Raw genomic sequence first — 230,686 nt, 5'->3', positions numbered from 1 at the left:
TTTCATCAAACTCACCTGAATTATATTTGTCACTAGATTTCATAATTTCTACCTTATCTTCTAGTCCAAAAGTTTTTAAAAGCTTAATCAGCTCATTCGTATTATGATCAGCGTAGCTTTCACAGCAGCCAAATGGATCTGGAACCTTACAAAGAGGAAGGTGCAAATAGTTCGCTAACATATCTTGATTCGGAAGATTTGTAGGTACTTTTCTGAATCCATCCATATCATCTACAAAAACTATTATTTTAGATTCTTTTCCTAGAATATCTAAACAGTTTTGTATCATTCTTGTTCTTATAACTTCAGCTACTGTGCCTAAATGAGGCAACCCAGAAGGCCCATATCCAGTTTCCAGAATAATAAAATCCCTTTTTAATAATTTTTGAGCACATTTCATAGCCCAAGTTCTTGGTAAATTCTTATTCATGGATAAATTAGATATATTCATGCGCGGATTATAACACTAAATTCACCTTCAACATATAAAATTTACTCTCATTTATAATCAATATACTGTAATTTTTATTTCCATATACTTTTCAATTTAGGTTACATCTCAGTAATCTAATTTGGTCATAAATCATATAATACGTAAAAATAGTTTTGCAGTATTTATTTTCTTATCAATATATATACTTACGCATCAACATATCACTTTTTTTCATTCCTAATATTCCCTTGCTTTCACAAAGAGCTTTATATGGTGAGCTTGTTTTTGCTAAAATATGATCATATATATATTTCCTTACAAGCAAATCTCTAACTCTTATTTTATGCATATATTTATTTACATTGCTAAATTGTAAATGTGCTTTAAAATCACAAAACTTGCAAACATACTGAATAATATCTTCAGGTATATCAGAAAATGAACTTTCATTTTTCTTAAAACAACAAACATTTCCTACAATATATTTTGGGAAATTATTAATTCTTGAACACAAGTTTCCACTGTCAATATGTTTGCTGTACAAAACAGTCAAACAAAAACACTTATTAATAAAAAATTTATTCATGCTAGAACTTATAACAAATTTGATGAGATTCAGCAATTCGAAAAAAATAATTCTTAGAGAATTGAAATAATTTTATATCATAATAAAATACCTACTATTAGAAAGACACTCTTCCATTCAACAGAAAGCACTTTTTTATGTTATTAAAAAGATTTTGAGAAATTTGCCGGGTATTGGATTCGAACCAACGACCTACTGATTACAAATCAGCCGCTCTACCAACTGAGCTAACCCGGCTATGACTTTAATTATTACATTCTATTTGTTTTTTGTAAATAATTTACATTCTTAATCAATCTTTCTTAGAAGATAAATAAAAGCTAAATTATAATTTATTTTTTATGCTTTTCAATTTTATGCATAATACCAGATTAGTTTCTACACAACATATATATCTAATCTTTTACATAATATTATTTGTGCAAAATAAAATAAAATATTTTTCTTACTTTGCTATGGACAATAAAAAACATTTTCATACAATGAATTATGAATGTTTTATTTAATGCTTTCTTACTACTAACTTTTTTTATAAAAAACATATCTTGTTTTTATTTAGATATCGAAAAAAAATACGAACCAGAACATACATTAGAATCTAGAAACACATTAGAATCTTTAAGAGAAAAAATGCCAGACAAAAATGTTATAGGATTCTTAAGGTGCACAAAACCCTTAGAATACGAGATTACATTTGAAGTCAAATTTAATGAAAAAGATGTATATTTAGTAAAAGCAAATACATTTATTTCTTCAGAAAGATCATTTTTATCAGATAAGATAAGTATGAAATTAGAAAATGGCTTATTAAAGCTAATTATAGATCAATCACATTACCAACTATATTCAGGACAAAATGAAGATGAAACTTTTAATGAAACCTCTGACGAAATGAAATATCTAAAAAGAACTTTTGATTTCATTTCAGATAAACAAGTAAAAAGAGAATACAAAAGGCAAGAAAAGACTAGAGATGAAAAATATCTTAAAGACAAACAAGAAAGATCTTTAGATGCTTTGTGTCAAGATAGTGCGAGAGAGATGAAAAGTATAATAAATGAAGAAAATCTCGAATTAAACAGAATGTATATTATATTTAAAAACCCACTCTTAGATATAGCAGAGTCATCAGAAAGAAAAGCTAGAGAGCGCATAGAACAGGAATTTATGGAAGAACACGTAGAACTATTAAGAAGCAGTAAATATAAGGAAATTCAAACCTTAAAACAATTCGAACGTTTAACTTCTATGGAATCACAAATCAGAACAGAAATAATAAACAAATGGGTAAGTGATTTTACTAAAATAGATTCTAGAAAAAACTCAAACTTAATTATTACAAAGCAGGAAGAAAAGAAATCATTTTTAAAGAAACTAAAAAAACTTCTAAAAAATATGTCTACAAAGAGCAGAATTATATACAATGAAATTATATATTCAAAAATAAGCAAAGAAATAAAATCAAAAGCATATGAAGAGCTTGAAAAGAGCAAAGAAAAAGAGGTGAATAAAGCTTATAAAATTATAGATCTAGAGGTTTCAAAGAAACAAAAAACAGAAGGTTTTCCAGAAATTTTACCTAAAAGCATTACAAAAGCAATAAACAACTTTAAAGAATTGACTATAGCAGAAATTGAATATGATTACGAACAAAAAAAGATTGAAACTGAGAATACAAATCCAGCACACATGCAAGAAATAGATAGTGGAGATTTATTAATAATCCCTTCAGATTGTTTAATGCTTATATCAACTTATTGTGACCCAGGATCTTATGCTGCTCTATCACAAGTTAGTAAAGTTATGTTTATTAGAATATATCCTTTAGCACCAGAACAGTATAGAAGAAACATGCTTATGCATTCTCTAGTAAGCCACATAAATCAATTCCTAAGTGAATTTAAAATTAATTCAAAACATAGCACCATTTTTAGCAGAAGTATAGGGCAAACTATATACAAATCAACACAAAATCTCAGTGGAAATTATCTAAAGATTTATGAATGTAAAGATATTTTAGGGCAAACTATTAATTTCTATATAAAAACATTAGATAAAGACAACACAACTATATTAGAAAAATATTCGATAGGAAAAACGATAACTAATAATGAGGGGTTGGTTTTTCTCTTGAAACCGTTTTATAAATATTTTAATGACATGCTTAGAGCAGCTGGGCTTATTGGCCTGTTAAGCAGTGAAGAAATGGATATAGTAGACTTTGATCTAAAATATTCAGAATATGAATTAGAAAGATATTCAGAGCATATTCTATAACACAAATCTTTTTACAGGATTATGTTTTCACATTTACTTAAATTATTAACACTAATCAAAAAAGAATAGATTTTTTAAATCTATATCTTCTGAATCTAAATTAATTAAATATTGTATTGTAATTTAATCTTCTTTTATGGATTGTAAGCCAAGGTCTTTTAATTGACTTTCCTCTATTTCTGAAGGAGCATTCATCATTAGATCTTGACCACTTTGATTTAAAGGAAAAGGTATTACTTCTCTGATATTCTGCATATCAGACAAAAGCATAACTATTCTATCTATTCCTGGAGCAGATCCACCATGAGGTGGAGCACCGTATTTGAAAGCCTCTGTTATTGCAGAGAATTTTTCATCTACTTCTGATTTTGTATATCCAGCTACATCAAAAGCTTTATACATTATATCTAAATCATGATTTCTAATAGCTCCACTAGAAAGCTCTATACCATTACAAACTATGTCATACTGATAAGCTTTAATCTCACTTGGGTCTAAGTCAAAAGCACTCATTCCACCTTGAGGCATCGAAAAAGGGTTGTGAGAAAAATCCCATTTACCATTATCATCCATCTCATACATTGGATAATCTATAATCCAACAAAACTCATATCTATCTTTTTTAATTAAATCCATTTCTTTAGAAATTTTCTTAATTATTGGATCCATGCATTTCACTATTTCAGAAAATTTTCCAGCCAAAAAGAAAGCGCCATCAGCCTTTTCTTTAATTTTATTGCATACTTCATCACTCAAAAATTTAGACATGCTTCCTTTTTTCTCAGGAGACAAGCATATGTAGCCAAGCCCTTTTGCACCAAGCTCACGAGCAAAGTCATTCATTCCGTCAAAAAACTTCCTACTCTTAGAGCTTAAGTTATTTACAGGAAGGCACAAAATTTTTCCTCCATCTTGTAAAACTTGCTCAAAGATTTTCGGAGTGTTTTCTACAAAAAATTCTGTAAAATCTAAATACTGTAGATCAATCCTCAAATCTGGCTTATCAGTTCCATATAACATTAAAGAGTCTTGATATTTTATTCTCTTAAATGGAGGTTTTGAAGAAAAAACATCTGATCTGAATTTTGAGAAAATTCTGTACAAAAGGCCTTCCATGATCTCAAAAATATCTTCTTGAGAAACAAAAGACATTTCCAAATCTAATTGATAGAAAGCACCTGGAGTCCTATCAGCTCTGGAATCCTCATCTCTGAAACATGGAGCAACTTGGTAATATTTATTAAAACCTCCAACCATAAGAAGCTGCTTAAATTGTTGCGGAGCTTGTGGAAGTGCATAAAACTTACCTTTATTTGCTCTGCTAGGAACTAAATAATCTCTAGCACCTTCTGGAGAGCTTGATGTCAAAATTGGAGTATGAATTTCTATGAAACCCTTTTCTTCTAATGCACTCCTCATTTCTGAAATTACATTAGATCTAAGAATTATTCTATTTTTTAAATCTTCTCTTCTTAAGTCTATATACCTATGCTTTAACCGTATTTCTTCACCTATATCTTCTTGATGCAAAGCAAAAGGCAATGTTTCAGATTTAGACAAAATAACAAAACTATCTACCTTTATTTCTATATAACCAGAATCTATTTTTTCATTAATAGATTCTTTAGGTCTAGCAGTAGCAAGTCCATTTATCCAAATAACACTCTCTACATTTAATTTTTCAATTTCCTCAAATTTCTCATGATTTTTATCTATGATGCATTGAATTATTCCTTTATGATCACGAACATCAATAAAGATCATATTCCCATGATCTCTTTTTTTTGCTAACCAACCAGAGATAGAGATATTTTTATTAATTTTATCTTTTGTCATAGAGCTAGAAAGAACTCGCTTGTTGTAATCTAAATTAAACTCACTAATATATTCATCAATTTGACTTTTGTTGCTTTTTACCATAATGCAAGATAATGTTGTTTTGTGGAAATTTCAACAATAGTATTCTCTGGAGGCGGAACAGCTGGTCATGTTTTTACTGCAAATGGTACTGCATTTTTTGCAAAAGCAAGAAATATAAAAAGAATTATGATCACCGATCAAAGAGGCTACAAATACGTTGATAAAACTTTATTTGATGAAATATATGTAATTCCAATTCTACCGAATATATTGTTACATCCAATAAAGTTCTTTAAAAGTATATTCAAATCCATGAAAATAATAAAAAACAATCCTAATTCTTGTGTGATTGGATTTGGAGCTTACATATCCCTACCAGCTTGTATAGCAGCTAAACTAAAAAGAAAAAAAATGTATATATATCAAGGTGATCAGATAATGGGTAAAGCAAACAGAGCCCTAGGGTATTTTTGTAATAAAATCTTTTTATCATCTTTTAACATTAAAGCTAATAAGCAAAAATCTTCTATTGTAGGGTTAATACCAAGGCATTCTATAAAATCCTACCCTATAAAAATTAATTCAGGAATAAAATTACTAGTAATTGGAAGTAGTATAAACACACCATTCTGGAAATTCATACTTCCAAGTGCTTTTAGTAAATTACCTAAAGAAGTTTTAAGTCAAATCTCTATAAGACAACAAGTCGGCAAGGATTATGAATATTTTGACAAAATTTACAAAAACATCGGATTTAAAGAGGTATCTCTAGAAAAATTCATTGATACAAATACATCTTTACCTTGGAGCAACTTAGTATTTGCTAGAGCAGGCTTTTCTACAATATGTGATTTAACAGCATCAATGAGACCAGCAATGCTAGTTCCTTGGTCTAAATCAAAAGATAATCATCAATTAAGGAATGCATTATGGTTCGAAAGCAGCACTGGAGGTTGGTGTGTTAAGGAAGAAATGTGTACCCCGGATTATGTTTCAAATCTAATCATGAAAGTATATAAATATATCAATAACTCAGAAGGTTTAAACAATGAAATAAATACCTCAGAAGATAATACAACAAATATAAAAAAGGATACATTAACGAAATCAAATCAAACAAATGAAGTTAAAATAGCTGAAGAGAAAAAAGAAAAAATGAAAAATGAAGAGTTTAATTTGGAAAGCAAATCTATGAACTTATCTAAGTGGATGCCCGTACATGGAGGATTAATCATAGTGAACGAAATAGTAGAAGATCATAAAAAAACTAATCAAGTTTAAATTAAAGATGAAAATAAGTATTATTCTATTTAACTAAATATTAAACCTGATATAAAAATAAAACCTTTATTTTCTTATTTAAACATGTAACAGGATAGGAGAAGTAAAATTAACAAAAATACAAATACAAAAATAGATAATCTAGAAGACCTTAGAAATCTGTGGAAAAAACCTGAAACAATCTCTACAAATATAAAAAAAATTCATTTTTTGGGAGCTGGAGGAAAAGGAATATCAGCTATAAAAGAATGGGCTACTAAGATTGGATATGAATTTACAGGCAGCGATGATAGTAGCAGTGGATTACATCAGAATAACGAATTAAGTACAAATCAACTAAATGAAAGTAAAAGTTACAATAAACACTTTAATAATAAAAAGTTCGAATCAATGAAAGAAGAAAAAAACAAATCTAACTGGATAAACATACCAGAAAATTCTACAGATTTCGAAGCAGATTGTATTGTAACTACTGGAGTAATAAAAAAAACTCACCCTCAATATATTCATGCAATTTCAAAAAAAATACCTATATTTCACAGAGCAGATTTTCTAAAACAAATAATTCCTGAAAATGCTATTTCTATATGTGTTTCTGGATCCCATGGAAAAACCACTACATCTGGTATGATAACTTGGTTACTAAAAACTGCTAAAGAAAATCCATCTTACGCACTAGGAGATAAAATACTAGAAGTAGGAAAACTATCTGAATTAAATAAAAGTAAATTTGCAGTTATTGAATCAGATGAATCAGATGGATCTATGCAAAAACTCTCTGGTAACTGGAATATATTAACAAATATAGATGGAGAGCATATGGATTACTATGAAACACAGGAAAACCTCAACAAAGCTTTTAATAAATTTGCTGTAAATAATGTTATATCTCATATTTCATGTTTTGATAAAATTTTTTCAGAAGAGAAAGAGGCTGATAAATTTAGTCATAAAGAAAAATCAAATGCTCAGTTAAATAATCAGTTAAACAATATGCATAAAATAAACAGAACACTTCATTCATATGGAATTGATTCAAAAGAACCTATTTTAAAAAGTATAAAATCAAATATATATGCAGAAAACATAAGTATAAATAAAGATTCTATGATTTTCGATGTTAAAGGTTTTTTTACAGAAAAATCTAGCGGAGATAGGGTTTATTTTAATATAGAAAATATAATGATGAATAATATAGGAAAACATAATATAGAAAATGCACTTTCTGTTATATTATTAGCAAAAAATCTAATAAATGAAGGTACTTACATAAATGATTCTACAATCTTAAAGTCCATGAAAACATTTCCTGGCATGTCAAACAGAATGGAAGGTTATTCAGATTCTAAAAACACTTATATTATGGATTATGCTCATCATCCAGTTGAAATAAAAGCATTACTAAATTGCATAAAAAACAGAGAATATAAAAATGTAAAAATAATACTGGAAATACATAAATATAGCAGACTTTTCAACAACTTAGATTCATTTGTAAAATGCTTAGAAGGATTTGAAAATATAATAGTAGCGCCTATACATTCTGCAGGGGAAATAAAAGATAAACAGTTAGATATTAAGTTTTTTAATATGCTAAATAATTTTATGAAAGAGCAGTTTGATGGTTCATATAATTTAACTAAGGTTGATAAGTATAATGAATTAGAAATTTATCTAGATCAAACTTTAAAAGCAGAAAAAGATAATAAGAAGGAAAACATCAGAAATTTACACAAGTCAGGATCTAAGACAGAACCTAATACATTCATTTTTATAGGAGCTGGGGAAATTTGTAAATTCTATAGAAAGATAGTTGATCAGTTAAAATCTAGCTCTGTTATTTCATAATTGTTCTTTAATTAGTCAAATTATGTTACGATTCCAGTGTGAAAAGCATTTTAATAGATGCATCTGATGAAAAAAATTTACAAGTAGCTATAAAAGAAGAGGAAAGATTAGTTCACTTCTTTTATGAATCAAATGATAAAAAATCTATAATAGGAAATATATATTTAGGACAAGTTGATCACGTCGAGCACTCTTTACAAGCATATTTTATAAACTATGGAAATGAAAAAAATGGATTTCTACCATTTTCTCATGCTTTTAAAGTCCTTAGAAAAGGAGAGTTCATAGCGGTACAAGTCACTAAAGATGAGAAGGATAATAAAGGAGTTACATTAACTTCATTCGTAGAAATAAAAACCCTTTTAATGATATTTGTTGCTAATAAAGTAAAAAACATGGGAATATCAAAAAAAATAACTTCTTTAGAAAAAAGAGAAATTCTACAAAATTGGTTCAATGAAAAAGGATTCAAAGAAAGTCTAAATGTAATTTTCAGAAAAGAATCTGAAGATGAAAACCTAGAAGCGTTGGATCAAGACTGCGTAAATGTTCAAAAAATACTAAATACAATAGAAGAAAGTTATTCTAAAAAAGAAATACATTTAATAAGAGAAGAATTTAACTTAGCAGAGAAAATTATAAGAGATTATTATAAGAAAAATACAGAAATACATATTGAAGGTCATTTAAAAATAAAAGATATTATAAAAAACAGGATAAAAATAAAACCACATAAAGATAAACAACCTATTTTTGAAAAACATGAGATTATGGATCAAATAGAAGCGCTGTATAGTGATAGAATAAACCTTCCTTGTGGTGGATATATAAAAATATCTTATACCGAAGCTCTTACAGCAATAGATATAAACTCCGGTTCATGCAAAAAAGTAAAAAATATAGATGAGAATTCATTATTAGTAAATCTAGAAGCAGCAGAAGAAATAGCTCACCAAATACAACTTAGAGATATAGGTGGATTGATAGTAATTGATTTTATAGATATGAACAGCTCAAGCAATGAACAAATGTTAGAAGAAACTATAAAGCTTAGATTAGAAAATGATAAAGCAAAATTTAATGTTGGTAATATAGATAAATTTGGATTACTTAGCATGTCGAGACAACAAATCAGGACAAATATATTAAGATCTACACACTCTAAGTGCAGCTCGTGCAAAGGAATCGGCTTCCTTAAATTACCAAGCATAATTGTTTCTTCTATTATAAAAAACATCAGAATAGTAGCTGTAAAAGATGGAATAACAAAAATAATAGTAGGCACTAGACAAGAAATTCTGACTCATATTTTGAACAGTTATAAAGAGCAAATATTTGATATAGAAAGATCATTTAATATAAATATAGAGTTCGTACAGTCTAACCATAACTTCCAAATTAATTATTTACAAAATGGAAAGTTAATAGAGCATGATCATGAAGTTATAAGAAAAATAAATGAAGGAAAGTTTGCGCTAAAACCTATTACATATAAAAAACATGCTACAGAAAATCTCATAAAAACAAATGAATTCAATAGGGATAATAACATATTAAAAGAAGATTTAGGTTTAGGATTAGAAGGCATTGATCTAGAAAACTTGGATCATGCAAACAATCCCAATAAAATAGAGAAAATATCAGATATTTTTGATATAGCAAGTTTATCCCCTATGCAAGATTTATATTTTGAAAAAAATTCAAACACAATCAAAAAATCTTCCAGAGAAAAATCTCAACATATAAATCAATCAATCAAGATTACACAAATAAAGAGATTAAATAAAAACCCAAACGAGGCTAATGTTTATGATGGCTCTTATTACAAAGATACTAATGCATTAATAGAATCTTTAGATTCAGCAAGCAACTTACAATTAAAAAGACATCAATAAAAATAAAAACATTATTAATTAAGCATAATTGAATAAACCTAATCTAATATGCCTCTAAAAATTAAGAAATTAAAATTTAGTTTTAGAAAAAAATAAAAAATCTAGATTGATAAAAAATATAAAACAGTACAAAATTCATCAATGAATTCTAGCAAAGGTTTAATAGACAACCAAAATTCACATTCCAAGTTAAATTCTTTAAATAGTACAAAAAATTCTTTAAGTGATGCAGCAGGAAGTAAGTATGGTACAGTCTCTTCTTCGTCAGAAAACTTAAGCCAGATTAAATATGATAAACAATCAACATTAAGCACTAAAAATACAATAAGCTCTGATATAGAAACAAGTGATGGAGTTATTGGAGTAAAAACTTTAGCGTTATCCATAAAAAAATTACTTGAATCTTCTTATTCTAAAATATCTATAAAAGGGCAAGTTTCTCAACCTAAAAGATCTACTCATTTATATTTCTCATTAAAAGAAGAGGATGCTGTTATAGATTGTGTATGTTGGGCAAATATAAAATTAAAGTTCGAACCTCAGCATGATATGGAAATAATTTGCACTGGAAGAGTTTCATCATATCCTGGAAGATCTAAGTATCAAATAGTAGTATTATCTGTAGAGCATTTAGGTTCTTCAAAAATACTAGAAGAAAGAAAAGAAAAACTTAGAAAAGAAGGTTTGTTTGATCCATTACGAAAACCTAAATTACCAAAATTCCCCAGAAAAATAGGAATAATAACATCCCCTACAGGTGCAGTTTTACATGATATGCTTCATAGATTAAAAGATAGATATCCTTGTGATGTTCTGCTTTGGCCTACAGCTGTACAAGGAAGTGAAACGGTAGAAAATGTAGTTTCTGCAATCAAAGGATTTAATGATAAATACTTCAATGAAGTAGATGTAATAATTATTGCCAGAGGAGGAGGTAGTTTTGAAGACTTATGGAGCTTCCAAGATGAACATATTGTTAGAGAGATATCAAAAAGTAAAATACCTATAGTAACTGCAATTGGACATGAAACTGATACAACTTTATCAGACTATGCTAGCTCTTTGAGAGCACCTACACCAACTGCTTCTATTGAGTTAATTTTTCCAGACAGAAAAAATATTATAAGAGAAATTTGTGATTTATGTGCAAATAAAAAAATGATTTTGAAAAACACTATTAAAAGAAAATTGTCAGAAATGATGTGGGTAAGAACAAAAAGATTTGAGTCTGTTTTAGAGCCTTTTAATACAAAACTACAAAACAAAACTAGTTTATTAGAATTTTCTTTCTCTCACTATATTTCTAAAAAAAGAAACCTTTCTAAGTTATCTGTTTCAAAGCCTAATTTCAGCTGTGAGCTTTCCAAAATACAACACATTCATTCTAATTTAAATTTAATTATTAATCATATGTTTTCAAAGAATAAATCTAAACTTGATTTCATGCTCAAAAATTTAGAAAATGCATCTTACCATGAAATACTTAAAAGAGGTTTTTGTAGAGCTTTTTCTGATGAAAAATTAATAAAAAGCAAAAAAGATGCACCTGAAAGTTTTTCAATAGAATTCTACGATGGAAAGCTGAGCGTACAGAAAATTCATAGCAAGAAGAAAGATTAAAACTAAAAGATAATCTTATGATAATCCTATACATATAAATTACAGAATATAAAATATAATTCTCTAATGAGATTTTTATTTTCGTGTTTTTGTATTAAAATCTATCCGTATGTTTGATATAAATGCACTGATACATAATTATGGATATTGGATAGTCTTTTTAGGCTCAATGATAGAAGGTGAATCTGTGCTTTTAACAGCATCTGCTTTAGCTTATACAGGGGTATTATCTATATACAAAGTGTTTGCTTTGTCTTTTGTTGGCACATGTATTGCAGATCAGTTGTTATATAATCTTGGATATTATATAGGCCCTGGATTCCTAGAGAAGTGGAAAACAAGTAGAAAATTATTCAATAGATTAAAACATATAGCTATAAAATATCAAAATATTTATATTCTTAGTTTTAGATTTATATATGGAATAAGAATAATAAGTCCTATAATCATAGGGGTTGTGAAGGTGGATCAAAAAAAATACGCAATATTAAACATAGTTGCATCTTTTATATGGGCTTTTATAAGCTGCTTGATAGGTTATTTTTTAGGTTCTGCAGTCTCTAAGATGGGAATATTTAATTTAAAGAAACCTTATATATATTTGATAATACTTGGTTTGGTTGGGATAGTAATTTTAGCTTCCAAGCTTATATCATCTTATCTAAGGAAAAAATATATTAGACAAGGAGAAATAGAAAAATGATTTCAGGAAAAAAGACTCTCTTAAAAAAAATATCAAACAAAGTAACATCATTAATTCTTTACACGCATGCATGTTTATTTTTTAATAATAAATTACGCGCAGCAAATAATGAAATAAATTTAAGAATTAACCAAAGTTCTAATATTAATAAATCTTCATCAGTGATGGAAAAAAGCAAAAAAAAACACCAAGAGCTTTGTAAGCAAATTTTCCAAGAAAGTCATAAGAAGTATAAAATAGAATCAGAGAATGATAAATCTAAAGAATGCATACGAGTTTTCTCAAAACAGAAAAAGTGTATAAAAACCTACAATGGCTTGGAAGACAGTTTGGAAAATGAAACAAATGAAAACACAACAAGCTCAGCAGAGCATAAAAAAAGCGAAGCACCAAAAGAATTGCCTTACAAATTTATAATTATAAAAGGCGACAACATAAACATGCCTACTTCATTCAAAAAACTTACAAAAGAAAATGTAAAACAAATAATCTCTTCATATTTCATTCCAAATCTAAAAATAAATTATAATGAATCTGTTTTTAATGAAGAAATAAAAAAAGATTTGATGTGCATATTAACAGGTAAAAATGAAAAATCTAAAGCAAGCTGTAAAAACAATTCTTTATATATACACATACAAGATGTTTCAGTAATTCTATTTGATAAAAAAGCTTATTTTAATGTATTTTTAAAATTCTATTCTGGAAAAAATTTCATATATGAAATAAAAATAACAAAAAATATAGATAAAATAACTGAAAACAGCGTAGAAAAAGAATTACATGAAATTTCAAAGCACATAAGTAAAAAACTTCTAGAATTCATAAAGTAAATCGATATAAAATAAGTTAGCAAAAATCAGAAATGGTTGTTAAATTTATAATAGTAAAATTCTTTTAAGTTAAAAGTTAGATTAAAATAAATAATGGTTATAGCATAATCATAGAAATAATTTAATTCAGCTGATCAAGTTCACCTAATCAGGAAAAATTTCTATTATAACTTTCGAAATGAATATTTTCTGTTCATTTATGAATTCATCACTTGTAGAGCAATGTATACTAAATCTCTTGAATGTACTTAAAGATTCTAAAGGCTTGCCTTGTATTTCTATAATTGGCTTACCAAGGTCATTTTTTAATATAGATATATCTTTCCAACCACAATGTTCTCCAATTCCAGTCCCTAGCGCCTTACTAAAAGATTCTTTAATAGAAAATATCTTTCCTACTTTTTCATTTCTCATTTCTGTATTGACAAATTTCATGTCTTTTTCTGATTGAGATAATATTCTATTTGCAAAATTTGGGGTTCTTTTGAAAACTGTTTCCATTCTGCTCAAATTAAAAATATCTACACCTATACCGAATATCACAAAACAATTACATCATAATTATACAAAAATTAACAATCATATTGAGAAATAAATCAAATCAAAATAAATATAATTAGGGTTCTTAAATAATTAATAAGAAATATAATGTTGATCAGGTTTTTTGTGAAATAGTTTATGTATTAAGAGACGCTTACTAGATATTTTAGGATTTATTAAAAATAAAACACATAAGCTATATTAATATATTAATCTGCAGATTTTTTAGATAATTCAGACAAATCTTCTTTTTCTACTATATAACCACCGCCAAACAAAATATCATCATAATAAAATCCACATACCTGTCCTGGAGAAATACCATATTCTGCATTTTCCAGAATCACTCTTCCTTCTTTACCATTTATTTCCAACTTAGCAGGAACTGGGGTTTGTGATCCTCTTATCTTTACCCTAACATTTTCTTTCTTTGTAAAATCTCTAAGCAAGTTTATTTCATTAATCCAAATTTCATGACATTGTACATCTTTTAATCTACCTACAAAAACTTGATTAGTTTTGTTATCTATTTTATTAACAAACCACGGACCGTAAGGTAAATTAAGTCCTTTTCTTTGTCCTATTGTAAATCTAGATATTCCATCATGTTCACCTAAAACTTTCCCAGTTTTACAGTTTACAATCTCTCCGCTTCTATCTTTAGATCCCATGATTCTTAAAACATCGTGATATCTATTGCTAACTGCAAAACATAAATCTTGACTTTCAGCTTTCTTAGCAACAAAAAGATCAAATATCCTTGCTATTCTTCTAACTGTAGATTTATTCATTATTCCAAGAGGAAATCCTACAAAAGGAACATAGTTAGCATCTATTAAAGAAAGAAAATAACTTTGATCTTTGCTAGAATCTGCCCCTCTAACTATAGACTCTTCTCCATATCTCATTTCTCTTTTTATATAATGACCTGTAACTAATCCACCAGCACCTATGCTTTTAGAATACTCAACCATTCCTTCGAATTTAATGTTCTTATTACATTTTATACATGGATTAGGTGTTTTTCCTTCTTCATATTCTTCGTAAAATTTAGACAAAACATGCTCGTCGAATTCTTTTCTTAAATCTAAAACTCTATGTTCTATTCCAAGAAACTCAGAGATTTTTTTTGCATCAGTAATCGCTTGTTCTACTGAAGGATTATCATGAAGTTTTAAAGTAAGCCCTATAACTTTATATCCAGCTTTACACATTAAAGCAGCTGTCACAGAACTGTCCACTCCACCAGACATGGCTGCTACTACTACTTTGTCTTTATCGAACATAGAATTTATATATTTTGACAAATCAAGTCTTTGTTTTCTGTACCAAACAGGAAACTCTAATCCTGCTACTTCTGGTTGTACAGATTTGTTTTTAGAGTTTAAGTTCATTAGAAAATCTCCTTAAATTTTTTGAAAGATAAAAACATTATAAAGCATAAAGCAGATGTTAGCATCATATAAGCGTAAGACCCTATTGGATAAGAAAAATAAAACACCAAAAAATAAGCTATAGCTTCATATATACTATTGAATGAACCAACTACAGATTGTATGCCTCCTGCATTTTCTTTGGCTATATTTAGCAATGAAGTTTTTGTAGCTGGTTGAGCAATACCTGATCCCATACAAAACAGAATCAACCCAAAAACACCATATATACCTAACTTATCTACATATAACCCATGAAATATCAGAATAGATCCGACAAACATCAGGAAAATTCCATATGTCAGAAAGTTTTTTACATTTTTATTGTTAAGTCTAACAGAAGAATATGTAGATGCTATGAACGTACAAACCCTTCCTATCAGTTGAATATAAGCCAATGAAATAAAAAATCTTACAAAAAAAGAGAAATTTCTAATTACATATAGAAAATCACCTTTCCTAACCATGTAAGATCCAAAAACACTTACTAACCCATAAAAACCACCTATGCAAATCATGGATACTGAAGAAAGAGCTAGAAATACAGGATTTTTCAAAGCATTTTTCCATTTCTTAATCAAATCTCTATTAAGTTTTACAGGTTTTTTGTGTGGAGTTATAAAATAAATCCCTATAGCAAACAAAACCATTATAAAAGATAAAACTATAAATATACTTTTTACAGGAAAATAAGAAAGTAAACTTTTATATAGAATAGGAATTATTGCACTACCACCAAATAGCATCATATAAAGCATTGATGTCATTTTTGGCAACCTATCTCCAAAATATATTAAAGATATAGCTACATATATATTATTTATGCATCCAGCTATACATAAACTTCTCAAGAAGTATATTAGATTAAGAAGCAAGAAATTCATTTTATAAATAACTAATATAGCATTTAAAATAGATATTAGAATCAAATAAATTGGAAAAGTCCTCTTAGGACCGAACCTATCATTTATAGGGCCACTAAATAAGGCTCCTATAGTCAATCCCAGTGAAGAAAAAAGACTTGCTTTACCTAAATAAGATGCATTTATATTAATTACTTCAGAAAGTGGATTAATAGAAATAACCATAGTTTCTTGCCAGAATTTTGACAGTAAGAGCCCTAATGATAATATTAAAAAAGTCACAGCAAATTCTAAAACATAAAAGCGAAAAAAAACAGTAAAAAATTGAAAAACTATTAAACAAGTAGTTACATGTACAAATTTATAATTTAAATTACAATGATCATGCTTCCTAACTTATGAATTATGTTCGTGTTACCAGTTAATATAATGCAAATTATTTATAGGTTAAGTTGCCAAAAAGGTGACTTAAGACTGTAGGGATTAAGTTGCCAAAAAGGTGACTTAAGACTGTAGGGATTAAGTTGCCAAAAAGGTGATTTAAGTCCGAAGGAGTTAAGTTGCCAAAAAGGTGACTTAAGACTGTAGGGATTAAGTTGCCAAAAAGGTGACTTAAGACTGTAGGGATTAAGTTGCCAAAAAGGTGATTTAAGTCCGAAGGAGTTAAGTTGCCAAAAAGGTGACTTAAGACTGTAGGGATTAAGTTGCCAAAAAGGTGATTTAAGTCCGAAGGAGTTAAGTTGCCAAAAAGGTGACTTAAGACTGTAGGGATTAAGTTGCCAAAAAGGTGATTCGAACACCTGGCCTACTGATTACGAATCAGTTGCTCTACCAACTGAGCTATTTTGGCTTTACAAACAGTAGGTTAATATTTTTTAAAACAAATAGTAATAAGGTACAATAATTAATCAAAAAACTAGAATTGTGTATATTATCAATATAATTGAACTATGATAGAATAACCCTTATGACTAAGATGATGTTCTTTTTGAATTGGCTAAAAAATCCAATAAAAACCGGGACCTTTAGAGAGATCCCAAAAAAAGCAGGTAAACATATCTTACATTTTTCACAAAACCTATCTCAAAATGACATAATTCTTGAAATAGGCGGAGGATCTGGGTCATTGACAAAATATATAAACAATAAAGCATATAGCTCTGCACAATCAATATGTATAGAAATTAATGATAGTTTTTGCAAAGTTCTGCGAAAAAAATTCGAGAATGTAAAAATAATACAAGGAAATGCTGCAGATCTTTCTGAAATAATATCTCCAGAGGAAATGAGTAGAGTTAGATTAATAATATCCTCTATCCCATTTTTATTAATAAATAAAGCAGAAAGAAATAAAATACTTAACCAATGTTCTGATATAATGGAATCTAATTTATGCCCTATGTTGCATTTCTCCTATACATCTTTTTATTCTAATGTGTTTAAGAACAGAGGTGTTGTTGATTTTCTAAGCAAAAAAATAAAATCTTTTCCTACTGTACATGTAAATCATTATTCTTATAAAAATTGCTCTGAAGCCTTTTCATCTATAGTAAAAGGAATGGATTTTTCTGAAGAAAATAGTCAAAAGAAAGAGATTAAAGAAGGAAAAACAAAATGAAAAAAGTATTTTTTAAACAATATATAAAAAACCCCAAACTTACAGGATCAGTTATTCCAAGCTCTAGCCATTTATCAAAAGCTTTTATAAAAAATATGGATTTGAACTCTGGAACAATATTAGAAGTTGGAGCTGGGACCGGAACAATAACAGAACACGTCTACAACAAGATGGAGAACAAATCTAAATTAATATCTTTCGAAATCCAAGAAGAGTTCTGTAATGATTTGAGAAAAAGATTCCCTGAGTCAACTTTCATAAACAAAGATATTTGCGATATATACGATATATTAGATTTAAAAACCATAAAAGATATTAAATACATATTATCTACTGTGCCTTTACTGTCTTTGGGAAAGAAAAAATCATTAGAAATTATTGAAACCTATAAAAAAATCATGTTACAAACAGGAGCAACATATCTACAGCTTACTTACACTCCATTTTCACCATTTAAGTATAAAAACTTCGACATGACATGCAAGAGAATTGAAACTGTATGGAGAAACTTCCCTCCTGGAAATATACTTAAATATAAAATTATAAAATAAAACCTTTATTAAATAAGCATACCCATGTGTTCTATTTGTTATGAAAGATCTTAATTGTTATTTCTTTAATCAATCAATTTCATTGTTATTATTCAGTTATTTGTTTAATAATAATTCATATTTAAATTCATAATTAAAGTTATTAGAAAACACATAATTAGGTTAACGTAAAATCAAAACTTACACATTAAATCTTCTACCTCAAATGTGTATTTAATATAGTCATAGCCCCTTATGGAAAAATGTCCATTTTCGTTAAATTTATCAAAAATAAACAATCCTTTTTCTACCAAACTCCCACCCTCAGAATTCGAATTTACTAGGTTAATTTCACTAGAATCAAAGTGTATATCACCTGAATTGTCGTAATTTTTTTGTTGCAAGAAAATTTCTTGTTTTTTATCATCACTACATGATTCTGTTTCTATTTTATTTGCAGAAGAAACCAGATAATCAAATCCACACATTTTAGACAAATTAATCCATTTTTCTAAGAATTGACATAAATTGTTGATGAATCCATAGCAGAAATAATTTTTCTGTACGAAAATCCTGATAAATTTCTTATCACCTATTTCATGAAAGTGTAAATAACAAACCTTTTTTCCATTTAGCATTAATATGTTAGGACATTTAAATTGAATGCTACCTATTTTTGAAAAATATTCTCTAAGAGCAAGTATAGTGATTAAAAAAGATTCTACGTAAGATTTAGAATTATAAAAAAATGCAATTGAAAAAAAGTTATCACTATCCTCAACAATCATTATTTTATCTTTTTCTATATTGGCATGATCCGTCTTTATGTAATCCATCATCCCTGTTTCTAGAAATTTTATTTTAAATCCAAATACTAAGTTTATATAAGTCATCTAGAATAGTGTTTTACACCATTTGTATTAATATTTTATAAATACTCATATTAAAACTTAACTTAGCAAAACTTAACTTTATAGTAATATTATTAAACCAAAATAAGTTAGAGAGAAAAATGAAAATATTTGAGATTATAGAAAATATAATTAAATTAAAAAAATCAACTTTTAATATGATGAAAAATAATAATAAAATAATAAACTGTAATGAATTGTCTGGTATGCAATCCATAATTCTGCTTTTCATTCACAGAAACAATATATCTTTGTTAGAACTTGTTAATGACTGCATGCTGACAAATGTTCCATATAATATAAAACAAATGAAAAATAGCGGATATATAACACAAAAGAAAACAGAACATGATAAAAGATCTTACGAAATCAAACTTTCTAAAAAAGGCTTAGAAATAGTAAAAAAATTAGAAGAAAGATTAAAATTGTACGATGAAGCATATCCTAATTTCGTTAATATGCCACAAAGTGCGATTGTGAATAGTATGAAACAAATAGAAGATCTATTTAAGTTTATGAAAAAATAATATTTATGAAAAAATTATTTTATAACAACCATTTCAAAATCAAATAAAATTTAATTAACAATACTTAATTAAAAATGCTCATTTAATACTTTCTGAATTACACAACGCTTAAATTCAGCTTAAGAATTACCAACAATATTGGAAATTTTCATAATTGCATTAATGTATACAGGAGCATTTTTTTCATAATCTAATGTACCTATATGCCCTGTAATTCCCCTATCTCCAGCAACTTCTACATTCCCATCTAAAGTAGCATAACTTTTAACTAGCAAAGAATAAAAAGGTATATAAGGATTAACCTCTATGAAAAGCAACTTCCTGCCTGAATTACTCCAAATGTAATCTTTAATAAACCTATTTTTATCATTACTAAACTCTAAATATTCTATAGATAAGTTCTGATTACTACCCAGTGTCTTTTCGATTATTATCTGTGCAGCCTCTTTATCAGTTTTTGGAATAGAATTTAATTTTTCAATCTTTTCCACTTTCTTATGATATGAAAAATCTAAAATATCTTTAGACCCTTTAATAAGCAGAGTTTGCTCGTAACTATAATTTTTTCCAGAATCATCTACAATAACGTGCAATTTTTTATTTCTAATATTTAATTTGTTAATAAAATCAATTTTAAGCCTAAAAGTCTCTATGCTATCAAAAATAACTACAATACCATCATAACTCGTGTAAGAGCTATCTTTAGGATTTACATCACCTTTCATTCCTATTTCTTCTAAATATTTTTCTATTCTAGAATGGTTTCTAGAAAAGTTACCATTTAACTCTTTAAGATCTACTTCTTTAATCTTAGAATTATTTATTTTTAGTTTTCTAGATTCATATGGTTTGTAAGAATATTCTTTACCTTTTGATATTTTTAATGATAAATTTTTCAAATCAGATTCATTTTCATAGTACTTTTCAGGAACTGTTTTGGAAAATATTTTGTACAAATTCTGCTTAAAATTATATCCAACTAAAACAGAACTTAAAAACTTATGTAATATCTTTGTCTTCTGCAACATTAATAAATGTTTGCATGAAATATTTAATATATTGTTTATTTACAAATATTGTAGGCCCAGTACAAAACCTAAAACACGGCTCAGACATAGAATGACCTACAATTCCTAAAACATCATATCCCTCTAATTTTTCTGCAACTAAATTTATGAAATTCCATTTTTCATTTTTACTTAAATAGTTCCATTTCTTGTAAGATGGTTTTAAGCACAAAACATAATTAGATTGTTGAATTGATCTTAACGTATCTAATTCATTTCCTGACTTTGCAATAAATTCAGATTTAAGGTTTTTTACATCATTATCATTATTTTCAATAGTTTCATTACAGGTATGAATATTATTCATAGCATATCCACCATCACTAGACTCATTATCGAACAAACAAGCTTTATTCACATTTTCTAAATAGCAGATGTTTTTCAATAAACACTCTCTATTATTTGTGCACTCTTTTATTGAGTTTTTAATCCCACCTAGCTTCATAAATGAATTTATGCTCTGTATTATATCTTCTACAACAATAAAGGATGGGGTATTAGGCATTATATTTTTGAAAAGATTTTCAGTTATTTTCATAAATCTAGGAATAGGAAATTTCGCACATACAGATTTATTAGATATTTTTTCTCTTTCTAAAACTCTTCTAAATCCTTTAGGGTTCATTACTATACAACCCAAACCTGCTTCTGCACCCAAAGCTTTCTGGAATGAAAATGCTGCACAATCTAGAAAATCCCATTCTATTTCTTCACAAAAGACAGCTGATGTAAGATCAGCAATCCTTAGCCCTTTAACTTTTCTCAGAAACTCTTTGTCAAACCACTTTTCCCCAGTTGCAGTTTCTGTCATAGTAAAAACAAAATCATTATCATAAATTATTGGAGTTTCATATTCTATTTCTTTTTCAGATACCCTTAATTCAGAACCTTTACTTGTGTCATAAGAGCTATTATAGGAACCATTATTTGATGCTGCTTTTTTAATTAATTCAATTTGAGATAAATCAAGCCTTTTTCCTGGCATTTTAATGTTTAACAATATATCATCAGCCCATCTTTTCCCAAACAGCCCATAATCCAACACAAATACACTTCTATCACCCAAAGCATTCCAAAATACTGCTTCTAAAGCTCCTGTGCAAGATCCATTTACAAACCCTATTTTGTAATCATGTGGGATTTTTAATGACTCTCTTACTTTATCCGAAAGTTCTTTTATTTTTTCTATACCTTGATCAGAAACATGATTTCTTTGCTTAAGAAAATTTCCTAATGACTTTATATCAAAATCACAGTGCTTTTTAGTGGGACCAGAAGAAAACATAATTTTAATATACCAAAAAGTCAGTGCTCAAGGAATATTATGAGATAATACTGTAAAAAGTATATATTGAATGTGAATAATCCTAATCAGGAGATAAAAGTAATTATTAAATAAACTATTATTATATTTAAATAATTTCAAATATAAGGTTTTTTATTTTATGTAAACTATTATAAAAATAGTAGAAGAATTTAAACTAAGTAAATAAATTTAAATTTTAAGATTATTTTGAATATATTTTTTGGACATTTTGCTTGAAGATACTAAGCTCTGCTTTCCAAACCCAAGAATATTATTGCATGTAACTCCTGATTTACTAACAAAACCTTTTGCTTCTGTTACCATCAAAGCACCTGCAGCAACATCAACTAGCTCTTTTCCTAAATCAACTGAAAAATCAAACCTTCCACTAGCAACATAACACATAGATAATGTTGAACACCCTAAAGATCTGGTATTTGCTGTATCTATACAAACTTCTTCATTAGTACAGCTTCCAAACAATTTATTTTCTTTTACTTCTTTAGAAACTGAAATTTTAGCATCATTTAAATACGCTCCACTTTCTACTTCAGCTTGATAAATTTCTCCTAAAAGTGGATTAATAACAACACAAGATTTAACTATATTTCCTGTCATAAACGCAACACTAATACAAAATATCGGAATGTTTCTTAAAAAGTTAGCTCTGCCATCTAGTGGATTAATTACCCAGTTGTTTTCATTTGTAGAATCTATATTATAATGCTTTCCTATTATTCCATCACCTTTTACCTTGTTAAGGAAAAATTCTGCTATTTTCTTTTCAACTCTTTTTTCAAACCTATCCACAAAATCCAATTTGTTTTTATCCAAAATCATAGAGTTTTGCTTAAAATCTCTACAAGCCATTCCTTCGATTTTCTGCAAAACACCTAACATTAAGTTTATTTTCCCAGATTTTATCGGGCTACTTATTTCTTCTATATTTAAATCTAACATTTGATTAATTTCCTTTGTATTTTTCTTTAAAGTCACCAGAATATGGGTCTATTATTATTTTATCTCCGGAATTTATATATGTAGGAACCGAAACCTTAACATCATTAGACAAAACAGCATTTTTATAAGATGCTGCTGCAGTTTGTCCCTTAGTATAAGATGCCGCTTCTTTTACTTCAAAAACAACATCATCTCTAAACTTGAAATTTATAAAATTATCATCGTAAAAAAATGCAGAAATATTTACATCATCTTGCAAAAAATCGAATAAATTATGCTTCTTTTTGTTTTTATCATTTTGTTCATTATTTCTTATTTCGTAAACTTCATTTGTTGTATCACAAAAGAAATTATATACACCATTCATGTAATAATCGAATCTTAAGATTTTCTCTTCTATTATTGCTTTGTTAAAAACATCATCTGTTCCAAATCTTCTATCAAGCTTTCTATGTCCAGTAAAAGATTTCATTTCTACCTGAAAATAAGCCCTTCCTTTTCCTGGCTTTACATGAGAAATATCTCTTATTTCAAATAACTCATTGTCAAAATCTATTATATGACCTTTTTTTAAATTAGATGCTTTTATCTTTTCAATCACTTGAAGATTTTACATCTTTTAGAAGCAAAAGTATACAAAAAATAAATTTGCTCAATCTTTCTTTTTAAAGAATTCAGGAATATCTTCAGATTTTTCCTCTTCTATTTTTATATCTTCTTCCACAGACCAAAATCCTGATAACCTAGACCATATTCCTTTTTTATTTTTCTTATTCTGACTTGTTTTTAAGCTAGGTTCATATGAATTTTCTGATTCTGAATCGTTCAAATCATGATGACTTCCAATAAAAGATTCATCTTCAGTCATATAAGAAATATCCTCACCTACACCTTTAAACTCATTATTATCTTTTTTTGATGATTCAGATCTTAAATCTTCTTCCAAGTTTTTTGATTCTGTTGTGGTTCCAAACATAAACACACGCATAGAATCTCCCATACTTTTATCAAAAGCAGCTCCGAAAATAACCTTTGCATTTGGAGAAATAGATTCATGTATCTTTCCTACAGCTTGGAAAACATCTTCAGAGCTCAACTCTTCTCCTCCATTTATACAAACCAAAATATGGTCTACATTTTTCCAAGACATATCTGAGCAATCAAGCAAAACATTGTCGAACATAGCTTCAGAAGATGCGCTAGAACCTTTGTTCTCACCTACAGAATTACCTATACCCATCATTGCTTTGCTTTTTCTGTCTCTAACAACAGTACATAAATCAGCAAAATCTACATTTATTAAACCATTACTTTTTATGATGCTAACTATTCCAGAAACACATTCAGATAAGAATTTATCTGGCATAGAAAAAGCTTGAAGAAATGGTGTATTTCCACTTTCTGCTCTTTGTAAGTTTTGATTATCAAAAACTAAAAATGTATCTACTTGGTCCTTTAGTTTCTCAATACCTTCTTTAGCAGCCATTATCCTTGGAGATCCTTCAAACAAAAAAGGCTTTATAACAACACCTAATGTTAATATACCCTCTTTTTTACAAGCTTCAGCTATAACTGGAGCAGCTCCTGTTCCGGTACCACCTCCCATCCCAGCAACAATTATTACCATATTAGAATCTTTTAAATATTCCATAACATCATCAATGCTCTCTTCAGCTGCTTTCCTGCCTATTTCAGGAATTGCACCAGCACCAAGACCTTTTGTTATTTTTGGACCTAATTTTATCTTTTTTTCACAAGGGGAGCTTTCCAATGCTTGAGCGTCAGTATTTGAAATTGCAAATTCTACTTGATCATGACCTCTTCTTTTCATATCTTCCATCATGTTCTTTACTGCATTAGAACCGGCTCCACCAACTCCGAAAATAACTATTCTGGGACTTAGATCTCTTTTCACAAAACTCCTTCTTAAATAACAATCAATTTATTTATCTTATTTTAATAATATCATAAATCTTTTTTAATCTAAAATTAACCCAGTTTCTTAATTTATGCATTATTCTGGTTTTCTTGTATTCTTCATGCATTTTGTTAATTAAAAAGTAAATATGATGAAGCTTTATTTTATTACTACTTAAATTACAAAAAAAAGATCTCTCCTTTAAAAAACTATCAATTCCTTTTATTTCATTAGAAAATTCATCTTTCACAAAAATAGTTCCATTATATTTAAGATCTAAAATAAATCTTTCAATAAAATCATATATATGCCCTATTGATTTAATTGTTTTGTTTCTTAAATCTTCTTTTGATACTGATATATCCATATAGTCTTGAGTTTTGATTTTTATATATTTCTCTAAGTTTGTTTTGCTAAACTTAATTGATTTGTTTTTCTTTCTGATATTTATAGCTGAATCAATAGAAATAGATAACTCTTTCGAAATATTTTTATCTAGTAACTCATACCCAATATCTAAAACTTTTATAGAAACTATTTCTTTATTTTCTACAAAATATAAAAAAGTTTTTTCATAGTATATATTTACAAAACAAAATTCATTAAAAATTGTATCTTTTGTAGAATCTTTAAATTTAAGAAAAGAAACTGGAATAATTGATAAATTATCAAAACCTTCCATATTAAGAATTTTCTCAAGATATTTTTTATATTCATTTGAAAAACAAAAGCATTTGAATTTTCTGATTTTTTGAGTAGATTCTTTTTGTTTTATACTTTTTATCAAAAATATGAAGCTATTTTTACTAAGCATTTTATTTTTCATGCTTCTCTTTATGTAATCATTCTTATGCTTATGTTCTTCTTTTCCATTTTGTTTTATTAAAAAGTCGTGAGAATATATATATCCATTCATTAAAATGACTGAGCTTTCAGGCAAAGATTCCACTCTGTCTGACAAATTTTTCAATAAGTATCTTATGCAACTTTCCAGAACAGTAATTTCTTTGAGAAATTTAATGTAATTGTTTCTCTCTAAATTACTAACAAATTCAAGATCTTTCATGATATGAGGTATGTTTATAGAAGATTTATTTTGGATTTTTTTATTCCTAAAGTCTGATTTATCTGTTTTTTCCTCTAACAATATGGATTTATTTTGCAAATCTAATAAAAATCCTTTTACAGTAAGTTCTTCTATTTCTATTAACAAGATTCGCTTCACTGATTTAAAATAACATGTTTAGGGTTCAAAAATAACAAGTAATAAGAAATATAAATGTTATTTAAGCTTTTTATAGCTAAAATTATCATTTTGTATTAAGTGTTTATTTTATGGAAATTAGAAACAATAGAATCAAAAACTCTCTCTAAATTCATGATATTCTCTAGTGTTGTATGTTCATTTGTTTTATGGGCTTGAGACTCTTCTAACCCTATTTCTATAACAGGGGCTAATTCTATCAAAAACCTACCATCGCTTGTAGCACCATCAGCGTTAAATCTAGGAGAAATACCAAGCTCATTAATTACGCTTTCTCTTATAAAATCTTTTATATTTTTATCTCTTACAAAGAATGGATTACCATGTTTTGTCCATTGAGATATAATTTCTAATTTATATTTATTAGAAATTTCTAAAAATTTATTTTCAAACATCTCTATTATACTGTTTGGAGTTAAACTAGGGTTAAACCTAATACCAAAATCTATGAAACATTCACCAGGCAAGAGATTTTCTACTCTTTCTGGAGTCCTAAAATGAGTCACTTGAACCACTGATTTAGGGAAATCTTCATACTCATATCCTATTGATTTATTATTAGAAAATTCCATAATTTCCAATGCAGCAGAAGTAATACTACAAGCATGTTCTGGATAAGCTATATGTCCTTTATTACCTAAAACTCTTACTTGAGAAGTTAAACTCCCCCTTCTTCCGGATTTTATTGAATCTCCTGTATTTTCTATACAAGATGGCTCTCCTAATAAAAATAGATCAAATACTTGATTACGCTCTTTTAACCAGCTTACACATTTTGCAAGACCATCTACCGCCAAACCTTCTTCATCTGTGGTGAGCAGAACACTTACAGATGAATTTATATCTTTTATTCTATTTTTCAACACATTCAAAAAACAGGCTATTGAACCTTTCATATCTACAACACCCAAACCATAAATTTTTCCATCATGTATATTTAGCTTGAATGGATCACTGTCCCACTTATCACCAGGAGGAACAACATCTACATGACCTGCAAAACAAATATGAGGGCCTTCAGAATCCTTTTTTGAATATAAATTATATACATTCCCAAACTTTATAATCTCGCTTTCAAACCCAAGCTTATCCAAAAAGTTTTTTATATATTCCAAACAATCTATACCTATTGGAGTAACAGATTTAAATGAAACTAAATCGGACAATATTTTTAGTGTTGAGTTCATAAAAGCATTTTCAGTAAAATTTATCAAAAAAGCAATCTAGCTTTTTATAGAAAAACTTATATAAATTATTACTTTTCTCTGATAAACAATTTCTATTTATAGCCTCATTTAACATACTTTTGCATTTAACATCACGTAAATTACCTACTACACAACTTTCCATACCACATGGAATAAACATATTAAAAGCATCCAAATTGGCATTTAAGTTTATAGAAAACCCATGAGATGTTATTTTCCTAGAAATTTTAACACCAATAAAACCTACTTTTTTCCATATACAGTCTTTAACCCAAACACCTATTGCATGCTTTTTAGACTCAACCCCTAAACTTCCTATAGATCCATTCATCCATTCTTGCAATCTTACAACATAATTTGCTGGACTTACTCCCAAATAATCCAAATTAATTATTGGGTAGCATGTAAATTGACCCTTATCATGATATGTTATTTTACCACCTCTGCTAGACTTATAGTAAGAAATATTCTTTTCAGAAATAGTTTTTATAAAACTTTCACTTAATTCTTTTTCATTAACTCCAAGAGTTATTACAGGAAGATAATTAAAGATAAGAAAGAAAACCATACTTCCATCTTTATGCACAATATCCATGTGCTTATTCATAATAAGCATTGATTCTTCATAGGTAACACTAAAAATCTTTTTATATATAGTAATGTTTTTTCTGTGCTTCATTTCATTCATTATAGAAAGTACAGTCTATATTATGAAAACACTTCTTGCAAAGCACATTTAATTAAAAATAAAATTAATTAAAGTATAAATTAAACAGCAAAGCATTCATAAAGCTCTCTTGTTAGTTCTTTTCTTTTATCTTTAGAAACACAGATCCAAGAGTAAGTATCCATATTCCCATACATTTCAGAGTATTTTTTAGCTATTCTTATAAAGATGCCTATATTAATAGGTTTTTCATGCATCAAGTTAACTTTATACATTTTCTCAATCATAAAATTATTTTTATTTTTCAAATAATCACTCTCAGATAAGAATATACACCACTTCTTATTAAAAGATATTATAGAATTTTCTATTTCTGGAATATCAAGGCCAGTCAATTTTATACAAAAAGCTTTTTGTAAAGCAATTAAATTTTTTGAATCTCCTTCTTTTTTCGAAATAACAGTACATTCACTTTCGTCAAAAATAGATTTCACAATCACTTTTATGTTTTTTTCAGATGCATATTTTACTGCCTTATGTGAAACTACATTAGAGCCTCTAAGAGATGCATTATGCATGCTTTCATAGCTTATAAAATCTAGTTTTTTAGACTTTATTATAGATGGATCTACCTCGAAAATCCCAGATACATCTTTATATAAACAACATTCAAAACCAAACTCGACAGCCAAAGAAACTGCACTAAGATCTGTTCCTCCTCTACCTAAAGTGGTTATTCTTCCATCACATATACCCTGAAAACCTGCAACAACAGGAATGATATCTCTTTCTAGTAGAGAGCTGATTCTTTCTTTATGAACAGCTTTTATATCTGCATTTCCATGTGAAGAGTTTGTTTCTATAGGGACTTGCCAACCACATAATGGCTCCGATTTTCTGCCAAACTTTTCTAGAAACATAGAAAAGATTCCAGCACTAAACATTTCTCCAGTTGAAAAGACAAAATCCTTTTGCAGATCTCTAGAATTATAAACAGAATCAATAACGGATTCTATTTTATTAGTAACACCACTCATAGCAGATACTACTATAATAGGAGGTTTTTTAAATTCAGTAGCGATTTTTTTTGCCACTATACCAATATTATCTAAATTTGAAAGAACACTTCCCCCAAATTTTATTACAACATTGCTCATTGGATTAATGATATTACACATATATTTTTTATACAAATGTTTTATCAAAGCGTAGAAAACAAAAAGTATAAGATTTTTAAAACATAATCACATGTAAATATCTGATTTGGATGTTAGCATATAGTTTAAAAATATATCTTATGATTAATTATTAATTGTTTAGCACTTAAGAATAGTTACTTATAAGAAATTTCATCAAGAATATATAAAATAATATTTTAAGCACTTAATTTAATATACAAAACCTAGAATTTATCTAGACTCTTTCTATCCTCTCTTGATCCAAATTCAAATACATAGGCATCTTTCAAGCATGATCCAAATATACCTGCTGAAGCAGAAATAATACATATAACTTCTGATGTTATATTAGGCATTAATCCAAGCAATAAAAGACAAGAAAACAGTCCAAAAAAGGCTAATAAAAACATAGCATTCGCTCTTTTGTTTGGCTTGTCCTTATATATAGAACAATCTCTTAACCTAGAGTCTTTTCTGTCTTTTCTATGAACTTCATCTTTAAAGTTTCTTGATAGCATTTTTTTTACTAAAAAGTCTATTTTATGTTCTGATTCTAATGTGTTTATAAGATCATAACCTTTATTACTTTTAAAGTTAGAAAAAATATTAATAAGCTTATTAAATAGGATTTTAAAGCTGTATCTTTTTCTAACAAAATTAAATATGTAAAATAATGAACCCTTACAGATTTTAAAAAGAACAACAAGAATTTTTATGATAACCTCCCTATATTTTCTTGAATAAAGCTTATAAAAACTTCTTTTTGCTTATGGTTAGCTATACTAGCCAACTCAAAACTTTCATTATAAATTAAATCTAAAAAAACATGCATTTTTATTTTCTCCTTACTTCATAATTCAAGCACAAGTCAGGTAATTTTTTTTGCACTGAATTAATTTTTATTCCCAGAAACTTTTCTTCATCTTCTATAAAATCTATAACCATATTTAAATTCTTCAAAAGATCAGAATGAGACTTTATACTTGATTTATCAAAAATTCTTTTAAAATAAAGGTCTTTCAATCTTTTATGCTCATATTCAAAGCAATAGGATTTACAGTACTCATCTCTAAAATAATAAATAATATCTGAATCAAAGCTTTTTACTTTTGTTAAACTTTTTATCTTTAAAAACAAAATAGACTCTTTATCAGAAATTGTCTTTTCATACTCAAAAACCACACCTGTATATATTTTTCCATCTTCCACAGATTTAAATCTCACTTTATCCATAAGCTGTACAAAGCATAAATCCAAAGAATTTGTTAAGTTTATTTTCACTTCCAATATATAATCATATTGATACGCTCTAGTGTAAGCAAAAAGCATATTTTTGATTTGATATAAAAGCAATTTTCCAGCTTCTGAATCAAATATATTATCTTTATTCTTTTGTAAAATTTCTGGTTTTTTATCTGATTCTATCCAATATTCCAAATCAAAAACTAATCCTGAAAAATGATCTACAGCACAAATAAAAATTGACTTTTCATAAGAAACAGAGTCATTTTTCTTATAAAACTGCTTCTCTTTCCATTCATCACAACCAGAAAAAACCTTGTTAAGATCAATATTCAAGTTTAAGTCTTTGGATACATTTGCTCCAAATATATTAAAGCACCATTTTTCTCTTCTCTTTATTAATTCCATCCAATCCAAAACCAAAGCACCATAAACATTTCCATATTCTTTTTTTATAAAAGAGTTTGAAATTGTATACTGACCATGTTTAGAAAATTTTTGAGGCCATTTAGACAGCTCATTCTCTTTAAAATTCTTATACACTTCTTCGAAAACATCACTCTGCCTGAAAATGTGATCATCCCAAGAAAAACAAAAAGTAACAGAGAAACTTTCTTCAGATTCTACTGAATTATATTCTTTCTTTAAAAAATCATTTCTACTAAGAATGGACATACTGTCTATTGAATAAGAATCTTCCTTGTCATCGAATATGCTTTCACATCCCATCAACGAATCTGAATATACTAGACTATTTACTACATTTCCTTTAGGATCCAAAGCATTACTTAATCCATTATTTAAAAACTCTTTATCCAAACATTTTTGTTTCTTTTCACTAGAAGCTTTTGATTTGAATGATATTTTATAAGAATTATTTTGTTTATTTATATATTCATAGCTTCCAAAAAACATTACACCATGATCATTCGTTATAATTAAAAATGGATATTTATTTAAATCCGATATAAATGAAGAAACATATATTTCTGCTTCTACATAATCAAACTTGGATTGAACAATTTTGACCTTAGTAGTATCATCGATTTTCCTCACATCACTGGAATTAAACTTACTTAAGTCACTATTAGATGTCAGATAAACACAAAAACAATTCATTTCTCATCCAAAACAACTGCCCATCTTGTTTCTAAATTTTTAAAGTCACAAGATATGCTTTTAACAAAAACATTAAATAGTGGCTTGTAATTTACCTTACCATCGCACCCAGGACGATAGTCCTCTTCTACAAGAACATTTGTTTTTGTAATTTGATCTCTCTTTGAAAACAGTATAGATCCTTCAGCAGGTTTTCTATTAAACATTATTTTTTCTTCTTTATTTACGAATTGAAAAAATCTTATAGGAGATTTTATTAGAAGCTCACCATTTAGGAAAATCTCTGGAAGATCTGATTCACCACTTATTTTAATCTGGTACTTGTTTGAGCATGAATTTGAATCATGCATTAAAGCTCCTTCTAAATTACGAATATTATTAGAGTTCAATAATAATGAGCAATCTCCGCTTATAATTTCACTACGATCTTTTAACAGATCCTTTATTTCGATCAAACACTACTCTCTTTCTTTTTTGATAAATTAACAAATATTACTTTAAATTAAATATTATTTGCTGTAATTTATTTTAGTTTTTAATTATTTGATTTATTGAGTTTTTTGAAACTAGCTTTGTTTAATTTCTTTAATAATAAATATATCCACTTTAGACTTTTCTAAATCTATTTTAGTTTTTAAATCTTTTATCAAAATATTATTTTTTAGGTTGTGTATATTACTTTCCAAGTTAATCATCTGTTCATAATATTCACTGTCTTTTTTCTTAAAATTAAAGCAGCATGATATTTTCACATTTATATAATCTAAATTTTTCACAAAACTTTTTATTGAGACAGAGCAACTCTTATCAAACTCGCAAACCTTATCACCTAAATAAACATTACCAATCTCTTTTCTAATTTCTTTCCAAACGTCTTCTAGTAATTCATACATTTTTTCACCCACTTTGATTTTTTATATTATTGTTTATGAACTTTTTGTTTTTCAGAGTTCAGAGCATAAGAATCAAGGAAAAGAAAAGTACTGTTCATTAAAGCTAACCTGCTCTAAACCATTTTCAGTTATATCTTTTACGTACACATATCCAACATTTTGATTAATCGGTTGAATCCTAGAATACCTTTGAAAGTACCTATTTTTCCAATTAAAACCACTGCTTATCAAACATTTTTCTGAAATATTAGATATTATTACAAAGAAGTTATCAAAAACATTATTTTTCTTTTTCACTATTGATGAAGAGTGTATATATCCCCAAAACTTTTCTCCAGTCATACAAAATTCATTAGACAGAAGCTTATTTTCAGTAGAAGTTTTAATAGACATTACAGAAATTCTATGATGCATTGATGGAACAGATCCATTCAGTATATTCTTCATAGGTATATTATTCCTAAATATCATTGCTATATTCTTATTTCGTTCATTGTATATGACTTACTAACTTTATATTCTTCAGCTTTACTTTCCATATTCCCATTGTATAAATCTCCGAACATTCTCAAAATATAACTTTCTAAATCTCCAGGCAGCTCATTTACCCTGTACCCAGCAGAATAATTAACTTTAATTATTTTATCCATATACTTTTCACTTAAGATTATAATTCTATTTCCTAAATTAATTTTCTGATAATAATCTTCAACTGGTATTGTTTTGTATGTTCCATTTCTAGTCTTTACAGATATACTAGAAACATTTCTCACTGGACCTTTAAACAACTTGATCTCAACCCTTTTTGCTGTCAAAACCCAATCTTTTTCAATAACTGAAGATCCAGTTATAGATTCTAGTTTTTCACAAGCTATTTTCAATAACTTTTCAATATAAGAATCTTCCAAGTCTTCATGCACGTTAAAGCATTTTCTTACAAACTGTATGTTTATAGGAATCGAATCATACTTTTTCTCACAATGTAAATCTAAAAGCATTATGCAGATTCCTTAAAACCTACAAAAGCTTTTTCATCAATTACTTTTGAACACATATATTTTCTCATGTAATGAAGTACCATAGGTTTCTCACTAAATGGATCCTCTTGATAGAAAATATTTTTATTTTCGCAGATCAGATAACCAGATTCTAAGTCAGCAAGAATGATATCACATCCTGAACCTCTTAACTCCTCTACAAAAACAACTTCTTTTCCGAATATTGAATTACAGTCAGAGCTTATTTGATCCATATTCAATATAGGACGCTTATTTGCATCAGAAAGGCCTAGAACTTTTTCATAATATGTTTCTGGTGTCATAAACCAAACTGCATTCTTATGATATTTCAGCTCCAGCTTTGTAAGCATTTTTCTAAGAGAAATATAGTTATCATCTAGCTTACCTGTCATAGTTTGAGATTCTGAAGGTATAATGCTATCTATTTTTCCATCAACTCCAGATATAAATAAGTTTCTTTCTCTTTCAGAAAGTTCAGTGCACATTTTTCTATTAACTGCTTCTTCGAAATCCACAATCGAATGAATTTCATCTGAATTTTGAGAAACAGGTATACAAATTTGCAACGCATGCATACTGAGAGTTTCTTTTGATAGCTCTAGCTTTTTAGTTCCAATTTGGTAAGGCGTGCTAGGATCAGTTTCTGTAACTTCAGGTGAGTTAAATTTGTTAACAGTACATGTAGTTCTATCTGAAAATATAGTTCTAGCTCTAGATCTTATTGGAGAGAAGTAATAATCATTCTCTAGAAGAATTTCCCCTGACTCATCAGGCACATAATGTCCATTTCTATTTGTACTTATACTATTAAAAAATGAATTAGACATTGATTTAGTTTCTATATCAGAAAAATTACCTGCAATATACTTTGCTATACTTGATACTGACTCAGTTTCAGAGGATCCCCAAGTTTGAGGAGCTCCATAAGATTTTTTCTCTATATTAGAAGGAATTTCTTCAGATTTAGGTTGCTTCTCAGAATCTAATTGTTTTTCCAAATTAGAACCTTCAAACCTTCCACCATCAAAACTCATACCACCAAAGGTATTTACATTCTTTTTTAGACTGTTTTTGTTGTTTAATATATTCATTTTTCCCTTTCAAGAAAGAACAATTAACATAATTTATTTAGATTAACTCAGATTATTTTTGCTTTTTCATTAGCAGGATTTGTAACTACTGATATTTCATAAAGCTTTAACTTAGATATTATTCTACAATTTTTAAATGTTTGAAATGAAGTTGGTATATATCCTATTGACAAACCTTTTACAAAAGAGTGTTTTATAAAATTACAAATTTGCTCTCCAAAAGATAGATTTCTAAACACTTTACCTTTTACGAACAACCCACACTCATCTTCAAACATTTCGTACCAATACCCTATTGGCTTCATAATATCATGTTTCCAAAGCATTTTTATTTTTGGAATATCTATTTTCTTACTATCAAAAGCACCTGGTTTTATTATATCACTCTGACCATCTTTGAAATTAAATGTACTTGCATACCCTTGCACAATAAATTCATTTTCATTAAGACCACTACTCAAAGCTCTCATAACTCAATTCTTTTTCTTCTTTATAATAGAAATATGCTTTTCCATCAAATATATACACACAGGCACTTTCTTCTTTATTTTCTACGCCTCCAGATTCTAGAGATCTTCTCAAAGACTCTAATTCTGACTCACTTACCAATTTTTTTATTTCTATTTTATCCCTGTGCCCCGTGAAAGATTTAGGCTTGTTTTCATCAAACTTCATATTAAAAGCTTCACCATAAAGCCTATCTAAATTTATTGAGCACTTTGAATTCTCTGACTTTGAATAAATTACAATTTCATCACTTTGCTTTTCAATATAGTAATCATCCTCTTCTTCAAAATCTTTTTTCATGCCTTGTGATAATGATGACTCTCTTACAATTAGATTTACACCTGTATCTCTTTCATTTCCTGAATCTACATTTTCATTTGTCTTATCCATTTTCTGATCTACGACAGAACCAATTTTTGCAAATAACCCAGACAATTTCTTCTCCATGTCATTAAAATTTTTCTTCTGATATAAAACAAAGTCCCATATTTTTGAGAATTCTTCGGATATGTTGTCAAAATTGGAATCCATTTCTTCTATTTCTAAGGCTCCACCTTTTTTAGAATAAGTTAATAATTTAATTATAAAACCTCCTATTTTTTGTTCGTTTAATTGTTTTAAATAATATTCATAATATTAATTGGATATGTGATACATTAAGCATATTTTATGCATTTTCGCTTTTTGCAGACAAAGCTGGCACAGAAGAGAAGTCAGGTTTTATAGAAAACTTCTCTAAACTAGAATCTTTTTCAGATAAGTTTACCCAAACCAGATCATTTATCTTTTGTAATATTTTATTTGCCATAGGAAGCAAAGTATCTTCCCAGAAATGCAACCTAGCTTCTTTGTAGTTAGAAAAGGATGCATCTTGCAAACCTAACATTACCGGAGGAACTCCGAAAGCCTGACAAATTTCTCTAGCAGCAATATTTTTTCCTACATTAAAATCCATATCTTTAGAAGATATACTTAAATCTTTCCAATCCACATCAGACTGCAGTAAAATTATTGAGCCTGCGTTTCCTTTTCCTTTGTGTGACAAAGCTATGCTATTTTTTAGCTTTTCAAACTCATAGTCATCCACTTTATTTTTCAATATAAAAGCTCCAGAAGGTCTTCCACCATTATCTAAAATTGATTGATTATGTTTTGTAACACTATCATAAAACCTTACAGATTCTTTTATGCACCCCATTGGGCTCAAGCCAACCCAAGGACAATAAGGATTATTGAACTTTATATGCATTATTTCAGATGAATTATAAACGTTATATTTATTTTTTTCTTCCTTGATTTTATAAGATTCAGCATGACCATATTTATTTTTCAGTATCTCTACATTTTCTGGATTCAAGTTATACATTTCATATCCATGTTCACCTGACTCCAAATAAGTATAAGCATTTCCATGCAAACAAAGATTTGTTACCAAATTTTCTACAAACTCGAACCAAGTTTCGTACCCATTTGGCTTTATAAGCAAATTGGATACATAATTGTTGCTAACTTTATTATTTTCCGAATCATACAAGAAGCATTTAATATTAGCTATGTTTCTTGATATAAGAGAAATACATCTATAAACGATTATATTTTTAAAATCTTGTTTACACATAGAACCACCAGAAAATGAATTAACATTCATTAGGTTTGGTATAAAATCACATTTAGTGTTTTTATCTTTTCTCTGTAGATACGGAAAAACTCTATGAATTAAGTTCATAAGTAATTCCCATTTTTATCCTTTTGTGAAGTTTTTTTATAGGAGTGCAAACTTGCACCCTACATTTACTAGTATTACAAAAACACACCATAAGATTTCAAGTTTTTTCACAATTTTTACAAAATTTAATTAAATTTTAGATAATTTTATGCTTTGTTTAGTAAAAAATTACATTAAAACTCAATAAAACTTATAAATCACTAACCTTAACCTTGCAAAGAATATTGGATATTTTATATAAATAAATTCTTTTAGTAGTAAGTATCTATAAACTCTATACATATATAAAATAATTTGGGAATTGGACTGAACTTCAAACAAAGAATCCATCTAATTTCTAAAAAACCTACTTCTCAAGGTTTAATTAATCAAAAACCGACTACGCTAAAGAAACAGAATTTACTATAGCTTTATCTGAAACACTTTTTATCTCATCTAAATGATCATGCTTTATTTTTTTAAGAAGTGATTTTGCTTTTACAAATTCATTCTTTTTATAATAGATTTTCATCATGCTCATCAATGCTCTGTATATCTTTGATTTGTTTTTCAAATAAAATTCAGATTTATTATTTTGATCCATAATTTTACAAAAAATACCAAAATTCATAATTGCATCATCTAAATTATTTTGATTAAAATTAATAAAACCAATCCAATAGTAGCATATAGCTAAGTCATATGTTTGGTTAACTCTTAGATAGTCAAACTTACGCTTAGCTGACTCAAAGTCTCTTTTGCTCATAGCCTTTATAGCTTCTTTTAAATACATTTTGTATTCATATTCTTCCATATTATGAGATGCACTTGGCGTTGGTAAAAATCCTGTAATTGTTTCTATAAATGAATCGTACTTTAAAGTTTTAACCTTACTATTTATCATTAAGAAATTCACTTTTCTTTTTACATTCAACATACTATTTCTAAGACTTATAAACTCTTCTTTAGAAATAATTTTGTTATCTGATAAAGTTTGTAACTCAGATAGAATGTTATCTAGATTGTCTTGTATTGATGTTTTATATTCACAAAAAACCAAATTAGAAACAAAGAAAAATATAAAAGCCATAAAAGTCATAGAAAAATATTACATTTATATGATTAAAAAATCACCCTTTATTTATTTTTTACTGAGTATATTAAGTTAAAATTTACAAATTTAAGCTTAAGTATGTATGTAAAAAGCTCAATATAAAATATATTCATATCAATATCTTGAATATAGAACTTACATGAAGTAACTTTCTTAGTATATGGACAAAAAATTCAATCTAAAATCATTGCCTAGATTTGTAACTTTTATGATGGTTGCTTATCTATCCTATTTTACAACAGACATCTTGGTTTCTAAAGTTTTTAAAAATAAATCAGAAAACAAAGTAATTAATCAAAAAAAACCAGTAACCAAAATAGATGAACCTTATGCTTCTGGAGATTACAAACCTATAGAAAACAATAAAATATCTGGAAAGGTTTTTAAAAAAGGAGCAATTATATCTGAAGTTTCTTTAAAAGATTATAAAAAAACTATTGATTCAGAAAGTTTAATACAAACAATACCTAAATCTTCTTTTTTTAGAGCTTATTGGGATTTAGAAGGAAACACACAAGCCCCTAATAAAAACACTGAATGGAGCATGGAAAATAGCCTGTCCAGCAAACAACCCTCAGTTATGACATGGAAAAATAAAACTGGAGATATTTTTGTACAAAATTCACAAATAATAGATGACTATCTTATTAAATTTGAATACTCTATGTTTAACTCTAAAAAAGAAGAAAATATTGAAGGTAATCTGAAAGTAGAGCTTAAATCAAAAGATTTTTCTTATGTTTCAGGAATTGATCAGAAAATAAGAAGATCTAATAGATCTAGAACAGACAATGGATATGGTTGGGCTGGTTTAGAGAAAGATTATTGGTGTTCTATAATACACTCCTCTCAACCTGTTTCAGTAGATTACAATAAAGATAAATCTAACCTAACTCTTACTTTCCCTAACATTAAATTATCTCCAAACACATCTCAAACAGCTAGTTTCTACTTGTTTACAGGTCCTAAGAAACTAGAAATGTTAGAACAGTACAAGAAACAATATAATATCGGAAAAATGGATGATGTAATACATTTTGGAGTAATGAAGTCTCTTAAAAAATTAATCATGAAATCATTACTATTTATTAGTAAAAAACTAAATAACAGCATGGTTTTTGCTTCTTTTGTTTTGAGCACTTTATTTGTACTTGTATTTTCTCCACTTTCTTATAAGTCATACATGTCAATAAAAAAGATAAAGAAATTAAAACCTAAATTAGACAGATTAAGTGAAATATATGGAGAGGACAAAGTTTCTATACAAAAAGAAACTTTATCTTTATATAGAAAAGAAAATATCAATCCTTTTGGTAACATTCTGCCAATGATAATACAAATTCTTGTTCTTTTTTCATTCTCTACAGTATGGTCTATAATCATAGAACCTAGACACCAAGCTTTCTTGTGGATAAAAGATTTAACATCTAGCGATCCAACTTCAATTACTAACTTATTTGGGCTTCTTCCTTTTGATTTAGCTAATGGAATACAATATTTGTTCGATAAAGTTTGGATTCCCTTTTCATATATTTTAGGGAATGTAAGTATAGACATTACAAAATTTTTCAAAATAGGAATTTTACCTATAATTTCCAGCTCTTTGATTTTACTTCAAACTCCTGGAGAAGATTCCTCTGAATCAGCAAATAATAGAAAAGTAATGATATTTATTTTAAGTTTATTCTTTTTATCTAATGTTTCTGCAATGTTAATGATACATACAATTTGGTATTTCTTTTTAACATTCATACAAAACAAAATTTTCAAACATATTTCTTAACTGAAATAGATATTAAATATGTTAAATTAATGTTCAATTATTTTATTTAAAACAACAAAAAGCATGCTAGAATATTTTGAAGTTTATGTATGAGTTTAATTTTCTAGAATCTACTATATTTATTGTTACAGCGATATACATATCAATATACGATGTAATTTACAAAAAAATCCCACTGGAAGGCATAATATTGTTATTATTTTTTTCAAAAAAGAATGGATATATTTATGAATCATGCCTTGAATCTGCTGCATTTTTATTTTTAACATTCTTAGCGCAAAAAATCACAAAATCTTATATGGGATTAGGAGATTATTTTTTATTTTTCACTTACTCTTTAATAGTTCCATATGAAAGCATAACAACTTTCTACACTTTTTCTGGTTTATTTCAAATTGTGTTCTCATTGATATTGTTAGGTATTAAGTTTACTAAAAACAAACCTAAAAATATCAGAAATTTTATTTTATTCACTAATTACAAAAACTATATATACGAACATAGAAAGCTGCGCTTTTCAATGGCCCCTGCTATATCATTAAGTGCATTAATAGTACGTTTACTTTAATAAAAACCTTCTTAATAGTTTTATAATGTATATGTTTATTTAGTTTAACAATTTCATATTAGGGTTATTGAAAATAGTAATTAATATTTATAATGTACAATTTATTTGGTACAGTACCCCTGTGAATTGTTCTTATATAACTAAAAATGGAGATAAAGGGAAAACATCAACATCAAGTGGTATAGTTCCTAAAAACTCTAATTTAATATCTTTCATTGGGAATTTGGATGAATCTAACTCTTACATAGGATTGTGCTTAAATTACTGTAAAGATAAAGATTTACTAGAGATATTATTAAAGGTACAAAATCAAATATTCAATATAGGAGCAAAAATAAATGGGGCAAATTTAGAAATCACAGAAGAATACCATATTTGGATAGAGAATAAGGCAAATTTTTTCTTTAAAAAACTTAAACCAATTCATAATTTTGTTTTACCTGGTGGATCTTTATTTTCCAGCCACTTACATATATGTAGGACAATATTAAGAAGGACAGAATTAGCTTTCTGGGCGTGTGAAGAAGAACATAGAGATGTAAATATCGGAAAGTATTTAAACAGGATTTCTGACTTCTTTTTTATCATAGCAAGAGTATATAATAACGAAGAAATACAGTGGGAAGTAGGTAAAATAGATTGAATTTGAATAAAAAAGAACTTAGCTTTGAGGACAAAATAAAAGAACTAGAGAATATAAAGAATAAACTAGAGTCTGGGGACTTACCTTTAAACAAAGCGGTATCAACTTATGAAAAAGGAATATATCTTGCAAAAGAAGCTGAAAATGAATTAAGAAATGCTGAAATAAAAGTTGATTCAATAAAGGAAGAGGAATCTGAGTTTTCTGAAATAAAAAAACAAATATCAAGTGAATTCAAAAAAGCACAATCAAAAATATTTGAATCATTAGATTCTAGCTTAACAGATCTAAATCTAAGTGAAGAAAATGATACTAAAAACAAAATTAACGAAATTTTAGATAAAACATTAGATAAAATTAAAAAAATTTCATTAGAATTTTTTAACGTAAAGGAAGAAAAATAGTGTTGAGATTAAAACTAAGTAAACAAGGTTTTAAAGCCATAAAAGTATGCTTTATTTTCCTATTCACAGTATTCGTTCTTGGGTATTTCACTCCTATACTCTGCACAGCACTTATCTTGCTACTATTCAGAGATGAAAAGAGAGTAATTACAGATCCAGATTCTTGCTTACCACCTTGCGATGGAATAGTAGAATCCATAAAAAAAGATATAGCCCTAGATTCAGTAACAGAAAATGAATATAAAGATAAAAAATGGAACAAAATAGAAATAAAAAATGGAATAACAGATATTCATGTATGCAGGAGCCCTATAGAAGGAACTGTAAAGCACATTTATTACAATCCAGGCTTAAGCGGAGAGCAAAACATTTTCTATAAAAAGAGAGAAAGCTTGATAATTGTCATTTCTGGAAAGACAGAGATTATAATAGAGCATGTTTCACAAAACTCTTTGCAATCTGTGAGCTGTTATGTAAAAACTGGAGATTTATTAAAAATCGGACAAAAATATGCAAATCAAAACTTAGGTGGGTATGTAAATATGTATTTACCTGTTGAACATGAACTAGATGTCTTGGAATCACAAAAACTAATTTCTGCAGAAACTGTTGTTTCAAAGTTAGAAAAATTGCATAATGACTTCTTGAAGGAAATTCAATGATAAATAAATACTTACTAAATAAAATAAGATCAGAAGGATATCCAATCATAATTGTTTCGTTTTTTCTATCAATTGGGTTGTTTTATTTCCATTACATAGCTGGATTCATAGCTTTATCTTTTAATATATTTTCTATATGGTTTTTCAGGGACCCTAATAGAGTTGTGCCATCACTAGATGGAATAGTGGTAAGCCCTGCTGATGGAATAGTGGTGGCAATAGATAATCATCCATGCCCTGATTTTGATCTAGAAGAAGACAAGTTCACAAGAATAGGTATTTTTTTAAGAGTTACAGATGTTCATGTGAACAGAGCACCAATTTCTGGGAATATAGAAAAAATAGTTTATAAAGAAGGTAGTTTCGATTTCGCTTGGAAAAAAGAAGTATTTATGACTAATGAAAGATTATCTATGAAGATAAATGGCTTTATAGATTGCGTAGTATCTCAAATAGCTGGTTTTGTAGCTAGAAGAATCATATGTGATGTAAATGAGAAGGAAAACTTAAAAATAGGACAAACCTATGGAATGATAAAATTCGGCAGCAGAACTGAAGTATACATACCAAAGAGCATGAAAGTTTGTATAAAAAAAGGACAAACTTTAGTAGCCGGAGAAACTATAATAGCAAAACAGTAAGAATATAAAAGTATCAATAATAAAACATGCTGATCTTAATATGGAAAATCTTAAAGCTATTCAACTGAACATCAAAATAATATATGTAAATTAACCTCACAAATCTGTAAAAAACTATAACAATGAAAATTTATGAGAGAAATCCTAGATAAAAATCTAAAAAAATATTAAATATATATATATTGTGTAGTGTTTTTTTGATTTCTAGATACTATTTAGCTTAAATTAGATATTTCTAGAGCAATTTAATCAGAAAAAAATTACAATCAGAAAGAAAAAATGAACCAAAGAATCAAAAAATACAGAAAAAAATTATTTATTAACAAAGGGATTAATTATATAGCTAATATAGTAACCTCTCTTTCAATTTGTTTAAGCTTAAAAGCAATAAAACTTTCTTATAATGGAAAAGTAAACGAAGCTGTAATATTAATCATAATATGCGCTTTTATTGATGGGATTGATGGAAAGATAGCAAGATATTTGAAATCCGATTCAGAGTTTGGTAAGACTTTGGATTCTTTAGCAGATTTCCTAAGCTTTGGAATAGCTCCGATATTAATAATATTCTTTTATAAAACACATAACTGGCTAAATCTAGGCTGGTCTATTGGTGTGTTTTTCTCACTATGTATGGCTTTCAGATTGGCAAGATTTTCTGATAAATCATTTTCAAACTGTGAACCATATGACACAAACACATCAAAAGAAAAACATTCTGAAACCTTTGAAGGAATACCTGCTCCTGCTGGGGGATTACTTCTTTTTATGCCAATTGTAGTAGAGAATGTACTACAAATAAAATTAAACCATTGGGTGTTTTGCATAAACACACTTTTAATTTCTATGGGATTAATAAGTAAAATCAGAACAATTGCCATAAACAAAATTAAATTAAATAAATCTCAGTATCATATATTCTTTGGAATACTATCTTTATTAAGCACTCTTGTGTTCGCGTATATATGGATAGCATCTCTTATTATAGGATCTGCATATATACTTTATGTGATTACATTACTTATAAAAGATAACAGTAAGAATAAAAAATTACCTAACTGATTTGCAAATAGTATTATTATACATGTATTTTAAAGCCATAAACATCAAGCATTTAACTAACCTATTCTGCTAAAACTGTCTAACAATCATCATTTGACAAAACACACATAATTTATATAGTTTTTTAATTACAAAGTTACTTACTTGGATAGCTTGCTTATTTCATCTATATGTTTTTGTTTTATGGAACTCATACCATCTTTTAGGTTTTGTTCTAACTCTTCTGGTGACTTGCTTAACATATTCAAAGAGCTATTTTGCCCTTTTAGGTAATCATTCCCTTTTTCTTTTCCTATAAGAGATTCCATTTTGCTGAAAATTTCATGCATTTCTTCTTCAAAAGAATCTGTAGAATTTTTTGCTTGCAAATAAGATACACTCTGCTCAACAAGAAACTTGTCTATATTTAAATCTTTTTTTCCTTCTTTAGAGTAAATATTAAAACCTAAATTATCTGCAGAGAATCCAAAAGAACTACTACTATTCGCAAATTTGCCATACGCAGACTTGTTTTCTATGGATTTTAGATCACTGTCATTTAATCTATGAGAAATATCAACAGAGTTTACTGCTGCACTTAAATTTTCAATTGATTTAACTATATTTTCATTTTCCATAACAAGGTATTTCTGTATATTGCTTAATGCTTCAGTAATTTTCTCTTTCCTTGCTTCTTTTTTATTTTTTTCTATTGCACTGTTTATTTTTCCTAAAAGAGATTTATATTGATTTACTGAATACTCGAAAATATTTTTAGAAATAGAATTGCTTATTAATTTAGTATTTAGATAAATTTTAAATCTTTCAAAAATTTGCTCTTTAGTTTCTTTTAGAACCTCATTCATTGATAGATCTTTTTTAGCGTATTTCTCAGCCAATGTAGCATTTTCTACTTGAGAATGTTTTACTAGCAAATCATAAGCAGAATCAATAGAAAGTGATGAAGTGTTTTCTAATATTTTTGTTAAACTTTGTACATTAGTTAAATTCCAAAATGTATTCATATAAGAGTTATCTTCTAAATCTGAACTTTTTCTGATTTTCTCTAAAGTTTCTGAATTTTTAATTCCTCTCAATTTTTCAAAATCCTTTTTAATATCATGAATCTTAATTAGTTTTTGTATAAAAATATTTAATAAAGATTTTATATTCTGAGCGTACTTACTAATTACAAACTTCTCAAAATCTGCACTTGCAACTGATTTCAAAAAACTTAAATCCAAATCTGAATCAGGAAATCTACTTTCAATAATTTCATTAAAATCAGATATTTCTTTTTTGTAATCATTAACTTTACCTTCGTATAGTCCTGTGGCATGTTTTTTAATTTTTTCCAAATTTTCAGAAACTTCATAACCTTGTCTAGCTTTTTCGTATTCTACTTTAAGTTCATTTAACAAAACTCTATCCTGATCACTAAAAGAATCTACACCTTCCAATTTAGATTTAAGTTTAACAGCTAAGTCATATTCTTCTTGTAGTTTTTTTGCATCCAGATCAACTTCAGTGCGATATGATGCGAATTTATCTTTGTCTTCTACAGATAACTCTGCAGAATGTTTCTCTAAACCTTTCAATATACCAGATTTAAAATAATCAGAGCTAATTAATTTCATTTTATCAAGCATAGCTATGGAAGCATCTTTTTCTGACTTTCCTACAAGTTTCTGAGAAACAGCATATCCTATTTCAGAATCAATCACAAATTCTAGATCTGCTTCTTTTGAAACTATGCTCCTCCAAATTGGAGAAAGCTCTAAATGCTTACCACCAAAAGGATTGTTTTTAAACAACTTTGCAAAGCTTTTATTTTTGGAAGATACTGATTCACCAGTTTCTAAACACAACACATACTCTGAATCTATTTTTTCACAATAACCAATTGCTCCATCATATTTTTCACCTTTGCTGAGAAAATCTACAGCTGCTTTTTCCAAAGCTAAACTTCTACAAGATAAATCACAACAAATAATAGAACTTAAAATTAACAAACTTGACTTCAACTTCATTCATCCTCCATTTTCATTAAAATTAATCAATATTAGTAAATAAAAAGAAAATAAATAACGTAATAATCATCTATCATTCAAGCATACTTATAAAGCATGATTCATATTTCGCAATAAATTGGCATAAATTCTACAAAACAGTATATTAAAATCAAAATAATATTATTTATTTAAAAATATGAAAATTTAAGTAGAAAAATCAAATAAGAACAAAATAGAAATCAATAAAACAAGAAATAACATAATCTACAATCAATAAGTAAAAACTACAAATCAACATTTATATTATAAACATAAATCACAAGAGTATTGCCCATAGAATACAAAAATTTGTTTGTAAATTCGAACTCAACTTTACTTAGGCTTTTTTAATACATTAAACCTAAAATTACATACATCTCCATCAGAAACAACATAATCCTTACCTTCTTTTCTGATTTTCCCTTTTTCTTTGGCAGGTACGTATCCTTCACAGCTAATAAACTCTTCATAAGAAATAACTTCAGCACATATAAAACCATCACGGAAATCTGTATGAATAACTCCAGCTGCTTCTGGAGCTTTGTATCCTTTTTTAATAGTCCATCCTCTGGCCTCTTTCGGCCCTACTGTAAAAAAACTTTCCAATCCTAAAAATTTATACGCAGTAGAAAGAACAAAATCCAAACCTATTTTCTTTACACCAAATTCTCTTAACATTTCTCTGTAATCATCATCTGGCATAGACATTAATTCTTCTTCTAATTTCGCAGCAATAGGGATAACAACTTCATTTGGGTAAGCAGCTTTTAGTTCCTCAAAATACTTATTTCCATTCTTGATTTCATCTTCAGACATATTAGCTACATAAAATCTTGGTAACACGCTCAAAATACCAATGCTTTTTAACCAAGACATTATTTCTTCTGTATTTTTATCCTTATTATCTTCTTTAAACTGATCTAAAGATTTATTTTCATTTATGTGCTTTAAATAAGATTTAGCCCAATCTATTTCTTTTGTCTTCAATGCTTTATTTTTCTTAATCCATTTTTCTAGCACTTCTATATCTGCGAAAACTAACTCTGTATTAATCAAATCAACATCGAAAACTGGATCTACCTTTCCATGAACATGGATAATTTCCTCAGAATCAAAGCACCTTACTACATGAACTATCAGATCTATTTGCCTAATATGGCTTAGAAATTTATTTCCAAGTCCATCTCCTTTGCTAGCCCCTTTAACAAGCCCAGCAATATCTACGCATTCTAGGGTAGGAAAAATTACTTTTGCAGAATTTTCTATTTTAGATAAATTATTTAATCTATCATCTTTTATTGGGACGCTTCCTTTATTAGGTTCAATTGTACAAAAAGGATAATTTGAAGACTCAGCAACAACTTTTTTCATTATTACATTAAAAATTGTAGATTTACCTACGTTCGGAAGACCTACAAAACCACAAGAAAGACTCATAGACAGACTTTAACCCAACTAACTAAGATTTAATAGTCAGAATTACATTCAATTCCTTTATATCTGTATTCTTGTTTTGCTTTTATATTATATTAAGAGTGTTTTTCAACAAATTCTCTAAACATTTCTTCAGACATAGATCCTTTGTGCTGATCAACCACTTTTCCATTTTTTAATACCATAATTGTAGGGATGCTCATAATTCTATTTTTTTGAGCAAACTCTCTAGCTTCATCTATGTTCACTTTATAAAATGAAACTCCAGGAAATTCTTCTGCTACTTTTTCAAAAATTGGCATAAAATTAAGACAAGGACCACACCAATCAGCCCAAAAATCCAAAATAGAAACTGAGTTAGATTCCATTTCTTTTTCAGTACTACTATCAAAATTCTTGATCATAAAAACCTCTTTTCACGAAGCTTTATTCTAGGTTATTAGTTTTTTTTTATCAATCTTTACTTTTTATTACAAATCATAAATTCATAAGTATAGAGTTTTGTAAATTATGAGAAAATAAAACTCTTAACTTTCTTAAATTCTATATAAATTAACTAAAAATCTTTTAAAAACAAGCATTTAATTATTGAAAAAAGCTAATCTAAATGTTAAGATTTCTTCAAAAGAGGTTCAAATGAAGCTTAAAACTAAAAAGTCTGCTTGGAAAAGATTACGTACCAATGCAAATGGTAAAATTCTCAGAGGAAATGCCTGCAAAAGACACGGATTGAGAAAAAGAAGAAATGAAATGAAGAAACAAACAAGAGGTTTGACTGAAGTTCATTCATCCCATGCAAAGCTAATAAAGAAAATAATGCCTAACGGCTTGCCAACCTAAAACAAGTTTTGTAAAAATTTATAATATAAACAGGAATTATGTTCTATTTTCTTATTCTTAAGCTTTTGTATATTTGTATAAAGTTACAAAAATTTGAATTAGAATTTTATTTTTCTAATACTTAACTTTAGTGATTATTGATTTAATTTCTGTTAAGCATTATGTTTTAATTATATAATTTTTTAAATTAACAATTTGTTCTAGGAAATAGACGTAAAATTAAGGAGTTTTTTAAATGACAAGAATAAAAAGAGGTGTCACAAAGCATGCTAGACACAAAAAAATACTTGACCAAACCAAAGGTTATGTAGGAAGATCAAAAAATTGCTACAGAATAGCTAGAAACAGACTAGAAAAAGGTCTTCAGCATGCTTACATAGACAGAAGAAAAAAGAAAAGAAACTTTAGAAGTCTTTGGATACAAAGAATCAATGCTGCAGTAAGATCCCTAGGATTCAATTTCAGTACATTTAAGCACAGCTTAAAACAAAACAATTTTGACATAAATCTAAAAGCTTTGTCAGAATTTGCAATCAAAAGCCCAGAAACCTTTGACTCTTTTGTAATGCAAGTCATGAAATCTTAAAAAACAACTCAAAACCAAATCCTAAAAGCATGTTACTTAATTTACGTGCTTATATTCTTATTTTAATTTAAACATTTACTTTGACATTGATATAAATTTAAAAATAAACAACACTAAATGGGAATGATAATGGACATACAAAAAATAAAAAAATTCATAGATTCTCTATTTGATCCTGAATACTTAAAAGAAGTAAACACATTAGAAAAGTTAGAAAAAATTAAAATAGATTTTTTAGGAAAAAAAGGAATTTTTACCTCTGAAATATCTAAATTAAAAAATCTTTCTAAAGAAGAAAAAATAACTAATGCAAAAGAATTAAATGCATTAAAAAATAAATTCTTAGAATTTTATGAGAAATACAAAGATGAGCTAGACTCTAACAAAAAACCTACTCCAACAAAATCAGACATAACTTTGCCAGTTTATGATGAAGTGGGTAAAATACACCCTTTAAGATCCTGCAGATCTAGAGCAATAAAAATAATGAAAGATTTAGGGTTTGAATTTGAAGATGGTCCATCAGTAGAAAACTGCTACTACAATTTTGATGCTCTAAACATACCTAAAGACCACCCTTCTAGAAATGAAAGAGATACTTTTTATATAAAAGAATCAGCAGACTCTAAAGAAAAAAGAAATATATTAAGAACACATACAACAGCAGTACAAATAAGGGCTTTAGAGTCTGGAAAATATTCAGATAATTTCAAAGTATTTTCAATCGGGGATGTATACAGAAGAGACGATGATACGACACATCTACCTATGTTTCATCAAATTGAAGGGTTTGTAGTATCTGAAGAAGCTTCTTTAGCAACTCTAAAACATTTCTTGCTTTCATTTTTAAAAATGTTTTTTGAAAAAGAAGATTTAGAAATAAGATTCAGACCAGGATTTTTCCCATTTACTGAACCTTCTGTAGAAGTTGATATAAAATTCAAATCTGGAAACTGGCTTGAACTTTTAGGTGCTGGAATGATTAGAAAAAATATAATGGAAAAATATAATATGAAAAAAGGTTTTGCATTTGGAATAGGATTAGAAAGAATAACCATGATAAAATTAGGATTAAATAATATGAATGATTTTGTGAAAAATGATTTGTATTGGCTGAAAACGTATGGATATTCTAGCTTTGAACATATATGCTATAGTTAATGAAATTTACCTTAGAATGGGCTTTAAGTTACTTTAATTTAACTAAGAATGATAATAATTCTGAAAACTCATACAAAAACGAAAAAAACTTGGATTCAATTTCTTTATATTTTTCCAAACTAAAAGATTTCGCAAAATTTGAGGGTAAAAATTACTTCTCTAAGGATTCAAATGGAATTTCTGAATTACAAGATTTATTGGTAGAGCGTGGATTTGAAATAGAATCTTGTACAGAAATCCATAAATTAAACAATTTAGAAATTGTAGAAATAATTAAAATAGAAAAACATCCAAATGCTGACAAGCTTAACTTATGTACAGTAAGGATTATTGATAAAGATATTTATAAACCTAAGGAAAAAATCCAATCAGATAAAGCATTAGATTCTCACAACACATTAAATGAAGAAACTTTCACAATAGTTTGTGGAGCCAACAATGTTTATGTAGGAATGAAAACTGTTTTAGCCAAATTAGGAGCAATAATTCCATCAAACAATATGGAAATCAAGAAAGCCAAAATAAGAGGCATAGAAAGCTCAGGAATGCTTTGTTCTTCTTATGAGTTAGGTCTTTCTGACTCAGATATAGATGGAATTTTAGATTTAAACATAGAAACAATAAAAGACTTAAATTCTATAATAGAAAAAGAACAAAACAAAGCAAATGATTATATTTTCGATATAGAAGTAACTCCAAACAGAAAAGATGTAACTAATGTTTTTGGAATAGCAAGAGAAATCACTGCAGGATTAGGTATAGGTTATGCAGTAAAATCTAAAGATTTAGAAGAATTGGATACTTTTTTCAGTTCAAATAATTCATTAAATATAAAAACAAATGATAAAATGCAGGAAATAAATAAACTTCATAAGAATAGTACAAATGAGTTTAGTGAACCAATAGAAATGCAAACTTATACACTTCCTAAAGAACATGAATCAGAGATAAGCAGGGTGTATAAATCAGTTTTCAAGATCAGTATTAGAACTAAAGCTACACAGCATATAAATCCAAATGATGCAAATAATGATGCAAATTCTGGCAATATGAACTCTAGTTATGTAGATTTTAAACCGATAAGTTTTACCCCTTTCTGGATGCAACAAAGGTTAAGGAATGTAGGGATTAAAATAACAAACAATCCGCTAGAAAATTTGTCTAACTATGTTCTTCATTCTTATGGTTATGAATTATTTTTCACAGAAAATCATGAAGACTGGAATATGATTCTTATATCTGGTCAAAACAATTCATATGATAAAAAATCAAGTGATAATGGTTCTGATATCAAAAAACAGAAACATTTTATAAATAAAGATAATTTTGGAAAATTAGGAATAAATGCATTTTTATGCATAGCAAAATATAACCACACAGATAGCAAAACATTTAATGATGAATCTCATGCACAGAATGCAATAAATTTCGTAACAGATTTCTTTATGACATACAGCAATGAATCTTTTGTAGAAAAATTCGACTTGTATCACAATTCTTCTACTCACATAGATGTTTCAAAGTACAAAGAAAACAGGACAGAACCAAAGTCTAGTCAAATAGTATTTCTTAACTCTACAGAAGTGGAAGATGTGACAGGATTTAAACTTAATGCAAGTTACATAGAAAAAGCCCTAAGAAGCTTTGGGTTTAACATTATAAAACAAAGCACTTCAGAACAAAACAACACTTTATTTGAAGTAGAAATCCCATCTTGGAGATCTGAAGACATAAAAGATGATGCATGCTTAATAGAAGAAATAATGAGATATAAGGGCGTAGATTCTATTGAACCAAAGCCAATGAATTACATACCTAGCAAATATAATCAATATGAAGATTTAATATCAAATTTTTGGACAACAAAAGGGTTTTTCGAAGTTTTTAACAATAATTTTATGGAAAGCAGGGATTCATCTCTTACATCAGAGGATCATTTAGTAGAAATAGATAACCCAATGACATCTAAACAAACTTATTTGAGAGATTCTTTATATTATGATGTTTTGAAAATTGCTAAATCATATGAAAATAATAATATGAAATGTAAGGGTATATTTGAAATTGGAAAAACATTTACTCTTAAAGAAACCAAAGAGAATGAAAAGAGAAATAACAATGAGCATCCTGCAAATGATACTTTAAGTTACATAAATACTAAAAATAAGCTTTGTATTGCATGGTTAGATACAGAAATAAATTGGGCCAATAAAAAAACTACATTCCATGAATGTAATCAAAATATTGAAAATTTCTTTAACTTTCTTGGAGTGAATCATAAAAAGACATTTTCAGAAGATAGAAAGGTACTTTGGAATGCTGATCATGACTCTTACGATCAAACTACTAACAAAGCTACTGAAAAAAATAATCAGAGAAATAATCTAGAAAACAATGGGAACAATATAGATAATTACGGTATACAAACTTTGGGATGTTTGCAAGAAATAACTACAAAACATAAAAAGCATTTCAAAATAAAATCTGATGTATTTTTTGCAGAAATTTGCTTAGATTCTATTGGGCTACTTCTAAACAAGAATAAAAGACAAAATAAAGTAACTTATAATACAAATATATATAAAGATTTTTCTTTCAAACTAAACTCTGATACACCTGTAAAAATGCTACTTGACACTGCAACAGAATTAGTTGGGAGAAACATAAAACTCACTGTTTTTGACATACATCCAACCATAAATCTCAACTCTGAGAAAAAAGTAGGTATAAGGTTAAATTGGATAAATGATTTTGTAGATAATGACGATCACACAAATTTAAATGAACTAGGTAATTCATCAGAAAAACTAATCAACAAGAAAACTAGTTTTAGAAAAAATATTAGCTCTGAAGAACAAAAAGTCTTTTCAGATAACTTCATAAAATCAATGAAAGAAAAGGGGTTTATAAGTGAGTAATAAAGATAATAAAAGCAATATGGATAAAAAGATTAATAACAAAGAAAAAACAATTAATAACAAAGAAGTAGTTTTTCAAAATAAATATATAAGAAATTTTGCCATAATAGCTCATATAGATCATGGTAAATCTACACTTTCTGATAGGATAATTGAAAAATGTGGTGGTCTATCTGAGAGAGAAATGAAAAGTCAGGTTTTAGATTCACTTGATGTAGAAAAGGAAAGAGGAATCACAGTAAAGGCTCAATGTGTTTCATTGAAATACACATTAGACAATCAGGAATATATAATAAACCTAATCGACACACCTGGTCACGTAGATTTTAGCTATGAGGTAAAGAGGTCTCTTGCTGCATGTGAAGGTGCGGTTGTACTTGTAGACGCATCTCAAGGCGTACAAGCACAAACAATGGCTAATGTTTACAATGCTATAGATGAAGATTTATTTATGATGCCTGTTTTAAACAAAGTGGATCTTCCATCAGCAGATGCAGAGGCTTGTACTGATCAAATAAGAAATTTACTTGGAATAGAAATGGAACCATTACAAGTTTCTGCAAAAACAGGTAAAGGTGTTGAAAAGGTAATAGAATCTATAATTGAAAACATACCTAGCCCTATAGGTGATATAAATAAAGAAACTAGAGCTGTTCTTGTAGATGGGTGGTATGACAAATATGCAGGAGTTGTTCTTCTTGTAAAAATAATAGATGGATCACTAAGACCGAAACAAGGAATAAAAATGATCAATACAGGCTCTAATTACACAATAGAAAATGTAGGAATTTTTACTCCCAAAAGAGTTGAATTGAAAGAACTTACTTCTGGAATGGTAGGTTTTATGATTGCTAATATTAGAGATTTATCTGATTGCAAATTAGGAGACACAATTGTGCTCAAAGATAGCACAATCACAGAATCCCTTCCTGGGTTTAAAGAAATGCGCCCTGTTGTCTTTTGTGGAATTTACCCTGCAGATAGCTCTGATTATGAAACATTAAAAGCTTCTTTAGAAAAACTAAAACTAAATGATGGTAGTTTGCTAATAGAAAAAATTAACATGCCTAGTCTGGGGTCTGGATTTCGATGTGGATTTCTAGGGCTTTTACACCTAGAAGTTACACAACAAAGATTAGATCAAGAGTTTGATATAAACGTAATCATGACATCTCCTAGCGTAGAATACAAAATAATCAAAAAAGATGGAGAAGTACTGTTCTTAAACCACCCATCTGAAATGCCTGAGGTTAATAAAATAGATTTTATAGAAGAACCTTGGATAAAAGCTAGCGTTATTGTTGATGAAGAATTTCTTGGTAACACAATAGTACTTTGTGAAGAAAAAAGAGGAAGACAAGAATCAATGGAGTATATGAGTGGAATAAATGAAGCTTCTAAACGTATTATTTTAAAATATAGATTTCCACTTTCTGATATAATTTTCGATTTCAATGACAAATTAAAATCAGCTACTAAAGGATATGGAAGCTTCGAATATGAAGATGATGGCTATGAAGTTTCCAATATAGTTGCTGTAAGCATATTAGTTGATGGAATTAAAGTAGATGCATTGTCCACTTTAATATATAGAGACCATGCAGAGTCTTATGGACGAAATGCATGTGAAATCTTAAGAGATAATATAAAAAGACATTTGTTTCCTATTGCTGTACAAGCTGCTATAGGTGGTAAAATCATAGCTAGAGAAACTGTAAAACCTTTAAGAAAAGATGTTACAGCAAAGTGTTATGGTGGTGATGCAACTAGAAAAAGAAAATTACTTGAAAAACAGAAAAAAGGTAAAAAGAAGATGAAAGAATTAATGGCAGGAAAAGTTTCTATACCACAAAAAGCAATTACTAATGTTCTTAAAAGAAAGAATTAATTTGTAGTTTTTTTAATATAGCCCCTCTTAATTCTCGATATATAATTTCATGATGTACTATATATATTAAATCTGGAATAAGTTTTGAGATTTACAAATTAACTAGTAAGCCTATAAAACTAATGGTATTTAATAAAAAATACCTTATAAATCTATAAAAACATCGAGATTTACAAATAAAGTATATTAATTTAAGCTCATTTAATACAATATATTAATGAAAAGTGGTTTTTTAATAATTAAGTACATATGTCTTTAGAGTGTACTAATTCTAGAATTTCAATAGATAAACGTATAAAAAATATGTACAAAGTTTACATTAAAATCAGCTATTATTAAACAAAAAACTGCACACTTGTATCTGAATGTATGACCAAGTTGTCTGGAAAGGTATTCATGAAAAAACTGTTGAACTTTATGCTAACTTCTATTATTACTTTTTGTGTAATATTCTTTTATATAAATTTGACTTTACCTCAAATAAATGACTTGTCTATATTAAAAATAGATCCATTTGTAGTTATAGAAGATGAAAATAAGAATCTAGTTTCAACTTACGGAAGCTTAAAATACCAACACTTAAGCATCAATGAAATACCAAAACATATTCCTCATGCACTAATATCTTTAGAAGATAGAAAATTTTACTCACACATAGGCATAGATTTTGCTTCTATAGCTAGGGCTTTGTCTAAGAATCTTCAATCAAGCAGAATAGTTGAAGGAGGAAGCACAATAACACAGCAATTGGCTAAAAATATACTCCAAGAAAATTTAGGAGGGAAAATACCTCCTAAGTCGTATTTTAGAAAAATAAGAGAAGCATTTTTATCTCTAAAGCTAGAGCATAAATACTCCAAAGATCAGATTTTGGAATATTATTTGAATAGAGTTTATTTTGGAAGTGGAACTTATGGAATAGAAGCTGCATCATGGAAATACTTTGGAAAGACATGTAAAGAATTGTCTGTTTCTGAATCTGCTATATTAATCAGCATGCTAAAATCTCCTTCCACTTATGCATCTAAACCAGAAAAATTAGCAGAAAGAAAGGAGCATGTTTTAAATTCTATGCTTAAGATGGGTTTCATTAATCAGGAAAAAATGGAACTAGCTTTAGCTACGCCACATAAGCTCAAACATACTCAAAGCAATAGCTCTATTTATTTTTATTCTGATTGGATTCTTACACAAATCCCAACATGGATAAAAGAAATGAAAAGGAATTTAAAAATAATTTGCACCATAGATTTAGATTTACAAAATAAAGCTGATCAAGCTTCTAAAGAAATAATAGAAAAATATAAAAATAAATGGGACTTCGAAAACCTAGCTCTTTTAGCAATGAGCACAAAAGGACATGTAAAAGCAATTATAGGTGGATCTAATTATTCAAGCGGAGCATTCAACAGAGCCACTCAATCACTTAGACAAAGTGGGTCTATATTTAAGTTTTTTGTATATTCTACAGCTCTAGAGAACAACATGGGTATAAATACATTAATAGAAGATTCTCCTCCTCAAATCATGGGGTGGTCTCCTAGTAACTATTATCACCAAGAAAAAGGATATGTTACTCTAGCTGAAGGATTCTTTAAGTCTATAAATAGTGTCACTGTAAGAATTGCGCAAAAAATAGGAATAAAAAAAATACTATTAAAAGCTAGAGATTTAGGATTAAATATAGATGGAGCAAAAAATAATCTATCAATTTCTTTAGGTAGCTTAGAATCCACACTTCTAGAGCTAGTGCAATGCTTTGGATCAGTAGCAAACTTAGGACACAAAGTTGAATATAAAGGAATAGTAAAAATAATAGATAATGATACTAATGAAGTTATATGGGATCCAGAAGAAGCATATGATATGTCATTTAATGACAACGAAATATATGAAACAGAAGAATATATAAACGAATCAGATAAATGCAAAAATGAATTAACAGAACAGGTTTTTGAAGAAAAAACTAATAAAAAAATATTCAAACTACTATACTCTGTTACACAGAAAGGAACTGCAAGAAGCATAGGGGCTTTGAACTTCCCAGTAGCAGGTAAAACTGGATCTTCTCAAAAATATAGAGATTTTTGGTTTGTAGGATTTTCTCCAAAAATAGTGCTGGGAACCTGGTGTGGAAATGACAACTATTCTAAACCAATGAGAAAAAACCTTGGGCCAAATCCAGCTGTAATGCTTTGTAAAACTTTCTTACAAAAAATCAAACATGATAAAACTGAGAATGAAAAATGGTTAAAGTTATTTGAGTTAAATGATAAAAACAAAAATGAATCAGAAGAAGAAATATTAGTTGATTAATTAATTTGAATATCATACACTGCGGAAATTATATTTATACTAATTAAATACGTATAATTCAGCTTCTTAGTATGATCAAGACCTTAAAACACATACTAAAATATTGTACAAACCTATAAAAAACTTAACTAAAATATAATTGTATATAAAGATTGTTTTACAAAATTATGTAGTCAGGTTTGTTTTATAACATGATATTATGGACTTAACGAATTGATATCTTTCAAGATTAATACAAATCAAAGTTAAAATTAAACTACGATTTTGAATATCTATATATATTGTCAAAATAGTAATTAATATTATCCAGAAAAAAATTTTAATTGTATTTAAAAAGTCAAAATATTTTTAAATTTTATTTTTTTTAATAACTTCATTTTTAATATTCATCATGATTGATACTACTAAAAACATAAAACCTAAAACCAAGTACCAGCTCATTCTTTCTTTGAAAAATACAGCACTTAACAGAGCAGAAATAGGCAAAGATATAAATCTAATAGGCTGCAAAGAACTTACATCAGTTTTTTTATAAGCCTTCAATATAAAGAATAAAATAAGGTTACTAGAAACACCTTGGATCATACAAAGTACAATAGACTGATAAGAAACAGAAACCCATGTACATACAGCAAATGGTAAACTAAACAAAGAAGTTCCTAACGCAGAATAAAACAAGAAAGCATACAAAGGATCATTATCTTTATTCAAAAGTTTTTTGTTAATTATATCTAAAGAGGAAAAGCACAAAACAGCTACTGCAAATGCTAATACTACATATACACTTACACCAAATTCCAGCTGCTTAAACATTACAAAGCATACAGAAGCAATTCCAAGGATAGTGCTTAAAATTCTTCCTTTCAAATCTTCTCCAAGGAAAATTTTCGCCATTACTAGCAAAACAACAGGTATAGATAATTCCATAAATGTAGCAATTATTAATCCTCCGTTAGAAACTCCATAATTCCACAATACTATAGGAACAAAAAATAAAAATGACCTTATCAAATGAACAGTATAATTATCTGTGGAGTATTTGTTTTTTATCATAAAAGGAAGCATGGATAATGCACTAAACAAAAACCTCAAAAACATTATTTGAGCCAATCCCATCTCTCCAAAAGACATATACCTAACTATAAAATCATTCAATAATCCACATAAAATGGACATTGAAAAATAAAACGCTCCAATGATGTAGTTATTTTTTTTATTTTCAAAAAACTTTAAAAACATATTTTTTTATTCCCCTTTTTCCTTATTATTTTGTAAGTGCTTTTCTAATCCACATACTCCAGAAACACACACTCAGCAAAAGTTATTATTTGCAAAACATATTACTTATTTAAACAAATACTTATTTACCAAACCTTACAAGATAATTGCTATAATCAGCATACATACTCTCATCAGAAGACACATGTATTGCTACAAGACACCTTAAACAACAAGTTTTAGTCTTTGCTTCTTGCTCATCAAATTGCTTACTAGTAATAAGGTTCTTCTTCTTTAAATCACTAAAAATCATAGACATAGCAAATTCTTTGTAAGCTTCATTGCATTGACTTCTTATAAAATCATTCATTATCACATTATAAGGCCACTCATGATTTTTGAATGAATATAATAATTGAGAAATCTGCTTATCAATTGAATTTTTGGTCAATGCAAACAAAAGCGACAGTACAAACATTAGAAGCATCATAACAAAACCAATCAATAAAGTACATAAATATCAAATAACTTTAGTAAATTATATATAACCTTAGCTTAATATATAAGGTAAAAAACCACTTCTCAAGATTTATTATTCTGAGAAATTAACTTTTCATATTTTTCAGAAAGCCTGTTAATAACTAGAAACCAAACAACCATAAAGATAACAACAACATATAGAAGCTTGTTTGCTATTGTTATTTGAGTACTATCTGGAAATATCATCAAAAACAAAGCCTGAATAAATGCACTAAAAGCTTTTGAAAGTCTACTTACAAAAACATCAATAAATGGCTTTCCTTTATCTTTCAATTCTGAAGAAAGTGGGATGTAAGCAAGCTCTTTTGTAGGATCGAACAATGAGTATTTCATTATTTTACCTAATATATAGTTCATAGATCCACAAATTATAACAATAAGAAGTCCATAATTTCTGACAAAGTATAGAGAATCATTATACAAAACCAAGAAAAACAAACCAGAAAAAACGCTTATAACCATTGGAGTAAGCCTTGCACAAAATCTCCAGCTAAACTTTTTTACAAGATATTTAGGTATTTCACATAGAATTATAGAAACAATACCTACAGTAAAATGCATATTACCCATATAAGAAGCAAATTTTGAGTCATTTCCTGATAAAAGCTTCAAACACGCCTTCCAAGTCACTTCTATTAGATTTGCACTAACATGGTAGCAAAAAACAAGCATCATCATCAAAATAAGATACTTAGAGGAAAATACAACTCTTATTGAAGAATAAAAACTAAGTTTCTTTTTCTTACTTGTATTTGAAACATTTAAATTTTCCACTATTTTCGGATCCAAAATCTTGCTATATAAAATGTAATATAAAAATATTATTGCAATCACTACAGAAGTTACTAAAACATTAAGGAAGCAGAATATGTTTCCAAAAGAAAAGTATACACTTCTAAACAAAAATGAAGTCGCAGCTCCACCAAGTGCTAACCCTATATTCCCCCAAACACTTAAATAAACATAAGAATAAGTACCTTGCTTTAATGTCATTGTATGGTTAGTTAATTGCCAAAATATCAAATTCAAACATATTGCTGACCAAAGCTCTGCAAACAAGTAGAAGAACATAAAAGTCCAAGATCCATATGCCACAAAGATCCATTTAAAATAAGGATAACTTTCTTTAAGGGCCCTAATGCTTGATACAGATGGATGCATATAAGTCCTAAGAGGATATATCAAGGTTCCATATAAAAAGAAAAATAACCCAAATAGACCAAAAATAATGTAAGTAACTTTTTGTCTAGAATAAATAGAGTTCAACTTTTCATATAAAAAGATAAACAAAAAAGAAAAAGGCATCACCATAAAAAGCTTTACATAATGCACTACCTCTATTCCTGATTCTTGAGAAGAAATCACAGAATCCTTCAATGTTTTTAAAACTGATGAATTAAAAAGTGTCAAAACTATTATAGATAGAAAAGTAAAAAATCTTTTTCTTTCTTTAGCTTTTATATCAGAAAAGAACAATTCTGTTACCTACCCTAAAATACATAAAAACTCCGATGATAAAACATACATATTACACATGGATATGACATTTACGAGTACCAGTCAAGTAAGAACTTCATCGGCTTCGTTTTAAACTTTTTTAAAATAGATGTGGAATCTATCAAAAAATCATTAAATACAAGCATATTCTTATTTAATATAGGCAAAGTATCTTTAAAAATCATAGAAATATTTTTTTCATTTGTTTTCGTAATTTTGTTAAATCTACTACTTATCTGAGAAACTTCTAAAGCAGTTTTTTCTAGATTTTGTATCACATAATCCAACTTCAATATAAAATCATCTATTTTTTTTACATTTACTTTCGAAATCTTTCTAAAAAACCCTGTTGTATGATTTGTAACTTCATCTGCACTTTCAAACATTTTAGAAAGCGAAGACATTTTTGAAGGTATTCTTGTATAGCCTAATACTTTTGTCTCTTCATATGGTTCTGGAGAATTAATCATAACTATATTTTTATGACCTGTTATACCTTTAGATTCTATTTGAGCTACTTTATTTTTTATCTCAAAATCCTTATTTATTTTCACAAAAACCAGTACATCTTCTCCTTTTATAGATTTCTTAGTAACATGCCCTACATTTATGCCTTTAAAAAGCACATTAGAGCCATTCTCGAGACCTAAAACACTTTCTTCGAAAAATACTACATACTTCTTGTTGTTGAATCCATAACTACAAAAATAAAACAGTAATCCAAAAACAATAGGAATCATCGGTGCGAAAAAAATACCAACTGTTTTTCTATTAAAATAATTATAATTTTTCATTTAATGAAATTCTCCTTTAAATCATTCTCTTCTAAAAGTCTTATTTTTTTATTTTCCAAGACGGCATATTCATGAGATTTTATATAATCATGAGTAACACACATTATAGTAAATTCTGGAACTAAATCCCATATAAGTGACTGAAATTTTTTAGCACTTTCAAAATCCAAACCAGACAGAGGTTCATCTAATATAACAAGATCTGGATCCAAAGCAATGGCTCTTGCAAGAGCTGCTCTTTTTGTCATTCCACCTGAAAGCATGTGTGGATATTTAAAAAAATCACACTCATCCAATCCAACCATTTTTATTTTCATTGCAGCTAGCTCATAGCAAATATCCCACTCAAGATCAGCATTTATCCTAATTGGTAAAGCTACATTTTCTATAACATTGTAGTCTCTTATTAAGTTACCACTCTGAGGCTGAAATCCTATCATTTTTCTTATTTTCTCTGGATCACTTTTCTCTCCAAACCAAAAAACCTCACCTAGCTGAATTTTTTTTATTCCTAAAATCAAATTCAATAAAGTGCTTTTTCCACTTCCAGAAGATCCCATAAGAGAAAATATTTGACCTTTTCTTATTCCAAAAGATAAATTGTCATGTACACATTTATCTCCGAACCTAGTTGTTAAATCTTTTATACTCAGTACTTGCATATATTTATAGAAAAGATAATATCACACAGAAAACGGTTATTACAATAACAATCTAAATAAAATAAATATATCACTTAACTTCCAGATGATTATTAATCAATTATCACGTAATTATAAAAACAACTCTTGAACAATTCACATTTATCTAGTAAAAAAAATCTAACACTAAATAAAATAGGAACAAAGTAACTCTAAATCTTCATTACATTACAAACAAACATTACAAATATATCCAATAAGAGTATTCCTGAAACACTATAAACCACAGCTTTTGTAACAGACTTACCTACATTTTCAGTTCCGTAATTATAAAACATCCCTGCTGCACAGACACACAAACCTGTCCAATAACCAAAAAGCAATGATTTTGCTTCTGAAATCAAAAAATTACTCAAACTTATATATTCTACAGTTCTTACCACTGCCAGAATTATAGTTGTCTTCAAAAGAATTTTGTAAGCAAGCATTCCTAAAATTAAACAGAAAAATATAGAAAGTATGTTCATAAGAGGAAACAGCACTAAGAAAACAATGAAGTAAGGTTTTAATATATTCATCTTTCCTATTCTCATGATTTTCATCATAGTAAACTCTCCACTTATATTCATAGAAGCGAAAACTGAAGCGATAGAGCTTCCTGATTTACTTGCCATAAGCATACTAATTATCACAGGTATCATTTCTCTAATAGCAAATTTTACAAAAAATTGCATAGTAAGCATTTCTACTCCTATATACTTTAATTGAGAATATCCCTCCAAAACCATAGCTATACCAAGTATGGAAGATATCAAAAACATTAAAGGTAAAGTTTCATTTCCTATTTTCATAAAAGCTTTATAGAAATAAAATCTAAATATTTCTTTCCTTGGTTCTGAAAATTTATTTATTCGTAAAATTTTTGTATTCATTTTAAAAATAGAAACCAAAAAAGATCTTTCTTTTTCTATAAGACTCCCAGAACGATTATCTATACTTTGTAACTTTATTCTTTCAGAGATAGAATTCTGAGATTCTAAAAAAATTACTTCTTTTGTATATTTCTTCAAAATATACGCAATATTAGGATTTACTTTTGTTTCTAAAACCACTTTATCCACAGGAAGCAATTCAAGCAAAAAAGAAAGGTTGTCATTTGACCAAACACCGCTCAAGGTTAATATTTTACCAACCTTGCTTTCAGGCTTATCATATGAGTATCTGTAAATAGGACTTGATTTTGTCACAACACCAAAGGACATAGGACTTATTCATAACATAAAACTAACATTCAGAAAACTTTTCAAAACAAAAACATTCAAATAATATAAAAAAATTACTTAAAGCAGGTTTTGGAAATATTTAGAAAAAACAAATACACATAAATAAGCCATTAAACAAACCACATATCTAAGCAAAGAAAACAAACAATATTAGAGATAAATGCACCATGAAAGAAATGAAAGAAATTAATATTTTTTGAGAATTGTTTTGATCATTATTTCCAGTGCTTGAATTTTGTATATTTCTGCAGTTTTGTATATTTTTATCAAAACACTTATCTGATTCTAAAGAACCTTCTGTTTCACTTACATTATTAAAATTATCGGAACCATTAAAAGTAGATATTTTTATAAACATATACTTTTCCATGGAAATATAAGTCAGCAGATTGGTTATTGCAAACCCTAAAACAAAAAAGATATTCCCGTACAAACAAACTAAAATCATTCCTAGGGATTTTGCCAAAAACCCAAAAGTAAATGGAGCGCCCATCAATGAAAAAATAGAGAATTTAGATATAAAGTCTGCAACAAACTCATTTGTAGAAAGTTTATTTACAGAGTATTTGTGTGAAATTAAATCTTTTTGTACAGTTGAATTTTTATTAAACAAACTTTCTTCAGAAAACAAAAATAAGGTAGATTTTGTCCAAATGTGATGCATTGTGTAGATTAGAGAGAAAAAATTATTTCTCAAAGCAAGCATAAAACTTTCCTTAGGAATGAATTTAAATAATATCGAATCAAAGAAAGATAAGCTACTTTCACATATACTAATTTTATGATCAAAAAACGAACTATAAGAATTAACAAATGAAACATTGGGAGAAACTATATTTTTGTCTAGAAAGTATGAGTCAATTTCACAACAATCTTTACAAATCAAACCATTAAACAAATAAGATTCTAAGCAAATCAAAAGAGCAATAACGCTAACCTGACTTGTAATGTGAAAGCTTAGTATTTTCTTTGTTTTGTGAGAATTATAAGCCAGAAAAGCACCATAAATCATACTAAAAACAAATAAATACGGAACTATGAAATTAGGAGAAAAGCAGCTTGGATTAAAACTGAAAAACACTGACATAGAGTATAAAGGAACTTTAGTAATTATAGCTGACATAAAGAACATAAGACTAGAAGGTATTTTTGAATAAAATCTAACCCAAGATCCAGTAGGCAAGATTGCTGACTTAAAAAACAAACCTAACATGAAAACAGAGCAATCTACATTTCTACTTAAAGCATCTTTTATATTCATAGTTCCAGACTGCCCATAAATATACCCAACTCCAAGCAGAATGAATAGAGAAGCTATTAAGTGGTATTTCATATAAGAAACTAAATGCTTGTACTGTATTTTTGCTAAGCATAAACAAATACCTGCAAAAATAATTTCATATCCTACATATGTATTTAAAATATCATTTGTGGAAAGTATTTTCATTATACCAAACATAGAGCACAAAATACCTGAAGAAATATCTACAATATCACTTTCTTCTCTACCTACATCAGAATTTTTACCCATATAATGTATATCATGAATGGGATTCTTTCCTATCTTTACATCAAGCAACAGCGATAAAGATGTAATTATAGAAGAAGACCAGAAAATAACTCGAGCATAATTAGTTTTTAAAGAATATTCAATGTAAGAAAATGACTCAGAATAATTCCTTGCCAAATACCCTAAATTAGATTTAGTATCATAACTAAAACCCAATCCAGTATAGTGAAAATTCTTTAGCCCACAAATAATTACACAAATAATTACAATAAAAATCGGAGATCTGTATTTCAAAACCGAGAAGAATATCATTAACCAAATTAGAATCAAACTCAGCTCATTTTCAAACAAAACTACAAAAACCATCCCTAAAAACAGACATAATTTTCTAAACTTTATGTTTTTCAAAAAAGATTCCAAGGTATACATAAAAAACATTGTGAAATTAAGGATTTCTTTTGTAGCAAGAAAGATATGAACAACTTTATTAAAAAGCAAAGCAATGTTTTTAAGCACACGAAAACTAATAGATTTTATTTTCTGCATTAAATTTTCTAAAATATTTTTTCTAAACATAAAAACCCAATCCTTTTACAAAACAGCACAAACAAGCTAATAATAAAATCAATATAACCTAATCACTTCTCAAAAGAACTGCCATAAATCCAAGAGATATAACTATAGAAGTTAAAACAATTGATTGTACCAAAACATTCCCAGGCTTGTTTACAGAAATAATAAGTAAATTAACACCCTGACCTATCAGCCCAACACCTATTACAGATCTTATTTTCCCCATAAAGAGCATAAATATTCCAGTAAGCACTATCAAAAAAGCTGACAAAATAATCATAAAACTAGATAATCACAAAAAGCATACAATATAAATAGATTGATTAAGAATCATAGTCATTTAATAAATAAATTACTTAATAAGTATTATTTAATAAATGATTTTGAAAACTATGACAAACCAAAGTGAAAGTTAAATTATTTTCATTAAGAATCAGAAGATCAAATTTTTTATCATATGCAAAACTGAATATACAGTTAGGAAAAACACACTTAGATCATTCAACCAAACTGAATTTATAAATTTAAGTTCTTTGAATGTATAAAACACGTACTTCCCGAAAAGCATAGGAAAGATATTCACAAAAATGAAAATGAAAATTCCTAAGTAAATCAAAATTTCCTTATATTTAAATTCTTTCAAACCAAGAGCAAACAAAACACCAGCTGGAAAACCACCCTCTGATTCAAATTTTCTAGAAATAAAAATTCCCAAACTGACAACGAGACTTTTCAGAAAAACATTACTAATCAAAAAATTCCTTACAAATCGAACTATAAATATTTGAACCACAAATATGTTTAATTTTTGATATTCATATCCATTAACTAAACCTTTATCCAAATATTTTTTATAAGAATTCTTTTGACTCTCAGACTCATTATAATCTTCTTTAAAGTCTTCTTTAGGACTTTCTTCCAGATCACTTTTATTAAAATAAGTAATTTTTTTGGGAAACGAATCTACATCAGATGAACCTACCTCTATATTATTGAAATAACAGTTCAAAGAATAAATATCTATAATTTTTTTTAATGAAAAATCACAGAACTTCATGTAATCAAAACAGAATAATAAAAAACTACAAATGGTTATAATAAATATAAAATTCAGAAAATATACTTTTTCAGTTCCAAACAGATATTTTATAGAAATTCCTATCATTAATAATCTAAGAAACAAGAAATCACTCCAAGTACTCTTAGGCTTCTGAGATATAAATGTATGTTCATCAGTAGATTCATTTGAATATTTGAACTTATTCATAGATTTAACACCCATTGCATTTTCCAGTATATTTTCCAACATAATCAGATTTACCAAAACTACTAGCAAAATTATAACTATGTTTAAAGTTCTTAAAATTATTCCTCAAACCATTCAAAAAAATAGATTCATTACAATTCATGGTAGAAAAATTTTAAATCCCTTTGGTATGTAACCAAGCATCCACATAGAAACTTCTTCTAGCAAATCTATATCTATTTTCTTATCTAAGTACTTAACACCATAATCGTAAATTCTTATTTTCTCATGCAATTTGTTCTTACTTACATTTGCAAACTCTATATCTTTATTAATTTCTTTTATGGCAAAACTAATCTTCGTTATAGAAAAAAGACAAAAAAACAAAATTGATAAATAAAGCAATCTAGATAAAATTTTATATAATACTTTAAACATTAATCCCCATTACTAAACACTCCAAACAGCTCCAAACCATTTCTATCTTTATATATTTATATAATTCCATATTTCTTGTGTATATTTTTGAATTTTTCAGCTCTAGAAGCCTTTACAAAGCTAGAAGGTTTACCAGAAAGTAAATCAAGTTCTTCTTCTATGCAATTAGCTACTCTATCACACATTTTGTCCTTATTTCTGTGAGCTCCACCCAAAGGTTCATCTATTATCTTATCTATCAAACCAAATGATAGTAAATCTTGAGCTGTAAGTTTTTGCATTTCTGCAGCTTTTTTCTTAGAATCTTTATTCTTCCAAAGAATCGCAGAGCAACCTTCAGGAGAAATAGTTGAGTATATAGAATGTTCGTTCATTATTATAGAATTAGCACAAGCTAAAGCCACAGCACCACCTGATCCTCCCTCTCCGATTATTACACTAACATTAGGTACTTCAAGTTCAAAAGAAGCAGAAATTGCACTAGCTATGGCATGTCCTTGCCCACCTTCTTCGGCCTCTATTCCTGGAGAAGCGCCAGCAGTATCTACCAATGAAACAAAAGGAAGATTTAATTCATTAGCAAGTTTCATAACTCTAACTAATTTTCTATAACCTTCTGGTAATGGCATTCCAAAATTATGTTCTGTCATAGTTTTAGAATCATGCCCTTTTTCTTGAGCAGCGATCATAATTTTCCTGCCTCTAAATTTTGCTATACCAGCAACTATAGCCCTATCATTTCCTTTACACCTATCTCCAGACAATTCGAAAAAATCTTCAGTAATTGCATTTATATAGTAAAAACCTTTTGGTCTGTCTGGGTGTCTAGCAATTTGTACTTTCTGCCAAGGAGTAAGGTTAGCATATATTTTTTCTAGCTTTTTATCTCTTTTTTCTTCTAAAACAGAAATTTCATTTAAAACCTTAGATTTACCACAATTAGTAGACTCTTTCAGCTCAACAATTTTCTGTTCTATTTCCCTTATATCACTTTCGAAATCTAACTGATAAAATATGCTCATATAGAGAATCTTAGCAAAAAAACAGAAATAAACAACAAATTAATCAAAAAATGCTAGAATACATAATGCTTAAAATTTCAATGTTAACAATAATGTATATAGTTTTAGCTATAAAACCAAACGCGAAAAATTTATCAAAAGAATTTATGCACAATGAAGCAAAAAACTATGAATCAATCCTTCAAAAACAAGATAACCCAACAAAAGAAATACTTGATCTTCCAAACATTATAAGAAAAACATTTGATAAACCTGAAGCTTTTGATAGGATTGGAGAAATTATTTCTCCTTCAATATTCATAAAAATAACAAAAATTGTAACAAATAAATCAAATCCATATTTACTATCAGATGTTTACACATTATCTCCAGATATTGGACCATTCAATGTAGAATCAAAAATCATTCTAAAACAAAATTACAAAATTAATTACCAAGACATAAAACATAACAGGTCAGAAAATATTTTTTACATTAAATCCTCAGATCTAAATATTCAAGATGCATTTAATCCCGAGAGTAATGAAATTTTTCACAAAGAATATGTAGCATATTCACCTATATTTAACTATGATAGAAATTTTTATTTCTTTTCAAACCTTGACAACAGTTCAGATACAAAAAGCCCAATTTCATTTTCGATTTACTGTATGGACCCAGAAAACCCAGAAGAAGAAGAAAAATCATCAGTCACCTTCAAAGAAATACATGAATTTACAGCAATAGGAAATTTATTTGCAGTAATAGAATTAAGTAAAATGAGTTTAGAAGGTATATTAGATCCGGTAACTATGAATAAGTTTGTTCCAAAAGAGCTTTCTGCAGAACAAAGTAAAGAAGAACAAAATAAACACATTAACCAACATTATTTGGATTTGTATATTGGTCATTCTTACACAAGTGCTGAATCATTCTTACTTTTAAAAGATAACATAAAACTAGAAAGTGATAATCAAAGTCAGAATCAACATGATTATAAAAATGATGAATTCTGGAATATATATGGAATACTCTATAAGCATTTTTCTTTAACAGTAAATCTTAATTACCTAAAGGAATCTAAAATAGATCAAGATTTAATAACACTAATTCTAAAAACGTTGGAAGATGAAATAGAAGAGTATAAGTTACAAGAATTAGTTGGAGAAGAATACAAAGCACCTGATCCATATCCTTTGATTAATCCCATCTAATTCATGATTAATATATCAGCATATACATTTGCTGTATTAAAATACATAAACAATAAAACAGTCTGTATATAATAATTATTCAATAAATCAAATAGAATCTTCATCTTCATCCATGATTTTCATAAATGACTCTTCTAAATTCTTATCCTGTATTTCTACATATTGACTAGTTGTTTGTAAGTTTTTATGTCCTAAAACATTTTGTAAATCTTTCAGACTACATCTATTATTCAGAACATGAGAAGCAAAGCTATGTCTCAGTGAATGAGGCGTAAGATTATCTGAAATTCCATTTGAAATTCTAAATCTCCTAATTGTATGAGCAGCAGTTTGTGGGTTTAATCTTTTCCCAGACTTACCAAAAAACAAAGGCGAATCTTGAGTTTTCCTATAAGGGTGTAGATTTAAATATTCATCAATAAAATCTTTCGTAAATTGCAGAATAGGAACATCTCTTTCTACATTCCCTTTACCAACAATTCTCATAGAGTCTTTGCATTCTGTCCAATGCTTTATATCAAGTGCAATTACCTCGCTTATCCTCATTCCAGAGCAGTACATCAAAGACCACAATGCCCTATTCCTAAAAGAGACCCAATCACCCTCTTTTACTTCGAATAATTTTTCTATATTCCTTAACTCAACTGGTTTTGGGTACGTTTTGTCCGTTTTTATTTTTAGTCCGTAAAGAATATTTTTCAACCCCAAGAAATCAAAAAATGATTTCCATGCAGATATCAACCTTCTTTGAGAAACAGATTTTATATTAGTTTTATTTTTTCTATAAAGGTAAAATGACCTAAAATCCCATGAAGTAAGTTTTTCCACATCTGACAAACAAAATTCATAACTTGATTCACATGTACTATCTGCACTATCAATTTCCTTACTCAAACATTTCTCAATCTGAAAAGATTTACCACTTTTATTATTAGTATTATCTTTATTATTCAAAGTAATTTTTTGTGAAATAAAATAATCCAACGAAAGCTTTATATCAAAGAAATAAGACTCTACCGTATTGTACGTTTTACATTCTTTATAAAATAATGAAAACAGAAAATCCTTAAACTTATTTTTTAGTAATTCAGAGTATTGTTGTTTTTCCAGTATATTATAAATTACATCCAGATTACTTCTTTTCATAATACGAATTGTCCCACATTTATTAACTGTTTCATATTTAATATGTATTTAATTTAATAATTAAATAGATTTAATAGCTTTGTCAGTAAGGTTGTGATTAAACAGTTCTCTGATTATTTTTCCAGGTGTAGTAACTATATCTGCACCTGATTTAAAAGATTCCCTTACATGTCTAGAGCTTCTTATAGATGCAGCTATTATTTCAGTGTTCTTATGTTCTAGTGCTATGCTTTTATCCAAGCTACATTCTTGTTCTTTATTCTCACTAATATAAGAATTCATATATCCATATTCTTCAAGCTGCTGACTTTCTATTAAGCACTTAACTGTTTCGATTATTTCGAAAGGATTTTCATTCTGATCTTCAAGTCTTCCAACAAAGATAGATATATACTGCACACCTAATTGCATTCCTAAAATTGCTTGATTGACAGAAAAGCACAATGTCAAATTAACATCTATAAAACCTAAATTTTTTCTTATATATCTTACAGCTTCAAAAGATTCAAAGGTTGGTGGAACTTTTAGTATAAGATTGTTCCTGTTTTTGAATACTAGCTTTCCAAAACCTACAATAGATTCATAATCATAAGAACTAGGCTGTACACTAACCTTAGTCCCAGTAATTTTGCTAATCTCAATTGCATGATTGATTTCTTCCGAGTAACGCTCTTCCACAGAAGATTTAGCATCCTTTGAAGTGCCTGAAATGTCATAATTGCTTTGATTTGTGGTTTGTTTCCCAATCTTACCAAATGAATCTGACATTAGTTTTGGGTTTGTAGTAACACCTTTTATAACCCCAAACTTACTAAACAACTTTGCTTCTTCTATCTCTGCAGAATCCAAAAATAATTTCATATATACACTTTACATCATTACTAAGCATTAATCATTAAACAATTTTGATTATTGATTTTTTTTGCAATAATGAGTTTATAATATGAGTGAAAACAAGTCTGTTAAAATGAATCAACCTATTTACATCTTGCTAGGGTGTGATCATAGGGGGTTTGAACTAAAAGAAAAAATAAAACAATATCTAATCGAAATACAAAACGCAGATCAACATAAATATCAGGAATCTGCACGCCAGCAAGCCCAAAACGAGAAATCTGAAAGCAATAAAATTAATGTCATATATAAAATTGTAGATTTAGGATGCAATGGAGAAAAGTGCGATTTTACAGATATAGTAGAAAAAATGATTCTAAAGTGGAAAAATCTTTCATTAGAAATTCCACAAAAAGAAATATACATCAATGAAGTAAACGATGAATTAATTAATGAAAATAACCTACATTACAAACACCACAAAGCTAATTATTCTGTAAGAGGAATATTAATATGCGGAAGTGGAATAGGAATGAGTATAGCTGCAAATAGACATAAAATGATTAGAGCTGGACTATGCAAAAACATACAAGATGTTTCTTCTGCTAGAGAGCATAATGACATAAATGTGCTAGTAATTGGAGCAGAAAACAAAAATGATTCAGAAAAAGAAATGGTAAGAAAGTTTCTAAATCATGAATTTTCTAATAAATTAAAGTATATAAACAGGATAAACAAAATGAGCTAAAAAAAAGGAAATATATGCATAAGAAAAATATATAACATGAAAATATGCATTGCAAAGTTTATTTACAAGAAAAATGAATATAAAGCCAATAAAATAAAGCACTGAAAAAGCTCGACATTAAACTTTAAATCAAGTTAGGATTCAAGGTTTAGAATGAAATTATATAAACAGAGAAAGTGGGATTCGAACCCACGATATGCATAAACATATAACGATTTTCGAGACCGTCCCATTCAACCGCTCTGGCATTTCTCCTACAATTCAATTATATAAACATTGAATTAAAATATAAGCTTTAAATTGTAGATTTGCTCAATAACTTAGTAAATAAAAAAGCAAGTAAAATAAGTAAGTAGTCTCAGCATTTAGTTAATCATAAAATTAAGATGTAAATAAAAGTCTTCATTATAATGCCTTTTTGAAAGAATGTGATATTATTTAGAATAATGGTGAGTGAATGATCAGAAAAATACTAGCTACGATTTCTATACTTGCAGTAGATCAAATAAGCAAAAGAATAGCTATTCAATATGGGTCGAGAATTATATATGAGAATTTCCTAAACATACATGTGATGTGGAACAAAGGAATTAGCTTCGGAATGGGTAAAAGTTTCCACTCTACATTTTTAAAATTCACTGTATTTCTATCTTGCTTGGCAGTTGTTATAAGCTGGTACAAAACAAAGAACAAATTCGACTCTAAAGCATATAGCTTTATATTAGGTGGTGGAATAAGTAACTTTATAGATAGACTAACAAGTGATTCTGGAGCAGTGTTGGATTTTATATCAATAAAATTATTTGGAATTAATATGCCTGTTTTTAATATTGCTGACATTTCAATATCTATAGGATTCTTAATGTTATTCTGGAAAATAATACTAAATAAAAAATAAAAATGAAGTAAATATATGCTTTATTTTATATATGTTTTATATTTGAACATAAAGGCCATAAATGAATATTAAACTACTTTCTGATACCATTGTCAGACAAATTGCAGCTGGAGAAGTCGTAATAAGACCAATCTCAATAGTTAAAGAATTAGTAGAAAATTCTATAGATTCTGGAGCTTCACAAATCTCTATTTTTATAGAAGATGGAGGAAAAAGCAGCATAACAGTCGAAGATAATGGATCAGGAATCTCTAAAGAAGATTTGTTACTATGCATTCAGAACCATGCATCTTCTAAAACAGAGTCATTAAGCCAAATTAAAACTTTAGGATTTAGAGGAGAAGCATTATATTCAATTTCTTCAGTAACAAATTTTACAATTCATAGTTCTAAAAACAGTGAAAGTCATGGATTAGAAGTTTTCAACACAGTTCCTACTGATCCATTTCCTATAAAAGATAGAGTCGGCACTAAAGTGACTGTAAAGGATATTTTTTTCAATTTCCCAGCTAGGTTGAAATTTTTAAGATCTGAATCTAGAGAATGGTCTATTATATTAGAATATTTGCAGAAAATGTGTATAGCATATCCAGATATAGATTGGATTTGGAGCAATGGAAAATCTTCTAAAAAAAATTACAAAAATGTAGAATATTCCGAGAGATTGACTGATGTTTTTGGTAGTAATTTTACTAACTCTGCTGATCTGGATTACGAACAAAGCAATTACAAAATCAGCGGAAAAATATTTTTTAATAAAATCCAGAACTCTACAAATAATTTAATGATTTTTGTAAATGGAAGAGGAATAAGAGATCGAGGTCTTATAACTTGTATAAGAAATTCATTTGAAAATCAGTTTGAATGCAAAGGATACCCAAGTGGATTTATAAGAATAGCTTTACCTTTTAACGAAGTAGATGTGAATATTCATCCTTCTAAAGAAGAAGTCAGATTTCTAAGATGGAATTTTTTAAGAAATGCTATAGAGTCTACGTTTTACAAATCCAAATATGGGTTCAAATCTAATAATGAACAAAATAACCAAGATCAATATTCATATAAAGATACTAGTCTAGATTACAAAGACGAATCAAATAACCACAATCAATTTGCAAAAAACAAACTAAGTTATGAAGAAAATAGCAGAGAGTCAGAAAGTAAAAGCTATACAGATATCAGAAAAAACCTAAATCTAGGCTCAAACAAAAATCAATCTAAAGAACCGTTGTTGGACAAAGAATACAATAGCGCGTTAAATTTAAATGAACCTGAAAGTAATACAAGTTTAAATGAACCTACACATTCTATGTATAATAAAAGACACTCTGAGCATGGATTAAATTTCTCAAATAAACATAAAGATACCAATAATGAAAACTTAAGTAGAATACATAATCAGAAACCAACAACATTAGAATATAAACCGCAACAAACCGAAGAAAAGAAAAGAAATAATATATCTATAGTGGCTAGGTTACAAAGCATAGATTGCACAATAGTATGCAAAAACGCCTCAAATGAAGAAAACTCAACATCTCTATTCCAGAAAAATGAACAAAAAGGGAAGTTTTTCATTATAAATCACAAATTCTATTTTGGTAGATTTATTTATAGAAAACTGAACCATATATTAACTCTAGATAAAAACAGTGACATAAATAAAAAAAATACAGAAATTTCTAAAAATTTACTAATTCCATTTAGAACAGATATTTCAGATAAATCTATTAGTAATTTAAATAAATTAAAAGAAACACTTGAAAATATTGGCTTACAATTCGAAAATAACATATTAATTTCAGTCCCTATATTCCTACCAATAGACTATGAAAAGCAAATATTCATAGAATTTGCTGATTCTTTAGAAAATTTTAATATAGAATCTAAAAACAAAGAATATTGGTCAAATATACTTGCTGATATAGCATCACAGAAATTATTAAAAAACCTGGAAATCAGTGAAATAGAAAATATATTATCTGAAAGTGATTTATTAACCTCAAAAGAATACTGTAAGGAACTAAGCAAAGAATCTGTGCGAATTTTCTTTTCTAGATAAAATTATAAATAAAGTTTTATATTCATATAAATTGGCAAATCTAATCTGTTTATATTACGTATGAATGAAATGCTATTTAAAATTTAAATACATATATAAAAAATACTTGAGATGGAAAAACCACAAGTTTAAGTCCATAGAACAATCATATTTACAACCTGAAATAAATCTTAATTCCGATGTAAATATTTTGAAGTAAAATTAGATAATTTTTTGTTTATATTAGAATTGTTTGATTGTTGAAAGTATACAAAATTTCACTTCGCAATTCTTAGTTATGAAATTAATAAAGAGTTAACCTTCCTAAGCGCTAAAAAACATTAAGTATATTTAAAATTACTTTTTGTTTTTTATTATAAACTTCCTTGAAGAAAATTTAATTATAAGTATTTATAGATTATGTTGTACTAAAATTAGTATATAAATTAGTACATTCCATCCATAGAAGGCATTGAGTTAGATTCTCTATCTTCAGGAAGTGTTACTATACTTCCACCTGAAGTAAGAAACATTATACCTATTGAACATGCATATTTTATAGCAGATTCTGTACTCTTCTTAGGATCTAGAATTCCAAGATCAATCATGCTTCCATATCCCTTACTGATCACATTGTAACCATGGTTTTTATCAGAAGAAGATTGAACTTCATTCAAGAAAACCAGCCCTTTTTCGCTTCCTGAGTTTTCTATGTTTTGCAACATAGGGGCACAAATAGCTTTCTGAAATGCCTTTACAGCTTCTTTTTCAACTGTACTTAAAGAGCTATCTTCTATTAACTTTTCTAAATCTCTACTTGCGTGAGCTAAAGCAGAACCACCTCCAGGTAGAATTCCACTTTCTAAAGCAGATTTTACTGCTAAAACAGCATCCTCTACTCTATCTTTTCTTTCTTTTTGCTCTACTTCAGTAGCTCCACCTACATTTATAACAGCCATTCCGTTTGTAAGCTTTGAAACTCTTTCTTGTAGTTTTTCTTTGTCATAATCAGATGTACTATTTTCTCTTTCACTTTTTATTAAAGAGACTCTTTCTTGTTTTTCATCTTCATTTCCATGACCTTCAATAATTGTTGTTTTATCTTTAGAAATAATAATTTTTTTAGCTTGACCAAGTTTTTCTAATTGTACATTTTCTAGCTTATCTCCAGCTTCTTCAGAAATAACAATACCACCAGTCATAACAGCTATATCTTTAGAAACTTCTTTTCTGTTATCACCGAAACCAGGTAACTTAATAGCTGCAACTTTCATAGTTCTTCTTACAAAGTTCAATACTATTGCAGCTAAAGCTGTACCTTCTAGATCTTCAGACATTATAAGCATTGATCTATTTGCAGCAACTACCTTTTCCAAAACTGGAATTAAAGCATTAACATTACTTATCTTACTGTCAAAAATAAGTACATATGGATTTTCTAACTCACAAGTTTGCTTAGATTGGTTATTTACAAAACTAGAAGAGATATAACCTCTTTCTAATTCCATTCCTTCTACAACATTTAAATAAGTATCAACAGATTTAGAATCATCTACAGCAATAACTCCGTCTGTTCCTATTTTCGCTATAGCTTTAGAAATTAATTCACCAATTTCCTCTTCTCCATTAGCAGAAATTGTAGCGACTTGCTTGATTTTTTTATCATCACCTTTAATTTCAGATGTTATAGTTCCTAAGAATTTTTCAGTATGAGATAAAGCAGCTCTAATTCCACTTTGTACTTCTACAGAGCTAAGTCCAGCTTCTATAAGCTCCATTCCATTGTTAACTAACGATTGGAAAACAACGACGGATGTAGTTGTTCCATCACCTGCTGTATCTACTGTCTTTGAAGCAACCTTTTGAACTAACTTCACTCCAATGCTTTCAGATTTATCAGACAAATCTATCGCCTTTGCAACACTAACTCCATCTTTTGTAAATCTAATAGACATTCCTTCATCCACTAAAGCAAGTCTACCTGAAGGACCTAATGTTTTCTTTATTATATTTGAAGCATCATTAATACCTTTCAAAATACTAGAACGAGATTCTGATCCAATTAAAATTCTATTTGACAATTGATTTTTCCTTTCTAAAACATAAAATTACGTAAAATATTTAACTATTTAATTTCCACTCAGTCAATTCTGCATAAAAACAAAAAATATTTTAAACAACAAATTGTTCAATACCCAACTATTCAATATATTAATAAGCTTGATATCAATTTTAAAATTAAATTAACGAACAAAAACTAAATAAAACAACCTAAATAAAACAATCTAAATAAAAAATAATTTTATTCGTATGTTCCGTAAACATCTTCTTCTTTTATTAATAGATATTTACTGGATTCATCTTGAGCAATAAGTGTTCCGGCATATTCTCCAAAAACGACAACCTGCCCTTGCTTCAAATCTATTTCCTTTAATTGTCCGCTCTCGCTTTTCTTTCCAGGACCAACAGATATTATCTCGCCTTTTTGTGGAGATTCTTTTGAATTAGGAAGAAGAATACCTCTACTTGTAGTCTTTGTTTCTTCTAACACCTTAACCACGATATAGCTAGCGATTGGCTTAATTCTATGTATATTATTTACTTCTATAGACACTTAACCTCCATAAGTCTGGATATATTAACACAAAAAGATAAAAAGATACACTATTGAAAGCACTAATAAGCTCACTCACTTCAATTAGAGCTATGCTTACGGTTAATTAAATTTCAACTTAAATTTTAATTTTTTACCAATTTCCAAAATACTATCTTGCTCAGGATTAATTTCATATTTGTAGTCCATTTCCACTTTTCCATTAATTTTCACAGACTTGTCTGAAATTTTCCTTTTTGCATCAGATAAAGATTTAGCCAGACCTTTTTTAAAAAGCAAGTTGTAAAGAAGTAACTCTCCATTTTCACTAACATTATTACCATCAAAATCACATACCAAATCCAAATAAGCATCTTCACTTCCTTGTTCGAAAATTTTCTCTGCTTTATTACGCACTTCTTCAGAAATTTCTTTTCCATGAACCCAACAAGTAACACAATCAGCAAGGTGTTTTTTAGCTTCATTAATATTATTTCTTATTTTCTCTAATATTTGATCTTTTTTGAGATCAGTGAATTTTAACATGTAAGATTCTACATCTGAATCTGGGATACTTCTCCAAAATTGCCAAAAATCAAAACAAGAAGTAAGGTTTTTGTCCAACCAAATTGGGTTTGAAGTGGTTTTGCCCATTTTTTTTCCACCTCTAAGAAGAAGTGGGGTTGTAATCCCATAAGCACTTTTTGCACCTGATTTTTTAAGTAAATTTACTCCATTTATAATATTACCCCATTGATCAGAACCACCAATTTGCAGTTCACAGTCATATTTTTTATATAATTCAAGAAAATCAAAAGACTGTAATAAAGGATACGAAAATTCCAGAAAACTAAGTGGTAAGTTGTTATTCAACCTATTCTTAAAAGTTTCCAAATTCACCATTTGATTAACTGAAAACTTGCTAGCTACATCTCTAAGAAAATCTATAAAATTAGTTTTTGAAATCCAATCCAAATTATTTACATAAATAGCATTAGGGGATATCTTTTTTATTTGATTCTTAATAAACTCCATATTTCTCTTTATGGAAGATTTTTCTAACATAGGCCTTTCATTATTACGCATAGAAGGATCCCCTATCATAGTTGTTCCTTCTCCAAGAAGTATAATTGGCTTATTTCCATGTTTAGAAAGTATGTCTACTATTTTTAAAGGAACTAAATGACCTATGTGTAAACTTTCAGCTGTAAGATCCACTCCCATATAAAAAGTAATTTCAGACTTCCTTACATCATCAGTTTGTTGATAAACCAAACCTCTTTCTTTTATCTCTTCTATACCTTTATTTAACTTCTCTTCTGTTATATTCATTTATTTACTGCCTATTTCTATGTTTAATTTTCTTAATAGATTAACTTAATCATTCTGAATCTAATATTTTTATTTAGTTTTTACTTAAATATAAATTTCATTATAATTTCAAAACACTATAAGTATAAATATTACTAAATTTAATTTCAGATCTTACACTTCATTTAGTAAATATATTATTTAAATTCTACTTACTGCTCAGATTCTAGTTTTAAATCGTCCATTTCATAAAGTATTTTCGCAGCACCCTTAACAACACACATCAACGCATCATCAGCTGGGAAAAACTTAAGACCAAGCCTTGAATTAAAAAACACATCTATGTTTTTTATCAAAGCTCCACCACCACTTAAGCATATTCCAGATTCTGCTATATCAGATGCTAATTCTGGAGGGGCTTGATCTAGTACAGCTTTTATCCTAGAACAAATTTCTATCAAAGGAGTTTCAATACTCTTTACTACGTCAGAAGATTTTATTTCTATTCTCTTAGGAGCTCCTGAAACTCTATCAAAACCATTGATTATAAATGATTTATCTTCTGCTCCAGGAGGCAATGTAGCAGCACCTATTCTTGTTTTAATAAGCTCTGCTGTAGATTCACCTATGCTGATCTGAAATTCGTTTTTGACGTACTCAGCAATTGCAGAGTCCATTCTATCTCCACCAACTCTACAGGATTCAGCAATAACTATTCCTCCCAAAGAAAGTATAGCTATTTCAGTTGTTCCACCACCTATATCTACAACCATTGAACCCATAGGATCTGAAACCGGCAAACCAGCCCCTATTGCAGCTGCCATAGGCTCTTTTACAAGTTGCACATACCTAGCTCCTGCACTTTTAGCAGCGTCTTGTATAGCTCTTCTCTCTACAATAGTTGCTCCTGCAGGAACACCTATAATAACCTTAGGATTAATAAGTCCTTTATCTGAGTTAGCTAATCTCATGAAATGTTTGATCATTTCTTCAGCTATGATGAAATCGCTAATAACTCCATCTCTCATTGGTCTAATTGCATATGTGTTTTCCGGAGTTCTTCCAAGCATTTTCTTTGCTTCAGAACCTACACACAGAACCTTCTTGCTTCCATTATTTTCCTGTATTGCAACAACAGATGGTTCATTAATCAATTTTCCATCATGTGTAAGAATAAGTGTATTTGCTGTACCAAGATCTATAGCTAGACTTTTAGACATTTTATTTATAAATTTGCTAAAAAATTTACGTATCATAAGCAATGTTACTTAGAATTATATATAAAAGTCAAACCAAATAAGAAAAGTAAAAAATTTAATCCACCTGCCTTGTGTAATAACTTCAACATTAGTTTTAGAATTATATTAATAATCATAAAGTCTTTTTAATACCAGTAAATATTTTATAACAATCTTTTCAATAACAATTCTTTTGCTTTTTATTTAATTTTCTTAGAACCTAATATGCTTTTCCATTTTGTATTTACGAATTAAATCTAACAATAAATCTTTATCATAATTTGTTTTAAGATCATGTATTTCTGGCAAATCTAAATCCAATTTCAATGTAGCAAGAGTCTTAGATAAATGGGCTTGCTCTATATTCCCTGATAAGCTGCCTCTTCTACTTAAAGGTTTTAAATGACCTAAATTATCTATCACACCTTCCAAAGTTTTAAATTCGTTTAACCAAGAGCTAGCTGTTTTAGCCCCTACATTAGGAACACCTGGGATGCAATCGCTTGCATCTCCTGTCAAACCAAATAAATCAGGGATTTGATTTGGACTTACACCCATTTTTTCCACAACATCTTCTTCATACATTTTTTGAAATTTAAATGGATTGACGAAAAATACATTATTTTCTACAAGTTGCATCAAATCCTTATCACAAGAACAAACCACTACATTTGAACAGTTACTCTGATATTTCTTAGAAATAGAACCTATCCAATCATCAGCTTCACACTCACCGCCTTTAAATATATTTAAATTAAGCGTTTCACACATTTCATGTATTATAGGGAATTGTGGAATTAAATCTTCTGGAGTTTTTTTCCTGTTTGATTTGTAATCTGAATATAAATTATGCCTCCAGGTTTTCTCTCCGCTATCTAGGGCAATACATATATAATCTGGCCTGTATTTTTTCATAACTTTAAAAATAGTATTTAAAAAACCCACTGCTCCACCAATAGGCAATCCCTCAGAGTTATACAAAGAACTCATTCCAAAGAAATTCCTAAACAAAATACTAAATCCGTCCAATATTACTAAATCCACACAAAAAACCTTCAGAAGAATACTACCTCTTATATCTTACTTTTCACAGTCTTTAACAAAAAAACTATTTTTTCTTAAGTATTTATTTAGTAATTTATATATGTAGAAGTTAATAATTAATTGTTATTGAAATTATTTTATCTGAAATTAATTTTATTTTAATAAATTTAGATTGATCTGTAGATTGTAAATTAACTTATCGGGAGGTTTGATGTATTTTTTTGCATTGGTATTACTATTTTTTAAGAATATATTATTCTTCATTACTAATTTCCTATATGATGGAAATTTAATAAACATTAAAGAAATCGAATGTCAAATAGAACAGTATAAAACCCAATATAGAAATCTTTTAGAGAAAAATGCGACCATGAAGAAAATACTTCAAATTTCTACTTCTGAAAATGCAAATGACGATTTTTTTGTAGCTGAATTAAAAACACCATTAACAATGAATGGAAATGTAGTAATACAACTTAAATCCAATAGATTATCTTCAGAAAAAGATCTGGAAAATGCTTTGTTAATCCATAACGGTAGGTTAGTGGGGTTTTATAACAAAGGATTATGCATTCCAATTACTAAGAAAAATGTATCCATTCCTGCTGTTGATGAATACGGAAATAAATTTATTCTACAAGGAAATATAACAAATCTTAAAATCATAAAATCTGAAAAAGAACATAAACTGAAAGAGAACTCAAATATTTATTTAGCACATAATGATTACAAAAATATTTTAATTGGTAATTATAATTCAAAGAACATAGTTAATGTAAATCGAGATTGGCATAAAATTCAATTTGTCTGGGTTGGAAAGCAAAATCAAGCAAATATAGAAAAACATGATAATCAAGCAAATAAGGTAAACAACAAATAAGCATTTTAAAAAAGGAAATTTAATTTCTGGTTTATGGTTTAATTTATTTTTTGGTTTATAATACTCTTCATGTCTATCAATCATAAAGATGTTAATTCTAAGGCAAATACTAACTCTGAATATTCTATAAATTCAGATATTTTAAAAAGCAAAGAAGTATCTGATGTTGCTATTATAGGTTCTGGACCAGCTGGTTTGTCAGCTGCTATATATGCGGTTAGAGCTGGTTTAAGTGTCACAGTTTTCATGGGAGATGATCCAAAGGGGCAGCTTATGACAACAACAGATATTGAGAATTACCCTGGATTCATAGGATCAGCTCCTGATTTAATGCATGCAATGGAAAAGCAGGCAGTATCTTTGGGATGTGTAATGGAAAACAAAACAGTCTCTAATGTTTTTTTCGATAAAAAAACAAATCAAAAGAAGATCATTTCAGGAAAGCACGAATATAATTTCAAATCCTGTATATTAGCAACAGGAGCAAAAGCAAAATATTTAGGACTACAAAGTGAGTATGAATATCTAGGATATGGAGTTTCTACCTGCGCTACATGTGATGGATTCTTTTTCAAAGATCTAGAAATTGCAGTAGTTGGTGGAGGAAATACAGCTATAGAAGAAGCTATATATTTATCCAAAATAGCAAAAAAAGTACATTTGATTCATAGAAGGCAAGAATTCAGAGCTGAAAAGATAATGCAAGAAAGAATGTTATCAATGAAAAATATATATTTACATTTAGATTGTATTTTAGAAGAGGTTTTAGGGAACTCTGAAGAAATAAAATCTAGTGGCAGTGGAATAAAAGCAGTTTCAGGCGCAAGAATAAAAAATGTAAAAACAGGATCTACAGAAGATTTAAATTTACAAGGAGTATTTATAGCAATAGGACATTCACCCCAAAGCTCAATAGTGTCTGATTTACTAGATCTAGACACAGAAGGTTATGTAATTACTGATGGAGTAAAAACAAAAATTCCCGGATTCTTTGTTGCAGGAGATGTAATGGATAAAGTATATAGACAAGCTGTAACTGCTAGCGGACAGGGTTGTATGGCTGCTATGGAAACTATAAAATATTTCCAAGAACATGTTCCTTGATATAATTTACTATTGAATGCTTGCTAAAACTTAATTTATTAATATTCGTTTATTTTTGTATATTATTTCTGTATAGTTTTATGTTGAACAGCATTTCAAAAAAAATAAGAAAACAAGTTGTTTATAATTTTCATCTTCTAACATTAAAGTAAAAGATATATTCAACTTACTTGTTCTAAAATAAATAAAATAGAGGTAGAGTAAAAAGATGTATAATAAGCCTTTTTTAAAAATAAATTTAAGTAATTTAGTTAAAAACTACTTAAATTTATCTAAAGATATAAAATGCGCTGCTGTTATTAAGTGTAATGCATATGGATTAGGTGCAAAAGAAATATATGAGCATCTAAGGAAAAATACGAATTGTAAAGATTTTTTTGTAAATTCTGTTGAAGAAGCAGATGAAATACTTTCAACAGCGCTTTCAGGACATAATAATATATATATTCTTAGTGGATATACAAAATATCAGTTAGATCATGTTTTCGATAAAGGCTTCATACCAGTATGTTTTAGTGTTGAGCAAATAAGAGATTGGAACGATCATTGCGAAAAAGTTAAAAAAAATAAACCTATTGTTGTTCAGCTAGAAACAGGAATGAATAGACTTGGAATTTCCTTGCAAGAACTTGAAAATGTGACAGATATCACTAGGGTAAAATTTTTCATGCAACACTTATCTCATGGCTATGATTTAGAATCTGACCAAAATCAATCTCAAATAGAAAAAACAAATCATTTTAAAGAATTAATAAATGAAAAATTTAATCAACTTGCAAATGAAACAAAATTTTCTACAAATACATTATTCAGCCTTTCTTCTTCTTGTGGACTTTTGCTTGGAAGAGAATTCCATGGAAACATGATAAGACTAGGAAGATTCTTATATGGATTCAATGAAGATTGTGCAGATCTAAAATTGGAAAATGTAGCAGAATTATTTGCAAAAGTTATAAAAATAAATCATGTAAAAAAAGACTGCGGAGTAGGTTATGATCATAAACACATCACAGAAAAAGATTCAAAGGTAGGTATATTAAATATTGGATATGGGGATGGATATATAGTAGGAAATTCATATGGATTTTTAAATGGAAAATATTGTAAAATACTTTCAGTTTCTATGGATTACACTATGATAGATTTAACAGATTTAGATTTGAAAGATAAAGACTTACTTTTCGCAAACATAGAGCTTTTAGGGAAAAACATCACAGCGGAAAAACTTAAACATTGGAATAATAAGAAAGCGCAAGGAACTGAAATACTAACAACAATAGGCAGAAGAGTGGATAGGATTTATTTAAAATAAAAACATAGTAGAATCACTGCTAAAAACATTAAAACCAACTCAATATAAGAATAAATTAAAGATTGTAAAAATCCCTTAATGAAAAACAGCAATATTCACAAAATCTTAAATGTTTCATGATCAAATAAAACAAAGGGAAATTAAAAGTGAACAAAAAATTAAAAAAAATACTATCTAAAACTTTACTATGTTTTTCAATGATTGGAATTACATCTATATCTGGTGCAAGTAATGACAACCCAATTCCTGCAAAAGTAATCTCTCAAACTGGGTTTGACTTTGATCCAAGTCAAGCCATGCGAAACAAGCAAGAATTAGAAGAATATTTCTCTAACATACCTGAACAAGACAAAAGTAAGTATAATAGCCTTGAAGAGCATAACACACTGCACGATCTTATTTTATCTGCACATGCAACAAAGGCACAATGCACAACATCAACATACTGTAAAGTAGATGGAGAAAACCTATCTGTTTATCAAAAATTATTTAGTGTAAGTGAAACAAGCAGCTCAGGAAATCAATTTGAAAGAAATTTTGCTAAATTCTCTGTACCACTATCTGAAATATCGAAATGGCTTGTTTATATAAATGATACCAAATCTTACGGAATCAGCTATAAATATTTCTTACAAAAGGATTTTAATCTCACTGAAGAAACAAAACCCTTCATTGATCAACTTCATATAGGAAAGTTAATTTATATACAAGAAAGCTCTAAAAGAGGAGCTTTTAATGCACTTTCAGAAGATGGAGAAAACTCACTTCTTAGTGCAGCAATACAAATAAATCCTATAAACAAAGATGTAGTAAATCTTGCAATAAGTACATTAAGCAACTTCTCTTACACAGATCTTCTGTTCTTTGATCCATTTATAGACTTCGCCAGCAATTTTGAAGGCAGTATAAGTGATGATGAAGAGTTCCAAGAACACTTAAAAATTTTACATAAATCACATTCAGGAATAGATAACTTAAGGGGATTTTATAATGGATTGCTTGCAAAAGTAGAACAATCAGAATTAAATACCTAATCTGGCTAGAACGATCTGATAAAACTATAAAACCTTGCCAGAATCCTATCTCATTAATACTCAGATCATATAAATTTAGTAAATCTAAGAAAGATTAACAAAGGTATTTTATAAATAGGAATCTAAGCATAATACAAATCTATAAGAAAGAAGGATAAAATGAATTTTTTTATATCACTAATATTATTTCTAATGTCATTTACATTTGCTGAGGTTCTGCAAGTAGATTATGCACCTAAAGCAGAAGATCTTCAAGAAATGAGAGATAAAGTTGAAACAGATTTTAAAGATAGAGATGGAAAATCTGTTGAATATCAAAATCTTTATAAAGCATCAAAAACAGATCACTTGAGCTTAATAGACACAATAGAACAATCTCACAAAACCAAATTACAATGTTCAACAAAAGCTTATTGCAGGGTATTGGACAAAAACCACATTAAATTATTCATAGATTATGGGAGAGGGTTCAACTTCCTTAATGTAGAAATAGATAAAATCAAAGATTATTTGCTTGTAGTTAATGGCATAACTTGCTTAAGCGTTAGTTATTTTAATAAACCTCAAAACATTATAGAAGAGATTAATGACGTATATCCATTAACACAGGTGTCAATGATTGCATTAAGTTCTATTGATATAGCACCTAGACTTGGTAAAACTTTAGTAAGTGATGGTTCTAAATTTTTTGTTGAATCTGATGAAAATTTTCAAAACAATTTAATAAAAGATGAACAAACTTATACTTACGTAGATGCAGTTTATTTTTCATCTCTTAACTACATTGCAAAATCTTATGGAGATTTACTCCATAATTTTGATATGGAAGAACTTAAAGAATATAAACATACTTATGAGTTTTCAAAAAACAATGAGATAAAATCCATAAATGACCTTAAAAAATATGCAAAATACATAAAAGAACAAGAATCTATAAAATAAATATATAGATTGAGCATTTATATTAATTAGGAATAATTATTACAGCTTTATTTCTTGTAAGATTTCCTAGGTTTCTTAGGTTTTTCTTTAGATTTCTGATCTATTTTCTTTTTTGATTCTGGGCTTTCTAATATTTCTAAGCAATCATCCCATGTAACTTCGAAAGGATTTCTCTTTTTAATGGAAATATAAACATTATTATATAACAAATGCGGACCAAACCTACCTATATCTACATGCACATCGTGATCGTTGTATTCTCCCATTTTCAATGGAAGGGATCTGATTTTTATAGCTTCTTCGAAAGTAATATTTTCTGGATTTCTGAATATTTTTGGCACAGGAATACGCTTAAATCCTTCATCTGATTTTTCTCCTATTTGTATATAATATCCATATGGCCCATGTTTCAAATTTATTTTCAAACCAGTTTCAGGGTCATCTCCTAAAACAGAATCAGAGTTTACAATTTTCAAAGCATTTTCCAAATTCATGTTTCCTGGATCTTTCATATTTTTAGGAAGTGCTATTCTTTTGAAATCTGTGTCAGATTTTTGCCCAATTTGTAAATAATACCCATAAGGTCCATATTTCAAAGCTATTGGCAAACCAGTTTTAGGATCGTCTCCCAAAATCATATCTGAATCAATTTTACTAGATGCAGATTTAGACCAATTACAATCAGGATAATTAGAGCAAGACAAAAATGCAGACCCCTTACCTACTTTCAACTCTTGCTTACCATCACTACACTTTGGACAATTTGGAATTTCATCTTGATCAAAGAAAAATTTTGTATAAGTAGAAGAAATATCAAGCATAACTGATTTAGGATCTAAATCGTCTGTTTTTTCTATATATTTCTCAAAATCCTTCCAAAATGTTTCTAATAATTCATGCAAATCTTGCTTACCATTAGCTATAGAGTCAAGCTTTTCTTCCATATCAGATGTAAAATCATTTTCTATGAATTTTTCAAAATTATTTTTCAAAAATCCAGTAACTAACCAACCTATCTCAGAAGGAATCAGAGTTTTCCTGTTTTTCGTTACATATCCTCTGTACTCTAAGGTGCTCAATATATTTGCATAAGTGCTTGGTCTACCAATACCATGCTCTTCTAGGTATTTTATAATCCCTGTTTCTGTAAATCTGTTAGGTGGTTTCGTTTCATGTTGGTTTATATTAACTTCATCACAACTTACAGAACCTTCCTTGCAATTCCATATAACCTGCTCTTCAGATTCTTCTTTGCCATAAACTTTTTGATATCCATCAAACTTAAGCTTTGAACCAGTAGATTTCCAAGCAGAACTTTTACTTTCTATATTTATGGTCATTTTATCATAAAGTGCGTGACTCATCTGAGATGCTACAGATCTATTCCATATCAATCTATATAATTTCAATGATTTTTCATCTAAATAATCCTGTACTTTTTCAGGAGTAAAATCAAATTTAGTTGGCCTAATAGCTTCATGAGCTTCTTGAGCATTTTTCGCCCTAGATTTATATTGATTCACAGACTTAGATACATAATTATTTCCAAAACTATCAGATATAAAATCTCTACACTCTTTTATTCCTTGATCAGATATCTTTACAGAATCAGTACGCATATAAGTAATCAAACCGATCACAGCAGAACCAACTTTAACACCCTCATAAAGTTTCTGAGCAACTCTCATAGTTTCATAAGGCTTCCAATCCAGTCTAGAAGCTGCTTCTTGTTGCATTGTAGATGTAATAAAAGGAGCTAATGGATTCCTTTTCTGTTCAGTTTTATCTATTTTAGAAACAGAGTATTCTTCTTTCTCTAAAACTTCCTTTGCCGCTTTTACAGAATCCTCTGTCCAAGAAAATTTCTCTATTTTTTCATTATTATAGTAATCTAAATCTGCTTCGAATGAATTTGTTTCTTGCACGAAATCTCCACTTATTGTCCAATAAGGTTTTGATTCAAAGTTTACTATTTCATTTTCTCTTTCAACAATTATTCTTAAAGCTGCAGATTGAACTCTACCAGCAGATTGAACCTTTTGGTTTGATCTACATGGCAATTTTTTCCATAGAACAGGAGATAAATTAAATCCAACCAAATAATCCAAAGCTTTCCTAGCCTTATATGCACTTACTAACTCATCATTTATAGATCTTAAGTTCTTTAAAGCATTTTTTACTTCATTTGGAGTAATAGAGTTAAATACCATTCTACTGAATTTAACATCTACTTTATTTTCTCTTAGAATTTGCACTATATGCCAAGAAATCGCCTCACCCTCTCGATCAGGGTCAGTAGCTAAAATAACTTCTTTACTCTTTTTCGCTTCATCTACAATTTTTTTAATAACTTCAGAAGCTGTACTAACATCTTCCCATTTCATTTTAAAATCTTTTTCTACATCTATAGATCCAGATTTTTTAGCAAGGGCTCTTACATGACCATAGCTCGCTATTACTTTATAAGGTCCGTTTTCAAATCCCTTAAGATATCCAGATATTGCAACAGCTTTCGTTGGTGACTCTACTATTATAAGTCTCATAAGAAGAATTAATGCACATATACAACATATAATCAATATGCTCTGTATAATCTAATGAAATTTGTTAGGTTTTTAATAATAATATGATATATTAAGATTATGTATATAAAAATTAGAAACAAGATAAAGAAATTTTTCCAAATTTTGACAATTTTTCTATCCTTTACAAACAGAGCTATAGCTGCAGTGCAAGAAAAAGAATTATTAACTGAAATTGAACATTCAAACATGCTTGAAGAGAAAGAATTAGAGTTTTCTTTTTTTGGAGATTTTGATCCTAATCAAGCTCCTTTACATGAAAAACAACTTCAAAGCACTGTTCTTCAAGTAAAAGATTACACTTCCATAAGTAAGTATTTCGCAGATCCAATTAGTAAGCCAGATCTGGAAGAAATAGAATACCAACTGATGCATACTGCAAAAATCCAAACAGGACATGAACAGATTGCAAAAGATTTCACAGAAACTGTTCTAGAATCACTCAAAAGCCCATTTCAATCTTCAACCAGTTTTTTTGCTAGAAAACAAGGTGATAAAGTAATTTTATTCTATACAGATGCCTCTGTTACATACGCTTCTATAGATTTGAAAAACGCAATTAAATTTATAAAAAGCATAGATGGAACTTATGTAATTAGCGAAGAAGCATTTTTTAAAAATTCTGCAGATCTCTATTTACAAGAACAGCAAGATAGGCCTGCATTAATGAACTACAACATTCCTGCACTCTATTTAAAAGGGGAAAATAAAACCTTAACTAAAGAAGTTGATGCGTTAAATACTAATACAGAAGCTGAAGAAAAAATGAGCCTTTATGTTTTGCTAAATTTCTCAACTTTATATAATTCAAGCGCCTTGTCTATTGAACAAATATTGGAAGAATTTGAAATGGAAATTACTGACCAAAGCAAGAAGTTTTTTAAAGAATCATTTGAAAAACTCAAACCCTATTCTACAAAAGATGTATTCAATCCAGAGAAATTAAAAAAGATTAAAGCAATGGCAAAACCCAAGTAAAAAATTTTAATTTAGATAAACCTGGAAATTAAAAAATTCTGGAAATTTTGTCTCCTACTAAATGCATTATTTTATCTTCCAGTTCTAATTCCACAAGAATGGATCTAATTTCGGAAGGAGGTAATTCCATTTTTTCTACAATACTTTCTATAGAAATAGCGCTAGATCCAATTAGGGATAATATATAATTCTTCAGATCTATCTTACTGCAAGATAAGATTTCACAACCTTTCTTATTAAAAGATAGAGCATCTTCATTAACATCTTCTGTGCTGAAAGGTAATGTGATATTTTTAAATATATGATTCTGCATATTTCCCTTGTTAACTTTACTATCTTTAGACTCTTCTTCAGAAATATTATGTTTTACATCTATTCCACAACGAGATTCATTAGAATCGGATTTGTTTTCTAAATCAGGAACATCCAAGCCATCTGAGTTAGGTATATTTTCTAAATTCTTTTTATTTAAATTATTAATTAGTAGCTCTGAATCAATATTTTCTGAATCACAACCCTTCGGCTCATTAATATTATCTTTTTTTTCAAACGAATTATTTTCACTAAATATATTCTTCACACTTTTTACACTACTACCTTTTACACTGTTAATTTCATGATTTGATTTATTTGTTAAGTCAGTTTCCAAGATTTTTCTTTCATTTTTTTCAGAATCCAAAAAAACATTCTTATTCTCAACATCATCTTCTGTAGGAATATTATCAACTATGTCGTATATATTTTCTACCAACACAGCACCTTCCTTCAACATCTTATTTGTGCCTCTTGATCTTGGATCTAAAGGACAGCCAGGAACAGCAAAAACCTCTCTACCATTTTCTAAAGCAAAGTCTACAGTAATTAGTGATCCAGATTTTAATCCAGCTTCTACCACCAAAACACCCAAACTTATCCCTGCTATTATTCTGTTTCTAGCAGGAAACAGATGTTGAGAAGGTGTAGTGCCAAACTTAACTTCAGAAACAAGTAAACCTTTTTTTGAAATCATATCAGACAAATGCATATTTTCACTTGGATAAACCTGATCTATTCCATTTGCAATAACTGCAATTGTGCCACTTCTTATAGATGCTTTGTGAGCAGCTGTATCTACTCCTCTAGCCAAGCCAGACACAGTAATATAACCTTTTTCACCTAAGCCTTTTGACAATCTTTCTGTTATTGCTTGGGTTTGTATTGAAGGATTCCTAGAACCAACTACAGCAAAAAACTTATCATTTTTCTCAAGCAAAGATAAATCTCCTTTTACTGAAAGAACTGGAGGGGCATCACGTAAATTTCTTAACAACGCAGGATATTTAGGGTCATTGAAGGTTATAATGTTTCCTCCAATTTTTTCTACATTCTCTAATTCTGCTCTGGCTTCAGATTCTAAAATCAGCTCTTTCTTATCGGATAACAAGCTTTTAGCTACATCATTTATACTTTTGTATCTTCTAAACAAATAATTACATGTTACAGGGCCTATATTTCTAGACCTTATAACTTGAATCCATTTAACCTTCTCTTCAATTGATATTTCTATATCAAAACTTTTATTCATAAATCCTTTCAGAAACAAGAATTAACAAGATATAATCCCATTTAATAAACTAGCACACATTTTTAATCAAGAATGTAAGAATTCGTACAACATAAGATTCTTAACTGTAAAAAAAATAAAACCAAAATATCTTTATAAATCAATAAGTACAATAAAACTTGTCACAAACCTTCTACACCACAATCAATAATAAATATACTTCATAACTTAAAACCTATTTAAAATAAGCAATCTAAACATGTGCATCCATTTGATTTTATTGCACATTTAAATTTACCGTACAACTTGAATTGTATCTATTTGATTTTTTTAATTATTCTATCTATAAATATTAACTCTAGTAATAGTTACTACAGTTCTTTATCCTTATTGTAAAAATTCTTATTCCAAAGCAAATGTCTCATTAAAATAATTAGTGAAATAATCAATAAAAAGCTAATACATTTTCCTACACATAAAACAAAATACAAATTCACTAACAAAAGACTGATATATGAAGAATGTGCTGGTCTAAAACCAATCCAAACACAAAATGCCCAAGTGAAAATGAAAATGAAAGCAATCTTACCAAAAAAAGCTAAACATATTCCAAAAAATACTGCCATTCCTTTTCCACCAGACCAAGGTGCAAACATATTACCTAGAACAACAAACATTCCGTAATAAAATATAGATCCAGAAAAAATAACAGAAAGTCCTTTTAATACATCAAAAATCCCTGTCAAAGAACCGACCATTTTTCCATTAACTCTCCAAGCATTACTAGTTCCTATATTTCCAGAACCAGCAAACCTCAAATCCTCTTTTCTAAACAAAAAAGAAATCAATCTTCCTGAAGGAATGGATCCTATCATAAAAAAAATAAACTCAAAAATCATCTTTCCCCTTTTATACTCTATTAAATATGCATCAATTATGTGGATTGTACAATAAAACAAATGCAAAAATTAAATAAATATACAAACAATTCGAAGTAATAGAAGATATTTAATTTAAAAATAAAAATTTCAACTTAAATTAAACTTCGAATAAAAATTTATTTTTAATTATTCTTATTGCTTAATTTATATTTAATATTTATTTAGTCTTTAAATAGAAGAATAGAGATAATATAGTAAAAGTATGAGACTATATGCTTCTGTAATTACAGTTCTTCTAGGAATGTTTTGTAAGAATTCTTTTTGCATGCCACAAGAAAATAAAACAAACATACAAATTGAATCTAATTCAATAAATACACATAGAAAAACAAAAGAAAACGCACTAAACATACCAAAATATGAAGATTACTTAATACTACTTTCGTACCAACCACAAACTAGATCTTACTGTCCTACAAAAGACAGCTCTACTACAAAAAGAAGATTTAAAAGATGGAATTTTAATTTTTTCAAGAGAAAAACAAGCTGCTCTAAAAAATCATATAAAACCCAAAATAATACTAACAATTCAAATCCGAGATTTAATCCGATCTCAGAATATAAATCAGATTTCGAGAGTATAAATCAGCTTAAAGAACATAACATCTCACTTCATAGCTTGAAAAATTCATTTCCATTTTATAGCTTAATATTTCCAAGAAAAGACAAAGGATTCCTAGCATACATATACTCTGTATCCTATTTCGTTAAAAGCAGAATAAAAGACTTCTCTTGCTATTGGAAATCGGAATACAAACAAGCAATGAATGTACGTTCTTTAATATCTACAGATATATATGGATTAATAAAAGCAGTGCATTTTACAAAAGCAATGTTAAAGCAACACAAGTCATTTCCAGACATAGAAGCTGTAAAAGATAATCAAGACTTAAAAATAAATCAAAACCCTGAAGAATATAGTGAAGAGTTCAAGCAAAACAAATCAGACATTAAAAATGGAATCGTGCATAAAACAGCAAGTTTTGAAAAAGAAGAATACGAAAATGAACATTTTAGTAGTTGCTATAGAAGAAGCAAAGCCGAAAAATGGTTAAAAGATGCAGAAATGTGGATCAAAGCTTATACAGAAGTAAGAAACGCAGAAAATCATGTTAGAAGCAAAATAAACGAAAATAGAATTAATAATGATAAAACTGATAACGATAACAAAACCTATAATGATTTAATAAATAAAAATAAGATTAACAGTAGAATGAATTATAGGGTCAGTAAAAATAATCATGAAATCAAAAATCAATCAGAATATACAAAAAATGACAACAATAAACAGTTAAAAATAGAAAGCAGAGATAAATAATGTTTTTTAAGATAATTTACAAACTTTTCAAACCATTACTGGTTTTAACATTCTTCGGATATATATTTTATCCGCTAAAGAATTTAGACATACAGTTCTTATCAGAAGAAAACATAGCGCTTACTGTGTGGGATGTATTTATGTATATAGTTTTGTTCTCAATGCTTTCTATTTATCTTACAAAGATGATGTTTTTTATTAAGAATTTCTTCAAATCCATAGGCAAATCTAGAGAAAAAAAATACCAAATAAAGGAGCATAATAAGTTAGCAAATCATGTAGTACTAAAAATTCTGGGAAACAAACCAGCTCCTCTGCTACAAATGAAAGATCCAGATCAAGCATATTTAATCTCAAGATTCTTGTTAAGTGACTGTAAAGATCTAGACATTGCATCAAAGATAGATAAAACACTAAAAACAAAGGCTTTACGTACATTTGTAAAAGCAAATGAAACATATGAAGACAAAAATTATGAAGAATCATTGAAGCATTTTGAATATTTAGTAATGAACTTTAAAGTAGGAAAATATATTTATGATTATTTCATAAACTGCTTAATTATAAATAAGAACTTCGACAAGGCAATTGAAATACTAAAAGAAATGCTAAGAGACAACTTAATAGTCAAAAATGCATATTTACAAAAAAAATCATTAGTTCTTTTAGAACACTATAAAACAACGAAAGATGTACAGAAAATAGAGCATGCATTTGAAATAAACCCAAACAATGAGGATATTGTTAATGAACTAATCTTAACAAAAAGAAATAAGAATCAGAAATTAGAAATAATAGAAGCATTTTGGAGAAAAAACCACTCTATTAAGCTAGGAATTTACTATTTAAAGCTGATTGACAAAATAGATTCAAAGCAATTCAGTATGGTAGAGAATTTAGTATCTAAGTTTGAAAATGAATTAAGTTCACTTGTTATTTTAACTAAAGCTTCTATAGATTTTGGGATATTTAATTCTGCAAAGAATTACGCATCAGAAATTTTCAAAAAAGATCCAATACTAGGTCATATTTTCGAAATGTTAATTTGTATTAAAAAAGAAAAAAACATAGATATAACACTTTTAGAATCTTTGGAAAGAGAGATTTTACATAAATTAGAAAATATAAAACATATTAAACAAAATTAAAACTTTCATTAACAAGTTTAATTAACAACTGACATAGATAAGAGCTGTAAAAAGGATATTCTAGCAAGAATTAAAGTGATTTTTATACTTTGATTACAATTTGATTACAAATCCTAAATAAGATTTTGAACTCAGAGCTGTTTTTTATTAATCCATGAAGTAAAATAAACAAATGAACAAACTATCTTTCAATCAAATAATAGAAAAATTATCTGATTTCTGGTGCAAACAAGGATGTACGTTAATACAGCCATGGGATACAGAAATAGGAGCTGGTACTTTCCACCCTGCTTTTATACTTTCTAAAAAAACTAACATAGCATTTGTACAACCTTCAAGACGACCTCAAGATAGTAGAAAAAACAGTCCACACAGACTTTTCAAACACCATCAATTTCAAGTTCTTATAGAGCCAATTCCAGAAAACATGCAAGATTTATTAATGCAAAGTTTTGACATTTTAGGTCTTTCTTCAAGCAATTATGAACTAAAGTTTATAGGAGATGAATGGAAAAGCCCTAGCCTAGGATCATTCGGAAAAGGAACTGAAATATGGGCAAATGATACAGAAATATGTCAATTCTCTTATTTCCAACAAATAGCAGATAAAGAGCTTGAGAAACCTATAGTAGAAATAACTTATGGTTTGGAAAGAACAGCTATGATAATACAAGATTTAAATAATTGGAGAGAAATAGAAGTAAATAATGGACAAAAATACAGTGAAGTATTTTTTGGAGATGATGAGTTTAGTGAAGTTTCTAGTAATATATATGATACAGAAAGTCTAAGAAATCTATTTGAAATTTATAAAAAGAATTGTGAACTATTTTTAATCAAGAAATTTGCTTATCCAGCTTATGAAGCGTTTTTGAAAATGAGTAATGTTTTTAATATACTTGAAGCCCGAGGTGGTTTTAGTAAAACTCAAAGAGTAGAGAGAATAGCTATGATTAGAAATTATTGTATACAGTGCGTTGAGTGTTACAATAGCTATAAAAACTAACATTTTTTACGATTTTACGACAAAATATAAAAATTAATACAGGGAACAAAATATGAATAATCACAATAAAACATCAGAACATAATCTTATAAACAAAGATTCAAATTCTTTATCAAAAGATTCAAAAGGTCACGTCCTAAATACTATAGAAAACATAGATAAAATCCTAAACACAGAAAATGAAAATTCAAATGAATGGATTGTAGAGTTTTCACAAGAATCCATACCAAATAGCTCCCAGACCTTTTTATCAAAATGGAATGAATGTATATCAAAAGCCCTTGTTTCTCAACATATAAAAGGATTCAATACAACCTCATATATCACTAAAAACAAACTTGTTTCTCATGTTACGAACTTACCATTTGCAGTACAAAAAGATTCAGAAGAAATAAAAGGACCAAAAAAAGAAATTGATAAAAATATAGTAGAAAAATTCCTAAATAAATATGATAAGAAAAAAACAGATTTATATGAAAAAAATGGATTTTTGTATATAAAAAAAACCTATGAGAGCAATCCAATAAATGAAATTTTGTATGAAGTGACAAAAGAATCAATAAAAACAATGAAATGGAACGAATTCATGCGTTGGACAGAAAAACAACCATGGATAAGGCCTGTAAGAAGAATAGTGTCTCTATTAAATGGAATGCCACTCCTTTGGTACTTTAACGAATTTGAAATAACTACATCACAAAGTTTTTTGTACAATCTGAAAGAAAAGACAGAATTTCATGCAAATTCTTTCAAGGATTACTTGCAAAAACTAGCTAAGAAAAATATATTCTTAACTTTGTCTGAAAAAGTTGAAAAAGTCGAATCTGAAATTTCTAAAATTGCCAATGCCAGCTCTGCAAGCTGTAATCACAATGCTTCTAATGAATCTAATTTATGTAACTCGGATTCAAAGGATTCAAATAAACCTAATGAAGAATTTTGCATACAAGATTACAAAACCAAATATTATTCTAAAGAAGATTTAGAATACATTTCTGAAGAAGCTGAATCTATTTTCGTTCATAAAGCACAATCACCTAAAACCAATCTACCTGATCAAATTATATATGAGGTTATAAAAGGAAATATGCATATACCTTTGTTTGAGAAAAGCAAAGTAAGTGAAATGAATATTAATGTAGATCAAAATTCAGATCAAAAAAATCTTTGTAAAGAGAATAATGATACACAAATTAATGATAACAATCTAAATTTGCAAAATAATATAAAGAAGGTTCACTCAGCAGAATTAAAGAAAGGTTATAAGCTACACAGTGAATTTATAGTAGTCTCAGAAAAAGAATGCAATAAATTTATAATATCTCAAAAAACAAAATCTCTAGCAGCTAGATTAAATGATATGGAATTTTTCTGGGAAAAAGATTGCTCTACTTCAGTAGAATCATATTTAAAAAAACTTGCACAAACTACATTTTTTGATTCATTAGGTTCGTTAGGACAGAAACAAGAAAGAGTTTCTAATTCTATAGCATATGTAATGAAGATTCTTGAAAAGCAGATAGAAAAAATAAATTCCAACACAAAATTAAACTTAAGCACAATATTACTAGGAGATTCAGAATATAAAACATTACTTAAAGCTTCTGAACTTTACCAAGTTGAATTATGTATGGGCTGTTTAGATGAAATAAATGGATTAAGAGGCCATTTATCAGAAATTTTCTTTTCACAACATGAAAAAATTAACTGCAATAATAATGAAAATATAACAAATCAGAAAAATGATAATGAGCCTCTTGAAATAAAAAATAGTAACCATGACATAAACATAGAAACTGTAGGAAAAATCATCAAAAACTCAATCTTGACTAAATCAGAACAAAATCTTGAAAGTGCGATTTTAGGGTTCATTGATAGATTGGATACTATAATAGGGTTTATAGGAAAAGGATTCACACCAACAGGATCATCAGACCCTTTAGGAATTAGACGTAAAGCGCTTGAGTTAGTTGATTTAGGTTTTTATTTAAATCAAGAATTAATCTGTAAAATTAGCAATGAAAAATCTGAACTAGTAAACAAATTCCCTGATTTACATGCTTTAATTGATTTTCTAAGTAATGAATATGAGAATCAAGGAATCACACTGCACAAAACAAAAGATGTAATTCCATTTATAGAAAAAAGAATTGAATATTTAAATACAAAAGAATTTAACAAGTTGAATAATGTAAGCAAATTGATACACAAATCAGATTATTTCTGGAATTCTAAAAATAAATTAAATGAAATAGATCTATTTAACAAAAATGGGAAATTAAGTGAAGTAGTATCAATCTATAAAAGATTAAACAATATAAATTTAACGAAATCAGAAAAACCAAATAAGTTCGAAAATTACAAAACAGTAAATATAGAAATTCCAGAAAATCTTGCAGATTTCTCTAGCTATCCTTCTCTGTTACATTTACTTAAATCTGAATTGAATTTAGAGAATCTGTACCATATATCAAAAGAAGTAGAAGAAATATTTGAAAATGTTTTTATATCTGAGGATAAAAATGTACAAAAAATCCTAGGGTTATGTATAGATAAATTAGAAGCGTACTGTAATTTCGGAAAATTATAAAATATTATAAATTTCTAATTCTATATAAGCAATATTTAGTTTACAATTAGGTATATAAATAAGAATGGAGAATTATTTTGTTAAATAAATCAATATGCAAAGAAACAAGGAATATATTGTCAATTTTTTTATGTTTTACATTAAATATCAAATCTGAAATCACTTTTGATGAAGAATTTGGTTCTAGTGTTTCTAGTTTTGTACAAGATCTGCAACAAAAAACTGATAAAAAAGATGTTAACGACCCTAAAAAGAAATCTTACGAAGATTTTATAGACACTGTAGAAAAAACTATTGGATCAAAATCTGATGAATTATCAAAAAAGTTACACTGTACTGGAAATGCATTTTGTAGGGTAAATTCTGGAAACAAAGTAACTTTGTATGTAAATTTTATGAATCACAACGAAAATTCTGATATACCAAGCTCAAATGATGGGTATAAGCCTAATTTCAAATATATATCATTAGACATGGAAGCTATAAAACCTTACTTAAAGGTAATAGAAGGTAAAACATGCATCATGTTAGATGCTTTTATAAATAATCTTGAAAAGTTATTTGAATGCACTGAAGAAATAATTCTTCAGGATAAATACAATTACATATTTATAGATCAAGGAACTAAAATTTTCCTTTATGCGAATGAATACGCAATAGATGATATGGCAAATAAGCTCGGAGATGATTATTACTTATTTATAGATCCTTTATATAACTTAGCTGAATATAGTGAAAGCATAAATAAACTAAAAGAATTCTCAAGAACAAAACTTTATGAACAGAAAAATATAAAAGATAATATAGATTTGAGGTCTGAAGAAACGGAAGAGATGCAAGAAGAGGAATCAGCATAAAAATCAGAAGAAATTAAAAGAGCAGTTATTAATCACTCTTTGAAATGCCTATTATCTAAATACTATAAATGAATTAACCAGCTAAAATTTCTATAAACCTTGTCCTTCATTTTTTTTGATGTATCATTTCTTTGATGTCTTATCCGGTACTATTGCCAAAAACTAAATTTTCTCTGATTCCTAGAGATTATAATTTATCCATAGATTTTTGGAATAAAATTGATTTATACAAAATATTAAATGAAGTAAATGAAGAACCATTTATTCTGCATGATGGACCTCCTTTCGCAAATGGAAACCCTCATATGGGGCATGCTGTAAATAAAATCATGAAAGATATTTTCAACAAAATGATGATCATGAATGGAAAGAAACTAGTTTTTGTACCAGGATGGGATTGCCATGGATTACCAATAGAATCTGCTGTAGAATCTGATTTAAAAAAACAAGGAAAACGCAGGTCTGATATATCTATAAAAAAGTTTAGAGAACTGTGTAAAGATTTCGCCAATAAATGGATAGATGTACAAATGGATGGGTTTAAGAAAATGGGAGTCACAGCTGATTTTGAAAACCCTTATAAAACAATGGATAAATCTAGCCAAATGTCTATCTTAGATGAATTCCATAAATTTGTAGAGCAAGATTATGTATACAGAGAAAACAAACCAGTTATGTGGTCCTGCGATGAGGGAACAACCTTAGCTGAAGCTGAAATAGAATATATGAACAAGAAAAGCAACGCAATTTATGTTGCATTTAAAGTTCTAGAAACTTCTGTAAAAGAATTAAAAGATTCAGAAATTATAATCTGGACTACAACACCTTGGACATTGCCAGCAAACCGAGCAATATCATATGGAGATTTTGATTATTCTATTCTAGAAATAAATTTATCAAATAAAAAAAGAAAAGTAGTGGTAGCTGAATCCATTTGCGATGATTTTTTGAAAAAAACAAATATAACAGAATATTCTAAAATCACAACAATAAAGTCCTCTGATTTAAAAAATTGTATCTGTGCACATCCTATGAATGATATAGGGTTCGATTATAATATTCCATTAATCTTTGGAGAGCATGTAACATTAGATCAAGGTACAGGTTTGGTACATACTGCTCCAAGTCATGGTGAAGAAGACTTTCATGCAGGTAAAAAATACAATCTACTCATAGAAAATTTAATAGATGAAAAAGGATTTTTTACTAAAACACATTTTAAGGGTAAAAATATAAAAGAAGTAGAAAAACTATCTATAGAACATTTACAAAATAATGGACAGTTAATTTTTCATGAAAATATCGTACACTCTTACCCTCACTCTTGGAGATCAAGAACACCTTTGATTTACAGATTAGCTCCTCAGTGGTTTTTGAAAATAAAAGATTTAAGAGAAAGAGCCCTTGATTCTATAGATTCTGCAAGATGGATACCAGAGTCTGGGAAGCAGAGATTCGTTTCCATGCTTAAAAACAGGCCAGACTGGTGCATATCTAGGCAAAGAGTTTGGGGAATACCAATTTGCATAATGTACAATCCAGATACAGGAGAAATTCTAAAAAACAAAAAAGTTTTAGAAAAAATAAGATCATATGTAAGCGAAAATGGGCTTGATTCATGGTGGACAAATGCAGAAGAAATTTCAAAAGAATACCCTGGATATATCCCAGCTTATGATATTTTGGATGTATGGTTTGAATCCGGAGCAAGTCAGGCATATGTACTAAAGAAAAACATAGGATTCCCAGCAGATATGTATTTTGAAGGGTCTGATCAACATAGAGGATGGTTCCAGTCTAGTACATTACAATCATGCAGGGATGAAGCTGTGCTTCCGTTTAAGAATCTTGTAACACATGGATTTGTAACAGATAAACAGGGCAGAAAAATGTCTAAATCTCTTGGAAATGGTGTAGACCCAATGGATATTATAGAAAAATATGGACCTGATGCTTTAAGGTTATGGGTAGCAGACCACGATTATACAGAAGATCTTAAATGGAATAACTCACATCTAAACAGAGTAAAAGATATAGAAAAAAGACTTAGAAACTCAATAAAATTTTTAATTGGAAACATAATATATGTTGATAAAATCGCAGATTATAGTGAAATGGCATTTTTGGAAAAATGGATTTTAAGTAAAGTTTACGAAATAGATCAGTCATTTGATAAATCATGTAAAAATTTCTCAATACATAAATTTTTGAAAGAAGTGTATTTATTCTGCACAGTAGATTTATCAGCTTTTTATTTCGACATAAGAAAAGATACATTATATTGCGATGATCCAACAGAAACACTTCCCAACTCTGTCAGAAATGTTTTAAGTATAATCTTACAATTCATATTAAAGTGGCTTTCTCCATTCATACCATTTGCTACTGAGGAAGCTTGGGCAGAATTAGGATATGATAGTAGTTTTTTTGAATCTAAAAAAATAAAAGCTGAAACACGATGGCTAAATAAAGATTTACTATCACAAATGAAAAGAATTAGAGATATAAGAAGCGTTGTAACAGGTGCAATTGAAATTCTAAGAGAAAAGAAGGAAATAAACTCTAGCTTAGAGTCAGATGTAACTGTTTATTTCAGGGATTCTGATATGAGGTTCATAGATCACATTACAGAAATATGTATAATTTCCAAAATGCAATGCTCTAGAATAAATGATGATGTAGATGAAAGTCTATTTTCATTAGAAGGAATTGATGATGTGAAAGTTTCTGTAAAGAGAGCTGAAGGAAGTAAATGTGGGAGATGCAAGAAAATTCTTAAAGAAGTGGATGAAATTTGCTTAAGGTGTAAGAAAGTCCTAGAAAAACAAGAGTGTTAGTTTTATAAGAAATGAATTCTAATATTAAATTCTAATATATGATAATAGGTATGAATTAAATGCCTATTAAAAATATAAAATGTAATATTATTCAGTAAAACATTGAAGGATTTTACAAAAAATAACATCTATAAATCAACATAAAAAGCCACCAAATTTTTACAATAAATCTCTTATACTCTTTTAAAAAAAGAAACTATAATGTATGATTCTTATACAAACGGGGGTGTAGCTCAGTTGGTTAGAGCGTCGGCTTGTCACGCCGAAGGTCGCGGGTTCGAGTCCCGTCACTCTCGTTTTGTTTACAAATTCTTAAAAATTCCTATATTAAAATATTTACAAAAATCATTCACATCAATTTATAGTATCTTTTTAAAAAGAAAGTTTTAATTATAATCCAAAACTAGCAAGGTAAAAATAAAAAACACGATAATTAGAAATCATACTGTAATTGGGATTTATACTAAAAACAATTTCATTTATGTAATTTTTTTATGTAGGAAAATTAATATAGAGTAATTTTATACTCAAATTTCACAAAATAGATTCTATGTACTTTGATAATCTTATAGCTATGCTTTTAGCTAAATTATCATGCTCAGTAACTACAGTTATACAATATCTAGGATTATCTGATGGCAAATATCCACAAAACAAACTGTGCTCTCTACGTTCCCATTTCTTCTTATGTATGCTTAATCCATATTCTTCTTTCGAAAGCCTGCAAACCTGAGCAGTACCAGTTTTCCCACCCATATCTGGCTTCTTATTTATGATCCAAGCATAGTGTGCCGTTCCCTTGCTCTTTTGAAGAACATTTTTCATGGCAAGTCCCAACATTTCTATATTCTTAACAGAAAAAAGCGGTTTTTCATTTTCATCATTATTTTCAAATTTCATTTCAGAATTTTCATTCTTTAAAATCTTAAGATCTAGATTTGAGTTACTAAGAAATCTATTCATCATTAAGGTAAGCTCTAGCGGAGTGCATTGAAAAAAACCTTGCCCGATTAAAGTTAATAGCTTTTCATATAAGTAATATCTTTTCTTTTCTATGAAAAAACCTTTTTTCTCATTATGCATAACATCTATTTTTGATTGGAATCCCAATTTTCTGAGAAAATTCAAATAATCTATTAAATCTACCTTCTTAGACATAGTATAAAAGTATATGTCACATGATTCAGATATAGCTTTTTGTAAATTTATATTCTGCCCATGAGATTTCCAACACTTAAATGTATGGTTTCCTAATGTAAATTCTCCATCACAATTTACAGTAGTATTTTCATCAACTATATTATTTTCTAGCAAATAAAGTGTCGCAAAGATTTTCATTATTGATCCTATTGGGTATAATCCTGAAGAAACTCTATTTAACAAAGGATTGTCTCTGTTTTTTATATGATCGTTCCAATCTTGATTGAAATTATTCGTATCCACAGAAGGATGAGAAGCAGAAACAAGGATTTCTCCAGTTTTCAAATCTGTCACCAAAACACATCCTATTCTAGTTTCAGAAATCAATTCATAAGCTTTATTTTGCATGCTCATACATATAGAAAGCTGTACAGGAGGATTCTGTTCTGGATTCAAAGTTGCTTTTCTAGATAAAATCTCACCAAATGCATTTACTTTCATTTGTTCAATTCCTTCTTTTCCTTTTATTTTATTTAATAGAAATGACTCTAATCCAGAGCTTAATTTTCTATTTTCTGTAACCAAATTCCCTATCAAATTTGCAACAGATTTAAATATATATACCCTTTTATAGTCTTGTTTTGTGTATACCTCTGGTATATCTAACCTCTCTATTAAACAAAGCTCTTCCCAGTTTATATTTCTCTTTAGAATGTGCGAGAAATTATACTTATTAATTTTTATATCAGGAATAAATTCCTTTATTTTATTTGTTATTTCTAAATATCTTTTTCTTTTATTAGTAGAAATTATCAAATCAAATTTATGTATATTATCAGCGATTATAGTGTTATTCCTATCACAAAAAATAGCTCTAGGGGGTTCTATTTTCCTTTCTACAGTAAAATTCTTCATAGACATGTCGAAGTACTTCTTACCTTTAGACACTTGTACATAAAAAAACCTAATAAAAAGACAAAATATAAGCAAAGAATGAAAAATGAAAAACACTTTTAATTTGTAGTTCTTTTCCATATAAGTTATTTATAAGCCTTTATTTTTAAACGGATATTCAAAAAACAGGTATAAAAAACCATAGTTATTAAATAAGTACATAAATAGTTTTGCAACAGAATACCAGCAGAAATCCCTAAATATCCTGATATCAAAAAATATATACTCCTCATTGTCAAAAAGTGGAAAAATTTCATTCCATATGCTTGTACAATATATGCAGAAATAAAATCAAATAAAATATCGAAAATGAATAAATTATTTGTAATAAAATAATTAAGTAAAATATAAACAGTGTATATTGAATATAGCTTTATATTTTTAGCTCTATTCCTATTTAATAATACAAACATAAGCATTGATTTCAAATCTATGGATACACCTTGAAAGCAAACAAAAACGTAGTTCACCAGATCACAAAAATAATTTAAGTAATTATACATTGCAAACATTATACATAATATCTGCAGATTAAGTTATTCCTGCAAACAAATAAAACCAAAATGCTAGATAAAAGAAGTATTTTAAATGTGCAAAAACTTAAATGGGAAAATTGAATTAAAATTAAATTTCTGCTTAAATAAAAAATTTAATCTATATTTCAAGTCTGTACCAATACTAGAATCCATCTATATTAGTTAATTTTATTTTTGCGTTATTATAATCAAAGTAATCTCCATCTTTTTCTATTGTTTGTCTGATAATATCAGACCTAAATAAATTTTCTGTTACAAAATCCTTAGCACTATAATCTGCAACAAAAATAAATGGATCAATTTCAATTTCTTGATCTTTAAAGCTTTCTAAGCTATCTAATAAACCATTCTTTATAGTGAAATATTTATAATCTCCAGAACTAGAATCATCTTTTTCTAGAATAATAATTGGAGTATTAAAATTATTTCCTGTATAAGAAACTGTACTTTTTTTAATCTTATCCATATTGTCAAGAAAAGCATGGACAGTTATAAAAACCTGCCCATCATAAGATCCTAAATACCCTTTAGATCTGGCATCACTAATTGGAAGTAATATGGATCTAAATGTCATGCCTGAGCCCTCTTCTTCAGGAATTTCATCGTTTGCATTTTCTTTTATGAATCTATGCGTATTTAAATATAAAACAAGATCATTTCCTTTTACTCTGCAAAATGCTCTTGCCGTACATTGCAATTGAACAATCTTTTCATTATCATCGCTTATTATTAAAGATTTTCTTAGTGTTTCAATAAATTCGTCATATCTTTCTTTTGATTCTGGGTTTTGCTTAGTATAAGAATCAGCTTGGGCGTTCATAGATTCTAAAAACCCATTACTTAACCCTTCATACTCTCTATTAAAAATAACTTCTTTAGAGTATATTTTAAAACAGAATAAAAAAATAATTTGTGTTTGAAAAATAAATTTTGAAATTCTTATTATATTTTTTAAAATAAACATGAATCCCTCCTTTTTGAAACTTTTCATATTTTAAGCATATAAATGCCATTGGTAGAAAATATGAGCGTAAGATTTATAATACTTAAATAAGAATTACATCACTGAGAGATAATTAACTTAAATATAAGCATGTTTGATTAATAACTTAATCAATAAGTTTAAAATTAAAATTAAATAATGTAATTAAATTCATGTAATTTTTTTATGATTTTTCTTATTATCCGCCAAATTAACAATCTTTACCTTAATTTTTATTATTAGTTAATTAAAATCTGAGAATAACTACTAAATTCTTATTTCTAGAAATATTTTTACTCTATTTTCTACTCTGTATAATCAAAAGTTTCATCACAAGATTCAAGGTCATTATCATCATTTTCTGATTGATCTACATTTTCTTTCTTATCTTCACTTAACTCTTTTAATTCTTGTTCTTCATTTTTCTTGTACTCTATATTTAGATCACAAACATAATCTAACAAATCATTTAAGCTATTCTTTTCGAATGAAGATATACAAAATATCTTTTCATGCTTGGAGCTTACTTTCTTTAATAAATCTTCTAAATAATCTTTTTCGACTAAATCACATTTAGAAAGGCAAATACATTTAGTTTTCTCAAGCAGCTTAGGGTTGTACTGTTCAAGTTCAGATACTATGCTATCTATATTTTTTTCCACATCAGCATCTGAGCAATCTACCAAATGCAAAAGTATTTTACATCTTTCTATGTGACGTAAAAATTCATGCCCCAATCCTTTTCCTTTGTGAGCATCTTTTATTAGCCCAGGTATATCTATAAATAGAATGCTTTGATCTTTATGTTTTACTGCCCCTAATTTAGGAACAATTGTACTAAAAGGATAATCTCCAATAATCACATTTGCTCCAGAAATGATATGCAAAAGTGTAGATTTTCCAGCATTAGGTAAACCTATTATTCCAACATCAGCAATCTGTTTCAGAACTAACTCTAATTCAAATTTTACACCTTTTGCTCCATCAGTACATATTCTTGGTGCTTGTAAATCTGGCTTAGCAAATCTTGTATTTCCTAATCCTCTTTTACCACCTTTAGCAACTAAAACCTCTTTAGGGTTCATTATTTCATATTTCAAAATTCCATCTTCATAAATTTGAGTACCAAAAGGAACAGCTATTTTTAAATCTTTACCAGATTTTCCAGTACAATTACAAGAAGATCCATTTTTACCATTTTCAGATTTCCAATGTTTTTTATACCTAAAATCAATTAAGTTATTTAAATTATGGTCTCCATAGAAATATAAATCTCCACCTCTTCCACCATCTCCGCCATCTGGTCCTCCATTTGGCTCTTTACTTTCTCTCCTAAAACTTACACAGCCATTTCCACCATTGCCTGATTCAACAACTATATTAACTTTATCTACAAAAACTGTCATCGAGTACATTATATTACAAAATAATCAAAAATGCTGATTAATACTTATGAATAGTAATGTTGGTGGATATTTTTAATATGAAGACAAACTCACTTACATATTGACTCACATTTTAACCACTTGAAATGCTATATAATAAGCAATTTATTTTTATAATTAACTTTTAACAAAACAATATTTTATAAATATCAGATCAACAGAACTAGATAAGAACTATCTCAAGAACATCCACTTGTTGATCCACATTTGTCACATTGTAAACATGTACCTACTCTACGCATAGAAAATTCTTTGCAATGAGCACACATATCCCCTGTGTAACCAAGCTTTGTTTGTTCTGCTTTATTTACAGTCTGTTTAGCATCAAACCCACTACCTTTTTCATCTCCACTTAAATCATTTTTATTTTTAATATCTGATTGATTTAGATTATTACTCTTTTGAGGTTTGGATTGGCTATTATTCACATTTATACTACCATTTCCTTTAAATGCACTTGCATCATTAGATTTTAAACTAACATTATGCTGAAAATCTTTTGATACATTGTTTTTTCCATATCTACTTTCTAAATCTCTAAATATGTAATCTATCAAAGAGTCTGCAAAGTTAATCTCATCGTGACCATTAATAATTCCAGAAGGCTCGAATTTAGTAAATTTAAATGCACTTACAAATTCTTTCAAAGGTACACCATATTGCAATCCTATAGAAATAGCTTTTGAAAAACAGCTCATCAAACTTCTGAAAGAAGCTCCTTCAGTTCCCATTCCACTAGTAAAGATCTCTCTAAGCTCACCTTTTTCATTTTCACCAGTTGTATGATAGAAAGAATATCCTCCAGATATATTGATTTTTTGTGTATATCCATTTCTCTTGTATGGAATTTTTTCTTTGTAACCTCTCTCTAGTTTTGTGTCTTTTTCTTCATTAGTTACACTTTTCAAAGTATCTTCTTCATTGCTTAATTCTTCATCATCCAAATAAGTTGAAGATGATCCTGTTAAGTTCAATGCCTGACTTAATTTAGATCCATCTCTATAAAGAGCTATTGCCTTCACACCAATTTTCCAAGCTAAGCTATATGCTTCTGCACAGTCGGATATATTCGCATTATTAGGCATGTTTATAGTCTTAGAAACTGCTCCAGACAAGAAAGGTTGTACAGATGCAATCATTTTTACATGACCTTCCCAAGATACAAACCTCTCTCCATGTGTAGCACAATCAAATACTGCCAAATCACTTTCTTTCATGTAAGGACACCCTACTATAGAAGAAGTACCACAAGCATATTCACTACAAGCACCCATTTCTTCATCAGAAAAGCCTAATTCAGCCAATATGTTATTACCTTCTATTCCTAATCTTTTACAAAAATCATCTCCCATAGTCCACTTTGAACATGCCTGAGAAATACTAAAAGAATTAGCCAAAGCTTTTTCCAACTTACCAATATCAGATTTGTCAAATCCTTTTTCTGTTAATGTTTTATGGTTTATATAAGGTGAATCTTCTAAACTAGAACATCCAATTATGTAATTCATAATTTTATTAATATCAGAATCAGAATAATCCAAAGATTTCAAAGCTGGTTTTATAGAATTGTTAATAATCTTGAAATAACCACCTCCAGATAATTTTTTATGCTTAACCAAAGCAAAATCAGGCTCAATTCCTAAAGTATCACAATCCATCAAAAGACCGATTGTACCTGTTGGAGCTAGAAGAGTAACCTGAGAGTTTCTAAATCCATATTTATTTCCCAAATCAATAACTTCATCCCATAGATCTAATACTTTTTTCTTTTCTTTTATAGGACATTTATCCCAGTCTAGTGAAATTGGATTTATTTCTATATCTTCATATCCATGTCCATAAAGTGCAGCTCTATGATTTTTAATAACACGCATCATAGAATCTTTGTTTTTATCATATTTAGCAAATGCACCAAGTTCTTTAGCAATTTCTGCTGAAGTTTTATAAGATTCACCATGCATAATTGCAGTAACATATGCTGCTAAAGCTCTTCCTTCTTCACTATCGTAAGGAATACCACTTTGCATCATTAATGCTCCTAAGTTTGCATAACCAAGACCTAAGGTTCTAAAATCAAAAGATTTCTCAGCTATGATTTTGGAAGGGTATTGCGCCATAGTAATAGAAATTTCCAAAACCAATGTCCAGATTCTTACAGCATAAGAAAATTCATCAGATTCAAAACTCCATTTTCCTTCATTATGCTTATAAAATTTTAGTAAGTTTATAGAAGCCAAGTTACAAGCTGTATCATCTAAAAACATGTACTCTGAACAAGGGTTTGAAGCATTAATTCTTCCACTCTGAGGACATGTATGCCATTCGTTGATTGTTGTATCATACTGCAAACCTGGATCAGCACATAACCATGCAGATTTAGAAATTTCAGACCAAATAGATCTTGCTTTACATGTTTTAGCTATCCCTCTACTTGTTCTGTAAACTAGATCGAAATCTTCATCATTTTCTACTTTTCTCATAAAGTCATTTGTAACTCTTACGGAGTTGTTAGAATTCTGTCCAGAAACAGAAGCGTATGCTTCAGATTCGAATTCAGTTGTTAGAATTTTTGCAGATACATTTTCCACGCCCTGCTCTAGCAATTTCAAGATTCTATCCAAATATCCGAATGGAACCCCTGTCTTTTCAGCCTTACGCAAAGCTTTTCCAAGTCTTTTATTAACCTTAGGATTGAATTTTAATTTTCTTATATTGTTTTCTTGGTTAGATTTTTCATCATCTGATTCTATATTTTCATCTGACAAATTAGCATCACTTAAATGTAAATCATTTTTATTACCATCATATGTTTTACAAAAATCATTCAAAGAATCTAAGTTTATACTTACATCATCTGAAATGTTATCTAAATTAATTTTATCAAAATCAAAGCTATCACAAGATAGATTTATTTCTTTTATAGCTTCATTTATTATTTTTGAACCTACTGACAAAAATACAACTTTATCTTCTTCTTCAGTTTTCCACTTAACGTAACTCTCTATATCTGGATGCTCTACATCTACTGTAACCATTTTTGCTGATCTTCTATTAGCTCCACCAGACTTTATAGCACCTGCAACAGAATCTCCTACTTTAAGAAAACTAAGCATTCCTGAAGAAACACCACCAGAAGATAAAGATTCGTTTGCAGCTCTTAATATGGAAAAATTAGTACCACTTCCTGATCCATATTTGAATATTCTAGATTCTCTTACCCATAGATCCATTATTCCACCTTCATTAACAAGGTCATCACTGACGGACTGAATAAAGCAAGCATGAGGCTGAGGTCTTTCATATGCAGATTTAGATTTCTTAATTTCTAGAGTGCTTGGATCTACGTAATAGTGACCTTGTGCACCACCTTCTATTCCATAACCCCAGTGCATTCCTGTATTAAACCACTGAGGAGAGTTCGGAGCAGCTTTTTGTAGAGCAACCATATTACATAATTCATCATAAAAAGTTTTAGCATCAGATTCTGAGTTGAAATATTTGTATTTCCAACCCCAATAAGTCCAAGTACCAACAATTCTATTAAATACATTTCTAGCATCAGTTTCTGCACCAAATTTTTCTTCAATACCATACATTGCTTCTAAATCAGGTTCAGATTTCCATAGCCATTCTGGAACTCCTTCTTCTGGAATACGTTTTAGTATTTTTGCGACTCCAGCTTTTCTGCAATATTTCTGAGCAAATATATCAACTGCAGTCTGAGACCAGTTTTCTGGAACTATAATTTTCTCAAAAGATTTAATTAACTTCCCGCTTAAATCCCTTATTTCACTTGACCTTTCAACGAATTTTATTCCCTCGTAAGGACCTTTTTTAGTAAAACACCTGCTAAAATACACTCAATCTCCTATGAGTAAATTTTAATATCATTTTTTATTATGTTCCAGAATTGAAAATTAAAAATACTTATGATAGTAATATAAAATTCTTAAAATCATCAGTAAAAATAAAATATATAAAATAATAATATGCATGAACTAAACAAAATAAACAAAATCAATATTATTTAAACAATCCTACATAAATCAATTTAATTCTCTATGTAATTCTCCTGATAAAGCTAAATAAACTCCAATCTTTCCTATAAATATATTAAAATATTTTAATTGTATTTGATTTTAATAATACTTAAGAACTAAGCTTATTCATTATCAGTTCTATAGCTTTTTCTAGTTGTCTATCAACTCCATTGTCAAAGTCCTCAATTGTATTGTCTACATCAATATCTGGGTCTACACCTATGTTTTCTATGTCGTAACCACCGTTAATCATCTTTGTAGCAAACTCAGGTTGACTTGTTAGACCTCCATCTATCAAGAAGTATCTAGGCATTATACCAACAACACCTCCCCAAGTTCTTTTTCCAATAACAGTCCCTAAATTTAAATCCTTGAATACTCTAGTAAAAATATCTCCATCAGATCCAGTATTTTCATTACATATCAAAACCATAGGACCCATAGGAGATTCAGAAGGATAATGCTCAGGAGCACCATATCTAGGAATTGTGTAAGAGTTAGGTTTTCTTTGTAATTTATCTATAATCAGAGAAGATAAATGCCCTCCACTATTATTACGAGCATCCACTATCAACCCAGCTTTTCTATGTTCAAATATATATCTCTTATAAAATTCGTTATAACCACTACTTACCATATTAGGAATATGAACATATCCTATTTTATCTGTTTTAGATTTTATTATATCTACTCTCTCTGAGATCCACTTTTGATAAGCAAGCCTATTCACATCTTTCAAAGGATTTACATGAATCATTTTTATAGAATCATTTTCCTTCTTTTTAATTTCAAGTGAAGTTTTTTTACCTTCGAAAACAATAGATTCAGGGGGTACGTTTTCATTTAATTTTCTACCATTCACAGAAATAAGCACATCACCTTTTGAAAATTGATGAATTGGAGAATGAACGCCCCAAGAATCACCTTCGATAATTTCATTTATCTCATAGTGCTCACCATTCCATTTAAAAGTAGCTCCTAAATAACCAGTGTTGTTATGTTTTTCACAGAGTATATCCCCTGGCTCCAGAACATATGCATGAGAAGTTTTTAACTCACCAATCATGTCATAGAACAATATATTTAATTCATTTCTAGACTGAACAGATTCCAAAATCTTTGAATATTTTTTCCTTATACCATCCCAATCTATTTCATTACTTTTGTCCCAAAAATGAACTTTTGTAAGCCAAAGAACTTCTTCAAACATTTGTTTCCATTCTTTTTCTGGCTCAACTATAACATCTATGGAATCTAAGGAAATCCAACCATTATTTTTGTAAGAGTCAGATTCTTCAAATTTTAATCCAGAATTACACAACCTAAGCTTTTCATCTTTAAATACTAAAAGCCATTTTTTGTTTCTAGACACTTCGAAGCTAGAAATCCCATCAGAAACTAACTCTAACTTCTTAGATCCTGGAGTAAAGCTTTTCAACTTCTTATTAGACTCTAAAAGCAATAATTTATCCTCAATAACCTCTATATCTACATAATCAGAAGCTTTTACTGGACATTCAAAAATTCTTTTATTTATGTTTTCGAAATCTATATTTACAACAATATCTTTAGGATCTAAATCTTCATCTTTGCAGTCTTCATTTTTATTTTTAGAATCGCTAGATACATTTTTAGAATCACCTTCTTCATCATCAGCTAACCATGGTTCAAATGGATTTAACGAATCTTTTTCTAAACATACAGCATAAGGCTTAAAACCTTTTCTGAAAAATAAATTAAATGAAAATGGATCATACTCTGTTTTAAATGTTCTAAATGATAAGAAATATAAATACTTACCAGATGAATCAAACTTTGGAGAAATATCCTTAAAAGTACCTTCTGTTATTTCTGTACATTTTTCAGTTTCGGAATCATAAATTTTCAAAGATGAGTATTCATTGTATTTACCACTACTAAACACAAACCATTTTCCATCTGGAGACCAATCAAAACCAAAAACTTGTTCAGAGTTATCTAGTATCTTTTTTTCTGTTCTTGAATTTAGATCTAACAACCAAATTTCATTCCTATTATTCTGAGCAGCTATAATATTATTTTTAGATATTTTACAATCAGAAATCCTGCCTATCCCGGAAAACCTATGAAACTCCTGTCCATCCATAAAGAGGACTGCATCTTCCTTATCATCTTTTATACTTAAAAACTTCTCATTATCTGACCACAAAGCAACCCTATGCCTTATGCTTGTGGTTTTTTGTAAATACCCTTTGTTCCAAAGCGGAATAGAAAATGCTTGCCCTCTTATACAACATGAAACATTATCACCTTCGTTATTTATATCAAAACTAGTCAAAAACTTAGAGTTATCCTCGCAAACAAAATTAGATTTTTCAAATGCATAGTTAGCAGATTTTATTTCCAATTTTCTTTCTTCTTTTTTCTCAGTATCATATAAGAAAATCTCTCCTGATTTGCTATATATCAAGTTATTTCCATATCTAGATAAATCTTTTACATAGAAATCTTCATGCTTTGTAATTGTTTTCCAATTTTTAGTATTAAAATCGTATTTACAAACATTTCCACATCCAGATGCATCACTTAAGAAAAATAATTCATCATTTACAAATGTAGGTCTCAAGGCATTATGTTTTTCAAATGGTATTTTTTCAAACTCTCCTCGTGAATCCATCCAAAGCTGACCCGCAGTTCCACCTTGGTAATCTCTCCATGTGCTATATCCGTAACCAAACCTCTGTACAACAGCAGATCCTTTGCTATTCCAAGAAATCCAATTAGAAAGACCTGTTTTAAGTTTTGTAATCTTACCTGTTTCCAAATTCAATTTATTTAAACAAACATTTCTTTTAAATGGCATTCCATGATTAGTTGCGAAAATAATATTATCTGAAGAATCCCACCCTACAACATAAGTACCATTTCCATAAAATGTTCTTCTTATTATTTTGTGTGTTTTAAGATCTATAGTATAAACATCTGATTCACTTTCTTCTGAACCTGTAAAAGCTATGCACTGTCCATCTTTAGATATAGATAAATCTTTCGCATCACTTTTTAATAATATCCACCTATTTAATCCTGTTTTTTCTGACCATTTCCAAAGGGTTTCATGAGAAACCATATATACGGTATCTCCAAAACCTACTGGATATCTATAATACTGCGAAATCATAAGAAATTCTCTCAGAAATACAACTTATATTCAAGAAACAAAGAGTATGATTTACAATTCATAGTTATGAATACAAAGAAAATGCAAACTAATTAATAGAAAATAAATATTTTAGTTAAAAAACAATACAAAACACTATTAACATAATAAATTATAAAATAAATAATAGTTAAATAAGATGTAGAAATTAAAAACAGATATACAAGAAATTCATGCAAAGTAAGTGATTTTTAATATGCACTTTTTAGTAAATTAATGCACATAAACTAAGTATATGTATATATAAATTTTTATATACTTAATATCAGCTCTGTTAGCTTTTTATAGGGAAAATTTCATAATCTGCTAAGGATCTTACAAGTAAATTTTCAGGCGGATCTAGAATCGTAGCTTTTATCATAATAACAACCTCTTGTTGATCAGATTTCTTTTCATTCTTCCTTAGGAATTTCAGTTTCTTTGTTCCTAGAGGTCCGCTACTGTTATTGCTCCTTGAGCTCTTGATCAGCCCACCCACAACAACCAAATCACCATCATTAACCCTTATAGTGCTATCCATTTCTTGAGTAGATATAACTGGAACTTGTGATTTTATGTTATCAGGAACTTTGTTATCTTTAAGCATTATAGCTACAGATGGATCTTCTTTTTCATCATGCACCTCAGAAATAGTAGGGTGAATAGACATTGTTATAGTTCTATTCCTAAAATCTACTGAAGGCTGAACAGAAAGTATAGTTCCAACTGGAACAGTGTGTAAATTACTACCAAATATGGTTGAAACACCATCTATTGATTTTCCACCTATAGAAATAGTTTTTTGATATATCTTAAAATATACTTTGTTTTCTGCAACTTTAAAAATAGCATGCTGATTATTCAAAACAGATGTTGTTGGGTTAGAAATAGTTTCCAACTCACCATATTTTTCCAACAAAGATATGATACTAGAAGCCGTTTGAGAGTCTTTTCCTATCAAAACAGATAATGCATTGTCTGCAACTGATTTAGAAGAAATGTCAAAAACTTTATCTGGAGATGTAAAGAAATTAGATATTTGCAAAGTGCTCCAATCTATTCCAGTCCTAAATTCTTTATATAGCTTAACAAAAATTACTTTTGCTTCTATAAGAACTTGTGTAGAAATTCTTTTGTGTAAATCTAATAAAAATCTAGCAATTCTTCTGTGATCAGATTGTTTTGCATTTACTATCATAAGCCCTGCTTGTTTGTTTATAGTATATTTCTTACTTCTCAAGAAAAAAGATAAATTTTCCTCTAATTCTTTCCACGTATCAGATATACTTTCACTTCTTACTTCAACAGAAGAACCAATATCCATACTCATTGATCCTTTAGATCCAGACCCATTTACTGAAGTGCTGCTGTTTGATTTCCTTGTGGAAGATAAAAACATAACCTCATGTACATGATCGTAAGGCTCATCAGAATCTATAAGAATTCCATGATTTGAAACTCTAATGATAAAACCTGAGCTCTCAGAAATATCTTTTATAGCTTCTAAAACTGGCTTTTCTTTACAGAAATAATTTAATTCCTTGTCTTTTAAATCCTTTGCGAATTTAATATTTAATCCATTAGAAACACCTATACTCTTAATAATATCCAAAACTGAAGATCCATTAGATATATTTATACTAATTTTTTTTGACCAATTTTTAGGGACCTCTAAGGATTTATGTTTATATTTTGATTTTACTTCTTTTAAAGCATTTCTATTCAGAAATGAAATGGGTTTTGCATTAAAATTTTTTTCATCACACCCTAATAAAAATACAGATAAAAACACCAACACTCTATCCAATATGTACTTATATTTATATCTAAATTGCTCTCGATTTTTTATTTCTGTCATTTTTTACTTATTTTCTAATTTTCTAGTATTAACATTTCTAATAAACTAAATTTTTAATAAATTGCAATCTTGTATAGCTAACAAATTAAACGCATTCAATAAATCTGATTTACAAACTGATTTGTTTTATAATCTTTATCAATCTTAATAAAATTCTGTAAAATTATTTTGATTCTTAAGGTTTAAACTTATTTTTTTACTTGCTTTATTCTATTAGGAGTTTCTCTAAAAACTATCTTAGCACTTGATGGATTGTCTTCGCAAAACTCTAAAACAACCTTATCCTCTGCTACTATTCTAATTTTTCTATTTTTCAATCTTCCAGATAACTCCGCTTCTATTTGAGTTTTATTATCTAAATCTAGTAAAATTGAAAATCTGTAACCTCTATGTATTTTTTTTACAGTCCCAGTTAATGTTTTTTTATTTTGTTTAGAATTCACAAGAAGACTCTATATCATAAAAGCATATAAGTCAAAAAAACCAATAAAATAATTAAATAACTCATGGCAAAAAATACAATCACTAACAGAACCTAGTATAAGATAATTGCAAACAATTTATTAACTATCCTTACTTTTATTGTACATTGGATGGTGCTTTTTTATTGAACTGGAAGAGTTAGAGGCATGAGTATATATAGATGTGGTTTTTACACTAGAGTGCCCCATAACCTTCCTTACTTCCAATAAATTCATTCCTTTTTTTACTAAATTAGAACCAAGCTTATGCCTTAAATCGTGCGGAGAAAGACCAATTTTCTTTACCCAAAGGAATAAAGTTTGCCTTGTTATATGTCCATTTGTAGAGGGCCAAATATAAGAAGCTATTTTCCGAGAATTGCTTAATAAGTATCTTTTCAATGACTCTATAGCTTTTCTGTTCATGAAAACTTGTCTTTCTTTTCCTCCCTTACCAATAATTCTAAAACTTTTCTCTGAACCATTTATAACATTTTCCAAATCATTCAAAGTAATACAAATTATTTCAGAAGCCCTTAAGCCAGTGCTATACAACATGGATAGCATTGCATGTAATTTTATTGAAAATTTTGTATTAGACTTATTTAAATCTTCTAGTATTTCATTAACTTCTTCATCATTGATAACTTTTAAGTTAGATCTTTTTAGTTTTATTTTTGGGAAGTCAACTTCTACATCATTACACCCTTCAATCTGCTCCTTACAAAACAAAAAAAGCTGTTTTATGGAATTTATTTTTCTAAACAAAGTAGAGTCTAATATAGCTCTTTTATTAGGCTTATTTGTACAATCTTCATCAGTGCTTTTATTGTCACCTATAGAATTACAACTTTCTTGCAAATCATCTCTCTCAACTAATTTTTTTTCAAGAAATATGTTTTCAGGTGTGTTTTTATAAGAATTAGAATTATTGTTCTCGTTTTCAGCAGAGCAACTCTTACTCAAACCTTTTTCAAAATAATTACAACCCTTCAAAAATTGTACATAACCAACTACAGATAATTTTTCTCTCAGATTTCCATATTTTTCTATCAACTGACTGTGTTCTTTTTTCATGCTATTTGACAAGTCATATTCATAGAAATCCTCTTCCAAAGAAGAAGATTGATCGGTTTTAGATACAAACTCTAACCAACATATAAACAAAACTAAATCACTAGTATATGCATCTATGGTATTCTTAGATAAATTTCTCTCATTCATGTAAGAGTTAAAAAAATCTACGTTATTTCTATTAAAAACTAAGTAGTTCAATTCAAAAAACCTCTAGGCATGATCTTTAGAGTCAATCTTCTTTTTCAAATCAATAAAACCTTCTCCAATTTTTATCATTAAATCTTTGTTATAATCCAAAGACTGCAGTATCTGCATATTATGCTCTACTGCTTCCTTAAGTTCATTTTTCAAAGCCATATTCTCTTCATTCATTTTCTCAAGAGAGCTTGCCAATTGGTCAATTTTCTGAACTTTCTCTAATATAATTTCTAGATTCTTTAATTCTAGAACATCAAGCTTATTTATCAAAGAATTAAAATTTAAATTCTTTCCTTTCAAAGCATCACTTATTTTCTTATCTATGCTTAGAGAAAGAGACTCATGTGATTTTGTATCTGATAAGTTTCTTTTTATGTAATTGAACACCCTAGCAAAGAAATTTCTCCTACATAATAATATGGTTATCAAAATGCAGAAAAAGAAGATTTCAGACACAATAACTAAAGTATTAGAAAAGTATTCTTTGTAAAAATAGTTCAGAATCATTGGAAAAGAAAATAACATTATTAAAGATGGTTCATATTGAAAAAAATGATCTAAATCACATTTTAAGGACTTAAATCTAGAGTCAGTTACATCAGAATTCTTAAAATAATCTTTTATTGTAATGAGAAGTATTTTATTTTTCTTATAACTTGGGTTTTCCAATATTTTTATGGCATAAAAAGCTCTGTATAAATTAAGAACAGGAATAATATAAACCAGAAATAAGAAAGTAAATTTCAAAAAAGTAAAATTAAGAATCATTACACGAATTCTAAACTCAAAATTAAAAAAAATAAAGAAAAAACTTCAATTCTATCCTAGAAAAGATATGGACATCGAAGAAATTGTGATATATCATTTTTTAAATGCCTGGATAGCTCAGTAGGTAGAGCAGTAGATTGAAGATCTACGTGTCGCTGGTTCGATTCCGGCTCTAGGCATTTGCTAGATTTTCTATCATTTTTTATTTTAAATTAATTCCTTTATTTTAAATTCCTTATATTCTGAAAACATAAAAAATATCAGTAAGTATAACTTAATAAGTTTCTTTTACAGATGCAATTCTATGTTCATTAACATTCACTTCAATCCTACTGTCCCATAAATCTTTATAAGGTATCAATTCTGACCACTCTACAATCAATATACCCTCTTCAAACTCAAACAAATATTCTTTCAAGTACTCTGTATTTTCCATGTTGTAAGCATCTGAGTGCCAAACAAAAAACTCTGATCCAACAGGTTGTTCATTATTCATAGATTCATTATCTGTAGATCTAGAGTCATTGGAGTCATTCTGTAAATCACTATTTCTTTCTTTATTAAATAATTTACTTTGATATGTTATAACCTTAGAAAAAGTTGGACTGCCTATTGATTTTATATTCCACCTTTCAAGAATAGACCTAATAAGAGTTGTTTTTCCTATCCCTAAAGGACCATCTATAAACAATGCACAACCTGGAAATAGTTTTTCTGAAAGATAAGTTGCAAATTTTTCTAATGATTTTAAATTACTAATATTAAATATTTTATCACCCGACTTTGATTCACTTGGTTGCACATATTGAATATAATTCATATAATAAATCTAAATCACGAAGAGGTGTTATGTCAAAGAACAATAAATCAACAAATAAATCATCTAAGAATGATAAAAAAGTTGTATTTGATCCTAATGTAAAAGTTAAAGCAAAGAAATCAACTGATTCCAAACCAGTTCTTAATGAAATTAAGGTTGTTTTGAGCAATGGAGAACAAATCACAATAAAGAGCACTCTAAGCAACAAAAAGGAAATGCAAGTACACGTAGATACTTATTCACATCCAGCTTGGACAGGTGTAAATAAATTTGGTATAGAAAAAGATGGTAGAGTAACTGCATTTAACCAAAAATACAAAGACTTGTACTAAACTTATTTATTAACTGAACATGAATTTACTAGATCAAAGTTTTTGTTTTACTAAATCAAAATTTATGTTAAAAATATAATCACTTTAATCCATTCAGGATTAAATATTAAGTTATACAAAGCTAAGAAAATCATTCTAAGCTTAAAAATCAAAAAATTTACACCATTGACAAAACTCATATTACATAACCTAATGTATGGATATGGAGCTGTTAATGAAAATTTTATTAAGATGGTTTTTAATTAAATTTAACTATGTTTTTAGAATTTTTAAATCTATGAGATTTCTACTCGCCATTTCAATTTTGTCATCATGCAAAAGCTCACTATCCAGCAATAGACTTACACTGGACATAGAGTTTAGAATGTTTTTTGATAACATTATAAGAAAATCCAACCTAGCAAATAAAAAAATACAGAAATATAAACATATAAACAAACTTAAAAAAGTAAATATAAGTTCACATGACAACAAAGATGAGACTAAAGAATATCCTTCAAACAAACTTACAAAACAAGAAAATAATTTTTACACACCAAAAGAACAGTCCAAAAATAAAATTCGCATATACGGGGATGATTCTACATCAATAAATGCGTATGTATCAATAAATCATTTAGGCAGTGAGTATATGGTTGTACACAAGGGATTGATAGAGAAATGCACTGCAGAAGAAGCAATTGCTGTAATTTTTCATGAAATGGGACATGTCAAAAAATCCCACATAAAACAAAGCATATTTAAAATATCTAAAGCTCAAAACTATAAACTACTAATGCCAACTCTTTTAATCCCAGGTATAAATATTCTGGGAATGATAGTTATAAATGGAATATACAATGATCTTATGATGTACTCTCAACAGCAAGAAGTAGAAGCTGATTCATACGCATTGCAAACTTTGCAAAAGTTAAACTGGACTGTATCAGGATCATATAAGTTATTTAAAAAGTTTGCTGAAAATGATAAAGCCAGAGATTATTTTAGCTCTCATCCTTCATCTTCAAACAGACAAAAAATGGCTTTCCAATACTTAAAGAAAGAAGAAGGTAAAATACCTGATGAAATTATATCTCATTACAAAGCATTACAATCTAGAATCTCCAAAGGACTTTATATAGGAGGGAAAAGAATTGGCAAACCATCTAATGAATATGAAAAACTTTGGGAAGGATATTTGTCAGGTAGAGATATATCGAAATCATTGGTAGAGTTTTTACAAAAACTAGATGAAAATAGCCCTATGTATGTTTGTTCAACTTACATAAAATTTCTTATGGAATTAAGGTTAGAAAATTATGAAAATGCATTACAAAGCATACAAATAATAAATCAGAAATTCTCAGATAGAGAGGTTGAGTTTTGTATTTTGTACACCAAATTCCATTCTTATAAAAAATCTAAAAATACTGCAAAAATGAAAAACTTAGAGCATGAACTTTTAAATTATAAAAATAAAGATATGTTTGATGTTAGAATATGGAGCTTATTATGTTCTTTGTACGATTTTCTAGGAAATAGATCACATTTTTATTACGCCAAAGCTTATAATGAATTCGTAAGCTCAGGAGATATATATAAAGTAAATCAGTTCTTGAAAAAAGCATTAGATGGATTAAATAAAAATTCCATAGCATTTCAAGAGTGTGAGTATTTGCAATCTGTTTCTAGGAAAGCAAGAGTATAAACAAAATAATTAACATAGTATTTAATTCAACAAACTATTTACCTTTTTTTATAAAATTACAAATGATCTTCTGATTCTCCTTCTGCAGAACCTGAAATCAATGCTATAACTGCACTAGATTTCAGAGATTCCATTTGTGAAAAAAGCACTTCTGATTCATCAAATTGCTCTTCCTTTTTGCTAGAATCACTAAAGCAATCTAAGTCATCTTCATTTCTAGGTATCTTTAACATTTTAGAACTTAGATTAGATCCTGCAGAATACAAACTTTTTTCAGACCCATCTTCATCAGAGTTGTTTCCAGAATTACCAATATGATGAATTGAGTTATTGCTTAAATCAAACTGTACAGGTGTTTTAGATCTCTTGGGTGATTTGTCATCTCCTAAAACTGATCCTTCTGGAGAAAGCAGTGCGCTTCTTGGGGACCCATTCACAGAAGGTGATGAATTGTGTAAATCTAAATCTTGCATTAACCCATCTAACAAAGAGTCATCTCCATTAGCACTAAAAGCAGTACCAATCTCAGATCTCACTTCACTATTTGCCATGCTAGATCTTCTAGAAACTATGGAATTTTTGCGTTGTACTTTTCTACGAGCATGATCAAGATCTTTAGCTGAATCAAGTGCTGTGCCTACTTTTAAATATTGCCTTGAACTCTTCAGTGATTCAATTGTAATAATAGATCCTAAAATATCACTTGTTTTATCTGGATCCAAATCCTCCATACTTGTCAAAAACCCAACCTTGTTTATTAAGGGAGTTATTTGTTTTTTATAAAATTCTATTAATAACAATATAAATTTTTCATTATTTTTCTTGTCTTTAGGAATAGATTTATTAAAATTTTCGTTCTGTTCTGAAGATAAGCCTTTGCTAACTAGCTGATTTTGTGATTTCATATATGTTTCTGCAAGTGTTTTTTCATAGCTCAAACGAACACTCTTTTCTTTTTTAGACATTTTTCCTACTATATTGCTGATTTTTAGATATTCTTGTCTGCTGCTTGTTTTAGTAGAGACAGTGACTTCAGAATCCTGAGATTCCTTATGCCTGCCTTTATCAAATGTAATCTTATGTCTAAACTTCAGCCAATCTGAAGAAGGTATTTTTGACAAAAATGCTCCATCAATATCATTTAATGGATCTAGCAAAAATTCATACTTATCTCCAATTACATGCATAACTATAGGCTGCTTATCTTCATCCAAGTCCGAGTAATAACCTTCTGGAGCAAATAAAATCTCTGATTCAAATCCATTTTCCTTTAATATTCTATTCCATGCATAAAATTGAAGAACATTAGCACTTCCAAGCAGCTGTTTTTTTATTTCTGAGCTCTCAGATTTTAAACTAAAAGAAGATCCTATTGATTTAAGGCTATGAGTACTAGACCTTAAAGGTTTCGTGTTTGAAGATAAAGCAGCAATATGTTCTTTATTTAGGTTTCTTGGAGAGCTTAAAACAGAGCCAGAGCTGGAAGGTGAGGCTTTATTTGTTCGATCCACAAGAGAACCAGAGCTAGAAGGTGAAAGTGAAGGTGTTTCAGTAGGCATACCTTCGATCTGACTTAAAATCAGTAAAGATAAAACTATAAATGTTGATTTATTTTTCATCATAAATCCTCCTTTATTAATTTTATCTATTCTTCGTTAATTTACAGTAATTCAAACTATTCTACAAAAAGATATCAAGATATAAGTCTTATACAATCTACTTGTTAATAAATTCATAAAAGTCAAATAATAACTCTCTCTGAAGCAAATAAGTATGATAGTTTAACATTTATATCTTAATTAATTACTAAAATTGATTTCCCACTTACTTATATGAAATAATTTTATTGAGGTAAAATTGGACGAAAAACAAATTATGAAAAACTTAGAGATTATAATGCAGGAATCTATTGGTAAAAATACCGATTCTAAATCAATCTCGAATGCATTAAAAGCTATAGATATGATGTTAAAATATAAAAAGAATAATAAGAAAGCTAACAATATATCTCTTCAAAACCTTACTGAAGAAGAAATAGATAGCATGATAAAACAGTTAGATGTACAAATAAAAAATCAATAAATATATTAAATAACTACAAATAATACATAAATGTAAATATGGTGAAAATATGATCATCAAAATATAAATCAAGAAATATACAATGTATTACAATGTATCATTTGCATGTGTACAATATAAACATGAGAGAAATTTATGTACCAATTTGGGAAAAAGATTTATTAGGAAGCAAAACATCTTCATTAGAAAATAAAATATGTACAGAAAATATAACAATAAATCAAATTTCTCATAAAGCTGAAACTAAAACTGAATCTTGCATAATCTGGACGCCAGAAATAGAAACTAACATCCCTCCTACTCAATTTATTGATCAGGTTTTTCCTGAAAGCAACAAAGCACAAAACACAAACTCTGCCTTCTTGATTAGTTTTTTTGCAATAGGAAGGAGATTGTTTTTTCCTGACAAAGAAATAATAAACTCTAGTTTCATAGATCTATGCCAAGGAAGGCGTGTTAGGATATATTACTCAATAAAACTAAATGACAAAGCAAATAATAACATATATTACACATATGAATGGTTTGTAATGAAACGATTAACACCTACTGAAAAAGATTATGTTAAATCAGAACTATGCAATAAAAATTACAAACATTTCCTAAAAGATTCAGGAAATCATTTGATTATAAAATCAGGTGTAAATAAGAATTATAAGAATATGCTTTATAATCATGGGTGTTTGTAATTAAAACTAATTAGATCTGAACTAAATTAATAGAAAGCTTGAAAATTACCATTTTATTATCTAAAGCTTAACTACCTTTTTATTAGCTACAACTTAACTAACTAAACCAATTATAGCTTAACTAAATAGACTAAAACAATTCCATTTATAGGAGATATTTAAGCTATTGTACAACACTGACATCCACCCTTGTTTGCCTGCTTTACAGAGCTTTGTCTTTTAGGGTTTTTAAATTGAGGTATTGAATTTGTATTGGAACTTTTCCTATTTCCTTGTGAATTAACTGATACTGGCCCTGCATTAACACTTCCTGTAACGTTACCATTTTGATCTAGATTTAAGTTTGTATGATCATTTTTTAAGGATCCAGAAGCTTTACCATCTTTACTAATATTCAATTTAGATCCTTTTCTAGAAATAGATGTACCATTCTTATCATGTTTTACATTAGTTCCATTAATATTAGTTTTAGCAATAGGGTTTCCAGAAGCGTCTACTCCAAACTCACCAGCTTCAGTTTTTACAGTTCCAGATAAACCATCTTTTGCTGATATATTTACTTTACTTCCATTTTTTCCATCAAAGGAAAGTCTTTTTTGATCTGCACCAAACTTTCCTAAAGGTGTGTTTACTGAACCTTCTATCACAGGTTTTCCATTTTCATCTAATTTTGTACCTATAGAACCAAAAGAACCATCTAATGATAATCCTTCTTGAGATAAATTCAGTTTACCTAAAGGAGTGCTAATTGAGGCAGGTTCGAAAGGATCATTTGTTGATTGGCCCTGTCCTTGAATTCCCACTTGGAATCCTCCAAAACTAATGCCAAACCCACTACCAACTTCCGTTTCTTGCTTAGATTCTGCAGGAGCTATGCTTGCTAACATAGGCTTTGCTTTTTTAGATGCGCTTGTTGATTTTACAGGGTTTTCAGATAACTTTTTACTTTTCACACCACTTAAACTTTGTTTAGAGATTCCTGACTTTTTAGAAACAGGACTTAACTTGGATCCAGGTTTTTTGACAGATTTTTTCAGTGGTTTAACAGATTCAGTTTTGGAAGATGAACTTACTTTTCTAGATTCTGAGGTTTGTTTTCCAAAAACAAAAGGCTCACTTTTTCCTGAAGGAGATCTGTTCTCAGGTGTCATAGCTTGATCACTTACAGGAGATCTAGATCCATCACTCCCCAGAAAAGAAACAGGGTAAGACTTCTTAGGAGATCCTTCTTGCTTCAAAGCAGAATTTCTTCTTGGTCTTGTTTTGCATACATTAGTTTTGCTTTCTTCTACACTTTGGTTAGCAAAACTAGATGCATTTGACCTCGTTTCAAAATCCTGCATAACATCTTCTGAAGTAAGATTATGTGCAACAAAAAAGCTTGATAACTCTGCTTTTGTATCCTCAAAAGACATAGTCATCTCTAATTTGTCAGATAAATCGTTCAATATTACAGATGTTTCTGTATTATATTCAGAATCTATTTTAGTTCTCTCATCTAAAAATTCCCTCATAATCTTTTTTGATAAGTCTGCTGATAAACCAATTTCTTTATCATTGAGCAATGCTTCTATATTCTCATTGACATAGAATGCCTCTCCAGAATAACTAGTTCCAGTTCCATCAGAAAGAGATTGAGGTGTAGAGTCAGAACATTCACTGCTACTTTCTGATCCATATGTAGATGCAACTAAATCTGCATCTATACTTGATTCCAAGAAATTTCTATCCTGATTTCCACAATTTATCTCATTAGATAAAAAACATAAAAACGAAAGTAAGGCTAAAGACCTAAATTTTGAACTCTTCACTAATTACTGCCTCCTGCAACACTAAATGCTTCAATATCATGTTAAAATCAGAATGTAAACAAATCATTAATTTATTACATGAAGCAATTTAATAGTTAAATTACTATTGTAATCAATTGAACATTAAATATGTATATGGAAAAAAATTAGTACTTAAAATTACATATAAATTAACTATAATTAAAAAATGAATTAAATAAAAAATATAATATGAAACTGGTTGCGGGGGCAGGATTTGAACCTACGACCTTCAGGTTATGAACCTGACGAGCTACCAAGCTGCTCTACCCCGCAAGATCAATAATATGCAAACTTGATTAATAAGTCAATAGGAGTGTAAGTATTTTTCATTTATTCCGAATCACATATGAACTTTTACAAAGGATACTTTTATAATTCTCTTACATGTGCTATAGTTTTTGCTGTAAGCGGATGTGGTGGAATGGAAGACACGCTAGATTTAGGTTCTAGTAGCGAAAGCTGTGGGGGTTCGAGTCCCTTCATCCGTACTTTTTTCTTATCTTAAGGAGCAAAATGAATAATCCAATCAATTCAGAAAATAAATCTATGCAAACAGACACTAAAGTGAACTTAATTTCAAAAAATGACCTTAAGTGTAAGTATGAACTAACAATTCCTCATTCAAAGTTTAAGGAGCATGTGGATTTTTATCTATCTGCAACACAAAAAAACTATAAAATGGATGGGTTCAGACCAGGAAAAGTACCTTTATCATTAATAAGGAAGAACTCAAAAATAAAAGAAGAGTCAGAAAATTATGCTTTCCAAAATGAATTTTCAAAAATCATGAAAAATTTCGAACATGCACCTTTGACAAACCCTAAGAAAGATTTTGAGTCATCTTTTGATTATGAAAAAGACTCAGAAGTTAAAGTAAATATTGAATTTGAAACATCTCCTGAAACACCTGAAGTTGATCTTACAAAAATAAATATAGAAAACCCTAAAGTAGAAGTAAGTAAAGCTGATGTAAAAAAAGAGATGGAACTCTGGATTGAGAAAAATGAATACACCGTTCCTTTAGAATCAGCAAGACCTTGCAAAGAAGGGGATACATTGAATGTTTCTGTAAAATTCTATGGAAGCAAAGATGGAGACAAGCTACAGATCAAACTTGGTGCTGGAGTTTTATTGCCAGATTTAGAGAAAAAAGTCTTAGGAAAAAATGAAGGAGATGTAATAGAATACACCTCCACTGTCCCAGAAAATGTAAAACATGGCCCACATGCAGAAGAGTTTGCTAAGTTAGCAGGAAAAGAAGTTTCTACATTCCTTACAATAGAAAAAATAATGGATACGAAGAAATATGAAATAAATGAACATATGGCAAAATCTTGGGGATTGGCTACTGTGGAAGCTTTGGAAAACAAATTCCATGAAATGATTACAGATAAGCTAAAAATAAATATCAATTCTTACAGGAAATTTTTGCTTTCTGAGAAGTCTGTGCAAGGATTAAAGTTTAATGTACCTGAATCTTACTTAGATGCTGAATACATGAATACGTTTTACGACATATTAAAGAAAATGGACTCCCAAATGGTTCATAATTTTTCTATGGATAACTTAGAAACATATTTTGAAAGTGTAAAAGAAAAAGGATTCTTTGAAAGTAAAACTTTAGATAAAGTAAAAGAAGAAGTCTTAGAAAACTCAAATAAAAGAATTATGTTTTTGTTCCTAATAAGAAAATGGATCAGAGATTGGGATGTAAAAATCACTCAACAAGATATAGATAGTTACATTTTTGAAGAGTCTAAAAAATACAGAGGCGGACTGTCTGAAGTGCAAAAATACTATAAAGAGAATGCTGATGAACTAGAAAAAGCAAGAGCTTATATCTTAGAAGAGAAAGCTATAGCTGATGCATTATCTAGAGTAGTAAGCGTAGATAAAGAAATGAAGATCAAAGATCTGAATGAAAAAATGCTTGAAATAAGACAAAAAGTTTTCTATGAAAAATCAGACAATAAGCTTACAAAAGATAAAAAAACTTCTTCAAAAGAAACAAAAACCTCTGAAAAGAAATAATATAACTCAAAAACAACTTTACTTCTTGTTTCCAATATTGGATGATTATTTTCAAAAAGAATTTTTCAATAACTAGTTAATTTATTTCGAAATCTTGTAAAAAAAATTACATATATCAAATAAAATCTTAAGCTTATAATTCTAAATAAATGGAACTTATTTCTACAAAATTTAATAAGTTTAATAAAGTATGTATTAGGTAGAATTTTATATATACATTACACTGCACAATACATAAACTTCCTTTATTTAGGTAGAAACTTATTTAAAATCATATAAAATAGTGGGCTAGAATATATAAATCTGTATTACAAATAATATTAATCAAACCAACAGAAGGTATTCATTTTTTCAAAAAAATTATTATTTAATACGGATAAATATAACTTTATTTGATTAACTATGGAATTTATATGAATATTTTTATATAGGGCTTTATTAATAATTTCTGCTCTGCATAGCAGAATTATCTTAGCTATAAATAAAGAACCAGAAGGTATTAAAACTAATATCTAGAAAAAATATATTATAAAAACAGCCAGATAATTTATTAAAATATATATATAACTCTCTCTATTTTCTACCCCAACCAAGTTCCTGACTAAAACAAGGAGCATCTAATATTTTGTACTATTATAAAATTATAGGTTCACAAAGAATTAATATGGAAAAAATAATTCATAATATATTCAATTCAAATATTTACACTTTCCTAAAGTAAAATCATAAATATCATATTAAAATCTATAAACAAAAAATAAACTTTTTGGTATTTTAGTTTCTTTTTTCTAACTTGAACTTTTTCTTCTCAATGTTATTTTCATTTATATTTAAAGACATAGGGCCTATATCTCTTTTTATATCAAACATAGGATCTAAAAATATTGATTCAAGAATAGATTTCAATCCTCTTGCTCCAGAGCCTTTTTCCAAAGCTTTTTCTGCTATTAATTCTATAGCTCCATCTGTAACATCTAGAATAACATTGCTTAATTTAAATAAACGCTTATATTGCTTAATAAGTGAATTTTTTGAATCTTTCATTATACTAACAAGTGAATCTTTATCTATCTTGTCCAGTTTTGCAACAATAGGAAATCTACCAATCAGTTCTGGAATCAATCCAAATTTGATCAAATGATTATTTTCTATCTTTTTATCTAAAATTTCATTTTTCTTTTGAAACCCTATTGATGCTTTTTCTTCAATCAATGAATCTAAATCGGCAAAAGCACCTCCACATATGAAAAGTATATTGCTTGTATCAATTTGGTTTTTTACAATACCACCCCTCATTTTTTCTTGTAATTTCTGTGGGATATTTATTTTAGTTCCTTCCACTAGCTTAAGTAAAGCTTGCTGCACCCCTTCTCCTGAAACATCTCTGGAGATAGATTTATTCTCAGATGTTCTTGCTATCTTATCTATCTCATCTATATATATTATTCCTCTTTCTGCCAAGTTCACATTCATGTCAGAAGCTTGAATTAAATTAAATAGAATACTTTCTACATCTTCACCGACATACCCTGCTTCTGTAAAAGTTGTTGCATCTGCTATAACAAATGGAACATCTATAGTTTTTGCTAAAGTTTTTGCTAAAAATGTTTTTCCAGACCCAGTTGGACCTATGAGTAAAATATTTGATTTTTCAATATTATCTTCTTTTTCATTTGCATTTATTCTGTTGTAATGGTTATAAATAGCAACTGAAAGAATTTTTTTTGGAGTCTCTTGCCCTATTACATACTCGTCTAAACTTTCTTTTATCTCACCAGGAAATAGTATTTTATGATCTTTAGGCTCTGTTTTTTTATGTTCTTTGATCATTTTTTCGCATAAATCAACACATTCATTACATATAAACACACCTGGTCCTGCTATCAATTTTTCTACAACAAATTGATCTTTACGACAAAAAGAACATATTATAGGCTCTTTGTTTAATACCTTACTTTTGTTCATATATATCCCCCCTGTTTAAATCAAACTTATACAAAAAAACATACGAAAATCTAATAACGTCTATACAAATTAACTTCACTAAAAATCTTATATTAATATTTTAAATAAACACTAAACTAAAAGTAGAATTTAGCAATATCAATGAAATTATTTCTTAGTAATGCTTCTTTTTAATGTTTTCTTAGAGTCTTTTTCCATTATCTCATCTATTATTCCAAGTTTTTTAGATTCATCTGCTCTAAAAAATGTATCTCTATCAAAAAAAGATTCTAGTTTTTTTCTATCTATACCAGTGTGGCTGTAGTATATTTCTAACACTATATCTTTCAGTCTATTTATTTCTGTTACATATATATCTAAATCTTTTGCTTGACCTTTCATTTGACCTAAAGGTTGATGTAGCAAAACACGAGCATTTTTCAAAATAAATCTTTTCTTCCCTGCACATAAAAGCATAGAACCTGCTGAACAAGCCTGCCCCATACAAACAGTATTTACGTTTATACTTACAAATTGCATCGTATCATATATTGCTAAAGCAGAGGTAATTGATCCACCTGGAGAGTTAATATATATGTAAATATCTTCACTACTTTGAGATTCTAGAAATAGTATTTGCGCACATATTAACGTGGCTACTTCATCATTTATTTCTCCTGTAAGAAATATAATTCTATCCTTCAGAAGTCTGGAAAATATATCGTAAGATCTTTCTCCCTTAATGGTTTGATCAATTACAGAAGGTATTACATTCATTATTACTCCATTTCACTTTTTAATATAAAAAACATTAAAACAAAAGTATTCCTAGTATTAGCAAAAATTAAAAATAAAGCTAATTTAAGCTTTGATGTATTTAGATTACAAAACAAATCTAAATAAAATGCTATACTAAATCAAAAATCCTATAAAATATCTTATAAATTAGAAGTTAACACGATGTAATATTAGATTTAGATTAATAATCGCTTAATAAAACAAATCATTCACCTGAGAAAACTCAGATTAATAATTATTTCTTCTTTTCAGTAAATAGAACATGCTTTCTTTGCTTTTTGCTATATTTCATCAAAGATAGCTTGCCTTCCATTGTTCTGCTTTTATTAGTTATGTAAAACTCACCACCATTACGCAAAAGGACAAAGGGGGCCTTGTTTTTCTTTTTTGCCATATAAACACTCCTTCACAAAAACTGATGCGTCATTATACAACTAATAAATCAATTATATAAGACTTTTTAAACAACAAAGATACATTAAATAAATCAGTAATATTATATTAAAATAAACATATTTCAGAATATATAAATATTTACTAATCATATCCAAAACTTATAAATTTTGAATTTGAAAAAAGTATCTAAAAAAAATATCAACTCAGATTAAATAGATCTAGAGTAATATTCTACAACAAGATCCATATTCATCTGAGAAGGATATGGAACCTCATCCAAGTTATCAGGAAACTTCAAAAGCTTTCCTACAATTCCATCTTCAGTCACTTCGTAGTAACCAGGGACATCTCTCTCTTCAGATTCTGTAGCTGCTCTTATATTTCCTATATTCTTAGACTTTTCAGCTAAAGTAACAACGTCTCCAACCGCAAGAAGGTAAGAAGGTTTGTCTACTCTTTTTCCATTAACCAAAACATGATGATGAACTACTAACTGTCTAGCAGCGAAAATAGTACTAGCAAGCTTCATTCTATATACAAAAGTAACTAAAGTTCTCTCTAGAATTCTTACCATATTCAAACCGGTATCACCTTTTGCATTCATCGCATTCTTGAAAAGTCTTACAAACTGCTTCTCTCTCAAATTATGGTAAACTCTGAACATTTGTTTAGCTCTAAGCTGTAAAGCATAGTTAGAAAGCTTTTTCATTCTCTTAGAACCATGCTGTCCTGGTCTAGAATTTCTCTTCCCATTTAAAGGGCTTTTTGCTCTGCCCCAAATGTTTACACCATAAGATCTATCTTTTTTATATTTTGCATTACTTGAAGGCATTAATTAATAAACTCCACTTAGACTGGTATACAGTCTTTATTCCTTTTTGTCAATTCTGATCCACTATATAGAACTCCATTATCATTTTTAAATTCACGAGAACTAGACATGATAATGTCTGAATAAAAAGCGCTTGACCCTTTCTTTACAAATATATACAACTGCTCCACAGGCCTCGTAAGAGCCACATAAAGCAATCTTTCATTTTCTAAATTTTCATCAAACATACGTTGGTTTTTAGAAGTCATGTAAAGTGGATTATCAACTGGCCATACCATCATTCCATCTTGAAAAATTATCTTTTGCTTTTTTATATCTGAATCATTTAATAATAATATAACTATTTTTGATTCTAGTCCTTTTGAGCCGTGTATAGTGCTAATTGATATTCCTTCACCTTTTGAACAGAACGATTCAGACAATCCATTTATCCACTCTATAAACATCATTGGAGAGCCAATATTGTTCTTAGTAAATTCCACAACCTTATTCCAGAACTCTATCACTATCTCATAAAAAGAGGATTGTAGAAGAAATTTACCATATTCATCACTAAACAATAAGTTTCCATAAAAATCCACTGGATTAAAGGAAAGCTTTTTCCATCTGCTGCAAGTTTTTATGACCTTTGAGTGCTTGTCATTTTTCTTGTTTAAAGAATCAAAAATACTTCCTTTCCTTCTAGAACAAACCTCTAGCAAATCACGCTCTGCCCACTTAAAGAAAGGTCCCTTTAAAATAGATGCAAGTGAAAAGTCATCGTTATAAATTGCAAACTTTAGAATACTAACAAGCTCCTGAACTATCTCTTCAGAACCAAACTTAAACAAACTCTTTTTTACAGGAATATTATTCGATTTACACATTTCAACAAACTTAAACAATTCACTATTTCTTCTTCTAGTAAGAACCATAATGTCATTAAATGAAATCCCTCTGTTTTCAGAAAATAAATTACAACCCTGCAGATCAATTACTTTTCTAAGGCATTTATTTAGATATTCACTTTCATTGGCTTTTTTTATATTCCAACCATAGGTAGCTTTTTCTGACTCATACTCATGTATCTCAACTCTCCCTGAAAACTCATGAACTGGAGAATGTTTTGACTTACAAGAAGTGCTTGAAATTGTAGAATCTATGTAATCCAAAAGAACTGGAGATGTTCTATATGATTTATTCAATACCTCTGTAGCAAATTTTATTTTATTTTCTTCAGCGAAATATTGCATTTTTTTGTACATTCCTTCATAAACATAAACAGAAGATCCTTGAAACCCATAAATAGATTGCTTTGAATCACCAACCACATATAGCTTAACATTAGGATTTGAATTAAACACTTTCACAAATAGGGCATATATAAATTCCCACTGTTTTTCTGACAAATCCTGAGCTTCGTCAACAAATATATAATCCAGTCCTAACACATCGATGTTATCTGAATAAATACTTTCTGAAATAAATTTTATTCCATTATTTATCAAGTCATTAAAATCAAGAACTGATGATTCTTTCTTCAAATTTTCGTAATTATCTTTTATGCAATTTACCCAAGATGTTATAGCAACAGACTTTTGATATGCATCGAACGTCTTTTTCTTCTGAACATATTCAAAAACTTTAATACAATACTCATCTATAAAATAAGCTGAAAAAGGATTTCTAATTTTCCAAGCAGAACTATACAATCGCTTTCTAATCTGACCTGAATCTGTAAGTAAACTTTTTATAGGAGCTCCACCCATATGACATTTTTCATAAAGTAAAGAATTCATAAGATTTATTTCTAATTTTCCACCATCAGAAAGACTATCTATTATTTTTTTATCTATCTTAATTCCATTCCACTCTGGAAACTCTTTTGTCAGAAACTCTTTCTTAAATTCAATGTTCTTTTTAATTGCTTCGTATACACTTTGAAACAAACTATTCGATTCGTCATAAAAACTAGAAACAACTTCTAGAAATTTATTAGATTTCAAGCTTATATCAACCGCTTTGTTTATTAGAGCTTCAGATTCTTTTTCATTTATAACAGAAATAGACTTATCTTTGAGAGCAAGATTACAGAAACTATGCACTGTATGAAATGATGTATTTTTTCTTGACTCACTATCAACTCTTTCAGACATTTCACTTGCAGCTGCGTTGCTATAACTCAAGCACAATATAGATTTGGATTTATTTGTATTTGATTGCTTAATTTCTTTTATTTTCTGAATTATGTAGTAAGTTTTTCCACTTCCAGCAGAAGCATTTATCCAAGTAATCATGAGTAATCTCTCATTAAATTCTTAAGCTTATAATTTTCATTAGATTTTGTAGAGAAAAACACTCTATCTTTTATTAAAAATCTATCTAGTAACTTTTTTGTGGATTCAATTGCTTCTGGAACAAAATGAACATATGTAAATGGCAAAAAACCTTTAGGAGACATAAACCCACTATCCCCAATTTCATTTACATGCCCAGAGAAATCTATATTATTAAGCATTGCCAATTCATATATTATTTGTGGCATTTCTCCTCTAAGAACAGATGATATAGATGGCACAGAGCCTGTTTTATACTCAACCACACCACATGATCCATTGCTCAACCTATACACAAAATCTATTCTTCCATATATCTTATATATCTCATTTTCCATTTCTATATTTAAATAAGATTCTTTTTCTGTAAAAATTTCATATTCTTGATTAGAAGTTTTGAGATTTAAGAAAAATCTATCTATGTAATAAAGCATTTTCTTTATTTTCTGACCAGCAATCAGATTTCCCCAATTAGACAAACCACTTTCAGAAATTATCTGCTCACATTCTTCTTTATTTAAATTTTTTGCATAATTCTCTAATGCTTTGTGAACAGACATTCCGACTATATTCAAAAAAGAATAATGTTTTTCTATAAGGCCAAGCACAGATTTAACATAAAATGAATAAGGATCTATGCACAGCTTTGAAATTTCACTAATAGAAAAAGTTTTTGGCATATAAGAAAAGTCAATCTCTTTATCTGTATACTTATCTTTTGGTTTATGTAATTTTCCTTTTTTTGATTTTGTAACCTTATCAAAACTAGCTACATTCAAAGAAGAGTTAGCATTATTCCCATAAGAAGAAAGTGAAATTTTACTATTTAAGTTGACATTTGTAAGGAGAGAGCATTGCTCCAAATCTGCTGAACAAATCCCTCCTACAATAATCTCTGTTTTATCTTTCAAAAATGGCACAGATTCTAAAGGAACTATATCAAAATTACTTCTATCTACCCTAGCGTCAAAGTCGATTTTTTTTAACATATTTTCCAAAATTGAAATATACATCTCACAGTCTATTTCCTTAGATTCAAGCTCTAAGCCCTCTATATAATCAAATAAAGCAGAATTAAAATTCATGTCGTAGATTTTCTCTCTCAAGAAATTACTTCCATTTTCTACCCTATGAACATCAGAATAAACTTCACAATCATCAGAAAGACTAGCTCTACATGTGTTTTCTGAGCTATAATCACCATCATTTACAGAAAGATTCGAGTTTCTTGAAGGGTCAAGATCTTTCACAGAAAGATTAAGATCTGCTTGGTCTATTTTCAAACTATATGCATTAACAATATCACCTAAGCTTTTCTTATGCACACTTGAATTGCGTATTAAATTTAATTTTGATTCTAAGCTTAAATCATCGCTAAGAGCAGGCTTTTTGAAAAAAACAATTTGCATTATTTTTTCAGGAATTTTATAGTTCATATTTTTTTTCATAAAATCTAAGTGCATTTCACTAAATTCATAAAAAGTTTTCTTTTCTTTGAATTGGTCATATTTATAAAATTCATTAGCCTCTAAATAACCACCTTTGTAATTAGATTCTGATGTAGCAGAGAATTCAGATATTTCCAACCCAAGCGCTTTACCAAACTTTATCTTTGCAGAACAAATCAAAAGAAAACAATGATTTGAATTGTAATATTTATTTTGACATGAAAAAGATTTTAAGCTTTTGTCCATAGAAAGAAGCGTTGTGTTAAGGGTGGTATCACTTGAAGATATTACTGCATTCTTGGATGTACGCAGTTTCTTTAACATATAAGAAGCTTCTTCGAATACATTTTCGAAAACTTTACACTTCTCATTTAATAAGGATTTTTCTTTTATTTTTATAATTTCGTGTTTCTTTTTCTTAGTTATCCCCTCGTTAACAAGGAGCAAAAAATCATTGATTAAGTTTTCATGTTTTTTGAATTCTCCAGAATCGCTTAAAACAAAGAGCAAATCTGATTGCTTACATTTTTCTAATATATAAGAACACACATATCCAAAGGAAATTTTTTTATCACTTTTTCTTTCATTTAGCTTTATATTTTTATATGTATTTTTAGATTTGACTCCAGGGTCAGAAAATTTTGACAAAATGTTTTCAAGAACAAAAACATTCAACCCGCGATGGTGTAAGAATTCAGCTGAAGCAAGATTAGAAACAAACACCACTTTACCTGACTTATAAGCACCTTCTATTTTTTCAATAATACTAGAAAAGACCATACTTGTTGAACAGCAATATAATAACTATTGCTATTATATTAACCATCTTCATCATAGGGTTTATTGCAGGACCTGCTGTATCTTTATAAGGATCTCCTACTGTATCACCAGTGACTGCAGCTTTATGCGCATAAGATCCCTTACCTCCATAAAAACCAAGCTCAATGTATTTCTTAGCATTATCCCAAGCACCACCACCATTAGTCATTGATATAGCTGAAAAAATACCAACTATAGTCACACCTGATATAAGTCCACCTAAAATAGTAAATGCTGCACTTGATCCAAAAAATAAATATACAGATGCAAAGCAAATTAATGGAACTCCAACAGCCACTAAAACAGGGTAAAACATTTTCTGAATAGATCTTTCAGTTAGCATTTCAACAGTTCTAGAGTAATTAGGGGTTGATTTTCCTTCTATTATAAGTGGATCTTCAGCAAACTGATTTTGCACTTCTTTTACAACCTCTTGCCCAACTTCAGAAACAGATTCAATAGACATAGAAGCATACAAGTAAACTATAGCTCCACCTATAAGCATTCCTGACACAACAAATGGGTTTGTAAGACAGAAAACAAAATTTTCTCCAGTATAAGAAAGCAGATCATGTGAATAAGAAAAGAACACGGCAGAAGCAGCTAATGCTGCAGATCCTATAGAATATCCTTTCGTAAGAGCTTTTGTTGTGTTTCCTAAAGCATCTAAAGTGTCAGTATTCTCTCTTGCAGAAGCAGGCATTTTAGACATTTCTGCGATACCTCCTGCATTATCTGTAATTGGTCCATATGCATCCAAAGTCATAACTGTAATAACGATACTAAGCATTGAAACTATACAAATTGCTATTCCTAAAGTATCAGCAAAGTAATAAGAACCCAAAATTGCAGAAACCATACAAACTATTATTCCAAAACAAGATTCTAAAGAGACAGCCAATCCAGTCATTATATTCATAGCATGTCCAGATTCTGAAGCTTTAGCAATTCTTTTTACAGGAGAACAGCTATAAGAAGTATAGTAATTTGTCAAAACAACAATTACAAATGATGACAAAATACCTACTGCACATGGCTTAAAGAAATAAAACAACATGTTATATGAAAAAGATCCCATGTAATTTAAGTAGCATGAAATTCCTACTAAATTAAACATACATGCAGCACAAAGAGAAAAAATCATAAACTTAAACATAGTTTTAAATGGATTTGTAGTTCTACTAAACATTTCTGTAGCAATATAAGATCCAAGCATAGAGCTTAAAGAAATTATGAGAAACAATATTGGATCAACATAATACTGACTAGATATGTAACAAGCAGCCATAAATCCTACTATGTAAGTTTCAAAAATGTCCGCAGAAGTTCCAGCACAATCACCAACATTATCACCAACATTATCAGCTATTACAGCTGGATTCCTAGGGTCATCCTCTGGTATATTTTTTTCTATTTTACCAACTAGATCTGCACCAACATCTGCAGCTTTTGTAAAAATCCCACCACCAAGTCTAGCAAATACTGAAACAACTGAAGCACCAAAGCTCATACCTAACAAGATTTTCAAAATCCTGTTATAAGAAAAATCACTGAAATTAACTGATTTTGTTACTTTTTTCATAATATTAGAGTCATATTCAGATATTACTCTAGTTCCACACTCATTCCATAGAGCAAAAACAACAGAAAATATTATTATTCCTCCTATTAAGAGTCCTGTAACTTTTCCAGCTCCAAAAGAAACTTCAAAAGCATCAGAAACTCCAGATTCAGCTTTTTGAGCAGTTCTCATGTTTGAAACAACAGCTACATGCATTCCTGCTATACCACAAACTGAGGAAAGGAAAGCACCAACTATAAATCCTAAACAGACATTAAACTCAGAAAAGAAAAATAAAAACAATGCAATAACACAAGAAACTACAAAAACATATAAATACTGTTTCTTTAGATAAGCATAAGATGCATCCTTTATATATGAACCTATTCTGTTTACATCTTCTGAAACCTTAATGTTTTTAATTTTTTTGTAATAAACATAAGATCTAAAAAACAAAAACAAGCCTGAAAAAATAGCTATGCTTTGAAATGTACAGTTAAACAACTTAATTCTCCAATCAATAATATAAAATAGATACATAATAAGTTCATTAGATGCAATAGACATTTTATAATAATGGAAAATACAAGCTATTACAGAAAATCTAAATATACTTCAAAGTCTAATAAGAGTCATGCAAAATAAAAATACACTTCCATAAAACAATCAACTTCTCAAAATATAAAACACCTCAAATAAATTAATTAAGAAAACAGAATGCTCATACATATGATCTTATAAAAATAACTTTATAAAGGAATATATTCAGAATAATGCACATAAAACTACTTTATAAGAATGTTATAAAATCCACTTTTCCACAGGCTGTTAATAAAGCTGTGAATAAAAACCCATCATTTCCCAAAAAAGCCCACAAATATTGAATACAAAAAATCATTGTGTTATGTTCTCTTTGTGAGCGTATTTCTTTCGAAACATTCAAAAGTAATAGATGAAAGAGGAAGAATACTTACTCCATCTTCTTTTAGAGGATCTCTTTCCAAAGAATCATTCCAAGGTTTTGTGGCATTTAAGTCAAATTTTTTACCAACTCTTGATTGTTTTTCAATGAGCAAAATAGAAAAGCTAAGCTTTAAATACGAAAATGAAGATCCATTCTCAAAGAACTGGAATTACAATGAAAATGACATGTTTGCAGATGCTGAAATGATTACATTTGACAAAGCTGGAAGAATAAAAATATCTGAAGAACTGCTAAATCACTGCAAAATAGAAAAAGAGCTTATTTTTGCTGGAAGAGGATCATCATTCCAAATTTGGTCACCAGAGCTATTTGCAGACAACCAAAACAACAGCAGAAGAAAAATCATTGCTAGACAAGAAAGCAAAGAAAATGCTGAAAATGGAAATACAGACATACAGCAATCATGACAGATAAGAATGTAAGCACATTAGTTAATATGCAACTAAGCAATTAAGCATGGAATTTATATACAGATTTATAAATACACAAAGTGAACAAGAAGTACAAAAAAGGAAGTTAAGATTAAAAGTCGTAAGTCAAAAAAGAGAAATAGTTACAGTTACAAAAATCCTAAAATAAGTAGGCATATTGTAGATGAACTAAAAACAAAAGAAAAACAAATCAGACAAGATCAACTACATATACCTATTATGGCTAGAGAAATAATGGATTTTCTTAAACCTACACCTTCTAAGAAATTTATAGACTTTACTTTTGGCTTTGGAGGACATGCTAAGTTGCTACTATCATTCGGAGCAAAAGTAACAGGAATAGACAGGGATAAAGAATCCTTTTTGTACGGAAAAAAATTAGAAAAACAAAACAGCAGGTTCAAAATAATTAGAGCCAAATTTAGTGATATATATGAACAACATGAGAAATCTCGTTTAAAAAACCAGAACAATGGAAAAGAGCTTGATTCAGAGCACTTTATGACACTAAATCCTGAGAAAAATCTATGCACATACACAAATGCAAATGAAATTCGCAACACAAAATGGTCAAACAAGAACTATGAAGCAGATGCAAACAAAGACATGGATAAAAAAACCTACTTCAAAGAAGACTTTTCTAAAATAATCTCAGAAGCGGATGGAATATTATTAGATTTTGGAGTTTCATCAGAGCAAATAGATAATCAAGAAAAAGGATTTTCTTTCACAAATGAAGGGCCATTAAAAATGCAAATGGGACTTAACAATGTATCTGCTTATGATGTTGTAAATCTTTACGATCAACATGTTCTGGCTGACATAATTTACCACTATGGAGATGAAGTTAAATCCAGACAAATAGCTAGCAAAATAATGGAAAAAAGAAAAGAAAAGAAAATAGAAACAACAAAAGAGCTATCTGATATAGTCAATTCTTGTTTTAGAGGTTTTTCTAAAAAACCACATTCTGCAAAAACATTTCAAGCAATCAGAATGTTCGTAAACGATGAAGTTAATGAGATAGTGAAAATATTACATGTTCTTAAATCTAAAATGAAAGCAGGAGCAAAGTTAGCCACAATAACTTTCCACTCTGGCGAAGATAAAATTATAAAAAAAGAATTCAAAGGATGTTTCTTGACAACCAAACCCAAATTCCTACAACCATCTTTAGAAGAAACACTTTTCAATTCCAGATCTAGATCTGCAAAACTTAGATTGGGAGCAAAAAAGATAATCTAATATGTAAGTGAAAAATAAGAAAAAATAGACAAAGCAATCAAAGTTTAAAAACAAGAATGGGGAAATGGAAATGAAAAAAAATTATACAAATTCAATTTTAAGAGTATCAGCATTCACAGCAATGATAGCATTAGCAATAGCTCACTACAAAAAATCAAAAACCATAATCAAACTAGAGAAAACAAAGCAAGAGCTATTTATAATGAAAAGACATCTTAAAAACCAGAAAGCAAAATTTGCAGAACTTACAAACCCTGGGAGATTGAATTTAATTATATCAAGCCATACAAACTTAGTCCCCACTAAGGTAAAAGATTTCTTGCACAATAAAGAACAGGAATTCGCATGATTACGTACGGTTTTATGGAATAAACAGCATGATTAAGTAGAAATATAGTCAATATCTGCTACAAAGAACAAACATTACTTTCTAAGCTTATCGAGTTAGTTTGATCTTCAAGCTTACAAATCTAAAATGAATATTCAAAAAAAACAAATGATAAAATTACAAAGCTAAAGTTGGATGTAAAACCAGAAAGATTTAAATTATGAACTCAGGAAAACAAAATCACAATAAAATGTATTATAAGAAAAAGGATAAATATCATCAGTACAAAACTTTCATTCTAAAAATTGTACGAAAGCTAAAACCTAATCTAGAAAAAATATTGGTGATTTTTCTAATATCTATTTTGTCTTTAAGGATACTTTACATAAATAAATTTACAACCAAAAATAGAATCAGCAGAAGCTCAATAGTTAGGAGTTCTATATTAGATTGTAATGGGAATCCTATTGCCATAACCAGAAATACGTATTCAGTTTATATAAGCCCTAGAAAAATACACGCAGACATGTTGAGAAAAATAGAAGAAAATTTAAATACGAAAATTGAAAAAGAAAAAAGTTTTTTTTGGATAAAAAGGCATGTAACCAAGCAAGAAGCAAATAAACTCATGAAAGAATGGAAATCTAAATACAAGAACATAAAAGGTCTTTTTGTTAGAAATGATCATAAAAGAGATTACCCTCAAAGTGAAATCACTAGTCATGTAGTAGGATTTTGTGACAAAAATTTAAAAGGAAAAGCAGGCGCAGAACTCGCGTTCGATTCAGAACTACAAACAAATAATGTAGAACTTACTATAGACACAAGATTGCAATATATACTTCACCAAACATTAAATGAAATAAAAGAAACTTTCGACTCAGAAGATGCGTTTGGATTGATCACAGAAATAGAATCAGGAGAAATAAAAGCACTTTCTTCAGTTCCATCTCCTGACAGTAGAGTTCCAATCACATTCTTAAGCAAACAAAATAGAAATCACAATCTAGATCCAGTAGAGGCAGGATCTATATTAAAAATACACAATGCTGCAATGTTACTAGAAAATGAGATCGTAGATCTAGACTCTATGGTTGATGCACAAGGAAGCTTGAAAATAGGTAAATTCGAAATAAATGATTTCTTCGGAAAAAATAGAAAGATGACATTTTTAGAGTCAGTTAGGTTTTCTTCAAACATAGCAACAGGCAGGCTAGCTCTACAAGCAGGAGCAGAAACACAAAAAAGATTTTTCAAATCTATAGGGTTTTTGGATAAGATAGAATGGTTACCTAATCAAAATGCGTATCCATTGGTTCCTTCTAGTTGGGGCAAATCTACAGTAGTTACAGCTTCTTATGGTTATGGAATAGGATTAACCTCACTTCACATTGTGCAAGGTCTAATAAGAATCTTATCAGGCAAAGATAGAAAAGTGTCAATGTATAAAAGCAAAAATCCAATACAAGAAAATCAAATTATTAACAAAAAAACAACAGAGCCAATCCAAGAAATAATGAGAGAATCTGTAAGATCTTCATATAGAAGCATAAACACAGCGGAATATGATATAGGAGGGAAAACTGGAACTGCTAACATTTGTGAAAATGGAAAATACATAGAAGGAGAAAACAGGGTTTCTTATTTAGTTGCATTTCCAATGCACTCACCCAAATATGTAGTTATAATCCAATCTACAAACCCAAAGAAATCTAAATTAAAAACAGGTAGATATTTAACTGCCTCTAATGTTTTAACAAACAGTGTTAAAAAGCTAATTTCCTACATAGCACAAATCTCAGACATACAACCAAATCAACATAAATTTATCCAACAAAGATCACAACAAATTACTGAGTGATTATTTCTATTTATATCAGATGTTAAATTACAATTTTAGACTGCAACCTTGATCAGAACACAAAATTAAAGTCAAATAGCATAAAGAGCATTTGAAATTTCAATGTTGGATTAAAGCGTAAGGTTAAAATAAGTTCATGAAGCTAGAAGTAAATTTAAATTCCAAAGATATGAGAACTTTTTATGGTTCAAAAGATTTTCATATAAAAAATATCACAAAACATACAGACTTTGTAAATAATGAAACATGGTTTATATGCGAAGATATTAATTATTTACAGAAAGCCATAGATAAAAACCCAGCAGGGTTAATAATTCCTGAGGAACATGAAGAATATGAAAAATATGAAGAACATGAGAAGCATAAGAAGTATAAAAGAATACAACTTCAACAATCACTAAAAACACTTTTCTCTAAAAACATAAAGAAAGTTTGGCCTGAATTTTGTAGTATAAAATTCCCTTTAAAGCCAGATTTTATATGCCTTGTCACTGGAACAAATGGGAAAACATCCGTAAGCTGGATTACAAGCAAAGCAATAAATAACCTGAATATTAGCATTAATTCTAACCATAGTAAGCATGATTCTAATCACTTACTTAAATCTGGATATATAGGAACTCTTGGGATAATATATCCAAACACAAAAACAACAAACCTATTAACCACACCAGATGCATTAGATTTACATTTCCACTTAAATAAAATGAAAAAAGAAGGTGTAAATTTTGTAATAATAGAGGCATCAAGTATAGGATTAGATCAAGAAAGATTGGCTTTTGTTAAGGCAGATATATGTGTTTTTACAAACTTCTCTCAAGATCACTTGGATTACCATATAACCATGGATAAATACCTCAAATCTAAACTCAAGATAAAAGAATTATTTAAATCTGATTGTAAGTTCATCACACATGCATCTTTGCTTGACACAAAAACTACAGACATAAAGAAGGTAAAAAATTGCAATAAAATAGAAATAAAAGGAGATATAGTTTATGGAGAATGTCCAGAAGCATGTATTTCTTATAAAGTAGATAGCCCTACACTAGATCAAGAATATTTATTTCATTATCAAAATAGATTCAAAAGAGCATTACACAAAAAAACACAAGAAAATAAAAAGAATATTAGTGAAATTTATTCAAGTGAAGTTCATGGCTTTAAAAGAGAAAATATAAATGCTGCATTTGTAATAATCAAAAACTTCATTGATCGAAATGCCAGCATTCAAAACTACACGGATTACAAAATAATTGAGGAAATTCTAAAATCGGCACATGTTCCAGGTAGGTTTCAAAAAATAAACTCAAACCTTCTAGATGTATATGTCGACTTTGCTCATACTCCAGATGCATTAGAAATCATTTTAAAAGAAGCTAAAAAAGAATATAGAAAAGTAGGCTTGGTATTTGGGTGTGGAGGAGACAGAGACATATCAAAAAGATCAAAAATGGGAGAAATAGCAGAGCAATTTTCTGATTGGTTTATTTTGACAAATGACAACCCAAGGAGTGAGGATCCAATTTCTATAGCTAAAGATGTAATTTCTACATTAAGTGAAAAAGCCATACTCATTCCAACCAACAACACTAATCTCAGTGGAATACATAACAATGAATCTGGGAACAGTAAAGAAATCAAATCAAATCAAGAATGTAACCAAACACAAAATTTTTCACAATATAAAATAAAAATAGTTTTAGATAGGAGAAAAGCAATAAAAGAAGGGATTCTAAGATCTATTTCTGAAAAAACACCACTTCTTATTGCAGGAAAAGGAGATGAAAGAACTCAAGAAACTAATGGTGTAAAAGTTCATTTTCATGATCCTTCAATAATTACAGAAATTTTAGAGGAGATAGAAGAAAGTAAGAAATAAGGAAAAATCTTTTAAAATATAAAGTGTTCCATTCAATGATTTGTAGGTCTATTTATGTACTCTTTCATGCTTCTTATTGATCTTATTTATTTGATCTTTTTATATTTTCATCGTGGTTTTGGCATATTAAAGAAAGTCATTATTTTTTCCTCTATATCATTCATAATAGATTCTTCTTTATCATTTTCATGATTGTATCCAACAAGATGAAGCGCTCCATGGCAAATCATATGTAAAAAATGATAACTAAACTCTCTGTCTAACTTAGCAGATTCAGTTTTTATGTAGTCAGTAGAAACAAAAATATCACCTAAGTTCAAGGGCATTTCAGGATTTTCTTCCAATATTTGTAAAAACTCCTCTTTCTCTTCTGTAAATTCAAGAGGAAAAGAAAGGACATTTGTTGTTTTGTTTTTGTTTCTATGTTTTTTGTTTAGATATTTTATATACCTATTTTTCACACATGTAAGATCTACATGAACCTCTCTATTAGCCAATTCTTTCTTAAAAGTCAAAGCTTTTTTTATTATAAAATCAGAGATTAAAAAAAGGTCTGTTGGAACATTAGATCTGCTTATTTTCCAGAGCTTTGTATAATCAGGAAGGGGTTTTACTTCAAACATATAAGATAAGAAATATCATATAAAATAGATAAAACATATAACAAACCCCATAAATGAATGTTTAAAACTCACTTTGGATAATTTTTATCAGATAATCAATCTCTAAAAAACCTTTATAACTTATTACTACCAAATAAAATATTATATTCTGGATTTGCGTAAATTACACACATTAAATTGAAACTCTTTTTGCATTAATTTAACAACTTTGAGATGTATAAATAATCCTTATACAGAGTTCCTAATCCTTAGTATAAACAAGATAAAATACTACTACATTTTTCGCATAGAAACCTATGGAAAAATTTGATTTATTTGCAAATTTATGATTAAATGTACTTGGTCCATATTTAGAATTGGTTCTGTTCAATTTTCTAGATATGAAGAATAAAACTTATAGCCACAGCGCATGTTTTACATGCTTTAATTTGATTTTTATATTAAAAATTTGGCTCCAAGATTTGTTAATCATATTAAGAGAACATAACTTAAATTTAGGACTTTGTGATTTTATATAATAATTTTTATTTGAAATCATTAATTTTATTTAAGAAAAGAGGTTTGATTGTCAAAAGAAAAAGATGAAAAAGAAATAGAAGAATCTGAAAACATGCAAGGCGAACCAAGCTTAGAAAAGCAAAACTCTGAACTAAAAGAAGATCTTGCAAGAGCTTTGGCAGAGCAGAGCAATATCAGAAAGAGACTTGAAAAAAGATCTGAAGAAGTAACACAGTTTGCACTAAGAAGAATGGCTTCATCTATCCTAGAAATAGTAGATAATTTTGAACTTGCTTGCAAAGCTGCAAAAGAAAACCCTTCAATAAGCGAGGGCTTAAACATGATACAAATTCAGATTCTAGAAATTTTGAAAAACCATAAAATACAACAAATTCAGACTAGTTCTGGAGATGTTTTCGATGCTGAAAAGCATGAAATATCAGAAGAAAAAGAATCTAATGATGTTGAATCTGGAAAAGTAATTGAAGTACTTAAAAATGGATACCAGATGGATGGAAAAACATTAAGATTCGCAAGAGTAATTGTGTCAAAAAAGGAGAACCAATAAAATGAACAAAATAATCGGAATAGATCTAGGAACAACAAACTCATGTGTTGGAGTTTTCGAAGGTGGAAAAACAACAGTAATTACAAACAAAGAAGGAAATAGAACCACTCCTTCAGTAGTTTTGTTCAAAAGTGGAGAGCAAATTGTAGGACAAGCAGCTTATAGACAGTCTGTAACACATCCTCAAAACACCATACATTCTGCAAAAAGACTTATGGGACTTGATTTCAATAGTGAAATGACAAGAGAGCATATGAAGCATGTTCAATACAAGGTTGTAGAAGAAAAAGGCAGAGCTTACATAGAAGTTGATGGAAAAACAATGAGCCCTCAAGAAATAAGCTCAATAATCTTAAGATCTCTTAAATCTGATGCTGAGGCTTATCTAGGTGCAAAAGTAACTGAAGCTGTAATCACAGTTCCAGCTCACTTTAACGATGCTCAAAGAGCTGCAACAAAAGAAGCAGGTCAATTAGCTGGACTTGAAGTAAAAAGAATAATAAACGAACCTACTGCTGCTGCGCTTGCATATGGATTAGACAAAAAATCTGGAAAAGTAGCTATATATGATCTTGGTGGAGGAACTTTTGATGTATCAATTCTTGAAATGAACGATGGAGTGTTCCAAGTTCTTTCAACAAATGGAGATACATTCTTAGGTGGAGCTGATTTTGACCAAAGAATAGTAAGTTACCTTGCTGAAGAATTCATGAAAATGGAAGGAATAGATCTTACAAAAGACAGTCAAGCTTTACAAAGACTAAGAGACTCAGCTGAACAGGTTAAAAAAGAACTTTCCACAACATTAGAGAGAGAAGTAAACCTTCCTTTCATTACAATGTTCAATGGAGCTCCAAAACATCTAAATGTAAAAATAACAAGAGCAAAATTTGAATCACTAGTTCAAGATTTAATAGAAAGATCAATGGATCCTTGCAAAGAAGCATTAAAAGACGCGAATCTATCAACCTCTGAAATATCTGAAGTTGTTTTGGTTGGTGGAATGACAAGAATGCCTAAAATAGTAGAATCTGTTGAAAAATTCTTTGGAAAGAAACCTCATCAAGGTGTAAACCCAGATGAAGTAGTAGCTATAGGTGCTTCTATACAAGCAGGTGTTCTTCAGGGAAGTGTGAATGATGTTCTTCTTTTAGATGTAACACCTCTTTCTCTAGGAATTGAAACAGTTGGTGGTATTTTCACTAAACTAATAGAAAAAAACACAACAATACCTACAAAGAAATCTCAAACATTCTCAACAGCTGAAGACAACCAAACTTCTGTAACTATAATGGTTTATCAAGGTGAGAGAGAAATTGCTCAACACAATAAACTTTTAGGACAGTTCAATCTTACAGGAATATCTGCAGCTCCTAGAGGAATCCCTCAGATAGAAGTTACTTTCGACATAGACTCAGATGGACTTGTTCATGTTTCTGCAAAAGATAAAGCTACAAATCAAGAGCAAAAAATAACTATCAAAAATTCTGGAGGATTATCAAAAGAAGAAATTGAAGAAAAAATTAAAGAAGCAGAAATGTTTGCAGAAGAAGACAAGAAAAAAGCAAAACTTGTTGAATCAAAGAACAAAGCTGAATCTTTGATCTATTCTACTCAAAAAGCATTGACAGATCATGGAGATAAAATCTCTGCAGAAGAAAAGACAAAGGTAGAAGCATCTTTAGAAGAACTGAAGACAGCAAAAGATTCTGAAGACTCACAGCAAATAGAAAATGCTGTTAGCGCTCTTTCTGCAGCTGCTGCAAAATTGGGAGAAGTTGTTTACAAAGCTGAGCAAGAAAAGAATGCAAAAGAAGCTCAAGAACCTAAATCTAACGACAGCGAACAGTCTGAAGAAGTAAAAGATGCAGAGTTCGAAACAGAAGAAGATAAATAATTTTTTCATATATTTGAAAAGAATATAACAAGGTTTTATTTTTAAATAATGTTTTTAAAGAAATTTATTTAAAAAAGAATATTTGTTCAGTTATTATTCAGTTAATGTTTAAAACAATGTTTAAGGAATAAAAAAACCTTAAACTCATGGAAATAAACCTTGCAGTTTTTATGTAAGTTAGAACCATAGATTAAAAAATGAAATTAGGAGTACACACATAAAAAATGAGTGAGAATTTTTATGATATATTAGGCGTTTCTAAAAACGCTACAGATTCAGAAATAAAAACTGCTTATTTAAAAAAAGCAAAAAAATACCACCCGGATTCTAATAAAGGAAATGAAACATGTGCAAATCAGTTTAAAAAAGTATCTGAAGCATATGAAACTTTAAAGGATCCTAAAAAGAGATCAATGTATGATGCAGGAGGAAGCGATCCTTTTGGATCTGGTTTTGGTGGTCATGGGAATCAATATAGTCAAGGAAATGGCTCATTTGATTTTGAAGACATATTTAGCAGTTTCTTTGGTGGACAAGGTGGAAGACAAAGACAAAAAAGAGGTGAAGATTTAAGATTTAGAGTTAAATTAACATTAGAACAAGCTTTTTCTGGCACAAAAATGACAATAAAAATACCAAAAACAAGCTCATGCAAAACATGCTCTGGAAAAGGAAGTAGCGGACCGATAGAAGCGTGCTCTGCATGTAATGGAAAAGGTACAATCCTTATGAGGCATGGATTTTTTCATGTTGAATCAGAATGCTCTGCATGTAAGGGAAGAGGAAAGACATCCAAAAATCTCTGCTCTACATGTAAGGGATCTGGTATAGTTAAGGAAAATAAAGAAATAAGCATAGAAATCCCTGCTGGAATTGAAAATGGAGAAGAGTTAAGAGTTCCAGGAGAAGGAAACAGTATAGGATCAGAAGGACCAAATGGAGATTTGTTTATCCAAGTTGGAGTTTCTGAACATAAATTGTTCTCCAGAGAAAGATTGAATTTGCACTGTACAATCAAGGTGTCTCCTGTAACTCTAGTGATGGGAGGAGAAGCTGAAGTTGTTTCTATAGACGGAAAGAAAATATCTGTAAAGATCCCTGCTGGAACACAATCAGAGTCTTTGCTTAGAATAAAGAAACTAGGAATGCAGTCTAGAGGCAGAATTGGTGATTTATATATAAAAGTAAGCACAAAAATCCCATCTACGTCTTCTATGAGCTCAAAAGAAAAAGCTTTGTGGAAAGAACTATCAGAAATGTCCGATAGCACAGCTACAAGCTTACTAGACTCCATAAAATCAATGTTTAAATGGAAATAATTTAAGCATATCTTTAAATCGTTATATAAAAATGAATTTTTAATGTGTTTTTATATACTTAACTTTATATACTTAACAAAACTTAAAAACAAAAATATAAGTAGAAACAGTTAGTAAGACCAATTCCTCGCATAGTAGACAAAATTCAGATTTAAAATTTCCTGACTCTAAGTAATAATTACTGGAAATTCATATTCATAGATTGTGAACAGAACTTTTTAATGCAGTTCTTTTATTTTCTAGTTATTTATACAATTATAATTCCAAGATTTTTTACTAAATATGAAAATATACATTACAGATATAAAGATCTGTTTTGTTAAATTTATATATTAAACACATTACCTATATTTTAGGTTCTTTTTTTATTTTCCTTTAAAACATTTAATGAGTTGCTCAAGTCCTTGTTTGGATTTACAGTTCTGTTAATCTGTGGTGGATCTTCTGGCTTCTCCATATCACTAGAATATTTCATTTTTTTTCGTGGATTTTCATTTTTATCACGCAATTTAAGTAAATCCGTACCTGGCACTGGAGATTCAAAAACTTTTCCAAGTTTTTTTTCAAACTTAAGTATTTTTTGAAGTGTTCCTTTTATTGTTGAGCCTGAATCATTTTCTTTTTTAAGTTCATATTCATAAGGATCAAGCGCATGCTTAGCCATATTTCCTAAATATGAAAGAATACGAAAATATCCTCTACTTAAAAAGCCATTATCCTTAATAAACAAATTTTCTTCTGTATCTCTTATGTTATGATTTTTCTCTAATATATTCAGATATGTATGCAATTGCCCAGCTCTTTCTTGGAAAGAGTCATTAACTCCTTCCTTTAGAGGGCAAAGATTTTTCATTAACTCCTTTTTTTCATTGATTAGACAGATTTTAACTTCTTTTTCTGTATTCTTTTCTTTTAATAAATCTTGTTTTGCATTCTTTTCTGTTGCTAACCTCTGTTTTTCTTGTTTTGGTAACCCTTTATCTTTTAGAGCTAATACTAAACTAGTCTTCTCAATTTCTAGTTCTTTTATTGTTTCTTTAAGTTCATATAACTCATCTTCTAACATTACAAGCTTATTTGATAATTCAGTATATTTTTCTAAATCAAGCTCACTCATAGAGTTTTCCATAAAACTTTCCGATTCACCAACATGATTTTGTATAAAATCATGAACACGTAATTGAGCAGCTATAGCACATACTCTCGCTCTTTCTTCCCCAAATACAAATCTTTTCATAGATTCTTCTCGTTTCTGAGCAAGTACATTTTCGCAAAAGTGAGTAAAAATTCTTTCTTGAACTTTTGTCTTATAAGTAGAATCATCTCCTATACTTAAACTATTGTATGATAGCTCTATTCCTTCAAAAAAAGCTTCACCTTCTTCTGTTTTCCTAGCTCTAGATATGTATCTTCTCATAAACTCATCATTTTTTACACTTAATAATTTGTATACAGATTTATCTACTAGCTTTCCTGATTTTTTTATAAATTTTTCAGACAAAAGATACACTGTATCTATTTTTATGTCTAACAATTTTCTCATATTATTAGGGTCTTTGTCATTCTTTTTTTCTTCTAATTCTAATAATTCATTTATGTGGCTTGTAAGATATAACAAATTCTCTACATATTCACTGCTAAGAGTGTTTGTTTCCTTTATACTAACCTGGCTTTCATCATATTCATTACTAAGGAGAGGATTTTTGCCTTCTATATCAAGCACATTTACAACTACACCATGCAATGAGCTCTCCCAGTCTCTCTTACTTCCAACCAAAATACAATTTTCCGTTAAAACATATTCTGGGAAAAGTTCATTTACAAGTTCAACAACCTTATGAATATAAAAACTGTAATCTTCATTATTATACCCCACTCTATAAGAACCTTTTCCTAGTGCTTTTTCCCTCTCTTCAATAGAAACTGAAGGATAAGTCTTCCCTAATGTTGATGAACGTTTCAAAGCATCAATCAAGTCTTCTACTTCCCAAGTGTAGTTTTCATTTATATAGTTTTCATTTACATACTGGCCTAGTTCTGTATTCAAAACACCCATCAGACCTTTTCTAATACGATCAACTCTATCTTTATCTTCTAGCAATTTGGGATCTAGACCTTGAACTTCTTTAGAAAATGGTTCTCTATGTTCATCTTCATTAGTATTAGCTGGAATTACAAAACCTGTCTCAACATCTTCATTAGCATTAACGACAATCTCAGGCACTATGTCTTCTTCGTGATTAACTGGGTTTAATAATCTGGACTCACTATTTTGAGCTGCTACAGCTCCTGCATACACAACTGAAACCACAGCAACAGGATCTTTATGCATTTCAATTATGTCATCATTCCCCATTGCAAAGACATTCCATGCAATTATTTGAGTTAATAAAAATATTTTATTCATTTTACCTCTAAAGCACCATTATACATATATCCAAGCGTAATTACAGATTAAGGTTGGAATTTAACATATTGTGAATTACATATAAAAAAATGTATTTAAAGCTAAAAATTTTATTCAAAGCTTTGAAATTATGGTTTTGAAAAAATAAATTTACATCTTAATTTATATTCAGTATTTTATTTCTAGATTTCGTAGAATTTATTTGTTTTGTTTTTACATTACGAATTTATTAAAATTAAGGAAAATCCCCTTATTTTTCACTTGGTAGCTTTTTTCTACCATCAAGATTTATAGATTCACTTAATGTTTTATAATTTATGATCTAGTTTTGCAAGAGATTGACTCTCAGGTTCTAGAGCTTTTATCTGGAGAAGTACCTTTCTTGCTTCCTGGTTTAGCTACTTTTGGCCTTGGTGATGTTCCAGTTACCTTAGCATGCTCACCAGAATTCTTGCTTTTTTGCCTAGATTCTAGATTAGCCTGTGACCCGGTTAGCAATTCACTTCCTGAACGCGGTCTTGTTTGCGCTTTATCTTCAGTCTTTTTTCCAGAACTTTTTTTCTGATTTTTTCCAGAAGTTTTTCCAGGAGACCTGCGCACTGTCCTCTGACTTGGATTTTTAGATTTTTCTTCTGTAATTTCACTTTCCGATTCTGAAACTTTAACTTCTAAAGGATATTCATATGGATCAATTCCATGTTTAGCCATATTTGATAAATGTGAAACAATACGGTAATATCCTCTGCTTAGATTACCATTATCTCCAATAAATAGATTGCCATGCTTATCTTTTTTGCTATGATTTTTCACCAAAATATCAAGATATGCATTCATTTCTCCAGCTCTCCTATCAAAAGCTACTGCAACATCTCCAGACAGTGGATTAAGTTTTGCTAAGCTTTGTTTTGCTTCTTTTATATCAACTTTTAATAATTCTATACAACCTTCATTCTGAGTAATTGTTACTTTTATTTCTGTTTGTTTTGCAATTAAATCCCTTATATTAGTCTCTCTGCCTAATTCTTTTTCTAATTCTGCGGTTAAGTTATTGTCTTTTGGTTTATTAGATTTTTTCTCTCTCTTAAGTGCTAATAGGTCATTTATTTTTTTTAAATATGCATTTGATTTATCTAACTCTGCATTTGACTTATCTAACTCTGCATTTAATTTCTTTATCTCATCATTTTGTTCATTGTATTTCGACAAATCACAATTATTTACAAACTCTTTATACTTAGAAATATCATATTGCAAAATATCTTGAATACGCAATTGTACTGCTATCGCACACAATCTAGCCATTTCTTTTGAAAATTCAGACCCAAGAATCTCATTGCAAAAGTGAGAAAAAATCTTTTCTTGAACTTTTGTTCTTTCATTTTTTACAATATCTGGATATTCTCTTGCTTTTTTCTCATGCTCCTTTTCTGTATCATTCTTATCTCTAGTAAGCTTTGCATCTTTTTTAGCAAATGCTGGGCTGTTTCCTCTAATATCTTTCAGTTTCTCAGATTCTTTATATTTATCATAATATTCTTTCATAAATTCATGATCTTGTATTTTTAATAAAAGATCCAAAACTTGATCTTCATTATAATCTCCTTGTTCCTTTATTTGTTTTATTTTTTTTTCAAATATATTTTCTATAAGATCAATCACTTTTTTAACATAAGATTCATAATTATGATTACCTAAAGCAGATCTATAAGGGTTTGTTTCCAACACTTTTTCTCTAGGCAAATCAGAGTCATATGAATCAAAGCTTCCGCTTTCTTTCGGTGGATTTGTTAAAGAATAAACGAAATCACTTACAGCATTTTTATGACTTTTTACATCTTCATCACCAAATTCATCTGAGAAGATTTTAAGTATTTTTGCCTGAAACCCTTCCATTTGTTCTTCAGATTTAAAAATCCCTTTACCAAGCTTAAATACTTCTTCACCATATAATCCAAGACCCTTATGCTCTTCTGTACCTTTTGGATGAAAAACTAATTCAGGAACTAATTCTGATTCCCCTTTAGGTTTGCTTGACATAGCAGATGGAGCTGGGTGAGTATAAGACATTTTTGACGAGTCACTTGCTGAATCTCCACCAGACATCGCAAAAGAATTTAACGTAATAATTTGAGTTAACAATAATAATTTTTTCATTTTACCTCTGAGGTTTATTGTACAATACTTTTAGGTAATCACAAAGAAAAATTAACATATTATGAACATTTTAATGGTAAGTGACTTGCTTTAATTTAATGATTTTTAGTGAAATTGCCTTGCTACTTAACGCTTTGTGCAAACTTTCAATTTTATACGAAAGAAAGATTTTTATTTCATTACTAAATGCATTGCATACAGAAAAAGCTATAAGATGGAAAAGGGAGGTTTAGATTGTTATATTATACAAAACCAGAAAAGATTTTATTTCCTATTTTTGCAACTTTTGTTTTCCACTTTTCCCAACTGTATTCCAGCCATCTTTATTTTTTTTCTTAGGTTTAGAATTATTAGAGTTTGTAGCACTTTTCTCTTCTTAGCCTTCTTAACGCCTATTTTTATATTCCTGTTTCCTTCTAGATCTTTTAACTAGCCTATAATACCTTGACTCCAAATCGCTCATTTCAGTGTTTTTCTTGTCTATCTCAAGCCCCTGCTTTTCTATTTCTGAGGCTTCACTCATAAGAGCGTACTCATATGGATTAATACCATGCTTAGCCATGTTTGCTAAATGAGAAAAAATACGGAAATACCCTCTGCTCATATCTCCATTATCTTCAATAACAAGCGCTTTATCTAAATACTCTACTCTTATATTTTTCCTCAATATTTTAAGATAGTGAGCAATAGTTCCATCTCTGTTATCAAATGTACGAGGATGAAATTTATCCATATTTAAACATGGAATTCCATTTAAATCTTTCTGAAGTTTTTCTATTTTGTTTGTGAGATTATTTATTTTTGTTTTTACAGCTTTTAATTTTGGATTAAAAAAATTTATTATATTCAAATCTCTCTTTTTTTTTGCAGAGCTTATTTTTGTTTCTAGGTCTGCTTTATCAGTTTTTAATGTTGTTTTTTCTTTTTCTAGATTTGCAATTTTAGATTTTATTGATTCTATCTTTTTCTCATAATTAGAAATACTTCCTTGCAAAAGATCTTGAATACGTGATTGTACTGCGATAGCACAGGACCTTACTCTTCCTATCCCAAATTCAGATCCAAGCACATATTCGCAAAAATGAGAAAAAATACTTTCAATGATTTTTGTTCTTTCATGCTTTAAACTGTCTTCCATCACACGAAAAACATCACTATTTAAATCTACACCCTCAAAAAACTCTACACCAATACTTTTATTCATTGCATTTTCTATGTATGCCTTCATAAGCTCATAATCTTTTACATCTAACAACTTCCCAACAGATGCATCAGTCAAATCTCCACCTTCTACCTTAAATAACTCCTTTATTAGTACAGTTGCTTTTTCAACGTAAAAATCATAACTATCAGAATCATGGCCAGCTCTATAAGGATTTGTTTTGAGAATTTCTTTCATATTTTGATAAGATTGTTTTGCACTTTCTTGTTCTTCTTTTGATTTGTACTTTAAAGAATCTATAAAACCTAGTATTTCCTCCTTATGCTGTACAAAAAACTGAGTACCAAGCCCTTCCAAGCCTCCCTGAAATACTTTTTTAAGATGCTCAGCATGATCAGGCTCTAGATTTAATTCTGTCTGAGTGCCTGTGCTTGATACAACAGGCTCAGAAATTTGCCCAGCTTGACCAGAATCTAATTTCAAATCCTCACCATCATTAACTGGTGTTGCTGAACTCGGAGCAGCAGGTTCAACAGCTTGACCAGGAACTTGTACAGGAGAAGAAGGCATGCACCCTATCTCTTCTCCACCTGACATCGCAAAAACATTCATCGCAATTATTTGAGTTAATAAAAATATTTTCTTCATTTTACCTCTTAAAAACTCAGTATACATAAATTGCTGGGCAATTATAGGCTTGGTGTAAAATTAACATATTGTGCGAATTATGATTAAAAAAAGTAGATTATTACAATTCGAAAGAATTCTACAGACGTGTATTTATAAGTGTGTTTGCTTAAAATATTACCTGTAATATTGGAGTATCTGAAATTAAATTCTAAAATTAAATTATTTATCTTTAAAGTTAACTATAAAAACTTCGACAAAACTAATTTAAAAAATGCAGTGCTTGGTAGAAAATATTCACAATAAAAAAACAAACAAAAATCATATGTTTTATAAAAAACAGGTCAAAACTTTCAGGAAAAATGAAGAGCGAAATAAAAAAACATAACAAAACCTTCAAGACAACTATTACTTACTTAGAAAAGCAACAAAGTATATCAAATCTAAAGAAAAATCTCTTTAGAACTTGGTTTTAATTCCTGACAAAAATGAAATCAATTCTTTTGACTTCGATAACTTACGCATTGCTTTTGCTTCTATCTGTCTAATTCTTTCTCTGGTTACATTAAATATCTTTCCAACTTCTTCCAAAGTATGGTCACTCTTTGTACCTAATCCGAATCTATATCTTAGTAATCTTTCTTCTCTGCTTGTAAGAAGAGTAGAAAATGCTTTTTCTATCGCGCTCTTTAAACTGTTTTGAACCATTATATCAAAAGGAGAAACTGCTTTTTTATCTTCAATGAAATCACCGAGCTGCCCATCTTCTCCACTACCAACAGGCATTTCTAAGCTTACTGGCTCTTTAGATATTTTCAAAACCTTCACAACTTTATCTACCGGCATTCCAATTTCTTTGGCAATTTCCTCTGGAGAGGGCTCTTTACCATGCTCATGCAATAATTTCCTAGATGTACGAACAACTTTATTTATTGTCTCTATCATATGCACAGGAATACGTATTGTTCTTGCCTGATCAGCTATAGCTCTAGTAATTGCCTGCCTGATCCACCATGTAGCATAAGTAGAAAACTTGTAACCTCTTTGGTATTCAAATTTATCTACAGCTTTCATCAGACCTATATTACCTTCTTGTATCAAGTCTAAGAAGTTCAACCCTCTATTTGTATATTTTTTAGCAATAGAAATAACTAATCTTAAGTTTGCAGAAACCATAGTTTCTTTGTTTTTAGACATTTTCTGCTCACCAGCCTTCATGTCCTTCACAACCCTATCGAATTCACCAAGATCCATATTTAGAGGATTAATTATTTCTTGAGCGTTTGACATATAATCATCTATCGTAGGTTTGTGCTCTTCTATTTTTTTAATAACATCTAAGCTCAGCTTTGATTCGTTTTTCTTTTCTTTAGCAGTATCCTTATTAATACTACTATCATTAAAGTAATTATTTCTTTTTCCTTTATAGAAAATATTCAGATAATTGATAAAAGAAATTCTATTTATTCCCTTTGATTCTATTTCTTTAATAAGATCGGATTCTATTTTTTGTATAGCTTTCTTTAGAGAATAAACTTCGTTAATAAGCTTATCTATGCAGAAATAACTTATAGAAAGGTCGTTTATCTTTGAAATAATTTTTTCATGAGAATCTTTGTATTTATCCAAAAGCTTTGCAATCTTCTTATCTGACTTAGATTTAAGCAAGCTCAGGTCATCTTTTGAATTTTCAGGGGCAGTTGTTTTTTCGTTCTTAGAATTTTTTTCTTTCTGATCCTGATCTTCTATGCCTTTTCTTCTTTCTTCTTTTATTTTAAGCCTTAAGTCATTAAAATCTTTGTACAAACCTTCAAGTTCAAGTATTTTCTTTTCTAATTCTTCATAACTTTCGTCTTCATCTTCATCAAAAGCGAAGCAAGCACCAGTTCCATCATCAGGATACTCAGCATCTATAAAATCTGACATATCCATAGATTTTTCTTTTACTTTTCCAAACCAATCCATGATTCTTAATATAGTAACAGGCATTTCACAGACAGAATCAATCATTATTTTCTTTCCATCTTCTATAGCCTTAGCTACTTCTATTTCTTCATTTCTTGAAAGCAAAGGAACATTTCCCATCTCTCTAAGGTACATTCTTACAGGGTCATCACTAAAAGAGAAATTAGAACTCTTATCTTCAGCTTCAACTATTTCATCAAAATTATAAGAACTTGAATCTTTTACAACTTTGTCTTCTGTTTCTTTTGACATTACTTATTCCTTGCTTTCATTTGTTTATATATAAATCTCCAAGATTCAATTATTTTCTCATCGAATTGTTTATAATTCATGAATGGTAATATTTGAGTTATCTTATCAGAGACACAATCATCTACTACACTATCCAAACCTTTTTTTGTGAAGAAGTCAACATCTTTACCACCACGAATCCAGTCAATTATAGATTCCTTCATGATTTTCATTTCATTAGAGAATGCAACGTCAAGAAACTCTTCTTCTATATGATCGAAAACCTCAGGAAATCTTAGCACAATGGAAATAAGAGCTTTTTCATAAACCAAACCTAAGTTAGGTGCTGTTTTGTTTTTCAATCCGCTCGAAAACTCAGATTTGTCATACTTACTTCTTTTGCCAGAATTATAACCTCCATAAGAATTCTTATAACTTTCCTGCCTAGAATTATTTTCGTACATTTCTTTACTCCATATATTTTTCCACTTAGATGCATATATCTTTCTTAATTCCTGATCAGGTATTTTTTTTACAAGATTCATAAGCATCTTAAAATCATTGTAATACTCTTCTGGAGAATCTCTTTTGATCATAAAAAGTCTCCACACAGAAGAAATAAAATCTTCCTTAGATTCTAATATTTTTTTCCAACCATTTTCATTTGAATTCATAAAGCTATCAGGATCTTCATTTTCAGGAAATCTAAATACATAAAACCTCAACCTACCATCGATATGACACATAACTTTCTCTAAAATTCTTTTGGTGGCTTTGTTTCCAGCCTCATCACCATCCATACAAATAATCACTTCATTAGTAAAGTTTTTTAGCATATTTATATGATCATCAGAAACAGAAGTGCCTAAGCAAGCAAGAGCATTTCCAGAGCGCTTGCTCATTGTTATAACATCCATATAACCTTCTACTAGAGCTATTGGCTGAAATTTCTTAATTTGATTCAATCCGTAAAAATTTTTAGATTTCTTGAAATACTTAGTCTCAGGGCTGTTTATATACTTTGGTCTAACAAACGCATTTGCATCATTCTTACTAAATGATTTTACATTTTCTGCACCAATAAAACTGCGCTTTTTTTCTAGATTGGTTGAGCTATTATCAAAACCAGATCCAGATCCTTCATAGTGACTTGGTATATATCTAGCTCCAAAACCTATTACATTCTTAGAAGAAAATATAGGAAAAGATATTCTGTTTTGGAAAGCTTTTAAAATGCCTTCCTTAAAGCCTATCTCATTGAGCTCAAAATCCCCAATATTCTCAGACTTACAAAAACTTTTTACTTCCTTAAAGCTAGGTATCCAACCTAATTCAAAATTTTTTATTAAATCTAAATCTACATTCCTACTTTTCAAATATTTATAAGCTTGTAAGTTGTTGTGTAGATTTTCTTTAAACCAGTTGTTTATTTTATGAAAAACATCTACATTTTTATCTTTCTTTTCAAATTTATTAGAAACTAAGTTTATTCCATACCAAGATGCTATTTTTTTACAAGATTCTTTGAAGTCTATTTTCTCTATTTTTTGTACAAAACTTATAGAATCTCCACTTTCTCCACACCCAAAGCAATGAAAAGTTCCTCTCTCATCACTAACCACACAAGAAGGTGTTTTTTCGTTATGAAATGGACAAGCAATATACATCCTGTCTCCAGAAATTTTTATATTAGAAACATATCTCCTAATAACTTCTGATATTCTAACTTTTCCTTTTATTTCATCAACCCAAGATTGCATTTATTTTTTCTTTGTTTTCTTTGAACCAGTTTTCTTTATCCCAGTTTGTTTTGTAACTTTCCATTAATTGATTTTTTATTTCGCTGATTTTATTATTTTCAAGCAAGTTCACATAATCAGAAACTATAGTAATTTTTTCATCTTTTTTTGATATAGATGATATGCCTACTTTTACTAAAAAGTCAGATTCTGCTGAAATAAAAAAAACACTTCCAGAATTAATAACGGAACAGAAATCAGAAGCAAAATCAAATATACATCTAAGACCATCAGAATCTTCAAATCCAACAACAGAAACTTTGTCATAAATTATAGAATTAGAGCCATAAATGATTTTCAAAAACATAATTAACTTTTAATTATTCCTTCATTATATTTAGCCATAACTTTAATGGTTTTTATATCAAAATTTATATTAAAAAAAGAGGTCATTTTCATCTTTATAACCTTCTAGCCTTCTCTATAGCTTCATGTATATTTCCTACCATATAAAAAGCACTGTCAGGCAAATGATCTAACTCACCATCAAGTATTTTTTTACAACCTTCTATTGTTTCTTCTAACTCTACATACTTTCCTGGTGTAGAACTAAAGGACTGAGCCATAAACATGGGTTGTGAGAAAAAGTTTTGTATTTTTCTAGCCTTCAAAACTGTAGATTTATCTTCTTCTGAAAGTTCATCCATACCAAGTGCCGCTATTGTATCTTTCAATTCATCATATTTCTGCAAGCAAATCAAAACTCTGGTTGCTATATCGTAATGCTCATCTCCAACTATCTCTGGAATCAAAGTGTTTGAACTAGAGGAAAGTGGATTTATAGCTGGAAAAATACCTTTTGCTGCTATACTTCTATCCAAAACTGTAATTGCATCTAAGTGAGAAAATGCAGATGCAGGAGCAGGATCTGTAGTATCGTCTGCTGGCAAATATATAGCTTGGATACTAGTGATTGAATTTTTCTTTGTACTAGTAATTCTTTCTTGCAAAATTCCCATTTCAGCATCTAAAGTAGGTTGATATCCTACAGCAGATGGCAATCTTTCTAAAAGAATAGACAATTCAGCACCAGCTTGTGAAAACCTAAATAAATTATCTATAAAAAGGAAAACATCCTGATTTTCTACATCTCTAAAATGCTCTGCAACTGTAACACCTGATAAAGCAACACGAGCTCTAGCTCCTGGAGGTTCATTCATTTGACCATACATCAAACAAACCTTAGACATTCCACCCTCAAGATCGATTAGGTTTTCCCTAATCATTTCGTTGTAAAGCTCATGACCTTCTCTGATTCTTTCTCCAACTCCAGTAAAGACAGCTCTACCACCATGTTCTTGTGCCATATTATTTATAAGTTCCATAATCAGAACTGTTTTTCCTACTCCAGCACCACCGAATAGTCCGATTTTTCCACCTTTTACATATGGAGCTAACAAGTCTATAACTTTTATTCCAGTAATTAATATTTCAGATTTAATAGATTGATCTTCGAACTTAGGAGGAGCTTTATGTATTTCCTGCTTATACCCTTCTACAGGACCTCTTCCATCAATAGGGTCACCTACTACATTTAGAACTCTACCCAAGGTATTTGACCCAACTGGAACTGAAATACCTTCTTTTAGATCGATGACTTTTATCCCTCTTTTAAGTCCCATTGTATCAGACATGGATATAGCTCTAATCACACCATTCCCAAGATGAGAAAACACTTCAAGGTATATTTTCTTAGAATCTGCTTCGATTATCAAAGCATTTTTTATAGCAGGAACTGATACCTTAAATAGCACATCTACTACAACACCTCTAATCGCCACTATTGTTCCGATATTTTTTTCTGAATTAGAATTTTTCTCTATTAATTCATTTTTTTTCACAAAATCATCTTTGGCCAAACTATCAGGCATTCATTCCTCCTATAATCTCAGTCATTTCTAAGGTTATTTTTTCTTGTCTAATTCTGTTTAATTCCAATTCTAGTTTATGTTTCATATCATCACAAGTGTCAGAAGCTTGAGACATGGCCATTGCCCTGCTTGAACTCTCCATCAAGCCGTTTTCTATGGAAGCTAAATAAATTTGATAAGTAAGGTTTAAATAAAGCAAATTCTCATCAGAACAGCTAAGCTTTTTCTCTTTTATAGGCTTTAATATTTCTTGTGAAATAAATTTACTTTCAGAATTCTTATAAAAATCAAAAAACAACCTATACTTACCAGTTTTCATTTTCTTTAAAATTTCTTTTACCACTTCATATGAATCATTTAAATTAGATATAACAGAATTTCTCTTTAGGTTCTTAAACTTAGAAAATTCTATAGCATATTTACCAAATGTTATAAAAAAATCAGATTGATTAGGTTCTATTGTTTTAAAATAACTAGATGCTATAAACAGAAAATCCTTACAAAACTTTTTGTCAATGCTAAATAAAACCCTGATACTCTTAATCTTTTCATTTTCAGTATAATTATGTTCTGACTTAGAGCAATTACTGTAAAATCTTTTCTCTACCATTTTGTTTAGCTCTTTGCACGACTCTCGTATATTATCGAATTCTTTTTTGATTTTTTTGATTTTTATAAAAGATATTGTTTTTAAAGCTGATGTTATTCTACCTATGCTAGAAAAATTACGTATTTTACTCTCTACTACCTGCAGCTTCATTTCTAGAAATTCTCTCTAAAATAGGTTGCAAAATCTTTAATTTTCTTACTCATATCTTCTGTAATAACTTTATTTTCTTTTAGCTCAGAAACGACTTCAGGATGCTTAGACCAAAAAACTTCTAAAAACTTCTTTTCCATTTTTTTAATAGTTTTGTCATCATATTTATCAAAACACCCTAAATTACACCCAAAGATCACTATTATTTCCTCTTCAAATGTCAGAAGCTCATGCAAATCTTGTCTTAAGATTCTTGTTACAGCATCTCCTCTGTTTAATATTCTAGAGGTAGATTCATCAATATCAGTTAAGTACCTAGAAAATTCCTTTAACTCAGCATACTGAGATAGTTCTAATTTCATCATTCCAGCAACTTTTGTCATAGCTTTAGTTTGAGCTGAGCTTCCTACTCTGCTTACAGAAACTCCAGTATTAATTGCAGGTCTTTGCCCAGAAAGGAAAAGATTTTTATCCAAGAAAATCTGACCATCAGTTATAGAAATTACGTTTGTTGATATGTAAGAAGATATATTTCCAGCTAATGTTTCTATAATAGGCAATGCAGTAAGGGATCCTCCTCCATTTTCATCACTCATACAAGCAGCTCTTTCTAGCAAATTTGCATGGACGAAAAACACATCACCAGGATATGCTTCTCTGCCTGGAAACCTTCTAAGTAGCAATGACATTTGCCTGTGTGCTATCGCATGTTTAGACAAGTCATCATATACAATAAGTGAATTTTCACCATTATCTCTGTAGTACTCTCCTATTGAGCAACCTACATAAGGAGCTAAATACTGTAACATACCTGCATCCGCTGCAGAAGCAACTACAAATGTTGTATATTCCATAGCTCCCTGAGATTCAAGGTAAGAGACCATTTTAGCAACTTCAGACATTTTCTTTCCTATGCAAACATAAACGCAATAAATTGTATTTCCTTCTTCATGCCTTCTTTTTTGGTTCAGTATAGTGTCTATTGCTATAGAAGTTTTACCAGTGGTTCTATCTCCCAATATAAGCTCTCTCTGCCCTAATCCTATGGGTATCAATGTATCTATTGCTTTTATTCCTGTATACAAAGGTTCATTTACATTTTTTCTATCCATTATTCCAGGAGCTTCAGACATGACATTTCTATGAAATTCAGATTTTATTACACCTTTTCCATCCAATGGTTCTCCTAAAGCATTAACAACTCTACCCAAAAGTGCCTTTCCAACCATTGTGCTTATAGGCATTTCTTCAGATTTTAGTGTCATTCCAACTTTTACTTTGGGATCTGAATCCAACACAACACATTTTATATAATTCTCAAGTAGCTCTACTATCCAACCTTTTTGATTGTTGGAAAATTTTACCAAATCTCCGTACACTGCGTTATTCAGACCAGATACTATAGCTATTCCATCAGATATTTCTTCAACATATCCTATTTCTTCAGACTTTATATTTTCTGCTTCTTTCGAGTTTTTGATTTTAGATTCTATTTCTTCCACTAAAGATTCAATATTCAATTTATTCATACAATACTCCTTGAGCTTATTCCAGCACACTCATTCTTAGCTTCTCTTAAGCTATTTTCATTTTGCAATATTTTTTTAAGCTTACTAACACAAGAAAAATCAATTCTTTCATAATTATTCTCAATTATGAATCCACCTAAAATAGAAGGTTTTAAGTTTATTTTGAAGTTAATATCCTTAAATTCAGATAATAAAAAATCTTTCAGAATCTCATAACCTGAACTACTTGCAACAGAAAATTTGTATACTTTTTTTTCACGAGAATTCTTGCAAACCTTATAAAGATTGTTCAAAAAATCATTAAACTTTAACCAAGACAAATTGTTTTTTGCCAACATATAAAAATCATTAAATTCCTTTGAAAAAGATAAAGTGGTTTCCTCAGCGTTAGCTTTATACATCTTATGCCAAATGCTGGGTTTCTCTCTTCTAAGAAAGAAAATGATCTCTACATACTTTGCAAATTCATCTACACAACTTTTGTTTAAGTTTTTCAAAAAACCATAGTCAAATTTCATTAACACAAATTATATATATTGTATATTAATTAAACAACATCAAGTTCATCAAAATTCTAACCCAATCTAGAATATTTCTATTATAATTTTTATATGGTACAAATAATTATCAAGCGGGCGTAGCTCAGTGGTAGAGCACAACCTTGCCATGGTTGGGGTCGAGGGTTCGAATCCCTTCGCCCGCTTTTTAAACACATTTTCTCATAAAAACAATTTAAGTAACAAAAATCTAAAAAAAATTAGTTTTATTGCATTCAAAAAAAATCAAACCCTATAAACAAACATGAACACATATAAATCTTAACTTTCTAAATAAATACAAATCATTTTTAAGTAAGTATAAAATTTCAACTTATAAACATTTAAACAGTACTAAGAAAATATAATATTAATTAAGCTATTAACATATAATAAAATGATTATAACTTATATTCATGATTTACATTTGCATAAAGAAAAATAAAGGTATATATTGTCTATTGTGAATTTTACTATGCTCGTTAGCATTTTATTTTTATCATTTTTATCAGATATTAAAGCAAAGCCGACTAATAGTTTAAAGAAACAAGCCGGTTTTTCAGAAAAAGAATATAAGTTCATTTTCAATCCAAAAGGACATTTTCATTATTTAGCGACAAAAGATATGTTTATTAAATTCTATCTATTAAAATATGAAGACTTCAAAGATTCATTTGGATTACAAAACTTATATGAATTTCTATCAAGTAGCTTTGATAAAAGTGTTGCCTTTTTCGATTTTAGTAAACAAGAGAATATTAATCATTTAGCTGTCATAAAAGATGGAAACATTGTTGGATACTCTGCTTTTGTTGAGAAAATAAAACCTAGTAAAAAAGAAAAAGTTCCAAGCACATATTTATTCTTACTACAATTTGTATTTAGCAATGATTATGTAAAAGAAAGAATGTTCAAAGAAATAGCTATAAAATATGGTCATGCCAAAAAAATAGTTACATTTATTAGGCCTGTAATGAAGTCTTCATATAATTTTATAAAATCAAAGAAAATAGTCCCATTGTCAACCGAAGAAGCTAAGGAATTTAATTTAAGCAAAGACATGTATCAAAAATTAATATTCAAACCTAGGATCTTCAAACAACAACTGGAATCCAACAAAAAATCTTTATTCTAGTTTTTAAAAGTATATGATTTATCGAATATTACAATTGATAGAACATAACTTAATAAATTATACTACTTATTGAATCAATTAAACCATGCGTATTAAAGTAAAAGATATATGTACATATATATTCAAAACAAACTTGACTGATTTTGATTCATGTTCATACAAACAAATTCATATAAACAAATAATTCCTCTTTAATTAAATAGCTTCTATTCAGTTATTCAGCAGTAAATTAATCATTTCTATGCTTGTAAATAAATCCTGAGTCACTAAAAATAGTTTCTCTGATATTAAACGCACATAGAGCTGCTTCACTGAAACCGCAAACAATAAGGTTCGGTCTTCCTTTATAGTAACTTGCATCTCCTACAGCATATATTCCATCTACAGAAGTAGAACCATTCTTAGGGTCTATAACTATCTTGTGACACTCAGTTTCCAATCCATTTATGTTGTAAGGCAGATCATTTTTATTATCCAATCCAAAACAAGGAACAAGATAATCTATTTCTATTTCTTTTATTTCACCTGTTTCTCTGTTTTTTATAGAAACATAATCTATATCCTTAAAGTTATTTTTTTCCTTCAAATCAACCACTTCGCAAGGAGTGAATATTTTACATACATTTCTTTTTACCAAATTGTATACTGTCTCTACGGTGGACAAGTTCCTAGCAGTAAAATTTCTTCTATGAATAACATATATGTCAGATGTATATTTAGACAAAGCACATATCCAATCCATAGCTGAATCTCCGCCACCTATAACAGCAACTTTCTTTCCTCTGAATTGCTCTAAATTGTCTAGCTTATATATAACTTTCTCAAATTTATCTATATTTTCTACTTTAGGCTTCTTGTGCTTTAAAGAACCTCCTCCAGTTGATATAACTACTGCTTTAGATTTTATAACTTTGTCCCCTATTTTAGCGAAGAACTCATCACCTATTTTTTCTACTGATTTAACAGGACTGCTTAAAATAAATTCTTTGGAGTAATATTCTGCTTGATCTTTTAATCCTTTTATTAAATCTTTACCTAATACTTTACTGAATCCAGGAATATCATATATGTATTTTGCTGGATATACTGCTTTACATTGCCCACCAAGCTCTGCAAAAGAATCAACTAAAATGGAATCTAACTTTACTTGACCTAGCATAAACACGCTAAACAATCCTACTGGACCCCCTCCAATCACAAGTACATCTGTATAAATGGCATTAGGATAAGAATTACACATGAGTAATTTATACACTGATTTGACAGTTTTAACAAATGAATTCAGAATACAAGTAGATGAATATTCTTAATAATGAATTAGAAAATGACAAAGCTATTAAAAAAAACAATAACAAAAACTCTGACAAAGCAAAGAATATTAGCGACAATCAAAAGAATGTCAATGATTCTAACAAGAACAACACAAGCAAGAATAATACAAGCAATTCTGTACATTCAGAAAACATTAATGCAATTTTTAGTAAAATAGAAAAATATATCAACTTACTCCAAGATAATCTTAAAAAACTAGATTTAGAAAACAAATTACTAGAACTGAGCAAAGAAGTGGAAAATCCAAACTTATGGGATGATAAAGAAAAAGCACAGCAAATATTAAAAGAACATAGCCAGACAAATGAAATGGTAGGATCTATAAAACATTTCTCAGAACAGTATATAAATATAAAAGAAATGACACAAATTCCTGAGTTTATGGAAGATGCAGCAATAGAATCTAATGAACTTTTAGAACAGCTAAAGCCTTTTTATGTAAATTTGCTATTTTCAGAACAGGTAGACAAGTTAGATTGTTTTGTTTCTCTTAACTCAGGAGCAGGAGGAACAGAAGCACAAGATTGGACTGAAATGCTGATGAGAATGTATCTGAGATTTTTTGAAAAAAATAATTTCAAAGCAGAAATACTGCATGAACAAAAAGGTGAAGAAGCTGGAGTAAAATCTGCAGAAATAAAAGTATCATCTAATGAAAACTCCTTTCCATATGGATGGACGAAAGGAGAGTCAGGGGTACATAGGTTAGTCAGGATATCTCCATTTGACTCAAATAGCAGAAGACATACAAGCTTTGCTTCTGTATGGGTAACTCCAGTTATAAACCAAGAAATAAACATAGAAATAGAAGATAAAGATATAAGAATAGATACTTACAGAGCATCTGGAGCAGGAGGGCAGCACGTAAACAAAACTGACAGTGCAGTTCGTATAACACATATAGAAAGCGGAATAGTAGTGCAATGTCAAAACGACAGATCACAGCATAGAAACAAAGCAGAGGCAATGCAAATGCTAAAGTCTAAACTATATGCACATGAAAAAGAAAAAGCTGAGAAAGAAGCTTCAGAAAATTCAGCGAAGAAAAAAGATAATTCATGGGGTAGCCAAATCAGATCTTATGTTATGCATCCTTACAGAATGGTCAAAGATCTAAGGACAGGGCATGAATCTGGTCAAGTAGAAAAAATAATGGATGGAGATATAAAAGAGTTTTTGGTTAAATATCTAGAAAAAAGCAGCAAACTCAAATAAAAATGATTTTCAGAAGTTTTCTTGTGGGACAAATATTAGGGATATTAACCTATTTATCCAATAAAAACTTAATGATATCTATCGTCTCTCTTTTATTCTTTGGAATTATTTATGATATAGCAAAATGCATTCAATCTAAATTTAATAACAACCCTAAGCAAGTAAGTGACTTTAATACAAAAAATAAAATCCAATCCAATAACATATATTTATATACCAGAATTTCTTTATATTTAGGGTTCTCATTAGGATTTATTTCTATAATGATAAAAACCTTTTACATAGCTATGAATATGCCAGTAATAGAGAAAAGAGGAGCGGATTCTTACATAAAAGGCAATGTAATTTCAGTAGAAGGGTCAGAAAAATATACAAAAATACTTATTCAAGCAGAAACATTAAATAAATCTACTATTTCAAACAAAATAAGATTAGTGCTCAAAAATGAATCTGTAAATGAATCTACAAATAACCTTGAGAAGCATAATCTGTTAAATGAAAAGCTAGAAAACAAGTATTCGTACATAGAAAGCACATATAATGATATAGAAAATACTGACACTACAAAACACAACAAAAGACACTGTAATAATGATAGTTTTATAAATGTAGGTGATTTATTGAGCATAAAAGCAAGCATATATAATGTTCCTGCTCCATGTATAAAAGGAGGCATGGATTCTAGGTATTCAGAATTTTTTGAAAATGTATTCGCGCATGGAGAAGTTATATCTTACACAAAATTAGAGAGCAGAAAAGCAGAATCATTGAAAGAAAAAATAATATGCTTTTTGGAAAAATCTCTCAAAAATACACAAATAAATAAAAAGGATCAAAGTAGCGAAACTGAGAAACCTAACATATCTATTACATCAACACAAACATCTAAAGAATCAGAACCATGTAAAAACCCTTACAAACAAAGAATTTCAGATTCATCTGCTTTGATACTTGCTCTTGTTTTTGGAGATAGGTCATATCTAAGCAACGAAACAGTAGAAGCTTTTCAAAAAAGTGGAATCGCACATAGCATAGCAATTTCTGGATTACACATCGGATGTATATCTTTCTTGTTTTATATAATATTTAAGTCACTAATATGCTTGCTTTACCCAAAATTAGGTTTGTCATTTTCTATAATTTCTCTAAGTTCAGTTATTTCTGGGTTATTTACTTTGACATACCTAAAATTCATAAAGATTCAATTGTCTGTAATTAGAGCGTGTATAATGCTTATAGCACCATTAGCTGGGTATATATTAAACAGAAAAACTGATTCTTTTAGGAATATAGAAATTGCATGTCTTATAATTCTTGCAGTATGGCCAGAGTCTATCCTATATCCAGGATTTCAATTATCATTTTTTGCATCTCTATCATTAATATACCTAAACAAAGTTTCTAGTAAGAGCTCTATAATGAAAAGCTTAATGATAAACAGCAACCGAAAGACTATAAGTAACTTTCTAAAACGCATTATGAAATATGTAGCACTTTCTGTTATTTATTCATCTTTTGTTTCTTTCATAACCTTACCTTATGTTACTTATTGGTTCCAACAAATCACTTTACAGCCAATATTAGCTAATATAATTTGTGTTCCAATTGTTCTTATTACAGTATGTTTAGGGATTGTGCTTATGCTATTTATGCTCTTTAATATAAAGATTATTTTTTTAGCAAAATCTATTTTGTTTTTATCTAATTTAACAATAAATCTAGCGTTTTTCTTTAAAGATTTTTTGAACAATACAATACAAGTACATCAAATAAGTCACAATGTAATTATATTTTGGTCTATAGGTATTTTGTATATATTTTATATAAATACATCTCATGTTAATTCTGCTCATAGAGATTCTGGACCTACAATAGAAGTATCAAAGATTAATACCTTAAATACTAAAACATCGTTGCATACTATTTTTTCTAATACTGTTTTTTCTAAAATAACAAAATTATCTTTTACAATCACAAACTTCATTACAATAAATTCTTTTATGAATTCATTCTTAATATACTTAATATTCTTTCTTCCTTTTTGTATTTCTATAATAAAAAAACCTAGAAGAATGCTTATTATATCTTCAAAAAACTATGCTATTTATGAAAATGGTAAGTTATTTACTAAAGAAGAAAATTATCTCACGCACAGTTGGGCACGAACATTGGGCAGCAAAATGATTGTAACAAATCATGTAAATACATATCCATTAGAAATAAAAAGTAACAATTCTGTATATTATTTAGGAAGAGCCCTAGCATACAAAAAAACCTTCCCATGCTTAATATATTTGGATAAAATAGAAGTAGTTAGGTGGAGATGATGGCTTTATACGATAATAATAATCCTTTTGCAAAAATAATTAGGGGTGAAATTCCATGCGATATGCTTCTTGAAGGAACTTATTGTGTGATTTTTCATGATATAAACCCACAGGCAAAAGGGCATCTGTTGATAGTTCCCAAAGGATTTTACACAAATTTTGAAGATTTCTTAACTAATGCAGATGAGACAGAAATATTAGGATTTTTCAAAGAAGTAAAAGAATTCTTAAATAAGCAAAATATAAAAGATGGGTTTAGGATAATAACAAATCAAGGCAAAGATGCTGGACAAGAAATAGAACACCTGCATTTTCACTTACTGTACGGAGAAAGATTAGGGTCATTAAAAGAAAATCCAATAAGCTAAAACAAAATTATAAAAACTGCTAAACAAGAGAATTGAATAATATAAGAGTGTATAAATTCAATAAAAATACATACTTAAATTCAATATTCTCTTAATTCCATAAATAATTGTTGTTTTATTACAATTATTCCAACATAAAAATACTCTATATTACTCAAATAAGTTATATACAAAAACAATCAAAGAACATACTAAACAATGGAATTTGTCCAGAAATAGCCGCTCTGCGCACTTCACTCAACTTAAAACCACATAAGTACATAAAAGCACTTTATTTACAGAAAGTAAAGTCAAAAGATATTATAAAGAAATTATTGTAAACTTTACTTAAACTCTATTTACAAATGCAAAATAAAGGTATAGAAGAAAGCATGGACGGAAAGAAAATCATTTTTTTGATATTCGTAGCATCCTACAATATCAAATCCACGCTGGAAAATGACAAGAATTCTTGCATTAACTCAGCGACCTATAAAGAAACATTAGTAGATCAAAAGCAAGGTCCTTTGGCTTCAGTTTTATCAGTAGAAAATCTGGCTAAAATGGATGAACAAGCTACTCATTTGACAAGCTTATCATCAAAAAATAACCCCGATACTATAGAAAAAACAAGCAAAACATCTACTGAAGCATATACATCTACAGAATCTTCTCAGCACAATTCTTTAAGCTCTAATTCTGCAGACAGCTCAAAATCATCTACCAAATTAGAATCACAGTCTAAGGATGAAAAAGCATTGCATGATTCTTATGATTCTAAAAAAGATACAAAAGATAATGAAACTAAATCCAGAAGTGATTGTATGCTAAGTGATATCGAGAGTGTTTCTGAAACAAAAACTCCCGAAATCACCTCTGCTGAACCTACACGAACATCACAACAAGTTACAATATTTTCACAAGGAACAAGCTCAGACAGATCGCAAAACCAAGAAATAATTTTAGTCGGAGAGCATTTCTTAAAAGAACAATTATACACTTTAATGGAAAAAGAGAGAATGGTACTTGAGACACAAAAAAAAGTGTATGACATGTATGACAGCCTGTATGAGAAAATGAACAATGCAAGGAAAGAAGGAAAAGCTGAATTCAGAGAAGACATGAAAGATCTGAAAGAAGAGCATAAAAACGACAAAAAAGAGCTTAATGATGATCACAAAGTAAATATGGAAAACTTAAAAAATTCCCTTTCAGGTAGAATAAGAGATTTAGAAAATGATGTTAAAAAACTTGCTCTACAAATCACTAGCTTGCAAGATGATAAGCTAAAGCTTTCTATTGATTTAGCTAGGTACAAAACAAAATATGATGACTTTTCTGATAAAAAAGAAGAAGAAACTTCCCTATTAGAAAAAATCAAAAAAGAAAGAGATACACTACTTTTAGAAGGAAAAGATAAGGAAAATTCAATTACAAGAATGAAGTTAGAAATGGAGATTTTTGGAGAAAAAATGAAAAATCAGCTAGAAAAGAAAAATGAACAGATTGACAAACTAAAAATTGAAGAGATGGACTTAAGTAGAAAAGCTTTTAATCTAGACCAGAGAGCAAGCGTGCTAGGAAATCCAATAGGAAGCTTTTTCAACACTGTAACATTAGGACTTGTAGGAGCAGTCATGAATTGATTGATATAACAAAATATATACAAAATAGATAAGAGAGATTTGATATCCATAACTTGAACCCCTTTTCTTTCAAGTAAAATTTCTGGAACAATACCAGCAAATTACTTAACACTTATCAAGTTTGAGCACTGACCAAATCTTGATCATTCACATAACCTTAACACTTCATTTATAAATCTTTTATAAAATAAATAAATGAAATTTCTATCTTGTTTGTTATGTTGCTTCTCTGGAGATGTTTTGCAAAATTCTCCCAAAGAGCAGGATTCAGACTATATTGTTAATTACATTGTAAATGACAAAGTGTTTTTTTCTTCAAGATATGATTCTGACACTGCAAGGTCAAATATTCCTCTAAAAGAAATTAAAAAATCTGACTCATCTACACAGACAGATTCTGCAGCTGAAATCAACAAAACTTCTCAGAGCTTGATAAACACATTAATACAAGAAGTAAGCCTATTAAAGGCAAGAAACACATCTATTATTACAAGCGCAATGCACATAGAGCAAGATAGAGATATTCTGAAGCTGGAAAGAAATAAGATAGAACGCGCATGCAGAACTCTCTACAAAGCAAATGCTAAATTGAGCGGTCAAATTGATCATTTAGTTTCAGAAAGAATACTCTTAATGCAAGAATTAGAAGTATATGTAGAAGATAAACCTAAAACAAAAGAAGAGTCAGATGACTAAAGCTAGAAAAAGTAAAATAAAAATCTAGCAAGCATTATTTGCCTAAAATTACTTTCACAAAAGAGAAAATTGTTTCATTATGCAAAACGATATAGAATTTAGTGTGTATAATAAATTCTACTTAGGAATAGAAACTAGCTGTGATGATACAACAGTAGCAATATTTAACAATGAAAAATGCATATGCAATAAAACCATAACACATGATTACTCCGATTTTGGCGGAGTAATACCAGAATATGCATCAAGAGATCATATGACTAAATTACCAGGAATGGTTAGAGAATGTTTGAAAGAATCAAATATAAAACCTAATGATCTACACTGCATAGGAGCTACAGTAGGGCCTGGTCTTTTAGGAAGCCTTACTGTTGGAGTAACCTTTGCCAAAACTTTAGCTTGGTCCTTAAATATACCTTTTGTTTCTGTGAACCACTTGGAAGCTCATTTGCTAGTAGCGAAATGGAAGCATGCTTATAATTCAATAAATGTACAAAATGAACATATAAATTCAAACAAACAATCAGCAGGAAAAACTCTAAATAATAATAATAATTTACAAAATGGCTCAGATAATAACTTCTCTAAAAATGAAAGCATCTCCTTCACAGGATTGGACTTTCCTTATGGAGTAATATTGGCATCTGGAGGGCATACACTGCTAGCTATAGCAACTGATCTAGGAAAATATTCAGTATTAGGAACATCATTAGATGATGCTGTGGGAGAAATACTGGATAAATTTGGCAGAAAGATAGGACTAAAGAACCCAGCTGGCAAACATATAGAGCAACTAGCCTTGCAAAGCGAATTTAGCAAAAATCCAAATTCATTTAGCCTTAAGAATCCAAATTTCAACCTTCCAGTGCCCCTGAAAAATGATAAAAGTTGTAATTTTTCATTCTCAGGATTAAAAACTGCTGTAATAAGAAAATGGGAATCAAGCGACAAGTCAGAAAAGTACAAACAGAATCTATGTTATGCACTTCAATATGCTATATCTGAATCTTTAATAGAGAGACTACGCAATGCATTGGGAAGTAAATTTCATAACAACAAAGAACAAGAAATAAATAACTCAAACAACACATCAGAAAACTGTAAAATAAAAAATTGGGTTTTTGTAGGAGGTGTCGCCTCTAACATGTTTATAAAGAACAAATTACGTGATTTTGCAGAAAAAAATGGGAAAAAAATATTCGTACCAAAACCTGAGTTTTGTAGCGATAATGCAGCTATGGTGACTTATGCTACCTATCTATATGATCAAAAAAATATGCATTCAGGCTATAAAACTGAAGCTAAAGCTAGCTATAGCTTAGAAGATATTTCAGTATAAATATATTATAAATTTTGCTAAAAAATATGTAAAATTTTACAAAACAGCCAATTCCAAGATTAACACTTTATTTTTTAGTTTTAAATTCTTGAAATGATATTTTTTGTAAGTTAAATGTAGTCATGCAAAAGAAGTTTTTAATTCTTTCTATATTATGCAGTAGTATTTACGCATCTATAGAAGCAGACATAGAGACAAACTCTATACAGTCAGAACATGACTCTAGCACTTCATGCGAATTGAGATCTGAATCTGAGAAAATAGAGCAAGTACCTGAAAATGGACCAACATCCTCTAGATCAAGCACTTCAACAGATTTGTATACAGAAACGCAAGCTAGTCAAACTAGGTCACAGCTAAGCAGAGCTGGATCAGCAATACTTTCTGTTGCTTCATCCACTGCTCATAAAGTTGGATCTGCAGCATATAGCACAGCTAGCACTTTTGTCACAATGTCAGAGACTAGTGATGTAGGCAATCGTGCAGAAATACCTGTAGAACCTGAAGCCCCTACAGCAAGTTTAGGAAATGCAAGAGAGTTAGTTTTAGCTCCTAATGCAAATAGATCAAGCGTAAAATCTGTATCTAGTAGTTCAGTAAAAAGTGGATCTGTTTCATCTTCAGTGCAGGATAATATCGCCCAACTACAAATGCAGATGCAACAGATGCAAATGCAAATGCAAATGCAGCAAGCAAACTTAACAGAACGAACAAAGTCCAGTAGAAGATCCGGAACATCTGTTGCTTCTTCTCGTACAGGCATAGCATTACCTCAGATGGATTGGGATGCACTGTCTCATAAGTCTTCTTTGTCCCGCATCTCACAAAGATCTATGGAAGCACTTTATTCTTCTAAAAGAATAAGATGCTGGTTAGAACGATGCAACAATCCTGAAGAAACAGAGCTTGTCACAGAAATAATTCAATTTTCAAACAAAAGATTTGGCAAAAAAGACAGATATATAGAATCATTAAAACAATTTATTGCAGGCCAACAAATAGCAATAAATGCAAATTCTGAAGCAACTGTTAAATTAGCTGATATGGCTGCTAAATCACAAGAAAATGCATCTAAAGCTCAAGAAGAAGAGAGAAAAAGAGCTGCAGAATTATCAGAAGAAAAAACCAGCAGACTAATAGACAAAGAGAATCTTATGGCAGAAAAAAAGAAACTTGCAGATGCTAGAGAAGATCTTGCTGATAAAAATGCAAATCTGAAATACTCAACTGAAGCAAGAGCAAAAGCAGAGTCTGATATAGAAAAATTAGAAAGAAGTATAAACTCTAAAGAATCTGAGCTTGAAGCTGTAAAATCTGCAAAGCATTCAATGGAATTAGATCTCACAAAAGAATCTACAGCAAATGAATGTAATACAAGAAATATGAATGAGAAAAACTCTTATCTTCAGAAATTACTAGAAGAAGCAAATAGCACAATAGCAAGCCTATCCAAAGATAAAGAATCTGCAGATGAAACAATTCTAAAAACAGTTACTAAATTATCTGGCCTTGAGTCTAAATGTATGTCACAGGAATCTGAAATAGATATGCTAAAAGCTGAATTAAATGAATATAAAGCAAAAAACACAAAGCTAGAAGCAGAGGTTGCAAAAATACCAAGCATTGCACCTGCACTAAAAGAAGAAAATAAAACATTGAAATCTAGATTATTGGAAATACAAAAGAAATTAACAAATAAAAAAGAAAAAGTATCTCTATATGATAAATTACTGGAAACAGCTGAAAATTCACAGCCAAGTTATGCATTCCAAAAGGTTAAAGAAATATATGAAAACTCAAGTTATTCTAAAAAAGATTGTGTTGCATCTAAGTTCATACGTTCTTTTAATCTAAATCTTGATAAAAAGGGAGAGATTAATAAGTCAATATATAGATCTGTAACTCTAATGTTGGTATGTAAGTCTTTAGATCAATGCACAGGAGAAAATATAGTTGGGCATATCCTATTTTTGAAAGAAATATTTGGCAGCTCACAAGATATTCTGTTTAAAGCAAACGCAAAGCCTGGGGAGAAATTTACCACTGCAGATTTATCTCAAGTTGCAGGATTAATTAGGAATTAAAAAATAAATGAGAAAAATCAGGAAATACATCACATTAATTTCTATCTGCAGCTCATTAAGTGCAATGCCAAGTGGGAATGGGAGTATACCAAGCATGAGCAGTTCACCTAATTCCTTGGCATCTGTACAAATGAAATCTGAGCTTACTGCCCAAAATTTATCTAAGCTGCATAATGAGTTGTTTGAATTAACCAGAAACTGGGATTTAGACTCTACTTCTACAAACCTTACCTCTGATGCATTACAAAAAGATTTACAAAATGCATTAAATCACCAAAAAGAAAGCTCAGATCTATTAGCACAAAATGTAAATGATTTATCTAAGTTACAAAAGCTTGAAAATGAAAATCATAAATTAAATATGGAAAATACTGATCTAAAAACTGAGAATGATTTATTACATATAAAACTAAAAAATGCTCAAGAGAAAGTTAAGTATCTGGAAGAAGAAAATAGTGTAAAAACTAGGGAGCTAAAAGAAAGATATAACAGCTTGGAAAGGTCTCTTTCTACCTCAACTAAAAGACATGAAACAAAAGACCTTTCAATAGCAGAAATGAGAGAAAAACTAGAAAAACAAACCTCTCTAAAAGAACTGCACGAAATTAAGGCTGAATCATTACAAGCTGAACTAAATATATTAGAATCAAAATATAATCAGCAAAGTTCTGAAGCTAGAAAAAATGACGAACTGCTTAAATTTGAACTAAAAATTGCAAACTCTGAAGCTTATGTTAATAAAACAGCTTGTGAATTATATAAAGTTTCTCTATCTGATCTTAGTAACATTTCCATAGATTTATTTATGGAATATTTAAAAGAAAAATCACTAGATAGTAAGATAGATAATGATAAAGAAAAAACCATTAAAAGTTTTCTAAAACTAATCAAAGAATCAAAAACTTATGACAAATTAATAAACAGTTTTAATCTTTTTAAAGTTAAGCAATTGATGGCTGAAAATCCTTCTGCAGTTAAATTGTTTTCATCACAAAACATAAAATGAAGCAGAGTCTTAATTACGAAAATGCTTGCAGAATCAGTTAATCAACATTAGCAAAATGAAACTTGAAAACGGATTTTTTATAGATTGAAAATGAGTAATCGTTTTATTTTTGTTTATTTTGTGCTGTAATTTTAACAAACTTAATTTTGTTAAAGCTGTTAGGTTGATTAAAGGTAAGAATAAATGAATGTAAAGAAATACATAACTCTGTTAGCACTATGTAATATGATAAATGCTATGCCAGGCGAAATCCATAGCATGGAATCAGGTGACCTGTCTAGCTCTGAAAAATATGAAACAATGACCGCTGTATCAGTGTCATCTACAGGAACTATGATGAGTTCTGCGCATATAAATATAAATGCCTGGCTTGATAAAATAGAAACTGAAAAAGATAAGCATATTTGTATGGAAATCGCACAAATTGCGAAATGTAAATTACAAAATATGCACTGCAAACTTACAATGACTAGACAACTTCTTGAAACTCAACAACAAGCAGTTTTAAATCTATCTGATATGAATCGAGACCTAAGAAGCTCAAATAAAGCATTAAATGATACGGTATCCGAATCACTTAAAAAAGAAAGAGAGTCTTACGCAGAATTATCAAAAGAAAAAGATAAAAGGTTTAATGAAAAAGAAATTTCAAACCAAGAACTACTTTCTGAAAAAGAAAAGCTTGCATTTGCTATAAAAGAACTTGCTGATAAAAGAGCTAGATTAGAATGTTCAGGTGTAGCAATAGAAAAAGCAGAATCTAGTCTAGAGAAATTAGAGAAAAATTTAAATTCTAAGGAATTAGAGCTTGAGTCTGTAAAATCTGAAAAGCAAGAAGCAGTATTAAGTTTAGTAAAAGAATCTACATCAAAAGAGTGTAATGAAAAGCATAATACAGAAAGAATTTTACATCTCAATAAACTTTTAGAAGAAGCAAAATGTACAATAAAAAACTTACAAGAAGATTCTGAAAAATCACATAATAAATCTTTGAGTCAAGCAATGGAAATTTCAAGCTTAAAAGAAGTTGTTCAAAATTTAAAATCAGCAGAGTCATCTAAAGACACTGAAATTGAAAAACTTAGAGAAAAAGTAAATGCGCTAGAAAGCAAGCTAGAGAATGCTTTGGAATTCAAAGTCGAAAATGCAAAACTAGAATCTGAAATAAAAAATAGTGATAGAAGTATGCGCAGAAAAGATGAAGATTTAAATGGCGCTTTAGATCAGTTATCTTTTTATAGAGCAATACTAAAAGAAGCTTCAAGGCCAGATGCTGCTCTAGTAGGGGATAAAGTTGCAAGTATTTTTAAAGAATCTAGTTGTTCAGTAAAGAAAGAGCTAGCAACTGAATTTATAGATGCTTTCGACTTAAAACTTGACACTAAAGACAAAGAGTCAGCATGGAATAAGCTCCTTTCTATAATGATTATTTCTATTAAATTAAACGAAGCTATGGGAAATAACATAGTTGGAAAACAGCTTTATCTAAAAGAAGTTCTAAATGCTAATACAGGAATTACTTTTATTGCAAATAAGAAACCTGATCAACGCCTTCACATAAAAAACTTTATATAAAATGCAAAGGATCAAAAACATGAAAAAAACAATATATATATTTACCTTGATAATGCTGTGCAATGGGTTGCATGCAATGTTTGGTGGAAGTGAATTCGAAAAGTTATCAGATACAAATGAATTTGAAAAACTATCAATTCCTAAAGTATCGAAAGCTGCTGAAGCATCACCAGTTCCTGATCTACCAACAAAAACCTCACCAATGCTTACTGCTGCGAAATTAAAACAGTTGAATTCATGTGGTTTAGATGAGCTGAGTGGAATGAATATGTTAGATGAAATAGATTTAGATTTAGTAGATTGGGACTTAGAGTCAGCATCAACAAACCCTATGTACGCAGAATTACAGCAAGAATTACAAAAAATCATAAAAGAGCAAGAGGAAAATAATACTCTTCTCTCTAAATTACAGGACTCTGAAAACAAAGTATGTGAACTAGATATCAAGAATTGTAAATTACAAAGTGAAAATACATCCTTGAAAAATCAGCTGGAAGTTTTCAAAAGACAATATGAGGAACTAAAGGAAGCAAACAAAGAAAAGTCTACAGAATTAAAGCAAGGATATAGTTCTTTAGAAAAAGCTTTATATATTTCCTCACAAAGACATGAACAAAAAGACCTATCTACTGAAGAAATGAAACAAAACCTCAAAAGCTTAACTGAACAAAACAAATCCAGAGAAATTGAAGTAGAAAAACTAAAAATAGAATTAAAGAGTCTTACAGAAAGATACAACCAAAGAACATCTGAGCATGATGAAACTTTACAGAGTTTATCTAGGAATCATGACAGAGAAATTAAAATGCTTAAATTTAATTCATTCCAAGATGCACTAAAACTCAAACAAAAAGAGGCAGAGTATTCAGCATATAAAACAAAAACACAATCTGAAGCAGAAAGTCATTCAGAGAGAATGAGATATATGGAAATAAAACTTGAAGGCCTAATAAAAAGGTTTATATATAGATATGTATCCTTATCAAATCAATATAAATCACTTTCCTCAGAAAATAAAAAACATAGAAAAAGCCTGTTCATTTTGCTAGAAAGTCTCTATTCCATGAAATGGCAGACTTATGAATGTAGAAATGAAAGGCTTATGTACTTTGAATCTCTCATAGATGAATGTATTCGTAAGTTCTCAGGATTAACTAAAAGAAATAAATTTGAAAAATTACAAGATAAGAAAAACACACAACAACTAGAATCTAAAGAAATTTTTGAAGAGTTTATTAAGAATTACAAAGAGATTACAGGGCATGGATTGGGATTAATTACTCGTTCTTGTAAATTCAAATAAGATATCTTGTACACTTATCACCCCCTCCAGGTCTGCTGTATACATATTTTCACATACTGTCGAACAAAACATCAGTGTTATTTAACTATCCTATCTAACTTAAAATGATGTATATTTACTAAACTTCGATTTAAAAGGAGATGAAAAATGAATATTTTTAAGAAAATCATTTCTATTCTAATGTTATATAATGGATTTTATATAAAGGGTGGGAACAGTTTATCAGAATCAAACCCAGGCTCTGCAACCCCAATTTGTATAGAAGATATTCTAGAAGATATGTTTCTAAAAAATGATAATCAAACAAATATTGATAGCACAACATCGAGTGAAAATGAAACACAAACTCAGAGATTGAATGCAGAAAATTTAGCACAACTAGAATTAGCAGATCCAAGTGTAAGAGATGGAGAGGAAGGAGAAGCAATAAATTTAAATGGAATAAATTTTGCTAACTGGGATTTAGCCTCTGAATCTACAAACTTAACCTTCGCAACATCACAACAAGACTTACGAAGAAAAATAGAACAAGTAAGTGCAGATTTAGAACTAGCAAAGAAAAATAGAGATCTTGTAATACAAAATGGAAATCTTACAGAGCAAGGTATGTCACTTGCAAAACAACAAGTCAAATTATCTACGCAAAACTTAAGTCTTTTAAGCGAACAGCAGAATCTCGTTAATGAAAAACACAAATTAAGTCTTGAAAATATTAATCTTAAAAGTGAGAAAACTGTATTAGAAAAAAAGCTAGAAATTGCTGAGCAAAAACTAAAAGTACTAGAAATATCAAGTATTGGAAAAACTAAGGAACTAAAACTAAGATATGAAGCTCTGGAAAAAGCTCTTGAAGTTTCTAAACTAAGAAATGAACAAAAAGACTTATCTATAGAATTAAGTAAGAAGCAAATCGAAGAATTAACTAAACTTAACCAATCTTATGAAAAAGATAAAATACGCTTAACAGAGCTAAACAAAACACAAGAAGATCTAACGAAATCAGAAAAAGAGTGCTCTGCATTATCCTCAAAACAGCTTAAATTACAAATAGATATTCTAGAAAAGCAGCACAAAAGCTCCGAAGAATCGCTTAGACTTTCCCAAAAAAGTAATGAAAAAAAAGATCTGGAAATAGAGTCAATGAAAGATAGGATTGCTAATCTAGTAAAAATAAGAACAGTTAATGGCACAGAAATAGAAGCACTTAATGGCACGACAAAAGAATTAAGAGAAAAATTAATATATGCATTAAATATATTAGGGCCAGAAGGTGCTTTGTACATGAAAAAATTTTCAATATTCAGAATTCTATGCAATGATCAAGAGCAGGCTAGAATTATAGTTATCCATAAATCCGGTGAAAGTAGAAATGTATTAATATCAGGAAAAACAGAGAATTATACAATGGTTTTTGAAAGACAAGATGGAAAAATAAAAACACACTATGAAAAAATGTGCCTACAAGAAGATAATATACATTATTCAAAATTAGCCTATTTAGCTCAAAGATTTGTAATTATCTCACTAAAAGAGAATTAATATTAAAAGCTAACAATCAATATTTAGAAATATAGCGCATCCCTACTTTTATTAAAGCTTTATTCACAATCACTATTGCCAAAATTGAAGTAAATCTTTATCATCTTGAAATGAAAATATTATTTAATATTACGTTTGCTCAAAATCAGATCTTAAAATATATCCGAAATTCAAGAAAATCATTAAGCTTTCTATTCTTAGCTTTTTCATTTTATATGCCAGTTTATTCAACACAAAATATAAACTACTCTGAAGTACGCGAACTATACACAGAATATACAAATATTCCTGATGAAGTTATGGCATCAATATATGTACCACACCTCTTACCACAAGAGATAATCTTCCCAGATCTTCTTGATACTTATCACCTTGTTGCATATGGACTATTTTGTGACAGAAAAACAAAACCTATTAAGATAGATATATATGAAAATCGCAAAGAATGCATACATCCTGATAATAAAACTCTAATAAAAATACTTGATAGCGTTAAAAAAGATTTAGAAATTAGAAAGTCTGCAGAGAATTCACAGATTCAAACACCAACACAACCAAGACTTGCTCCTAAAGCACTTGATATAAAAAATATACCTAAAAAAAAGCACAAAACATCTCAAAAAGACAGCCAAAAAATTCCTACTTTAATGCCTAGAACACAATTTTCTAATGGAAAAACTAATAATGAATCTAGGAAAACAGCAGTAAATGAAAAAGCTAATAAGGGAGCGGGGCAAAAAAGCTTAGCGAAATCTGACAATATACCTGAAGGATCTAGATTATTAATTTATAGAAAAATAAATTCAAAGTAATCATACAAACTAATAAGTTATAATAATATTTTATAATATAGCCTATAGAAACTTACTATATATTTTAAATCAATATGCACTTATGAACAAACTTTTTCCATGGTAAAATTCTCCAGTGATTTCTCATATAAAAATAACAGATCCAAATGAAGAAACTAAATCAAATCAAGATAATCAATTAAGTAAAAGATATAAACCTAGAATCAAAATTACTCAAATGAGCGCTGAACTTCAAGAAATGCTGCGTACTAAAAAACTGCACACAGTATGCGAAGAAGCTGCTTGTCCTAACATACTTGAATGTTGGTCTAAAAAACATGCTGCAATACTAGCAATGGGAAATGTATGTACAAGAGCTTGTGCTTTTTGCAATATCGCAACCGGAAGACCTCTAAAATTAGACCCTGAAGAGCCTGAAAATATAGCAAATACAGTTTTCAATATGAAACTAAAACATATAGTTGTAACTTCAGTAACAAGAGATGATTTGCCAGATGGTGGTGCAAATCACTACAAGAAAATAATACATGCTATTAGAGCAAAGAACCCAGAAACTACTGTAGAAATTCTTGTGCCAGATTTTTTAAGAAAAAAAGGTGCCTTAGAAATTGTAATGCAAGCTAAACCAGATGTTTTTAATCACAACTTAGAAACTGTACCTAGCCTTTATCCAACAGTAAGAATCGGAGCTAATTACTATAATTCACTCAGACTACTTGATGAAGCCAAAAAATTAGATCCAAATACATTTACTAAATCAGGAATAATGTTAGGTTTGGGTGAAACTATGTCAGAAGTAATACAGTTAATGGATGATCTTCGTGCAGCAAATGTAGATTTTATGACTATAGGTCAATATCTACAACCCAGCCCTAAACACCATGTAGTTAAAGAATATATATCTGAAGAAATTTTTAAAGAATATAAAAGCATTGCTTTACAAAAGGGATTTTTAGTAGTTTCATCTTCTCCATTAACTAGATCTTCTTATCATGCTGATGAAGATTTTGAAAAACTTAGAAAAATCAGAGAAATAGAAAATTCCACAAAATAAATCTATCACTAAAATTGCAAAAAAAATGAAAATTCAAAAAATGAGATTTTAAATTAAAAGCACTCCTAACGGGATTCGAACCCGTGCTACCACCGTGAAAGGGTGGCGTCCTAGGCCTCTAGACGATAGGAGCACATGATCATTCTAGCAAAAATCGAAAAATAATCAATATATGAAACTTTAATAAATATAGAAGAAATAAAAAAGCTCATTTTAAAATTACATAATTAATTTAACTTTGCTGATTATAAAAACATATTACAAACATACAATTCAAATTGTAATTATGTTCATATTTATATAAAATACACTTAGTGTTTTTTGTTATATCAAACTGGAAAGGGTTTTTAAGACCCAACTTCGAACAAGATCTAAATGTTTTTTTAAAGCAAAATAAAATAGACAATATAACTAATATATTTGCTGTGCCTTTTGTTTCATTAAATATGCTAAATGAAGTTTTTTCATATCATAAAAAATCAATCTATACATACTCTGAGCAGAAAAATAATCCAACAGCAGAAGATTCAAATATTTTTCTATCTGCACAAAATTCAAATTATGTAGGTAAGAATTCTACTGGTAATATATCATCCTCAATGCTAAAAGATCTATGTACACATATCTTGTGTGGACATTCAGAAACTAGATCTGAAAAATATTCTTTATCAGAGCATGCTATAGATATTATTACAAATAACTTAATTCCAATCATATTTGTAGAAAATCATTTAGAGTTGTATAAATTAATAGAAAATAAGAGTTTTATCAAATCATTAAGTGATAAACAAATAAATAAACTAACTGTAATTTTGGAGCCAAAACATTACATAGGCAAAGCAAGTGCAGCACCAATTCATGAATTAGAAGAAGATTTCAAACAAATAAAGAACTTATTAAAAGAAAGAAATATAGAAGGAAAAGTATGTTATGGAGGATCTTTAAACAAAGAAAATATATGGCCTTATGTAGATTTGTTTGATGGAATTTGTTTTGGTAGATTTAGCTTAAGTACAGATTTCTTTCCTACAATTTATGAAATAAGCTCATATTTAAAAAATAACAAATATCAGAATTCTAACAAGAGCTTAGATTCAAATACATATAAAAACAAACAAGATTTACTTAATGATAACTCTTTGACAAAAGAAAATCATAATACAGCTAAAAATTTAACAAATAATAAATCACAGAATACAGAAGCAAGAGATAAATGATTAACTTAAAGAGTATAGTGGATATAATAAACCCAAAATATTGTTACTCTTGCTCTAATGAAGTACAGGAAGATGGATTATGTAATAGTTGCTGGAAAGAAATTACATTCATACACAATCCCTCTTGCATAAGGTGCTCTAATCCATTTCCACACGAAATATCAGAGTTTGCATTATGTGCAAGCTGCATAAATAAAGAATTCAACTTAGATAAAATAAAATCAGCCATGAAGTACGATAGCTTTAGTAAAAAAATAATCATGTTATATAAAAATCACAACGCAACTTATATGGCAAAATTCTTTGCAAAGATTCTAGTTTCATGCGGAAAGCCGTTATTAGACAGGACAGACATAATAGTAACAGTTCCAATTCATTTCTGGAAAATGGTTTGGAGGGGGTACAATCAAACTTCATTAATAGCAAAACATGTATCTGATATATCCAACAAAACTTTTCTTAAAACTGGAATATTAAAAACTAAATTCACCCAAAGTCAAAGCAATTACAATCAACTTCAAAGACAGAAGAATATAAAAGATACATTTGAAGTAAATGGCATACATAAACAAGAAATAAAAGGTAAAAATATACTAATAATAGATGATATGATAACAACTGGAGCAACTATGGAAGAGTGTGCTAGGATTCTGAAACTCTCTGGTGCTAAAAAAATTTTTGGACTCACAATAGCTAAATCTGTACACAAATCTATGTAAGTGATAATAATTTAAATATAAATCATTAAAGAAGAGTCAAGTTATAATAATTTCGTAAATACAAAACTAAAAAATAAGGTTCATAAATAAATAATATAGAAAATTATGTTTTGCAAATCCAAACAACCCATAACTATTTAACTATATTTATTGAATATATATTTTAAAGTCGTTTTTTATATAACTAAATTACAAATCATACTAATCAACCTATCTGGGTCTTTAGGATCTTTCTTCTTAATCACAATACTTTTTCTTATATTCTTCCCAGCAACAAAAGATTTAATTTTTTCTCTATCCATAACAAGCTTCTCTATTTCAGATTCATCTAAATCAACTGGAACATTTATTTTATCTCTTAATCTACCATTGATTGTAATAGGCATTTCCATATATAGATTCTTAGTTTTAGAATCGTCGTATTCTGGCCATTTAGACATACATATTGATTTGTTTTTTATTTCGTCAATCAAATCTGAATCTAATCCTTCTTTGTGCTGATCAGGAACCTCATCAAAGATACTTAGATTATTTCTATGCAACTGATATAAATATTCTGATAAATGAGGCGCAAATGGAAATAGCATTTTCAAAAAACTTAAACCAGTAGATAGAGAAATACTATCAGAATCGTTTACAAATTTTATTAACGTTGCAATAGCAGTATTAAATCTGAATTCTTCCATCTCTTTTGTCACAAATTTTATAGTTTTGTGTATAAGATTTTCGTCAGAATCTGTATCAAGTAATTTTATAGAAGATATTTTAGAATACACTTTAGACAAAAATCTCTCCATTCCAATTATATTGTCAGAGTTCCAATTTCTAGTTTGAGTAATTGGAGCCATGTACATAACATGAAGCCTAAAAACATCTATACCGTATTTATCACACATATCTTGAGGATCAATTCCATTTTTGTACCTTTTGCCCATTTTTCCAGGCTCTATCACCAATAATTCTCCAGTACTGATCTGATATGCTTTCTTATTTCTTATTTCAACATCATTAATATCAATATAAACATCATTACCATTTTTATACGCATCTGCTGTGATCATGCCAGGGTTAAGTAATTTATCAAAAGGTTCTTTGTTTTTTACATACCCTAAATCAAACAAAAACATGTGCCAAAATCTAGCATACAATAAATGCAACACTGCATGCTCTGCTCCTCCAACATACATATCTATAGCTCCAACCTTTGAAGAAGACCAATATTCCATTGCTTCTTTAGAGATAAATTCCATTTTATTCGTAGGATCCATATATCTTAAATAATACCAACATGACCCAGCCCAATTTGGCATGGTATTAATTTCTCTTGTAAACTCTTCATTTCCTACTTTAGAAGTGAACTTGCCATTTACAATAGAACCTTTAACACTTTTCCAATCTGCTGATCTACCTAAAGGTGCCTCTGGGTCATTTCCTTCTCTAGGGGAGAAATCATGTTGTTTAGGAAGCTCAACAGGTAATTCTTCTTCACAAATAGGAAAAACTTTGCCACTGGAATCATAAACAATAGGAAATGGCTCTCCCCAATATCTTTGTCTACTAAAAAGCCAATCCCTGAGCTTGAACATTTTTACCTGTTTAGCAAAACCTTTATCAAGCAAATGCTCTAAAACCTTATTTTTTTCTTTATTTATAGATAAAAATTCATTTACATCAAACTGTTCAATATCTATCAAATTTCCTCGCCCCTCGAATGCAGAAGAAAATTTATCAGGATTATTTTCCCACTCAAGCATAATCTCAGATTGCTTTACGCTTCCTAAGTAATTTTCCTCTAACCATTTGTAATCAGGCTTTAAAACGGATTTTATTTTTATATCATTCTCTTTTGCAAATTCGAAATCCCTTTGATCATGAGCTGGGACAGCCATAACAGCTCCAGTTCCATAATCTGAATACACATAATCTGCAGTCCAAATAGGAATCTCTTCATTTGTTATTGGATGCTTTGCATATATGTTTGTGAATTTGTTTTCATCAACTTTCATTCCACCTAGAACTGGATGCTTAGAAGAGATTGCCAAAAAAGTAACTCCATACAAAGTTTGAGGCTTTGTCGTGAATATTTTTATATCACCTTTTTTAGTAGAAAAAACTATCTCTGTTCCTTCTTGTTCTCCAATCCAATTTTTCTGCATAGAAACAATATTTTGCGGCCAATCTAAAATATCCAACTGCTTATTAAGTCTCTCAGCATAGGAAGTAATTCTAATCATCCACTGCTTCATAGGTCTTTTTTCTACAGGATAATTACCTCTCTCACTTAAGCCATTCTTAACTTCTTCATTAGAAAGTACGGTTCCTAGCTTAGGGCACCAATTCACTTCTACTTCCTCTAAGAAAGCCAGTCTCATAGAAGAAATTATCTCCTCTTTATCTTTGTTTATAGACTTAACAGAATTTGAGGCTTTATATAATTTTCCATTTTCTACTGTAAATTTTCCAGAATCTAACATTTCTACTAAATCAGAAATAGGCTTAGCTTTTCCTTCTATATTATCAAAAAAACTATCATACATTTTTAGGAACATCCATTGAGTCCATTTATAATAATCAGAATCGGATGTGTTAAAAGTTCTTGACTCATCATGACTCAAAGCCAAAGCCTTTAGCTGCTTTTTCATATTACTTATATTCTGCTGTGTAGTTATTTCTGGGTGTTGATTAGTTTGTATAGCATATTGCTCAGCTGGCAATCCAAAAGAATCAAATCCCATTGCATATAGTACATTTTTATCATTCATTCTTTCAAATCTTGCTTTCACATCTGTACTTATGTAGCCCAAAGTGTGACCCACATGTAAACCGAAACCACTTGGATAAGGAAAAAAATCCAATATAACATAAGGCTCTTTGTTAGAGATTTCAGATTTATTTATTTGTAATTTATTCCAAAAGTCTGTAGATTTATTTTCTATTTCTTTTAGTTTATTTCTGTACATAGAACAATATTAACTTGTCAAAAAAAATATAGGTAGTCTAAGTATTCAAAATATAATAAAATCCAATTGATGTACTCTATAGTTCTATTTTATATAAATAAAGATTTTGTGATAGAAATCTTTTTAAACCATACAAAGAAATATTCTAAAAAAATCAGCAACGCAAGAACAAATCTTGTACAAGAAATATCAAATGCATTGCAAGAAGAAAAAATAACATTAAGTGAAATAAATAGAATTTCTTTTTTAAGAGGTCCAGGCTCATTCTCTAGTATAAGAATAGCATTTGCAACTGTAATGGCTATAAAAACAAGCCATCCGAATATTATTTGTAACAATGTTTCTGTAGATGAAATAATCCCAAGTCCAATTATAATCAAACTAAATAAAGCCACTATATTGCATTACTTTGAAAACTGGCAAGTAAAAAAGAATGAAGAGTTGAATAAAGATATTACATACAACTCTATGGATAAAAATGATACTTTCAAAACAAACGTAATAGAAAATATAGGATACACAATACTAATCAAAGCTTTAAAATTGAAAGAACCTTTGTATATTTACGAACCATATTTAAAGCCTGACTTTAAACAAAGTTAATGTTCCACGTGGAACATTAATAAAAGAGCAAAAATACTTTATGATTTTTATCTATAAAAACAAGCAAGGAAACTAAAAATATCATCATAGAAAATAGTAGTTTCTTTAAAAAATCTGCTCTTAATCTTTAGCAACATAAATATCTCCATATAAAAAAAATAAATACTAAAATTAAGCCCTTTATAATTCAATAATCTAAATGAATAAGTTTTTTATTAAAAAATTTACAAGTTTCTAATAAAATATCATATTTTCTTTATAATGATCCAGAAAAATTCAGTGTTTTCCATTTAATTCAACAATGTATGAACATAAATATCTCTTAATATAATAAATTATAGATATAGAAAAAATCATAAACAATATATCATTTAGTTCTCAATAAGTCATAATATAAAAAATCTATATAAATTTAGTTTACAGGAAAAGTATAGCCTCTCAATAATATCAAAAGACATTTAAAACATTTAGATAACAAAAAAAACGAAAAAAACTTACAAATAAATAAGTAAAATTACTTCAATGTTCCACGTGGAACATTGAAATTCTAAAATTTTCTAGACAAGCTCCACAAAACACATTTTAGAACCATCAGATTTTCTCCTAGGAAGCTTGATAATCCTGGTGTACCCACCATTTCTATCTTTATATTTATCAGAAACAAGAGATATATGTTTCATAACAAATTCCTTATCTCCAAAGAAACTAACAGCTCTTCTAACAGAAGCTATTTTCTCATCTGAATCAAAACCTTTCATTGTGGTAATCATTCTTTCGACCTTAGGTTTAAAAGCTTTAGCTTTAGCAAGAGTTGTTTTGATCTTCTTATCATCAGAAATAGTTTTTATTAAAGACTTAGATAGGTTCATAAAAAGACTTTTTCTATGACCACCTTTCATGTTAAGCTTGCTTTTATTCTGCTTATGACGCATTACTCACCACCTTCTTCTTCTGTTTCTTCAATTCTTTTGTTTCTTAAAGATTCCCAATTTTCTATCTCGGTTTCCAAAGAAAATCCATACTTACTTTCTAGAACATTGATTACTTTGTTTATTGTAACAGAACCTACTTTACCCATCTTCATCAAATCTTCTTTATTTTTCACAACTATGTCACCAACAAAAGTCATACCTGATTCATGCATAACTTTCACAGCTCTTAAAGGAAAATGATCTGCGCTTATTAAATCAAATAAACTTTCGTTTACTTCTTCTAATTCTTCTTCAGTCTCTTTAACTTCATCAAAAACCTTATGCATTCTGCCAAACTCATTAACTAGAATTTCACTTGCTTGCTTGTAAGCTTTTCCTGGCTCAACAAATCCATTTGTTACTATCTCAACAACCAGAATCTCATATTCAGTGTTTTGACCAACCATAGTAGAAGCAGAGCTAAATACAACCCTTTTTATAGGACTAAACACAGCATCTAGCTTTATGTAACTTTCATCTGGAAGAGTTATGTCATTTGCTTGGGAGTAACCAATACCTTTTTTCAAAACAAGACTAATTTCCAAAGAAGCAGAGTCATCCAAAGTAAAAAGATATGCATCTTTATTAAGAATTTCTATGCCATTAGGAAGATCCAAATCTTTAGCAAAAACTTTTCCAGATTTCTCAACAATCAAGTCAAATGTAAAAAGCTCTATATCAGCTTTAAACACTATGTTTTTCATATTGATTATAATCTCAGCAACATCTTCCTTTGCTCCTTTTTTAGAAGAAAGCTCAGTATGCACGTCTTTTATTTTTATTCCACATAATGCTACTCCTTCTATAGAAGACATTAAAACTCTTCTTAAAGGATTTCCAAGAGTAACTGAATAACCTGGCTTTAGTGGGCCGTGTTCAAAAACACCTCTAAGCTCACCTTGCTCCAAAGGAATAGAATCATCACTTCCTCCTGCACTCATAGAAGAGTCCCAAACTGAAGCTGAATCCACAAAAGCTTCTACATTATTAAAAGAATCAGGGCTTAAAATCTTATCTTCAGACACGAGGCCTCCTAGGAAGCTTACATCCGTTATGAGGAAAAGAAGTTCTGTCTTCTACGCTATTTATTCTAAAACCATTACCTTGAATAGCTTTCATTGCAGAATCTCTTCCACTACCTAATCCAACTAAAACTATATCAACTTCAACCATACCAAATTCATGCATTTTTTCTGAAAGCTTGTTTGCTGCAGTTTGAGCAGCATAAGGGGTTGATTTTCTAGATCCTTTTATATTAACAACACCAGGAGAACACCAAGCTATAACCTGCTTAGTTTCATTTGAAACCAATGTCATAATAGTATTATTAGAAGTTGCTTTTATGTACACTTTTCCAGATTTATGTACAGACTTTTTCTTAACACCTACTCTTTTCTTTTTTGACAAAATTAATACCCCCTTACTCTAGAAGCAGTTTTTGCATTAGAATGAGTTCTTTGCCCTCTAACAGGAAGACCCTTTTGAAGCCTTATTCCTCTGTAGCACCTCATATTAACTAAACGCATAATTGCATTCCTCTTTCTTTTTTGAAGCTCAGATCCTATAGGAATATCTAACTCTTCAATTAAGCTTTGAATTTGAACCATATGCTTGTCACCTAGCTCTTTAACTTTCTTTCCTAAGATACCAAGCTCTTCACATATAACGAAAGCGGTATACTTTCCTATTCCATAGACATAGGTTAAAGCACATTCTATAGCTTTATTTTCTTTTAAACTTTCTCCAGCTATTCTCACTAAAAAACCCCCAATAAGACAAATTATAAATATAAGTGTCTAAAAATCAATATTAACAAACTAAACTAAGTATTTTTCTGGATCAATTCAATCAATCTAGACTTTATTTCCAAAACATCTCCACTAGCATCAAAAGAGTAAAAAACTCCAGATTTTTTATAAAACTCTCTTATTTCTTTTATTTCTTCCCCAAAAATGCTTATTCTTTTTCTTATAGCTTGCTCAGAAAGATCATCTTGTCTCTTTTCAAACTCAACAGATCCACATTCAGAGCATATTTTTTCATTAACACAGCTGATAAGAGATCCACACTTAGAACAAACTATTCTCTTTGAAAGCCTGCCAACAACACTTTCTTCTGGAACAACAAATTCTATAACCATTTCAAGAGGCATGTTGTTTTTGAAAAAAGTCTGTAAGAACTTTGCTTGGTCAACTGTTCTAGGCAATCCATCCACTATAAACTCTTCATTTTCCTTAAAAAAATCTTTAAAAAAGCATTTCAGTATATCCATAGGGACTAACTCTCCTTTGGATATATACTCTTGAGCCTTAAAACCAAGATCTGTTTTCTTTTCTATTTCTCTCCTTAGAGCCAACCCAATTGAAAAAACATTTATATCAAAAAGATCAGAAATTATCTCTGACTGAGTTCCTTTTCCAGATCCTGGAGGCCCTATAAAAGCAATTCTCTTCATTTTTTGATGCTCGCAATCTTGCTCATAAAGTAAGACATTCCATGCACTTGAACTTGCTCAGCAAACTCCATAGAAACTCCAGCCAGAATCAAAAAACTTGTACCACTTATTGATAAACATGGATTAAGCTTCTTTATAAAAATATCTGGCACAAACGCTATAAATATAAGATATAAAGCACCATACGCTGTAACTCTGAAAATAACTCTCTCAAAGAACTTTTCTGTCTGATCTCCTGTTTTATGCCCTGGCACAAACCTTCCGCTGGAAGCTAAATCTTGAGACATTGTTTTCGGGTTCATTGCCACAGTTGAATACACAAATGCAAACAGAACTATAGCAAACATTTTCAGAACAATATAAAAAAACTCTGAAGATATAAAAGAAATTAAAATCTCAGGAACTCCTAAAGATTTCCAGCTTATATTTCCTAAAGCAGCCAAGAATCCTACAAAAATTTCTGCAAACATAGGAGGCAATACACCTGAAACATTAAGCTTTATTGGTATTCTGTTCCTAGATTCTATATTAGACATCAAGCCTCTTTGTGAAGGTATAATAATTTTTATAAATCTTGCTGTTTTCTCAAAAAATATTATAGCAAAAACTATTAGACAAATCATAGCAACGAAAACCAAAAAATGAATATAAGACAAAGATCCATCACTTAATCTACTTAACAACCTTAGGAAATAAGCAAATCCAGATATTGATATATTTACAAATATTATCCATGAAGATCCGTTACCTAATCCTTTTGAAGAAATTTGCTCTGCAAGCCACATTACTAAAATGGTACCACCTAGGAATGAAGCAACTGTAGATAATTTAAAGAAAATTCCAGGCAATATCACTAGAGAATTAACGCTATCATTAAAGTATTCCAAGCCCCAAGAAAGCCCATAAGACTGTATAGAGCATATAACAACAGTCAAATATCTTGTGTATTGTTTTATTTTCAAGTTTCCATCTGAATCTTTCTTTAAGGACTTCAGATACTCTGATGTGGAACCCAGAAGTTGCATGATTATACTAGAAGATATATATGGAGCTAATCCTAAGGCCATTATAGAAGCTTTTTGTAATGACCCACCAGAAAAGGAATCAATAGAATCTAGCATCTTAGAGCTGTACTTAGAGTACAAAGCTTGCAATGCAGACAAATCAACACCTGGTATAGGTATGTGTGTCAAAAACCTATAAATACATAATATAGAGAATGTAAAAATAATTTTTGCTTTTAAGTCTTTTAAGTTACCAAAAACAGATCCTTTATTTTTGGATTTATTTCTAATAACAAAATTTCTTGACCCTTGTTTAAATTTAGCAGCCATTCTTTACAAAATTTCTCCTCCAGAGCTTTCTATTGCTTTTCTAGCTCCGGCACTGATCTTTTTTACACTAGTTTTAATTGGAGAATTCAACAGGTCATTTCCTATTATTTTCAAAACTTTATGCTTAGCAATAATACCTTTATTTCTAAATAGATTATCATCAATAACATCAGTTTCTAATATTCTACCACTTTTAATAAGTTCAGATATAGTTCTCAACGTACAAACATGAACGTTAGATCTTATCTTTTTTCTTGAAGTAAAACCAACTTTTGGAAGCCTTCTAATTAGAGTGGTTTGTCCACCTTCTCCTTTTATAGAAGCTCCAGCTCTAGCTTTCTGACCCTTATGTCCTTTTCCAGCAGTCTTTCCTTTTGTAGAACCTATTCCTCTACCAACTCTTTTTCTAGACTTCACATAAACAGGTCTAGATAAATTATTCAAACTCATAGAACAAACATATCAAATATTTTAGGAAAAGTGAACAAACAATTCTTCAAATAAGCAAAAACACTACTTAGTAACAAGCAATTTTTAATATTTACTGAAGAATACCTCTAACAAAAAAACAAATAAATTTATTTATATACCTATGACTTGCTTTACAGATATGCCTCTTCTTGCTGCAATAAGCTTAGGTGGCTGTATTATTTCCAAACCTTTAAACAACGCTCTTATAACGTTGTATGGGTTACTGCTACCTATAACTTTAACTGTTGCAGATTTCACACCTAAAGCATTCAAAGCTGATCTAACAGTTTCATTAGCTATTATACCTGACCCTGATTTTGCAGATCTAATACAAATCTTAGTTCCACAGTATTTAGTGTTAATGTCATGATGGAAAGTTTTATTATCTCTCAAATGAACCTTAAACATGTTAGCAGTCGCTTTATCAATAGCTTTTTTTACAGCCTCAGGGACTTCTTTAGCTTTTCCTAAAGCATATCCTACACTTCCAGCTCCGTCACCAACAACAACAAAAGCACATATTCTTTGTCTTTTTCCACCTTTAGTAGTTGCAGATACCCAGTTCAAAGAAAGAACATTCTTTTTTAACTTAGAAGTAGATGAATGATATTGTTTTGTCATAATTAAAACTCCAATCCATTTTCTCTAGAAACTTCAGCTATAGTTTTTATTATTCCATGCATTTTATATCCACCTTTGTCAAAAATAATCTGATTGTATTTAATACTTTTCATTTTATCACTGATTTGTCTTGCAACCCAATCAGCAGCCTTAACACCATAACTCTTTTCATTAGCAGGAAAAGATTTTGAAAGCGTACTTACAGAAGCTACTGTATGACCTAAATCATCATTTATAACTTGTGCAAAAATAGTTCTAGAAAACTTAGAAACGCAAAGTCTTAATATTGTAAAATCATTACTTTTAGAAGCAATTTTCTTTTTTGCAGCTAATTTGATTCTATTTCTATATCTACTTTGTCTTCTTAAAAATGCTTTACTTATTCTTGACATTACTTCTTTCTCTCTTTCATGATGTATATTTTATCAGAGTCTAGTATTTTAGGTCCTTTGTATGGTTTGAAAGCTCTAAAAGATTGAACTGTTGCACTAAATTGATTCACTTTCTGTTTATCAATTCCTGTAATTTTTAGTTCATTTTTAGATACAGAAACATTAACCCCATTAGGAATATCGGCGTTAATAGGGTGACTATATCCCAAAGATAGTTTCAATATATCTCCAGAAACTTCTGCTTTGTGACCAACACCTTCTAATTTTAGAGTTTTAACATGCCCTTTTGTAAGACCAACTATAAAAGATTTAAGGATAGCCTTAATAGTTCCTAGCATTGGTATATGTTTTTTATCTTCTGTAGAAAACTTCAAAAACTTTTGATCTTCTTCTTCATACATCTCTAAGTTCAAAAAAGAAGGAATTTGCATAACATGCTCACCCGCAGAGCTTTTCATTGATGCAGAATCACCATCCAAAACGACAGTAACTTCTTTTTCTAGTTTGATAGGCTTTAAAGCATTAATAGACACTAAAACACCTTCCCAATTAGCTCACCACCAACACCACTTCTTAGCGCTTCTCTGTCAGACATAACACCAACTGAAGTTGTTACAATGAACATAGAAAAATCTTTTCTTCTCATTCCATCAAAGTCCTTACATTTATAGTAAACTCTTTTAGAAGATTTTGAAATTCTACTTATACCTCTTATTACAGGGATACCTTTTTTATCATATTTTAATTTTATCAAAAGCTCTCTATCGCTATTTTCCTTTATATCCTCAATAAAACCTTCTTCTTGTATAACCTTGAAGACAGATTTAACTATTGCAGAGTTTAATACAGAAACATGCTTCTTTCCAACCAAAAGTGCATTTCTAACTCTAGAAAAAGAATCTGAAATTCTATCATTAATCATAATTAAACCTCACCAACTAGCTTTCTTAATCCCTGGAAGGTATCCTGCCAGAGCGAATTCTCTAAACTTAATTCTACACAAACCAAATTGCTTAACAATAGCTCTAGGTCTTCCAGTGATTTCACACCTTAGTGCAGTTCTTGTAGAAAAACTTTTAACAGGCAAAGAATTAAGCTTCCTAGCAGCCTCAACCTTTTCCTTCATAGAGACAGTTTTGCTTTTCATTATAGATTTAAGCTTATTCCTTCTGTCTCTATATTTTTTTTCCATTTCAACTCTTTTTTTATTTCGGTTAACAATTCCTATACTAGCCATTAACCCCTCCTTTAACTTTCTTAATAACATCATTCACTTCTCCTTTGAAAGGAAAGTTCAAAGCTTGCATAAGAATTTTTGAATTATAATCAGTATCAGCTGTTGTAACTATTGCTACATTCATACCAAATGTAAATCCAGTTTCTGTAGATTCTATAAAAGGCAAATGATCTTTTAATCCAAAGTTATAATTACCTTGTCCATCAAAAGATTTAGATGACAATCCTTCAAAACCCACAACTCTTGGCAATGTTATGTTTACAAATTCATATATGAAATCAAACATTCTATCTGATCTCAAAGTAACAAAAGCTGATGAATCCATTCCCTCTCTTACAGAGAAACTAGATACAGATTTTTTAGCTTTAGCTATAACTGGAACCTGACCAGATATCATCTTCATTTCTTTAAATATAAAGTTCATATTAGCAGAATCCTTCATGCTTCTACCAAAGCTAGCACTCAAAACAACTTTTTCCAAAGTAGGCACAGCAAGAATATTATCTAATTTCATAATATTTCTCAGAACTGGCCTAATTTCTGTATTAAATTTTTGCTTAAATTCGCTCATACTCTAACCTTCTTACCACTTTTCTTAAAAACAAGAGTTTTTTCTTCTCCATCAATCTTATAGCAAACTTTCGCAGGCTTACCAGATTCTACATGAGATAAGTTGGATATATGAATAGGCATTGTTTTTTCAACAATAGATCCTGGCTGTCCTTGAGAAGGCTTTTGATGAACCTTTACAGTGTTAATGTTTTCTACTAAAGCTTTACATTCTTTTGGAAACATTTTAGTAATAGGACCTATAGAACCTTTATTCTTACCAGAGATAACCATAACTATATCACCTTTTTTTATTTTAAATTTAGGTGTATTCATATCAAAATTCTTATTTTTTTTCATTAAAACACCTCCGGAGCTAAAGAAACAATTTTAGGATATTTATCTTTTATAATCCTAGATACAGGGTTCAAAACTCTATTACCGATCATTTCACCTTTTTCATCTACTAAAACAATAAAATTGGAATCAGATTTAGACATTATTCCACCTTTTTGTCTCATATGAGAAGCTGTACTGACCACAACACCATGACACACCTTACCTTTAGAAACTAATTTAGCTTGAGGGTTTGCTTTTTTTACAGAGATTCTAATAACATCTCCTACTGAAGCACCATGCTTTTTAGAAGAGGGAAGACCTATGCACTCAACTTCTTTAGCACCTGAATTATCAGCTACTTTTAATCTAGCACCTTTAGGAAGCATCTTTACCTCTTACACAGTACTTTTTTCTTTTAGAAACAGGAGCACAAGAATGTATAGTAACATCCTCTCCAACAGAATACTCTTCATTTTCATCATGAACCAAATATTTTTTACTTAGTTTGATTTTTTTACCATAAACAGGGTGTGTGTAATTTCTAAGCACAGAAACCTTTATGGTTTTTAAAGAAGGCTTGGAAATAATTTTTCCTTTTAGCATTTTAGACATTCTTCACCTCTTCTGACAAAAGTTTCGCAATCTTTCTTCTTAAAGCTCTAAGCTTGGACGTGTTTTTTTGCTGTCCAGAAAGAAATGCCATTTTTTGTTCAAGACGACTACTTTTAAGTTCTATAATTTTAGACATCAAGTACATGCTACTATAAAAAAAGATACAAATCTATATAAAATTTTGAAAAATTGAAATAAAAAACAAAAAAAATAGGGTTAAAAGAGAGCTATCAACTAGGGTCGATTTTGTAAGTAGAGAAACGACCTCTTGCAACAAATGTCGTCTTTATTCCCAGCTTGTCAGAAGCTAACTTTAGAGATTTTCTGGCAATTGATTCTTCAACACCAGAAACTTCGAATATAATAGTTCCAGGCCTAACTTTAGCAACCCATTTATTGACTGCTCCCTTACCACTACCCATTCGAACTTCAGAAGGCTTTCCACTTATAGGAAAGTGAGGAAAAATTCTTATAACAAGCTGTCCAGCACGTTTCATTTCTCTTCTAATTGCACTACGACAAGCTTCTATTTGTCTTGTAGTGATTCTTCCTGGCTCTAATGCTTTTAAAGCAAACTCACCAACAGGAACAAATCCTCTTTGTGCATTTCCTTTAGGAACCATCTCAAAATGGTATTTATACTTAGTCTTACTAGGAAACATTTTTCTTCTCCTCTAGTCCAAGGTTAACCCAAACCTTAACTCCACATTTTCCAGAGTTAGTGTTTGCCTCAGCAAATCCATATCTTATATCTGCTCTAATTGTATTAGCAGGAACACTACCAGAAGAAAGCTTGAAATCTCTAGCAATTTCAGCACCTCCAAGACGACCAGAGCATTTTATCTTTATACCTTTACTGGATCTCAAAGCATCCTGTACAGCTCTTTTAGCAGCAGCTTTATAGCTTCTTCTTTTTTCCATTTCTGAAGCAATTCTAGAAGCTATAATCTGAGCATCTTTTTCAGAATCTTTAACAGGAGTAACTTGTATAGAAATATCAAATTTTTTATCAAAAATATTCGATATTTTATCCTTAAGTACAGATAAAGAAGAACCTTGTTTTCCTATTATAGATCCAGGTTTTGCTGATCTGATATCTATGTTTATTTTTGATTCTACTCTACTAATAAAAATTTCAGAAACTTCCCAGTATTTGTTTTTTAAAATAAGACTTCTTATCTTATAATCTGAAACAACATAATCTGCAGATTTCTTAGAAGGATACCATTGAGATAAAAAACTCCCACTTCTTATTCTAAACCAAGGTGATTTATTTCCCATTTTTTCTCCTAGACATTGAAGTCATTTTAAAGCTATTAGAGCTACAAATCAAGATCATTTTGATTCCACCAATCTAACAATAAAATTACAGTGAGCTTTGTATTTACTACCCACTCTACCTCTACCTTTTATTTCTATTCTTTTTGCATAAGTTCCTATACCAACATCTATAGAATCTATAATCAAATCAGAACTTGCACCTTTTTGTTTTGCATTTGCAACAGCAGAATCAATTGTTTTCTTTAGTGCTAAAGCATACTTCCCAGGATAATATGCAAGCCTTGCAGAAGCTAAGTTCGCATTTCCTCTTCTAACTCTTTTGGCTATTAAAGATAATTTGAACGCTTTCCCATGCATGCTAGATTTTGCATAAGATATTATTTCTTTATTAATCATTTAGATGACCTCTTATTTCCACTATGACCTGTAAATGTTCTTGTTGGAGCAAATTCTCCAAATTTATGACCAACATCACTTTCTCTAGGAATAAAGCTTACAAACTTTTTACCAGAGTGTATTAAAAAGGTTTGCCCTACTGCTTTAGGAGGGATAGTACTACTCCTAGACCAAATTTTTATTGGTTTCTTAGAATTATTTGAAATACTACTTTCTATCTTCTTTATAACACAATGTTTTATAAAAGGAGGTTTTACAGGAACTGTATCTCTTAAAGAAATAGACAATCTTCTCTGAATTATTTTCTTTTTTTCTTCAGTTAATAAACTCATGCTCTTCTCCTAACTATCATTTTATTTTTCTTACTTTTCTTTCTTGTTTTAAGACCTTTAGCGTTCTGACCCCATGGAGAGACTGGGTGCCTACCTCCAGAAGTTTTACCTTCACCACCACCATGAGGGTGATCTACAGGGTTCATGGCAACTCCTCTAACACTTGGTCTGATGCCTTTCCATCTTTTTCTACCAGCTTTACCTAAAGAAACATTTTTATTGTCTAGATTGGAAACCTGACCTATGCTGCAAAAACATCTAGAATCGAATTTTCTGATTTCTCCTGATTTTAATCTTAGAACTATATGATCTCCATCAGAACCTAAAACAGAAACTTCAGATCCAGCTGATCTACCTATCTTAGCTCCTTGTCCTGGGAAAAACTCAACGTTATGAACTATAGTACCATATGGAACATTTTTCAAAGTCATAATATTTCCTGGAGAAACAGGGGATTTTTCATTGCATTCTATAGTGTCTCCAATTTTTACAGATTCAGGAGCAACTATGTATCTTAACTTTTCATCGCTAAATTTCACCAAAGCAATAAAAGCAGTCCTACCTGGATCATACTCTATTCTTTCTACTGTTCCACTTAACCCAACAAGTTTTGCAGGATAAAATTCAACATTTCTAATTATTTTTCTACTTCCACCACCAATGTGTCTAGAAGTAATTCTACCATCAGAGTTTCTACCACCTGTCTTTTTGACACCTTTTACTAAGCTTTTCTCAGGCTTTCCTGACCAAAGACTTCTTTTGTCTACAATCTTAGTATGTCTAGAGCTAGGAGTTGATGGCTTATAAACTTTTAAGTTCATTCAACACCTTCCACAAATTTCTTCATATTTTCTTTATCTATTTTAACAAAAAACTTTTTCCAAGCTTTTCTAGTTCCTTTTGTTCCCTTGAAAACTTTTGACTTACCTTTATAGTTAGTAGATTTTATTTTCTGAGGAGAAAACCCAAACAAACTTTCAAAAATAACTTTCATTTCTACTTTTGTAGTAGATGGTATCATCTTCAAAACAATATATGATGATGTTCTAGATAAAAAGCTAGATTTTTCAGATGAAAATACACCCTTAAACTTAAAAAAAGATAAATCTAAAGCTTTTTCATTTAAGTTGTTATTATCACTCATTTTTCTAACCTTTCATTCAAAGTGTTGATAGATTTCTTATCCATTATCAACAAATCGTTTTTCAAAACATCTAAAGCATTCAAACCTTTAAAGTCCAAAACATTAAACCCAACTAAGTTTGAAGCAGCATTTTTAACAGAGCTATCAATGTCACTGTAAACAAACAAAACTTTTTTACTCTTATTTATTTCTTTTAAGCTCTCGAAAATCTTTTTCATTTCAGAAGTTTTCTTAACGCTTAAATCTCCATCGACAACAAACAAAAGATTATTTCTATACTTTTGTGATAGTGATATAAATTTAGCTTTCATTCTTTGTTTTTTATTCATCTTGAAAGAGTGATCTCTAGGCTTTGGACCCCCAGAAACTCCTCCACCTCTATTACCTGGCTCTCTTCCATCACCAATTCTAGATTTTCCAGATTCTTTCTGAGGATGCTTCTTTTTTGTGGATCCACTAACTTCAGAAACACCTTTTGTACAAGCTGTTCCTTGCCTTTTTTTCATCAGACTCCATCTTACAATTTCATAAATCAAAGAACTGTTATCTTCTAAGCCGAACACAGCATCAGAAATAGATATTTCTTCAGTTTTTTCAAGATTCCAAGAATGTACATTAATTTTTAGATTCAAGAAACACCTCCTTTAGGATCAAAAGAACTATATATATTACAAGCACTTCCCTTATATCCAGGAACTGCTCCTTTTACCAAGATCAAAGAACCATTAAATTTCTCAAACAATTTTTCTTTAGAAATATATAAAACTTCTAAGTTTTGACATGTAACTGTTTCGTTTCCATATCTACCAGGCATTTTCTTTCCTTTAAATACTCTGCCAGGTTTTCTAGAACCAGTAGAACCACAACTTCTATGCGCTTTTGAAACACCGTGTGTTGCTCTTAATCCTGCAAAACCATGTCTTTTCATTCCACCAGAAAAACCTTTTCCTAAAGTTTTTCCTTGTATATCAACTAAAGATCCTATTTTCAAAAAATCTTCTACATCAACAAATTGCCCTTTTGAAAAATTATCTATATTTTCAAACTTAAATTCCTTCATGTATTTAGGAATAAAATCAAGTCCTTCGAACATTTTAAGTTGAGGATTATTCCAATTTTTCTCCTTGGATCTTCCAACACCTAAAATTAAAGATTCATAACCATCTCTATCTTTTGTTTTCTTATCTACAACAATAGTATCTTGAATCCATAAAAGAGTTCCAGCAACATAATCTGGTACATTACTCTCACTGTCTACTGCTATTTGTGTCATACCTTGCTTTATAGCTATAAAGCCATATCTTTTTCTTTCGATACTCATACTTTCATCTCTATTTCTACGTTTCTAGGAATAGAATAGTTTCCTGCAACCATCTTACTCTCTAAAAGATCTAAAATTGGCTTAGAATATTCTTTTAAGAATAAAACTCTTTTCATATATCTAAGTTCAAATTGATCCATAGCTCTTTTATCTATATGAGGACTTTTCAAAACTGTAAATACTTTTCTTGTAGTAGGCATAGGCACAGGACCTTTAATGCTTAGTCCTAAAGACCTAGCAATTTCTACTATATAAGCAACACAACTATCAAGTGCAGCACCGTCACAAGATTTAAAAACTATACTCATTCCTTCTTTTATTTTTTTAGAAGGCTTCCTACTTACTTTCTTTTTATCCATTTCTCTCTCACTGTTAGAATCAATCATAGCAACACCATTCCAGAAGACTACAGTATAATGCTAAATAAATCAATTTCATTTTATTTACTCTTCTTAACTTTCTCAGCTATATGAGAAGGAGCTTCAGAGTACTTACTAAACTTCATACTAAAAGAAGCTCTTCCATTACTTATTTGTCTTAAGTGCCCTATATAACCAAACATCTCGGATAAAGGAATAAAACATTTTATAACAGTTATTTTTCCTATAGAATCGGTGGATTTTATTTCACCTCTTTTTCCGCTTACGTCACCTATTATAGTTCCCATGTAATCTTCAGGGGATGTTATTTCTACATCCATCAAAGGCTCAAGTAAGACAGAGTTTTCTCCACCTGATACAGATTTCCTAAAAGCTTCTCTAGCAGCAAAATCGAATGCATATACGCTCGAGTCAACATCATGATAACTTCCATCAACAAGCACTGCTTTAAAATCAACCATAGGATATCCGTAGTAACCAGTCGTCATGGCAGATCTGACACCTTTTTCTACACCAGGTATATATTCTCTAGGGATAGCTCCTTCTTTTATTTTGCTTTCAAATACAAAATCAGAACCACTTTCTAAAGGATGGAATTCCATCTCAACATAAGCAAACTGACCAGCTCCACCTGATTGTTTTTTATGTTGATAATTTATTTCTACAGGTTTTCTATACTTCTCTCTGTAAGAAACTTCAGGAGCACCAACTTTAACACCTACTTTAAACTCTCTCTTAAGCCTATCTGCAATAACATCAAGCTGTAACTCTCCCATACCATGTATAAGAGTTTGTTGAGTTTCTATGTTAGTAGTTACCTGGAATGAAGGATCTTCTTTCTTCAAGCTTTCAAGAGCTTTAGATAACTTATCTATCTCAGCTTTAGATTCAGGTTCTAAGGAAAGAGACATAACAGGCTCAGGAAATTCTATACTTTCAAGCAATATAGGGTTAGATGGATCACATAATGTATCTCCTGTAGTAGCATCTATTCCACACAAAGCTACAACATCTCCAGCCTTAGCTTCCTTGATATCTTCTCTACTGTTAGCATGTAAAAGAAGCATTCTTCCTATTTTACCTTTTTTGCCAGAAGTAGAGTTCAAATAAGAATCCCCAACTTTCAATGTCCCAGAGTAAACTCTGAAATATGTAAGTGTACCAACATACTTATCGCAAGTAATTTTAAAAGCTAAACCAGAAAAATGATCATCTATATTATGTTTTCTAACAATTTCTTCGTCTGTTTTTGGATTTGTACCTTTTATTTCAGTTAAATCTAGAGGTGATGGCAAGTAATCAGCAACTGCATCAAGCAATGTTTGAACACCTTTATTTTTAAATGAAGATCCACACAAAGTAGGGAAGAATTTAGCTGCTAAAGTTCCTTTTCTAATCATATCTTTTAATAGATTCAAAGGAATTTCTTTTTCACCTTCTATGTATGACATCATTAATTCTTCATTTTCATCATTAATTTCATCCAGAAGACAAGATCTAATCTCTTCAGTTAGAGAATCTCTCCACTCATTAGCTTTATCTACTAAATCAGAAGGAATTTCCCCTACAACAAAAGAAGCTCCTAAATCATCACCCTGCCAAATGACAGATTTCATGCTAACTAAATCTATTATACCTTTGAAATCAGATTCACATCCGATAGGAATATTTAGCACTAATGGCTTTCCATCTAGCCTGTCTTCTATCATGCTTACACATCTATAAAAGTCAGCACCACTTCTGTCCATCTTGTTCACAAAGCATATTCTAGGAACTCTATGCTTGTTTGCCTGAATCCATACAGTTTCGGATTGTGGCTCTACACCAGCAACTCCATCAAAAACTACTACTGCTCCATCTAAAACTCTTAATGATCTTTCTACCTCTACAGTAAAATCTACGTGACCAGGAGTATCAATTATATTAACGTTGTATAAATTTTCATCCTTTGTCCAAGAACAGTTAGTAGCAGCAGAACCAATAGTGATTCCTCGCTCCTGCTCTTGAACCATAAAGTCCATAGTAGCTTGACCTTCATGAACTTCACCAATTTTATGAGTTTTACCTGTGTAGTATAAAATTCTTTCTGTTGTTGTTGTTTTACCAGCATCTATATGTGCAATGATACCTATATTTCTATAAAAATTTAAATCAAAAGAAGCACTTTTATTCATCATCTTGCCCCATAGTGTTGGTATGCTCTGTTAGCATCAGCTTGTTTATGACTATCTTCTTTTTTCTTAAACGCACCACCAGTACTATTTAGAGCATCTTTCATTTCTCTTCTTAGTTTTTCGTGCATAGGAATTCCAGTACGCTTTCTAGCATTCTCTACTAACCAACGCAAAGCAAGCATGATAGATCTGCCTTCATCAACTTCAAAAGGAACTGTATAAGCGTGACCTGCTACCTTTTTCTGTCTAACTTCTTCATTCGGCCTTAGATTATCAATAACATCATCTACGACTTTCACTGATTCTACATTAAGTTCTTCAGCAATTGATTCCATAGCTGTATAAACTATTTTTTCTGCTATTTCTTTCTTACCATCTTGCATAACCTTATTAATCAACATAGCTACTCTTTTGTTACTATATTTAGAGTCAGGTCTGACCTCTCTTTTTTGTATTTTTCCTTTTCTTGACATTAAATTTTCACCTCAAACATAAAAAATCTTGTTTTACTTAGATTTAGTTCCATACTTAGACCTTCCTTGTTTTCTTCCTTCAACACCTTTTAGATCTCTTATACCTCTTACGACTATAAAACGAACTCCAGGCAAGTCAGGACGTCTAGCCCCTCTAACTAACACTATAGAGTGCTCTTGCAAAGAATGCTTTTCTCCAGGAATAGAAGCTGTAATTTCAAAACCTGTAGAAAGTCTAACTTTTGCAACTCTTCTTTGAGCTGAGTTAGGTTTTCTAGGGGTTTTAGTAAAAACCCTTACACAAGTTCCACCTCTTTGTGGAGCTCCTGCCAAAGCCGGATAACTTTTTCTATTTCTTTTTGGTTTTCTACTTTTGCCTCTGCAAAGTTGTTGTAAAGTTACCATCCCAAACCTCTAAACATCTTAATTAAACCTTTCTTTCAATTTTGCTTTTCTACCAGTTAGCTTCCTTAAATAAAACAGAACAGCTCTTCTTACTTTATGACTTCTATGTTTCTCAATTCTAACATTCCCAAACAAAGGCACAGAACATTCCATACCTCTATTGTTAACAATCTTTCTGATTAGAGCAGTTTTAGGAGTTTTTTTAATACATAGACCTTCGAAAGCTTTTGTCCTCTTTTTATCAATAGGAATATGAGCAGAAACAGTGTCTCCAACTTCAAAATGATCTGAATTAAGCTTTTCCGCCGCTTTCTTATTCATTTTTTCTTCAAACATTCTAAGAATGTACATTTTTTTCCTTTCGAGCAACATATTTAGACCATAAATCGCTTCTTCTATTCTCAGTTAGATTTTCTTTATTTTCAAGTATCCACTTTGAAATAGAAGCGTGGTTTCCAGACCTCAATACATGAGGAACATTGTACTCTAAATCTGTATTTTTTGGAACCCAAGAAGCTGGCTTAGTATATTGGTCATTTTCTAGCAGTCCATCTGAGAAGCTATCTTCCAAAGCAGATTTACTATTTCCCAAAACTCCTTCTATAGTTCTAACACAAGATTCTATCATAACCATTGCAGCTAATTCCCCACCACATAGAATATAATCTCCTATGCTGACCTCTTCAATATTCCAATGCTTTAGAACTCTGCAATCAATCCCTTCATATCTTCCACAAAGAATAATAAGGTCATTTTCTAGCAATTCACTTGTCATGCTTTGATCGAAAACCCTTCCTCTAGGAGATGGATATATTATTTTCTGGCCTCTATATATTTCTGATAACCAAGAATCCATACAGTCTGGGCGCATTATCATTCCATGACCACCACCAAACGGCTTATCATCAAGATCTTTTTTAATTCTATATTTTCTTAGATCATGAGAGTTAATATTCCAAAACTTATCTATACTCTTCCCAACACAAGAAAATGAAAGAGGACCTGGAAACATTCCTGGAAATATAGTTCCGACATCTACCTCCCATTTTTTCTTCAACTTACATTCTTCATGTTCAGACATTTTATTATTCTATTCGTTATTAACAATTTTTCCAAACCAATGCCTGTATTTATATCAAAATGTAATCTATAAACTAATCATACAAAGCCAATTTAGTAAAAAGCATTACTTTTACAAACAAGTTGACCTAATAGAATTAAGAGCAAAACTGATTACAATGATTGTGAAATTATAAAAACTTAACACAAAGCTAAATTTAGAAATGTCAAAATAAGATTAAATAATAATACAAATATATTATGTAAATACTTTTGAAAACTTACCGATTATAAGCCTTAGAATATAATTAGGGAATAATTATTTCATTACTTAAAAATAATTATAACAAATAAAAACAGCTGACAAAGAATCCAAGTTTTTAATATACAATGCTTGAAACAAACAGCATAAGCCATGAATATTCATATAATTTTTAAGGTTTATCTATTATGTAAATCACTATGTAAATGTTTTCTATAAAATTGTAAAAACCTTTGTAATATTAAATTAAAATATAAATTCTTTTTTAATAAAAAAAATAGAATCGATTTGTAGAAAAGATTCAAGTTTTCTAATCTGGAATTAATAGAACAGGATTCAAAGGTTTTCTCTCTCGTGGAAAGAATGCAAGCCATTAATATAAAATATATATAAATAGCATATGAACAAAATTTTTGTACAATTAAGGAAACAATAAAAGGAAACAGATTACGAAACAATTTACAGATTAATGTAATATTTTTCTTATTTCATACTCATAGCAATATTGTCTGCAATATACACTTTTCCAGAATCTTTACAAAATCCATTTATATGTACATAAGATATCATGAAATCCTTTTCAGTATCTAAAACTGGACCAGATCCAAAATTCAATACCTGTTTAGAAAAACAAATAAAATTTCCTGCAGAATCACATATTTCCATTTTGCAAGAATCTTTGCCCATCATTCCTAATAAATATACATGTACATTTTCACTAGATTTATTCAGATCTATATTATCATTTAGACATATATTATCAGAATTATTATTATCAGGATTTAAATCTAAGTCTTTAGAATTCAAATCACTTTTTGCAGAATTTTGCTTATCAGAAATAAGTTCACTTTCATCCTTAGATAGTATAGAAAAACCAAGGAGACCTTTCAGCTCATCTAAGTCAGATGAGTTAGTTCTTAAAACATACATAAAACAACCGGATCCAGTCTTTTTCATAAGACTATATTCCAACACTTCTATATCAGAATTCTCTATGAATAACTTACCTAAAGGAGTCTGATATAAAATAGCTTTAAATGAACCTTTAAAGCCATGTAGTTTTAATATTTTTCCTATCATAATAAAAAGAGTATTTTATTTCTTCTCTTTTTTCTTAGCATTCTTGAATACTACTCTATCTAGATCTTTTCTAGAGTGGAATGGATGTGTATCCATTATTCCAGCTTCATGCAGAAGCCTATGGACTCTATCAGTAGGCTGAGCACCCTTAGATAAAGACTCTTTTACTTTTTTCTCATCACAGTTTAATTTTTTTTCTTTAGCAAAAGGGTCATAGTAACCCAATTTTTCTATAAACTTACCATTTCTAGGAGATTGGCTTTCAGCCAAGACTATAGGATAAAACCTTTTACCTTTTTTTCCTCCTACAGCAAGACGTATTTTCAACATATACAAAACCTCATTACTTAACTTTATATCCAGTTGACTTATTTCGCAAGTCGATAAACAAAACACATAAACAAGGAACGATAAATATTGTGAACAAAGTACCTATACTTAACCCTCCTACAATAACCAAACCTATAGAACTTCTGACCTCATAACCAAAGGAACCTGGGATCAAAAGAGGTACAGCTCCTAAAACCATGGCAAAAGTGGTCATTACTATAGGTTTCAATCTTAAAGAAGAAGCTTTTATTACAGAAACAACCGGATCCTTGCTCTGCTCTAGCTCTTTTTTGAAAAATTCCACTATCAAAATACCATGCTTCGTTATAAGACCAATTAAAGTTATAAGACCAATTTGACTATAAACATTAAAACTAGATCCAGAGAACAAGAATATTGTAAATATAGCTCCAGACAAGGCTAATGGTACAGAAAGCATTATGATAGCTGGGTAAGCAAAGCTTTCAAACTGAGCAGCCATTATAAAGAACACAAACAGCAAAGATAATCCAATGATAAACAAGAAATTATTACCTTCTTCGATTATTGTCCTGACATCTCGTCCTGGAGATACAACATAACCTTGAGGAATGATTTTGTATATACCTTCTTTTATTTCATTGTATGTCTCTATCACGTCATTGTTAGGCTTCAGACCTAACACAAAGTTAAATGCTCTAACTCCATCTTCGTGCAATATAAACGGCCTGTTTTTAGTCTCCTCTACTACCACAATGTCTTTCAATGAAACTAACTTAGGAATGGATCTCTGATCTTCTTCTGAGACATTAGTCTTAACATAAAATTGTTTTATTCCTTCAGGATCTGATCTAAATTTCTGATCTGCCCAAACTGAAACAGGATATCTTTTACCTTCTCTTTCATATCTATATGCTGGAGGGTTACCTCTCATTATCATGGCAATATTTTCTTTCAAAAATCCTAAATCAACACCTAGAGATAAAGCTCTATCTCTATTTATCTTTATATCATAAGTTTTTTCAGGAGATATTCTTGAAACTTGTACTGACTCTACAGCCGGAGAAGAGTGTACAATCTTAGAAACCTTATTGGCAAATTTTTCTAACTCATCATAAGACTTACTGCTTTTGATAGAAAATTCTAATTGATTTGCTTTTCCTCCAATTGATCCACTAGGAACTGAAACAGAGGCTGATAGATTAGGTATCTGTTTTCTAATCGCATCATTTAGAGATTTAGAAATTTTAAATGCCGATTCTCTATCAGAAAATGATTTCAAAAGTATAGTTATGCTAGCTTTACCTTCTCCGCTGTAAAAAGAAGAAAATGTAGATCTAACTCCAGGGTGCTTCTTGATTATCTCTTCTGCTTTAGAAATAGGGTATTCCATATACTTTACATTAGCTCCACTAGGCGCTCTAATTTCTAAACTAAGCATTCCTTGGTCTTGTATAGGCATAACCTCAGATCTCAAGAAAAATTTACCTATCACTAAACCAGAAAGTCCGAATAAAAATCCGAAGAAGATAACAATATTTCTATACTCTACAGCTCTAGAAAGGTATTTCTCATATCCAGATTCTAATTTCTTAAAATATTTTTCAAATTTTACAACAGGGTAGGCCTTTATACCAGAATCATTAACCAATAAGTAAGAGCTCATCACTGGAGCAAGTATTATAGCTACTAGACCAGAAACAAGTACCATACCAGCCAATGTAACTGAAAATTCTTTAAACAAAGATCCTACAATTCCTGTGCTAAACCCTATAGGTGCATAAACCGCAACTAAAGTTAATGTCATAGCTATAATAGAAAACTGTATTTCATTCATTCCATTTATTGCCGCTTCTTTTGCTGACTCTTTTTTCAGTCTCTTATGTATAATTTCTATAGCAACAATTGCGTCATCAACAACTAAACCAACAGCCAAAACCATAGAAAGAAGTGTAATAAGGTTTATAGTATATCCAAGCAGATAAATTATTGTGAAACCACTCAGCAAGCAAATAGGTATTGTAATCACTGGGATAAGAGATGCTTTCCAAGATTTCAAAAACAAAATCATAACAATAACAACTAAAATAACCGCTTCAAAAATAGATTGAACAACTCTATTTACAGATACTTTTATAGATTCAGATCTATCAAGCGCAACCTCTATCCTAACCCCAGAAGGCAAAGCTTTATTAATGTCAGGAAGCCTGTTTTTTATCTCGCTAGCAATCTGTATCTGATTAGCTCTAGATTGTGCATCAATATTTACAAGAGAACAAACCTTACCATCATATCTAGTTCTGACATCATGATCTGCATTTTGCATTTCTACCTTTGCAACTTCTTTTATTTTTACAACATTTCTATTTTTTTCTTGAATCACAATCTCTTCGAACTCTGAAACAGTAGAAAGTTCGTTAGCTAATGTAACACTATACCTAATATTATTAGATTCTATGTTTCCAGCCGGATATAAATAAGTCTGCTTACTAATTGCATAATAAACATCCATAGCTGTTAAGTTGAAAGATTTCAACTTGTAAGGATCTAACCATACATCTATTCTGTAAGTTTTTCCTTCACCTGTCATTCCAGCAACTTTTACAGAAGAAACTCCATTCACAGATTCCAAACTATTTTTGGCGTGTCTATAAGCTATATCAGACAACTCAGAAGAAGTATATTTATCTCCAAAGACAGCTAAAGTTATAAATGAACCATTATTGCTAGAAGATTTCCTTACCTGTGGATCCTTTAAGTTAGGAGGAAAAACTCCTCTAACTCTCCTTAAAGTAGAGTCAACATCTGAAGATATAGAATCTATAGATCTACCAGAATCAAATGTCATATTTATTTTAGCTTCACCCTCTTTGCTTATTGTAGTACTCATTCCTTTTAAGCCTTCTAAGCTAGCAAACTCTTCTTCCATAGGGTTTGCAATTTGAGATTCTACTACTTTAGGGTTAGCGCCAGGGTATTCCATTCTCACTTCTATTACAGGGAAATCCACTTGAGGATTTTCTCTTAAAACAGAATTCCTCAATCCAATATAACCAGATAAAGCTATTAGTATATTGATAACCCAACTTAATACTGGCCTAGATATAAAAAACTTACTTAAATTCAATTTGATTCACCTGCTATATTAGCTTTCACTTTCTGACCATCTGAAACACCATCTCCTGCTTCGGTAACAACCACATTTCCTTGCTCAAGTCCTTTTAATATCTCAACATAACCTTCATCTCTAATTCCTATCTCTACTGGAATATTGTATGTAACACCATCTTCTACTTTATAAACATAAGATGAACCGTAAGAAATCTTAACAGCAGATTCTGGAACCATCAGTACATTCTTTTTAATTCCTAAAGGAACATCTACTTTTACAAATTGACCAGGAATCAATCTAACATTTTCATTAATTAATGTCGCTTTGAATGCAATGTTATGTGTAGAATCAGAAACTGCATCTATTGCATCTATCTTAGCTAACTGGGGGAGTATAGATGAAGACTCTGATATGATATAAATTTCTGTCCCTATTGAAATAGAGTTTGCATCAGATTCTGGAACAGAAAATATAGACACCAAAGGACCTACTGATCTGAATGTAGAAATTTCCTGATTAGGGTATAAAACAGCGCCTTCTGTGTACTTAACCAAACCTAATATCCCATCAAAAGGAGCTATAAATTTAGTTTTTTCCAACTCAGAAACAGTTCTGTTATATTCTGCTAGCGCTTTATTATATGCATTTTTTCTTGTTTCTAGCTCGGAATCAGAAACTATACCTTGCTCATTAAGATCTTCAGCTCTATCTCTCTGTAACTTATTTTCTTCCAAGACAGCTTTAGCGCTTTCTGCAGCATTTTGCTCACTGCTGTCGTTTAATTTGAAAATATAATCACCCTTTTTGAGTACTTCTCCATCTTTTCTAATGTATTTTATTATTCCTGTGCCTCTCTCGTTTATAAGGCTAATAGATTTCTGCGCCTTAAGAGATCCACTATATGTTCTTCTTTCATACATATCACCTATTTTTACTCTTTCAGCTTCCACATCAATTGTTTCTATAAAGTTAAATTTAGGGTTAACTTTGTTTACATATTGATAGTAAAAGAAACTAACAGACCCAAAAATAACAACTAAGGTCAACAAATAAAAAACATTTGACTTTCTTTTAAGCATTCAAGCTCCTCTTCTAATTTTCTTTATAATTTACTATTTAAAACCTTAATAATAAATTAACAAATCTATACTTACAAAAATAATTGTAAAAGATTTAATATAATATTACACCAAAAGCATAATTAAGCCATTAACTGATTTGGCAAATTCAGCACAATCAGTCAGACCTTCTATCTCCAAATAAATACAACAAGTTTCTCAAGATTATTATTACATCCATCAATAATACCAAAGAAGAAAGAATAGCAGCTTTATTTAAATCTTCATCTGATACTTGATTAGAGTAGTATATATTCACTAAATTTTGACTTGTAAAAGCTATACTAACTACAGAAACAAAGGTAGACAAAGATATCAGCAAAATATGAGAAGATGTGCTTCCAAATACGAAGTAAGCGAATAAAGAATATATGGAAACTGCAAAAAATGTATAAAAAGCTAAAGAAAGATAACTAGATAAATCTGTTTTTGTACTAGCTCCATAGTAGGACACAACCAAAAATATGGAAGCAGTCAAGAAAAACATAGAAACTATACTGCTACTTGTAAAAACTTTAAATATATACGCACTAGATATACCCATGACTGAACAATAAGACCAGTACATTAAGCTAATCTCAGAATATGAGGATCTTATATTTACTTTCCTGAAATACAAGCTCATTATTATCCAAGCAGGAATAGAAATTATGCTTACCATTGCGAAAGACCTATTGCTTAAAAAAGAACTTACACAAAAAGCTAAAGCTCCAGTAAAGGCAAATCCAACCCCCAAAAACTTATATACAGCAGCGAAATAATCTGACAAACCAGATTGAACACTTACATTATCTTCTCTAAATCTCATCCGAAACCCCTTTTTGGCAGAATACCATATAAAAAATATTTAGCAAATTACTTTCTTGCCAATCAACTCAAACCATAATAATAAACTAAATACTGTAAAAATCTGAACCACTTTACAGTTGCTAGCTTAATTAATTATAAACCTATATATAAATTGGTAATTTTTTATTAACAGCCTTAATTGCAAAATTTCAATTTGATAATTTGTACTTTTAGTTTATAGTTTTTATATTAATAGTGCTTTATGAATTCTGAAATAAATTTTACAAATTACAAAAAAAATATAACTAAAATAGATATAGATTTACTTAAAAATGTCGATTTCGTGTTTTGTGATCTAGATGGAACTCTTGTAAGACAAAACACTATCTTTTCTACATTCAAAAAAACACTTTTTTATAAACCTTTTACATTCCTAAAAATTACACTTAATTGGATTTTAGGAAAGAAACTAGAAAACATAAAAATAATAAACTCGAATCATAGCTTACTTAAAATGGAAGAATTAGATTTTAATAAAGATGTAATTAGCTTTCTAAAAGATGTGAAACGTCAATACAAATCTATCAAAATAGTGCTTGCAACTGGATCGACTCAAAACATAGCAAAAAAGATATCCTTAAAGTTAGACGTTTTTGATAATGAAATATACTCTACACACAATAATAACTGTATAGGAGAAAATAAGTTAAAAGAAATAATCTCATTCAATAAAAATAAACCATTCATGTATATAGGGAATAGCAAACAAGACATAATCATCTGGCAAAGCAGTGAAATCTGCGGGGCTGTTTGTAATAAAATATCACAAAATCAAATCCAAACCTTAAATCTACAAAACCTAATTTACTTTCCAGATAAATGGTCAAAGTTAAATACTGATTAAATGCATAAAGTAGAATAAACACTAGATGTTAATATACAACAACCATTAACGGAATAAATACCTACCTATAATCTAAATTTGACTTTTATACACTTTTTAATACAAAAATGCGCTTATTAAATACGATTTTCATAGATTCTTAACTTTTATCAATTAAACAAATTACGTGAAAGCAGCATTATTTGAAAGACTAAAGAAAAATCCTTCCTCTTACTCAAGCTATGAAGATTTATATGAATCAATAAAAGAGGAAATATATTGCATATTGGACAGACAGTCACTTTTTGCAGAAAGCATGTCAGGAATATCAAACTATATACCAGATCTATCTCCGTATGATCAAGAAAAAATATATCTACTAGAAGTGTATTTAAAGAAAAACATAGAAAGGTATGAACCTAGACTAAAAAAACCATCAGTTAAAGTTCAGAAATTCATAGAAAACATACAGTCATTAGCGATAGAAATAAATGGATATGTTGTATTCGAAGAGAAGATAGAATTAATGCAAATTTCCATATTACATAGCAAGCAATAGTTTTAATAGGAACAATATAAGTAGCAATATAGTAGCAATACACTCTCTTAAGAGAATATTTTATTTTCGAAAAGCTGTACTTTAATTTGTTCTTGAGTGGATAAACTTTCATTCAAAACATCAGAAACAAATTTCATGGTAACGAAATTATCTCCGAATCTATTGTACATTGCCAAAGCACTATGCTTAGCTTCACTTAAAATCTGACCATTGATATTCTTACTAGCATTAACATTTGAACTTGAGTCTATATCTCTATTCGTTTTTGTATATGATTTTACATTATTTAAATCCAAACTTGCAGATCTTTCAAAACCTTGTTTAAAATTTCTAGAAGAATCACTGGATGCTGTAAGACAAAGATCTCCTATCCCAGCTGGGCTAAAAATAACTTCTTCCTCAGATATTTCCATAAGGAGTTTCCTTAGATCCAAAAACCCCTTATTCAAGAAAGATGCAACAGCATTTTTGCCTAACCCTAAGCCAGAAACAACTCCACATCCATAAGCTATTATATTTTTCATTGCTCCACAGAATTGTATGCCTTTTTTCATTTTGCTATGCATAAAACCCATATTAGAAAAAGACATCACTTCAGGAATTAATTCCTCTGAACCTAAAATAGATGTTGTTGGTAAGTTCTTCATTATTTCGTTAGCAAAATGAGGACCTGCTATAACAGACCAATCTATTCCTTTTTTATCAGCCCACTCTCCCAAAATCAGTCCATTTTCCAAAACTCCTTTTGAGATAAAAATAATATGATCTTTTTTGCTAGAGTACTTTTCTACTATATTAGGCACCGCATAAGAAGGAACAGCAGGAATTAAAAATGGATAATCATTGAAATCTTTATAACTATCTTTATTACTATTGTCACTATTTAACTCTAGATCAGTTTTTTTATTCCTATTTAGATTATTGTAAGTATTATCTTGTTTTTTATCTTCAATACTATTTAAACAAACATTCCCACTAAAAGAATCTATTACAACATATTCAAACCCAGAACGCTTTATAGCAGAAGCCATTGCAGATCCAAAAGCACCATTTCCTATAATCTTAAACAACAAAACCCTCCTAAAATAAAATCTCATTAGATTCATTAAAATTCACTTATCTATAAATCAAATGAACATGAATACGGATATAAATGAACATAAATACGGATATAAAATTAATCAGAAGTATTTTTAGGAATGTATATATGCATTCCATTAAGCTCTTCTCTAACATCTACCTGACAGCATAATCTTGAAGTATCTGTAGCATCATCATTAACAAAATACTCCATAGTTTCTTCTTCTGTTTCTGACATAGCCTGATCACTATCCTCTATTTTATCAAAGAAAGGTTGGTCCAATGTTCCATGACAACTTCCACAAGCTAAAGCACCACCACATGAGCAGGCCATAGGAATATGATTTTTTCTTATAACTTGCAACATATTATCCCCTACATTTGCATTACAAACTTTTTTAGAACCATCAGGATATACGAATATTATTTCTACAGATTTCTTTTCACACATACTAAAGGGTATCAAGACACTAAATGAAAATCCATAGTTAAGAAATCATTTTCATAAATAATCTTTAAAGTAGTGATAAAATAAAGTGGTAAATATAATCAGTTAGACAATGAGCTATTCTTAAATAATCTTAAAAACACTTATCAATCATATCCCAAACAGGCTTAAGCCCAGATTCTACACGAATTCCAAACCCTCCAGAATTCTTAGCAAGATCCATATCTAATTCTGAGTCTCCAATCACCCATATATTTCTAGGATCTATTTTCAATGATTCAGCAATATCAATTAATGTAGAGGGATCCGGTTTCGGGCTTTTTCCACTATCTGACCCTAGTATAAAATCGAACTGCATCAACCCTAACAATCCTAAGTGAACTTTTATTTGCTTAGAGCTTGCCAAACTCACAACACCCTGTTTAATTTCATGATCAGCAAAAAAATCTATCAAACCCAAAGCATATGGGTTAATGCAAGGCTCAACTCTTTCTTCTACATTTTTGTATTCTCTCTGTATCTTAGACTTCATACTCTTATCAAAAGAAAACCAAGCTTTTTTCATTTTCTCTTTTTGAGAAAAAGGAAATACATCTAATTCATTTTTCCAGAACAAGTAATTATTAATAAAGTAATTCAAGTTATCTGATTTAATTATTGTACCAGACCAATCCCAACACACTAATTTAGGTTTTAAAATCTCTGAACTTCCCATATCCTATGATACCTTATTTAAATATATACATATATACAAAAACTGAATCTCACTTTTACTATATTTACTTATAAATTAGTTGAAAAAATAAAAATTAACCGTATTTTAAACAATTCATAATAAAAGTACAATTAAATATGATTTTAGATTGGTTCAGCAAACCTGAATATCACCAATGTTTCTCTACACCATGTATAATAATATCTGATGATGGGACAATACAAAAAGTAAACAAAGATTTCTTTGAAAGATTTGGAGATATGAGGGGTAAAAAAATATCTAGCATATCTTCAATGAAATATTATAGAAGCCAAATGATTTGCGAAATTGAAAATTCTCAATGGGAGCTAAATTACTTCAAGACCTCTGCAAAGCAATATCATGTGCTATTCATACCTTATGATTCTACATCTCATATGTTAAGCCAGATTCCTTCTCCTGTAGCAGTAGTTGGAGAAAAAGGAAATATAATCAGCGCAAATGACAGCTTTAGAGGCTATACACCTAAAGACAAGAAAATAAAAAATCTAAATCAATTTTTCGATTTCTCTAGCAGCATGTTAAGGAAAAAGCTAAATGTAGAGGATGTACTATGGAATGGAATTCCAATGGAAGTACATTTCAAAAAAGGCACTTGCTCCACGTGGATTGTTGGATTACAAGATAAAACTGAAATACAGAAAATAAAAAAGCAAATGCAAAAATCACAACATTTGCAAAACCTAGGACAGTTAGTAGGGAGCATAAGTCACGATTTCAATAATATTTTCACATCAATAAAAGGATTGTGTGAGTTACTACACCAAAGCGTAACAGAAGATTCAGTAAAATCAGATGTATCAGAAATTATATCCAATATAGATAATGCAACTGGATTAGCAAAAGAATTAATAAAATTCGCTTCTCAAAAAGATAAAGCAATATGTAATCCTTACAATACAATTATAGAATGCAAAAGATTATTCGAAAATATTTCAGCAGACATCAATGTATCATTTGATATAAAGCAATCAGATGCCTTAATAAAAATATCTTCTTGCTCTCTCCAAAGAATACTTATGAACTTAGTAATAAATAGTAGAGATTCTATAAAAGAAAATGGAGAAATAAAAATCTCCCTGCTAGAAAAAGATTTGTATGAAAAACATATAAAGAAAAATGTAATTCCTTCAGGGAAGTACGTAATACTTTCTATAGAAGATAATGGATCAGGGATACCTTTAGAAATCCAAGATAAAATATTCTCTCCATTCTTTTCTACAAAGGATAGTGGAACTGGTCTAGGGCTTTCTAATGTAATATCTATTGTAGAAAACGGAGATGGATATTTAGATTTAAAAAGCAATCCTAATGGAACCAGTGTGACTCTATATTTTCCTATAAATCAAAAAAACACAAAGAAAACGGTACTTTTGATAGAAGATGAAGATGGGATTAGACAAATAATGAAAAAATCTTTAGAGAGAAAAGATTATGAAGTTATTAGCGCAACAAATGGAGCTGAAGGAATAGATATAATAAGCTCTGATCAACATATAGATACAGTAATTACAGATGCTGTAATGCATGGTAAAAAAGGCACTGAAGTTTTGGAATACATAAAAGAAAACAAGCCAAACATAAAGACAATTTTAATGTCTGGTTATCCAGAAACTCAGTTTGAGAAAAATTTTGATAACTTCTTGCCAAAGCCATTCAGTATCTCACAGTTAGTGGACATGGTCAGCAATTTATAGATTTTCAAACCCTTATTTTTATTTATGTTTATTGATTTTTGAATTATTAATTTGAAATTCATCATTTAATATAAAATACGCATTTAGTAGAAAAATATAACTAAAATTTTACAAATATTATTTATCAAAGTAAATTGAAAAAACAATTTTAATAGCATAAAATCAAGCGAGACTGTTTAAGTTATTAATTAAATTAAGTCTGATTTCCATGACCTGACTATCAGATATTAAAATTTTTAACAAATAGAAAACGAGGAGAACAATGAATACAAATCTTAGCGACGAAAAGGCATCTGCTTTAAAAGCTGCAATAGAACAGATTAAAAAAGCTTATGGTAAAGATTCTATAATGAATCTAAACCAAAGATCATCTGTAGAAACTGAGGTTATATCAACAGGATCACTTTCTCTAGACATAGCTCTTGGAATTGGTGGACTTCCTGTTGGACGTGTTGTAGAGATATATGGTCCTGAAAGTTCTGGTAAAACAACAATAGCATTACAAGTAATAGCAAATGCACAGAAAAAAGGTGGAGTATGTGTGTTTGTTGATATGGAGCATGCATTAGATAAAAAATATGCTGAAAAACTAGGAGTAGATGTAGATAATCTTATGTTCGCTCAGCCAAGTTCTGGAGAAGAAGCTTTAGAGATAGTAGAAACTTTTGCTAGATCTGGTTCTGCAAAAGTAATAGTTCTTGATAGTGTTGCAGCTTTAGTTCCAAAATCAGAGCTTGAAGGAGAAATGGGAGATGCTCATATGGGACTACAAGCTAGATTAATGAGCCAAGCATTAAGGAAACTTACTGGAACAATCTCTAAGTCTGAATGTATGGTTATTTTCATTAACCAAATCAGACAGAAAATAGGTGTATTTTTTGGAAATCCTGAAACAACAACTGGTGGAAATGCTCTGAAGTTTTATTCTTCATTAAGATTAGATATAAGAAGAACATCATCTATCAAAAAAGGAGATGAAATTACAGGAAACTCAACTAAAGTAAAAGTAGTAAAAAACAAAGTGGCACCTCCATTCCAAGTTGCTGAGTTTGACATAATCTTTGGAGAAGGAGTTTCAAAAATTGGAGAACTTATAGATCTAGGAGTTAAGAATCAAATTATTAATAAATCCGGTTCTTGGTATTCATATGGATCAGATAGATTCCAAGGAAAAGACGGAGCTAAGGAATTTTTCTCTGCAAACAAGGATAAAATGCTAGAACTAGAAAACAAAATACTGGAAATCTATGGAATTAGCAGCAGAAAACCTAACAAACCTTCAAGCAAAGAGAATGATAAATCTTAATTTCAATAGAGTATCTAAAAGTGCTTATTTTTCATAAAGCATAATTTACATCTAAAAAAGATAGTCAGCAGAAATGATCAGATTGAAATATAAAATAAAGATCATTTTACTAGCGTGATAATTTCATGAATCTTAAAAATACCTCTAATAAATAAATTATAAATTATCCTCTATGTGCAATCTTCTCATGTATTGTGATAATTAAAAAATCTCTTGTAGGTTTGGGTTTCTATTCCTTTAATTACAAACCTAAAGCATACAACGTATTCACAGACAATAAAAACATAATGTAGAAATGAAAACATATAAGCGAATAACTGCATATTTAAACAAAATACCTAAGTTATCAAGCCATTCAAAAAGCATAATTTATGCAAACTCTATTAGAAGTTCGATTTTCAATGCACTATCATAGCAACAATACATTTTTGTTTGATTTTGGAATCCAAACAAGTCCATAACAATATGTCTATGATTTATGCACAATATAGCAATTTGACACTTCAGGATGAATAAAAAACACCTTACATATAATCAAATGAAACATAGTTACAATTCAAACCTAATAAAACATCCTTCATGCCATGTAAATTTATTTTATCAAACCTTAATTCTAAACAACTTACTAAATCAAAGGTTATACAATCAATATAATGCTTTCTATATATTAGCTTATAAACTAAATTATTACTAAACAGATAATATTGCATAATAATAAATTTTTATAAATAGGTTTTATAATAATAAACTCGTACATGAGTTGATCCAAAACTAACAAATTAGAATATATAAATCTATCTAGAAATTTGAAAGCTCAGTCTATTAATTTAACAATTTGAATTATACAAAACAGTTAATATGCAAAAGATATTTGAGATATTTCTCCACAAATATAAATATTATTCTACAAATCTATGCATATTAAGTAATTCAAGCAATATTAGCATTTACCATTAGATATTGTCATTTATCATCAGAGATGATTAGAGATACTATAATATTTAAGATAATTTATAATCAAATATGTAATACGAATTCCATTGGAAATAAATTAACGAACAAAGATTTAACAAATAAAAAACAAAATTTAGAAAATAATTTAGAAAACTATCTCTTTCTAAATTGTGGTCTTCTACGAGCTTTTCTAAACCCAGGTTTCTTCCTTTCGACTTTTCTAGCATCTGTAGTTAGAAAACCTTGTGCCTTTAGAATGCTATGCATTTCTGGATCAGATTTTATTATTGCTTTAGTAAGTCCTAATCTAACTGCATCAGCTTGACCAGATAACCCTCCACCTTTAGCAAAACCTTTTACTAAAAATTTCTTTTTCAAAAAAGAAATAGGATCTGTAGCCTTGGAAGAATGTGTACTTCTCTTGAAATAAGCATTGATTTCTTTTCCATTTACAGTAAATAGATTTTCTTCTTTTGAATCTTCTTCTAAGAATTTAAACCAAACTCTAGAAACTGATTCTTTTCTTCTACCAGTTCCGTATGATCTACCAATTTTGTCTAGAATAGGCTTTTCTGGCTTAGAAGTAATTTCTTTTTTTTCTACTGCACTCTTTACAACTTCTGATGAAGATTCAAGTGTAGACTCAACAGCATTTTTGCTAATCTCTACAGAAACGCTATCTTCTAAATTTTCTGTTTTTAAAATCATTAAGAAACCACCTTTTCAGCTTTAACTTCACTCTCAGGATTCATGTATCCAGACTTTGGAGCCCAGACTTCTGGCCTTAAAGAACCAAGATCATGCTCTCCTTGAGAAAATACTTTTAAATTCCCAAGCTGAGTTCTACCTAAAGGACCTCTGCTAAGCATTCCTTTTACAGCTTTTTTAATGATTTCAGATGGATCTGAGGTCATAATATCTTCAGCTGTTCTAGTTTTCAGACCACCAGGGTATCCTGTATGCCTGTAATATTTTTTGTTTTTATATTTCTTTCCTGTTAGAACTACTTCTTGTGCATTTAGAACTATTACTCTATCTCCACAGTCTGCACCTTTTGTAAAAGTTCTTAGATGCTTTCCTCTTAATACATTTGCAATTTCCACACAAATCCTACCGAGAACTTTACCCTTAGCATCCATTATGTAACTTTTCTTGTTTTTTATATGCTCTTTCTTAGAAACGAACGATTTACTCACACCCCAATCTTAAAACAGAGAGGTAAATATGTAAAGGTGTCCAAATAGAATATTATAAAAACAATCTAAATTATTACTATTTAGTAGGTTTATGTAATTAAAAACAACTAATTTTAGCATTAAAACTTAATAATGAAATTAGAATTCGCTTAATATTCCATTAATTACTATTTTCTGTAAGTTCCTGCATACTTTCCCAGTGACACAGGGCAGCTCCAAAAGCATCTGTAACATCATGCTGATCTATATCTATCTTCAAAACCTTACAAACAGCCGATGCCATTTCTTCTTTAGTTGCATTTCCTTTTTCTGCAACTATCTGCTTTATTATTTTAGTAGAATAAGAACACATGGGAACTTTGCTCATCCCTATAGCTGTCAATATAGATCCGAAAGCAGCTCCTAAAATCAACCCTGAAGCAGGATTAAGGCCTACAAATGTCTTTTCTATTCCTATTTGATCTGGATTGGAATTTGCAATAACAGCAGTTATATTTATATGTAAGAAACATAACCTTTGTTCTATTGTTAATTTTGGATCAGGTTTAATCAATCCATAGTCTAAGTATTTTTTTGTTTTGCCAGTGATTTTTATCAAACCCCAACCAGTTTTTCTAATTCCTACATCTATTCCAAGTATTTTCATTTAAAGCTTTCCATATCTAAGTTGTTCCATATCTCTTGAACATCTTCATTGTCTTCTAGAATCTCAAGAAAATTCTTTATTTCACTCTTTTGCTCATCATTCTTCAGAAATACCTTTTCTTTTGGACAGTAAACTATTTTCTGGTCATAATCATTAAACTTGTTTAGGAAATTAGAATCAAAATTATCTAGATTTTCGAATTCAATGGTTATTTTATTAACACCATTCGATTCATTTCCAGACATTACATTATTCTGAACAATTTTTATATCCCTAAGGCTTTTTTCAGCACCACTTTCCATTAATAGTTGAATTACTTCGTCTTCTGTTAAATCAGATACAAAGCAAAATTCATAAACTTTTTCGAAAATAAACCTCAAATCTGACAGTCCTTTTCCATACTTTTTGAACAAAGCTCTAAGCTCAGAAACAGTTCTATTAGAGTTGTCTGTTATGGTTTCTATCATAAACGCAATTCCGTGAGGTCCATAACCAGTATAAGACATCTCTATATTACAGTCTTTGTCTGATGCTTTTTTGATTGCCCTATCTATGTTTTCTTTTGGCATATTTTTAGATTTAGCAGCATGAATAGCTGTTTTTAATCTTGGATTTTTATCAGGGTCAGGGCATTGTCTAGCAATTGCTGCGATAGCTTTTGCTAGTTTTGTAAACTCTTTTGATCGTTTTTTATCATTAGCTTCTTTTTTATGCTTTATATTACTAAATTTAGAATGACCTGCCACTATATATCCCTTGAGAGATCATCTTGAGATTTTTCAAAAACAACATCAGAATCTTTATTCTCTGAGAAATCATTTAACACTCTTTTTATAGTATCTAAATTAGAAGAAAAATCTAAATTCATTTTCAAAATCTTAGACTTAACTTCATTGAAAATAATTTTCTTACACTCATCTTTCATTCTGCTTGAAGAAGTAGACCACATGTTATTTATTTCTGTCTCAAGAAATTTACTTTTTGAATCTAAAATCTTACTATGTCTTTCTATCAGTTTTTCTATCAATTCTTTCTCTTTTTGAGGAAGCTTCGATGCCTTAATTTTGTATTCTTCTTTTAATTCATCTATCTTGCTTTTCATAGAAGATAGCTCCAATTCCAAGTTATTTATCTTATCACTTCTATCCTTAACAGAATTTTCAATGCTTTCAGAATATATAAATACGTACCTTTTTATAAAAGGGAACAAAAATTTCTTCATTATTAAAAATGAAACTAAAAATGAACAAAATTCATAAAAAATCTTATTAAAAATCACTATACATTCCTCTAATTCTTATAAACCTTAGCATTCTAGCATATCTTGTTTATAATCTCTTCAATCAAATCTTTAGACTTAGCTTTAAACTCATTTATAAAATCAGCTTTCCACTTACTTATCTTCAAATCAGTATCTTTTATGAGAACTTGATGGCTTTTTTCTAATTCTGTAGCCTTACAGTCATACTTCTTTTTAATATCTACCCTTATTCTTTCTAAGGCTTTATTAAAAACATTATCCACTTTTTCTTTGTAATAATCTAACTCTTCTGAAATTTGTTTTGAAGCTTTTTGAAGCTTATCTATGTTTTCTTCAAGCTCAATTCTCTTAAGCTTTCTAGATCTAATTACACTCTTCATTCTAGGAAAGTAGAATTTATCCAAAATCAAAAATGAAGATAAAAATACCATACAAAACCAAAATAATTGAGACAAAAACCAATGGCTATTAAATTGAGGTATCACTTGAGTTGTTTCCTCAGATCACTATAAGAATTGCTATTACAAAAGCAAGCAAAGCTACAGATTCAAGCAGACCAGCACCTATAACAGCCATGTTGCTCATACTATCCTTCGCTACAGGATTTTGAGCTGTAGCCTTAAAAAGAGAAGAAAATATATTAGAAAGACCATAAGCAACCCCTAAAAGAGGAAGAAGTGCTAAAGCACCTGCGATCATTTTTCCTGTACTGACATCCATAATGTACTCCTAGTGCAAATATAAAGCATCTTTCAGAGAAATACAAGCTAATACAGTAAAGATATAAGCTTGAAAAATAGCCACAAAAAATTCAAAAATCAATAAAATTGAGCATGCAAAAACAGGGATAAATGAAAACAATTTCATCTTTACAGCAAAACCTAAAAACACTTTCAACATTATATGTCCAGCAACCATATTCACGCATAATCTTAGAGATAAAATCAAAGGCTTAACTAGGAAAATAGCAAATTCTATTAAAAATATAAGTGGCGACATTACCAAAGGAACTCCATTTGGGATAAATAATTTAAAAAACTTAAACCCATGCTTCCTTATCCCAACAAAAACAACCATACAAAATACTATCAAAGACAATGCCATAGTTACGCTTAAGTGACTAGTTATAGTAAAACTCATAGGAAAAAGCCCCAAAAGATTTCCAAACACTATAAACAAAAACAAAGACATAATTAATGGTTGATAATTCTTATATTCCTTACCAAGATGCTCCTTACAAATACCCTTCACGAAATTAAATATTATTTCATTAATTGATTGAAAAAATCCTGGGACGAACCTAACTTTTTTTAATCCTATAAATGACAATAATCCCAAAGACAAAGCTGTGATTGCCATGAACAAAGTAGAATTAGTAAAAGATATAACATACCCAAATACATTAATAGGAATTATTTCAAGTATTTTAAATTGTTCGAATACATACATACAATAGGAATATATTACTATTTCATTAAAAATAACACCAACTTTAATTAAATATATATTCAGTTAAGCATTCTATTTTGCATCAGACTAGCTGTAAATAATTCAAATAACCAAACCCTGCAATCAATTAAAGCTATCAATATTCCTTGAACCTAACTAACTCTTCTAGTCAGAGAACTTATATAGGTAACAATGCTTATTTCTGTTCTATTTGTGATTCTGAAAAAATTATCAAACATTGATATAAAAACATCAACATGTTATTGAATTACTATATGCGCCCATAGCTCAGTAGGATAGAGCGCAAGATTCCTAATTTTGAGGCCGGGGGTTCAATTCCCTCTGGGCGTGCTCTTTTTCTAAAAAAATTTACAATTTATTTACAATTTTGGGTTATATTTACCTTTTCTTATTGCTTTTTATTATTCTTAATGATATGAATTGTTTGGTGCGCTCTTAGCTCAGCTGGATAGAGCGACGGCCTTCTAAGCCGTAGGTCGTAGGTTCGAACCCTACAGAGCGTGCTTTATGTATTTGTTAAATTAGTTACGTGTATTGAGTTATTTTAGTTTAAATAATTTGGTTAGTAAAAAAATTTTGTTCACATATTAGTTTGATTTATTAAATTGGTTGTCTATTTATTAAATTTAGTTCTAGTTTGTTGATTTGTTGAATTAAACTCTTGATTTTATTTTCGTCCAAAAAAATTTTTGTTATAGGGTTTTGTTCATTTTTTAAATTTCAATTATAATTTCAAATAAATTCATTTTCAATATAAAAACAAAAAATCTTTGTCATCAATTAAATTTTATAAATATCTTATAAGCTTTTTGTATAAACAATATAGGAGAAATACTCATTAATAAAACATAATAATTTAAAGTGAGAAATATGGAATCTATTCCTGATAACTCTCTAATGCTCACAAACCCTTAACAAAGGACATATTTCTGCTATCTTGTACTTATATTTAATCTAGGAGAATAAATTGCTGATCTTTATAATACTTAACGCGCTTTTACCTATTTTTTTCACATCACTTATATACCTTGATCAGTCTTATATAGAAATTGTCATGTTAATATGCTTGCCATGCTATATAGTCCCAAAGATATTGCAGAAGAATTGAATTAGAGAAAGCTCAGAATCACTTAACTTTAAAATACAAACAAATACAGAAAAGTATTATGATCTCAATTACCTCAATGTTATTATTTTATTGTGTTCTGCATAAACATTCTGGCCTAATGTTTATAGAATGATACGCTTCGTACCACTTGCTAGGAGCTGCCATTCCTATCACACCACTTGGAAAGCCTTCTACAGGAATCCAGTTTCCTTCTTTTGCCTCTTCAATAAGAGATGAGTAATTCCACTTAAAATGCCCCATAACTGCTATATGGCTTTTAGGAACTATATTTTTAGAAAACATTTCTTCTAAATTAGAAATGAATATATTTTTCATTATTTCTACTTTATTTACTCCCGGAATGTTCTCATCATACATAACCAAGCCTTTTCCAGGACTTAAATCTCCACCATAATATATTTTATAATCTTTGTAAGTTTTATCACATTCTGATTTAGACATTTTCTTATTAACAGCTACACCTATTATGTTAGAATTAACACACTCTGTAATTAAGATCAGTGTTTTTTTAAATTTTTTTTCATCTAAGAAAGGGGAGGATATCAAGAATTTCCCCACTAAGTTTTCTTTTTTTAAAGACAAATGCACATATACACCTTACCAAATATTCTAATTTATTAATATATTCTCATCACAAAAGTTGTTTGTGTTTTATGAGCTGTTACTGTAAAATAAAACCAACGTGTTAATTTATTATTTATGTTTAATTTCTGACCATGTTAGGAGAAAAAATGAGTTTAAAGTTCAATATTGACAAGAAAGACATATCTAAGCAAAAACTTTTGCAAGACAGCGATATAAAAACTGATCTAATAACTCATGCAGTAAAATTAACTTCTTCTTATATAAAGGCCAATCCTGGAATATCTTCAGATAGAATAGTCACTTTCCTTTCTGACATAAAGAAAACATTAGAAGAAGTTTTTGAAGAAAAAAAGAAACAAAATCCTGCAGTTCCTATTGGAGAATCTGTATTTCAAGATCACCTTGTTTGCTTAGAAGATGGAGAAAAAGTCAAGGTTTTAGGTCCTTATTTGAAGAAATTTGACATGTCATTTGAGGAATATAAGAAAAAATGGAATCTGCCTGATTCATATCCATCTGTATCTCCTTCATATTCTCTCTTTAGAAGAGAGCTTGCATTAAAAAACAAGCTTGGTCATCCAAACAAGAAATCAAAAGAAAATATGTTTTAAGAACTTAAAGCATTACTCTCTACTCATGATAGCTACCAACCTCATCTCCCTGATCAAATTCAGAAAAATAATAAATTACTAGAATCATTCTCATAATACAAAATAATAAACACAATTCATTATATTCTCATTATAACCAAAGCACTTTTTATAAATACATTTTTAGTATCTCTAATCTTTTATTTTATATATCAGAGTAAAGTCACTCTTATTCAGAAATGTAGTGTAAAATGCTAACAAAGACAGCTAGCATTCTTATAAATCACTAAATATAAAAAAGCTAATATCAATATTTAGTTATTCCATATTCCTAGTGGTCGAGAAAACTAGATTGAACATGGAATATATTCAAAAAACAAGATAAGAATATGACTCAAGAACATTTGACCAAAATAATCCAATCCCGAAAAGGCATTTACATTATCTATTAATTAAACTCATAAATAATTATCTTTTTAAGAAACAGGTTCTTGACTCACAGAAAGTAAATCTGAAATTTCTTTACCAGTCAAAGTCTCTTTTTCCAAAAGTTCAGAGGCTAAAAGATGCAAATCATCTAAATTATCCTTTAGTATATTTTTCGCCCTTTCATAAGCAGAATCTATAAGCTCTCTTGCTTCTAAATCATTTTGCTTAATCATATCTTCAGAAACTTTTGCTCCAGAATATGGGTCCATTTCGTAATTAACTCTTCCGCTTTTCCCCATTCCCCATTTTGTAACCATGCTTCTAGCTATCTTAGTTGCAAACTGAATATCAGAATAAGCTCCAGTTGTTATATTTTCAGGACCAAAAATCAATTCTTCAGCAACTCTACCACCCATAGAAACCACTAAGTCATCTAGTAATTTACTTTTTCTTATTGAAACTTCATCTCTCTCAGGAAGCCTGACAACAACACCTAAAGCAGAGCCTCTTGGTATTATTGTAGCTTTGTGAATAGGATCAGAACTTTCACTATGAATAGAAGTTATAGCATGTCCACTTTCATGATAAGCTATCAATTTTCTTTCATCTTCAGACAAGGATAACGATTTAATCTCAGATCCCATAATTATTTTATCTTTAGCATCTTCAAAATCCTGCATTGTTACGCTCTTTTTGTTTTTTCTACCAGCCACTAAGGACGCTTCATTCACTAAGTTCCTTAAATCTGCACCAGAGAACCCAGGAGTACCTTTTGCCAAAGATTCAGCATCTATACCTTGTCCTTTAGTTTTTATTTTCTTTATGTATATGTTCAGGATTTCTTCTCTCTCTTTTGTAAGAGGAAGATGTAAAGGAATTTTTCTATCAAACCTTCCTGGTCTTAAAAGTGCTTTGTCCAAAACATCAAATCTATTTGTAGCTCCTATTATCACAACACCTTCATTTTTTTCAAACCCATCCATGCCAACTAAAAGCTCGTTTAAGGTCTGCTCTCTTTCTTCATATCCGCCACCAAGACCAGAGCCTCTTTCTTTTCCTATAGTATCTATTTCATCTATAAAGATTATACAAGGAGCATTCTTCTTGGCTTGAGCAAACAAGTCTCTCATTCTACTAGCTCCTACACCTGCAAACATTTCTATAAAACTAGATCCAGCAGCAGAAAGGAAAGGAACACCAGCTTCTCCTGCTACACTTCTAGCTAAAAGAGTCTTACCAGTTCCTGGCATTCCATACAACAAAACACCTTTAGGTATTACGCTTCCTAATTCTTCATATTTTTTAGGGTTCTTTAAGAAATCCACTATTTCTGCTAAATCTCTTTTTGCTTCTTCTAACCCAGAAACATCTTTAAAAGTCACTTTTCCGTTATTTTTTTGATCTATAAGCCTAGCATTAGATTTTCCAAACTTCATAGCTTTGC

207 protein-coding genes and 11 tRNA genes (2 of these 218 only partly in view) are annotated in these 230,686 nt (G+C 29.3%); 81 read left to right on the top strand and 137 right to left on the bottom strand.

What is annotated here, in order from left to right; translation table 11 throughout:
- The 3 genes from lysS to FZC36_RS01325 form a co-directional block, all read right to left on the bottom strand.
- Positions 1 to 451: the start of a lysine--tRNA ligase gene (gene lysS, locus FZC36_RS01335; protein WP_148972199.1), read on the bottom strand. Its footprint begins 1,205 nt before the window's first position; only the first 451 of its 1,656 coding nucleotides appear in the window; it begins with the start codon at positions 449 to 451; its stop codon lies beyond the left edge, outside the window.
- Between the two features lie 175 nt (positions 452 to 626).
- Entirely contained in the window at positions 627 to 1,019 is a 393-nt protein-coding gene (locus FZC36_RS01330) for an F-box protein (protein WP_148972198.1), read from the bottom strand.
- 164 nt (positions 1,020 to 1,183) lie between these two features.
- Positions 1,184 to 1,256: transfer RNA gene (locus FZC36_RS01325), tRNA-Thr, on the bottom strand.
- A 252-nt stretch (positions 1,257 to 1,508) separates the two neighbouring features.
- Here FZC36_RS01325 and FZC36_RS01320 point away from each other — a divergent pair.
- On the top strand, positions 1,509 to 3,296 hold the full coding sequence (locus tag FZC36_RS01320; protein ID WP_148972197.1) for a hypothetical protein: 1,788 nt from the start codon (positions 1,509 to 1,511) through the stop codon (positions 3,294 to 3,296).
- Between the two features lie 123 nt (positions 3,297 to 3,419).
- Here the strand turns inward: FZC36_RS01320 and aspS are convergent, their stop codons facing one another.
- Positions 3,420 to 5,216, bottom strand: coding sequence for an aspartate--tRNA ligase (gene aspS, locus FZC36_RS01315; protein ID WP_148972196.1), 1,797 nt, complete (start codon positions 5,214 to 5,216; stop codon positions 3,420 to 3,422).
- Between the two features lie 21 nt (positions 5,217 to 5,237).
- On the opposite strand from aspS, the gene FZC36_RS01310 reads away from it, so the two are divergent.
- The 6 genes from FZC36_RS01310 to FZC36_RS01285 all read left to right on the top strand — a co-directional run bounded on the left by FZC36_RS01310 (position 5,238) and on the right by FZC36_RS01285 (position 13,336).
- Positions 5,238 to 6,437, top strand: coding sequence for a UDP-N-acetylglucosamine--N-acetylmuramyl-(pentapeptide) pyrophosphoryl-undecaprenol N-acetylglucosamine transferase (locus FZC36_RS01310; RefSeq protein WP_148972195.1), 1,200 nt, complete (start codon positions 5,238 to 5,240; stop codon positions 6,435 to 6,437).
- 210 nt (positions 6,438 to 6,647) lie between these two features.
- On the top strand, positions 6,648 to 8,285 hold the full coding sequence (locus tag FZC36_RS01305) for a Mur ligase family protein (protein ID WP_148972194.1): 1,638 nt from the start codon (positions 6,648 to 6,650) through the stop codon (positions 8,283 to 8,285).
- A gap of 38 nt (positions 8,286 to 8,323) precedes the next feature.
- Positions 8,324 to 10,180, top strand: a complete 1,857-nt coding sequence (locus FZC36_RS01300; protein ID WP_148972193.1) for a ribonuclease E/G — start codon at positions 8,324 to 8,326, stop codon at positions 10,178 to 10,180.
- 141 nt (positions 10,181 to 10,321) lie between these two features.
- Entirely contained in the window at positions 10,322 to 11,800 is a 1,479-nt protein-coding gene (gene xseA, locus FZC36_RS01295) for an exodeoxyribonuclease VII large subunit (RefSeq protein WP_148972192.1), read from the top strand.
- A gap of 109 nt (positions 11,801 to 11,909) precedes the next feature.
- Positions 11,910 to 12,503 (top strand): DedA family protein, encoded by a 594-nt coding sequence (locus FZC36_RS01290; RefSeq protein ID WP_148972191.1) that lies wholly within the window; start codon positions 11,910 to 11,912, stop codon positions 12,501 to 12,503.
- Complete coding sequence (locus tag FZC36_RS01285) at positions 12,500 to 13,336, top strand: hypothetical protein (protein WP_148972190.1); 837 nt, start codon at positions 12,500 to 12,502, stop codon at positions 13,334 to 13,336. The genes FZC36_RS01290 and FZC36_RS01285 overlap by 4 nt, the downstream gene beginning before the upstream one ends.
- 144 nt (positions 13,337 to 13,480) lie before the next feature.
- On the opposite strand, the gene acpS is transcribed toward FZC36_RS01285, so the two are convergent.
- The 4 genes from acpS to FZC36_RS01265 form a co-directional block, all read right to left on the bottom strand.
- Entirely contained in the window at positions 13,481 to 13,879 is a 399-nt protein-coding gene (gene acpS / locus FZC36_RS01280; RefSeq protein ID WP_148972189.1) for a holo-ACP synthase, read from the bottom strand.
- Positions 13,880 to 14,085: 206 nt separating this feature from the next.
- Complete coding sequence (mnmA, locus tag FZC36_RS01275; RefSeq protein ID WP_148972188.1) at positions 14,086 to 15,270, bottom strand: tRNA 2-thiouridine(34) synthase MnmA; 1,185 nt, start codon at positions 15,268 to 15,270, stop codon at positions 14,086 to 14,088.
- Positions 15,270 to 16,454: an MFS transporter gene (locus tag FZC36_RS01270; protein ID WP_148972187.1), complete on the bottom strand. Its 1,185-nt coding sequence runs from the start codon at positions 16,452 to 16,454 to the stop codon at positions 15,270 to 15,272. The genes mnmA and FZC36_RS01270 overlap by 1 nt, the downstream gene beginning before the upstream one ends.
- 495 nt (positions 16,455 to 16,949) lie before the next feature.
- Positions 16,950 to 17,022, bottom strand: a tRNA-Thr gene (locus tag FZC36_RS01265).
- A 117-nt stretch (positions 17,023 to 17,139) separates the two neighbouring features.
- Here FZC36_RS01265 and FZC36_RS01260 point away from each other — a divergent pair.
- Together FZC36_RS01260 and FZC36_RS01255 are read left to right on the top strand one after the other, a co-directional pair.
- Positions 17,140 to 17,790 carry a methyltransferase domain-containing protein gene (locus FZC36_RS01260; RefSeq protein WP_148972186.1) on the top strand — a complete coding sequence of 217 codons (651 nt, stop codon included), beginning with the start codon at positions 17,140 to 17,142 and terminating at the stop codon, positions 17,788 to 17,790.
- A complete protein-coding gene (locus tag FZC36_RS01255; protein WP_148972185.1) occupies positions 17,787 to 18,341 on the top strand; it encodes a class I SAM-dependent methyltransferase in 555 nt (184 codons plus the stop codon). The genes FZC36_RS01260 and FZC36_RS01255 overlap by 4 nt, the downstream gene beginning before the upstream one ends.
- Positions 18,342 to 18,514: 173 nt before the next feature.
- Here FZC36_RS01255 and FZC36_RS01250 read toward each other — a convergent pair whose 3' ends face one another.
- Positions 18,515 to 19,213: a hypothetical protein gene (locus FZC36_RS01250; protein ID WP_148972184.1), complete on the bottom strand. Its 699-nt coding sequence runs from the start codon at positions 19,211 to 19,213 to the stop codon at positions 18,515 to 18,517.
- Between the two features lie 119 nt (positions 19,214 to 19,332).
- Between FZC36_RS01250 and FZC36_RS01245 the strand changes: the two genes are divergently transcribed.
- Positions 19,333 to 19,758, top strand: coding sequence for a winged helix DNA-binding protein (locus FZC36_RS01245; RefSeq protein WP_148972183.1), 426 nt, complete (start codon positions 19,333 to 19,335; stop codon positions 19,756 to 19,758).
- A gap of 119 nt (positions 19,759 to 19,877) precedes the next feature.
- Here the strand turns inward: FZC36_RS01245 and FZC36_RS01240 are convergent, their stop codons facing one another.
- The 20 genes from FZC36_RS01240 to FZC36_RS01145 form a co-directional block, all read right to left on the bottom strand.
- On the bottom strand, positions 19,878 to 20,786 hold the full coding sequence (locus FZC36_RS01240) for a hypothetical protein (RefSeq protein ID WP_148972182.1): 909 nt from the start codon (positions 20,784 to 20,786) through the stop codon (positions 19,878 to 19,880).
- The gene (locus FZC36_RS01235; protein WP_148972181.1) at positions 20,758 to 22,110 is read right to left on the bottom strand and encodes a PLP-dependent aminotransferase family protein; all 1,353 of its coding nucleotides are present in this window, start codon (positions 22,108 to 22,110) and stop codon (positions 20,758 to 20,760) included. Before FZC36_RS01235 ends, FZC36_RS01240 begins: the two co-directional genes overlap by 29 nt.
- 210 nt (positions 22,111 to 22,320) lie before the next feature.
- Positions 22,321 to 23,127: an inositol monophosphatase family protein gene (locus tag FZC36_RS01230; protein WP_148972180.1), complete on the bottom strand. Its 807-nt coding sequence runs from the start codon at positions 23,125 to 23,127 to the stop codon at positions 22,321 to 22,323.
- Positions 23,096 to 23,692 carry a hypothetical protein gene (locus tag FZC36_RS01225; protein ID WP_148972179.1) on the bottom strand — a complete coding sequence of 199 codons (597 nt, stop codon included), beginning with the start codon at positions 23,690 to 23,692 and terminating at the stop codon, positions 23,096 to 23,098. Before FZC36_RS01225 ends, FZC36_RS01230 begins: the two co-directional genes overlap by 32 nt.
- A 51-nt stretch (positions 23,693 to 23,743) precedes the next feature.
- Complete coding sequence (gene ftsZ, locus FZC36_RS01220; protein ID WP_187440133.1) at positions 23,744 to 25,006, bottom strand: cell division protein FtsZ; 1,263 nt, start codon at positions 25,004 to 25,006, stop codon at positions 23,744 to 23,746.
- A gap of 31 nt (positions 25,007 to 25,037) precedes the next feature.
- Positions 25,038 to 26,234, bottom strand: coding sequence for a hypothetical protein (locus tag FZC36_RS01215; protein WP_148972177.1), 1,197 nt, complete (start codon positions 26,232 to 26,234; stop codon positions 25,038 to 25,040).
- Positions 26,235 to 26,329: 95 nt separating this feature from the next.
- On the bottom strand, positions 26,330 to 27,460 hold the full coding sequence (gene dapE / locus FZC36_RS01210; RefSeq protein ID WP_148972176.1) for a succinyl-diaminopimelate desuccinylase: 1,131 nt from the start codon (positions 27,458 to 27,460) through the stop codon (positions 26,330 to 26,332).
- Positions 27,461 to 27,470: 10 nt separating this feature from the next.
- Positions 27,471 to 28,169, bottom strand: coding sequence for a lipoyl(octanoyl) transferase LipB (lipB, locus tag FZC36_RS01205; RefSeq protein ID WP_148972175.1), 699 nt, complete (start codon positions 28,167 to 28,169; stop codon positions 27,471 to 27,473).
- A gap of 80 nt (positions 28,170 to 28,249) precedes the next feature.
- Entirely contained in the window at positions 28,250 to 29,305 is a 1,056-nt protein-coding gene (locus FZC36_RS01200) for an amino acid kinase family protein (protein ID WP_187440132.1), read from the bottom strand.
- Positions 29,306 to 29,550: 245 nt separating this feature from the next.
- Positions 29,551 to 29,844, bottom strand: a complete 294-nt coding sequence (locus tag FZC36_RS01195) for a hypothetical protein (RefSeq protein ID WP_148972173.1) — start codon at positions 29,842 to 29,844, stop codon at positions 29,551 to 29,553.
- Between the two features lie 316 nt (positions 29,845 to 30,160).
- Entirely contained in the window at positions 30,161 to 31,687 is a 1,527-nt protein-coding gene (locus tag FZC36_RS01190) for a hypothetical protein (RefSeq protein WP_148972172.1), read from the bottom strand.
- Positions 31,684 to 32,142, bottom strand: a complete 459-nt coding sequence (locus FZC36_RS01185; protein WP_148972171.1) for a hypothetical protein — start codon at positions 32,140 to 32,142, stop codon at positions 31,684 to 31,686. Before FZC36_RS01185 ends, FZC36_RS01190 begins: the two co-directional genes overlap by 4 nt.
- A gap of 111 nt (positions 32,143 to 32,253) precedes the next feature.
- Positions 32,254 to 32,592 (bottom strand): hypothetical protein, encoded by a 339-nt coding sequence (locus FZC36_RS01180; protein ID WP_148972170.1) that lies wholly within the window; start codon positions 32,590 to 32,592, stop codon positions 32,254 to 32,256.
- A 60-nt stretch (positions 32,593 to 32,652) separates the two neighbouring features.
- Complete coding sequence (locus tag FZC36_RS01175) at positions 32,653 to 33,051, bottom strand: hypothetical protein (protein ID WP_148972169.1); 399 nt, start codon at positions 33,049 to 33,051, stop codon at positions 32,653 to 32,655.
- Between the two features lie 2 nt (positions 33,052 to 33,053).
- Positions 33,054 to 33,578, bottom strand: coding sequence for a head-tail connector protein (locus FZC36_RS01170; RefSeq protein WP_148972168.1), 525 nt, complete (start codon positions 33,576 to 33,578; stop codon positions 33,054 to 33,056).
- Complete coding sequence (locus tag FZC36_RS01165; RefSeq protein WP_148972167.1) at positions 33,578 to 34,690, bottom strand: phage major capsid protein; 1,113 nt, start codon at positions 34,688 to 34,690, stop codon at positions 33,578 to 33,580. The genes FZC36_RS01170 and FZC36_RS01165 overlap by 1 nt, the downstream gene beginning before the upstream one ends.
- Positions 34,691 to 34,737: 47 nt before the next feature.
- Positions 34,738 to 35,160, bottom strand: a complete 423-nt coding sequence (locus FZC36_RS01160; RefSeq protein WP_148972166.1) for an HK97 family phage prohead protease — start codon at positions 35,158 to 35,160, stop codon at positions 34,738 to 34,740.
- On the bottom strand, positions 35,144 to 35,728 hold the full coding sequence (locus FZC36_RS01155; protein ID WP_148972165.1) for a hypothetical protein: 585 nt from the start codon (positions 35,726 to 35,728) through the stop codon (positions 35,144 to 35,146). The genes FZC36_RS01160 and FZC36_RS01155 overlap by 17 nt, the downstream gene beginning before the upstream one ends.
- 136 nt (positions 35,729 to 35,864) lie before the next feature.
- Entirely contained in the window at positions 35,865 to 36,923 is a 1,059-nt protein-coding gene (locus FZC36_RS01150) for a phage portal protein (RefSeq protein ID WP_148972164.1), read from the bottom strand.
- 379 nt (positions 36,924 to 37,302) lie between these two features.
- Positions 37,303 to 38,001 (bottom strand): tetratricopeptide repeat protein, encoded by a 699-nt coding sequence (locus FZC36_RS01145; RefSeq protein WP_148972163.1) that lies wholly within the window; start codon positions 37,999 to 38,001, stop codon positions 37,303 to 37,305.
- Between the two features lie 175 nt (positions 38,002 to 38,176).
- Between FZC36_RS01145 and FZC36_RS01140 the strand changes: the two genes are divergently transcribed.
- The 7 genes from FZC36_RS01140 (at position 38,177) to FZC36_RS01110 (ending at position 43,779) form a co-directional block, all read left to right on the top strand.
- Positions 38,177 to 39,799 (top strand): YidC/Oxa1 family insertase periplasmic-domain containing protein, encoded by a 1,623-nt coding sequence (locus FZC36_RS01140; RefSeq protein ID WP_148972162.1) that lies wholly within the window; start codon positions 38,177 to 38,179, stop codon positions 39,797 to 39,799.
- An 85-nt stretch (positions 39,800 to 39,884) separates the two neighbouring features.
- The gene (locus FZC36_RS01135; protein ID WP_148972161.1) at positions 39,885 to 40,367 is read left to right on the top strand and encodes a hypothetical protein; all 483 of its coding nucleotides are present in this window, start codon (positions 39,885 to 39,887) and stop codon (positions 40,365 to 40,367) included.
- Positions 40,368 to 40,488: 121 nt separating this feature from the next.
- Positions 40,489 to 41,010, top strand: coding sequence for a cob(I)yrinic acid a,c-diamide adenosyltransferase (locus FZC36_RS01130; protein WP_187440131.1), 522 nt, complete (start codon positions 40,489 to 40,491; stop codon positions 41,008 to 41,010).
- Positions 41,007 to 41,414 carry an exodeoxyribonuclease VII small subunit gene (gene xseB / locus FZC36_RS01125; protein ID WP_148972159.1) on the top strand — a complete coding sequence of 136 codons (408 nt, stop codon included), beginning with the start codon at positions 41,007 to 41,009 and terminating at the stop codon, positions 41,412 to 41,414. The genes FZC36_RS01130 and xseB overlap by 4 nt, the downstream gene beginning before the upstream one ends.
- Positions 41,414 to 42,076 carry a phosphatidylserine decarboxylase gene (locus FZC36_RS01120; protein WP_187440130.1) on the top strand — a complete coding sequence of 221 codons (663 nt, stop codon included), beginning with the start codon at positions 41,414 to 41,416 and terminating at the stop codon, positions 42,074 to 42,076. The genes xseB and FZC36_RS01120 overlap by 1 nt, the downstream gene beginning before the upstream one ends.
- Positions 42,073 to 42,717, top strand: a complete 645-nt coding sequence (locus FZC36_RS01115; protein WP_148972157.1) for a phosphatidylserine decarboxylase — start codon at positions 42,073 to 42,075, stop codon at positions 42,715 to 42,717. The genes FZC36_RS01120 and FZC36_RS01115 overlap by 4 nt, the downstream gene beginning before the upstream one ends.
- A gap of 279 nt (positions 42,718 to 42,996) precedes the next feature.
- Positions 42,997 to 43,779, top strand: coding sequence for a CDP-alcohol phosphatidyltransferase family protein (locus FZC36_RS01110; protein ID WP_148972156.1), 783 nt, complete (start codon positions 42,997 to 42,999; stop codon positions 43,777 to 43,779).
- Positions 43,780 to 43,919: 140 nt separating this feature from the next.
- Here FZC36_RS01110 and FZC36_RS01105 read toward each other — a convergent pair whose 3' ends face one another.
- The 3 genes from FZC36_RS01105 to trxA form a co-directional block, all read right to left on the bottom strand.
- Entirely contained in the window at positions 43,920 to 45,788 is a 1,869-nt protein-coding gene (locus FZC36_RS01105) for a hypothetical protein (protein ID WP_148972155.1), read from the bottom strand.
- Between the two features lie 354 nt (positions 45,789 to 46,142).
- Positions 46,143 to 47,246, bottom strand: a complete 1,104-nt coding sequence (ychF, locus tag FZC36_RS01100; RefSeq protein ID WP_148972154.1) for a redox-regulated ATPase YchF — start codon at positions 47,244 to 47,246, stop codon at positions 46,143 to 46,145.
- 92 nt (positions 47,247 to 47,338) lie between these two features.
- Entirely contained in the window at positions 47,339 to 47,647 is a 309-nt protein-coding gene (gene trxA / locus FZC36_RS01095) for a thioredoxin (protein WP_148972153.1), read from the bottom strand.
- 232 nt (positions 47,648 to 47,879) lie between these two features.
- Here trxA and FZC36_RS01090 point away from each other — a divergent pair, with 232 nt between their 5' ends.
- From FZC36_RS01090 to FZC36_RS01065, 6 genes are all read left to right on the top strand, one after another.
- Positions 47,880 to 48,083, top strand: a complete 204-nt coding sequence (locus FZC36_RS01090) for a large ribosomal subunit protein bL35 (protein WP_148972152.1) — start codon at positions 47,880 to 47,882, stop codon at positions 48,081 to 48,083.
- A 235-nt stretch (positions 48,084 to 48,318) separates the two neighbouring features.
- A complete protein-coding gene (rplT, locus tag FZC36_RS01085; protein ID WP_148972151.1) occupies positions 48,319 to 48,669 on the top strand; it encodes a 50S ribosomal protein L20 in 351 nt (116 codons plus the stop codon).
- A 117-nt stretch (positions 48,670 to 48,786) separates the two neighbouring features.
- Positions 48,787 to 49,830 (top strand): phenylalanine--tRNA ligase subunit alpha, encoded by a 1,044-nt coding sequence (pheS, locus tag FZC36_RS01080; RefSeq protein ID WP_148972150.1) that lies wholly within the window; start codon positions 48,787 to 48,789, stop codon positions 49,828 to 49,830.
- Positions 49,830 to 52,748: a phenylalanine--tRNA ligase subunit beta gene (locus FZC36_RS01075; protein ID WP_148972149.1), complete on the top strand. Its 2,919-nt coding sequence runs from the start codon at positions 49,830 to 49,832 to the stop codon at positions 52,746 to 52,748. Before pheS ends, FZC36_RS01075 begins: the two co-directional genes overlap by 1 nt.
- Positions 52,749 to 52,767: 19 nt before the next feature.
- Positions 52,768 to 54,636, top strand: a complete 1,869-nt coding sequence (gene lepA, locus FZC36_RS01070; RefSeq protein WP_148972447.1) for a translation elongation factor 4 — start codon at positions 52,768 to 52,770, stop codon at positions 54,634 to 54,636.
- A 396-nt stretch (positions 54,637 to 55,032) separates the two neighbouring features.
- A complete protein-coding gene (locus FZC36_RS01065; protein WP_187440129.1) occupies positions 55,033 to 56,952 on the top strand; it encodes a transglycosylase domain-containing protein in 1,920 nt (639 codons plus the stop codon).
- A 348-nt stretch (positions 56,953 to 57,300) separates the two neighbouring features.
- On the opposite strand, the gene FZC36_RS01060 is transcribed toward FZC36_RS01065, so the two are convergent.
- The 11 genes from FZC36_RS01060 to FZC36_RS01010 all read right to left on the bottom strand — a co-directional run bounded on the left by FZC36_RS01060 (position 57,301) and on the right by FZC36_RS01010 (position 67,714).
- Positions 57,301 to 58,191, bottom strand: a complete 891-nt coding sequence (locus FZC36_RS01060; RefSeq protein ID WP_148972147.1) for a DMT family transporter — start codon at positions 58,189 to 58,191, stop codon at positions 57,301 to 57,303.
- A 121-nt stretch (positions 58,192 to 58,312) separates the two neighbouring features.
- On the bottom strand, positions 58,313 to 58,648 hold the full coding sequence (locus FZC36_RS01055) for a hypothetical protein (RefSeq protein WP_148972146.1): 336 nt from the start codon (positions 58,646 to 58,648) through the stop codon (positions 58,313 to 58,315).
- A gap of 104 nt (positions 58,649 to 58,752) precedes the next feature.
- Positions 58,753 to 60,186 carry an Npt1/Npt2 family nucleotide transporter gene (locus FZC36_RS01050; protein ID WP_148972145.1) on the bottom strand — a complete coding sequence of 478 codons (1,434 nt, stop codon included), beginning with the start codon at positions 60,184 to 60,186 and terminating at the stop codon, positions 58,753 to 58,755.
- A gap of 71 nt (positions 60,187 to 60,257) precedes the next feature.
- Complete coding sequence (locus tag FZC36_RS01045) at positions 60,258 to 61,001, bottom strand: MlaD family protein (protein ID WP_148972144.1); 744 nt, start codon at positions 60,999 to 61,001, stop codon at positions 60,258 to 60,260.
- On the bottom strand, positions 60,998 to 61,663 hold the full coding sequence (locus FZC36_RS01040; RefSeq protein ID WP_148972143.1) for an ATP-binding cassette domain-containing protein: 666 nt from the start codon (positions 61,661 to 61,663) through the stop codon (positions 60,998 to 61,000). Before FZC36_RS01040 ends, FZC36_RS01045 begins: the two co-directional genes overlap by 4 nt.
- A 191-nt stretch (positions 61,664 to 61,854) precedes the next feature.
- A complete protein-coding gene (locus tag FZC36_RS01035) occupies positions 61,855 to 62,904 on the bottom strand; it encodes an ABC transporter permease (protein ID WP_148972142.1) in 1,050 nt (349 codons plus the stop codon).
- A 148-nt stretch (positions 62,905 to 63,052) separates the two neighbouring features.
- Positions 63,053 to 65,011: a proton-conducting transporter transmembrane domain-containing protein gene (locus FZC36_RS01030; protein ID WP_148972141.1), complete on the bottom strand. Its 1,959-nt coding sequence runs from the start codon at positions 65,009 to 65,011 to the stop codon at positions 63,053 to 63,055.
- Between the two features lie 58 nt (positions 65,012 to 65,069).
- Complete coding sequence (locus tag FZC36_RS01025) at positions 65,070 to 65,288, bottom strand: NADH-quinone oxidoreductase subunit K (protein ID WP_148972140.1); 219 nt, start codon at positions 65,286 to 65,288, stop codon at positions 65,070 to 65,072.
- 153 nt (positions 65,289 to 65,441) lie between these two features.
- Positions 65,442 to 66,317, bottom strand: coding sequence for a hypothetical protein (locus FZC36_RS01020; protein ID WP_148972139.1), 876 nt, complete (start codon positions 66,315 to 66,317; stop codon positions 65,442 to 65,444).
- 96 nt (positions 66,318 to 66,413) lie between these two features.
- On the bottom strand, positions 66,414 to 66,692 hold the full coding sequence (locus FZC36_RS01015) for a hypothetical protein (protein ID WP_148972138.1): 279 nt from the start codon (positions 66,690 to 66,692) through the stop codon (positions 66,414 to 66,416).
- Between the two features lie 56 nt (positions 66,693 to 66,748).
- Complete coding sequence (locus tag FZC36_RS01010; protein ID WP_148972137.1) at positions 66,749 to 67,714, bottom strand: acetyl-CoA carboxylase carboxyltransferase subunit alpha; 966 nt, start codon at positions 67,712 to 67,714, stop codon at positions 66,749 to 66,751.
- Positions 67,715 to 67,794: 80 nt separating this feature from the next.
- On the opposite strand from FZC36_RS01010, the gene FZC36_RS01005 reads away from it, so the two are divergent.
- A complete protein-coding gene (locus FZC36_RS01005) occupies positions 67,795 to 68,907 on the top strand; it encodes a hypothetical protein (protein WP_187440128.1) in 1,113 nt (370 codons plus the stop codon).
- 87 nt (positions 68,908 to 68,994) lie between these two features.
- Here the strand turns inward: FZC36_RS01005 and FZC36_RS01000 are convergent, their stop codons facing one another.
- Complete coding sequence (locus FZC36_RS01000; protein ID WP_148972135.1) at positions 68,995 to 70,053, bottom strand: tyrosine-type recombinase/integrase; 1,059 nt, start codon at positions 70,051 to 70,053, stop codon at positions 68,995 to 68,997.
- A gap of 60 nt (positions 70,054 to 70,113) precedes the next feature.
- A complete protein-coding gene (locus FZC36_RS00995; RefSeq protein WP_148972134.1) occupies positions 70,114 to 70,914 on the bottom strand; it encodes a transaldolase family protein in 801 nt (266 codons plus the stop codon).
- A gap of 82 nt (positions 70,915 to 70,996) precedes the next feature.
- Here FZC36_RS00995 and FZC36_RS00990 point away from each other — a divergent pair, with 82 nt between their 5' ends.
- A complete protein-coding gene (locus FZC36_RS00990) occupies positions 70,997 to 71,635 on the top strand; it encodes an RpiB/LacA/LacB family sugar-phosphate isomerase (RefSeq protein WP_148972133.1) in 639 nt (212 codons plus the stop codon).
- A gap of 168 nt (positions 71,636 to 71,803) precedes the next feature.
- On the opposite strand, the gene FZC36_RS00985 is transcribed toward FZC36_RS00990, so the two are convergent.
- Positions 71,804 to 71,890: transfer RNA gene (locus tag FZC36_RS00985), tRNA-Ser, on the bottom strand.
- 202 nt (positions 71,891 to 72,092) lie between these two features.
- On the opposite strand from FZC36_RS00985, the gene lspA reads away from it, so the two are divergent.
- Positions 72,093 to 72,533, top strand: a complete 441-nt coding sequence (gene lspA / locus FZC36_RS00980; protein ID WP_148972132.1) for a signal peptidase II — start codon at positions 72,093 to 72,095, stop codon at positions 72,531 to 72,533.
- Between the two features lie 61 nt (positions 72,534 to 72,594).
- The gene (gene mutL / locus FZC36_RS00975; RefSeq protein ID WP_148972131.1) at positions 72,595 to 74,595 is read left to right on the top strand and encodes a DNA mismatch repair endonuclease MutL; all 2,001 of its coding nucleotides are present in this window, start codon (positions 72,595 to 72,597) and stop codon (positions 74,593 to 74,595) included.
- Between the two features lie 425 nt (positions 74,596 to 75,020).
- On the opposite strand, the gene groEL is transcribed toward mutL, so the two are convergent.
- The 5 genes from groEL to FZC36_RS00950 form a co-directional block, all read right to left on the bottom strand.
- A complete protein-coding gene (gene groEL, locus FZC36_RS00970; RefSeq protein WP_148972130.1) occupies positions 75,021 to 76,655 on the bottom strand; it encodes a chaperonin GroEL in 1,635 nt (544 codons plus the stop codon).
- 221 nt (positions 76,656 to 76,876) lie between these two features.
- Positions 76,877 to 77,188, bottom strand: a complete 312-nt coding sequence (locus FZC36_RS00965; RefSeq protein ID WP_148972129.1) for a co-chaperone GroES — start codon at positions 77,186 to 77,188, stop codon at positions 76,877 to 76,879.
- Positions 77,189 to 77,290: 102 nt separating this feature from the next.
- A complete protein-coding gene (tyrS, locus tag FZC36_RS00960) occupies positions 77,291 to 78,499 on the bottom strand; it encodes a tyrosine--tRNA ligase (protein WP_148972128.1) in 1,209 nt (402 codons plus the stop codon).
- Positions 78,500 to 78,690: 191 nt separating this feature from the next.
- Positions 78,691 to 79,698: a rod shape-determining protein gene (mreB, locus tag FZC36_RS00955; RefSeq protein ID WP_281284196.1), complete on the bottom strand. Its 1,008-nt coding sequence runs from the start codon at positions 79,696 to 79,698 to the stop codon at positions 78,691 to 78,693.
- 231 nt (positions 79,699 to 79,929) lie between these two features.
- Complete coding sequence (locus FZC36_RS00950) at positions 79,930 to 80,760, bottom strand: 5'-3' exonuclease (protein ID WP_148972126.1); 831 nt, start codon at positions 80,758 to 80,760, stop codon at positions 79,930 to 79,932.
- A 211-nt stretch (positions 80,761 to 80,971) separates the two neighbouring features.
- On the opposite strand from FZC36_RS00950, the gene FZC36_RS00945 reads away from it, so the two are divergent.
- The 5 genes from FZC36_RS00945 (at position 80,972) to FZC36_RS00925 (ending at position 86,032) form a co-directional block, all read left to right on the top strand.
- A complete protein-coding gene (locus tag FZC36_RS00945) occupies positions 80,972 to 81,640 on the top strand; it encodes a hypothetical protein (RefSeq protein WP_148972125.1) in 669 nt (222 codons plus the stop codon).
- Positions 81,641 to 81,709: 69 nt separating this feature from the next.
- A complete protein-coding gene (gene trxB, locus FZC36_RS00940; protein ID WP_148972124.1) occupies positions 81,710 to 82,744 on the top strand; it encodes a thioredoxin-disulfide reductase in 1,035 nt (344 codons plus the stop codon).
- 208 nt (positions 82,745 to 82,952) lie between these two features.
- Positions 82,953 to 84,056 carry an alanine racemase gene (alr, locus tag FZC36_RS00935; RefSeq protein WP_148972123.1) on the top strand — a complete coding sequence of 368 codons (1,104 nt, stop codon included), beginning with the start codon at positions 82,953 to 82,955 and terminating at the stop codon, positions 84,054 to 84,056.
- Positions 84,057 to 84,202: 146 nt separating this feature from the next.
- On the top strand, positions 84,203 to 85,090 hold the full coding sequence (locus FZC36_RS00930) for a hypothetical protein (RefSeq protein ID WP_148972122.1): 888 nt from the start codon (positions 84,203 to 84,205) through the stop codon (positions 85,088 to 85,090).
- Between the two features lie 159 nt (positions 85,091 to 85,249).
- Positions 85,250 to 86,032, top strand: coding sequence for a hypothetical protein (locus FZC36_RS00925; RefSeq protein WP_148972121.1), 783 nt, complete (start codon positions 85,250 to 85,252; stop codon positions 86,030 to 86,032).
- Between the two features lie 47 nt (positions 86,033 to 86,079).
- Here the strand turns inward: FZC36_RS00925 and topA are convergent, their stop codons facing one another.
- Positions 86,080 to 88,575 (bottom strand): type I DNA topoisomerase, encoded by a 2,496-nt coding sequence (topA, locus tag FZC36_RS00920; protein WP_148972120.1) that lies wholly within the window; start codon positions 88,573 to 88,575, stop codon positions 86,080 to 86,082.
- Between the two features lie 99 nt (positions 88,576 to 88,674).
- On the opposite strand from topA, the gene FZC36_RS00915 reads away from it, so the two are divergent.
- A complete protein-coding gene (locus FZC36_RS00915; RefSeq protein ID WP_148972119.1) occupies positions 88,675 to 89,592 on the top strand; it encodes a hypothetical protein in 918 nt (305 codons plus the stop codon).
- Between the two features lie 28 nt (positions 89,593 to 89,620).
- Here FZC36_RS00915 and dprA read toward each other — a convergent pair whose 3' ends face one another.
- Together dprA and FZC36_RS00905 are read right to left on the bottom strand one after the other, a co-directional pair.
- Entirely contained in the window at positions 89,621 to 91,156 is a 1,536-nt protein-coding gene (gene dprA, locus FZC36_RS00910) for a DNA-processing protein DprA (protein WP_148972118.1), read from the bottom strand.
- 350 nt (positions 91,157 to 91,506) lie between these two features.
- A complete protein-coding gene (locus FZC36_RS00905) occupies positions 91,507 to 92,034 on the bottom strand; it encodes a glycerol-3-phosphate acyltransferase (protein ID WP_148972117.1) in 528 nt (175 codons plus the stop codon).
- 244 nt (positions 92,035 to 92,278) lie between these two features.
- Between FZC36_RS00905 and FZC36_RS00900 the strand changes: the two genes are divergently transcribed.
- The 7 genes from FZC36_RS00900 to FZC36_RS00870 all read left to right on the top strand — a co-directional run bounded on the left by FZC36_RS00900 (position 92,279) and on the right by FZC36_RS00870 (position 102,128).
- Positions 92,279 to 93,394 carry a hypothetical protein gene (locus tag FZC36_RS00900; RefSeq protein WP_148972116.1) on the top strand — a complete coding sequence of 372 codons (1,116 nt, stop codon included), beginning with the start codon at positions 92,279 to 92,281 and terminating at the stop codon, positions 93,392 to 93,394.
- Positions 93,394 to 94,542, top strand: coding sequence for a hypothetical protein (locus FZC36_RS00895; protein WP_148972115.1), 1,149 nt, complete (start codon positions 93,394 to 93,396; stop codon positions 94,540 to 94,542). The genes FZC36_RS00900 and FZC36_RS00895 overlap by 1 nt, the downstream gene beginning before the upstream one ends.
- A 172-nt stretch (positions 94,543 to 94,714) precedes the next feature.
- Complete coding sequence (locus FZC36_RS00890; protein ID WP_148972114.1) at positions 94,715 to 95,548, top strand: glycine--tRNA ligase subunit alpha; 834 nt, start codon at positions 94,715 to 94,717, stop codon at positions 95,546 to 95,548.
- A 52-nt stretch (positions 95,549 to 95,600) separates the two neighbouring features.
- Positions 95,601 to 98,138 (top strand): glycine--tRNA ligase subunit beta, encoded by a 2,538-nt coding sequence (locus FZC36_RS00885; RefSeq protein WP_148972113.1) that lies wholly within the window; start codon positions 95,601 to 95,603, stop codon positions 98,136 to 98,138.
- A 116-nt stretch (positions 98,139 to 98,254) separates the two neighbouring features.
- Positions 98,255 to 98,995: a hypothetical protein gene (locus tag FZC36_RS00880; RefSeq protein ID WP_148972112.1), complete on the top strand. Its 741-nt coding sequence runs from the start codon at positions 98,255 to 98,257 to the stop codon at positions 98,993 to 98,995.
- A gap of 134 nt (positions 98,996 to 99,129) precedes the next feature.
- Positions 99,130 to 101,832 (top strand): isoleucine--tRNA ligase, encoded by a 2,703-nt coding sequence (gene ileS / locus FZC36_RS00875; protein WP_148972111.1) that lies wholly within the window; start codon positions 99,130 to 99,132, stop codon positions 101,830 to 101,832.
- A gap of 222 nt (positions 101,833 to 102,054) precedes the next feature.
- Positions 102,055 to 102,128, top strand: a tRNA-Asp gene (locus FZC36_RS00870).
- A 238-nt stretch (positions 102,129 to 102,366) separates the two neighbouring features.
- Here FZC36_RS00870 and FZC36_RS00865 read toward each other — a convergent pair.
- The 9 genes from FZC36_RS00865 to FZC36_RS00825 form a co-directional block, all read right to left on the bottom strand.
- The gene (locus FZC36_RS00865) at positions 102,367 to 103,920 is read right to left on the bottom strand and encodes a penicillin-binding transpeptidase domain-containing protein (protein WP_187440127.1); all 1,554 of its coding nucleotides are present in this window, start codon (positions 103,918 to 103,920) and stop codon (positions 102,367 to 102,369) included.
- Between the two features lie 684 nt (positions 103,921 to 104,604).
- The gene (locus tag FZC36_RS00860) at positions 104,605 to 105,426 is read right to left on the bottom strand and encodes a hypothetical protein (RefSeq protein WP_148972109.1); all 822 of its coding nucleotides are present in this window, start codon (positions 105,424 to 105,426) and stop codon (positions 104,605 to 104,607) included.
- A gap of 323 nt (positions 105,427 to 105,749) precedes the next feature.
- Positions 105,750 to 106,859: an Obg family GTPase CgtA gene (gene cgtA, locus FZC36_RS00855; RefSeq protein ID WP_148972108.1), complete on the bottom strand. Its 1,110-nt coding sequence runs from the start codon at positions 106,857 to 106,859 to the stop codon at positions 105,750 to 105,752.
- A 209-nt stretch (positions 106,860 to 107,068) separates the two neighbouring features.
- Positions 107,069 to 110,749 carry an adenosylcobalamin-dependent ribonucleoside-diphosphate reductase gene (locus FZC36_RS00850; RefSeq protein WP_148972107.1) on the bottom strand — a complete coding sequence of 1,227 codons (3,681 nt, stop codon included), beginning with the start codon at positions 110,747 to 110,749 and terminating at the stop codon, positions 107,069 to 107,071.
- 289 nt (positions 110,750 to 111,038) lie between these two features.
- Positions 111,039 to 114,086 (bottom strand): S41 family peptidase, encoded by a 3,048-nt coding sequence (locus tag FZC36_RS00845; RefSeq protein ID WP_148972106.1) that lies wholly within the window; start codon positions 114,084 to 114,086, stop codon positions 111,039 to 111,041.
- A gap of 313 nt (positions 114,087 to 114,399) precedes the next feature.
- On the bottom strand, positions 114,400 to 115,962 hold the full coding sequence (locus tag FZC36_RS00840) for a hypothetical protein (RefSeq protein WP_148972105.1): 1,563 nt from the start codon (positions 115,960 to 115,962) through the stop codon (positions 114,400 to 114,402).
- Positions 115,963 to 116,150: 188 nt separating this feature from the next.
- A complete protein-coding gene (locus FZC36_RS00835) occupies positions 116,151 to 116,405 on the bottom strand; it encodes a S1 domain-containing protein (RefSeq protein WP_148972104.1) in 255 nt (84 codons plus the stop codon).
- A 120-nt stretch (positions 116,406 to 116,525) separates the two neighbouring features.
- Positions 116,526 to 117,647: a tyrosine-type recombinase/integrase gene (locus tag FZC36_RS00830; protein ID WP_187440126.1), complete on the bottom strand. Its 1,122-nt coding sequence runs from the start codon at positions 117,645 to 117,647 to the stop codon at positions 116,526 to 116,528.
- A gap of 63 nt (positions 117,648 to 117,710) precedes the next feature.
- Positions 117,711 to 118,466 (bottom strand): hypothetical protein, encoded by a 756-nt coding sequence (locus tag FZC36_RS00825; RefSeq protein ID WP_148972102.1) that lies wholly within the window; start codon positions 118,464 to 118,466, stop codon positions 117,711 to 117,713.
- Positions 118,467 to 118,572: 106 nt separating this feature from the next.
- Between FZC36_RS00825 and FZC36_RS00820 the strand changes: the two genes are divergently transcribed.
- Positions 118,573 to 118,645: transfer RNA gene (locus tag FZC36_RS00820), tRNA-Phe, on the top strand.
- A 95-nt stretch (positions 118,646 to 118,740) separates the two neighbouring features.
- Here FZC36_RS00820 and FZC36_RS00815 read toward each other — a convergent pair.
- Entirely contained in the window at positions 118,741 to 119,286 is a 546-nt protein-coding gene (locus FZC36_RS00815) for a tRNA (adenosine(37)-N6)-threonylcarbamoyltransferase complex ATPase subunit type 1 TsaE (RefSeq protein ID WP_148972101.1), read from the bottom strand.
- A gap of 29 nt (positions 119,287 to 119,315) precedes the next feature.
- Here FZC36_RS00815 and rpmE point away from each other — a divergent pair, with 29 nt between their 5' ends.
- Positions 119,316 to 119,618 carry a 50S ribosomal protein L31 gene (gene rpmE, locus FZC36_RS00810; RefSeq protein WP_148972100.1) on the top strand — a complete coding sequence of 101 codons (303 nt, stop codon included), beginning with the start codon at positions 119,316 to 119,318 and terminating at the stop codon, positions 119,616 to 119,618.
- 364 nt (positions 119,619 to 119,982) lie between these two features.
- On the top strand, positions 119,983 to 121,305 hold the full coding sequence (locus FZC36_RS00805; RefSeq protein WP_187440125.1) for a M48 family metallopeptidase: 1,323 nt from the start codon (positions 119,983 to 119,985) through the stop codon (positions 121,303 to 121,305).
- A 56-nt stretch (positions 121,306 to 121,361) separates the two neighbouring features.
- Here the strand turns inward: FZC36_RS00805 and FZC36_RS00800 are convergent, their stop codons facing one another.
- Complete coding sequence (locus tag FZC36_RS00800; protein ID WP_148972098.1) at positions 121,362 to 122,927, bottom strand: hypothetical protein; 1,566 nt, start codon at positions 122,925 to 122,927, stop codon at positions 121,362 to 121,364.
- Positions 122,928 to 123,162: 235 nt separating this feature from the next.
- Here FZC36_RS00800 and FZC36_RS00795 point away from each other — a divergent pair, with 235 nt between their 5' ends.
- Positions 123,163 to 123,387 carry a hypothetical protein gene (locus FZC36_RS00795; protein ID WP_148972097.1) on the top strand — a complete coding sequence of 75 codons (225 nt, stop codon included), beginning with the start codon at positions 123,163 to 123,165 and terminating at the stop codon, positions 123,385 to 123,387.
- A gap of 107 nt (positions 123,388 to 123,494) precedes the next feature.
- Positions 123,495 to 124,076 (top strand): hypothetical protein, encoded by a 582-nt coding sequence (locus tag FZC36_RS00790; RefSeq protein WP_148972096.1) that lies wholly within the window; start codon positions 123,495 to 123,497, stop codon positions 124,074 to 124,076.
- 158 nt (positions 124,077 to 124,234) lie between these two features.
- Here the strand turns inward: FZC36_RS00790 and FZC36_RS00785 are convergent, their stop codons facing one another.
- Together FZC36_RS00785 and FZC36_RS00780 are read right to left on the bottom strand one after the other, a co-directional pair.
- Positions 124,235 to 125,887 (bottom strand): hypothetical protein, encoded by a 1,653-nt coding sequence (locus FZC36_RS00785; protein ID WP_148972095.1) that lies wholly within the window; start codon positions 125,885 to 125,887, stop codon positions 124,235 to 124,237.
- A 217-nt stretch (positions 125,888 to 126,104) separates the two neighbouring features.
- A tRNA-Met gene (locus FZC36_RS00780) sits at positions 126,105 to 126,181 on the bottom strand.
- 134 nt (positions 126,182 to 126,315) lie between these two features.
- On the opposite strand from FZC36_RS00780, the gene FZC36_RS00775 reads away from it, so the two are divergent.
- Positions 126,316 to 126,396, top strand: a tRNA-Leu gene (locus FZC36_RS00775).
- Between the two features lie 25 nt (positions 126,397 to 126,421).
- Positions 126,422 to 127,939, top strand: coding sequence for a trigger factor (tig, locus tag FZC36_RS00770; protein WP_148972094.1), 1,518 nt, complete (start codon positions 126,422 to 126,424; stop codon positions 127,937 to 127,939).
- 774 nt (positions 127,940 to 128,713) lie between these two features.
- Here the strand turns inward: tig and clpX are convergent.
- From clpX to FZC36_RS00735, 7 genes are all read right to left on the bottom strand, one after another.
- On the bottom strand, positions 128,714 to 129,904 hold the full coding sequence (gene clpX, locus FZC36_RS00765) for an ATP-dependent Clp protease ATP-binding subunit ClpX (RefSeq protein WP_148972093.1): 1,191 nt from the start codon (positions 129,902 to 129,904) through the stop codon (positions 128,714 to 128,716).
- Positions 129,905 to 130,051: 147 nt separating this feature from the next.
- On the bottom strand, positions 130,052 to 130,660 hold the full coding sequence (locus FZC36_RS00760; protein ID WP_148972092.1) for an ATP-dependent Clp protease proteolytic subunit: 609 nt from the start codon (positions 130,658 to 130,660) through the stop codon (positions 130,052 to 130,054).
- 256 nt (positions 130,661 to 130,916) lie between these two features.
- Positions 130,917 to 131,075, bottom strand: coding sequence for a 50S ribosomal protein L33 (gene rpmG / locus FZC36_RS00755; RefSeq protein ID WP_148972091.1), 159 nt, complete (start codon positions 131,073 to 131,075; stop codon positions 130,917 to 130,919).
- 210 nt (positions 131,076 to 131,285) lie between these two features.
- Positions 131,286 to 131,909: a 30S ribosomal protein S4 gene (gene rpsD / locus FZC36_RS00750; RefSeq protein ID WP_148972090.1), complete on the bottom strand. Its 624-nt coding sequence runs from the start codon at positions 131,907 to 131,909 to the stop codon at positions 131,286 to 131,288.
- Between the two features lie 17 nt (positions 131,910 to 131,926).
- Complete coding sequence (locus FZC36_RS00745) at positions 131,927 to 134,185, bottom strand: UvrD-helicase domain-containing protein (protein WP_148972089.1); 2,259 nt, start codon at positions 134,183 to 134,185, stop codon at positions 131,927 to 131,929.
- Positions 134,182 to 136,452 carry a PD-(D/E)XK nuclease family protein gene (locus FZC36_RS00740; RefSeq protein ID WP_148972088.1) on the bottom strand — a complete coding sequence of 757 codons (2,271 nt, stop codon included), beginning with the start codon at positions 136,450 to 136,452 and terminating at the stop codon, positions 134,182 to 134,184. The genes FZC36_RS00745 and FZC36_RS00740 overlap by 4 nt, the downstream gene beginning before the upstream one ends.
- Positions 136,439 to 138,619 (bottom strand): sodium-translocating pyrophosphatase, encoded by a 2,181-nt coding sequence (locus FZC36_RS00735; protein WP_148972087.1) that lies wholly within the window; start codon positions 138,617 to 138,619, stop codon positions 136,439 to 136,441. The genes FZC36_RS00740 and FZC36_RS00735 overlap by 14 nt, the downstream gene beginning before the upstream one ends.
- A 348-nt stretch (positions 138,620 to 138,967) precedes the next feature.
- Here FZC36_RS00735 and FZC36_RS00730 point away from each other — a divergent pair, with 348 nt between their 5' ends.
- The 6 genes from FZC36_RS00730 (at position 138,968) to FZC36_RS00710 (ending at position 144,784) form a co-directional block, all read left to right on the top strand.
- A complete protein-coding gene (locus FZC36_RS00730; RefSeq protein ID WP_148972086.1) occupies positions 138,968 to 139,444 on the top strand; it encodes a division/cell wall cluster transcriptional repressor MraZ in 477 nt (158 codons plus the stop codon).
- Between the two features lie 49 nt (positions 139,445 to 139,493).
- A complete protein-coding gene (locus FZC36_RS02725; RefSeq protein WP_281284195.1) occupies positions 139,494 to 139,616 on the top strand; it encodes a hypothetical protein in 123 nt (40 codons plus the stop codon).
- Complete coding sequence (gene rsmH, locus FZC36_RS00725) at positions 139,559 to 140,713, top strand: 16S rRNA (cytosine(1402)-N(4))-methyltransferase RsmH (RefSeq protein ID WP_320410554.1); 1,155 nt, start codon at positions 139,559 to 139,561, stop codon at positions 140,711 to 140,713. The genes FZC36_RS02725 and rsmH overlap by 58 nt, the downstream gene beginning before the upstream one ends.
- Positions 140,714 to 140,783: 70 nt before the next feature.
- A complete protein-coding gene (locus FZC36_RS00720) occupies positions 140,784 to 141,062 on the top strand; it encodes a hypothetical protein (protein ID WP_148972084.1) in 279 nt (92 codons plus the stop codon).
- Between the two features lie 229 nt (positions 141,063 to 141,291).
- Positions 141,292 to 142,902, top strand: coding sequence for a penicillin-binding transpeptidase domain-containing protein (locus FZC36_RS00715; RefSeq protein WP_187440124.1), 1,611 nt, complete (start codon positions 141,292 to 141,294; stop codon positions 142,900 to 142,902).
- Between the two features lie 136 nt (positions 142,903 to 143,038).
- Positions 143,039 to 144,784, top strand: a complete 1,746-nt coding sequence (locus tag FZC36_RS00710) for a Mur ligase family protein (protein WP_148972082.1) — start codon at positions 143,039 to 143,041, stop codon at positions 144,782 to 144,784.
- A 107-nt stretch (positions 144,785 to 144,891) separates the two neighbouring features.
- Here FZC36_RS00710 and ybeY read toward each other — a convergent pair whose 3' ends face one another.
- Positions 144,892 to 145,407, bottom strand: coding sequence for an rRNA maturation RNase YbeY (gene ybeY / locus FZC36_RS00705; RefSeq protein ID WP_148972081.1), 516 nt, complete (start codon positions 145,405 to 145,407; stop codon positions 144,892 to 144,894).
- A 565-nt stretch (positions 145,408 to 145,972) separates the two neighbouring features.
- Here ybeY and FZC36_RS00700 point away from each other — a divergent pair.
- The 3 genes from FZC36_RS00700 (at position 145,973) to dnaJ (ending at position 149,689) form a co-directional block, all read left to right on the top strand.
- Positions 145,973 to 146,473, top strand: coding sequence for a nucleotide exchange factor GrpE (locus tag FZC36_RS00700; protein WP_148972080.1), 501 nt, complete (start codon positions 145,973 to 145,975; stop codon positions 146,471 to 146,473).
- A gap of 1 nt (position 146,474) precedes the next feature.
- Positions 146,475 to 148,370, top strand: coding sequence for a molecular chaperone DnaK (gene dnaK, locus FZC36_RS00695; RefSeq protein ID WP_148972079.1), 1,896 nt, complete (start codon positions 146,475 to 146,477; stop codon positions 148,368 to 148,370).
- A gap of 224 nt (positions 148,371 to 148,594) precedes the next feature.
- On the top strand, positions 148,595 to 149,689 hold the full coding sequence (gene dnaJ, locus FZC36_RS00690; protein ID WP_148972078.1) for a molecular chaperone DnaJ: 1,095 nt from the start codon (positions 148,595 to 148,597) through the stop codon (positions 149,687 to 149,689).
- A gap of 352 nt (positions 149,690 to 150,041) precedes the next feature.
- On the opposite strand, the gene FZC36_RS00685 is transcribed toward dnaJ, so the two are convergent.
- The 10 genes from FZC36_RS00685 to FZC36_RS00640 form a co-directional block, all read right to left on the bottom strand.
- A complete protein-coding gene (locus tag FZC36_RS00685) occupies positions 150,042 to 152,096 on the bottom strand; it encodes a hypothetical protein (RefSeq protein WP_148972077.1) in 2,055 nt (684 codons plus the stop codon).
- 345 nt (positions 152,097 to 152,441) lie between these two features.
- The gene (locus FZC36_RS00680) at positions 152,442 to 154,250 is read right to left on the bottom strand and encodes a hypothetical protein (protein ID WP_148972076.1); all 1,809 of its coding nucleotides are present in this window, start codon (positions 154,248 to 154,250) and stop codon (positions 152,442 to 152,444) included.
- Positions 154,251 to 154,635: 385 nt separating this feature from the next.
- Positions 154,636 to 156,060, bottom strand: a complete 1,425-nt coding sequence (locus tag FZC36_RS00675; RefSeq protein ID WP_148972075.1) for a hypothetical protein — start codon at positions 156,058 to 156,060, stop codon at positions 154,636 to 154,638.
- Between the two features lie 438 nt (positions 156,061 to 156,498).
- On the bottom strand, positions 156,499 to 158,256 hold the full coding sequence (rpoD, locus tag FZC36_RS00670) for an RNA polymerase sigma factor RpoD (protein WP_148972074.1): 1,758 nt from the start codon (positions 158,254 to 158,256) through the stop codon (positions 156,499 to 156,501).
- Complete coding sequence (locus FZC36_RS00665; RefSeq protein WP_148972073.1) at positions 158,256 to 159,995, bottom strand: DNA primase; 1,740 nt, start codon at positions 159,993 to 159,995, stop codon at positions 158,256 to 158,258. The genes rpoD and FZC36_RS00665 overlap by 1 nt, the downstream gene beginning before the upstream one ends.
- Positions 159,979 to 160,341 carry a hypothetical protein gene (locus FZC36_RS00660; RefSeq protein WP_148972072.1) on the bottom strand — a complete coding sequence of 121 codons (363 nt, stop codon included), beginning with the start codon at positions 160,339 to 160,341 and terminating at the stop codon, positions 159,979 to 159,981. Before FZC36_RS00660 ends, FZC36_RS00665 begins: the two co-directional genes overlap by 17 nt.
- A gap of 94 nt (positions 160,342 to 160,435) precedes the next feature.
- Positions 160,436 to 161,905 carry a F0F1 ATP synthase subunit beta gene (gene atpD, locus FZC36_RS00655; protein WP_148972071.1) on the bottom strand — a complete coding sequence of 490 codons (1,470 nt, stop codon included), beginning with the start codon at positions 161,903 to 161,905 and terminating at the stop codon, positions 160,436 to 160,438.
- The gene (locus FZC36_RS00650; protein ID WP_148972070.1) at positions 161,898 to 162,665 is read right to left on the bottom strand and encodes a F0F1 ATP synthase subunit gamma; all 768 of its coding nucleotides are present in this window, start codon (positions 162,663 to 162,665) and stop codon (positions 161,898 to 161,900) included. Before FZC36_RS00650 ends, atpD begins: the two co-directional genes overlap by 8 nt.
- Before the next feature lie 2 nt (positions 162,666 to 162,667).
- A complete protein-coding gene (atpA, locus tag FZC36_RS00645; protein WP_148972069.1) occupies positions 162,668 to 164,194 on the bottom strand; it encodes a F0F1 ATP synthase subunit alpha in 1,527 nt (508 codons plus the stop codon).
- Positions 164,191 to 164,712 (bottom strand): F0F1 ATP synthase subunit delta, encoded by a 522-nt coding sequence (locus FZC36_RS00640; protein ID WP_148972068.1) that lies wholly within the window; start codon positions 164,710 to 164,712, stop codon positions 164,191 to 164,193. The genes atpA and FZC36_RS00640 overlap by 4 nt, the downstream gene beginning before the upstream one ends.
- A gap of 113 nt (positions 164,713 to 164,825) precedes the next feature.
- Here FZC36_RS00640 and FZC36_RS00635 point away from each other — a divergent pair.
- Positions 164,826 to 164,897 (top strand) — tRNA-Gly (locus FZC36_RS00635).
- Positions 164,898 to 165,193: 296 nt separating this feature from the next.
- Positions 165,194 to 165,865, top strand: a complete 672-nt coding sequence (locus FZC36_RS00630) for a hypothetical protein (RefSeq protein WP_148972067.1) — start codon at positions 165,194 to 165,196, stop codon at positions 165,863 to 165,865.
- A 229-nt stretch (positions 165,866 to 166,094) separates the two neighbouring features.
- On the opposite strand, the gene FZC36_RS00625 is transcribed toward FZC36_RS00630, so the two are convergent.
- Positions 166,095 to 167,105, bottom strand: coding sequence for an NAD(P)/FAD-dependent oxidoreductase (locus FZC36_RS00625; protein ID WP_148972066.1), 1,011 nt, complete (start codon positions 167,103 to 167,105; stop codon positions 166,095 to 166,097).
- 56 nt (positions 167,106 to 167,161) lie between these two features.
- Between FZC36_RS00625 and prfB the strand changes: the two genes are divergently transcribed.
- From prfB to lipA, 13 genes are all read left to right on the top strand, one after another.
- Complete coding sequence (gene prfB, locus FZC36_RS00620) at positions 167,162 to 168,412, top strand: peptide chain release factor 2 (RefSeq protein WP_148972065.1); 1,251 nt, start codon at positions 167,162 to 167,164, stop codon at positions 168,410 to 168,412.
- Between the two features lie 71 nt (positions 168,413 to 168,483).
- Positions 168,484 to 170,739 carry a ComEC/Rec2 family competence protein gene (locus FZC36_RS00615; RefSeq protein ID WP_187440123.1) on the top strand — a complete coding sequence of 752 codons (2,256 nt, stop codon included), beginning with the start codon at positions 168,484 to 168,486 and terminating at the stop codon, positions 170,737 to 170,739.
- Positions 170,736 to 171,107, top strand: coding sequence for an HIT family protein (locus tag FZC36_RS00610; RefSeq protein ID WP_148972063.1), 372 nt, complete (start codon positions 170,736 to 170,738; stop codon positions 171,105 to 171,107). The genes FZC36_RS00615 and FZC36_RS00610 overlap by 4 nt, the downstream gene beginning before the upstream one ends.
- 344 nt (positions 171,108 to 171,451) lie before the next feature.
- Positions 171,452 to 172,732 (top strand): hypothetical protein, encoded by a 1,281-nt coding sequence (locus tag FZC36_RS00605; protein WP_148972062.1) that lies wholly within the window; start codon positions 171,452 to 171,454, stop codon positions 172,730 to 172,732.
- Between the two features lie 195 nt (positions 172,733 to 172,927).
- On the top strand, positions 172,928 to 173,428 hold the full coding sequence (locus tag FZC36_RS00600; RefSeq protein WP_148972061.1) for a hypothetical protein: 501 nt from the start codon (positions 172,928 to 172,930) through the stop codon (positions 173,426 to 173,428).
- Positions 173,429 to 173,507: 79 nt separating this feature from the next.
- Complete coding sequence (locus FZC36_RS00595; RefSeq protein ID WP_148972060.1) at positions 173,508 to 174,767, top strand: tRNA (adenosine(37)-N6)-threonylcarbamoyltransferase complex transferase subunit TsaD; 1,260 nt, start codon at positions 173,508 to 173,510, stop codon at positions 174,765 to 174,767.
- 122 nt (positions 174,768 to 174,889) lie between these two features.
- Entirely contained in the window at positions 174,890 to 176,851 is a 1,962-nt protein-coding gene (locus FZC36_RS00590) for a coiled-coil domain-containing protein (RefSeq protein WP_148972059.1), read from the top strand.
- Between the two features lie 7 nt (positions 176,852 to 176,858).
- Positions 176,859 to 177,857 (top strand): hypothetical protein, encoded by a 999-nt coding sequence (locus FZC36_RS00585; protein WP_148972058.1) that lies wholly within the window; start codon positions 176,859 to 176,861, stop codon positions 177,855 to 177,857.
- Positions 177,858 to 178,040: 183 nt separating this feature from the next.
- On the top strand, positions 178,041 to 179,432 hold the full coding sequence (locus FZC36_RS00580; protein WP_148972057.1) for a coiled-coil domain-containing protein: 1,392 nt from the start codon (positions 178,041 to 178,043) through the stop codon (positions 179,430 to 179,432).
- A 19-nt stretch (positions 179,433 to 179,451) separates the two neighbouring features.
- The gene (locus FZC36_RS00575; protein ID WP_148972056.1) at positions 179,452 to 180,735 is read left to right on the top strand and encodes a hypothetical protein; all 1,284 of its coding nucleotides are present in this window, start codon (positions 179,452 to 179,454) and stop codon (positions 180,733 to 180,735) included.
- A 147-nt stretch (positions 180,736 to 180,882) separates the two neighbouring features.
- Positions 180,883 to 182,274: a hypothetical protein gene (locus FZC36_RS00570; RefSeq protein ID WP_148972055.1), complete on the top strand. Its 1,392-nt coding sequence runs from the start codon at positions 180,883 to 180,885 to the stop codon at positions 182,272 to 182,274.
- A 110-nt stretch (positions 182,275 to 182,384) separates the two neighbouring features.
- Positions 182,385 to 183,086 carry a hypothetical protein gene (locus FZC36_RS00565; protein WP_148972054.1) on the top strand — a complete coding sequence of 234 codons (702 nt, stop codon included), beginning with the start codon at positions 182,385 to 182,387 and terminating at the stop codon, positions 183,084 to 183,086.
- Positions 183,087 to 183,201: 115 nt separating this feature from the next.
- Positions 183,202 to 184,140 (top strand): lipoyl synthase, encoded by a 939-nt coding sequence (gene lipA / locus FZC36_RS00560; RefSeq protein ID WP_148972053.1) that lies wholly within the window; start codon positions 183,202 to 183,204, stop codon positions 184,138 to 184,140.
- 60 nt (positions 184,141 to 184,200) lie between these two features.
- Here lipA and FZC36_RS00555 read toward each other — a convergent pair.
- Positions 184,201 to 184,273: transfer RNA gene (locus FZC36_RS00555), tRNA-Glu, on the bottom strand.
- A gap of 181 nt (positions 184,274 to 184,454) precedes the next feature.
- Here FZC36_RS00555 and FZC36_RS00550 point away from each other — a divergent pair.
- Positions 184,455 to 185,357 carry a triose-phosphate isomerase gene (locus tag FZC36_RS00550; protein WP_187440122.1) on the top strand — a complete coding sequence of 301 codons (903 nt, stop codon included), beginning with the start codon at positions 184,455 to 184,457 and terminating at the stop codon, positions 185,355 to 185,357.
- Positions 185,354 to 186,076, top strand: coding sequence for a ComF family protein (locus FZC36_RS00545; RefSeq protein WP_148972051.1), 723 nt, complete (start codon positions 185,354 to 185,356; stop codon positions 186,074 to 186,076). The genes FZC36_RS00550 and FZC36_RS00545 overlap by 4 nt, the downstream gene beginning before the upstream one ends.
- Before the next feature lie 176 nt (positions 186,077 to 186,252).
- Here FZC36_RS00545 and FZC36_RS00540 read toward each other — a convergent pair whose 3' ends face one another.
- A complete protein-coding gene (locus tag FZC36_RS00540) occupies positions 186,253 to 189,036 on the bottom strand; it encodes a class I tRNA ligase family protein (protein WP_148972050.1) in 2,784 nt (927 codons plus the stop codon).
- A 69-nt stretch (positions 189,037 to 189,105) separates the two neighbouring features.
- On the opposite strand from FZC36_RS00540, the gene FZC36_RS00535 reads away from it, so the two are divergent.
- Positions 189,106 to 189,639 carry a hypothetical protein gene (locus FZC36_RS00535; RefSeq protein ID WP_148972049.1) on the top strand — a complete coding sequence of 178 codons (534 nt, stop codon included), beginning with the start codon at positions 189,106 to 189,108 and terminating at the stop codon, positions 189,637 to 189,639.
- A gap of 557 nt (positions 189,640 to 190,196) precedes the next feature.
- Here the strand turns inward: FZC36_RS00535 and rplQ are convergent.
- The 36 genes from rplQ to FZC36_RS00355 form a co-directional block, all read right to left on the bottom strand.
- The gene (gene rplQ, locus FZC36_RS00530) at positions 190,197 to 190,538 is read right to left on the bottom strand and encodes a 50S ribosomal protein L17 (protein WP_187440121.1); all 342 of its coding nucleotides are present in this window, start codon (positions 190,536 to 190,538) and stop codon (positions 190,197 to 190,199) included.
- Between the two features lie 32 nt (positions 190,539 to 190,570).
- Positions 190,571 to 191,635, bottom strand: coding sequence for a DNA-directed RNA polymerase subunit alpha (locus tag FZC36_RS00525; protein WP_148972047.1), 1,065 nt, complete (start codon positions 191,633 to 191,635; stop codon positions 190,571 to 190,573).
- A complete protein-coding gene (rpsK, locus tag FZC36_RS00520) occupies positions 191,628 to 192,017 on the bottom strand; it encodes a 30S ribosomal protein S11 (RefSeq protein WP_148972046.1) in 390 nt (129 codons plus the stop codon). Before rpsK ends, FZC36_RS00525 begins: the two co-directional genes overlap by 8 nt.
- 2 nt (positions 192,018 to 192,019) lie before the next feature.
- Positions 192,020 to 192,367 carry a ribosomal protein uS13 gene (locus FZC36_RS00515; protein ID WP_222912613.1) on the bottom strand — a complete coding sequence of 116 codons (348 nt, stop codon included), beginning with the start codon at positions 192,365 to 192,367 and terminating at the stop codon, positions 192,020 to 192,022.
- A gap of 65 nt (positions 192,368 to 192,432) precedes the next feature.
- Positions 192,433 to 193,065 carry an adenylate kinase family protein gene (locus tag FZC36_RS00510; RefSeq protein WP_148972044.1) on the bottom strand — a complete coding sequence of 211 codons (633 nt, stop codon included), beginning with the start codon at positions 193,063 to 193,065 and terminating at the stop codon, positions 192,433 to 192,435.
- On the bottom strand, positions 193,062 to 194,399 hold the full coding sequence (gene secY, locus FZC36_RS00505; RefSeq protein ID WP_148972043.1) for a preprotein translocase subunit SecY: 1,338 nt from the start codon (positions 194,397 to 194,399) through the stop codon (positions 193,062 to 193,064). Before secY ends, FZC36_RS00510 begins: the two co-directional genes overlap by 4 nt.
- 3 nt (positions 194,400 to 194,402) lie before the next feature.
- Entirely contained in the window at positions 194,403 to 194,849 is a 447-nt protein-coding gene (gene rplO, locus FZC36_RS00500; RefSeq protein WP_148972042.1) for a 50S ribosomal protein L15, read from the bottom strand.
- 132 nt (positions 194,850 to 194,981) lie between these two features.
- Positions 194,982 to 195,491, bottom strand: a complete 510-nt coding sequence (locus tag FZC36_RS00495) for an uS5 family small ribosomal subunit protein (RefSeq protein ID WP_148972041.1) — start codon at positions 195,489 to 195,491, stop codon at positions 194,982 to 194,984.
- A gap of 2 nt (positions 195,492 to 195,493) precedes the next feature.
- Positions 195,494 to 195,883, bottom strand: a complete 390-nt coding sequence (locus FZC36_RS00490; RefSeq protein WP_148972040.1) for a 50S ribosomal protein L18 — start codon at positions 195,881 to 195,883, stop codon at positions 195,494 to 195,496.
- Positions 195,883 to 196,416, bottom strand: a complete 534-nt coding sequence (gene rplF / locus FZC36_RS00485) for a 50S ribosomal protein L6 (RefSeq protein WP_148972039.1) — start codon at positions 196,414 to 196,416, stop codon at positions 195,883 to 195,885. The genes FZC36_RS00490 and rplF overlap by 1 nt, the downstream gene beginning before the upstream one ends.
- On the bottom strand, positions 196,416 to 196,805 hold the full coding sequence (locus tag FZC36_RS00480; RefSeq protein ID WP_148972038.1) for an uS8 family ribosomal protein: 390 nt from the start codon (positions 196,803 to 196,805) through the stop codon (positions 196,416 to 196,418). The genes rplF and FZC36_RS00480 overlap by 1 nt, the downstream gene beginning before the upstream one ends.
- Positions 196,806 to 196,814: 9 nt before the next feature.
- Positions 196,815 to 197,120 carry a 30S ribosomal protein S14 gene (gene rpsN / locus FZC36_RS00475; RefSeq protein ID WP_148972037.1) on the bottom strand — a complete coding sequence of 102 codons (306 nt, stop codon included), beginning with the start codon at positions 197,118 to 197,120 and terminating at the stop codon, positions 196,815 to 196,817.
- Positions 197,113 to 197,691, bottom strand: a complete 579-nt coding sequence (gene rpl5, locus FZC36_RS00470) for a large ribosomal subunit protein uL5 (RefSeq protein WP_148972036.1) — start codon at positions 197,689 to 197,691, stop codon at positions 197,113 to 197,115. The genes rpsN and rpl5 overlap by 8 nt, the downstream gene beginning before the upstream one ends.
- Entirely contained in the window at positions 197,688 to 198,029 is a 342-nt protein-coding gene (rplX, locus tag FZC36_RS00465; RefSeq protein WP_148972035.1) for a 50S ribosomal protein L24, read from the bottom strand. The genes rpl5 and rplX overlap by 4 nt, the downstream gene beginning before the upstream one ends.
- Positions 198,029 to 198,394, bottom strand: a complete 366-nt coding sequence (locus FZC36_RS00460; protein WP_148972034.1) for a large ribosomal subunit protein uL14 — start codon at positions 198,392 to 198,394, stop codon at positions 198,029 to 198,031. Before FZC36_RS00460 ends, rplX begins: the two co-directional genes overlap by 1 nt.
- The gene (gene rpsQ, locus FZC36_RS00455; protein WP_148972033.1) at positions 198,384 to 198,620 is read right to left on the bottom strand and encodes a 30S ribosomal protein S17; all 237 of its coding nucleotides are present in this window, start codon (positions 198,618 to 198,620) and stop codon (positions 198,384 to 198,386) included. Before rpsQ ends, FZC36_RS00460 begins: the two co-directional genes overlap by 11 nt.
- Positions 198,613 to 198,765, bottom strand: a complete 153-nt coding sequence (rpmC, locus tag FZC36_RS00450) for a 50S ribosomal protein L29 (RefSeq protein ID WP_148972032.1) — start codon at positions 198,763 to 198,765, stop codon at positions 198,613 to 198,615. Before rpmC ends, rpsQ begins: the two co-directional genes overlap by 8 nt.
- Before the next feature lie 85 nt (positions 198,766 to 198,850).
- Entirely contained in the window at positions 198,851 to 199,282 is a 432-nt protein-coding gene (rplP, locus tag FZC36_RS00445) for a 50S ribosomal protein L16 (protein ID WP_148972031.1), read from the bottom strand.
- Positions 199,272 to 199,901, bottom strand: coding sequence for a 30S ribosomal protein S3 (rpsC, locus tag FZC36_RS00440; RefSeq protein WP_148972030.1), 630 nt, complete (start codon positions 199,899 to 199,901; stop codon positions 199,272 to 199,274). Before rpsC ends, rplP begins: the two co-directional genes overlap by 11 nt.
- Before the next feature lie 54 nt (positions 199,902 to 199,955).
- The gene (locus FZC36_RS00435; protein WP_148972029.1) at positions 199,956 to 200,297 is read right to left on the bottom strand and encodes an uL22m family ribosomal protein; all 342 of its coding nucleotides are present in this window, start codon (positions 200,295 to 200,297) and stop codon (positions 199,956 to 199,958) included.
- Positions 200,294 to 200,629, bottom strand: coding sequence for a 30S ribosomal protein S19 (rpsS, locus tag FZC36_RS00430; RefSeq protein WP_148972028.1), 336 nt, complete (start codon positions 200,627 to 200,629; stop codon positions 200,294 to 200,296). Before rpsS ends, FZC36_RS00435 begins: the two co-directional genes overlap by 4 nt.
- The gene (rplB, locus tag FZC36_RS00425; RefSeq protein ID WP_148972027.1) at positions 200,626 to 201,450 is read right to left on the bottom strand and encodes a 50S ribosomal protein L2; all 825 of its coding nucleotides are present in this window, start codon (positions 201,448 to 201,450) and stop codon (positions 200,626 to 200,628) included. Before rplB ends, rpsS begins: the two co-directional genes overlap by 4 nt.
- Positions 201,447 to 201,773, bottom strand: a complete 327-nt coding sequence (gene rplW, locus FZC36_RS00420; RefSeq protein ID WP_148972026.1) for a 50S ribosomal protein L23 — start codon at positions 201,771 to 201,773, stop codon at positions 201,447 to 201,449. Before rplW ends, rplB begins: the two co-directional genes overlap by 4 nt.
- Entirely contained in the window at positions 201,770 to 202,405 is a 636-nt protein-coding gene (gene rplD / locus FZC36_RS00415; protein ID WP_148972025.1) for a 50S ribosomal protein L4, read from the bottom strand. Before rplD ends, rplW begins: the two co-directional genes overlap by 4 nt.
- Positions 202,402 to 203,094 carry a 50S ribosomal protein L3 gene (rplC, locus tag FZC36_RS00410; protein WP_148972024.1) on the bottom strand — a complete coding sequence of 231 codons (693 nt, stop codon included), beginning with the start codon at positions 203,092 to 203,094 and terminating at the stop codon, positions 202,402 to 202,404. The genes rplD and rplC overlap by 4 nt, the downstream gene beginning before the upstream one ends.
- Complete coding sequence (locus FZC36_RS00405; protein ID WP_148972023.1) at positions 203,091 to 203,480, bottom strand: uS10/mL48 family ribosomal protein; 390 nt, start codon at positions 203,478 to 203,480, stop codon at positions 203,091 to 203,093. The genes rplC and FZC36_RS00405 overlap by 4 nt, the downstream gene beginning before the upstream one ends.
- Positions 203,481 to 203,533: 53 nt before the next feature.
- Entirely contained in the window at positions 203,534 to 205,648 is a 2,115-nt protein-coding gene (fusA, locus tag FZC36_RS00400; protein ID WP_148972446.1) for an elongation factor G, read from the bottom strand.
- The gene (gene rpsG, locus FZC36_RS00395; protein ID WP_148972022.1) at positions 205,648 to 206,121 is read right to left on the bottom strand and encodes a 30S ribosomal protein S7; all 474 of its coding nucleotides are present in this window, start codon (positions 206,119 to 206,121) and stop codon (positions 205,648 to 205,650) included. The genes fusA and rpsG overlap by 1 nt, the downstream gene beginning before the upstream one ends.
- Before the next feature lie 33 nt (positions 206,122 to 206,154).
- Positions 206,155 to 206,526, bottom strand: coding sequence for a 30S ribosomal protein S12 (rpsL, locus tag FZC36_RS00390; protein ID WP_148972021.1), 372 nt, complete (start codon positions 206,524 to 206,526; stop codon positions 206,155 to 206,157).
- 18 nt (positions 206,527 to 206,544) lie between these two features.
- The gene (locus tag FZC36_RS00385; RefSeq protein WP_222912612.1) at positions 206,545 to 206,877 is read right to left on the bottom strand and encodes a 50S ribosomal protein L19; all 333 of its coding nucleotides are present in this window, start codon (positions 206,875 to 206,877) and stop codon (positions 206,545 to 206,547) included.
- Complete coding sequence (gene trmD / locus FZC36_RS00380; protein ID WP_148972020.1) at positions 206,864 to 207,607, bottom strand: tRNA (guanosine(37)-N1)-methyltransferase TrmD; 744 nt, start codon at positions 207,605 to 207,607, stop codon at positions 206,864 to 206,866. Before trmD ends, FZC36_RS00385 begins: the two co-directional genes overlap by 14 nt.
- 723 nt (positions 207,608 to 208,330) lie before the next feature.
- The gene (locus tag FZC36_RS00375) at positions 208,331 to 208,927 is read right to left on the bottom strand and encodes a hypothetical protein (protein ID WP_148972019.1); all 597 of its coding nucleotides are present in this window, start codon (positions 208,925 to 208,927) and stop codon (positions 208,331 to 208,333) included.
- Positions 208,928 to 208,942: 15 nt separating this feature from the next.
- On the bottom strand, positions 208,943 to 209,257 hold the full coding sequence (gene rpsP / locus FZC36_RS00370) for a 30S ribosomal protein S16 (protein ID WP_148972018.1): 315 nt from the start codon (positions 209,255 to 209,257) through the stop codon (positions 208,943 to 208,945).
- Between the two features lie 13 nt (positions 209,258 to 209,270).
- Positions 209,271 to 212,363, bottom strand: a complete 3,093-nt coding sequence (locus tag FZC36_RS00365; RefSeq protein WP_187440120.1) for an efflux RND transporter permease subunit — start codon at positions 212,361 to 212,363, stop codon at positions 209,271 to 209,273.
- Positions 212,360 to 213,427 (bottom strand): efflux RND transporter periplasmic adaptor subunit, encoded by a 1,068-nt coding sequence (locus FZC36_RS00360; protein WP_148972016.1) that lies wholly within the window; start codon positions 213,425 to 213,427, stop codon positions 212,360 to 212,362. The genes FZC36_RS00365 and FZC36_RS00360 overlap by 4 nt, the downstream gene beginning before the upstream one ends.
- A gap of 157 nt (positions 213,428 to 213,584) precedes the next feature.
- The gene (locus FZC36_RS00355; RefSeq protein WP_148972015.1) at positions 213,585 to 214,274 is read right to left on the bottom strand and encodes a Bax inhibitor-1 family protein; all 690 of its coding nucleotides are present in this window, start codon (positions 214,272 to 214,274) and stop codon (positions 213,585 to 213,587) included.
- A 243-nt stretch (positions 214,275 to 214,517) separates the two neighbouring features.
- Here FZC36_RS00355 and FZC36_RS00350 point away from each other — a divergent pair, with 243 nt between their 5' ends.
- Together FZC36_RS00350 and FZC36_RS00345 are read left to right on the top strand one after the other, a co-directional pair.
- Positions 214,518 to 215,159, top strand: coding sequence for a hypothetical protein (locus tag FZC36_RS00350; RefSeq protein ID WP_148972014.1), 642 nt, complete (start codon positions 214,518 to 214,520; stop codon positions 215,157 to 215,159).
- A 166-nt stretch (positions 215,160 to 215,325) separates the two neighbouring features.
- The gene (locus FZC36_RS00345) at positions 215,326 to 215,697 is read left to right on the top strand and encodes a hypothetical protein (protein ID WP_148972013.1); all 372 of its coding nucleotides are present in this window, start codon (positions 215,326 to 215,328) and stop codon (positions 215,695 to 215,697) included.
- 47 nt (positions 215,698 to 215,744) lie between these two features.
- Here the strand turns inward: FZC36_RS00345 and FZC36_RS00340 are convergent, their stop codons facing one another.
- From FZC36_RS00340 to FZC36_RS00330, 3 genes are all read right to left on the bottom strand, one after another.
- Complete coding sequence (locus FZC36_RS00340; protein ID WP_187440119.1) at positions 215,745 to 216,767, bottom strand: hypothetical protein; 1,023 nt, start codon at positions 216,765 to 216,767, stop codon at positions 215,745 to 215,747.
- 107 nt (positions 216,768 to 216,874) lie between these two features.
- Positions 216,875 to 217,228, bottom strand: a complete 354-nt coding sequence (locus FZC36_RS00335) for a 2Fe-2S iron-sulfur cluster-binding protein (RefSeq protein ID WP_148972011.1) — start codon at positions 217,226 to 217,228, stop codon at positions 216,875 to 216,877.
- 130 nt (positions 217,229 to 217,358) lie between these two features.
- On the bottom strand, positions 217,359 to 217,940 hold the full coding sequence (locus tag FZC36_RS00330) for an HAD family hydrolase (RefSeq protein WP_148972010.1): 582 nt from the start codon (positions 217,938 to 217,940) through the stop codon (positions 217,359 to 217,361).
- 137 nt (positions 217,941 to 218,077) lie between these two features.
- Here FZC36_RS00330 and FZC36_RS00325 point away from each other — a divergent pair, with 137 nt between their 5' ends.
- A complete protein-coding gene (locus FZC36_RS00325; RefSeq protein WP_148972009.1) occupies positions 218,078 to 219,676 on the top strand; it encodes a PAS domain-containing sensor histidine kinase in 1,599 nt (532 codons plus the stop codon).
- A 262-nt stretch (positions 219,677 to 219,938) separates the two neighbouring features.
- Entirely contained in the window at positions 219,939 to 220,982 is a 1,044-nt protein-coding gene (recA, locus tag FZC36_RS00320) for a recombinase RecA (protein WP_148972008.1), read from the top strand.
- 1,107 nt (positions 220,983 to 222,089) lie between these two features.
- Here recA and rpsI read toward each other — a convergent pair.
- The 8 genes from rpsI to FZC36_RS00280 form a co-directional block, all read right to left on the bottom strand.
- A complete protein-coding gene (rpsI, locus tag FZC36_RS00315) occupies positions 222,090 to 222,644 on the bottom strand; it encodes a 30S ribosomal protein S9 (RefSeq protein WP_148972007.1) in 555 nt (184 codons plus the stop codon).
- Positions 222,644 to 223,132 (bottom strand): 50S ribosomal protein L13, encoded by a 489-nt coding sequence (gene rplM, locus FZC36_RS00310; protein ID WP_148972006.1) that lies wholly within the window; start codon positions 223,130 to 223,132, stop codon positions 222,644 to 222,646. Before rplM ends, rpsI begins: the two co-directional genes overlap by 1 nt.
- A 160-nt stretch (positions 223,133 to 223,292) precedes the next feature.
- Positions 223,293 to 223,778 (bottom strand): crossover junction endodeoxyribonuclease RuvC, encoded by a 486-nt coding sequence (locus FZC36_RS00305; protein ID WP_148972005.1) that lies wholly within the window; start codon positions 223,776 to 223,778, stop codon positions 223,293 to 223,295.
- Positions 223,775 to 224,524: a YebC/PmpR family DNA-binding transcriptional regulator gene (locus FZC36_RS00300; protein ID WP_187440118.1), complete on the bottom strand. Its 750-nt coding sequence runs from the start codon at positions 224,522 to 224,524 to the stop codon at positions 223,775 to 223,777. The genes FZC36_RS00305 and FZC36_RS00300 overlap by 4 nt, the downstream gene beginning before the upstream one ends.
- Entirely contained in the window at positions 224,524 to 225,057 is a 534-nt protein-coding gene (locus FZC36_RS00295) for an ATP synthase subunit B family protein (RefSeq protein ID WP_148972003.1), read from the bottom strand. The genes FZC36_RS00300 and FZC36_RS00295 overlap by 1 nt, the downstream gene beginning before the upstream one ends.
- 35 nt (positions 225,058 to 225,092) lie before the next feature.
- The gene (locus FZC36_RS00290; protein WP_148972002.1) at positions 225,093 to 225,524 is read right to left on the bottom strand and encodes an ATP synthase subunit B family protein; all 432 of its coding nucleotides are present in this window, start codon (positions 225,522 to 225,524) and stop codon (positions 225,093 to 225,095) included.
- 13 nt (positions 225,525 to 225,537) lie between these two features.
- The gene (locus FZC36_RS00285; RefSeq protein WP_148972001.1) at positions 225,538 to 225,759 is read right to left on the bottom strand and encodes an ATP synthase subunit c family protein; all 222 of its coding nucleotides are present in this window, start codon (positions 225,757 to 225,759) and stop codon (positions 225,538 to 225,540) included.
- A 9-nt stretch (positions 225,760 to 225,768) separates the two neighbouring features.
- Positions 225,769 to 226,488 (bottom strand): F0F1 ATP synthase subunit A, encoded by a 720-nt coding sequence (locus FZC36_RS00280; RefSeq protein WP_148972000.1) that lies wholly within the window; start codon positions 226,486 to 226,488, stop codon positions 225,769 to 225,771.
- Positions 226,489 to 226,765: 277 nt separating this feature from the next.
- Here FZC36_RS00280 and FZC36_RS00275 point away from each other — a divergent pair.
- A tRNA-Arg gene (locus FZC36_RS00275) sits at positions 226,766 to 226,839 on the top strand.
- Positions 226,840 to 226,938: 99 nt separating this feature from the next.
- A tRNA-Arg gene (locus FZC36_RS00270) sits at positions 226,939 to 227,012 on the top strand.
- 692 nt (positions 227,013 to 227,704) lie between these two features.
- On the opposite strand, the gene FZC36_RS00265 is transcribed toward FZC36_RS00270, so the two are convergent.
- On the bottom strand, positions 227,705 to 228,226 hold the full coding sequence (locus FZC36_RS00265; RefSeq protein WP_148971999.1) for a YqgE/AlgH family protein: 522 nt from the start codon (positions 228,224 to 228,226) through the stop codon (positions 227,705 to 227,707).
- 143 nt (positions 228,227 to 228,369) lie between these two features.
- Between FZC36_RS00265 and FZC36_RS00260 the strand changes: the two genes are divergently transcribed.
- Entirely contained in the window at positions 228,370 to 228,834 is a 465-nt protein-coding gene (locus tag FZC36_RS00260; RefSeq protein ID WP_187440117.1) for a MucR family transcriptional regulator, read from the top strand.
- A 455-nt stretch (positions 228,835 to 229,289) separates the two neighbouring features.
- Here FZC36_RS00260 and ftsH read toward each other — a convergent pair whose 3' ends face one another.
- On the bottom strand, positions 229,290 to 230,686 hold the 3' portion of the coding sequence (gene ftsH, locus FZC36_RS00255) for an ATP-dependent zinc metalloprotease FtsH (protein ID WP_148971997.1). The gene runs 397 nt beyond the window's last position; 1,397 of the gene's 1,794 nt are visible here — the last part of the coding sequence; its start codon lies beyond the right edge, outside the window; its stop codon occupies positions 229,290 to 229,292.

Source organism: Candidatus Nesciobacter abundans (assembly GCF_008189525.1).
Classification (GTDB): domain Bacteria; phylum Pseudomonadota; class Alphaproteobacteria; order CAJXXZ01; family 1604HC; genus Nesciobacter; species Nesciobacter abundans.
Note: the sequence above shows the minus strand (reverse complement) of the source record. Positions and strands in the feature narration are given on the sequence as shown.

Coding starts and splice junctions, on each gene's coding strand:
- mreB (WP_281284196.1), bottom strand. CDS start 79,698: ATGTCTAAAAGTCTAGCTATAGATCTTGGTACAGCAAATACACTTATT.
- rplX (WP_148972035.1), bottom strand. CDS start 198,029: ATGAAAAAAAATAAGAATTTTGATATGAATACACCTAAATTTAAAATA.
- FZC36_RS01045 (WP_148972144.1), bottom strand. CDS start 61,001: ATGAAAAATTATAATTATTTTAATAGAAAAACAGTTGGTATTTTTTTC.
- mnmA (WP_148972188.1), bottom strand. CDS start 15,270: ATGAACTTAAACTCTAAAAACAAATCTGTACAACCAGAAGTAGCAGGA.
- FZC36_RS00710 (WP_148972082.1), top strand. CDS start 143,039: ATGAAGCTAGAAGTAAATTTAAATTCCAAAGATATGAGAACTTTTTAT.
- trxA (WP_148972153.1), bottom strand. CDS start 47,647: ATGATCAAGAATTTTGATAGTAGTACTGAAAAAGAAATGGAATCTAAC.
- FZC36_RS00895 (WP_148972115.1), top strand. CDS start 93,394: ATGTTTTTTAAGATAATTTACAAACTTTTCAAACCATTACTGGTTTTA.
- FZC36_RS01075 (WP_148972149.1), top strand. CDS start 49,830: ATGAAATTTACCTTAGAATGGGCTTTAAGTTACTTTAATTTAACTAAG.
- FZC36_RS00305 (WP_148972005.1), bottom strand. CDS start 223,778: ATGAAAATACTTGGAATAGATGTAGGAATTAGAAAAACTGGTTGGGGT.
- FZC36_RS00995 (WP_148972134.1), bottom strand. CDS start 70,914: ATGAAATTATTTTTGGATTCTGCAGAGATAGAAGAAGCAAAGTTGTTT.
- rpsC (WP_148972030.1), bottom strand. CDS start 199,901: ATGGGAAATAAATCACCTTGGTTTAGAATAAGAAGTGGGAGTTTTTTA.
- FZC36_RS01040 (WP_148972143.1), bottom strand. CDS start 61,663: ATGCAAGTACTGAGTATAAAAGATTTAACAACTAGGTTCGGAGATAAA.
- FZC36_RS01115 (WP_148972157.1), top strand. CDS start 42,073: ATGATAAATAAATACTTACTAAATAAAATAAGATCAGAAGGATATCCA.
- FZC36_RS00605 (WP_148972062.1), top strand. CDS start 171,452: ATGCAAAATAAAGGTATAGAAGAAAGCATGGACGGAAAGAAAATCATT.
- FZC36_RS00915 (WP_148972119.1), top strand. CDS start 88,675: ATGTATATAAAAATTAGAAACAAGATAAAGAAATTTTTCCAAATTTTG.
- FZC36_RS00495 (WP_148972041.1), bottom strand. CDS start 195,491: ATGACAAAACAATATCATTCATCTACTTCTAAGTTAAAAAAGAATGTT.
- rpmG (WP_148972091.1), bottom strand. CDS start 131,075: ATGGCAAAAAAGAAAAACAAGGCCCCCTTTGTCCTTTTGCGTAATGGT.
- fusA (WP_148972446.1), bottom strand. CDS start 205,648: ATGAATAAAAGTGCTTCTTTTGATTTAAATTTTTATAGAAATATAGGT.
- FZC36_RS00610 (WP_148972063.1), top strand. CDS start 170,736: ATGATGGCTTTATACGATAATAATAATCCTTTTGCAAAAATAATTAGG.
- FZC36_RS00805 (WP_187440125.1), top strand. CDS start 119,983: ATGTTTTTTGATAACATTATAAGAAAATCCAACCTAGCAAATAAAAAA.
- rpsL (WP_148972021.1), bottom strand. CDS start 206,526: ATGGTAACTTTACAACAACTTTGCAGAGGCAAAAGTAGAAAACCAAAA.
- FZC36_RS00815 (WP_148972101.1), bottom strand. CDS start 119,286: ATGAATTATATTCAATATGTGCAACCAAGTGAATCAAAGTCGGGTGAT.
- FZC36_RS00575 (WP_148972056.1), top strand. CDS start 179,452: ATGAAAAAAACAATATATATATTTACCTTGATAATGCTGTGCAATGGG.
- FZC36_RS01145 (WP_148972163.1), bottom strand. CDS start 38,001: ATGACTTTTATGGCTTTTATATTTTTCTTTGTTTCTAATTTGGTTTTT.
- cgtA (WP_148972108.1), bottom strand. CDS start 106,859: ATGTACTCGATGACAGTTTTTGTAGATAAAGTTAATATAGTTGTTGAA.
- atpA (WP_148972069.1), bottom strand. CDS start 164,194: ATGAATAAATTGAATATTGAATCTTTAGTGGAAGAAATAGAATCTAAA.
- FZC36_RS00650 (WP_148972070.1), bottom strand. CDS start 162,665: ATGAAGCTGCAGGTAGTAGAGAGTAAAATACGTAATTTTTCTAGCATA.
- FZC36_RS00600 (WP_148972061.1), top strand. CDS start 172,928: ATGAAATTTCTATCTTGTTTGTTATGTTGCTTCTCTGGAGATGTTTTG.
- FZC36_RS00665 (WP_148972073.1), bottom strand. CDS start 159,995: ATGCAATCTTGGGTTGATGAAATAAAAGGAAAAGTTAGAATATCAGAA.
- FZC36_RS00565 (WP_148972054.1), top strand. CDS start 182,385: ATGAAAATATTATTTAATATTACGTTTGCTCAAAATCAGATCTTAAAA.
- secY (WP_148972043.1), bottom strand. CDS start 194,399: ATGGCTGCTAAATTTAAACAAGGGTCAAGAAATTTTGTTATTAGAAAT.
- FZC36_RS01055 (WP_148972146.1), bottom strand. CDS start 58,648: ATGTTTGTACTGTCGCTTTTGTTTGCATTGACCAAAAATTCAATTGAT.
- rplC (WP_148972024.1), bottom strand. CDS start 203,094: ATGAGTATCGAAAGAAAAAGATATGGCTTTATAGCTATAAAGCAAGGT.
- FZC36_RS00490 (WP_148972040.1), bottom strand. CDS start 195,883: ATGTCAAGAATAAGTAAAGCATTTTTAAGAAGACAAAGTAGATATAGA.
- FZC36_RS00745 (WP_148972089.1), bottom strand. CDS start 134,185: ATGATTACTTGGATAAATGCTTCTGCTGGAAGTGGAAAAACTTACTAC.
- FZC36_RS00800 (WP_148972098.1), bottom strand. CDS start 122,927: ATGATGAAAAATAAATCAACATTTATAGTTTTATCTTTACTGATTTTA.
- alr (WP_148972123.1), top strand. CDS start 82,953: ATGTATAATAAGCCTTTTTTAAAAATAAATTTAAGTAATTTAGTTAAA.
- FZC36_RS01235 (WP_148972181.1), bottom strand. CDS start 22,110: ATGTTTTCTTCTGGTCCCACTAAAAAGCACTGTGATTTTGATATAAAG.
- FZC36_RS00640 (WP_148972068.1), bottom strand. CDS start 164,712: ATGAAATTTGACTATGGTTTTTTGAAAAACTTAAACAAAAGTTGTGTA.
- FZC36_RS00540 (WP_148972050.1), bottom strand. CDS start 189,036: ATGTACAGAAATAAACTAAAAGAAATAGAAAATAAATCTACAGACTTT.
- FZC36_RS00830 (WP_187440126.1), bottom strand. CDS start 117,647: ATGAATGAGAGAAATTTATCTAAGAATACCATAGATGCATATACTAGT.
- trmD (WP_148972020.1), bottom strand. CDS start 207,607: ATGTCTGAACATGAAGAATGTAAGTTGAAGAAAAAATGGGAGGTAGAT.
- FZC36_RS00385 (WP_222912612.1), bottom strand. CDS start 206,877: ATGTACATTCTTAGAATGTTTGAAGAAAAAATGAATAAGAAAGCGGCG.
- FZC36_RS01170 (WP_148972168.1), bottom strand. CDS start 33,578: ATGCTTTTAGATTTACATTGTGAGAAAAAGTATGATTCGATTCCTATA.
- FZC36_RS00660 (WP_148972072.1), bottom strand. CDS start 160,341: ATGTTTTTGAAAATCATTTATGGCTCTAATTCTATAATTTATGACAAA.
- FZC36_RS00905 (WP_148972117.1), bottom strand. CDS start 92,034: ATGATTTTTGAGTTTATTTTTTTTATGATAGGATCCATTCCTTCAGGA.
- FZC36_RS01020 (WP_148972139.1), bottom strand. CDS start 66,317: ATGTTGGAAAATATACTGGAAAATGCAATGGGTGTTAAATCTATGAAT.
- rplQ (WP_187440121.1), bottom strand. CDS start 190,538: ATGAAAGGTGGTCATAGAAAAAGTCTTTTTATGAACCTATCTAAGTCT.
- FZC36_RS00595 (WP_148972060.1), top strand. CDS start 173,508: ATGCAAAACGATATAGAATTTAGTGTGTATAATAAATTCTACTTAGGA.
- xseA (WP_148972192.1), top strand. CDS start 10,322: ATGAATTCTAGCAAAGGTTTAATAGACAACCAAAATTCACATTCCAAG.
- rpsG (WP_148972022.1), bottom strand. CDS start 206,121: ATGTCAAGAAAAGGAAAAATACAAAAAAGAGAGGTCAGACCTGACTCT.
- FZC36_RS00735 (WP_148972087.1), bottom strand. CDS start 138,619: ATGTCTATTGCATCTAATGAACTTATTATGTATCTATTTTATATTATT.
- rplP (WP_148972031.1), bottom strand. CDS start 199,282: ATGTTTCCTAGTAAGACTAAGTATAAATACCATTTTGAGATGGTTCCT.
- FZC36_RS00570 (WP_148972055.1), top strand. CDS start 180,883: ATGAATATTTTTAAGAAAATCATTTCTATTCTAATGTTATATAATGGA.
- FZC36_RS00845 (WP_148972106.1), bottom strand. CDS start 114,086: ATGATTTCGCAGTATTATAGATATCCAGTAGGTTTTGGAGATACCGTA.
- FZC36_RS00260 (WP_187440117.1), top strand. CDS start 228,370: ATGAGTTTAAAGTTCAATATTGACAAGAAAGACATATCTAAGCAAAAA.
- rpmC (WP_148972032.1), bottom strand. CDS start 198,765: ATGTACTTGATGTCTAAAATTATAGAACTTAAAAGTAGTCGTCTTGAA.
- FZC36_RS00510 (WP_148972044.1), bottom strand. CDS start 193,065: ATGAAGAGAATTGCTTTTATAGGGCCTCCAGGATCTGGAAAAGGAACT.
- FZC36_RS01035 (WP_148972142.1), bottom strand. CDS start 62,904: ATGTCCTTTGGTGTTGTGACAAAATCAAGTCCTATTTACAGATACTCA.
- FZC36_RS00405 (WP_148972023.1), bottom strand. CDS start 203,480: ATGATTGATTCTAACAGTGAGAGAGAAATGGATAAAAAGAAAGTAAGT.
- FZC36_RS01175 (WP_148972169.1), bottom strand. CDS start 33,051: ATGATATTTAGGAATAATATACCTATGAAGAATATACTGAATGGATCT.
- FZC36_RS00720 (WP_148972084.1), top strand. CDS start 140,784: ATGAAAAAAAATTATACAAATTCAATTTTAAGAGTATCAGCATTCACA.
- FZC36_RS01285 (WP_148972190.1), top strand. CDS start 12,500: ATGATTTCAGGAAAAAAGACTCTCTTAAAAAAAATATCAAACAAAGTA.
- FZC36_RS01110 (WP_148972156.1), top strand. CDS start 42,997: ATGAACCAAAGAATCAAAAAATACAGAAAAAAATTATTTATTAACAAA.
- FZC36_RS00375 (WP_148972019.1), bottom strand. CDS start 208,927: ATGATAGGAAAAATATTAAAACTACATGGCTTTAAAGGTTCATTTAAA.
- FZC36_RS00325 (WP_148972009.1), top strand. CDS start 218,078: ATGATTTTAGATTGGTTCAGCAAACCTGAATATCACCAATGTTTCTCT.
- FZC36_RS00330 (WP_148972010.1), bottom strand. CDS start 217,940: ATGGGAAGTTCAGAGATTTTAAAACCTAAATTAGTGTGTTGGGATTGG.
- FZC36_RS00335 (WP_148972011.1), bottom strand. CDS start 217,228: ATGTGTGAAAAGAAATCTGTAGAAATAATATTCGTATATCCTGATGGT.
- FZC36_RS00590 (WP_148972059.1), top strand. CDS start 174,890: ATGCAAAAGAAGTTTTTAATTCTTTCTATATTATGCAGTAGTATTTAC.
- FZC36_RS00535 (WP_148972049.1), top strand. CDS start 189,106: ATGTACTCTATAGTTCTATTTTATATAAATAAAGATTTTGTGATAGAA.
- lspA (WP_148972132.1), top strand. CDS start 72,093: ATGATCAGAAAAATACTAGCTACGATTTCTATACTTGCAGTAGATCAA.
- FZC36_RS01005 (WP_187440128.1), top strand. CDS start 67,795: ATGTTAACAATAATGTATATAGTTTTAGCTATAAAACCAAACGCGAAA.
- FZC36_RS01260 (WP_148972186.1), top strand. CDS start 17,140: ATGACTAAGATGATGTTCTTTTTGAATTGGCTAAAAAATCCAATAAAA.
- FZC36_RS00890 (WP_148972114.1), top strand. CDS start 94,715: ATGAACAAACTATCTTTCAATCAAATAATAGAAAAATTATCTGATTTC.
- clpX (WP_148972093.1), bottom strand. CDS start 129,904: ATGAACAAAAGTAAGGTATTAAACAAAGAGCCTATAATATGTTCTTTT.
- atpD (WP_148972071.1), bottom strand. CDS start 161,905: ATGCCTGATAGTTTGGCCAAAGATGATTTTGTGAAAAAAAATGAATTA.
- FZC36_RS01140 (WP_148972162.1), top strand. CDS start 38,177: ATGGACAAAAAATTCAATCTAAAATCATTGCCTAGATTTGTAACTTTT.
- tyrS (WP_148972128.1), bottom strand. CDS start 78,499: ATGAATATAACAGAAGAGAAGTTAAATAAAGGTATAGAAGAGATAAAA.
- rpsQ (WP_148972033.1), bottom strand. CDS start 198,620: ATGTCTAAAATGCTAAAAGGAAAAATTATTTCCAAGCCTTCTTTAAAA.
- trxB (WP_148972124.1), top strand. CDS start 81,710: ATGTCTATCAATCATAAAGATGTTAATTCTAAGGCAAATACTAACTCT.
- rpsP (WP_148972018.1), bottom strand. CDS start 209,257: ATGTTGAAAATACGTCTTGCTGTAGGAGGAAAAAAAGGTAAAAGGTTT.
- ybeY (WP_148972081.1), bottom strand. CDS start 145,407: ATGTTTGAAGTAAAACCCCTTCCTGATTATACAAAGCTCTGGAAAATA.
- mutL (WP_148972131.1), top strand. CDS start 72,595: ATGAATATTAAACTACTTTCTGATACCATTGTCAGACAAATTGCAGCT.
- ychF (WP_148972154.1), bottom strand. CDS start 47,246: ATGAGTCTTTCTTGTGGTTTTGTAGGTCTTCCGAACGTAGGTAAATCT.
- FZC36_RS00615 (WP_187440123.1), top strand. CDS start 168,484: ATGATATCTATCGTCTCTCTTTTATTCTTTGGAATTATTTATGATATA.
- rplT (WP_148972151.1), top strand. CDS start 48,319: ATGACAAGAATAAAAAGAGGTGTCACAAAGCATGCTAGACACAAAAAA.
- rpsD (WP_148972090.1), bottom strand. CDS start 131,909: ATGCCTTCAAGTAATGCAAAATATAAAAAAGATAGATCTTATGGTGTA.
- FZC36_RS00280 (WP_148972000.1), bottom strand. CDS start 226,488: ATGTATGTATTCGAACAATTTAAAATACTTGAAATAATTCCTATTAAT.
- FZC36_RS00355 (WP_148972015.1), bottom strand. CDS start 214,274: ATGAGATTTAGAGAAGATAATGTAAGTGTTCAATCTGGTTTGTCAGAT.
- FZC36_RS01030 (WP_148972141.1), bottom strand. CDS start 65,011: ATGTTTAGAAAAAATATTTTAGAAAATTTAATGCAGAAAATAAAATCT.
- FZC36_RS00860 (WP_148972109.1), bottom strand. CDS start 105,426: ATGTTTATTTTAAAAAATATAATAAGAATTTCAAAATTTATTTTTCAA.
- FZC36_RS00715 (WP_187440124.1), top strand. CDS start 141,292: ATGTATTATAAGAAAAAGGATAAATATCATCAGTACAAAACTTTCATT.
- FZC36_RS00925 (WP_148972121.1), top strand. CDS start 85,250: ATGAATTTTTTTATATCACTAATATTATTTCTAATGTCATTTACATTT.
- rpsN (WP_148972037.1), bottom strand. CDS start 197,120: ATGGCTAGTATAGGAATTGTTAACCGAAATAAAAAAAGAGTTGAAATG.
- FZC36_RS00580 (WP_148972057.1), top strand. CDS start 178,041: ATGAATGTAAAGAAATACATAACTCTGTTAGCACTATGTAATATGATA.
- FZC36_RS02725 (WP_281284195.1), top strand. CDS start 139,494: ATGGAATTTATATACAGATTTATAAATACACAAAGTGAACAAGAAGTA.
- ileS (WP_148972111.1), top strand. CDS start 99,130: ATGTCTTATCCGGTACTATTGCCAAAAACTAAATTTTCTCTGATTCCT.
- FZC36_RS00885 (WP_148972113.1), top strand. CDS start 95,601: ATGAATAATCACAATAAAACATCAGAACATAATCTTATAAACAAAGAT.
- dnaK (WP_148972079.1), top strand. CDS start 146,475: ATGAACAAAATAATCGGAATAGATCTAGGAACAACAAACTCATGTGTT.
- FZC36_RS01195 (WP_148972173.1), bottom strand. CDS start 29,844: ATGCTATCAAGAAACTTTAAAGATGAAGTTCATAGAAAAGACAGAAAA.
- FZC36_RS01165 (WP_148972167.1), bottom strand. CDS start 34,690: ATGAATATATTAAACAACAAAAACAGTCTAAAAAAGAATGTAAATACC.
- tig (WP_148972094.1), top strand. CDS start 126,422: ATGAATAATCCAATCAATTCAGAAAATAAATCTATGCAAACAGACACT.
- FZC36_RS00680 (WP_148972076.1), bottom strand. CDS start 154,250: ATGAAAAAATTATTATTGTTAACTCAAATTATTACGTTAAATTCTTTT.
- recA (WP_148972008.1), top strand. CDS start 219,939: ATGAATACAAATCTTAGCGACGAAAAGGCATCTGCTTTAAAAGCTGCA.
- FZC36_RS01320 (WP_148972197.1), top strand. CDS start 1,509: ATGAATGTTTTATTTAATGCTTTCTTACTACTAACTTTTTTTATAAAA.
- rplO (WP_148972042.1), bottom strand. CDS start 194,849: ATGAGTTTGAATAATTTATCTAGACCTGTTTATGTGAAGTCTAGAAAA.
- FZC36_RS01135 (WP_148972161.1), top strand. CDS start 39,885: ATGTATGAGTTTAATTTTCTAGAATCTACTATATTTATTGTTACAGCG.
- FZC36_RS00350 (WP_148972014.1), top strand. CDS start 214,518: ATGAATTCTGAAATAAATTTTACAAATTACAAAAAAAATATAACTAAA.
- FZC36_RS00840 (WP_148972105.1), bottom strand. CDS start 115,962: ATGACAGAAATAAAAAATCGAGAGCAATTTAGATATAAATATAAGTAC.
- FZC36_RS01200 (WP_187440132.1), bottom strand. CDS start 29,305: ATGAGCAATGTTGTAATAAAATTTGGGGGAAGTGTTCTTTCAAATTTA.
- FZC36_RS01290 (WP_148972191.1), top strand. CDS start 11,910: ATGTTTGATATAAATGCACTGATACATAATTATGGATATTGGATAGTC.
- FZC36_RS01240 (WP_148972182.1), bottom strand. CDS start 20,786: ATGTTGCAGAAGACAAAGATATTACATAAGTTTTTAAGTTCTGTTTTA.
- lepA (WP_148972447.1), top strand. CDS start 52,768: ATGGATAAAAAGATTAATAACAAAGAAAAAACAATTAATAACAAAGAA.
- FZC36_RS01330 (WP_148972198.1), bottom strand. CDS start 1,019: ATGAATAAATTTTTTATTAATAAGTGTTTTTGTTTGACTGTTTTGTAC.
- rplW (WP_148972026.1), bottom strand. CDS start 201,773: ATGAGTGATAATAACAACTTAAATGAAAAAGCTTTAGATTTATCTTTT.
- dprA (WP_148972118.1), bottom strand. CDS start 91,156: ATGAATAAAAGTTTTGATATAGAAATATCAATTGAAGAGAAGGTTAAA.
- FZC36_RS01150 (WP_148972164.1), bottom strand. CDS start 36,923: ATGAACTTAATTCATAGAGTTTTTCCGTATCTACAGAGAAAAGATAAA.
- dapE (WP_148972176.1), bottom strand. CDS start 27,460: ATGAACTCAACACTAAAAATATTGTCCGATTTAGTTTCATTTAAATCT.
- rpoD (WP_148972074.1), bottom strand. CDS start 158,256: ATGTCAAAAGAAACAGAAGACAAAGTTGTAAAAGATTCAAGTTCTTAT.
- FZC36_RS01155 (WP_148972165.1), bottom strand. CDS start 35,728: ATGGATTCCAATTTTGACAACATATCCGAAGAATTCTCAAAAATATGG.
- lipB (WP_148972175.1), bottom strand. CDS start 28,169: ATGAATGAAATGAAGCACAGAAAAAACATTACTATATATAAAAAGATT.
- FZC36_RS01015 (WP_148972138.1), bottom strand. CDS start 66,692: ATGTTTAAAGTATTATATAAAATTTTATCTAGATTGCTTTATTTATCA.
- FZC36_RS00675 (WP_148972075.1), bottom strand. CDS start 156,060: ATGAAGAAAATATTTTTATTAACTCAAATAATTGCGATGAATGTTTTT.
- dnaJ (WP_148972078.1), top strand. CDS start 148,595: ATGAGTGAGAATTTTTATGATATATTAGGCGTTTCTAAAAACGCTACA.
- FZC36_RS00685 (WP_148972077.1), bottom strand. CDS start 152,096: ATGAATAAAATATTTTTATTAACTCAAATAATTGCATGGAATGTCTTT.
- rpsI (WP_148972007.1), bottom strand. CDS start 222,644: ATGATTTTAAAAACAGAAAATTTAGAAGATAGCGTTTCTGTAGAGATT.
- FZC36_RS00460 (WP_148972034.1), bottom strand. CDS start 198,394: ATGCTTCCTAAAGGTGCTAGATTAAAAGTAGCTGATAATTCAGGTGCT.
- FZC36_RS01160 (WP_148972166.1), bottom strand. CDS start 35,160: ATGAGAGCTTTGAGTAGTGGTCTTAATGAAAATGAATTTATTGTGCAA.
- FZC36_RS00625 (WP_148972066.1), bottom strand. CDS start 167,105: ATGTGTAATTCTTATCCTAATGCCATTTATACAGATGTACTTGTGATT.
- FZC36_RS01105 (WP_148972155.1), bottom strand. CDS start 45,788: ATGAAGTTGAAGTCAAGTTTGTTAATTTTAAGTTCTATTATTTGTTGT.
- FZC36_RS00760 (WP_148972092.1), bottom strand. CDS start 130,660: ATGAATGTAATACCTTCTGTAATTGATCAAACCATTAAGGGAGAAAGA.
- FZC36_RS00480 (WP_148972038.1), bottom strand. CDS start 196,805: ATGATTAATGATAGAATTTCAGATTCTTTTTCTAGAGTTAGAAATGCA.
- FZC36_RS00825 (WP_148972102.1), bottom strand. CDS start 118,466: ATGATTCTTAATTTTACTTTTTTGAAATTTACTTTCTTATTTCTGGTT.
- FZC36_RS01060 (WP_148972147.1), bottom strand. CDS start 58,191: ATGTTTTTAAAGTTTTTTGAAAATAAAAAAAATAACTACATCATTGGA.
- FZC36_RS01255 (WP_148972185.1), top strand. CDS start 17,787: ATGAAAAAAGTATTTTTTAAACAATATATAAAAAACCCCAAACTTACA.
- FZC36_RS01025 (WP_148972140.1), bottom strand. CDS start 65,288: ATGATTATTTTGTCAGCTTTTTTGATAGTGCTTACTGGAATATTTATG.
- FZC36_RS00990 (WP_148972133.1), top strand. CDS start 70,997: ATGAGTGAAAACAAGTCTGTTAAAATGAATCAACCTATTTACATCTTG.
- topA (WP_148972120.1), bottom strand. CDS start 88,575: ATGAGACTTATAATAGTAGAGTCACCAACGAAAGCTGTTGCAATATCT.
- rpsS (WP_148972028.1), bottom strand. CDS start 200,629: ATGAGTTTATTAACTGAAGAAAAAAAGAAAATAATTCAGAGAAGATTG.
- FZC36_RS00945 (WP_148972125.1), top strand. CDS start 80,972: ATGTATTTTTTTGCATTGGTATTACTATTTTTTAAGAATATATTATTC.
- FZC36_RS01065 (WP_187440129.1), top strand. CDS start 55,033: ATGAAAAAACTGTTGAACTTTATGCTAACTTCTATTATTACTTTTTGT.
- rpmE (WP_148972100.1), top strand. CDS start 119,316: ATGTCAAAGAACAATAAATCAACAAATAAATCATCTAAGAATGATAAA.
- FZC36_RS01010 (WP_148972137.1), bottom strand. CDS start 67,714: ATGAGCATATTTTATCAGTTAGATTTCGAAAGTGATATAAGGGAAATA.
- FZC36_RS00360 (WP_148972016.1), bottom strand. CDS start 213,427: ATGCTTAAAAGAAAGTCAAATGTTTTTTATTTGTTGACCTTAGTTGTT.
- FZC36_RS00435 (WP_148972029.1), bottom strand. CDS start 200,297: ATGATTAATAAAGAAATAATATCTTATGCAAAATCTAGCATGCATGGG.
- prfB (WP_148972065.1), top strand. CDS start 167,162: ATGAATATTCTTAATAATGAATTAGAAAATGACAAAGCTATTAAAAAA.
- FZC36_RS00585 (WP_148972058.1), top strand. CDS start 176,859: ATGAGAAAAATCAGGAAATACATCACATTAATTTCTATCTGCAGCTCA.
- FZC36_RS01000 (WP_148972135.1), bottom strand. CDS start 70,053: ATGAAAAGAAGTAATCTGGATGTAATTTATAATATACTGGAAAAACAA.
- pheS (WP_148972150.1), top strand. CDS start 48,787: ATGGGAATGATAATGGACATACAAAAAATAAAAAAATTCATAGATTCT.
- FZC36_RS01090 (WP_148972152.1), top strand. CDS start 47,880: ATGAAGCTTAAAACTAAAAAGTCTGCTTGGAAAAGATTACGTACCAAT.
- FZC36_RS00900 (WP_148972116.1), top strand. CDS start 92,279: ATGAGACTATATGCTTCTGTAATTACAGTTCTTCTAGGAATGTTTTGT.
- rplB (WP_148972027.1), bottom strand. CDS start 201,450: ATGAACTTAAAAGTTTATAAGCCATCAACTCCTAGCTCTAGACATACT.
- FZC36_RS00740 (WP_148972088.1), bottom strand. CDS start 136,452: ATGGTCTTTTCTAGTATTATTGAAAAAATAGAAGGTGCTTATAAGTCA.
- FZC36_RS00285 (WP_148972001.1), bottom strand. CDS start 225,759: ATGGATGTCAGTACAGGAAAAATGATCGCAGGTGCTTTAGCACTTCTT.
- FZC36_RS01190 (WP_148972172.1), bottom strand. CDS start 31,687: ATGAATTGTTTTTGTGTTTATCTGACATCTAATAGTGACTTAAGTAAG.
- FZC36_RS01250 (WP_148972184.1), bottom strand. CDS start 19,213: ATGACTTATATAAACTTAGTATTTGGATTTAAAATAAAATTTCTAGAA.
- FZC36_RS00545 (WP_148972051.1), top strand. CDS start 185,354: ATGATTAACTTAAAGAGTATAGTGGATATAATAAACCCAAAATATTGT.
- FZC36_RS01245 (WP_148972183.1), top strand. CDS start 19,333: ATGAAAATATTTGAGATTATAGAAAATATAATTAAATTAAAAAAATCA.
- aspS (WP_148972196.1), bottom strand. CDS start 5,216: ATGGTAAAAAGCAACAAAAGTCAAATTGATGAATATATTAGTGAGTTT.
- rpl5 (WP_148972036.1), bottom strand. CDS start 197,691: ATGAGCGAATTTAAGCAAAAATTTAATACAGAAATTAGGCCAGTTCTG.